Here is a 225,151-nt window from a genome sequence, read left to right on the forward strand (position 1 = left end):
GCTACCGGCGTGATGGTGACGCTGGGCTCGATGCGCGAACTGTTGGGCAACGGCACGCTGTTCGACGGCGCCGATCAGCTGCTGGGCGGCTGGGCCAAGTCGCTGCGCATCGAAGTCGTGCATTTCGACAGCCCGTTTCTGCTGGCGATGCTGCCGCCGGGTGCCTTTATCGGCCTGGGGCTGCTGCTGGCGGTCAAATATCTGATCGACGAAAAAATGAAGGCGCGCAAAGCCCGCGCCGTGGCGGTGGAACCGCTGTTGGAACAAGGACGTGCTGAGAAAGCCTGATGAACAAGCAGAAGCGACTGGAAATTCTGACCCGGCTGCGCGACAACAACCCGCACCCGACCACCGAGCTGGTGTACACCACGCCATTTGAACTGCTGATTGCGGTGCTGCTGTCTGCGCAGGCCACCGACGTAAGCGTCAACAAGGCGACCGCCAAGCTTTATCCAGTCGCCAACACCCCTGCCGCCATGCTGGCGCTGGGGGTTGATGGCGTCAAGGAGTACATCAAGACCATCGGCCTGTTCAACAGCAAGGCCGAAAACGTGATCAAAACCTGCCGCATGCTGCTGGAGCTGCACGGTGGCGAAGTGCCGGAGGATCGCGCCGCGCTGGAAGCGCTGCCGGGCGTCGGACGCAAGACCGCCAACGTGGTGCTCAATACCGCTTTCGGCTGGGCGACCATCGCCGTGGACACCCACATCTTCCGGGTGTGCAACCGCACCCACTTCGCGCCGGGCAAGAACGTCGATCAGGTGGAAGAGAAGCTGTTGAAGGTCGTGCCCGCCGAATTCAAGGTCGATTGCCACCACTGGCTGATCCTGCATGGGCGCTACACCTGCATCGCGCGTAAACCGCGCTGCGGTTCCTGCATTATCGAAGACCTGTGCGAGTATAAAGAAAAGGTTTATCCGGAATCCTGAGCCTGTTGGGTGCGGCAAACCGCACCCGTCGCTTCATCTCTCCCCGCCAGCGCCTCTTTTTTATCGGAAATGTGATATCGCGCAGCAGTAACCCCGGTGTTATCGCGGTTTTCAGTGAAAAACTCAGTGCCGTGTTATTTTCAAGCGAAAAATTAGTCGAAAATTGCGGTGAACGTCACGCTTTCAGGATCACAAGGCGTTCACAAATGCCAGCCCCGTTTTCTTAAATTTCTATAATTTTACAAAATGCGTCATATGCACAACATTCCAATGGATTAATAACCACACATACACTGATACGCTAAAAAATAGCAATTCAGCAGAATATATCCCTATTTAAAATCCGTATAGCTTTTAATCAAAACAAAAAATCGGCAAATCATTAAAACCTGAAAGTTAATACTGCATAACATTTGCAACATCGCAGCATAATCCTGCGAGCGTTAAATGTAACCGAATATGACAAACTGCTTGCCACGTTGACAAAGATAGTGAACATTAACCGCCGTCCCCATCCTATAACAACGCAAAAGGATGCCGTTCCGCATCAACTTTTGTACTTTCCCGTCCTCCAAAGACGGGCTGCGAAAAAACAGAGGTACCAGTGTCAACAGCAAACAACCAACACCCGGAGAGCGTTAGCCTTAACGCGTTCAAACAACCGAAAGCGTTCTATCTGATCTTCTCGATCGAACTGTGGGAACGTTTCGGCTATTACGGCCTGCAGGGCATCATGGCGGTTTATCTGGTCAAGATGCTCGGCATGAGCGAGGCCGACTCCATCACCCTGTTCTCTTCCTTCAGCGCCCTGGTATACGGCTTCGTCGCCATCGGCGGCTGGCTGGGCGACAAAGTATTGGGCGCCAAACGCGTGATCGTGCTCGGCGCACTGGTGCTGGCCGTCGGTTACGCCATGGTAGCCTACTCCGGCCACGACATCTTCTGGGTCTACATGGGCATGGCGACCATCGCCGTGGGTAGCGGCCTGTTCAAGGCCAACCCGTCCTCCCTGTTGTCCACCTGCTATGAGAAAGACGATCCGCGTCTCGATGGCGCCTTCACCATGTACTACATGTCGGTGAATATCGGTTCCTTCTTCTCCATGTTGGCTACCCCGTGGCTGGCGGCCAAATACGGCTGGAGCGTGGCGTTCTCCCTGAGCGTGGTCGGCATGCTGATCACCCTGGTCAACTTTATGATGTGCCACAAGTGGGTGAAGAAAAACGGCTCCAAGCCTGACTTCAAGCCGCTGCACCTGCCGAAACTGCTGATGGTGCTGGTCGGTATCGTGGCGCTGGTCGCCATTTCCAGCTGGCTGCTGCACAACCAGGTGATCGCGCGCTGGGCGCTGGCCCTCGTTTCCGCCGGCATCGTGCTGGTGTTCGCCAAGGAAACCTTCGCCCTGCACGGCGCCGCACGCCGCAAGATGATCGTCGCCTTCCTGTTGATGCTGGAAGCGGTGGTGTTCTTCGTGCTGTACAGCCAAATGCCAACCTCACTGAACTTCTTCGCCATCCACAACGTGGAACACAGCATCTTCGGCATCGCCTTCGAGCCTGAGCAGTATCAGGCGCTGAACCCATTCTGGATCATGCTCGCCAGCCCGATTCTGGCCGCGCTGTATAACAAAATGGGCGATCGCCTGCCGATGCCGCACAAGTTCGCTTTCGGTATGATCCTGTGCTCCTGCGCCTTCCTGGTGCTGCCATGGGGCGCCAGCTTCGCCAACGAACAGGGCATTGTGTCGGTCAACTGGCTGATCCTGAGCTATGCGCTGCAGAGCATCGGTGAGCTGATGATTTCTGGCCTGGGTCTGGCGATGGTGGCACAGCTGGTGCCGCAGCGTCTGATGGGCTTCATCATGGGTTCCTGGTTCCTGACCACCGCCGCCGCCGCGCTGATCGCCGGTAAGGTTGCCGGTCTGACCGCCGTCCCAAGCGACATCAACGACGCGCACGCTTCGCTGGCCATCTACAGCCATGTGTTTATGCAAATCGGCATCGTCACCGCCGTCATTGCTATCCTGATGATGCTGACCGCGCCGAAACTGTACCGCATGACGCTGGATACCACCGAAGACGCCAATCAGAAAGCGCAGGAAGCCACCGCGGCTCACTGATCGTCGGCAGATTGGGCGTAAATAAAAACACCGAGGTTAACGCCCCGGTGTTTTTTTATGCCCGCAATAAACGGGTTTACGCTGATTTGGGTTTATCGCTCAGGTTGGCCCACATGAATTCGCTTACCAGTGCGCTGTGGAATGCCGCCTGTTGCTTGTCGGCGGCGGCGCTGTGCCCGCCTTCGGTATTTTCATAGAAATAAGCCTGCTGATACCCCATCGCCTGCATGCGCGCCGCCATTTTGCGCGCGTGGGCCGGGTTGACCCGATCGTCGCTGGTCGCGGTATAGAACAGCACCGGCGGATAGGCCGTCTGCGTCTGAATGTTGTGGTACGGCGAGAAGGTCTTGATGTAGGCCCACTCCTCCGGCTTGCTCGGGTCACCGTATTCGGCGATCCACGACGCGCCGGCAGAAAGCTGCGTATAGCGCTGCATGTCCAGCAGCGGCACTTCGCAAACGATGCAGCCGAACAGCTGCGGATACAACGTCAGCATATTGCCCACTAACAGGCCGCCGTTGCTGCCGCCGCGCGCGCCCAGATGCGGTGCCGAGGTCACCTTGCGTGCGATGAGATCTTCGGCCACGGCGGCGAAATCCTCGTAGGCGCGATGGCGGTTCTGCTTGAGCGCCGCCTGATGCCAGGCCGGGCCGTATTCGCCGCCGCCGCGGATGTTGGCCACCACGTATGCCCCACCGCGTTCCAGCCAGGCCGGCGCCTTGCCGCCGAGATAGCCCGGCAGCAGCGGCACTTCAAACCCGCCGTAGCCATACAGCAGCGTCGGCGTGCTGCCGTCCGGTTTGAGATCTTTGGCGGCAATCTGGAAATACGGCACGCGGGTGCCGTCCTTGGAACGCGCAAAATGCTGGCTCACTTGGTAGCCTGACGCGTCAAAATCCTGCGGCGCCTGTTTCAGCAGCGTCGCCTCACCGCCATCGAGGTTGCCCATATACAGCGAGGTCGGTTGCAGGAATCCGCTGACCGTCAGGAAATAGGCGTTGCTCTCTTCGTCGATGCCGCCGGCGGAAAGGGTGCTGATGGCGCCGGGGTTGCCCAGCGGACGACGTTGCCAGCTGCCACCCTGCGGCGTCAGCACTTCCAGACGGTTGACCACGTTATCCATGATACTGAGGATCAGATGATCGCGGGTGCCGCTGTAGCCGCTCAGCGCCTGCTCCGCCGTTGGGGTAAACAGCAGTTGCAGCTCGCGCTTACCCGCCAGATAGTCATCGAAGTTGGCCGCCAGCAGCGCGCCGGACGGATAGCGCTTGCCGCCCACCTCCCAGTCGCTGCTCGGTTTGATCAGCAGCCATTCCCGATGCGTATCCAGCTCGGCGTCGGCCGGGATATCGATTTTTTTCTGCCGGCCGTCCTGCATCAGCAAGAAATAGTCGCGGCGGTAGAAGTCCAGGCTGCGGCCGACGAAATCGCGCTCAAAACCCGGCGTGCGGTCGTGATAGGCGAAGACCGCCATGTCCTCGGGCTGCGCTTCGTACAGCGTTTCGGCGGCGCTCAGCGGCGTGCCGCGCCGCCAGCGCTTGGCGATGCGCGCGTAGCCGGACTGGGTCATCGAGCCGGGGCCGAAATCGGTGGCGATGAACAGCGTATCCCGATCGACCCAGGAGACCCGACTTTTCGCCACCGGTACATTAAAACCGTCTTTGACGAAGCGTTTGGCCACCAGATCGAATTCGCGGATCTCGGTGGCGTCACCGCCGTCCGGCGACAGCTGCATCAGGCAATAACGGTATTCCGGCGCCAGCGGTTGCGAGCCCTGATAGACCCAATCCTTGCCCTCCGCTTTGCCCAACGCATCGATATCCAGCACCGTCTCCCAGGCCGGTTTGGCCTTGCGGTACTCGTCCAGCGTGGTGCGCCGCAGCAGGCCGCGCGGGTTGGCCCGATCCTGCCAGAAGTTGTAATAGTACTCGCCGCGTTTGCTCACCCACGGGATTTGGGTGTCTTTATTAAGGATATCCAGGACTTCGCGCTCAATGCGCTGAAATTCTTCGCCCTGGCCGAAACGCGCCACGGTGCGCTGATTTTCCTGCTGCACCCATTGCAGCGCTTTTTTACCCTGCAGCTCCTCCAGCCACAGGAAGTCATCGCCGGCGGCCGCGCCGCCCTCCGCCGCCATCGCCAGGCGGATACTGTTAGGTAATGAAGTCATCGCGAATACGGCTCCTGCGGTTTGCGCACTGAGTTTAATGAACTGACGTCGATTGGTGACCGGCAAAATCAAGCTCCTTTTGAGTCGGCTACAACGCCGCCCCGTCATGGGCGACAGCCTGTGAAATAAGAGTCATTTTCAACAAGGTAGGCGTTTGGCGGCGCGGAGTCAAAGCCCGCGGGCACCGCGTTGAGTCAGGATTGAGGATAGTGGATCAGATCGTGGATGCGCACCGTTTGTGAACTGGCGTTGCGGTAGGCGTGCGGCCGATCGGCCTGAAAGCGCATCGCTTCGCCGGCCGCCAGGCTGTGCCATTCGCCGTCGATCGCCAATTCTAGTCGGCCGCTGATCACGATCACATGCTCGATCACGCCCGGCTCATGGGGCGACGATTCGCTGAGCGCGCCCGGTGCGAGATCGATGACGAACATATCGAAACCCAGCTGGCGGTCGTAGGGAAACAGCGGCACCACGCGCATATCAGCATTGTCCTGATCGTACACCGGCAGTTCACCGTAGCGGTGCAGCGTCGCCTGTTGCTGAGCGGGCGACGCCTCAAGAAAGGCGGAGAACGCCACGTTGAAGCCGGTGGCGATCTTCCACAGCGTCGCCACCGTCGGGCTGGATTCACCGCGTTCAATCTGCCCGAGCATCGCTTTGCTGACGCCGGTGTATTCCGCCGCCTGCGTCAGGCTCCAGCCGCGCTGTGTGCGCAGCGTGCGAAGGGTGTGCGCCAAATGGCCGGCAAGTTCCTGCATCCTGTTCTCCTCTGCGTATCGTGCCCGATTATACCCGCTTGTGCGCTATAGCGCACGGTGCTATGCTGATTTCTTGTCGTGCGTTATAACGCACAATTACCAATTGGAGCTCCTCATGCGCCCAGCCCTCTCCCTGCGCCATCTGACCCTGCCCGCCATCATGGCCGGCTTTGTCGCCGTTCTGGTGGGTTACACCAGCTCTGCCGCGATCATTTTCCAGGCCGCCGCCGCCGCAGGCGCCACGCCGGCGCAGATCGGCGGCTGGCTGAGCGCACTGGGGATCGCGATGGGTGTCACCTCGCTCGGGCTCTCGCTTTACTACCGCACCCCGATCCTCACCGCCTGGTCGACGCCCGGCGCGGCGCTGCTGGTCACCAGCCTGCCCGGCACGCCGATCAACGAGGCGATCGGCGTGTTTATCTTCGCTTCCGGTCTGATCCTGCTGTGCGGCGTCACCGGGCTGTTCGCCCGCCTGATGGACTACATCCCGCAGGCGATTTCTGCGGCGATGCTGGCGGGGATCTTGCTGCGTTTCGGGCTGGACGCCTTCGCTTCGCTGCAGCTCAATTTCCCCCTCAGCGCCGGCATGGGGCTGGCCTATCTGCTCAGCCGCCGTTATCAACCGCGCTACGCCATCGTGCTGACGCTGGCGGTTGGGCTGGCGATCGCCGCGCTGCAGGGCAATATCCAGCTGACGCAGCAAGCGCCGGCGTTCGCCATGCCGGAATTTATCGCGCCGCATTTCAATTGGCCGACGCTGCTCGGCATCGGCGTGCCCTTCTTCGTGGTCACCATGGCTTCGCAAAACGCCCCCGGCATCGCCACGCTGCAGGCGGCGGGCTACCGCGTCCCCACCTCACCGCTGATCGCCTGGACGGCGCTGACCGCACTGCTGCTGGCGCCGTTCGGCGGCTTCTCGGTGTGCATCGCCGCCATTACCGCCGCCATCTGCATGGGGCCGGACGTGCATCCCGATCCGCAGCGGCGCTATATGGGCGCGGTGGCCGCCGGCGGCTTCTACCTGCTGGCCGGGTTGTTCGGCGGCGCCATCGGCCTGCTGTTCAGCGCGTTGCCGGTCGCCTTGATCCACACCATTGCCGGGCTGGCGTTGCTCGGCACCATCGGCGGCAGCCTGCAACGCGCGCTGCATGATGAAAAACAGCGCGACGCGGCGCTGATCGCCTTCCTCATCACCGCCTCCGGCGTCACGCTGCTCGGCATCGGTTCGGCCTTCTGGGGGATTGTCGGCGGCGCCATCGCCCATCTGCTGCTGTCGCTGCCGCGGCGAACCACCGAGGCGTAACGGGCGGTCTACATTGACAAGCGGCGCCGTGGCGCCTTCACTTTCTCTGTCGTCTGAATGTCAATCCACCTAATAAGTGACGCCGTCACCAAGGAAGCTTATGACCGAGAAAGCCGCGCTGTTGGCCCAGCGCCTGATACGCAATGTCGAACAGGTAGAGATGAAGCATGACCGGCGGCCGCCGCTGTATGACAGCGTCGGCGCTCGTCTCGGCACCGGCACCGCCGCCGACAAGCTGGGCGCTTCTTTCGATTGTGTGGCGCCGGGCATGCGCTCCTGCCCCTACCATTTTCACTACGCTCAGGAGGAAATGTTCATCATTTTGGAAGGCAGCGGTACGCTACGCGTGGCCGGAGAAATGCTGCCGATCGTTAGCGGGGATGTCATTTTCATTCCGCCTGGCCCGGAATACCCGCACCAGATCATCAACACCTCCGATGCGCCGCTGAAGTACCTGTCCGTCAGCACGCGCGAACAGCCGGAAGTGGTGATGTATCCGGACTCAGGCAAATACCAGGCGATGGCGCGCGGCAATGACGGCGAACAGGTGCGTTATCTGCAACGCCCTTCAGCCTCGCTCGATTACTGGCAGGATGAACCCTGAATCGCCGGCCGGCAACGGGAGATCCAACGCGCGCGCCGCCAGCTCGGCCACGCGGAAGTCGATATCCGCCGCCTGCCCGTCTTCCATAAACCAGGCGGCGGAGAGCCCCGCCCAGGCTAGGATCCATTGCAGCAAGCGCCGGCGTTCCAGCCCGGCCAAGCGACAGACCTGTTCTACGCGCCGCTGGAAAATGGCCGGATCGGTGGCGATGCCGTAGTTGGGATTACAGAAGATATTGGCGTAATCGAAGCCCCGTTCGCCGTACAAACGCTTGGGATCGATCGCCAGCCAGCCGCGTTCGCCGAAGTCCAGCACGTTGTCATGGTGGATATCACCGTGCAGCACGCTTTCATCTCGCGGGCTACTCAGCAATTCCGCCGCCGTCGTGGCGCTGAGACGCAGCATGCCGCCGTGCGCCTGCGCCGCCGGCCACAGCGAGCTGAACCACTCTTGCAACGGGATCAATTCGGGCAGCGGTGCCGCGCGCGGCGCATGCAAGGCGGCGATCGCCCGGCACAGGATCGCCGTGGCCTGCTCATCGTCGCCGTCACGCACCAGCTGCGCCAACGAGCTTTCGCCCTGTGCGCGCTCCAGCAGAATGCCGTCTTCGTGCCACGCCAACACCTGCGCGGCGCCTTCCCCGCGCCACCAGCACATCAGCTGGCCGCCGAAGCGCTCCTCCTGCTCGCGGGCGATCTTCAGCATGGCGGCCTCGCCCCGGTAACGCACCGGCATCAGCAGGCTGCTGTGGGTTTCGAAGGCTTTACCGTCCTGTTCCAGTTGCCAGCGTTGCAGGTAGGGAGTAAAAAGCGGGTTCATCGTCTCATGCGTCCTTGTGGCCGATCTGCGCCGCACTGTCACATTCGGGTGAGAGACGACGTATAAAATAAAGAGGGATGATACGCTCATATATCATCGGTGTGCGGCGTCTGGCCGCCGTTTCCTCAGTATCCTAACCAAGTTTGTCGATTTTATTAACCGGTCTTGCGCGGGGTTTGATCATGACATCATTAAAACGCACGAATTATCCGCAGTTGCCTACGCCGGGCGGCCCCTATGTGCATGCGGTGCGCCACGGCGATCGCCTGTATGTGTCGGGCTTGACGGCCTTCGCCACCGACGCGCAAGGCTTGAACGCGCCGGAACAGACGCAGGAGATCCTCGAGCAATTGGCGACCATCGCCGCCAGCGAAGGCGTGAATCTCAAGGCCTTGATTAAAATCAGCGTGTTCCTGACCGACATCGCCGATCTGGCGGGCGTGCGCCCGGTGCTGTTTGACTATTTCGACGGCGCGCTGCCGGCCTGTTCACTGATGGCGGTCAGCGCGTTGTTCTCACCCGCAGTGTGTGTGGAAATTGAGGCGGTGATGGCGTTGCAATAAGGCGCGGCCCCTGGCAACCCGCGCCTTTGCCCTATCAGACGGTTGGCTTTGCCAACTGCCCTCTCTCCGCCATAGCACATTGAGGCCGGTTGCGACAGGCGTCCCTGCCTGTCTCACCTGAAACCGCCGTCCATGGCGGTTTCTCCTAATGCGCTATGCCTGCGTTCGGCGTCTTCAAGGGCGCCCAACACCGCGCTCATCTCCAACTTCTCTGCCATAACCTCATCAGCGGCAGATTTCCCGGTAGCTGCCAGCTCGGGTGTTGACCTTTAACGCGCATCACCGGCTGCCGAGCAAGGCGGCGTTGTCAGGGGCAACCGGCCAGGGAAGGCCGGTTGAGGCGAGACTAACAGGGATGTTTGTCGCAGCCGACCCGCCCGACAATGCAGACACGGCGAGGGTATCCGCGCAGCGGACAGGCGGTGTTAAGCAAAGGCGCGGGTGTAGGGGCCGCGCCATCGGCCCCTACAATTGCCGTTCATGTTGGCCACAAAGAAATGCGGAACATTGACGGCAATTCCCCTGCACAGAACGCCCAGAGGCTGGATAAGAAAAATGCCACTCAGGCTTAAGTGAGCGGCATTGCGGCTAGAGCGCACCTTCATCCGGCATGCAGGGGCCGATCTTGAACCAGGCTTTGGCGATCTGCCCCTGTTCCACTTCGTAAATGGCGATGACATCCATTTTGCCGCGCCCCTGCGGGAAGTTGCGCGTCACCACTTCCTGATCGACCACCATATTCCCCACCGCCATGCGTTTTATCCGTTCGCCATACAGACTCGGCTCCTGGAAACGCACAAGATGTCGTTCACGGATCGCCGCCTTGCCGCTGGCCAGCAACGTGTCGGGATGCTCGTAATACTGCGCGTCGTCCGCCCAGCAGGCCATAAAGGCCTCGATGTCGCGGGCGTTATAGGCGTCAAGCTGTTGTTGAACCACATCCTGCGGGCGTGCCGTTTTATCGTTCATCACATCCTCCTGCCGAAGTTAACCGCCGCATACGTCGAACCCATCACGTTAACCGCCCAGTGCTGCAGCTTGATGACACGGCGAGATTTGAATAAAAAACCAAAAATAGCGAATAAATAACCTATCACGCCCGATGGGTAATTCAAGCGCCCGCGCATAAATTTTCTGCGCCGCGCCAGGGGCGGTGAAAACCGCATAACGCCACGCGTTAATCTTTGCGGCGGTTAGGGAAATTCTGCTAATTTAGCGTGAACAGCCTGATGATAACGAAACGCTATGCAGCAAAAACCGGTGTTGGACGAAGCCAGACAGTTAAAACGACTCAACGCCGCCACGCGGCGCCAATCCCATATGTACAAATGGATCGCGCTGATTGCGGCGCTAGATGCGCTGTTGGTGTTTTGGTATGACCGGGATATGCGCAACGTCACCTTCTCGGGAGCGGTTGCGCTGGTGTGCGGCTATTTGTGGATCCGCGATCGCAACAAGGCCCGGGGTTACCGGCGCGAGTTCGACCGCAAATTCGGCAAGCGCAGCGGCGATTAAGGCTGCATTGCTTCCAGCACTTTAGCGCTGTCGACGATCTGCACGAACTTCACGATTTTTCCGGCGCGAAGCGTATAAATATGCGCAAAGGAGGCGCTGAAGGATTTGCCGGTGGCCCGGTAAGTGCCGTGATAAAAACCCTGAGCGATCACGTTGTCGCCGGCATCGTAAAAGTGATCGACGTCGGCGCGGTAACCTTGCCATTCGCTGCCCAGGCGCTGATGCACGTTCTTGATGATGTTCTCCGGGCCGATATAGGTACCGGCGTAAGGGAAACCCGCGGCTTCGGTCCACTCTGCATCGGGGGCCAGCGCCGCCAGCAGATTGCGGCCGTTTTCTTCGGAGCTGCCTTCATAGGTTGCGCGCACTATTTCAAGAGGGGTTGGCATGTCTCTTCTCCAAATGGCTGATGAGGATATTCCGGCCATCCCCGCGGACACAGGCTCTCACCAAGCGGAGACGGCGGAATGCGGCTATTCTAGGTTGCTTGTTTCGCTGCAAAAACCGCAGTTATGACAATAGTGGGTTGCACTTTAGTAAACAATAACCATTTTTCTGTCATTTTCCCGGCATCCGACACGGCTATGCTGATTGACCGATTTTCCCCAACAGGAGCTGAACGTGTCTTTACCCTCGCTGACGCAAGAGTTGTTACAACCGTTTTCCCCCTACCAAACGCTGGCGCAAACGCTGTTGCCGCTCACCCTCGAGTCGGACGACGGTTCGCATGACGTGGCGCACCTGCATCGAGTCTGGAAGAACTGCCGCCACATCAGCAAGCTGGAAGGCGGCGACCAGCGCATTCTCTGCGCGGCGGTGCTGCTGCATGACGCCGTGGCGGTGGAAAAAAACTCGCCGCAGCGCCATCTGGCCTCGCGCATGGCGGCGGAGCAAGCCACGCTGACGCTGACCCGGCTGGAATGGGCGCCGGCGGACATCGCGGCGGTAGCCCACGCCATTGAAGCGCACAGTTTTTCCGCTGGCATCCCCCCGCAAACGCTGGAGGCAAAGATCCTGCAGGACGCCGATCGTCTCGACGCCATTGGCCTGATTGGCGTGGCGCGCTGCTTCTATATCGGCGGCCGCATGCGCAGTGCGCTGTACGACGCCGCCGACCCGCGGGCCGAACATCGCCAATACGACGACAAACGTTTCAGCCTGGATCACTTCGAAACCAAGCTGTTCAAACTGCAAGACGGCTTCCAGACTGCCGCCGGGCGGCACATGGCCGAGCTTCGCACCGAACGCATGCGGCGTTTTGTCGATGATCTGCTGGAGGAGGTGTAATGCCGGCCTACGGGGCATTTTCGTTATGCCCATAACATTTTCGGTCACATAACACCGTTAAACTGAAAGCCAACTTCACCGAACGGGCGGCACAGATGAAAAAGTTGACGTTGAAAGAGATGACGGAAAGCGAGCAACGGGAAGTCAAAACCGAGCTGGACAAAGCGCGTAAAAGCCACGGCCGGCCGCTGACCAACGCCGAACAGCACAAGGTCAAGGATGAAGTGGTGGCGCGCATCATGGCCGCCAGAGCAAAGCTCGCCAAGGCAGAGCGTGCAGAACGCAAAGCCAACCGCTACCGGCCAAGCGGCGACACCTTCAGTTGGTCTGCCACTATCGGCTCCCGCCCGCCGCGCTGAGCCAGTCAAACCCTCCTCGCCGCGGCGGGGATTTTATTTATTAGCCAAACTCATCCCTGCTGATGAATCATGAATAACAATGTTATCAATCTGTTGTAAATTGACAGCCTGATGAAGAATATTCATTATCACCCCACTTCCCCTTTTCACGAGACTGCCATGGCCTACTCACGCAACGCTGATATTCTGATGACACCTGCGTTGTCCGTTGGCGGTTTGGCGGCGGTTAAATCGAAGAAACAGACGCTCATTTGACCGGGGCGCGCTGTCCCGTCAGATGAGCTGACTGGATGGCCTGCAACGCCCCGCCTTCAATTTTCTCATCTGGCTTCTCTGTCGGTCACACAGAAGGAATATTTTATGGCCTCATTTTCGGGTATTTGGGTGGCGATGGTTACCCCTTTCAATCAAGATGCCGTCGATCTGCCGGCGGTTAAACGCCTAGCGCGGCACCTGCTCGACGCCGGCATCGACGGCCTGGTGGTCTGCGGCTCTACCGGTGAAGCCGCCGCGCTGAGCAAGGAAGAACAGCTGGCGGTGCTCGACGCCGTGCTGGAGGTGGCGCCCGCCCATCAGGTGGTGATGGGCCTTTCCGGCAATAACATGGCCGCCACGCTGCAGATGCAGCAGGCCATTCAGCTGCGCGACATCGCCGGCGTGCTGATCCCGGCGCCTTACTACATCCGCCCTTCGCAATGCGGCCTGATCGACTATTTCACCCAGTTGGCCGACGCCTCCACCGTGCCGGTGATCCTGTACAACATTCCGCAGCGCACCGGCATCGCCATGGAGCTGGCCACGCTGCGCCGGCTCGCACGTCACCCGCGCATCACCGCCATCAAGGACTGCGGCGGCAACCCTGACGCTACCATGGCGCTGATCGCCGACGGCGAAATCGATGTGATGACCGGGGAAGACAATCTGATCCTCACCACGCTGTGCCTCGGCGGCACCGGTGCCATTTCCGCCGCCGCGCATGTTCACCCGGAGCGTTTCGTCCAGCTGGTACAGCAAGTCGCCACCGGCGATCTGGCCGCTGCGCGCAGCAACTTCTATGAGCTGCTGCCGATGATCCACCAGATGTTCAGCTTCCCGAATCCGGCGCCGGTCAAGACGGTACTGGCCCAACAGGGGCTGATCGCTAATGAGTTACGTTCGCCCATGCAGGTGGCGCCGCAGGCGCTGCAACAGCAGATCGCCGCAACGCTGGCGCAGCTGCAGACAACCGAGGCGCTCATCGGTTAAATTTGTAAGCTAAGCCGCTGTAATTTTGGCGCTATGGGACTACGATGAGAGGTTAAGCATGCCCGTCATTCGTCATCAACAAGGAGCTTCCGATGAAACTGTTCTATAAAGCCGGCGCCTGTTCGCTGTCCCCGCATATCGTGCTGCGCGAGGCAGGGCTGGATTTCACGGCGGAGAAGGTCGATCTGGCGCAGAAGAAAACCGAGAGCGGCGCAGATTACCTTGCCATCAATCCCAAGGGACAGGTCCCGGCGCTGCTGCTGGACGATGGCAGCCTGCTGACCGAAGGCGTGGCGATCGTACAATACCTGGCGGACCGCGTGCCGGACCGCAACCTGATCCCGGCGGCGGGCACCCTGTCGCGCTACCACGCGATCGAATGGCTGAACTACATCGCCACCGAACTGCACAAAGGGTTCAGCCCGCTGTTCAACCCGAAGACGCCCGAGGAATACAAAACCATCGCGCGCGCCAGGCTGGAGCAGCAGTTCAGCTATCTGGATTCGGTGCTGGCGAAGCAGCACTTCCTGTTGGGGAGCCGTTTCAGCGTGGCTGACGCCTACCTGTTCACCGTGCTGCGCTGGGCATTCGCCCTGCAGTTTGACGTGCGCAAGCACGCCCATCTGGCGGCCTGGTTCGATCGCGTTGCGGCGCGCCCGGCGGTAGACGCGGCGCTGAACGCCGAAGGATTGAAGTAAACACTCGGCCCCGGTGGCTATCGCCGGGGCCCGTTGCACTTACAGTTTTACCGCTTTGAATTCGCTACGCGGCTGCACGATCCGATCCTGCGCCGCCACCACCTGCAGCTCGTATTCGCCCATCTCTTGAGTCGTCAGCATCACCTCATACACGGCGGCGGTCACGTGCTCCAGCGCTTTATCCAGCGCCTCGCCCTTCAGCAGATCCACCAGCAGCAGACCGCTGGTCAAATCGCCGACGCCGACCGGCTGACGCGCGCCGAAGTCCACCAGCGGCCGGCTGATGTGCCAGGCCTCGTCCGCTGTCACCAGCAGCATTTCGAAACAGTCGGCGTGATAGCCGGCGCGGGCCAGGTGCTTGACCAGCACCAGCCGCGGCCCTTTGGCAATCAGCACGCGGGCGGCCTGCACCGCATCAGCCACGTCGGCGACGGCCATCTGGCTCAGCATCTCCAACTCCAGCAGGTTCGGCGCCACCATGTCGCTGCACGGCAACGCCTGGCGGCAGTGAAACTCGGCCACGCCCGGCGCCACGATGCAGCCCTTTTCCGGATGCCCCATCACCGGATCGCAGAAATACCAGGCATTCGGGTTCGCCTGCTTAACCTGACGCACGATCTCCAGAATATGGTCGCCCTGCTCCGGCGAACCGATATAGCCACTCAACACCGCATCACAGCGCTTCAGCTGATCGATATTGGCGATGCCCTGCGCGATTTCGGTCAGATGGCTGGCCGGCATGACGCAGCCGGTCCACTGACCGTATTGCGTATGGTTGGAGAACTGCACCGTGTTCAGCGGCCAGACGTTGACGCCCATGCGACGCATTGGAAACTCCGCCGCACTGTTGCCGGCGTGACCAAACACCACGTGCGACTGGATAGAAAGAATGTTTTTCATCGACAGACTCGTTCTGAATACGGCAGCCGGGCGGCTGCCCAAAAATAAAGGGGCCGCCAGGGCCCCTTACCGTCATTATTCGCTTACTGCCAATCCACCAGGCAGTAGTGTTTCTTGCCGCGACGCAGCAGCGTGTAGCGGCCGAACAGACGATCTGAATCGCTGAAGCGGTATTCGGCATCGGACTGTTTCTCACCGTTGATGGTCACCGCGTTGGAGCCGATCATGGTGCGCGCCTGGCCGCGTGACGGCACCAGTTCGGCATTCACCAACGCCTGCTGCAGATCGGCGTCGCCATCCAGTTTGATGGTCGGCATACCGTCCTGCGCCAACTGGGCGAAGTCCGCTTCGGTCATGTCATGCAGCGCGCCGGAGAACAGGCTCTGGGTGATACGCTTGGCGGCCGCCAGGCCTTCCGCACCGTGCACCATGCCGGTCACTTCTTCCGCCAGCACGTACTGGGCGCGCGGCGCCTTGCCGCTGTTCTTGTCTTCTTCTTCCAGCGCGTTGATGTCTTCCAGGCTCATGAAGGTGAAGAACTTCAGGAAGCGGTAGACGTCGGCATCGGCGGTGTTGATCCAGAACTGGTAGAACTTGTACGGGCTGGTTTTTTCCGGCGCCAGCCAGACCGCGCCGCCTTCGGTTTTACCGAACTTGGTGCCGTCTGCTTTGGTGATCAACGGCACGGTCAGACCGAACACCTGCTTCTGGTGCTGGCGACGGGTCAGATCGATACCCGAGGTGATGTTGCCCCACTGATCGGAACCGCCGATCTGCAGCTCCACCTGGTGGCGGTTGTACAGCTCGGAGAAATCGAAGCCCTGCAGCAGGTTATAGGAGAACTCGGTAAAGGAGATACCGGAGTCATCGCGATTCAGGCGCTGCTTGACCGCTTCCTTGTTGATCATCTGGTTGACGGAGAAGTGCTTGCCGATGTCACGCAGGAAGGTCAGCACGTTCATGCCGCCGAACCAGTCGTAGTTGTTGGCCGCGATGGCGCTGTTGCTGCCGCAGTCGAAATCGAGGAACGGGGAAACCTGTTTGCGGATCTTCTCGACCCACTCGTTCACCGTATCGGTGGTGTTCAGCTTGCGCTCCGCCGCTTTGAAGCTCGGATCGCCGATGAGGCCAGTGGCGCCGCCCACCAACGCTACCGGCTTGTGGCCGGCCAGCTGGAAGCGCTTCAGGCACAACAGAGGAACCAGATGGCCCAAATGCAAGCTGTCAGCGGTCGGATCGAAACCGCAATACAGTGCAATTGGCCCTTGCGCCAGTCGCTCCGCTAACGCTTCCTCATCCGTAACCTGGGCAACGAGGCCCCGCTCTTGCAGTTGTTTAATCAAGTTGCTGCTTGCCATCAATGACTCCATGTATAAACGAATGCACCTTTGCCGGTACACGGCCTTTCGCCCAGTGGCGAAATAAAAATTCAGGGTAGCGCATAGAATAAAGCGCCGGCGGCGTCAGCACCAGCGCTTAGAGGGGATTTTACGTCTTCAAGGTGCCAGTCGGTCAATTTTCCAGTCATTCCCGTCCCGCTGATACAGGAAACGGTCATGCAGGCGATGGGCGCCGCCTTGCCAGAACTCGACGGAGTCAAATTTCACGCGGAATCCGCCCCAGAAACTCGGCAACGGCACTTCGCCCTGCTGGAACTTTTGCTTCAACTCGAGGAATTTGCTTTCCAGCACGCCGCGCGCGGAAATGCGCGACGACTGCTGCGACACCCAGGCGCCGATCTGGCTGTCCTTCGGCCGGCTGTTGAAGTACTTCAGCACGTCGAGGGTCGACAGGCGCTCCACCTGCCCCAGGAAAATCACCTGACGGTCGAGCATGTGCCAGGGGAACAGCAGGCTGATATGCGGGTTTTGCGCCAGCTGCTGTGCCTTGCGGCTGCCGAGGTTGGTGTAGAACACCAGCCCCTGCTCATCGAAATGCTTGAGCAGCACGATGCGCTGATACGGTTGGCCGTGTTCGTCGACGGTAGCGACGCACATGGCGGTAGGATCGGCCAGGCGCGCGTCGCAGGCCTGTTTCAACCAGCGTTCGAACAGTTCGAGCGGGCTGGCGGTCAGATCGTTGCGGCGCAGGCCGCCTCGGGTATATTCACGGCGCAGGTCCGCAACATCAAACTCATTCTTTTCAATCATCTGGTTTATCGACCAACTGAAAAAATCCGTCGTTACATTCTGCGCCTGCGGCGTCAGGAACTCAATCGCTCCGACGCCGCCGTGACCGTCACTCCGTCAACACGCAGTCGCTCATGACTACCTTGCCGTTGCGCTCAAGATAGGCGTTACGATCTTTCGACCAAAAAGTGTATTTACCGTCGCTGTATTTGGCACCGGTCAGCGCCAGCACCTGCTTAAGATGCAGCTGCTCGCCGTCCATCAGCAGGCTGACTTCGCTCGCCTTGCCGTCGAGCCCCACCGTCAGCGGCGTAGTGCCGCACTGGTAGTGCATCGTCTGGCTGCTCTGCGGCAGGATGTAGCTGCAGCCGGACAACGCCAGCGCGCCGGCGACGAAAATGACTTTTTTCATGCTGTTGCTCCTTAGAGAAATCCTTCACAGGTTATCCTAACAGAGCTAACGGCCCCTCAACGGCAAAACCGGATAAATCCCACCCAGCACCGTTTCACGGCTGGCGCCGGTGACCGAAGGCAGGTTGCCGGCCTGGCCGGACAGCGTGCGAAACGCCAGCCAGGCAAAGGCCAGCGCCTCCATGTCGTCTCCGCTGACGCCGCAATCGTCGGTCAGCCCGACCTCCGTGCCCGGCAACAGCGCCGACAGGCGCGCCATCAGCAGCGTGTTGCGCGCTCCGCCACCGCAGACCAGCAGGCGCTCGCACCCGCCGGCCAGTTGTACCTGTTCGCTGATGCTGACGGCGCTCAGCTCTGTCAGCGTGGCCTGCACGTCGACCGGCGCGATCGCCGGCAATCCGGCCAGCTGCCGCTCCAGCCAGGCGATATTGAAATACTCGCGGCCGGTGCTTTTCGGCGCCGGTAGCGCAAAGTAAGGGTCCGCCAGCATTTGCTGCAACAGCGGCAAGCAGACTCGCCCCTGCATCGCCCAGCCGCCGTCCTGATCGTAAGGTTGCGCACGGTGACGCCAGACCCAGGCATCCATCAGCATATTGCCCGGCCCGGTATCGAAACCGCGCACCGGCGCACCGGGCAACAGCAGAGAAAGGTTGGCAATGCCGCCGACGTTCAGCACCATACGCCGCTCGACGGGATGCCCCAGCAGCGCCTGATGAAACGCAGGCACCAGCGGCGCGCCCTGCCCGCCGTAGGCCATATCGCGCCGGCGGAAATCGCCGACGGTGGTGATATTGGTCAGCGCGGCGATGCGGTTGTTGTCGCCGAGCTGCATCGAGAAACGCGCGTCGCCTTCCGGTTCGTGCCACACCGTCTGGCCGTGGCAACCGATGGCGGTGATCTGCTCGGCGTCGATGCCGGTTTGCTTCAGCAGGCCAAGCACCGCCTCGCCAAACAGCGTGCCCAGCTGTGCGTCCAATCGGCCGACGGCGGCCAGCGTGGTCTGCTGCCCCTGGCACATCCCCAGGATCTCTTTTTTCAGCGCGATCGGCATCGGATGGCTATAGCTGGCCTGCTGCGCCACCATGCGATCGTCGATCGCGGCCAATACCACATCGATTCCGTCCAGACTGGTGCCGGACATGACGCCTATATAGCGGCCTGACTTCATAGCAACATCCTCTAACCCGCGCGGTAAGCAAATTTTATCCTGACAAATAAACCAGAATTGCCGGATTAACGCCATGAATTATGATGCTTTTTTTACACGCCGTGAGCCAGGTGCGTCGCGGTGGCACATTTCATGTGTTAAACCGTGCGTTAACCGGCAACGGAATGTCGGTGAGGCTGTCATAAAGGTAAACCGCGGTTTATTATTGGTTGAACAGAGAAAAGTTAAGCTGCGTGCAGCGATGAGGCATGGCGCTGTATCAACTTTCAGCCATACTTTGTCTATCATTTTCACTGAATCTTGCCTGGTGAGCATTGCCAGGTTATGGACTACTACCATCAGGAGTTTTATATGATCAAGCGTCTTCTCGTCGTTGCCGTCGCCGCCGTTACGTTGGCTGGGTGTGCCAATGAATCCATGTCCGGCGATGTCTACTCGTCCTCGCAGGCCAAACAGGTGCAGAACGTCACCTACGGGACGCTGGTTTCCGTGCGTCCGGTGAAAATTCAGGGCGGGGAAGGTTCCAACGCCTTGGGGATGATCGGCGGCGCAGTGATTGGCGGGCTGTTGGGTAACACCGTTGGCGGCGGTACCGGTCGTACGCTGGCTACCGCGGCGGGCGCTATCGCCGGCGGCGCAGCGGGCAACAGCATCGGTGAAGTGGCCGGTCGTACCTCAGGCTACGAGCTGGAAATCAAAACCGACCAGAAAGAGAACATCGTCGTGGTGCAGAAAGCGGGCGACACCAAGTTCAGCCCGGGCCAGCGCGTGCGCATGGCGCGCATGGGCGACACCATCACCGTCTCTCCGCTGTAAGTCAGCCGGCGGCACACGGCAAACCGGAGGCAATCGCCTCCGGTTTTATTTCTGATGCTGTGAAACTGTAATCGTAGAAAATAAGAATATTATTATTTGTTCTGCAGTTCGGTGATATTTTGTTCTAACTTGCCAATCAGCCCTACCAACAGATGCACTTCGTCGGCGGTAATGCCGCTTAAAATCTCACTGCGCGTAGACGTGATCACACTATCGACTTCTCTGATGATCGGATCGGCCGCTTCGGTCAACTTGATGCGCTTCGCGCGGCGATCGTTGGCACAGGTGTGACGCGTGATCAGCCCTTTCTCCTCCAGTTGGTCCAGCGTGCGAACCAGTGACGGTTGCTCGATACCGATCGCCTTGGCCAGCTGGATTTGCGACTGCTCCGGCGGCAAGCGATTGATATTGTGCAACGTAACCCAATGCGTTTGGGTCAGCTCCAACGGCTTGAGCCGGTGATCGATGAGCGCTCGCCAAACACGAACCAATCGTGCTAAATCTGAACCTAATGTTGACTCCACTTACCCCTCCTTATAATTAGCATGCTAACATTACCTCCCAGAGCTTAGACTATTTTGGGTAACTCACATTAAAAACACAAATGTATATAATGTATATTGTGGAAATAACCACTATTTTTAGCCGCTATTGTTTAATCGTTATGCAAATATTCAACATATTCACCCTTAGGGATTGTTAATGTGAATACATCATGGTTACACACCTCATCCCCCTTACCCGATTTGGTCCTGGGGGCATCGCTTTATTTTCCACCTATATTTAAAGCTTTTTTACTAGGACTGGTCTTATGGCTGCTGATTCATCAGCTGCTGAGAGACTGGATGTATTCCGGTGAAATCTGGCATCCCATGTTGATGGACCTGTCCATTTTCGTTCTGACCGTCAGCGGTTCCTTATGGATTTTAGCGAGTTGGTAACCCATGCAGCATAAAACATTAAAATACTTCTCTACGGTGATCGTCTGCGCCATTGCCGTCTGCGCCGGTTGGTGGCTCTGGAATTATTATATGCAATCCCCATGGACCCGTGACGGAAAAGTGCGCGCAGAACTCGTCAATATCACCCCTGAAGTCTCTGGAAGATTAGAGAAAATAAGCGCGAATGACAATCAGTTCGTACCTGCGGGAAGTCTGATTTTTACCCTCGACCCGGTGCCCTACCAGATTGCGCTGGACAATGCCGAGGCCGCGGTGGCAAAAGCGCAATCCGATCTGGCCAAAGCGGACCATGAGGCTGCCCGCCGCCGCGGTTTACCGCGTAACGTTATTTCCGCTGAAGACTTGGACGAGTCCAATTTAGCCGCTCAGGCAATGAAGGCCGCCTATAAAGCCGCCCTGGCCAACCTGGAACAGGCCAAATGGAATTTGAGCAAAACCAAAATTTATGCGCCAACCGACGGTTATATCACCAACCTGCAGGCACGCGTCGGAAACTACGCCAACGCCGGCACGCCCCTGGTGGCGTTGGTGGATGTGCATTCGTTTTATGTGCTCGGATATTTCGAAGAAACCAAGCTGAAACATATAAAAGAAGGCAATAAAGCGGACATCGTTTTATATAACGGCAACACGCCGCTACAGGGGGAAGTAGAGAGCATCGGACGCGCCATTTACGATCAGAGCGTCGACAGCAGCAACGATCTATTAATGGACGTTAAGCCCAATGTTCCTTGGGTACGTTTGGCCCAGCGTGTGCCGGTGCGGATAAAATTGCTCAACGTGCCCGCCGATTTGACGCTGGTCGCCGGTACCACCTGCACCATTTCGATTCATCAGCGGAACTAAAGTGTGAACCTGCCTTTTCTGGAGTGGAGCCGTACCCCCTGGGGTAAGGCGACCGGCGGCCAATGGCGCTATGCGCTGCGCAACTCGCTGGCGATGTGTCTGGCGTTGTGGGTGGCGTTCGTGCTCGAGCTCGACGAACCCTATTGGGCGCTCACCTCCGCCGCGGTGGTGAGTTTCCCCACCATCGGCGGCGTGATCAGCAAAAGCATCGGCCGCATCTTCGGCAGCCTGGTGGGCGCCGCCGCCTCGGTAGCGATCGCCGGCCACTGTCTGAACGATCCCTGGCTGTTTACGCTGTTCATCGCCGCCTGGATCGGGCTGTGCACCTACGTCTCGAATCATTACCAAAACAACGTCTCTTACGCCTTCGCGCTGGCGGGCTATACCGCCGCCATCATCGCCTTCGGTACGGTCAACGTCACCGATACCCAGCAGATATTCGATATCGCTCAGGCGCGGGTTTGCGAAGTGATCACCGGTATTCTGTGCGGCGGGTTGATGATGATGATCCTGCCCAGCACCTCTGACGGCGAAGCCTTGCTGACCTCGCTGCGGCGCATGCAGCTACGCCTGCTGGAGCACGCCGCCATGCTGTGGCAGCCGGAGGTCACCGCGCAGATGCGCACCTCGCACGAGGGGGTCATCGGCCAGATCCTGACCATGAACCTGCTGCGCATTCAGGCATTCTGGAGCCACTACCGGCTGCGGCGGCAAAATAACCTGCTCAACTATCTGCTGCACCAGCAGCTGCGCATTACCAGCGTCATTTCCAGCCTGCGCCGCATGCTGCTGAACTGGCCGGATCGCCCTGCTAATCTGATGCCGGTGCTGACACAGCTGCTGGACGAGCTGCGCGATCCCGCCACCGATAAATATCGCTTGGCGCGTCTGCTCCAGCAGATCGCCCCGCAAGATGCGACGGACTACCGCCATCGCGCCTTCTGGCTGCGGTTGCGCGATTTCTGTTGGCTTTACCTGCGCTGCAACCGCTGGCTGCTGCGGTTGGAAAACGCCACGGCGGTCAGCGATCTCCAGCCGCCGCACGTCACCTCACTGGCGCGCCACACCGACAGCTACGAAGCCGCCTATAACGGCCTGCGCACCTTTTTATGCATCGTGATCGGCTGCGCCTACTGGATCAACACGCAGTGGGACGCCGGCAGCGCGGCGCTAACGCTCACCGCCATCAGCTGCGTGCTCTACTCCTCCACGCCTTCGCCGATCAACAGCGTCAGCACCTTGCTCAAGGCGGTGCTGCTGCTCTCGGTCGCCTGCTTTGTGGTGAAATTCGGTTTGATGATCCAGATTGACGACTTCTGGGTGTTCTGCGCCTTCCTGTTCCCTATCCTGGTGACCATGCAAATGCTCAAGCTGCAGAATCCGCCTTATGCCGCGCTCTGGGGGCAGCTGATCGTCTTTATGGGCTCGTTTCTGACCGTCAGCAACCCGCCGAGCTATGACTACCAGTCCTTTATCAATGACAACATCGGTAAAATCGTCGGTGTATTGCTGGCCGGGTTGGCGTTTCAGATCCTGCGCCCCAGTTCGGACAAGCGAAAAAGCCGCCGCATTATCCGCGCGCTGCGGCGCGATTTTATCGATCAGTTGAGCAAAAAGCCGCAGCAGAGCGAAAGCCAGTTCGAATCGCTGATCTACCATCGCATCAGCCAACTCAATCAGAGTCAGGATCAGGAGGCTCGCACCTGGCTGCTGCGCTGGGGCGTGGTGCTGCTCAACTGCAGCCATATCGTCTGGCAGCTGCGCGACTGGCAGACCCGTTCAGATCCGCTGTCGGCGGTGCGCAACGTCTGTATCCACTGCCTGCGCGGCATCATGACGGAGAAAGGCGTGCAGCACAGTTCGCTGGACGCCACGCTGCAGGAGCTGCTGCGTATGAGCAACGCGTTGGCGCACCACCCGGAACAGGCGGCGCGCGATCTGGCCGGCCTGATCTGGCGGCTCTACTGCTCACTGCAGCAATTGCAACAGGCGATGGGGCAGCCCGCCGCCGCACCGGCCGTTAGCGGCGGATAATTACTTGACCACGCCGCAGGCGAAGCGTTCGCCGCCGCCGCCGAGCGGCTGTGGATGATCCGAATGGTTATCGCCGCCGGCGTGCACCATCAGCGCCTTGCCCTCTATTTCGCTGATTTTTTTCAGCCGCGGTGCCAGCACCGGGTAGTTTGCCATGCCGTCGGCGGTCACATAGATGGCCGGCAGATCGCCCAGGTGCCCGTCGGCGTACGGCCCGAGGTGTTTCCCGGTCTTTTGCGGGTCAAAATGCCCACCGGCCGCCAGCGCCGCCACCGCCTTGCCGTCCTTCATACCCGGCTCGCAGCTGCCTTTCTCATGCACGTGGAAACCGTGCACCCCGGCAGGCAACGCTTTCAGGCTTGGCGTGAACAGCAAGCCGTACGGCGTTTCGCTGATGACCACTTTGCCGATATCCTGACCGATGCCCTGCCCGGTCACCAAGTTCATCTCCACGTCGACCGTCGCCGCCTGAGCCGCGCCACACGCCATCAAGCCGAGCGCCGCATACCAATAACGTTTCATCAATCAGTCTCCTTAATGACTACATCGAGCTATCAGTATAGGAGAGCCTGCGCCGGCACTGTTAACCAACGCACAATCTCGCTAATTTGATTCGCAGGCCTAATATTTAGGGCTAATACTATTTCTACCGATGTTGGTCCTCTGACCAGCTGTCGTTCGGCTAACGTTGTTTCCCTGTTTCCACCGCCGACGCATGAGAGTTCACTCCCCGGCCAGGCGGCATACTTCATAAGGAACTGATATGGGCATCTTTAGCTATAAGGATCTGGACGAAAATGCGTCGAAGGCGCTGTTTTCCGACGCCTTGGCCATCTCTACCTACGCTTACCATAATATCGATAACGGCTTCGATGAAGGCTATCACCAGACCGGTTTCGGCCTCGGTCTGCCGCTGACGCTGGTCACTGCGCTGATCGGCAGTACCCAGTCGCAGGGTGGCCTGCCTGGCCTCCCTTGGAACCCCGACTCCGAACAGGCCGCGCAGGAGGCGGTAAACAATGCCGGCTGGTCGGTGATCAGCGCCGCGAAGCTCGGTTACGCCGGCAAAACCGATGCGCGCGGCACCTACTACGGCGAGACAGCCGGTTACACCACCGCGCAGGCCGAAGTACTGGGCAAATATGACAGCGAAGGCAATCTCACCGCCATTGGCATCTCATTTCGCGGCACCAGCGGCCCGCGCGAGTCGTTGATCGGCGATACCATCGGCGATGTGATTAACGATCTGCTGGCCGGGTTCGGGCCGAAAGGCTATGCCGACGGCTATACGCTGAAGGCCTTCGGCAATTTGCTGGGCGACGTGGCGAAATTCGCTAAGGCCCACGGGCTGAGCGGTGAAGACGTGGTGGTCAGCGGCCACAGCCTCGGCGGGCTGGCGGTCAATAGCATGGCAGCGCAGAGCGACGCCAACTGGGGCGGCTTCTACGCGCAGTCCAACTATGTCGCCTTCGCCTCGCCGACCCAGTACGAAGCCGGCGGTAAGGTGATCAACATCGGCTACGAGAACGACCCGGTGTTCCGCGCGCTCGACGGCACCTCACTGACCCTGCCGTCACTGGGCGTACACGATGCGCCGCACGCCTCCGCCACCAACAATATCGTCAACTTCAACGACCACTACGCGTCGGACGCCTGGAACCTGCTGCCGTTTTCCATTCTCAACATTCCGACCTGGCTGTCGCACCTGCCGTTCTTTTATCAGGACGGCCTGATGCGGGTGCTGAACTCCGAGTTTTATTCACTGACCGACAAGGACTCGACCATCATCGTCTCCAACCTGTCGAACGTGACGCGCGGCAATACCTGGGTGGAAGACCTGAACCGCAACGCGGAAACGCACAGCGGACCGACGTTTATCATCGGCAGCGACGGCAATGATTTGATCAGGGGCGGCAAAGGCAACGACTATCTCGAGGGCCGCGACGGTGACGATATCTTTCGCGACGCCGGCGGCTATAACCTGATCGCCGGCGGCAAAGGCCACAATATCTTCGATACCCAGCAGGCGTTGAAAAACACCGAGATCGCCTACGACGGCAACACGCTTTACCTGCGCGATGCCAAGGGCGGCATTACGCTGGCGGACGACATCAGCACCCTGCGCAGCAAAGAAACCTCCTGGCTGATTTTCAGCAAAGAGGTGGATCACCAGGTGACAGCGGCCGGATTGAAATCGGATGCGGGCCTCAAAGCCTATGCCGCCACTACCACCGGCGGCGACGGCGATGATCTCCTGCAGGCTCGCGGCCACGACGCCTGGCTGTTCGGCAACGCCGGCAACGACACGCTGATCGGCCACGCCGGCGGCAACCTGACCTTCGTCGGCGGCAGCGGCGATGACATCCTGAAGGGCGTCGGCAACGGCAATACCTTCCTGTTCAGCGGGGATTTTGGCCGCGACCAGCTGTATGGCTTCAACGCCACCGATAAACTGGTGTTTATCGGTACCGAAGGCGCCAGCGGGAATATTCGCGACTACGCCACGCAGCAAAACGACGATCTGGTGCTGGCCTTCGGGCACAGCCAGGTCACGCTGATCGGCGTCTCGCTCGATCACTTCAATACCGATCAGGTGGTGTTGGCCTAAGGATCAGCATAAAAAAAAGCCGGGCGCTTTCGCCGCCCGGCTTTCCTCTTTCTGCTCCGCCTTAGGGCACGTCATACCCCAGCGCCGCCTTGCGAATGCGGAACCACTGCTGGCGGTTCAACACCAGTTTCTGCGCCTTCAGCGCCGAGCGCACCCGCTCAATCTTGCCGGAGCCGATAATCGGCAGCGGCGAAGACGGCAGGCGCATCACCCAGGCGTACACCACCTGCTCGATGGTCTCGGCGCCGATCTCTTGCGCCACTCGCTGCAGCTCGTCGCGCAGCGGCTGGAACTCAGCATCGTTGAACAAGCGGCCGCCGCCCAGGCAGGACCAGGCCATCGGCTTGATGCGCAGCTGCTGGCACTGGTCGAGCGTGCCGTCCAGGATCGCCGGTTGGTGAATCGGCGAGATCTCCACCTGATTGGTGACCAGCGAGAACGGCAGGCGCGACTGCAGCAGTTGGAACTGCGCAGGCGTAAAGTTGGAGACGCCAAAATGGCGCACCTTGCCGCTTTTGTGCAGCGCGACAAAGGCTTCGGCCACGTCGTCAGCGTCCATCAACGGATCCGGGCGGTGGATCAGCAACAGGTCCAGGTAGTCGGTATGCAGATGGCGCAGCGACTGTTCCGCGCTCTGTACGATATGATCGCGGTCGGTGATGTAGTGGCCGATCGGGTTGCCGGGCTTGGCGGTGGTGGCGATGCCGCACTTGGTCACCAATTCCAGCGACTGGCGCAGCGCCGGCTTCAGGCGCAGCGCATCGCCGAACGCCTGTTCGCAGGCATAGCCACCGTAGATATCGGCGTGATCGGCGGTGGTGACGCCCAGTTCGACATGCTGTTCGATGAACGTCAGCAGCTGCTGCGGCGACATGCCCCACTCCATCAACCGCCAGTAACCGCAAATCATGCGGGAAAATTCAGGCCCCTGCGGCGCGAGACGAATACGTTCTACCATTGCGAAAACCTCATGACATTAGTTGTCAGTCAGCATACACAAGCCGGTGAGGCACAGGGAAGCGGTAAGCCACACGAACGTGCGGCAGATCAGGAAAGGTTAAAACAGCGACGGCTGCTCAGGCAGCGGCTCGTCAGGCGCTTTATTGGCACGCTGCAGCCGCAGGAAGCGTTGACGGCACAGGCGCAGCACCTCGCGCTTTTGCGCGTCGCTCATGTTCATCCAGCCGAAACGCTCCTCGCGGCTGCGTAGGCAGCCACGGCAGAATCCGCGATCGTCAGCCTGGCAAATGCCGCGACACGGGCTGGGAATGTCGAAAAACTCAAGCTGCTGCGCCACGGGGCTCCTCCTGCGTTCTCTTGCTAATTGAAGACGCCATCGCCGCCGCTGGCAAGTCCCTTTTCGCCATTGCGGCGAAAATAGTCGCGCAAATAGCGCAGCGCCTGGCGGCTTTTCTCCGGCATAGTGCGTTCGAGCGTCAGCGCGTTCAGCCGCAGCGGCGCCGGCCGCCACTCCGGCAACAACAGCAACAGCTCGCCGCGCTGCAGCTCATCGCCAATTTCATACAGCGGCTGAACGGAAATGCCCAGCCCGGCACGGGTAAAGGCGCGCATTACGTTCATGCTCTCACTGACGATCTGCCCTTCCGCCAGCCGCAGCTTAACCTGCTGGCCGGACTGATGCAGCAAGTCCAGATGGGCCCCGCTGTAGCCGCTGGAGATCCAGCGGTGCTGCACCAAATCCTGCGGTTTTTCCGGCACCCCATGCTGGCTGAGATAACGCGGCGCGGCGCACAGCACCATCGGCCACGCCGTCAGCGGATGCGCGATCATATTGGCGTCCGCCAGTTGACGGTTGGCCCGCAGCGCGATGTCGACCCGCTGTTCTATCATGTCGACGATGCGATCGTCCGCCAGCACCCGCAGCGTCAGCTTGGGGTGCGCCTGCAGCAGCGGCGACAATGCCTCCGCCAACGAACGGCCGCCGATGCCGACCGGGGTGGCGATGCGCAGCTCGCCCACCAGCGTATCCCGCAGCTCCGCCAGCCGCTGCTCCGCCTGCTTCGCCTGTTGCAGCATCGCCTCGCAGCCGGGATAGAACGCGGCTCCCGCCTCGGTCAGCGCCAGACGGCGGGTGGAACGATGCAGCAATGGCACCCCGAGCGCCTTCTCCAGCGAGCGCATATGCTGACTGACCGCCGAAGGCGTCATGCCCAGACGCCGCGCCGCGCCGGCCAGCGATCCCTCCGCCACCACGGTGGCGAATACCGCCATTCGATTGAGTTTATCCACGATTATGAAGTTTTACTTAATCAAGAAAGCATGAATATGGCACTAATCACGGCTATTGTTAAGGACTAGAGTAGACACCACGCAGCAGGCACATCGGCCTGCCTTACGATACTGAACCTATCCCCGAAGGAGCATACAGATGAAAGTAGCCATTATTGGAGCAACCGGTTTTGTTGGCCGCCGCGTGGTAGATGAAGCGCTGGCTCGCGGTATTCAGGTAACGGCAATCGCCCGCCAGAAAAAAGATTTGCCGGAGCACGCCAATCTGACCATCGCACTGGGCGACGTCGCCGACACCGCCTGGCTGGCGGGGCAGTTGCACGGTCAGGATGCGGTGATCAGCGCCTACAATCCCGGCTGGGGCGAAGACAACCTGTATGAGAAGACTACGCGCGGGGCCCAGCAGATCCTTACCGCTGTCGGGCAGGCAGGCGTCAAGCGCCTGTTGGTGGTGGGCGGCGCAGGCAGCCTGGAAGTGGCGCCGGGCGTTGAACTGGTGGATACGCCGCAGTTCCCGGAAAATATCCGCCCCGGCGCGCAGGCGGTGCGCGATCTGCGCAATAAACTGCGCAACGAATCAGCACTCGACTGGACCTATCTCTCGCCGGCCGCCCTGCTGGAGCCGGGCAAACGCACCGGCCAGTTCCGCCTCGGCACCACGCAACTGCTGATGAACGGCGACGCGCCGGCCAGCATTTCGGTGGAAGATCTGGCGGTCGCTATCGTTGATGAGATTGAAAAACCTCAATTTATTCGCGCGCAATTCACCGCCGCCTACTAAACTGCCCCACCGCCAGGCCATAAGGCCTGGCGGTTTTCACGTATTCTCCGTCGCCAGTATTCTGAATTTCTAAGGTTTTCTTAAGTTTCATCCGGTAGATTTCACGACATTATCTACTTTCAGGATCCCGACATTGGCAATGTGGTTACGTCAACGCTTACAGTGCAACAGCCTCGGTTTTACCCTCGCCACCGCCCTGTTCTTCACTCTATTTCAAAACGCGTTATTCCTGCATCGCGCCTGGTCGTATATCACCTTCGATAGCGTCCACAGCGTGATTTTCGCGGCGAGCATGCCGGTGGTGATCTTCTGTGCGCTGAATATTATCTTCAGCGTGTTGACCGTGCCCTACCTGCGTAAGCCGTTGATCATCTTTTTCTTGCTCGGCAGCGCCGCAGCCAACTATTTCATGTTCAGCTATGGTGTGGTGATCGACGGCAACATGATGCAAAACGCCTTCGAAACCAACCCGCAGGAGGCGACCGCGCTGCTGACGCCGCGCATGGGATTGTGGCTGGCGCTGCTCGGCATTCTGCCGGCGGTAGCGGTCTGCTTCACCCAAATTCGCCAGACTCGCCCCTGGTGGTACATGGTCGGGCTGCGCGCCGCTAACGTCATGCTGTCGTTGGTGGTGATCCTGATCGTCGCCGCGCTGTTCTACAAAGACTACGCTTCGCTGATCCGCAACAATAAAAGCGTGGTGAAGATGTTGACGCCTTCCAACTTCGTGGCCGGCACCATCAAGTTTACCGAACAACGTTACTTCACCCGCAATCTGCCGCTGGTCAAGATCGGTGAAGACGCGCGTAAAGGGCCGCTGATCGCCAAGCAGACCAAGAAAACGCTGGTGATCCTGGTGGTGGGCGAAACCGCCCGCGCCGAAAACTTCTCCCTCGGAGGTTACGGGCGCGAAACCAACCCGCGCCTGAAGCAGGACGACGTGGTCTACTTCAAGAACGCCAGTTCCTGCGGCACCGAAACGGCGATCTCCGTCCCCTGCATGTTCTCCAACATGCCCCGCAAGGAGTACGACGCGACTCAGGCAACGCATCAAGAAGGCATGCTCGACGTGCTGGCGCATGCCGGCGTCAATGTGCTGTGGCGCGATAATGACGGCGGCTGCAAAGGTGCCTGTGACCGGGTGCCGCACGTGGACATGACCAAGCTGAAACTGCCGCAGGACTGTGACGGTGAGGTTTGCATGGACAACGTGCTGCTGTACAAGCTGAACGACTATATCAATAGTCTGAATGACGACGGCGTGATCGTGCTGCACCAGATGGGCAGCCACGGCCCGGCTTACTACCGCCGCAGCACACCAGAATTCCAGACGTTTTCGCCAACCTGCAACAGCAATCAGATCCAGGATTGCAGCCATGAACAGCTGGTGAACACCTACGACAACTCAATCCTGTATACCGACGCAATGCTCGATGCCACCATCAAGCTGCTGCGGCAGTATGACGATCGGTTCAATACCGCACTGGTCTATTTATCCGATCACGGCGAATCGCTGGGGGAAAACGGCATGTATCTGCACGGCACGCCTTATGTCTTCGCGCCGAGTCAGCAAACGCACGTGCCTTTCCTGATGTGGATGTCTGCCGACTATCAGCGCAATTTCGGCATTGATCGCCAGTGCCTGAACACGCTGGCGGAAAAGGACGACGTGTCGCAGGACAACCTGTTCCACACCCTGTTGGGCATGCTGAACGTACAGACCCGCGAATATCAATCCCAGTTGGATATCCTGCAGCGTTGCCGCAACGCGGCGTAGCGCTTAACTTCCGTGTGCCACTGGGGCACAATAGTTTGCAGACAACCGGCGTTTTGTGCGCCGGTTTTTTTATTCCCATTGACCTAGACCAATCGGTCTATTATGCTCGGCGCCATGATGACCAAATCAACGCATTGCAACGTGGATACACGTGAACATCTGCTCGCCACCGGCGAAACCCTCAGCCTGCGCCTGGGCTTTACCGGCATGGGGCTGAGCGAACTGCTGGCTACCGCGGGCGTGCCGAAAGGCTCGTTCTACCACTATTTTCGCTCGAAGGAAGCCTTCGGCGAAGCGATGCTGCAACGCTATTTCACGCATTATGACGCACAGATGCAGGCGCTGTTTGCCGACAGACGCGGCGATGCCCGCCACCAGCTGCTCGGCTATTACGCCCAGGCTATCAGCTATCACTGCCGCAGCGAATGCCATAACGCCTGCCTGGCGGTGAAGCTTTCCGCCGAGGTGAGCGATCTGTCGGAACCAATGCGCCATGCGCTGGAAACGGGCACCGCTCGCGTGATCGGCCACTTGCAGGAGGCCATCGAGCGCGGTATCGCCGAGGGCTCGCTGTCGGTGGCCATGAGCCCCGCGGCGACCGCAGAAACGCTGTATTCACTGTGGCTCGGCGCCTCGTTGCGCGCCAAGATCCGTCACTCGCTGGCGCCGTTAACCAGCGCGCTGGAAAGCATCGAGTTGCTGCTGCGCCCGCCGCAGCCATAACACCACCGTCTTTTTTCGTGAAAATGCAGTTCGTGTTTTTTTATCGCCCATCACTAGACGACCGGTCTATTAAATACAGGATGCACTATGAAGACTGAAAAATTGCTCTCTCCGCTGAAGGTTGGCGCCGTCACCCTGCCCAACCGCGTGTTTATGGCTCCGCTGACGCGTCTGCGCAGCATCGAACCGGGCGATATTCCTACGCCACTGATGGCGGAATATTATGCGCAGCGCGCCAGCGCCGGCCTGATCGTGACCGAAGCGACGCAGATCTCCTTCCAGGCGAAAGGCTACGCCGGTGCGCCAGGCCTGCATACCCCGGAACAGATCGCCGCGTGGAAACACATCACGCAGGCGGTACACGACAAAAACGGCCACATCGCCGTACAGCTGTGGCATGTAGGCCGCATCTCCCACGCCAGCCTGCAGCCGGGCGGGCAAGCGCCGGTCGCGCCTTCGGCCATCAACGCCGACACCCGCACCACCGTGCGTGATGAAACCGGCGCCTGGGTACGCGTACCGACCTCTACGCCGCGCGCGCTGGAAACCAGCGAGATCCCGGGCATCGTTAACGATTTCCGCCAGGCGACCGCCAACGCGCGTGACGCCGGCTTCGACTTCATCGAACTGCATGCGGCCCACGGCTATCTGCTGCACCAGTTCATGTCACCGGCTTCCAACCAACGTACCGATCAATACGGTGGCAGCATTGAGAACCGCACCCGCCTGACGCTGGAAGTGGTCGATGCCACCATTGCCGAATGGGGTTCCGAGCACATCGGTATTCGTATCTCGCCGCTGGGGCCGTTCAATGGGCTGGACAACGGTGAAGATCAGGAAGAAGCGGCGCTGTATTTGGTGGAAGAGCTGAATAAGCGCAACATCGCTTACCTGCACATCTCCGAACCGGACTGGGCCGGTGGCAAACCGTATTCCGACGCCTTCCGCGACTCGGTGCGCGCCCACTTTAAAGGGGTGATCGTCGGCGCTGGCGCCTACACCGCCGAAAAAGCCGAAGCGTTAATCGAAAAAGGCTTCATCGACGCGGTGGCCTTCGGCCGCAGCTATATCGCCAACCCGGATCTGGTCGAGCGTTTCCGTCAGCACGCCCCGCTGAACGAACCTAAGCCGGAAACCTTCTACGGCGGTGGCGCCGAAGGTTATACCGACTATCCGTTTCTGACGAAGTAACCCGTCCTGACCCCAACGGCCACGCAATCGCATGGCCGTTTTTTATGCGCCGCGCGCAAAAAGGCCCGCACAAGGCGGGCCGGGGTTCCCTGGTGTTGTTTATGCTGCAGTTCAATTTCTACACGGTTATGTGGGGAATTGATAATTGATTGTGCAGATCAATTACTTCGTATCGATCGGTACGCTCGATCAATATTTAAACACCACCGCTCCAACCCCGACATGTGACATTGTCACTCATTCGTCACATTGAATTCCCTTGTAGGACAAGGCTATACTCGCTTGTGCTTCAATCCACCCGCCGTCTGCCACGGCACAGTCAATTCAGAGGAATTATGCGCTTACTCCATACCATGATCCGCGTCGGTGACCTGCAACGTGCCATCGACTTTTACACCAAGGTATTAGGCATGCGTCTGCTGCGCACCAGCGAAAACCCGGAGTACAAATACTCCCTGGCTTTCGTCGGCTATACGGAAGAGAGCGAAGGCGCGGTTATCGAACTGACCTATAACTGGGGCACCGACAGCTACGACATGGGCACCGCCTTCGGCCACCTGGCGTTGGGTGTAGACGACGTTGCCGCCACCTGCGACAGCATCCGTCGCGCAGGCGGCAAGGTCACCCGTGAAGCCGGCCCGGTGAAAGGCGGCACCACGGTGATCGCCTTCGTCGAAGATCCGGACGGCTACAAAATTGAGCTGATCGAAAACAAACACGCCGGTCAGGGCCTCGGCCATTAAGCCACCCCTTCAGGGCGCGCTGGCGCCCTGCTGATTCTCCGCGCGATAGCGCCTGCAACCGGGCGCAAAATTTGCCATAATGCGCGCTGCATTCGATGAAGATAAGAAACTGATGGCCGAAAAAAGTGATCTTAACGCCCTGAGTGGTCGTTTTCGTGGGTTTTATCCCGTAGTAATAGATGTTGAAACCGCCGGCTTCAACGCCAATACCGATGCGTTGCTGGAGATCGCCGCCGTGACGCTGAAAATGGACGAAGATGGCTGGCTGCAGCAGGACGAGACTCTGCACTTCCACGTGGAGCCTTTCGAGGGCGCCAACCTGCAGCCGGAAGCGCTGGCGTTTAACGGCATCGATCCGCACAACCCGTTGCGCGGCGCGGTCAGCGAATACGACGCGCTGCACGCCATTTTCAAAGCGGTGCGCAAAGGGCTCAAGGACCGCGGGTGTAACCGGGCCATTATCGTGGCGCACAACGCCAACTTCGATCACAGCTTCCTGATGGCCGCGGCCGAACGTGCCGGCCTGAAGCGCAATCCGTTCCATCCGTTCGCCACCTTCGACACCGCTGCGCTGAGCGGCCTGGTGCTGGGCCAAACGGTGTTGGCGAAAGCCTGCATCGCCGCCGGTATGCCGTTCGACAGCAGCCAGGCGCACTCTGCGCTGTACGACACCGAGCAAACCGCCCTGCTGTTTTGCGAGCTGGTTAACCGCTGGAAACGCCTCGGCGGCTGGCCGCTGCCCGCCGGCGATCTCGCCGAATAAGCCCAACAAAAAAGGCGGCCCAGTTTGCACTGGCGCCGCCCGTTACGCGATAACCACAAGCCTGTCGATTAAGACTGCTGGTCTTCCTGCGCTTTATACTTTTCTGCCGTTTCTTTGATCAGCTGCTGCAGTTCGCCGCGCTGATACATTTCGATGATGATATCGCAACCGCCGACCAGCTCACCGTCTACCCACAGCTGCGGGAACGTCGGCCAGTTGGCGTATTTTGGCAATTCGGCGCGGATGTCCGGGTTTTGCAGAATATCCACGTAGGCGAAACGCTCGCCGCAGGCGGACAGCGCTTGCACTGCCTGCGCGGAGAAGCCACAGCTCGGCAGCTTTGGCGAACCTTTCATGTACAGCAGAATCGGGTTTTCAGCGATCTGGTGCTGAATTTTTTCAAGTGTCGTCGTCATTTATTGCTTCCTCAAGCCACATTTCATGGCTACAACATGCATCACGCGGGCTATTGTAGCGGCTGGAACAGTCGCAAGAAAACGCCATCTTTTGCAAGGATATTCGCCCGCCGCCGATCGCGTTTCACCGGCCACGTCATTCCGGTCAAAACATACGTTGAGAATAACATTTTTAATCCGACCATTTCACTAATATATTGCGCCGCGATGACGGCGCGACTTAATTATATCCGCCACCGCCGACTGGCGCTTTTTTATACACCAACAGGCTGATTTTGAAACAAAAAAAATGTCATTAACGTTTTCTCACAATATGGATTATTATTTATGAGTTCTTCGCTGTTTTATATGGCGAAATTCGGGAATACTGTAACTCTTTCGATATCCGCTTCGGGGCCAAGGTTGGTGACGTCGACATGCGTTTAATTCTTACGCTCTTTGCGCTGCTGTTTACGCAGCTCTTCTTCAATTTGGCGCACGCTGCGCCACAGGCGCGTGTTGCCGCCGAGCAGCGTAAAAGCCATGCTAATGAAGCGCGGCCCGATGACCGCAGAAAAAAGAAAGCGGACAAAGCCGCTAAAAAAGCCAAAGTGACGGCCCCCGCGAAAAAAACCAAGACCGCCAAGGCGAAAAGCGAGAAAAGCGCGAAAAAGATCGCCAGCGCAAAACCCAAGGCCAAAGCGCAGAAAACTGCCAAGATTAAAGTCACCCCGCCGAAGAAGGGCTATAAAAAAGGCTATGGTCGCCACCGCGAAGCCGGTATGGCCACCGCTAAACTGGTGCGTGACGAGAAGCCGTTAAAACTTAGCCCGGCGCACAAAAAACGCTACCAACACGCCAAGCAGACCGCGATGGCCAAGCTGATGGATCAGATGGGCAAGCCTTATCGCTGGGGCGGCAGTTCGCCGCGCACCGGCTTCGACTGCAGCGGCCTTATCTATTACGCCTATAAAGACGTGGTGAAAATCAAAATGCCGCGCACCGCCAACGAGATGTATCACCTGCGCGACGCGGCGCCGATCAAGAAAAGCGAACTGGAAAGCGGCGATCTGGTGTTCTTCCGCATCAACAACCGCGGCGTGGCGGACCATGTTGGCGTCTACCTCGGCAACGGCAAATTCATCCAGTCACCGCGCACCGGTGAAGAGATCCGCATCAGCCAGCTCGACAACGACTATTGGCAGAACCACTACATCGGCGCACGCCGCGTAGTAACGCCGAAAACTATCCGTTAATTCCCTGCTCTGTGCGGTTGCGGCCCCGGTCGCAACCGCCTGCTCAAGCTATCGCCCATCGCACCTCCCCACGCGCATTTCTCGCTTTTCTTCCTGTTTTTTATGATGAAAATTGTTAAGATTGAATGACCACAATAAAAAACGGCCCATATGACTCTCGCCCGGCGAGAGGCGAATGGCGCTGTAAAGGAGGAAGCAATGTCGTTTGAATTACCTGCATTACCGTATGAGAAAAACGCGCTCGAGCCGCACATCTCCGCCGAGACCCTGGAATACCACTACGGCAAGCACCACAACACCTACGTGGTTAACCTGAACAACCTGGTGAAAGGCAGCGAGTTCGAGGGCAAATCGCTCGAAGAGATCATCAAGACCTCTAACGGCGGCGTCTTCAACAACGCCGCGCAGGTGTGGAACCACACCTTCTACTGGCACTGCCTGTCACCACAGGGCGGCGGTGAACCGCAGGGCGAACTGGCGGCAGCGATCGTCAAATCCTTCGGCTCTTTCGCTGCGTTCAAAGAGCAGTTCACCGATGCCGCAGTGAAAAACTTCGGTGCCGGCTGGACCTGGCTGGTGAAAAAACCGGACGGCGCGCTGGCGATCGTCAACACCTCCAACGCGGCCACCCCGCTGACCGGTGAAGACAAACCGCTGCTGACCGTTGACGTGTGGGAACATGCGTATTACATCGATTACCGCAATGCGCGTCCAAAATACCTGGAAAACTTCTGGGCGTTGGTCAACTGGACCTTCGCAGCGGAAAACCTGGCGTAAGCGCAGGTTCTGAGGTGATGAGGCGCAGCCTGGCTGCGCCTTTTTTATAACCGGGGGTAAATCAGTTCAACGCGGCAACGAAGCTGAAAGCGATAATGACCGCCAGCGCGCAGACGGTAGTGAACAGCGACATCTTCAATTCGGTATCCATGACAACTCCTTTAAAATGGGCTTTCCTAAGGATAAAAGGCGCACAATTAGTACGTCAAATCATTTTCCCACAGTTCGCCGATAAAATCTTGTTATCATTTCCCGGTTTATAATCTCGATTACCTCTTCCACTTTTGTTCAATATGCGACAAAATTCGCAGTTCACAACTGCGTACCGGCATTCATGCCCCTCCTGATTAAGCGCTGAAGACTTCAACACACTAAAAACTCAGTTTTCGCTTCTCTGGAGAAGGATCTACGTAGGCAAACGATTAACATCACACTTACATGCTGTAAACATGTGAGTTCAGGAGTCATTCCTTACATGGCAACGATTAAAGATGTGGCCAAACGCGCGGGCGTTTCCACCACCACCGTTTCGCACGTCATCAATAAGACTCGTTTCGTCGCCGAAGAGACCAAAGCGGCCGTGTGGGCCGCCATTAAAGAGCTGCACTACTCGCCGAGCGCCGTGGCGCGCAGCCTGAAAGTCAATCACACCAAGTCGATCGGCCTGCTGGCCACCTCGAGCGAAGCCCCCTACTTTGCCGAAGTGATCGAGGCGGTGGAAAACAGCTGCTACAGCAAAGGCTACACCCTGATCCTGTGCAACTCGCACAATAATCTCGACAAGCAGCGCGCCTACCTGGCGATGCTGGCGCAAAAGCGCGTCGACGGCCTGCTGGTCATGTGCTCCGAGTATCCGGATCAGCTGCTGGGTATGCTGGAAGACTACCGTAACATCCCGATGGTGGTGATGGACTGGGGCGCCGCGCGCGGCGACTTCACCGATACCATCATCGATAACGCGTTCGAAGGCGGCTATCTGGCCGGCCGTTACCTGATCGAGCGCGGCCACCGCGATATCGGCGCCATTCCCGGCCAACTGTCACGCAACACCGGCGGTGGCCGTCACCAGGGCTTTATGAAGGCGCTGCAGGAAGCGAATATCGACATTCGCGAAGAGTGGATCGTCCAGGGTGACTTCGAGCCGGAGTCCGGCTATAAGGCGATGCACCAAATCCTGTCGCAAAAACAGCGGCCGACCGCGGTATTCTGCGGCGGCGATATCATGGCGATGGGGGCCATCTGCGCCGCCGACGAGCTGGGCCTGCGGGTGCCGCAGGATATTTCCGTGATCGGCTACGACAACGTGCGCAACGCCCGCTACTTCACCCCGGCGCTGACCACCATTCACCAGCCGAAAGAGCGCCTGGGCGAAATGGCCTTCACCATGCTGCTAGATCGCATCATCAGCAAGCGCGAAGAGTCGCAGGTGATCGAAGTGCATCCGAAGCTGATCGAACGCCGCTCGGTCGCCGACGGCCCGTTCATCGACTACCGCCGCTAATCCCCCGCGCCGGAAGCCTGCGCAGCTTCCGGCTCCACCTCACTCAGCCACTCCTGATTCAACGTCTCTCCATCACCCAGATACGCCAGCAGCCAGCTCATCGCCGGTGACGGTTTATCCTGCTGCCAGGTCAGGCAGCACGGGCTGGCGGGAAACGGCTGCTGCAGCTGCAACGCCTTCAACTCACCGCGCTGCACCCGCGGCAGCGCCAGATGCGCCGGCATCATACCGACGCACAGCCCGGCGCACAGACAGTCGAACGCCGAGGTCCAGTCCGGCACCACCAGCCGCCGCTGGTTATCCAGCGTCCAAGTGACACGCTTGGGCAGATTGCGCGAAGTGTCCTCCAGACAAAGCGCAGGGTACGGCCTAAGCCGATCGTCATTCAACGCCCCTGCCAATTGCGCCAGCGGGTGCTGCGGGCTGACCACGCACAGCCAGTTCATATCCCCCATGTCGCGAAAGGCGAAGCCGCCGCCGACCGGCACCGCGCGGGTGGCGCCAATCGCCATATCCGCCCTGCCGTCCACCAACGCATCCCACACGCCGTTAAACACCTCGGGTTGCAACATCAGTTCAACGTCGGGGAAATGGCGGTAGAAATCCAGCACCAGTTGGCGGCTGCGCTGCGGTTTGACGATGATGTCCACGGCGATATTCAGCTGACCGCGCCACCCGTTAGCCACCTGCTGACAATGGCGGCGTGTGTCGAGCATTTTTTTGATAACAGCTCGCGCATCCTTGATAAATAACGCGCCGGCCGGCGTCAGCTCCACATCACGGTGACGCCGCTCAAACAGCGGCACCGCCAGCCATTGTTCCAACTGCCGCACGGTGTAGCTCACCGCCGACGGCACCCGGTGCAGCTCCTGCGCCGCCGCGCTGAAACTGCCGGTGCGCGCCACCGCGTCAACCACTTCAAGAGAATATTCAGACCACATCGCTTTGCCTTCAATTTTTTTAACAGCACTTTGCAAATATTACCGTTTCACAAGCAGAGATCCAGCCGGATACACTGGCCGGCGCTAAAAACCTGCGACACTAAAATATTAACGAGAAATACCATGCGAAACTCCTTTGGTTTTATGTTCTATCTCGCCGGCCTGAGCATGCTGGGTTATCTGGCGACCGATATGTACCTGCCCGCCTTTGGCGCCATGCGGGAGGAACTGCAAATTTCCGCCGGCGCGGTCAGCGCCAGCCTGAGCATATTTCTGGCCGGCTTCGCCTTCGCGCAGCTGCTGTGGGGGCCGCTCTCCGACCGGCTGGGCCGCAAACCGGTATTATTGATTGGCCTGACGCTGTTCGCGTTCGGCTGCCTGGGCATGCTGTGGGTGGAAAATGCCGTGCAACTCTGGATACTGCGCTTTATTCAGGCCGTCGGCGTCTGTTCCGCCGCCGCCATCTGGCAAGCGCTGGTGGTCGACCGCTATCGCGAAGGCCAGGCCAATCGCGTATTCGCCACCATCATGCCGCTGGTCGCGCTGTCGCCAGCGCTGGCGCCGCTGCTTGGCGCCTGGCTGCTTAACCACGCCAGCTGGCGTGCGATCTTCGCCGTGTTGCTGGCCATCACCGCCCTGCTGCTGCTGCCGACGTTGCTGCTCAAAGATCGCGCCAAAACTCAACCCGCTGCCGATGCGCCAAAAAGCAGCGTCAGTTTTTGGCAATTATTGAAATCCCCGGTGTTCAGCGGCAACGTCGCCATGTACGCCGCCTGCTCGGCCGGCTTCTTTGCCTGGCTGACCGGCTCGCCGTTCATCCTCGGTGATATGGGCTATGGCCCGAGCGACATTGGTCTGAGCTATGTGCCGCAGACGCTGGCTTTCCTGCTGGGGGGCTATGGCTGCCGCGCCGCGCTCAAACGCATCAATGGCAAAACCCTGCTGCCGTGGCTGCTGGTAGCTTATGGTGTCAGCATGGTGGCGCTGTATCTGGTGGCGACCGTAACCACTCCGACGCTCACCACGCTGCTGATCCCGTTCTGTGTGATGGCGCTGGTCAACGGCGCGGGCTACCCGATCATGGTGGCGAATGCGCTGATGCCGTTCCCGGAAAGCAGCGGCAAAGCCGCCGCGCTGCAAAATACGCTGCAGTTGGGGCTGTGTTTTGTGGCGAGCATGCTGGTGTCGGCGTTTATTGCCCAGCCGCTGCTGGCGACGGTGACGGTGATGGTGTCTACGGTGATCCTCGCCGCGCTGGGCTATTTCCTCCAGCGGGGAAAAGCGGGCGATGCGCAGCAAAAGGCGCAGCGGAAACATGCTAACTCAGCGTCATAATTGCCAAGCTTAATAATCACTTAAAGAATATGCGCGCCGAGTGCGATTTACAGTTGAGTCAACGCCTCGGCACGCCTATACTCAAAAACAACTTTATAAAGTAACACCTTATAATCTCTATATCTCAATTAGCTCTTGTGTACGCGTCTTGCGTCACACTCTTTTTTAAAGAGGCGTTTATCCTGCGCCATTTGCGTCGGGTCGTTTCTTTAAATTTCCTCTGTTCATAGTCGGATATCAGACGCCGCGGGCTTATTTCCCGTCGGTATACGTATGCACCCGCAGAAATTGTCTAAGCTGTTTCCTAACGGGTCATCAGTCAGAAGAAGGTGATGGAGAAGCTATGAGTTCATCGTGTATAGAAGATCTGAGCATCCAGGATAACCAGTGGTATCGCATCGCGCACGAAATGCTCGGTCTGGCCGGTATCGAAATCAATGGATCGCGCCCTTTCGATATTCAGGTTAAAAATCCCGAATTCTTTAAACGCGTTTTGCAACAAGGGTCACTGGGCCTCGGCGAAAGTTATATGGACGGTTGGTGGGAGTGCGAACGGCTGGATATATTCTTCCAGCGCGTGGTCAGCGCCGGGCTGGAGAAGAAACTTCCCCACCACTTGAAAGATACCCTGCGGATCGCCGCCGCGCGCCTGACCAACCTGCAATCGAAAAAGCGCGCCTGGATCGTCGGCAAAGAACATTACGATCTTGGCAACGATCTGTTTACCCTGATGCTCGATCCTTACATGCAGTATTCCTGCGGCTACTGGAAAGACGCCACCACGCTGGAGGAAGCGCAGGAAGCGAAGCTGCGGATGATCTGCGAAAAACTGCAGCTGCAGCCAGGCATGCGCTTACTGGACATCGGCTGCGGCTGGGGCGGCCTCTCTGCCTATGCGGCGAAGAATTACGGCGTGTCGGTGGTCGGCGTGACCATTTCCGCCGAACAACAGAAGCTGGCCCAGGCTCGCTGCGCCGGGCTGGATGTGCAGATCCTGCTGCAGGATTATCGCGATCTTCATCAGCAGTTTGATCGCATTGTCTCGGTCGGCATGTTCGAGCACGTCGGGCCGAAAAACTACCGCACCTATTTCAATGTGGTAGAACGCAATTTAGCGCCGCACGGCCTGTTCCTGCTGCACACCATCGGTTCCAACAAAACCGACATGAACGTCGATCCGTGGATCAACAAATATATCTTCCCGAACGGCTGCCTGCCTTCAGTGAGCCATATCGCCGAAGCCAGCGAAGGCCATTTCGTGATGGAAGACTGGCACAACATCGGCGCCGACTACGATCGCACGCTGATGGCCTGGTTCGAGCGCTTCAAACAGGCGTGGCCGCAGCTTGCCCCGCGCTACTCCGAACGCTTCGAGCGGATGTTCAGCTATTACCTGAACGCCTGCGCCGGCGCGTTCCGGGCGCGCGATCTGCAACTGTGGCAGGTGGTATTCAGCCCGAAAGGCGTTGAAGGCGGCATCCGCGTCGCCCGCTAAGCCACTTGCCCGACAAAAAAGGCCCCGGTAGTCACATCGCCGGGGCCTTTTTTGCTCGTTCGAAGCGTACGGCTTAGCCGCAGTAAACGCGGATGATTTTATCGTCGCTGTCGCCAAGGAAGTTCAGGCGGCGCAGGTTGAAATCCATGGTGACGGCAGAGTTGTACGGAATGGCTCGCACCTTGGCGTCGATCCGTACGCCTTCCAGCGAGGTCATCGGTTTGCCGACGAAGTTTTGATACTGTGATGCGCCACAGGTATCGTCCGCATCGGCCATTTGCGCGCCCGCGCCCTGCTCAGGCGAACTGCTGCAGGCGCTCAGCGCCAGCAACGCGGTTAACAACAACGTTTTCCCATAAAACTTCACGCGTTTCTCCTCTCTGCTTATGATTCGATTCCGGCGGCAACGCCCGAATCGCTGTCAGTCTTTGTGCGCCGGCGCCACCGCCGCCGCCAGCGTCGCTTCCCGGTTGGCCAGCACGCGCTCGACGGTGTCCACCACCGCCTGCGTTTGCGGATCGATCTCGATGTTCACCTTGTCACCGAGGCGTTTTTTACCCAGCGTGGTGCGATCCAGCGTTTCCGGGATCAGGTGCACGCAGAAACGGTTATTCACCACTTCGCCGATGGTCAGGCTAATGCCGTCGATGCCGATGAAACCTTTGTGCAGCACATATTTCATCAATTCCGCATCCGGCATGCGCAGCCATACCTGGCGGTTATTTTCCGAGGTATAAATCTTGGCCACCTCCGCCGTGCAGATAATATGGCCGGACATCAAATGGCCGCCAATTTCATCATTGAACTTCGCCGCGCGCTCGATATTGACGATGTCGCCCAGCGCCAGATCGCCGAGGTTGGTCAAGCGCAACGTTTCTTTGATCAAATCGAAGCTGACGCGGTTGCCTTCCACCGCGGTGACGGTCAGGCAGCAGCCGTTATGGGCCACCGACGCGCCCAGCTCCAGCCCCGGCAGCAGCTCGGTAGGCATTTCGATCACGTGGGTGCGGAAATTGGGTTTCTCATCAATGGCGACCAGCGGCGCGGTGCCTTGTACGATACCGGTGAACATATGTGCCTCTTCTTGCTAAATAGGTTAAAACGCTACCGGCAGTTTGCCCCAGTTGGCGCTGAAAACCAAATCCGCGACGGTAAAAAAGGAATGGCTGCGCATTTAATAACTATTTATCTGCGGCGTTTGCTTAACGACGCCGAGCAGGTACAATCTTTTTGACAAAATTCCGCTATTTTAATTGTTGTCCTCTCGCGGCAGCCCTCCCTCCCACATATATAAATAGAAAAGGTGTATGCGTGCAGAAGTACTTAATTGAAGCGCGTAGTTTATTGGCTCTCGCTATCCCGGTCATTATCGCGCAAATATCGCAAACCGCTATGGGCGTGGTGGATACCATCATGGCCGGCGCTTACAGTGCCACCGACATGGCGGCGGTGGCGGTCGGCACCTCAATCTGGCTGCCGGCCATCCTGTTCGGCCACGGTCTGCTGCTGGCGTTGACCCCGGTTATCGCTCAGCTCAACGGTGCCGGCCGCCGCGATCGTATCGGCCATCAGGTGCGCCAGGGTTTTTGGCTGGCCTCCGGCGTCTCCGTACTGCTGATCGTGGTGCTGTATAACTGCAAGTTCGTCATCGACATGATGCACAACATCGATCCGCAGCTGGCGGATAAAGCCGTCGGCTACCTGCACGCCATCATGTGGGGGGCGCCGGGCTACCTGTTCTTCCAGGTGATGCGCAACCAGTGCGAGGGGTTGTCTAAAACCAAGCCCGGCATGGTGATCGGCTTCCTCGGCCTGCTGGTGAATATCCCGATCAACTACATCTTCATCTACGGCAAGTTCGGCATGCCGGAACTCGGCGGCGTCGGCTGCGGCGTCGCCACCGGCAGCGTCTACTGGATCATGTTCCTGATGATGCGCTGGTACGTGAAGCGCGCGCCGTCGCAGCGCGACATCAAACGCCAGGCCGGCGATCTCGGCGGCCCGGACTGGGCGGCGCTGAAGCGCCTGATCGGCATCGGCATGCCGGTGGCGCTGGCGCTGTTCTTCGAAGTCACGCTGTTCGCCGTGGTGGCGTTGCTGGTTTCGCCGCTCGGGATCGTCGCGGTCGCCGGCCACCAGATCGCGCTTAACTTCAGCGCGCTGATGTTCGTGCTGCCGCTGTCGCTGGGCGTCGGCGCCACCATCCGCGTCGGTTATCGTCTGGGGGAAGGCTCGGTCGAAGGCGCGCGCGTCGCCGCCTATTCCGCCATCGGCGTCGGCATCACCATGGCCGTCTGCACCGCGCTGTTTACCGCCACCTTGCGCGAACCGATCGCCCTGCTGTACAACGACAGCCCGGCGGTGGTGGCTATGGCCTCGCAGCTGATGCTGTTGGCGGCGCTGTACCAAATTTCGGACTCGATCCAGGTGATCGGCAGCGGCGTGCTACGTGGTTATAAAGACACCCGAGCGATCTTCTTCATCACCTTTATCGCTTATTGGGTATTGGGCCTGCCGAGCGGCTATCTGCTGGCGTTAACCGACGTGGTGGTGCCGGCAATGGGGCCAAGCGGCTTCTGGATCGGCTTTATCATTGGCCTGACCTTCGCCGCCATCATGATGGCGCTGCGTATGCGCTGGCTGCAGAAACAGCCGACCGCAGTCATCCTGCAGCGATCCACGCGCTGAATCCGCTCCCAGCCGGTTTCATCCCCGGCCGGGCTGCGGTTTGCGGAAAAAAACGCCGGACTGCGCACAACCTCAGCAATCGCGTGAAATACCGAATAAAATTGCGCTTTTCCCCTTGCCAGCACGCAGGTAGCTCGTTAATATTCGTCCCCGCTGTCAGCCATGACAGACAGGAAAAGATGCGTCCGTAGCTCAGTTGGTTAGAGCACCACCTTGACATGGTGGGGGTCGGTGGTTCGAGTCCACTCGGACGCACCAAATTCCAGAAGCAGTACAGTGCGTCCGTAGCTCAGTTGGTTAGAGCACCACCTTGACATGGTGGGGGTCGGTGGTTCGAGTCCACTCGGACGCACCAAATTCCAGAAGCAGTGCAGTGCGTCCGTAGCTCAGTTGGTTAGAGCACCACCTTGACATGGTGGGGGTCGGTGGTTCGAGTCCACTCGGACGCACCATATTGCTGATTTATCTCTCCCCCTATCGCGTTATACTTCCCGTTGTTTCGTCTCTGCTCGACCGCTCGATTTCTCATGTCGATTGCGCCGAACTACCGCCATCCACCATCAGGAACGCCACATGACCACCTTCACCGCCAAAACCGCCTTTTTACCGCTCGACAATGGCCTTGCCCGCCGTGAAGGGGTGATGAGCGACGGTTCGCCGGCGGCGGAAGTGCGTTTCGAGGCCGGCGCCTTTGGCCAACTGCAAAAGCCCCCGCATGCGCTGCAAACCCGGGTGATATCGGGTGAATTCGAGTTCACCCTCGGCGGCGATACGCGGACAGTACGGGCCGGCGAGAGCCTGATCCTGCCGGCCAACGTCGCCAGCGGCTGCTTCTGCCTGAGCGCCGGCGTGCTGCTGGAAATCCCGCAAACGCGCTAAGCCGTATTTACAGCAAGGTTATTTGCGCAACAAGCTGTACGCAACGCGTTGCATTTGCGCCACATTTGCCCCCGTTTTGACATATCCGCCACACCGCTGCGGTTTTTTATTTTGTTTCCCGCCGCTTAGCCTTTATAATGCGCAACGTCTATCAGTTGAATGGTTTCAGCCCTTGATCTGCGAAAACGCAATAACAACACGATTTCATCTCACCCCGTTGCGCAGCATCTCCGCGCCCCCGCGCGGGCTGAATTTTTCCGCCCCACTTCAACTGTCGTCACCTATCCTTAACTATGTTTTTCACCACCAGGCACGGCTCAAATTCCCTATCGGCGTAAATAGCGCCGGTCAAATTCGTTTTTTTATCCATCACAACTTGTAGAAAACTCCGCCATGAAAAAGACCAAAATTGTTTGTACCATCGGTCCAAAAACCGAATCGGAAGAAATGCTGACCAACCTGCTCAATGCGGGCATGAACGTGATGCGTCTCAACTTCTCTCACGGCGACTATGAAGAGCACGGCAACCGCATCAAGAACATGCGCGCCGTGATGGCGAAAACCGGTATCAACGCCGGCATCCTGCTGGATACCAAAGGCCCGGAAATTCGCACCATGAAATTGGAAGGCGGTAAAGACGCCTCGCTGGTCGCCGGCCAAACCTTCACCTTCACCACCGACCAGAGTGTGATCGGCAACAGCGATCGCGTAGCGGTCACCTACGCCGGCTTCGCCGCCGACCTGAAGATCGGTAACACCGTGCTGGTTGACGACGGCCTGATCGGCATGGAAGTCACCAACGTGACCGAGAACGAAGTCGTTTGTAAGGTGCTGAACAACGGCGACCTGGGCGAGAACAAAGGCGTCAACCTGCCGGGCGTGTCCATCCAGCTGCCTGCGCTGGCCGAAAAAGACAAACGCGACCTGATCTTCGGCTGCGAGCAAGGCGTCGACTTCGTGGCGGCGTCCTTCATCCGTAAACGTTCCGACGTGCTGGAGATCCGCGAGCACCTGAAAGCGCACGGCGGCGAGCAGATCCAGATCATCTCCAAGATCGAGAACCAGGAAGGCCTGAACAACTTCGACGAAATCCTCGAAGCGTCCGACGGCATCATGGTTGCCCGCGGCGATCTGGGCGTGGAGATCCCGGTCGAAGAAGTGATCTTCGCCCAGAAGATGATGATCGAAAAATGCAACCGTGCGCGTAAAGTGGTGATCACCGCCACCCAGATGCTCGATTCCATGATCAAAAACCCGCGCCCTACCCGTGCGGAAGCCGGCGACGTTGCCAACGCCATCCTGGACGGCACCGATGCTGTCATGCTGTCCGGCGAGAGCGCCAAGGGCAAATATCCGCTGGAAGCGGTCAACATCATGGCGACCATCTGCGAGCGCACCGATCGCGTGATGCCAAGCCGCATCGACTCCCTGAACGATCGCCGCAAGCTGCGCATCACCGAAGCGGTGTGCCGTGGCGCGGTTGAAACCGCCGAGAAACTGGACGCGCCGCTGATCGTCGTCGCCACCAGCGGCGGCAAGTCAGCGAAATCCGTGCGTAAATACTTCCCGAACGCGGTGATCCTGGCGCTGACCACCAATGAGACTACCGCGCATCAGCTGGTGCTGAGCAAGGGCGTCATCCCGCAGATGGTCAAGGAAATCGCTTCTACCGACGACTTCTACCGCATCGGTAAAGAAGCCGCGCTGGCCAGCGGCCTGGCGCAAAAAGGCGACGTCGTGGTGATGGTTTCCGGCGCGCTGGTGCCGAGCGGCACCACCAACACTGCCTCGGTACACGTGCTGTAATATAAAACGTGACATAATTGCCTTGATCAAAACGCCGCTTTGCGGCGTTTTTTTTATCAGCAGTAACCTATTTTTCTCAAAACGCAACCGCGGACCGCTCATTATTTAGCTAATAAAGAATCGGAGTAGTCCCATGGAAGCCGGCTGTTTTCCCTCGTTTTTTTAACTAATTTGTAAAACCAGATGCAAGTTTGAGCGAACGATCAAAATAAAGCACCTCAACACTAAAAAATTATTCTCTTTCGAAAAAAGTTTGTGTAATACTTGTAACGCTACATGGAGATTAACTCAATCTAGAGGGTGTTATAATGAATCGTACTAAACTGGTACTGGGCGCGGTAATCCTGGGTTCCACTCTGCTGGCTGGCTGCTCTAGCAACGCTAAAATCGATCAACTGTCTTCTGACGTTCAGACTCTGAACGCTAAAGTTGATCAGCTGAGCAACGACGTGAACGCAATGCGTTCTGACGTTCAAGCTGCTAAAGACGACGCAGCACGCGCTAACCAGCGTCTGGACAACCAAGCTCACGCTTACAAAAAGTAAGATAGCTTTGGTTATTGAAAACGGCGCACATTGTGCGCCGTTTTTTTTCGCCTGTATCCTGGACTGATTTTTCCTGCATAGCGGGCAAAAAAAGAGGTTCAGCACGCTGAACCCCTCTTCGACCGCTCAATCTTGCAAACTTAGTTCACCGAACTGATTGGCGCTGCCTTGAATGGGCTCTTATTCGCCGCAGGCGCCGCTGCAGGCGTTAAACTCACCTCAGACGGACTCTCTCCTACGTTGACCAGCACCGGCATGCCAGAACGGCGTACAACCGCGCTATCGAACACGGCGCGATCGGTCTGACCATCCGCAGCAAAGGCTTTCTCCGCTTTAGACAACGCGATCGGCATGGTCTGCGGATCGTCGCTTTCTACCCGCGACAGCGGCTGGTGCACTTCCACATAGCGTTTGCCGTCCGGCTCAACCGAAATCTTCACCGGATCGTTGATCACCTGCACCCGTGTACCACGCGGCACCTGATTGAACAGCGCTTCGATGTCCGTCGGACGCAGGCGAATGCAGCCGGAGCTGACACGCATGCCGATACCGAAGTTGGCGTTGGTGCCGTGGATCAGGTATTCACCGCGCCCCATCGCCAGACGCAGGGCGAACAGCCCCATCGGGTTCTCAGGCCCGGCCGGCACCACTGCAGGCAGCGTCACGCCCTGGGACTGATAGCGCTTGCGGATGTTGGCGGTGGGCGTCCAGGTCGGGTTAGGGATCTTCTGGCTGATGGAGGTCACTTCCAGCGGCGTGTGCATCCCGGTCTGGCCGATGCCGATCGGATAGACGATCACTTTGTTCTCGCCTTTCGGGTAGTAGTAAAGACGCAGCTCGGCCAGATTGACGATAATCCCTTCACGCTTAGTGTCAGGCAGCAGCATTTGGGTCGGAATGGTCAGCACCGTGCCTGGCTTGGGCAGGAACGGGTCGGTGCCAGGGTTGGCTTCCAGCATGCCCAGCAGGCCAATCTTGTAGTCGGCGGCGATCGCCTCCAGCGGACGGCCGTCGTTTGGCACGGTATAAGTGGTGTTTTCACCGATCAGACGGCTGTCTGGCGGCGGCAGCGGGTACTCGGTCGCACTGGCGGCCTGCGTGCCGGCCAGTACGGTGGCGAAGACCATGCCCATTAAACTCAACGCACGTTTCATTATCATCCCTATATTTTTTATGACGGTTCGCCCCCAAGGCTAACGAGCGCCCGACGGTGGGTAAATCAGACAATACCTGATTAATACTAGCAATGCTGGCATCAAAGGCAATAAGTTCTCTAAAAATCAACACGTTATAACGTAATCGCCGTCGTTGATTGTCAACGAAACGTCAATAGGTAAGCTGCTGAAATATCACTGAATTGGGGGATGGTTCCTGGGGAAAACAACGGATTGTAAAGACTCATTGACAAAGCGAATATATCAATGAGCCTTGAGGAGAAAGGCGTTAAGGATCAGGCCAGCTGCGCCGCTTTACTGCGAATGGCACGGATCATCGCCTCCAGCCCCTGCGAGCGTGAAGGCGTCAGATGTTGGCTGAGCGCCAGTTCGCCGAAAAACGGCCGCACATCGAGATCGACGATCTGTTGTGGCGTTAATTGACGATAAAGAATAAACACCACCGCCAGCAACCCTTTGACGATCGCCGCATCGCTGTCGCCGTGAAACTCGACCTGCCCCTGCTCATCGAGACGCATCACGATCCACACCTGGCTCTGACAGCCGGAAATCAGGTTGCCGGCCTGCCGCTCGGCCTCGTCCAGCGGCGGCAACTTGGCGCCAAGTTCAATCACGTACAGGTATTTCTCCTCCCAGTTCAGACAGCGGGAGAAATTACGCACCAATTTATCTTTGTCCGGCAAATTCGCCATGGGGATCCTTTTGTACCGCCGGGGACGCGCCCCGGCCTAACCTAATAGCTGATGAATGCGTTGCAGCCCGGCCACCAGCCGGTCCACCTCTTCGCGGGTATTATATAACGCCAGCGAAGCGCGGCACATGCTCGGCACCTGATAAAACGCCATCAGTGGCATGGCGCAGTGATGGCCGGTGCGAATGGCGATGCCATACTGATCGAGGAAGCTGCCGACGTCATAGGCGTGGTGTTCTCCCAAATTAAAGGCGATCACCCCGGCCCGATGTGCCGGACCATAGATTTTCAGCGTCGGCACCTGCTTGAGCGCCTCGAGCGCGTAGTGCATCAGCGACTGTTCATAATCGTGGATCGCATTCAGACCCAGGGCTTCGACGTAATCGAACGCCGCCCCCAGCCCCATGATGCCGGCGGTGTTCGGCGAACCCGCCTCGAAGCGCCACGGCGGATCGGCGAAGGTGGTGCCCGCCGTCAGGCTGACCTGGCGGATCATCGAGCCGCCCCCTTCCCACGGTGGCATCTGCTGCAGCAGCGCCTGGCGGCCATACAGCATGCCGATACCGGAAGGGCCGTACAGCTTGTGGCCGGAAAACACGTAAAAATCGCAGTCCAGCGCCTGAACATCGACGCGCTGGTGCATCACCGCCTGCGCGCCGTCCACCAGCACCGTCAGATCCGGCGCCAGGGCTCTGGCGCGGGCGATGATGTCGCGCACCGGGTTGACGGTGCCCAGCACATTGGAGACCTCGGTCAGCGCCAGCAGTTTGCAGGACGCGTCGACCAGCTCCGGCAACCGCGCCAGATTCAGCGTGCCGTCGGGCTGCAGCGGCCAAACCCGCAGCTGCAACCCACGCTCCTGCGCCAGCATCTGCCAGGGCACGATGTTGGCGTGGTGTTCCATCTCGGTGATGAGAATCGCATCGCCCGGCTGCAGCAGGTGGCGGCCAAAGCTGTTGGCCACCAGGTTGATGCCTTCGGTGGTGCCCTTGACGAACACCATCTCTTCCGCCGAGGCGGCGTTGATAAAGCGCGCCGCCTGTTCCCGCACCGCTTCCATCTGCTGAGTCGCCTCGGCGCTCAAGGTGTGAATGCCGCGATGCACCGCGGCATAGCCGTGGCGATAGAAATCCAGCTCGCGGTCGATCACCACCTGCGGTTTCTGCGCGCTGGCGGCGCTGTCGAGATAGGCCAGCGGTTGGCCGTTCACCTCACGCGCCAGCAGCGGGAAATCGCCGCGCACGCGTTCAATCGGATAACTCATGCAGCCTCCCCCGGCAGGCGCTGGGCGATGCGTGCCAGCACCCGCTCCCGGATGATGTCGTTGGCGATGCCTTCGGTCAGCTCGGCGGCGAAGGCGAAGATGATCATCTGCTGTGCCGCGTGCTTGTCGATACCGCGCGACTGCAGATAGAACAGCTGCTCTTCATCGATGCGCCCTACGGTGGCGCCGTGGCTGCACTTGACGTCATCGGCGTAGATCTCCAGCTGCGGCTTGGTGTCCACTTCCGCCACCTTACCCAACAGCAGGTTATGGTTGGTCATCTGGCCGTCGGTTTTAATCGCGTGCTTGGCCACTTTGATCATGCCGTTGAACACCGCCTTGCCGCGATCGCTGACCACGGTTTTATGCAGCTGGCGGCTTTCGCAATAGCCCTTGTTGTGCTCCAGATAGGTACGGGTATCGCAGATCTCTTTGCCCACCGGCAGCACCAGGCTGTTGATCACCAGGTTCGCGCCTTCGCCGTTCAGCTGCGCGCTGGTGTTATGCCGCGTCAAGCCGGCGCCCAGCAGGAAACTGTCGCTTTTCACCCGCGCGTCGCGGCCGATAACCAGATCGTTATGGGCAAAGTGATAACTCGGCTGGCTCTCAAACGCCAGCTTGCAGTGCAACAGCCCGGCGTTGTCCGCCACGTTGGCGGTCAGGCGCGCGCCGGTGAAGTGCGCGGCCTCGCCCAGGCTGACGTAGTGTTCAATCACTTCCGCCTCAGCCCCGCGCCCAATCTCCAGATGATGGCGGTGATGCACGGTGTTCACTTCGCCGCTGGCGCCGCGTCCGCTGCTGATATGCAGCAGGTACAGCGGGCGAGCCGGGGCCTTGCCGGTCGGCAGGCGAATCAGGCTGGTTTCCTGCGCCAGACTTTCGGTCAGGTGCAGGAAAATCTCCGGCTGGACCGGCTCCGGCAGCGCCTGCGGCGTGCCGTAGGCAGTCAATTCAAACTGGTAGTCGCCCAGTTCGCTATCGCTGAGTGCGGCGCTGTAGCGGCCGTCGATAAACACCAGCCGACAGGCATCGATGCCGAGTGCCAGCGCCTCAAGCTGCTCTGCGCTCACCAATGCGGGCTGCGGCTCGAGGAACTGCTGCTCCAGCAGGCTCTCCAGCGGCGTGTATTTCCAGTTTTCATGCTTGCGCGTCGGCCAGCCGAGGCGCAGCGCCTGCTGCCAGTGCGCCAACGCATGCGGCGAACGCTCGCCGCCGCGGCCTTCGAACAGGCGATACAGCTGCTGCAGCGCGTTTGAATTACTGTTGGTCGGTAAGCCAGCCATAGCCCTGCTCCTCCAACTGTTTCACCAGCGAGAAATCGCCGGATTTGACGATGCGCCCCTGCGACAGCACGTGTACGTAATCCGGTTGGATGTAGTCCAGAATGCGCTGGTAGTGGGTGACGATGATAAAGGCGCGCTTGCCGTCCCGCAGCGAGTTGACGCCGTTGGCGACGATCTTGAGCGCATCGATGTCCAGACCGGAGTCGGTTTCATCGAGAATGCACAGATCCGGCTCCAGCGCCGCCATCTGCAGAATGTCGTTGCGCTTTTTCTCACCGCCGGAAAAGCCGACGTTGACCGAACGGGTCAGCAGGTCGGCCGGCATGTCCAGCAGCGCGATTTTCTCTTCGATGAAATCGGCGAAGTCAAAACGATCCAGCGGCTCCTGCTCGCGGTATTTGCGCACCGCGTTGACCGAGGTCTGCAGGAAGAAGTGGTTGCTGACGCCGGGGATCTCCACCGGGTACTGGAAGGCCAGAAACACGCCCTCGCCGGCGCGGTCTTCCGGATCAAGCTCCAGCAGATCCTTGCCCTTGAAGGTGACTTCCCCTTCGGTCACTTCGTACTCTTCACGCCCGGCCAGCGTGGCGGACAGCGTGCTCTTGCCCGAGCCGTTCGGCCCCATGATGGCATGCACTTCGCCCGGTTTGATCTCCAGATCCAATCCCTTGAGGATCTCGTTGCCTTCCACGCTGACTTTCAAATTCTTGATGCTTAACATGCTGTGTCCTCAGATAGCGCCGACGGCGCTAAAAATGCGGCGATTAACCCACGCTGTGTTCCAGGCTGATGGCCAGAAGTTTCTGCGCCTCGACGGCGAACTCCAGCGGCAGCTCGGAGAAAACGTCCTTGCAGAAACCGTTGACGATCATCGAAATGGCGTCATCCTCGCTGATGCCGCGCTGCAGGCAGTAGAACAGCTGGTCGTCGCCGATCTTCGAGGTGGTGGCTTCGTGCTCCAGCTGAGCGCTGTTGTTGCGCGCTTCAACGTAAGGGAACGTGTGGGCACCGCTGTCCGGCCCGATCAGCATCGAGTCGCACTGGGTAAAGTTACGGGCGTTTTCCGCCCCCGGCAGGATTTTCACCAGGCCGCGATAGGTGTTCTCGCTGTGGCCGGCGGAGATGCCTTTGGCGATGATGGTCGACTTGGTGTTTTTGCCGATGTGGATCATCTTGGTGCCGGTGTCCGCCTGCTGATGGCCGCTGGTCAGCGCCACCGAGAAGAATTCGCCGATCGAATTGTCGCCCTGCAGGATCACGCTCGGGTATTTCCAGGTGATGGCCGAGCCGGTTTCCGACTGGGTCCAGGACATTTTCGAGCCGGCGCCTTCGCACAGCGCGCGCTTGGTGACGAAGTTGAGGATACCGCCCTTGCTCTCACCGCCGGAGAACCAGTTCTGCACCGTCGAGTATTTCACTTCGGCGTCTTTATGCAGGATCACTTCCACCACCGCCGCGTGCAGCTGATAGCTGTCGCGCACCGGGGCAGAACAGCCTTCGATATAGCTGACATAGCTGCCTTCGTCGGCGATCAGGATGGTGCGCTCGAACTGGCCGGTTTTGGCGGCGTTGATACGGAAATAGGTCGACAGCTCCATCGGGCAGCGCACGCCTTTCGGCACATAGACGAAGGTGCCGTCAGAGGCCACCGCGGCGTTCAGCGCAGCGAAGAAGTTATCGTTGGACGGCACTACGCGCCCCAGGTACTGACGCACCAGATCCGGGTATTCCTGGATAGCTTCGCCGAACGAGCAGAAGATCACCCCGCTCTCCGCCAGTTTTTCACGGTAGGTGGTGGCGACAGAGACCGAGTCGAAGATGGCGTCCACCGCCACTTCGCTGCCCTCGCGCACCGGCACGCCGAGCTGATTGAACGCCAGCTCCACTTCGCTGGTCAGGTAATCTTTTTCCGTCGCCGCGCCCGGTTGCTGCTCGGCGCCGGGTTGCGAACCGCAGGCATCGTCGCAGCTGCCGCAGGACGGCGCCGAATAGTAACTGTAGTCCTGGTAGTTAAGGCGTTCGTAATTGGCCTTCAGCCAGTGCGGCTCTTCCATCTGCAGCCAGGCGCGGTAGGCCTCGAGGCGGAATTCCAGCATCCACTCAGGTTCGTTGCGCTTGGCCGAGATGGCGCGCACCACCTCTTCGTTGATGCCTTTGGCCAACTCATCGGTTGCCAGCTGGGTGAAGAAACCTTCTTTGTAGCGACCTTCGCTGACCCAAGCCTGCACTTCATTAGGCATTTCTACATTGCTTCGTGTCATGTTGATTGCATCGCTCAAACGCCAAAGCTCTCGCCGCACCCGCAGGCATGCTGAGCTTTAGGGTTGTTGAATTTGAATATCTGATTCAGCCCTTCGCGGACGTAATCTACCGTGGTGCCATCGATGAACGGCATGGCCTTCAGCGGCACATAGAGTTTGGCGCCGTCGCGCTCAAACAGCAGATCGTCATCGGCGGGTTCGCGGGTCAGATCCAGCACATAGGCAAAGCCGGCGCAGCCGGATTGTTTCACCCCTAGCTGCAGCCCTTTCACCTGCGGATCCTGCTGCATCAGTTTCGTTATTTGTCGTACGGCGCTGTCGCTGAGCGAAATGCCTTGCCAGACATTTTCATCCAGAGAAAAGGTGCCGACATTTTCCGTTTGCATAGGGTCTACCTCACACTCGTGTTTGGCCACAGCCAATCTGGGTTGCTTATATGTTAGTGATAACGATTATCACTTCAACCGTTTGTTTTGCGGGGGTATCCACCGCGAGCGCGGTTTTTCGCTGCGGCGTGCGGCAAGCCAGCGGGACATTCGTGGTGGCTTGCGGCATCTGGCGGCAAGGTGTGCATGCTATCCCTATGAATTTGTTCTTTATCCTGCATCACCGTACCGCACTCCCCGGTGGCCCGTCAGCGTTACAGTGCCGCGGTACACTGCCGATCTAAACATTCATAGAAAATACCTATTTCTGCATTCTGTCTGTCGTAAATGTGCGTTTATCGGCATTTCGTGGCGCTGCGCAAGCGCGCAACCCTCAGCTTAAAGTTTAGTCGCTCAGGATTAAATTGGGTCGTCGGCGGCCTTTTACACCCCCACGATGAAAAAACGCCGCACCGGGGATTGATCGGCAACGCGGCAATTTATATGATAATGATTATCATTCAATTTGGATTTGAGCGCGAAGCCAATGACTCTTTCGATCAACGCATGGTTGCTGGGCAAGATTGATGACTACAAATTCAGCGTGCGCGACGCCACGGTGGACTTTTATATGGCCGAAGCGGCGCTGCGGCGCCCGGAATGCAATATCGACCACCTGAAGCGGTACAACAGCGTCAGCCTCACCATGGCCAATCTGTGCCTGGAGAACGGCGATGACGACAGCTACCTGCACGCGCTCAGCAAACTGCATAATCGGCTGATCGTCGAGATCAACAATCCGCAGCGCTGCCAGCTGTTTCGGGTGCAAAGCTACCACTTCGCCCGCCACACGCTGACGCTGATCTGCCAAAAATATGCAATGGAAGGTACCTGGGAGAAGGCGAATGCGTTTCAGAAGGACTTCGTTAAACGCGTGCCGTTTCAGCTGTAAAGCGAAAGGCTCCGCAGGCCGGCAGCCTGCGGAACCGGCGAGAATCAGTCAATGACCGCCGTGGTCAGACGCGAGGTGCAGCACAGCCGATCGCGCGCGTCGAAGATCTCGATTTGCCACACCTGATGGCGACGGCCGACGTGCAGTGCGCGACATACCCCGCGCACCTGGCCATCGAACACCGCGCGCAGGTGGTTGGCGTTGATCTCCAGCCCCACCACTTTCTGCTCGCCCTCACTGCACAGGTAACCGGCCATCGATCCCATCGATTCCGCCAGCACCACCGACGCCCCGCCGTGCAACAGCCCGAACGGCTGGCGGGTACGGCCATCGACCGGCATGGTGGCCTCGAGGAAATCCTCGCCCAATTGGGTAAACTCGATGCCCACATGGCTGACCATGCAGCCGTCGCCGGCGCGGTTCAGCTGCTCCAGCGATGTTTCACGTTTCCACAATTTCACTCAATCATCTCCAGAAGTGCCTGTAATGGGTGGCGCACGCCATTGCCCTCGATGCGTTTCACCTGGCTGCGGCAGGAATAGCCGGTCGCCAGGCAGCGCTGCCTTGGCAAACGCTGTAGCGTCGGGTGCCATGATAGCTCATAAATGCCGAGCGAGTTTTGCAGGTTCTTGGCTTCATGGCCGTAAGTCCCCGCCATGCCGCAGCAGCCGACGCTGACATTCTCCAGTTTGGCGCCGAAACGGGCGAAGATCGCCGCCCACTGTTGGCCGCTGGCCGGCAGCGCGGTGGTTTCGGTGCAGTGACCGAACAGATACCAGGGCTCGCCGGTCGCCGGCTGTTCGGCGCGATCCGCGATCCGCTGCTGCAACCATTCATGCACCAGCTGCACCTGGAAATCGCCGCGCTCGGCGCCGAGGATCTCGCGGTATTCGTCGCGATAGCACAGCACCAGCGCCGGATCGACACCCACCAGCGGCATGCCGAGCTGCGCCACGCGGTTGAGGAAATCGGCGGTTTTGCGCGCGGTGCGGGCGAACCGCGTCAGGAAGCCCTTCACATGCTGCGCCTTGCCGTTCGGCGAGAACGGCAGCAGCACCGGTTTATAGCCGAGCTTTTCCACCAGCCGAACGAAATCCGCCACCACTTTGGCGTCGTAATAGCTGGTGAACGGATCCTGAACAATCAGCACGTGTTCTGCGCGCTGCTCGGCGCTCAGCCCTTCCAGCTGCTCCAGCGTCAGCGTGGTCGCGCGGTGGCCGGACAGCTGCTGACGCAGCGTCGGGCTGGACAACAGCGGCAGATCGACCATGCCGACGGCGTTGCGGCTCATCTCCCGCAGCCACGGCTGGCGGAAGAAGAAGTTGAACACCTTCGGCGCGCGGGCCATCAACGGGGTATAGCTCTCCACGCCGGCGACCATGTAGTCGCTCACCGGGCGCAGGTAGCGGGTATGGTAAAGCTGCAGGAAGCGCGAACGGAACCCCGGCACGTCAATTTTGATCGGGCACTGGGTGGAACAGGCCTTGCAGGCCAGACAGCCGGACATCGCCTCTTTCACTTCGTGCGAAAAGTCGTACTCACCCTTACCGGCATGCCAGCTGTTGCGGGTCTTTTCGATCAGGCCACGCAAGCTGAGGCGCTGCTGCGGCAGCTGTTTCTCCAGCGCCAACGGATCGACGCCCTGCTCGGCCAACAGACGCAGCCACTCGCGCACCAGCGTCGCCCGCCCTTTCGGCGAATGGATGCGGTTGCCGCTGATCTTCATCGACGGGCACATCGGGCTACGCACGTCGAAGTTGAAGCACAGACCGTTGCCGTTACACTCCAGCGCGCCGCGGAACGAGGTGCGCACCTCGACCGGGATCTGACGATCGAAGGTGCCGCGTTTGACCGCGTCTACCTCCATCATCGGTGCATCTACCGCCAGTGGCGAACAGATCTTGCCCGGGTTCAGCCGGTTATCCGGATCAAACGCCGCCTTGATGCGGCGTAGCTCTTCATACAGCGTTTCCCCGAAGAACTCAGGGCTGTACTCGGCACGGAAGCCCTTGCCGTGCTCCCCCCACAACAGACCGCCGTATTTGGCGGTCAGCGCCACCACCCGATCGGAGATCTGCTTCATCAGCACTTCCTGCTGCGGGTCGCACATGTCGAGCGCCGGGCGCACGTGCAACACCCCGGCGTCGACGTGGCCGAACATGCCGTAGCTCAGGTTGTGGTCGTCAAGCAGTTGACGGAATTCGACGATATAGTCCGCCAGGTGTTGCGGCGGCACACAGGTATCCTCGGCAAACGGAATCGGCTTGGCGCGCCCCTTGGCGTTGCCCAGCAGCCCGACCGCCTTCTTGCGCATGTTGTAAATGCGCTCGATGCCAGCCAGATCGCCGCAGATCTGGTACCCGATCACGCCGCCCTGCCGCTGCGCGATCAGTTCATCCAGCCGTTGGCACAGAGCCTCCATCTGGCCGTCGATCAGCGCCCGATCGTCGCCGGCGAACTCGACGATGTTCAGCCCGAGCATTTCTTTATCCGGCACGTCGGCGATCAGTTCGTTCACCGAGTGCCAAACAATGTCTTCACGCGCCAGATTCAGCACCTTGGAATCGATGGTTTCCACCGACAGCGCCTTGGCCTCGACCATAAAGGGCGCATTGCGCAGCGCCGAGTCGAAGGAGTCGTACTTCACGTTGACCAGGCGGCGCACTTTCGGCAGCGGCGTGATATCCAGCCGCGCCTCGGTGATAAACGCCAGCGTGCCTTCGGCGCCGGTCAGGATGCGCGTCAGATCGAAGGTTTGCAGATCGTCGCTCAGCACGTGGCGCAGATCGTAACCGGTGAGGAAGCGGTTGAGCTTGGGGAATTTCTCCAGGATCAGTGCGCGCTGCTCACGGCAGCGATTGAGCACCGTGCGGTAGATGCGCCCCTCCGCGGTCTCTTCCAGAGCAATCGTTTCCGCCAGCGCCGTCGGCATGGCGCGGGTATCGATCATCTCGCCGCCCAGCAGCACCGCCCGCAGGCCCAACACGTGATCGGAGGTTTTGCCGTATACCAGCGAACCTTGGCCGGAGGCGTCGGTGTTGATCATGCCGCCCAGCGTGGCGCGGTTGCTGGTGGACAGTTCCGGCGAGAAGAAGTAGCCGAACGGCCGCAGGTATTGATTCAGCTGATCCTTGATCACGCCGGCTTCGACTTTCACCCAGCCTTGTTCGACGTTGATCTCCAGAATGCGGTTCATATGGCGCGACATATCGACCACGATGCCGGTATTGAGCGACTGGCCGTTGGTGCCAGTGCCGCCGCCGCGCGGGCTGAAGGTCAGCGTATTGAATCGCTCTTCCCCGGCCAGACGCGCAATCAGCGCCACGTCAGCGGTGGAACGGGGGAACACCACCGCATCGGGCAACAGCTGATAGATACTGTTGTCGGTGGCCATCGTCAGGCGGTCGGCGTAGCTGGTGGCGGTATCGCCGTTGAATCCGTTTTGCTTCAGTGCTTCCAAAAAGTCGAGCACCCGTTGAACGAGGCCGGGCGCCTGAGAAATCTGTGGGATCATTCGCTTTTTTGACCCTGTCCGTCTATTTTTTATGCGCTGATGTACGCTGAATCGGGCCTTTAATTCAGACCCACCCTATTTTTTAGTGACACTAAAAACTAACATACTCGTTTAGTGAAGGCATTCACATTATTACCGCCCTGCGAGCGCCGCCACAGGCGGCCGCCCAGCGGCGATAAACCGACCGACAGGCACCCCGATTCGCCGGTGCCAGGGATTTAATTGACCAGGATGAGAAGCCACTGATGCCACTCCCGCAATCGCGTTACGACTTACCGCGAATTATTTTCGGCGTGCTGTTTATCGCCATCATGATCGTTGCCTGTTTTTGGGTGATCCAACCGTTTATTCTCGGCTTCGCCTGGGCGGGCATGGTGGTGATCGCCACCTGGCCGTTGCTGCTCAAACTGCAAAAGCTGCTGTGGGGCCGTCGCTCGCTGGCGGTGTTGGTCATGACCCTGCTGCTGATCCTGCTGTTCATTCTGCCGATTTCCCTGCTGATCAGCAGCGTGGTGGATAACAGCGCGCCGCTGATCGCCTGGGCCAGTTCACCCGGCAAGCTGCACATTCCCGATCTCGCCTGGCTGCAGTCCGTGCCGATGATCGGCGACAGGCTCTATACCAGCTACCACACATTGGTTAACGCCGGCGGCGCTGCGCTGCTGGCGAAGGTACAGCCGTACTTCGGTCAAACCGCCACCTGGTTCGTGGCGCAGGCGGCGCATATCGGTCGTCTGCTGCTGCACTGCGCGCTGATGCTGCTGTTCAGCGCCTTGTTGTATGCGCGCGGCGAGCAGGTGGCGCTGGGTATCCGTCACTTTGCGGTACGCCTCGGTTCCAAACGCGGCGATGCGGCGGTGCTACTGGGCGGCCAGGCGATCCGCGCCGTCGCGCTGGGCGTGGTGGTGACGGCGTTGGTGCAGTCGGTGCTGGGCGGCATCGGTCTGGCGGTGAGCGGCATACCAGCCGCCACCCTGCTGACGATGCTAATCTTTATCTGCTGCGTGGCACAATTGGGGCCGCTGTTGGTGCTGGTGCCGGCCATCATCTGGCTGTACTGGCACGGCGACACCACCTGGGGCACCGTACTGCTGGTCTGGAGCTGCGTGGTAGCCACGCTGGATAACGTGCTGCGCCCGGTGCTGATCCGCATGGGTGCCGACCTGCCGCTGCTGCTGATCCTGTCCGGCGTTATCGGCGGCTTGCTGGCCTTCGGTATGATTGGCCTGTTCATCGGCCCGGTGGTATTGGCGGTATCTTATCGCCTGCTGACCGCCTGGATGGATGAAGCGCCGGAGCCGACCACCGCGCCGGAGCAAGTCATCGAAGATCTGGAAAAACGCTAATTCCCCCCCTTCCGCCCGCATCGTCGGGCGGAACATTTCACTCAGGTCATTATTCCTACCTCATTCGAGTAATATCTCCGCCAAATATAATGCCGCCCTATATTGATTACGGTACAGCGAATGAAAGGTGCAATGTAAATCCCTGTTTGTTGCAAGCGGCAAAAAGAGATAACTCCCACAAATAAAATGTGATGGCGCTATCGATTAGGATGATTCTTAATGACTAGTCGCGTTCAAAAATCTAGTATTATGGCCATCTATTGCTTCAAATCACTGATTTTAAAGCAACCTTTCTGAACAATGTAATGCCATACATGTGAATTGCTGTGTGTAGTCTTTGCCCATCTCCTACGGTGGGCTTTTTTTTATTCTTTTTTCGTCGAATTGATTATTTTACGCGCCGTTATTTACATTCGGAAATAAAAAGGCCGCAGCGTTAACTGCGGCCCGGCGTTAATGCCTCAGCGAGGCCGAGACATTATTTCTTTTTCGACAAATTGATCCAGGTCTGCACCACGGTGTCTGGGTTGAGCGACAGGCTATCGATGCCCTGCTCCATCAGCCACTCGGCGAAGTCTTCATGGTCAGACGGGCCCTGGCCGCAGATGCCGACGTATTTGCCGTGGCGTTTGGCCGCCTGAATCGCCATCGACAGCAGCGCTTTCACCGCCTCGTTGCGCTCGTCAAACAGCTCCGACACCACGCCGGAGTCACGATCCAGCCCCAGCGCCAGCTGGGTCATGTCGTTGGAACCGATAGAGAAGCCGTCGAAGTGCTCGAGGAACTGATCCGCCAACAGCGCATTGGACGGGATCTCGCACATCATGATCACTTTCAGCCCGTTTTCACCGCGCTTCAGCCCCTGACGCGCCAGCTCCGCCACCACCGCTTCCGCCTGGGCCACGGTGCGCACGAACGGTACCATGATTTCGACGTTGGTCAGCCCCATTTCGTTACGCACGCGTTTCACCGCCTCGCACTCCAGCGCGAAGCAATCGCGGAAGCTGTCGGCCACGTAACGGCCGGCGCCGCGGAAGCCCAGCATCGGGTTCTCTTCGTGTGGTTCATACTTATCGCCGCCCACCAGGTTGGCGTACTCGTTGGATTTGAAGTCGGACAGGCGCACGATCACACGCTTCGGCCAGAAGGCGGCACCCAGCGTCGCGATCCCTTCTGTCAGGCGGCCAACGTAGAACTCTACCGGGTGGTCGTAACCCTGCATTAACGCGCGAATTTCGTTTTGCAGCGCCGGCGTCTGCTGGTCGAACTCCAGCAGCGCGCGCGGGTGCACACCGATCATGCGGTTGATGATAAATTCCAGCCGCGCCAGGCCCACGCCTTCATTTGGCAAACGCGCAAAGTCGAAAGCGCGATCCGGGTTGCCGACGTTCATCATGATCTTCAGCGGCAGATCCGGCAGCTCGGTCACTTCGGAGCTCTGCACGCTGAAATCCAGCATGTCGCTGTAAACGAAACCGGTGTCGCCTTCCGCACAGGAAACGGTGACTTTCTGGCCGTCTTTCAGCACATCGGTGGCGTGGCCGCAGCCTACCACCGCCGGGATGCCCAACTCACGGGCGATGATCGCCGCGTGACAGGTGCGCCCGCCGCGGTTGGTGACGATCGCGGCGGCCTTCTTCATGATCGGCTCCCAGTCCGGGTCGGTCATGTCGGTCACCAGCACGTCGCCCGGCAGGATGCGATCCATTTCGCTGATGTCGTGGATCACTTTCACCGGACCGGCGCCGATGCGATGACCGATGGCGCGGCCTTCCACCAGCACCGGGCTAGTGCCATTCAGCTGGTAGCGTTCCATGGTTTGTTCGTTGGAGCGAACGGTTTCCGGACGCGCCTGCACGATCAGCAGCTTGCCGGTATGGCCGTCTTTCGCCCATTCGATATCCATCGGGCGGCCGTAATGTTTTTCGATCAGGATCGCCTGCTGCGCCAGCGCCTGCACTTCGTCATCCGTCAGCGAGAAACGGCTGCGCTGCGCTTCCGGCACGTCTTCGATGCGCACCTGCTTGCCGTGATCCTGCGACGGTGCGTACACCATGCGGATCTTTTTCGAGCCCAGGTTGCGGCGCACGATCGCCGGCTTGCCTTTTTGCAGCGTCGGTTTGTGCACGTAGAACTCATCCGGGTTCACCGCGCCCTGCACCACCATTTCACCCAGACCGAAGGCGGAGGTGATGAACACCACCTGATCAAAGCCGGACTCGGTATCGATGGTGAACATCACGCCCGAGGAGGCCAGATCCGAGCGCACCATGCGCTGTACGCCCGCCGACAGCGCCACGCCGCGGTGGTCATAGCCCTGGTGCACGCGATAAGAGATGGCGCGGTCGTTGAACAGCGAGGCGAACACGTGCTTGATCGCCACCATTACGGCGTCGATGCCCTGCACGTTGAGGAAGGTTTCCTGCTGGCCGGCGAAGGACGCGTCCGGCATGTCTTCCGCCGTGGCGGAGGAGCGCACCGCAAAGGAAGCTTCCGGTTCGCCGTCGGCGAGCTGTTGGTAAGCCTGATGAATTTCACGCTCGAACTCGGCGTGGAACGGCGTGTCGATCACCCATTGGCGGATCTGGGCGCCGGCCTTGGCCAGTTGGGCAACGTCGTCAACGTCGGTCTGATCCAGTAGCTGATAGATGCGCTGGTTAACACCGCTTTGTTCGAGGAAATCGTTAAACGCCTGTGCGGTGGTGGCAAAACCGTTCGGCACGGCCACGCCCAAATCGGAAAGATTGGTGATCATTTCACCGAGGGAGGCGTTTTTGCCGCCGACACGGTCAACGTCGTGCATGCCAAGCTGGTTGTACCAAAGCACATTACGCAAGTCTGGGCCATTGTTGGACATCGAGACAATCCTTATTGCTATCAGTAGGGTAAAGACGGATTTAATTCGCTTGCTTTACGGCGCCGCTAACACGGAGCCGAATCAGACTAGCACACTGATCTGGGGAAAATGGAAAGGTGAATCGATCAACCCACTGAAGAAAGTGGTTTTTAAGAGAATGTCCTAACCGGCTGATTTGGCAGGGAACCGTTCCCAATCGCACGAAAAGCTTAGTTCTCAACAAATTACGTTCTTTTTAAACTTCTGTTTTAATGACCGCGCAAACGCTACCGTTTTTGGTGAAAATAACGGCAAATTTACGTTTCGGGTCGAAAAACCTCGTTGCGCCACAATTTTTACCGCCGGCAAAACGCGCTTTTCTTCACGCGCCGGCGCAAAGCGCTTTACCGTCCCGCCGTCACAATTTTTTCCCTCCCCCCTTTACCGACGGATCGTCCGCGGCCCATGATATTGACAGTGATGACAGCAGGAACACCGTTTTCAGGTAAGGAGCCTCGGGTGGAAAGAAGCGTTTTTTATATTTCGGATGGTACGGCGATCACCGCCGAAGTGTTGGGGCACGCGGTGCTGTCGCAGTTTCCGGTCACGGCGACCACCTTTACCCTGCCGTTCGTCGAAACCGAGGCGCGCGCGCGCGCAGTTCGCCAGCAAATCGATGATATTTATAATCAAACCGGCGTGCGGCCACTGGTGTTTTACTCCATCATCTCGCCGGAAGTGCGCGATGTGATCGTGCAGAGCCAGGGCTTCTGCCAGGATATCGTGCAGGCGCTGGTCGGCCCGCTGCAGGGCGAGCTGGAAGTGGAACCGACGCCAGTACCGAACCGCACCCACGGCCTGACCGCCAGCAACCTCGGCAAGTACGACGCGCGCATTGCCGCCATCGACTATACCCTGGCGCATGACGACGGCATTTCGCTGCGCAACCTCGATCAGGCGCAGGTGATCCTGCTCGGCGTGTCGCGCTGCGGCAAAACCCCCACCAGCCTTTATCTGGCGATGCAGTTCGGCATTCGCGCCGCCAACTATCCGTTTATCGCCGACGATATGGATAATTTGCACCTGCCGGCCTCGCTGAAACCGTTTCAGCATAAATTATTCGGCCTGACCATCGATCCGGAACGCCTGGCGGCGATCCGTGAAGAGCGGCGTGAAAACAGCCGTTACGCTTCATTACGCCAGTGCCGCATGGAGATCGCCGAGGTCGAGGCGCTGTTCCGCAAAAATCAGATCCGCTACCTCAATACCACCAATTATTCTGTCGAAGAGATTTCCACCAAAATCCTCGACATCCTCGGTATGAGTCGCCGCATGTTCTGATCATTTTCTCGCGGGGCCGCCGTGCCCCGCCGCCTGCCGTTTATTTCAACAGCAGCTGATTTTTTTGTGCTTTTTTTCGCGGTTTTGATCAACAGAACACAATCTCTACGGTTGAATTCAGCGCTTTTTGCGTTATTGTGATCGCCATCACTTCCCGGCACTCCTGCCGCAGAGAAGAACAGTTTCCAGGGAACAACATGCACAAAACAGATGAACTGCGGACCGCGCGCATCGACAGCCTCGTCACGCCGCAAGCGTTGGCAGACAAGCTGCCGATCTCGGCGGCCGTCGCCGACAACGTGACAGCGTCACGAAAACGCATTGAAAAAATCCTCACCGGTGAAGACCGCCGCCTGCTGGTGGTGATCGGCCCCTGCTCCATCCACGATCTCGACGCCGCCGTCGATTACGCTGGCCGGTTGAACGCCCTGCGCGAACGCTACCAGGATCGTCTGGAAATCGTGATGCGTACCTACTTCGAAAAACCGCGTACCGTCGTCGGCTGGAAAGGCCTGATCTCCGATCCGGCGCTGGACGGCACCTTCCAGGTCAACCGCGGCATCGAAATGGCGCGCCGTCTGCTGCTGGAAGTGAACCAGCTCGGCCTGCCGACCGCCACCGAATTCCTGGACATGGTCGTCGGCCAATACATCGCCGATCTGATCAGCTGGGGCGCCATCGGTGCGCGCACCACCGAAAGCCAGATCCACCGTGAAATGGCCTCGGCGCTCTCCTGCCCGGTCGGCTTCAAAAACGGCACCGACGGCAACACCCGCATCGCCATCGACGCCATTCGCGCGGCGCGCGCCGGGCACATGTTCCTGTCGCCGGACAAACATGGCCAGATGACCATTTACCAGACCAGCGGCAACCCGTACGGCCACATCATCATGCGCGGCGGAAAAACGCCGAACTACCACGCCAGCGACATCGCCGCCGCCTGTGACAGCCTGCGCGAATTCGATCTGCCTGAACACCTGGTGATCGACTTCAGCCACGGCAACTGCCAGAAAATGCACCGTCGCCAGCTGGAAGTGGCCGACAACGTCTGCCAGCAGATCCGCGCCGGCTCCGCCGCCATCACCGGCGTAATGGCGGAAAGCTTCCTGGTGGAAGGCACGCAGAAAATCGTCGCCGGCCAGCCGCTGACCTATGGCCAGTCGATCACCGATCCTTGCCTGAGCTGGTCCGACAGCGAGCAGCTGCTGGCGATGCTGGCGGATGCGGTTGATAGCCGTTTCTAACCCAGTAGAGGCCGGGGCCACGCCCCCGGCTTTATTCCTTCTGCCCCACTCATCTATACTGATTGCAACGCTTTAGCGCCCGCCGAAACGCACTGGGAGCCCCGGCATGATTCACTCTCTGTTATCCATCCCCTGCGTCACGCTGCAGGGCGAGCAAAAAACGCTGGGCGATTTCCCGGCGCGCGCTTACCTGGTGGTCAACACCGCCAGCAAGTGCGGCTTCACCCCGCAATACCGTGGGCTGGAAAATTTGTGGCAATACTATCGCGAACGCGGCCTGGTGGTGCTCGGCTTCCCCTGCAACCAGTTTGGTTCTCAGGAGCCGGGCAGTCCGCTGGAGATCGCCAACTTTTGCAGCCTCAACTACGGCGTCAGTTTCCCGCTGTTCAGCAAGATAGACGTTAACGGTCCCGGCGCGCACCCGCTGTTCAATGAGCTGAAACGCCTGGCGCCCGGCATTCTGGGCAGCCGCCGCATCAAGTGGAATTTCACCAAGTTCCTGCTCACCGCCGACGGCCAGCGCGTCACGCGTTTTGCACCGATCACCAAGCCCGAACGTCTGTTTGACCGCATCGAAACCCTGCTGAAATAACGCCCCTTTTTTACGGGCCGAGTGCGCTCGGCCCGCCGCCGGATGTCCATTCGACAAAAAGGTTCCATCGGTAAGAAAATTTTCCTTGATGTAACCTTTCCTTCACATGATAATGATTCTCAGTTTGATATTAATTACCATTTAATGGTCTGTTTTATAAGCACAATGATGATGGATACTGCCAACACGCCTACCCCCGCCGCCGCGGCCCCGACCGAGCACAGCGCAAACGCGCCGCCCAGCTACGACAGCGCACAGCTGCTCGGCGCCGACGGCATCGCGTTCATTACCCATCAGGGCCAGCGCTATCAGCTGCGGCAGACCAAAGCCGGGAAATTGATCCTGACCAAATAACCACAGAATCCTCAAACGCCAGCCACCCCGATCTTTTGATCCAGGCAGCCAGCAAATCTATTGATATGTTTTATTACATACGGAGAGTTGCACCATGCCTCTGACATTTTCCACCCGGCTGCGTTTTTCCGCTTTGAGTCTGGCGATTGCCTGCGCTCTGCCTACGGTGGCCTTGGCACAAAACACCAGCACAACATCCTCTTCCAACGCGGCAGCGGCCAAAAAAGCCAAAGCCGCCGACGAGACCATGACCGTGGTCGCCACCGGCAACCAACGCAGCAGCTTTGAAGCGCCGATGATGGTCACGGTGATCGAAGGCAACTCGCCGGAAAGCCAGACCGCCACCTCGGCCGCCGATATACTGCGCCGCGTGCCGGGCATCACCGTCAACGGCACCGGGCGCAGCAACGGTCAGGACGTGACGATGCGCGGCTACGGCAAAAACGGCGTGCTGACGCTGGTCGACGGCATCCGCCAGGGGACCGATACCGGCCACATCGGCGGCACCTTCCTCGATCCGGCGCTGGTCAAGCGCATTGAAATTGTGCGCGGCCCCTCTGCGTTGCTGTACGGCAGTGGCGCACTGGGCGGCGTCATCGCCTACGAAACCGTCGATGCCGCCGATCTGCTGCTGCCGGGCCACGATACCGGGTTCCGCGTCTACGGCACTGCCGGCACCGGCGATCACAGCCTGGGCATGGGCGCCAGCGCCTACGGCAAGACCGATAACCTCGACGGCCTGCTGTCGTTCGGTACTCGCGACGTCGGCAATCTGCGTCAGGGCAACGGCTTCGATGCGCCAAACGACGAAACCATCAGCAACGTGCTGGCCAAAGGCACCTGGAAAATCGACGACAATCAGTCATTGAGCGGCGATCTGCGCTACTACAACAACAGCGCCCAGGAACCGAAAAACCCGCAGACACCGGACAGCTCGAGCGGCAACCCGATGACCAACCGCTCCACAATCCAGCGCGATGCCGCTCTGAGCTATAAGCTCAAGCCGGTCGGCCAGGATTGGCTGGACGCCACCGCCAAGCTGTACACCTCGGAAGTCAAAATCAATGCGCACAACGCCGGTGCGACCGACGAATTCCGCAAGCAGACCACCAACGGCGGCAAGCTGGAAAACCGTACGCGTCTGTTCGCCGACAGTTTTGCGTCACACCTGCTGACCTACGGCTCCGAGGTCTATGAACAGAAACAGCAGCCGGGCGGCGCCACCACCAGCTTCCCGCAGGCCAAGATCAACTTCGCCTCCGGCTGGCTGCAGGATGAAATTACGCTGCGCGACATTCCGATCACCGTGCTGGCCGGCACGCGCTACGACGATTACAAAGGCAGCAGCCAGGGCCACGAAGACGTCAAGGCCGACAAATGGTCGTCCCGCGGGGCCCTGAGCTACTCGCCGACCGACTGGCTGATGCTGTTCGGCTCCTATTCCCAAGCCTTCCGTGCCCCGACCATGGGCGAGATGTACAACGATTCGCGCCACTTCCCCGGCAACTATTGGGTGCCTAACCCGAATCTGCGGCCGGAAACCACCAGCACCACCGAAGCCGGTTTCGGCCTGCGCTTCGACGATCTGCTGCTGGCGGATGACAGCCTGCAATTCAAGGCCAGTTATTTCGATACCGACGCCAAAGACTACATCTTCATGTATGTCACCCGCACGCAGACCGCCTCAGCGAATATCTCTCGCGCCAAGATTTGGGGTTGGGACACCTCGCTGAACTACCAGACCAAGTGGTTTAACTGGGATCTGGCTTACAACCGCACACGCGGCAAGGACAAGTCTCGCAATGGCGAATTGAACGCGAAAAGCGGCGATTGGCTGGCCGACATTAGCCCGGATACCGTTACCAGTTCGCTGGACGTGCCGCTGGGAGAAACCGGTTTGTCCGCCGGCTGGGTCGCCACCTTCGCCGAGCGCGCCACCCGTGTCCAAACGGGGATGCCGGAGCAAGGCGGCTACGGCGTCAACGACTTCTATCTGAGCTACAAGGGCCGCGATCGGCTGCAGGGCATGACCACCACCGTGGTGCTGGGCAACGCCTTCGACAAAGAATATTACTCGCCGCAGGGCGTCCCGCAGGATGGCCGCAACGCCAAACTGCTGGTCAGCTACCAGTGGTAATCATTTGACTATCTGGCGGACAACCCGGTTGTCCGCCGTTCGCATTACAGCGCAGGAGAATCCCGCATGAGCAACACCCTATACGAACGCTACCAACAGGCTAAAATCGATCACCCCGGCAAATACGCCCGCGATCTGGCGGCGATCCTTGGCGTCAGCGAAGCGGAGCTGACGCACGCCCGCGTCGGCCACGACACCCGCCGCCTGCAGGCCGATGCGCGCACCCTGCTGACCGAGCTTGAGCAGGTCGGCGTCACCAAGTCCATCACCCGCAACAGCTATGCGGTGCATGAGCAGATGGGCCGCTACCGCAATCAGCACCTCAACGGCCACGCCGGGCTGATCCTCAACCCGCGCGAGCTGGATCTGCGCCTGTTCCTCAACCACTGGACCAGCGTTTTCGCCATGAGCGAAACCAACAAGCGCGGCGTGCGCCACAGCATCCAGTTCTTCGACCAACAGGGCGATGCGCTGCACAAGGTCTACACCACCGAAGAGACCGATCTGCCGGCCTGGATGGCGCTGGTGGAGCGCCACCTGAGCGAAGAAAACCCAGCGCTGGCGCTGCAACCCGCCGAGGTGAGCACCGCGGATGAAACGACGCAGGATCATGCCAAAATCGACGGTGAATGGCGCGCGATGACCGACGTTCACCAGTTCTTCCAGCTGCTGAGCCGCAACAAACTGACGCGCCAGCAGGCGTTCCGCGCCGTCGGCGACGATCTGGCCTATCAGGTGGACAACAGCGCGCTGTCGCAGCTGCTGGAAGCGGCGCAGCAGCAGCAAAACGAGATCATGATCTTCGTCGGCAACCGCGGCTGCGTGCAGATCTTCACCGGCCAGATCGAACGTTTGATGCCGCAGGAAGGCTGGATCAACGTGTTCAACCGCCGCTTCACGCTGCACCTGATCGAAGACGCCATCGCCGAAAGCTGGATCACCCGCAAACCGACCAAGGACGGCATCGTCACCAGCCTGGAGCTGTTCGCCGCCGATGGCACGCAGATTGCGCAGCTGTATGGCCAGCGTACCGAAGGGCAGCCAGAACAAACCCAGTGGCGCGAGCAGGTTGCCGCGCTCGCCGCCAAGGACATCGCCGCATGAAATCTTCCTTGATCCGCCGCCTGACGCTGATGATGACGCTGGCGCTGCCGCTCACCGCGGCGGCGGCGGCGCAGCGCATCGTCTCGATCGGCGGCGACGTGACGGAAATCGCCTTCGCGCTCGGCGCCGGCGACGACGTGATCGCCCGTGACAGCACCAGTCTGCATCCGGAGGCGGTGAAAAAGCTGCCGGACGTCGGCTACATGCGCCAACTGAACGCCGAAGGCATTTTGGCGCTCAAACCGACGCTGGTGCTGACGACCGAGCTGGCGCAGCCGGCGCTGGTGCTCAAACAGCTGGCGGACAGCGGCGTCAAAGTGGTCAGCGTGCCGGGTGACACCACCCTGCAGGCGGTGCCGCAGAAAATCGCCGTGATCGCCGCCGCGCTGCAGCGTGATGAGCAAGGCAAACAGCTGAGCGAGCGCTATCAACAACAGCTGGCGGCGGTCGACACCTCTCCGCTGCCGGTCAAGGTGCTGTTTGTGATGAGCCACGGCGGCATTACGCCGATGGCCGCCGGGCAACACACGGCCGCCGACGCGGTGATCGCCGCCGCCGGATTGAAAAACGCCATGCAGGGTTTTGACCGCTATCGTCCTCTGTCGCAGGAAGGCGTCATCGCCAGCGCGCCGGACCTGTTGCTGGTCACCACCGACGGCGTGCGCACCCTCGGCGGCGAACAGCAGCTGTGGGCGCTGCCGGGCCTGGCGTTGACGCCGGCAGGCAAGCAGCGCCGCGTACTGATCGTCGATGACATGGCGCTGCTGGGCTTCGGTCTGGAAACGCCCGCGGCGCTGGCCAAACTGCGCCACGCGGCGGAGCAAAAGTAATGCGCTGTCGCACCTCGCCTCAGTTGGCCATCATCGGCCTGCTGGTGCTGCTGACGTTGCTGGCCCTGGTCGCCGCCAACCTGGGCGCGCTGACGCTGTCGTTTCGTACCCTGTGGCGCGAACCCTTCAGCGACGCCGCCTGGCACATCTGGCTGAACATTCGTCTGCCGCGCGTGCTGCTGGCGGTAGTGATCGGCTGCGCATTGGCGGTGTCCGGCGCGGTGATGCAGGGGCTGTTCCGCAACCCGCTGGCGGATCCGAGCCTGCTGGGCATCAGCAGCGGCGGCGCGCTGTTTGTCGCCCTGTTCATCGTGATGCCGCTGGCGTTGCCGGTGACGATCGCGCTGTACGGCCATATGCTGGCGGCGTTCCTCGGCAGCCTGCTGGTGTCGCTATTGATCTACGGCATCAGCCGCAGCGGGCACGGCAATCTGTCGCGGCTGTTGCTGGCGGGCATCGCCATCAACGCCCTGTGCATGGCGGCCATCGGCGTGCTCTCCTACGTCAGCAGCGATCAACAGCTGCGCCAGTTCTCGCTGTGGATGATGGGCAGCCTCAGCCAGTCACAGTGGCCGACGCTGGCCGTTTCCGCCTCGCTGATCCTGCCCGCCGCGCTGCTGACGTTGCTGCAGGCGCGCCGGCTGAACCTGTTGCAGCTGGGGGACGAAGAGGCCCACTACCTCGGGGTGAACGTCCAGCGCGCCAAGCTGCAGCTGCTGCTGCTGAGCGCCCTGCTGATTGGCGCGGCGGTAGCGATGAGCGGCGTGATCGGCTTCGTCGGTTTGGTGGTGCCGCATCTGGTGCGCATGCGCCTCGGCGGCGATCACCGCTGGCTGCTGCCCTGCTCCGCGCTGGGCGGCGCCTGCCTGCTGCTGGTCAGCGACACGCTGGCGCGCACGCTGGTGGCGCCGGCCGAAATGCCGGTGGGGTTGATGACCAGCCTGATCGGCGGTCCTTACTTCTTGTGGCTGGTGATGCGCCAGCGGGAGCGAACCGGTGGATAACGCCGCCTGCCTGACGGCCCGAGAGCTGCGTTACAGCCTCGGTGCGCGCCGCCTGATCAACGACGTTTCGCTCAGCCTCGCCGGCGGTGAAATGGTGGCGATTATTGGCCCTAACGGCGCCGGCAAATCGACGCTGCTACGCTTGCTAACCGGCTATTTGACGCCGGACTGCGGCGAATGTCGCCTGCTTGACCGCCCGCTGGAACACTGGGCGCCGCAGCAGTTGGCCAAAGTCCGAGCCGTGATGCGCCAGTACAGCGATCTGGCGTTTCCGTTCAGCGTGGAGGAAGTGGTCAGCATGGGGCGGGCGCCGCACGGCAAACGCGACGAGCATCAGGCGATCCAACAGGTGATGGCGCAGACCGATTGCCTGGCGCTGGCGCAGCGCGACTATCGCCAACTGTCCGGCGGCGAACAACAGCGGGTGCAGCTGGCGCGGGTGTTGGCGCAGCTGTGGCAACCGCAACCGTCTCCCGCCTGGCTGTTTCTCGACGAGCCGACCTCGGCGCTGGATCTGTACCACCAGCAGCACACCCTGCGCCTGCTGCGCTCGCTGACGCGCCAACAGCCGCTGGGCGTCTGCTGCGTGCTGCACGATCTCAATCTGGCGGCGCTGTACGCCGATAGGATCCTGCTGTTGCATCAGGGACGTCTGGTGGCGAGCGGCACGCCGCAAGAGGTCCTGCAGACGGAGATCCTCACCCGCTGGTATCAGGCCGATCTCGGCGTGGTGCATCATCCCGAAGTGTCTCTGCCGCAGGTCTATCTACGTCAATAACATCAAGGGCGCCATGAGGCGCCCTTTTTCATCTCAACTGGAGCAGGAAATCTCCAGATGTTTGCCCCAATCCGGCGGCAGCGCAGCAAGATCGTCATACTCCGGCGCATCGTCGAACGGCCTCAGCAGAGCCTGATGCAACCGCCGCAAACGGCCCACGTCGTCTTTCTCCGCATCCTCAATCGCCTGCTGCGCCAGATAGTTGCGCAGGATCAGGCGCGGGTTCACCGCCTTCATCGCCCGTTGCCGTTCCGCATCGCTGACCTGTTCCTGTTGCAAGCGCTGACGATACTGTTGATACCAGGCGTCGAACGCCGCACGGTCGATAAACTCGTCGCGCAGCGGCGACTGCGCCTGCTGCTGTTCGGTCTCGCTCAACAAGCGGAACGTGCGGGTATAGTCCCGCCCTTCCTGCGCCATCAGGCTCAACAGACCGGTGAGCACGTCATTATCCTGCGCCGTCGGCGTGAAGAAGCCGAGTTTGGCGCGCATCTGTTCACCGTAGGCGCGCATCAGCGCCGGCTCATACGCCGACAGCGCCTGCTGCAGCTGCTCGGTGGTCATCAACCCAGACAGGGTTTGTGCCAGGCGATGCAGGTTCCACAGCGCCACCGCCGGCTGATTGTCGAAGGCGTAACGCCCCTGGTGATCGGAGTGGTTGCAGATATAGCCGGGCTGGTAGTCGTCCAGGAAGCCATAAGGGCCGTAATCGATGGTGATACCGAGAATCGACATATTGTCGGTGTTCATCACGCCGTGGGCGAAACCGACGGTTTGCCAATGGGCGATCAAACGCGCCGTGCGTTCGACCACGTCGGTAAACCACAGCAGGTAACGCTCAGCCAGATCCTGCAACTGTGGCCAGTGACGGGCGATGACGAAATCCGCCAGCTGCCGCACTTGCTCCGGCTGTTTACGGTAATAAAAGTGTTCGAAGTGGCCGAAGCGCACATGGCTTTCCGCCACTCGCATCAGCATAGCGCCGCGTTCTGGCTGCTCGCGATATACCGGTTGCTGGCTGGTGACGATAGTCAACGCTCGGGTGGTGGGGATCCCCAGATGGTGCAGCGCCTCAGAGGCAAGAAACTCGCGGATAACCGAACGCAGCACCGCGCGGCCATCCCCCATGCGTGAATATGGCGTTAGCCCGGCCCCCTTCAAGTGCCAATCGCGGTGGCTGCCATCCGCCATGACCTGTTCGCCCAGCAAAATGCCGCGGCCATCACCCAGTTGCCCGGCCCACACGCCGAACTGGTGGCCGCTGTACACCTGTGCCAGCGGCTGCATACCGGGCAGCAGCGATTCTCCCGCCCAAATGGGGGTTTTATCCTGGGTAAACCAGCTTTCATCCAGCCCCAGCTCGCGTGCCAGCGGCTCGCTGTGGTACAGCAGGCGTGCATCCTTGAGCGGTGTCGGGTTCAGGGCGGTGTAGAAACCGGGTAACTGTTGGTAGTAAGCGTTATCGAACTGCGGCATAGGCCCTCCGTTTCAGCGTAGTGTAGAGCCTGAACGGGCGGATTAACACCGAAGGAATGCAGGGAGAACGCATCCGCCTGTCACCAGGGCGGATGCGGGGAGTTTGGCGTTGCCCCTCAGCTGAGGAAACGCGCTTTAACGTCGGCTGACAAACGCAGTTATCAGCATAAAGCGATGGCGAATAACGGCGACGGGATCACAGTAACCTCACCCCGTGCATTATTTACCTCATTGTGTGTAGTTTTTTATATCACTTCTTAATTATTGAACTCGCTGGGCCTCGCCAGCAAAGCTTGCAGATTATCCACACCAACGCTGGGCCATAAAAAACCTTGCAGGCCTAAAACACCGGCGTATCTGAGTTTATTAAAGTACTCTTTTTTCTCTATTCCTCCGACGATTACGCCTTTACATAACAGGTTGATATTCTTTAACAACGAGTCGATGACCACGTCATATCCCTGATGGGTAAACAGCTGCCAGTAAAAACGCTTATCTATCTTTACATAGTCAAACAAACCATCGTATAGCGCGGTCAACGTGGCTTTACCGGAACCGAAATCATCGAGCCACAGCGAAAACATTTCGCTTAATCGCCGCACGCTCGGGTTGTTCTTCCCGGCCGAAAGATTCGGAAAACTCTCACTGATTTCAAATGCAATAAAAGGATATTGCCCGATCCGTTGACATAACGCCGAATCAGAAAGAATAAGTTCGACGATGGTTTCTTCGATATTGATGGTCAACTGCACGTTGTTACCGGTAAACCAAGCCGCATGCTGCTCCGCAAGTTTCAATTGCTCATTAAATAACTCAATCCTTTGTTCAGACGTCAATAAATTAATCCCAATTTCGGCCGGCATGGCTAAATCACCGTCGAGACTGTTGAAACGGCTCAACATTTCAACCGCCAACAGCCCGCCCTCCATTGAGTAAACAGGTTGCAAAACATAGCTACTAATAAAGTCAGCTTCGAGTTGGATGTTCATTTTAATGCCACAGGATGAATGGCTAGCGTATCATCGTATATCAATATATTTTATCGATCAATCCCTCTGGGATTAATCGGAAATATCAATGTAAATACCCATGAAATATCATTTAATTGATAGATTAAAGCTATACGACAATCGTGAAAGGCGCAAAGAAAAGCAGCCTGACTTATGCCATAGCGACCGCCAAACGCGTTATGTGGAAAGGTATTTGGCTTAAGTTGAATGGATTGGCGGCTAAATTTGACTTATCTCCCTTGTTTTATTTAAGAAAAATCTTAAATAAAGTAAAATAATCTTTCCTCCTTAACGCGGATTTTTCCTACCGTTAACGACGACTGATTAAATTTAATAACGCATCAATTCCGCCCGTTATTCTCGGCATTGAAAATGTAAAAAAGTGCCCATCTTGATTTTCAGAAAATCTGCGCTACGCCCCTGCTAAACGCCGATTTCAGCGATAAAAAAAGGGATGAGCACGCTCATCCCCTTCACCATTCCCACTCCGGCTAACGGATCGTTTCGCTCAGCCATTGCCGCAACTCGGCTAATTCGGCCGCCTGTTGAGGATACTCCGCCATCAGTCGGTCACAGCAGGCGGCGACGGGCTCACTGCGGTACGCGCAGCCCACCAGCATGTCCGCCAACCGCTGCAGCGGAGCGGGATTCAGGCTATCGGTGAACACCTGCGCGCGAACAATCGCCCCCTTCTCCACATCGAAGAACAAGTCTACGCCGCCCCAAACGAAACGCTCGTTAAGCAAGTGGCTGAACGCCGGCGCCTTGCCAAAATTCCATTCCCAACTGCTCTGTTTGGCGAACTGCGCGGCAAAATCGGGCAGATCGGGGAACACGTCCGGCGAAATAATCTCCGGCTCGACCGTCTCGCCATAGTGGGCGAAGAAGGCCTGTACGATGGCGTCGCATACCTGCGCATGGCTGATGCCCGGCAAAAACTCCGCCAGATTGGCGACGCGCGAACGCACCGAGGTAATTCCCTTGGCCTGCAGCTTTTTGGGATCCGGATTGAGATAGTCCGCCAACCGTTCCAGATCGGCATTCAGCAGCAGCGTACCGTGATGGAAACCGCGATCCTGCGTTTCTCGATAGGCCGAGCCGGATATTTTGCGCGGCCCGTCGGCGGTTTCCATCACCAGATCGTTACGCCCCGATGCGCTGGCCGCCACGCCCAGCTCCCGCAGCGCTTGCAGAATGATGTCGGTCGAGACGCTCTTGTCGTAGCCCGGCTTGCCGGCCATAAAGGTGAAGCAGGTATTGCCCAGGTCGTGAAATACCGCCCCGCCGCCGCTGCTGCGCCGCGCCAGCCGAATGCCATCCTGCTCCATGCGCCGGGTATTGCACTCTTTCCAGGGGTTCTGCGACTGACCAATCACCACCGTTTCGGCATTGCGCCACAGGAAGAGAATTTTTTGCGTGGTCATTTCGCGGAAGATGCACTCTTCCACTGCCAGGTTGAACCAGGGATCGTAGGAGTCGGAGATCAGTAAACGCAGGCTGTTCATGGCAGGCACCGTTCAAAACACGAGATGCCGCCATGATACACCAAATCAACGGGTTAAGGTTAAATGCGTCGCGCCTGCCAGTACACACGCTTCCAATAGACGTTATCGAGCGAGGAGCGGATCACCCCGCGGCTGGTCGAAGCGTGGATAAACTGGTCATTGGTATCGTAAATGCCGACATGCAGGCCGTTCTCACCGCCGCCGGTTTTGAAAAACACCAGATCGCCCGGCATCAACTCATCGCGTGAGACCTTGGTGCCCAGTGAGGTCTGTTCTTCGGTCGAACGCGGCAGTTGCATGTCGAAGCGATCGCGGAACGTGCGGTAAACAAAGCCGGAGCAATCTACGCCGCCGCGATCCAGGCCGCCGTAACGGTATGGCGTACCGTACCACTGGCGCAGTTGTTCATTGAGTTGGGCCACCACCACGATAGAATCCGCCAGGCGGCCGCTGGGCGGCGGCGCATGGCTGCTGCAACCGGCGAGGATCAAACTGGCTAATAAAAACCACACACGCATCCGCATAATATCCCTTCATTGAACACGTTGCCGCATTATGCCATCCGGTACACCACCACACCGCCTGCGAGGCAAAGCCGGCACCACGTAAGGAGAGCGCTATTTGGCGTTAATTTATCTCCCGCACGGGGAAAAAGGCAAGCGCCATGAGGGAGATAATAGCAGGATCGCCGGTTTAGCCCCTATTCCGGCGATTTTGTCTCGGATTTGCTGTTAATCAGCCCGACACCGAACAGAATAAACAGCGTGCCCAACGTTTTCAGCAGCGTAGCGGACTCGTTAAACCACGGCAGGATCACCGCCGCCAGATAGACCAGCGCGTAGCTAACGCTCAACAGAGGATAAGCGCGGTTTAACGGCAGATGGCGCAGCGCGAAAAACCAACACAGCATCGACAGCGCATAGCCGAAGATGCCGCCGCCCACCGCCAGCAGCGGTATCCAGTAATTGCCGATCAACGCCAACGAGACATCGGCGAACGACATCAGCGGGATCTGCACCATGCCCCACTTCATCAGCAACTGCGCCAGCGTCACCAGCAGTACGCTGGCGGCGCCCCAGGCATAGCCCTTCATGAATGCACGCTCATCAGCAGGATCCCCAGCATAATCGACGCCACGCCGCACCAGTGGCGAGCGGTCGTCGGCTCATGAAACAGCCAGCGCGCCGCCAGCGTCACCATCACGAAGTTAAGGCTGAGCATCGGGTAAGCCAGGCTGAGCGGCAGACGTTGCAGCACATTGAGCCACACCGCCATGCCCAGCCCCAGCAGCAGCACCGCCAGCGCCAGCCAGCGCAGCGTCTGTTTCAGCCGCGCCTCGCCCGCCCGTTCCCAACAGTGCGCCGCCTGTTTCTGGCACAGCTGCCCACCACAGGTGAGCAGACTGACCACTATCACCAACAGAAAACCGATCATGGTTGCTGTTTATACCACATCAGCACCAGGCGGTTCATGCGATCCACCTTGTCTGCGGCAGGCAGCTCCTGCGGCAGCGCTTCGCCACGTGACAGTTGCAGCACCAACGATACGTTCCCCTGCTTACGCGCCTGCGCCAGCCACTGCGGGAAATCGGCATCGCTGATCAGGTGACCTTTGGCGTCCGGATACTCCAGACCATAGGCCACCTCGCCTTTCTGGCTGTACATCAGCACGTCGCTGCGCTTCAGCTCCCAGGCCAGGCCGGCCGCCAGCCCAACGCTGTCGCTTAGCACGTAACGACTGTCGCCCAGCTCGGCCATCGTGGCGCGGGCGAAGTTTTGCGGCAGTTTGGAATCGGTCACCTGTTGCGGAATGGCGTAACCGATCACCAGGCACAGCAGCACCGGGCAAGCCGCCGCCCAGCGCCATTGGCGGCCGTTATCGCGTGCGGAAACCAATGCGAACAGCAGCCAACCACCGAAGGCGATCAGGCCGAGCACCACTTTCGGCCACTCTTGGGGAGTAAACAGATGCGCTTTCGGCAGCAGACCGGAGCTCAACACCACCAGCGCCACGATGCCAATCAGCCCGAACAGGCCGTTCAACCAGGCATTGGCCTTGAACAGCTTGGCGCGCAGCGTGGCGGCATAGTCTTCCGCATAGGCGGTCATCAGCAGCGCCAGCGGCGCCATGCACGGCAGAATGTAGGTCGGCAGCTTGCCTTTGGCGATGCTGAAGAAGATCAACGGCATCATCGCCCAACTCAGCAGGAAGAACAGCTCCGGGCGCTGCACGCGCTCGCGCCAACCTTTGAGCAGCGCGCCGGGCAGCAGCGCCAGCCAAGGCAGCACCGCCGCCAGCAGAACCGGCAGGTAATACCAGAACGGCGCCTTGTGTTGAGCATTATCTTCGGCGAAACGCTGAATATGCTCGACCCAGAAGAAATAATTCCAGAAGTCGGGTTCGCGTTGCGCGATCGCCAGCGCCCACGGCAGGCTGAGCAGCGTCGCGGTCACGATCGCCACCGGGCCATAGCACAGCAGATCCTTGATGCGGCGTTGCTGGATAACGATCGGGATCACCGCGATCACCGGCACCGCCAGTGCCAGGAAGCCCTTGGTCATAAAGCCCATGCCGCAGGCCAAGCCCAGCAGTGCGTAAGCGCCCAGTTTTCCCTTGACCGAGGAGGCCTTCAGCGTCAGGTAATAACTGACCATCGCCGCCGCCAGCCACAGCGAGATCATCGGATCCAGCACGCTGTAGGTGCCGATGCTGAACACCAGCACCATCGACAGGAACATCAGCGCCGCCAGGCTGGCGCGGCGCGCATTGCGCCACATCAGCATCGCCAGCGCGAACACCAGCAGCGCGGTCATGCCGGTGCTGAACACCGAGCCGAAACGCACCGCAAAGTTGTTTTCGCCAAACAGCCACTGGCTGATGTTATTGAACCAGTAACCCGCTACCGGCTTTTCGAAATAACGCAGCCCCAGCAGGTGCGGCACCACCCAATCGCCGCGCTGCAGCATTTCACGACTGATCTCGGCATAACGCGTCTCATCCGGCTGCCACAGCAGGCGGCCGTTAAGCGGGATCAGGTAAACCAGAGCAAAAAAAACGGCCAGCAGAATGGCCCAGGATCCTTTTAGCGCCTTCATGTAACGTCCTTCACATCGGTTTGACAGCCCAGCCAACCTTCGCGGCCGGGGAAAGGAGCACGCTTGATGCGGCCCAACGGCAGTGACGCCAAATCTTGTGGTAACAGCGCGCTAAGCGGACAGAATTCGATGCCCTGCTGCCGTGCGCGTTGCAATAACTGTTCGAACATCGCCGCTTGCGACATGCCTTCCACTTCGGTGTGAATGGTGTACACCGGCACGCCGCGATCGTTCTCGATGGCGCGCAGAATGTAGTCGTTGAAGTCGGCCATGCTGACTTCGCTGCCGATCACTTCGTCGAAGGTCGGCAACGTCACCGGGATCTGCACCGTGCCGTGGCGCCCGTCGCTCAGCACCGGACGGAACGGATGGGTGCCGCGGCAATCGCTGTTGTAATGAAAGCCGAAGCGCTGCTTGACCTCCAGCACGCGCGTATCGGCACGCCAGCCCGCCACGGCGGAGCATTTCACCGGCTGGCCGGTGCAGGCGCTCAGGGCGTCGACGCCCCGCTGCACCTGTTCGGTCAGCTGCGCTTCGCTCCACTTGCCAACCTTGGCCTGCCACCCTTGGTGATCCCAGGCGTGCAGCCCGACTTCATGGCCGGCTTCGGCGGTGCGCTTCATCAGCGGCCCCAGCGCGCGTGAAATGTTGCGCCCCGGCCAGGCGGTACCGGCCAGCAGAATATCCAGCCCATACAGCGAGGCGGCGTTCGAACGCAGCATTTTCCACAGAAATTTCGGACGCAAAAGGCGCCAAAGATGGCGCCCCATGTTGTCCGGTCCCACGCTGAAGAAGAAGCTGGCCTGAATGTCGTACTTGTCGAACAGGTCCAGCAACTGCGGCACCCCTTCACGGGTGCCGCTGAAGGTATCTACATCAACCCGCAGACCGACTTTCTTCATGCACCGTTCCCTTCCTGAACGGTAGTGCGCAAGAAGTAGTCCAGCGTATCGGTGACGGTTTGCTTCATCTCGATGGTTGGCTGCCAGCCCAGCAGGCGGTGAGCGTTCTTGATGCTCGGCGTGCGGTGCTCGACGTCCTGGTAACCTTTACCGTAGTAGCTGCTGCTCTCCACGTCCTTGAAGCCGGCAAACGGCGGGAAGCGGTCGCGCAGCGGGTGGTTGTTGAAGCTTTCCAGCAGCATTTCCGCCAGCTCGCGGATGCTCGCTTCGTTGGTCGGGTTGCCGATGTTGACGATCTGGCCGTCGCACAGGCCATCGCGGTTCTCAATGATGCGGAACAGCGCTTCGATGCCGTCGTTGATGTCGGTGAAGCAACGTTTCTGTGCGCCGCCGTCCATCAGTTTGATCGGCGAACCTTCCACCAGGTTGAGGATCAGCTGGGTGATGGCGCGGGAAGACCCGATGCGCGCGGCGTCCAGGTTATCCAGACGCGGCCCCATCCAGTTGAACGGACGGAACAGCGTGAACTTCAGGCCTTCTTTGGCGCCGTAAGCCCAGATCACCCGATCCAGCAGCTGTTTGGAGACCGAGTAGATCCAGCGCTGTTTGTTGATTGGCCCGACGATCAGACGCGAATGGTCTTCGTCGAACTCTTTGTCGTCGCACATGCCGTACACTTCTGAGGTGGACGGGAAGATGATGCGCTTGTTGTATTTCACGCAGTCGCGAACGATCTTCAGGTTCTCTTCGAAGTCAAGCTCGAACACGCGCAGCGGGTTACGGGTGTATTCGATCGGCGTCGCGATCGCCACCAGCGGCAGCACCACGTCGCATTTCTTGATGTGATACTCGATCCACTCGGAGTGGATGCTGATGTCGCCTTCCACGAAGTGGAAACGCGGGTTGTCGAGGAAGCGGCTGATGGCGTCAGAGCCGATATCCAGGCCGTAGATGTCGTAGCGATCGTCACGCAGCAGGCGTTCGGTCAGGTGGTTACCGATGAAGCCGTTAACCCCGAGGATCAGCACGCGAGTGCGGCGTTTCATCACGGCATTCGGCTTGGCGGCCAGGCGCACGTCGGTGACGATGCCCATTTCTTGCGCCAGGCGGCTGCCCTGCACGTACAGACCGCTGTCGTTCTGGCCGGCGACGATCTCCAGCACGCCTTCGCCACAGGCGATGACCAGCGGCGAGGTGCTCAGCACGGTGCCCGGTTGTTTATCATGTTGGGTATCCAGCACGCGGGAGCGCCAGACGATCAGCTTGCGCTGGCCGAGGTAGCTGAATGCGCCCGGGTACGGTTCGGTGACGGCGCGTACCAGGTTGTTGATCTCTTTGGCGGACTTGTGCCACAGGATCTCGCCGTCCGCTGCGGTGCGGCGGCCGAAGTAGCTGGCCTGAGACTCATCCTGCTTGGTGAAGGTGGCGGTGCCGTTCTTCAGCTTCGGCAGCTGCTCTTGCAACACGACCTGCGCGGCTTCCAGCACTTTTTTGTGCAGCGTCAGCGCGGTGTCGTTGTCTGCGATGGTCACTTTCTGCTGACCGACGATGTCGCCGGCATCCGGGCGTTTCACCATCTTGTGCAGCGTGGCGCCGGTTTCGGTTTCGCCATTCACCAGCGCCCAGTTCACCGGGGCGCGGCCACGGTAGTGCGGCAGCAACGAACCGTGCAGGTTGAAACCGCCCTGCGGCGCCAGCGACAAGATCTCGTCGCTCAGCATGTGGCGGTAGTAGAACGAGAAGATCACGTCCGGCTGCAGTGCGCGGATGCGGTCAACCCATAGCGGGTGATTTACGTCTTCCGGCGCATAGACCGGCAGATCCAATTCGGCGCCCAAACGGGCCACGGAGGAGAAGAAATTGTTCTCACCAGGGTCGTCGGTGTGCGTGAATACGGCCTGCACGTCATAACCCGCCTCAGTCAGCGCTTTCAGACCTGCGCAGCCAATATCGTGGTAAGCAAATACAATAGCTTTCATCATTCTTCTTCCTGAGTATTGTGGTCCTGCTGTGCACCGACCACTTTCTGAACAAAATAGCGAGGACGCGCACGCACGTCGGTATAGATGCGGCCGATGTATTCACCCAGTAGCCCCATGCCAACAAACTGGGCGCCGATAAAGGTGAACAGCACGGCGAAGAGGGTGAACACGCCGCCGGCGGCCCATTCAGGGCCGAGCAGCAGACGCAGCGCAATCAGCACCAGTGCCAATACAAACCCGGACAGCGCCACGATGCTGCCGACCACGCTGAGCAAACGCAGCGGCGTAGTGGTCAGGCAGGTGATCAGGTCGTACATCAGGTTGATCAGCTTCATCAGGCTGTACTTGGAGTCGCCAAACTCACGTTCGGCGTGACGCACGTCGATCTCGGTCGTGCGACGGGCGAAGGTGTTCGCCAGAATCGGGATAAAGGTACTGCGCTCATGGCAGTGCAGCATCGCCTCAACGATATGACGACGGTAGGCACGCAGCATGCAGCCATAGTCCCCCATCGACTTGCCGGTGGCGCGTTGAATCATCATATTGATCACGCGCGAGGCGCTTTTGCGGAACCAGGAGTCTTGACGGTTGGCGCGCACGGTGCCCACCACGTCATAGCCCTCTTCCGCCACGCTGACCAGACGAGGGATCTCCTCCGGCGGGTTCTGCAGATCGGCGTCCAGCGTAATCACCAAATCGCCGGTCACCTGATTGAAACCGGCCATAATGGCCGAGTGCTGGCCATAGTTGCGGTTCAGTAAGACAGCGACCACGTTGCTGTCCGGCTTTTCCGCCGCCGCAGTCAGCATGTCGGCGGAATTGTCGCTGCTGCCATCGTCGACGAGGATGATTTCATAGGGTTGAGATAACTGCTTACAGGCGGCAGTAGTGCGTTCCAGCAACGCCGGCAAGCTTTCCTGCTCGTTGTATACCGGGATGACTATCGACACTTTTTTAATCGGTTCAACGCGAGACACGTAAAGACTCCACAACAGAAGACAAGGCATTGACCACGCGATCCACGTCGGCGTCGGTCATATCAGGGAATAGCGGTAAGGTGCACAGCCGCGCCGAGTTCCACTCGGTATTCGGCAAAGAAAGCTGCGGATAGCGCTCACGGTAGAATTTCTGGGTGTGCGCGGCACGGAAATGCAGCCCGGTGCCGATGCCAACCTCTTTCAGGCGCTCCATCAGTTGGTCGCGATCGAGGCCGCAGCGCTCGGCATCGACGCGCACCATAAACAGGTGCCAGGCGTGGTCATGCGGATAATCCGGCACGCCCAACGGTTGGAACGGCGAGCCTTCCAGCGCGCTCAGGTAGCGCTGCGCCAGCGCCTTGCGACGCGCGTTCAGCTCGGCGAAGCGCGAAAGTTGCACCACGGCGATCGCCGCGTGAATGTCGGACAGATTGTATTTGTACCCCGGTTCCACCACTTCGGCCTGCGGTTTGCGGCCAAGCTGCTGGCGATCGAAGGCATCGACGGCCAGACCGTGGAACTTCAGGCAACGCAGGCGATCCGCCAGCGCATCGTCGTCGGTGGCGATCAGGCCGCCTTCGGCGCAGGTCACGTTTTTGATCGCATGGAAAGAGAAAATCGCCGTGCCGCGCGCGCCGACCCATTCGCCGTTGTAGCGCGTGCCGACCGCGTGGGCGGCGTCTTCGATCAGCGGCAGACCATGGCGTTCGGCCACGGCGCGCAGCGCATCCATCTGCAGGGGGGCACCGGCGTAATGCACCGGAACAATCGCTTTGGTATTCGGGGTGATGGCAGCCTCGACGTCGGCGGCGCTGACCATCAACGTATCGCGGTCAACATCGATCATCACCGGCGTGGCGCCCAGCAGCTCGATCATGTTGAGGGTGGAGACCCAGGTTTGCGAAGGGGTGATGACTTCGTCGCCAGGGCCGACGCCAAGCGCCATTAACGTGATGTGCATGCCCGCCGTGGCGGAACTGACCGCGATGGCGTGCTTACAGCCGAAGGTGGAACAGAAGTCGCTTTCCAGTTGCTGGTTTTGCGGCCCGGTGGTGATCCAACCGGAGCGCAACACTTTCTCTACCGCGGCGATTTCTTCATCGCCGATGGCCGGACGAGAGAAAGGCAAAAATTGATCCATAGTTAACCCCAAACGTATCGAGCTGCTTTTGATGACACTGTAAATCCCTTTCGTTTAACGAATATTAAACGCCAGAGAAGAATCGTTTCCGTGGATTAACTGACAATGTAAGGCCGCAAGCTTAACTAAACCTTAAGACGAGACTCGTCATCAGTGGGAGAACTGATAGGAAGGTGCCGTCATCATTAATTTAAATTTATTATTAAAATCAATTTCTTATATTTATTAATAATTATTTACTTATTTTATTTTTGCCGAATCAAGCGTAGCACGTCATCGACGTTTTTCAAGAAAATCCACGAGAAAATGAGAGGCAGCACAATAATAGCCGATGATTACCCGGATATTTATATTCACTACGTTTAGTTTTCGTTTACATTTATGCCGCCGGGGCGAATTAAGCCGTGCGGGTCATGATCCAACGCTGGTTCCCCACCCATTGCAGGTGGAAATCCACTTCATAGATCTGCGACAACAGTGCGGGCACCATCACCTCACGGGTGATGCCCTGCGCGACCAACTGCCCAGCGTGCAACAACCAAACCCGATCGGCCTGCTGCAGGGTATGATTCAGATCGTGCGCACACACTAGCGCGCTGCGCCCACTTTGGCAGAATTCGCGCAGCAGGCGATCCAGCGCAACCTTTTGCGCCACATCCAGGCTATTGGTCGGTTCATCCAGCAACAACAATCGGCTATGCGGGTTGACGCTGGGCCACACCTGCAGCAATACCGCCGCCAGTCGCACCCGTTGCCATTCTCCGCCGGAAAGCTGCGCCAGCATGCGTGACAGTTTATCCACCAGCTTCAACCGCTGGCACAGATAGAGGATGGCTTGCTCCACCTCGGTTTGCGCCGCGCCGGCAGGACGGTGCAACGCCAAATACTGAAACACCGGCATGAGCGACACCGGCGGCTGTTGCTGGCTGAGATAACCGCGTCGGTGCGCCAGCTCGTCGCCCGAATAACCGGACAGCGCGCGTCCGTCCAGGCAGACTTCGCCCTGCCCCGGCAGCATGCCCGCCGCCCGGGCCAGCAAGGTGCTCTTCCCTGCGCCATTTGGGCCGATCAGGTGAACCTGCAACCCGCAGTCAATCTGTGCCGTAAAAGGCGCCAGGCGCCCCGCCACCCCAACCTCAACGAGTTGCAGCATCCGTATTATCCCGCCAGCGCTTGTTTCACCGCCGCCACCAGCGCCGGATCCTCTGGCGTGGTGTCAGGCGAGAAGCGCTGGATCACCGTGCCGTCGCGTGCGATAAGGAATTTCTCGAAGTTCCACAGAATATCGCCGGTGTGCTTCGGCGCACGCCCTTTGCTGGTCATCCGCGCCAGGAACTCGCTGCCTTCCGGGGCGACAGCTTCCGGCTGGGCGGCAATCAACGCCTGATACAGCGGATGACGGCCTTCGCCGTTCACCTCAATCTTGGCGAACATCGGGAATTGCACGCCGAAGGTTCCGCGGCAAAACGCCAGGATCTCTTCGTTGCTGCCCGGCTCCTGACCCAGAAATTCATTGGACGGGAACCCCAGAACTTCCAGCCCCCGATCGCGATAGGTTTCGTACAGCGCTTCCAGCCCTTCGTACTGCTTGGTCAGGCCGCACTCCGAGGCTACGTTGACCACCAGCAGCACCTTGTCCTGATAGCTCCCCAGCGTGGTGGCCTGATTTTCGATGGTCTGTAACGGCAGATTGTAGATTGGCTTACTCATCGGTTGTCATCCTTTGGTTTTTTAATGGCAGGTGAATAAAGAAAACTACCTTACGCCCTTTGTCCGGGTCAGTAACCAGATAAATAGCGGCGCCCCCAGCGTGGCGGTCACCACGCCGATCGGCAGCTCGGCCGCCAGCAGCGCAACGCGGGCCACCACATCGGCCACCAGCAACACGCCGGCCCCCGCCAGCGCGCAGGCCGGCAACAGATAGCGCTGGTCAGTCAGGCCCGTAAGCCGCAAAATATGCGGGATCACCAGGCCGACGAAGCCGATCACCCCGGCCAGCGCCACGCTGACACCGACCAGCCAGCCGATCGCCAGCACCAGCAGATTGCGCCACAGATGCAGCGACAGCCCGAGCTGTCGCGCCTGCACCTCGCCCAGCGCCATCAGATTGAGCACCCGCCCCTGGCCACACAGCCACAGCAACACCGGCAGCAGCGCCAGCACCAGCCACTTTTGGCGCCAGTCTACGCCACCGAAGCCGCCCATCATCCAGTACATCAGCTGCCGCAGATCGAGACTGGTACTGAAATAAACTGCCCAGGTCATCAGCGCGCTACACACGATGCCCAGCGCCACGCCGACCAGCAACAACCGCGCATTGGTCAAGCGTCGCCGGCGAGCAAAGCCCAACAGCAAGAAAGTCATCGCCAGCGCACCGACTATCGCGGCGGCGCTCAACAGCGCCACCGGCAACAAACCGTGCCCCAACAACACCGTCAGCACCAGCGCGACACCGGCGCCGTTAGCGACGCCCAGCAGACCGGGCTCCGCCAGCGGGTTTTCAAACAGCGCCTGCATCACCGCGCCCGCCACCGCCAGGGCAGCGCCGACCAGCATCACCGCCAGCGCGCGCGGCAAGCGCAGTTGCCAAACGAACAGTTGCGCCCGTTCGCTGAACCATTCTGACGGCCATATCCATTGGTCGCCGGCGCAAAGGCTGAACAGTAAAGCCACCGCCACGCCCAGCGCCAACAGACTGACCTGGCGTTTATCGCAGTAACGTTGATGTTGCAACAGTAAGGTGAAGGTACGGCTGGTTGGCATGGCGCGGCGATTCCCTGCCGGCCGCTGTCGTGGCCGGATAATTGACGTCTGAGTCGAATATTAGGGGGTTAACGCCGCAAGGGGAAGCCTTGCGTAGGCGATGGCGCAGGAAAGCAGCGGCTGGTCCTGCCCGTCATCGCAACGATGATGGCAAAACCAGCCGCCGATAAACTCAGGGATTAACGATGCGGGCCGGCGTTGCCCGGTGGATAAGGCTGACCGCGGGCGTCATCACGGCGGTCATGGTCACCACGATCGTCATGACGGCGGTCGTGGTCGCGATTATCGCGATCGCCGTGGAACGGATTGCCGCTGCGTGCCGGCTGGCGATGTTCATAGCCACGCGGCGGCGAAGGTTGCCAGCGTCCGCCGTCCCAGTACAGACCGCGCGCATTGCGCTCCCCCAGACCTCGGCCCTGGTGCGCATGCCACCACTGCGGTGGGCGCCAGTCGTAGCCATCCCAGTAGTAGCCGCGGCGGTCCTGATCCCCCAGGTGCAGAGAAACGCCCGGCACGTTGATATCGACGGACACATCGGCCTGCGCCGCCAGCGGCAGCGACAGCGGGATACACACCAGCAACAGGATTTTTTTCATTTTACCTTCTCACTCTATTTTTCTTGCTGCAGTGGTTATATCAGCGCATTTATTTAACGACTATCTCATCGATGCCTATTTTCAGATCGTTTTCGACGGCCTTACACAATCCCTACACTGTTTGCCGCCGCCTTTAATTATCATAGCCACTGACAAGGCTTAATGAATTGCTGACATCGCTTAAGCGACGCGACAATTATAATTAACCGGATTCCCATCGGAGGATAATAAAATGATTAAACGTATAGGTAGGTTGTTAGCCGTTGTAGCCTTGGCCTCAAGCCTCAGCGCCTGCTGCTGGGGCCCTCACTGGGGCGGCGGCCACCGCGGCGATGGCCCTGGCCATTATTACGGCCGTTACTGAGGAGAGAAAATAGATTCACTCATCAACAATAATAAGATATAAGAATATTCCGCAACTGAGGTTAAATTAATCCCCCATACCGACTTAACGAACAAATTTAATAGTCGCCTTGAGAATTAGGAATAAACTGAATTTTGCCCCAGAAAAGAAAAAGGCCGCGCAAGCGGCCTTTTTTGATGTCACGTCACTCACCCTTTCGGGCTGGCGTTTTCTACCCGGCTTTTCAGCTTCTGCCCCGGACGGAAGGTCACCACGCGGCGCGCCGTAATCGGAATGTCTTCGCCGGTCTTCGGGTTACGCCCCGGACGTTGGTTCTTGTCACGCAGATCAAAGTTGCCAAAACCCGACAGTTTTACCTGTTCGCCATTCTCAAGGGCCCGACGGACCTCTTCAAAGAACAGTTCCACCAGGTCTTTGGCGTCCCGTTTGCTAAGCCCAAGCTTCTCAAACAGGTGTTCTGACATTTCAGCTTTAGTAAGCGCCATAGGTTCAATCCCTCAAGGATGCTTGGAATCGCTGTTTTAGAGCCTCTACGCATTTTGCAACGGTAGCGGCTATCTCCTCTTCTTCCAGTGTACGAGCGGTATCCTGCAATACCAGACTGATAGCCAGGCTCTTGTCACCTTCTGCCACGCCCTTGCCACGGTACACGTCAAACAAGTTTACGCCAACTACCTGATTTGCGCCAACTTTCTTACACTCGGCCAAAATATCTTCTGCGGGGACGTTTTCAGCCACCACAACAGCGATATCACGGCGGTTTGCCGGGAAGCGCGAAATCTCCCGCGCCTGAGGCACGGCGCGGCTCGCAAGCTTGTTCCACTCCAGTTCAAACACCACGGTGCGGCCGTTAAGATCCAGTTTACGTTCAAGTTCCGGGTGAACCACACCGATGAAACCAACGCGTTCGCCGTGCAAATAAATCGCCGCACTTTGCCCTGGATGCAGGGCCGGATTGGCTTCCGCCCGGAACTGAATTTCGGATAATTTACCGGTCAGCTCGAGGACAGACTCCAGATCCCCTTTTAAATCATAGAAGTCGACGGGCTTGCGCGCCAGATCCCAATGTTCATCGTGCGTATGGCCGGCGATCACGCCTGCCAGCATGACGTCCTGACGGATACCCAGATTTGCCGCACTATCAGGCACAAAGCGCAGGCCGCTTTCGAACAGGCGCAGACGCGTCTGCTGGCGGTTCTGGTTGTACACTACCGCGGACAGCAGGCCGGTCCACAGCGACAGGCGCATGGCCGACATTTCGACCGAAATCGGGCTCGGCAGGATCAGCGCTTCTTCATTCGGATGCAGCAACGCCTGCACTTTCGGATCGACGAAGCTATAGGTGATCGCTTCCTGATAACCGTGATCGACCAGCATGGTCTTCACGCGCTTGAGCGTCAGATCGGCTTCGCGATGCTGGGTCATCACCAGATCGGCACGCACCGGCACATCCGGGATGTTGTCGTAGCCGTAAACACGCGCCACTTCTTCCACCAGATCCTCTTCGATCTCCATATCAAAACGCCAGCTCGGCGCGATCGCTTGCCAGCTGTCGCCCTGCTCGGTCACCTGGCAACCCAGGCGGCGCAGAATGTCGCTGACCTGCTCGCTCGGCACCACGTGGCCGATCAGGCGATCCAACTTCTCGCGGCGCAGCGTGATGGTGGCGCGCTTCGGCAGTTCGTTTTCATCGGTCACGTCAATAATCGGACCGGCCTGGCCGCCACAGATGTCGAGCAGCAGGCGCGTGGCGCGCTCCATCGCTTTGTACTGCAGCGCCGGATCGACACCGCGCTCATAGCGATGAGAAGCATCGGTGTGCAGGCCGTGACGGCGCGCGCGACCGGTGATCGATAGCGGACTGAAGAAAGCGCACTCCAGCAGCACGTCCTGGGTTTCCCCGTTGACGCCGGAATGCTCGCCACCGAAGATGCCGCCCATCGCCAACGCTTTTTGATGATCGGCGATCACTAAGGTGTCGGCGTTCAGTTTGGCTTCGTTACCGTCCAGCAGCGTCAAGGTTTCCCCTTCTTCCGCCATGCGCACCACGATGCCGCCGTCGATGCGGCTCAGATCGAAGGCGTGCATCGGCTGGCCAAGTTCCAACAGCACATAGTTGGTGACGTCGACGACGGCATCGATAGAACGGATACCGCAACGACGCAGTTTTTCACGCATCCACAGCGGGCTTGGCGCCTTGACGTCGATGCCTTTCACCACGCGGCCCAGATAACGCGGGCACGCCTGCGGCGCGTCAACGCGGATCGGCAGCGTGGCGTCGATAGTGGCAGCCACCGGGCTCATATCCGGCTCGGTCAGCGCAACCTGGTTCAGTACGCCCACGTCACGCGCAACGCCGATGATGCCCAGGCAGTCGGCGCGGTTCGGCGTGACGCTGATCTCGATGGTGTTGTCGTTCAGTTTCAGATAGTCGCGGATGTCGGTGCCGATCGGCGCATCCAGCGGCAGCTCAATGATGCCGTCATGATCGTCGGAAATGCCCAGCTCGGAGAATGAGCACAGCATGCCTTCCGAAGGCTCGCCGCGCAGCTTGGCGGCCTTGATTTTGAAGTCGCCCGGCAGCACCGCGCCCACGGTGGCGACCGCCACTTTCAGGCCGGTGCGGCAGTTCGGCGCGCCGCAGACGATGTCGAGCAGGCGATCGCCGCCTACGTTAACCTTGGTGACGCGCAGTTTGTCGGCGTTCGGGTGTTGGCCGCACTCGACCACTTCGCCCACCACAACGCCGTTAAACGCGCCGGCAACCGGATCCACGCCGTCCACTTCCAAACCGGCCATGGTGATTTGATCGGATAATGCTTCGCTGCTGATGGCCGGGTTTACCCACTCGCGCAACCAGAGTTCACTGAATTTCATGTGATATTCCCGCCTTACTTAAACTGTTTGAGGAAACGCAGATCGTTTTCGAAGAATGCGCGCAGGTCGGTGACGCCGTAACGCAGCATCGTCAGGCGCTCCATGCCCATACCGAAGGCGAAGCCGGAGTAAACTTCCGGATCGATGCCCACGTTGCGCAGCACGTTCGGATGCACCATGCCGCAGCCCAGCACTTCCAGCCATTTGCCGTTCTTGCCCATCACGTCCACTTCAGCGGACGGTTCGGTGAACGGGAAGTAGGACGGACGGAAACGAACCTGCAGGTCTTCTTCAAAGAAGTTATTCAGGAAATCGTGCAGCGTGCCCTTCAGGTTGGTGAAGCTGATGTCTTTATCAACGATCAGCCCTTCCATCTGGTGGAACATCGGGGTGTGAGTCTGATCGTAGTCGTTACGATAAACGCGGCCCGGCGCAATGATGCGGATCGGCGGCTGCTGGTTCTTCATGGTGCGGATCTGCACGCCGGAGGTCTGAGTGCGCAGCAGGCGCGTGGCGTCGAACCAGAAGGTATCGTGGTCGGCGCGCGCCGGGTGATGCCCTGGAATATTCAGCGCGTCGAAGTTATGGTAATCGTCTTCAATCTCCGGGCCGGTAGCGACGGAGAAGCCCAGCTCGCCGAAGAAGGTTTCGATGCGGTCGATGGTGCGGGTCACCGGGTGCAGGCCGCCGTTTTCCATGCGACGGCCCGGCAGAGAGACGTCGATGGTTTCAGCCGCCAGGCGCGCGTTCAGCGCGGCGCTTTCCAGCGCGTTCTTGCGCGCATTCAGGGCGTCTTGCACCTCTTGCTTGGCCTGGTTGATCACCGCGCCGGCCGCCGGGCGGTCTTCCGCCGGTACGTCGCGCAGAGACTGCATCTGCAAGGTGAAATGACCTTTCTTGCCAAAATATTCGACGCGTACCAAATCTAACGCGGCAACATCCTGGGCATCTTCTACGGCTGCCTTGGCACTGGCAACCAGCTCTGCGAGATGTGGCATTGCTTTCCTCTTCCTCTGGCCGGGATGGCCCTAAGTAATTGTTATCTATTATTCGAACACGCCTTTGAGCAATCTTCAAAGACTTTTCAATGCGTTGTCGGCCGGATGGCTCACCTGCGCGGCACAGGGCCGGCTGAGTACCCGCCGTTCTCACCGCAACGCTTTGCAAGGCGAGCCGATGGCCAAAAACAAAAAAGCCTCCACGAGGGAGGCTTAGGCGCTACTTTTCGTTTCTTTTCTTACGCGCAAAGCCTCCTGAAATCAGGCGCTAAAGTAAAAAAAGAAACGAAAAATAGCTGCGTGCATGATTGCGGTACCTTGTCGATGATTGACCACCAGTGATATAGCGGCGGGCAATGAAAGTCAATATTTGTCGCTGAAAACAAAGATTAAAAGAGGGAGCAAGCTCCCTCTTCTACTGACTTACGCCAGAGCTGCTTTCGCTTTCTCAACCAGTGCGCCGAAGGCCACTTTGTCGAAGACTGCGATGTCAGCCAGGATCTTACGGTCAATTTCGATCGACGCTTTTTTCAAGCCGTTGATGAACTTGCTGTAAGACAGACCGTTCTGACGAGCAGCTGCGTTGATACGTGCAATCCACAGCTGACGGAACTGACGCTTACGTTGACGACGGTCACGGTAAGCATACTGGCCTGCTTTGATTACTGCCTGGAAGGCAACACGATATACGCGCGAACGGGCACCGTAGTAACCTTTCGCCTGCTTCATAATTTTCTTGTGACGTGCGCGTGCAATTACACCACGTTTTACGCGAGCCATATGCTCTCTCCTAAAGTCTTATTCTAAATTCAAAAAAAATGGCTTATGCGTACGGCAGGCACGCGGTAACCAGGACCAGATCGTTTTTAGACACCATGCCTTTCGGACGCAGGTGACGTTTACGCTTGGTTGCTTTTTTGGTCAGAATATGACGCAGGTTGGCATGTTTACGCTTAAAACCACCGCTGCCGGTTTTTTTGAAGCGCTTGGCTGCACCACGTACAGTTTTAATCTTTGGCATTTTAATTAAATCCACTTCGCATTGTTAAACAACGAATCAGTTGGGCGAATAAAACCCACACAGCGCAAGCGCCGCGCGGGTTCCATTACTTGTAAGCCTTACTGTTTCTTCTTAGGAGCGAGCACCATAATCATCTGGCGGCCTTCGATCTTCGTAGGGAAGGATTCGACCACTGCCAGATCCATATCTTCACACAGGTCTTTACGGACGCGGTTAAGCACTTCCATGCCGATCTGCTGGTGCGCCATCTCACGCCCACGGAAACGCAGGGTGATTTTGGCTTTATCGCCATCTTCCAGAAAGCGAATCAGGTTGCGTAGTTTGACCTGATAGTCGCCATCATCGGTGCCAGGACGGAATTTGATTTCCTTAACCTGGATAACTTTTTGCTTCTTCTTCTGTTCTTTCGTCGACTTGCTCTTCTCGTAGAGGAATTTGCCGTAATCCATGATTCGGCAAACTGGCGGTTCGGCATTTGGGCTGATTTCTACTAAATCAACGCCCGCTTCCTCAGCTTTTTCAAGAGCTTCATTCAGACTGACAATACCAATCTGCTCGCCATCGACGCCGGTTAGGCGAACTTCTTGCGCGCGAATTTCTCTGTTAATGCGATTAGGACGCGCCGGTTGAACTCGTTTTCCGCCTTTAATACTTTATTCCTCCAGTTGATGAAGACTACGGCTGCGAATCTCTTTCAGCAGCTTGTCTACGACTTCGTTTACGTCCAGGCTTCCCAAGTCTTTGCCACGGCGGGTACGAACGGCAACTTTGCCTGCTTCGACCTCTTTGTCACCGCACACCAACATGTAAGGGACTCGACGTAAAGTATGTTCGCGAATTTTAAAGCCAATCTTCTCATTTCTCAAGTCCGCTTTCACGCGAATACCTGCATCCTGCAGTTTTTTGGTCAATTGCTGGACGTAATCAGACTGGCTATCGGTGATATTCATCACCACCACCTGCACCGGAGCGATCCAGGTCGGGTAGAACCCGGCATATTCTTCGGTAAGGATACCGATGAAGCGTTCCATGGAGCCCAAAATGGCGCGGTGAATCATTACCGGCACGACGCGATCGTTGTTTTCGCCAACGTACGATGCGCCCAAACGGCCCGGCAAGAAGAAATCGAGCTGCACGGTACCACATTGCCATGCGCGATCCAAACAATCATGCAGGGTAAATTCAATTTTCGGTCCGTAGAAGGCGCCCTCACCCGGCTGATATTCAAACGGAATGCCGTTCTCGGTCAGCGCAGCGGCCAGGTCTTCTTCCGCACGGGTCCACATGTCGTCGGTGCCGATGCGTTTTTCCGGACGCGTGGACAGCTTGACGGCGATCTTGTCGAAGCCGAAAGTGCCGTACACGTCATACACCATGCGGATACATTCGTTCACTTCGGCGCGCACCTGCTCTTCGGTACAGAAAATGTGGGCGTCATCCTGCGTGAAGCCGCGCACGCGCATCAGGCCGTGCAGGGAACCCGAAGGCTCGTTGCGGTGGCAGCTGCCGAATTCACCCATGCGCAGCGGCAAATCACGGTACGACTTCAGGCCCTGGTTGAAGATCTGCACGTGACCCGGGCAGTTCATCGGCTTGATGCAGTATTCGCGGTTTTCCGACGCGGTGGTGAACATGGCGTCTTTGTAGTTTTCCCAGTGGCCGGTTTTTTCCCACAGCACGCGGTCCATCATGAACGGACCTTTCACTTCCTGGTACTGATACTCTTTGAGCTTCATGCGCACGAAGGCTTCCAGCTCGCGGAAGATAGTCCAACCGTCGTTGTGCCAGAACACCATACCCGGCGCTTCTTCCTGCATGTGATACAGGTCGAGCTGTTTGCCGATCTTGCGGTGATCGCGCTTGGCCGCTTCTTCCAGACGCTGCAGGTAGGCGTTCAGCTGCTTCTTGTCTGCCCAGGCGGTACCGTAGATACGCTGCAGCATTTTGTTTTTGCTGTCGCCACGCCAGTAAGCGCCGGAGGTTTTCTGCAGTTTGAAATGGTGGCAGAAACGCATGTTCGGCACGTGCGGGCCGCGGCACATGTCGACGTATTCTTCGTGGTGATACAGGCCCGGACGATCGTCATGGCTGATGTTCTCATCCAGGATCGCCACTTTATAGATTTCGCCGCGCTCAGCGAAGGTGTCACGGGCTTCTTGCCAGCTGACCTTCTTCTTGATGACGTCGTAATCCTTATCGGCCAACTCGTGCATCCGCTTTTCCAGCAGATCCAGGTCTTCCTGCGTCAGGGTGCGGTCGATGTCCACGTCATAATAAAAACCGTTGTCGATCACCGGACCGATCGCCATTTTGGTATCCGGCCACAGCTGCTTGATCGCATGACCCAGCAGGTGCGCGCAGGAGTGGCGCATGATTTCCAGACCGTCTTCATCTTTGATGGTGATGATGGCCAACTGCGCATCCGATTCGATCAGATCGCCGGCGTCAACCAGCTCGCCGTTGACGCGGCCGGCGATACAGGCTTTCGCCAGGCCAGGGCCGATATCGCGCGCGACATCCATCGGGGAAACGGGGTGGTCGAAATGACGCTGACTTCCGTCAGGAAGGGTAATAACAGGCATTAATAATTCCTTATCTACAGTGGTGACCCACACGACAGATCACATGCAGTACGAAAATTGGATTTTGGGTTTGGTCAGCCAGGTTTCAGATCTCGCCCACAATTGCCAGATTGAAACCTCACTGGGTATACAGAATGGAACGCATACCTTCTCAGCCGCATTCGGCTAAGCGAATAGTATCACTAAAATTGTTCCGGATAAATAAAGTGCCACCGCCCTCACACTTTCGCCTCATTCGATGCCAAAACGCCTTTCAGATAGCTGAGGGTAGCCAACAGACACAGGCCATAGCCCAACAGTTCGCACCCCTCTTCCACCATGTTTTTCACCACTCGGTTGTAGCCGTCCAGCATCAGCGTTTGCCACAGCGCGCTCATGCCGAACAGGCGTGAAAACACCAGAATGCACAGCAGGCCGGCGCACATCATGCCGTAGCCGGGATGCGTCACGAAATAGGCCAGACCGCGCACCGTGGCCGCAATATGCCGTGCCGCATGCCACAGGCAGGCCAAGGCGACCGCCAGTGCGAACCACACCCAGGCGCCATGCCACAACGCATCGAACGCGAAGTCCATCTCGCGGATCAGCATGCAGAGAAAGAAGCCGCCAACCAGCAGCCAGGCGGAACGCCGTTCAGCCTGTCGCCGGGCCGCGGCGAAAAAACCGCCGGAGATGGCGAGCAGCAACAGTTCCTGTGCCGCTTCGGTCAGCGAGGTTTCATGAACGAAGTTATGCAGCCAGTGCACATCGATAAACACCAGGCCGACCAATGCCGCCATGAAGGCGGCGGAAAGCGCGAATGCGCCGATTTTCCCCAGTAAAAGATGCAGTTCTTGTTTCATAATCACACTCATTATTATTTACAGCGCATCTATGGTATCCACCTGTTCTCAGGGATCGTGGCAATTGGTGCCTAATGCCCTGAGCCACGCGAAAGGTGGTCGTTAATTACGCCGAAACAATAAAAAAACCCCGGCACCTGGGCCGGGGTGGGGCCAGTCTTTCCTGGCTGTCACTTCATCGTCGTCAGTATTCCAGGCTCTCATCCCTCTATCATCGAGACGCGCAAAGGAGCCCGAAGATTACGCCTGCGCAGGTGATACCGCGATACGGCGGGCATTGGTGTTAACGCCCCACAAGCCTGCCAACGCACTGACCACTGCGCCAATCAACAGCGCAAAGAATGACCATAATGCGGCCCGCGACAATTCGTCTGCAGCAGCGGCAGCCTGTTCGCGCGCTTTCTGTTTCAGCTCCACATACTCCTGTTTTGCCTGATTGATTTTTGCTTCGGCGTCATCCAAACGCTGATTAACCAGCTGCGCAGTTTTATTTTTGGCTTCGACCAAATTCTTCACCGTCTGGTCCACTTCCTGCGGCGTCATATCGGTATTTTCTGCCAAGGCCTTTTTCAGGGCGTCTTGATCCACATCTTGCGAGATGGCCTCACCCTGTTTTTTAAGCTTGGCGACCAGTTGATTAATAATGGCGTCGCTATTGTCAGGCTGAAGTGCCAGGGCTTTTACTGCGTCCGCCAAATCAGTTTTGGCCGCATTCAACTGCTGTTGCATGAATTCAGGCTGCAATGACGGGATACCGCTTTTTTTAAGCGCCGTAACCACATCGCCTTGCAGCTGTTCAGGTTCCAAGGTTGTGTCAATGCCCAACTTGTCAAACACTTTACCGCCGGCGTCCGCCAATCCGGATGCCCCTTTGCCAATCGCTGAACCGGCGCCGGAGAGCAAGCTGCCGGAGGTCGAAGCGATAGCGCCCAGCGCATTGCCGGTCGCCTTCACTGCAGACCCGACCAGCATCCCACCCAGTACCGCCGCCACAATCAGTGACGTAGCCCAGACCAGGAAGCCATGAATAAGTCCGTCATTAGCAGCCAAACGCCCAGCAATAAAAGCGCCGGCGGCCAAACTAATAATGATTGAAACAGCGGACCAAATCACTACGGTGGTACCGGCGCCGTTTATCGGATCGTCTGATGTCGGATCCACGATGGAGAATCCAAGACTGGTGCCTAACGTCGACAGCAGCAGTGAAACAGCCAATACGGTGATCACGCCGCCGATGACGCTGCCCCAGGAGATTTTTTTCGCCGCTACCCATTCTTTTGCCACTTCCATAGTAAAACTCCTTTTAAGTTTTCGATTATAAAGAAATGCCAGAAAGCCTTACCATTATAGACTCGCTTCATCAATCAGGCGGTTAAAGGGTGAAAACAGTTAAAAATAATTAATGATAATAACATCAAGAGTGCGTCTACTCTCAGCGGCGATACGCTGACAGACCGTCTTAGCATCACTATTCTTACGCTATCCACCAGTGAACAGGGTCTTAGCGCAAAACATGAACCGGTTACTCGCAGCCCTCATCGTGGCGTGCGCGGCATTGGCGACGTTATATGGGCTGGTGCATTTTGGCGCGCGTTCGGTGCCGCGCGCGATCGCGGTCAACGAGGCGCCGCTGGGGTGTGAGGATGAACCTGAGCTCGCCGGCGAGTGCGGCGATGACGATGAGGCTCCCGCCGACGAATTTCGCCGGCCGGCGACGCTGAACGCCCGGGCCGACGGTTAATTAACGTTACGAGCTATCCCCATTGCCGCCAGGCGTACGGCAGGCTAGGCTGTTCAGCTCATGGGCCGCCGTTTGGCGGCTTGAACGTTGCACAGGGAGTCTATTTTATGACGGGTATTTTGCAGTTATTCCAGGCCATCGGACTGGGTTTGGTGCTGCTGTTGCCGCTGGCCAACCCGCTGACCACGGTGGCGTTGCTGCTCGGGTTGTCCGGCAATATGACGCGCGAAGAGCGTAATCAGCAGTCGCTGATGGCCTCGGTTTATGTGTTCTGCATCATGACGGTGGCGTTTTACGCCGGGCAGGTGGTGATGAACACCTTCGGCATTTCGATCCCCGGCCTGCGCATCGCCGGCGGCCTGATCGTCGCCTTCATCGGTTTTCGCATGCTGTTCCCGCAGCAGAGCCCCGAAGACGCGCCGGAGGTGGAGAGCAAGTCGCACGAGCTGCGCCACAAGACGTCGGCCAACATCGCCTTCGTGCCGCTGGCCATGCCGAGCACCGCCGGGCCGGGCACCATCGCGATGATCATCAGCTCGGCGTCGAGCGTCAAAGCGAACTCGCTGGGTTTTGAACCCTGGGTGTTGGCCGTGGCGCCGGTCGCCATCTTCCTGACGGTCGCGGTGATCCTGTGGGCCTGCCTGCTCAGTTCCGGCGCCATCATGCGGTTGGTGGGGAAAAGCGGCATCGAGGCGATCTCGCGCCTGATGGGGTTCCTGCTGGTGTGCATGGGCGTACAGTTCATCATCAACGGCGTGCTGGAGATTATCTCCACCTATACGCCGGCCGCCTGATCATACAAAACGGGCGCGATCGTCGCGCCCGTTGCCGTTATTTCCCCGCCGGCGCCTGCGCGCCCAAAATGCCATTGCCTTCCGGCACTTCGGTAAAGCGACTGAGGATCTCGCTGTAGGTCTTGGCCGGATCCAGATCCGGGAACTGCGCCGGATAGATAAACTTCGCCAGATACTCCAGCCCCACGATGTTGTACGGGTGGTTGTAGAAGTTATGGTAGATGCCGTAGAACCGCCCTTCCTTCACCGCCGACACCTGCGAGAACCCCGGGCGCTGTTTCATGCGGTTGAAGGCCTCATCCACCTGCTGCTGCGTCACGCCATAGCCGAATGGCACCGCGGCATTGGTCTTGCTGGCCCACTGCGAGCCGGAAACGATATACGCATCCGGTTTCATACTGATCACTTTTTCCAGCGCCACGTCGCCGGTCGCACCCGGCAGCAGCGCAGAACCGATGTTACGCGCGCCGACCGCTTCGACCAACGCGCCCCAGCCGACGTGCGCATGGGTGAAGCAGCAGGATTCCAGGCCATTCAGACCGGCCTTGGCTTCGAAGAACACCAACGGTTTGGGTGCCACCGCCTGCGTTTTGGCCAGAATGGCCTGATAATGCTGCTGATAATAATCGGTATATTGCTTGGCTTCGCTTTCACGGTTGAGGGTTTCCCCCAACAGCGTCACGCTTTTCGGCGTGTTTTCCACCGGCTTGAGCATGGTATCGATAAACAGCACCGGCACGTTCAGCGCCTTCAGCTTATCCAGCACGCCGGTTTGGCTCAGCGAAGGCTTGGAGCGCAGCTGGGCGATCATCAGATCGGGGCGCTTGGCGATCACGCTCTCCAGATTCACCTCGCCTTTATCGCTGAATCCCATGTCGATGATGTTTTTCGCCGCCGGCCATTTGCTCTGCAAGATTTCCCAGGTCGCCGCGTCGCTTTTCTTCAGCAGGTTATTCCAGGCCACCAGCCGGCCGAACGGGTTGGCGCGATCGAGCAGCGCCAGCGTGAGAATGTCGCGCCCGTCCTGCACCACGATGCGTTTCGGCTCCTGCGGGAGGGTGACCGTCTGGCCGGAGGTGTCGGTCAGGGTCAACGGATAGGTAGTGGCCATCGCCGGAGAGGCGAGTAAGGCGGCGCAGACCAGCGCCGGCAAAGTGATTCGACGGTGCACGAAAGACTCCTTAGTCATGAATACATTCAGGAAATACTAATGAGAATGGCTTGCATTATCAAAGATAACGCCCAGCATGCCGGCGATTAATTGCAAAGGGATGTGTAAAGGAAGGATAAGAGGCGCACCGGAGCCGGCGCGCCCAGGGGATCACATCAGGCCGTAGATCAGCGCCGACAGCGCAATCAAGCCCATCACCAGCACGAAGACGTTGCTCGCCGCGCGATATTGGCGCATGGCCGGCACCGCACGCACCGCGTACATCGGCAGGATGAACAGGATCGCTGCAATCAGCGGGCCGCTGATGGTTTCGATGATGTGCAGCGCGCTGGGGTTCCACACCGTCGCCGCCCAGGTGAGCAGGAACAGTGCCACCGCCGAGATGCGGTGCGTCATGCGCGAGCTGAGCGGCTTGCCGACCGCGCGCGTGACGCCATCGATCAGGCTGGTCGCCCCTTCCGTCACCCCCAGCGAGGTGCCGAGATAGGATTTAGCCATTGCCAGCATTGCCATCACCGGGCCGAGATAGGCGATCAGCGGGTTGGAAAACTTGTTGGCCAGCGTGGTCAGCACCGTGATGTTCTGATCTTTCGCCTGCTGCATGTCTTCATGGGACAGGCTCAGCACGCAACTGAACACGAAAAACAGCACGGTAACGCAGATCAGCACATAGCTGTAGCGCATGATGCGCGCGCAGCGGCGCTCCGCCTTGTCGCCATACAGGCTCTTCTGGGTCGAGGCGAAGGAGGAGATGATCGGCGCATGGCTGAAGGAAAACACCATCACAGGCACCGCCAGCCACAGTGAATGCCACAGCCCCGGCGTGTCGAAGCGGGTGGTGGCCAGGCCGTGCACGAAGTTGGCGGTATTCCAGCTCGGCATCAGGTACAGCGAAATACCCATCAGGAACACCAGCAGCGGGAACACCAGCATGCCCATCGCCGCCACGATGCTGTCTTTGCCACGCAGCAGCACCAGATTGAGCACTACGACCACCGCCAGACTCAGCCAGATACGCGGCAGCGGCGCCACGTGGAACTGGTGGATCAGGAAGCTGTCCAGCGCGTTGGTGATCGAAATGCTGTACACCAGCACGATCGGGAAGAACGCCATCAGATACAGCATCATGATGATTTTTCCGGCCAGCACGCCGAAGTGTTCCACCACCACATCGTGAATATTGCCGTCGCGGCTGGAGCCAGAAAGCACGAAGCGGCTGAGCGCGCGGTGCGGCAAATAGGTCAACGGGAAAGCGAACAGCGCCATCAACAGCAGCACCAGCGGGCCGTTCAAACCGGCGTTGATCGGCAAGAACAATGTGCCGGCGCCCACCGCGGTGGCATAGAGACCGAACATCCAGACGGTGTCGGTTTTGTTCCATTTGGCAGGCTGAGCGGCCGTCAGCGTGCCTGAATCGGGAGAAATCGTACTCATGAGACAGTCTACCTTAATCTGCAGCGCCAACGATTGCGCCTAACGGGATATCCTTCTCCGCGAATTTTTTAATAGTAATCAGTGAATTAAAGCGATATTTCATACTTACGCCTGATGAAAGGACGGCAAAGGATAATGAAAAATCCGCTGCGGGTCTATGTTTTATCGGCTGAACGGATGATTTGCGAACAGAAAATGCTGAAAAAACCGGCACGGGCAGGAAAAACTAAGGGCTCCTTGCGGAGCCCTTAAGCGGTTTACTTCTTCGCGTCCGGATGGTCCGGCACCTCGGCGCTGCCCATCTCCTTCTCGTCGCGGATCATCGAGCGGTCTTTACGCACGTCGGCCACGTCGGAGGCGCTCACCGGTTTGGCGCTGTTGCCCCAGCTGGTACGGATGAAGTTCACCACGTCCGCCACCTGCTGATCGTTCAGACGCCAGCCAAACGGCGGCATGGTGATGTTGGACACCGCGCCCTGCACCACCGGCGTGGTGTTACCGGTCAGCACGATGTGGATCAGCGAGGTCGCGTCCTCGGTCTGCACCACCGGGTTGCCCTTCAGCGACGGGAAGGCGCGCTTATAGCCCACGCCGTCGGTGCGGTGGCAGGCCGCGCAGTTATCGACATACAGCGCCGCGCCGGGCTTGCTGTCGTCACCGCGCCACAGATCCTTGGCCACGCTGTCTTCGACCGGTGCCGCCTGCTGCTTGCCGTCTTTCGGCGGCAGCGATTTCAGGTAGCGTGCGATGGCGGTCAGATCGTCGTCGCTCAGGTATTGCAGGCTGTGCTCCACCACGTCGCTCATGCCGCCAAACACGATCGCCTTGTCGTTACGGCCGGTTTTCAGGAACTCGGTCAGCTCGGCTTCGCTCCAGCTGCCCAGGCCATCCTTACGGTCGCTGCGCAAGCTGGAAGCCACCCAGCCGTCGATCGGCGCGTTGCTGCCGGACAGGTAGTCGTCGCTTTCGCTGTTGCTCAGCGCTTTTTCCTGCATGGTGATGCTGCGCGGGGTATGGCAGGCACCGCAGTGGCCCAGACCTTCCACCAGGTAGCGGCCGCGCTCAATCACCGGATCGGCCTTGGCGTCAGCGACGAAATCCGCCGGCGACGGCGCGAACATGCCGCGCCAGATGCTCAGCGGCCAGCGCATCGACAGCGGCCACGGGATGTCGGAATCCTTGTTGGCCTGCTCCACCGGCTGCACGCCGTGCATGAAATAGGCATACATGGCGCGCATGTCGTCCTCTTTCACCAGTGCGAACGACGGGTACGGCATCGCCGGGTACAGGGTGCTGCCGTTTTTGGCTACGCCCTTACGCACCGCGTTGTCGAAATCCTCGAAGCTGTAATCGCCGATGCCGGTTTTCTTGTCCGGCGTGATGTTGGTGGAGTAAATGGTGCCGATCGGCGTCTCCATCGCCAGACCGCCGGCGAAGGTTTTGCCGCTCTTGCCGTCGGTGTGGCAAGCCACGCAGTCGCCGGCGCGCGCCAGGTATTCACCGCGCTTGATCAGCTCGCTGCTGACGGTGGCGTCCTGCGCCCAAACGGAAAAACTCACTGCACTGAGAACCAGTGCCGGTACAAATGCTTTCATCGTTCGCCGTCCTTATGCCTGCACCAATGGGCCTGGGTTTTTCAGATACTGCTCGCGAATGGCGCGGGCAGACCAGTAAGCCAGCGCCGCCACGGTGCCGGTCGGGTTGTAGCCCAGCCCTTGCGGGAAGGCCGATGCGCCGATCGAGAACACGTTGTGCACGTCCCAGCTCTGCAGATAGCGGTTGACCGCGCTGGTCTTCGGATCTTCCCCCATTACCGCGCCGCCGTTCATATGGGTGGTCTGGTAGCTGGTGGTGTCGAAGTGGCTGTTGGCGTTTTTCGGGCTGCCGGCGATCAGTTTCGGGTTCATCGCCTTGGCGATCGGCGCCATCTTGTCGTACATGAACTGCGCCATCTTGATGTCGTTTTCCTGCCAGTCGAACGTCATGCGCAGCAGCGGCTGGCCAAAGACGTTCTTGTAGTTGGGATCGAGATCCAGATAGTTGTTGCGGTACGACTGGTGCGCGCCGTGGGCGTCCATCGAAACGTGGTGGGTGTAGGCATCCGCCACCGCCGCTTTCCATTTGCTGCCCCAGGCCGGGGTGCCCGGAGGCGTCGGCAGGCCGGAGATCGGCTTGGTGCCAGCCTGGTTGACCCAGAACGGCGAACCGCCGACGAAGCCTTCTTTGGCATGGTCGAAGTTATCGGCGTTGAAGTCGTCCACGCCCACGCCGTTGCCGCCGGCGCCGATGAACGGGTTGGTGAACACGTCTTTATCGAAGAACGCCTTGATGGTGGTCATGTTCTGGTAGGCGAAGTTGCGCCCGACCACGCCTTCGCCGGTCACCGGATCGTAAGGCTTGCCGATGCCGGACAGCAGCATCAGGTGCACGTTGTGGAACTGGAACGCGCCCAGGATCACCAGATCGGCCGGCTGTTCAATCTCGCGGCCCTGCGCATCGACGTAGTTCACGCCGGTGGCGCGAGACTTGTCGTCGGTCAGGTTGACCTTCAGCACGTTGGCGTTGGTGCGCAGCTCGAAACGTTTCTCCATGCGCAGCGCCGGCAAGATGTTGACGTTCGGCGAGGCCTTGGAATACATGTAGCAGGCGTAGCCGCTGCAGAAACCGCAGAAGTTGCACGGGCCCATCTGCGCGCCGTACGGGTTGGTGTAAGAGTCCGAGGTGTTGGCGGACGGCAGGTTGTAAGGGTGATAACCCACCTCCAGCGCCGCTTTCTCGAACAGCTGGGCGGAGTAGGTATTTTTCTGCGCCGGCAGCGGGAAGTCGCTGGAACGATCCGCCGCAAAGCGGTTGCCGCCCTTCTGCGCCACTTTCTGCCCTTTGATGGTCCAGGCGGTGCCGGAGGTGCCGAACACTTTCTCCGCTTTATCGAAGAACGGTTCCAGCTCGTCGTAGGTCACGCCGAAGTCCTGGATGGTCATGTCCTTCGGAATGAAGTTTTTGCCGTAGCGCTCTTCATAGTGGCTGCGCATGCGCAGTTCGATCGGATCGACGCGAAAATGCACGCCCGACCAGTGCAGGCCGGCACCGCCAACGCCGGTGCCCGGCAGGAACGCCGCCAGCTGGCGGTAAGGCACCGCGGTCTGGCTGCTGTTGTGGCGAATGGTGACGGTGCTTTTCGACAGATCCTGGAACAGTTTGCGGCGGATGTTATAGGTCAGCTCGTCGATCACCTGCGGATAAGAACCGTCCGGATAGGTGTCGCGCATCGGGCCACGCTCCAACGCCACCACGTTGAGGCCGGCCTCGGTCAGCTCTTTGGCCATGATCGCGCCCACCCAGCCGAAACCGACGATCACCGCATCTACTTTTTTCATTACCGTTGCCATGATCAGCCCCTCTCCCCACGAATCGAGACGGGCGGGAAGGGATAACGCTCCCCTCGCTCAACCCAGTCCATAAAATCGGCGCGCGCGCCCGGAAAATTAATCAGCTTCCAGCCCACCATGTCTTTGTTGCCGCCATGGATAGGATCGCTGAAGAAACCTTCGCGGGTGTTTTGCAACAGATAGGAGAAGAACAGTTTCGACGGCAGCTGCTGGAACTCCGCCTCGCCGGACTCGAACTTTTGCAGCATGGCGTCTTGCTGTGCGCCATCCAGTTCGGCGAAGGGCTTGCCGGCGGTTTTCTTGCTGTAGGCGTCGGCGTCACTGATGCCGAGGTTGTAGATTTGCTTGGGCACCAGCGGCAGCTGATAACCCATCTCCTTCGGCACATCGGGGTTGAATGGCCCCTGCATGTACCAGATGGAGCCGGTGGCGTATGGGGTATTCATCTGGCGATCGATAAACTCCGGCACGCCGGCTTCCAGTGCGCCAGGGCCGCGTTCGTCGGCCGGGATCAGGCGCGCGACGGCGGCCCTGATGAAGGCCCACTCTTCCGGGGTGAAAAAGGTCGGTTGGTAATCGTTCTGCGTTGAAGTGTTCGGGGCCGCGACCGCTGGTGCCGGTGCCGTCAGCGCGCCAACGCCACTGCCACCAATTACCGCCGCAGGAATTAAGGTCATCGATTTCAACAAGAAATCGCGCCGCGAATTGTTGGTTTTATGATTCGACATGTCACATTCCATCCAAAGATAGTCACAACTATTTAACCGCAACCTTGCGATCGATACGGGTTTTTAAAATAATTTGTTACTTATTTGTCTATTTATTGAAGGTCAGAATGCGAGCAAATGCAAAAATGTTACCGGTAACTTATTGAATGAACGTAAAGATTTATCTGCTAACGTAAATTTAACTTTTTGTGCGGTTTTTCTGATAACCGGCGAGGAAATAACGAAAAATGAGAGGTGCGTCGTGCTCTTAAGCGGCGCCATAAACAAAATCGGCCGCGTTCAGCGGCCGATTCGACAAAAGAGAGGGTTACTGCGACATCGCCTGGTAGGCGGTGGTCACCTTCCACAAATAGCGCGGCGCCTGCGGTGCCGGGTGCTTTTTCTGGATGTGCTGATAAAACTCGTCCGGACTCATCTGATTGATGCGATTCACCGCCACACGCTTGTCCGAGGAGAAGGTGCGTAACATGGCACCCGCCCCGTTCACGTACGAAACGATGGTGGCATAACGCAGAGTCTGAGGGTTGTTGATCCCGGCTAGCTGCTGGCTTTGAAGAATATTGATATAGGCCGTTCCCAGATCAATATTGACCGCCGGATCTTTCAGCTCACGCGAGCTGGGTTGCCCGTTTCGTCCTTTCATGCGATAGGCGTCGCGGCCGGCGGTAGAAGCCTTAAGCTGCATCAATCCCACTGCGTTCGAGGTGCTGACCACGTTCGGGTTAAACCCGGACTCCACCTGAATAATCGCTTTAATCAGCGTTTCGTCAACGCCGTAGTTGCTGGCGGCCTGACGAATGTAATCGTTATAAGCAACCGGGGTGCCTGTGCGGTTTACCGGTGCCTGCGGAGGGGGTTTTAACCAACCGCCGCGCGTTGTGCCACTGCCTGAAATATTGCTTGCCGTTTGTGGGTCTTTGGCGCACCCCGACAAAAGCAAAATTGCCGTAAGGCAACCTATTTTTGTTTTCACAGAATCCCTCACTCCTTTCAATGAGTTGCGTAGCATATACAACTTGTAAGGACACCTGCAGTAATTTTTTGGGCTAATCTCAAGCTATCCATATACCAAGAGGTGATTTATGAGTCAATCTGCAACAAACTGCTTTGTGGTGACTTTTCGCTATCAGGAAGCGGGATTAACCGACCTGGCGAAGCTGACCGGGCAATTGACGCGCGAAGGTTTTGTCACGTCGGTGACAGACGAAAATGGCGTTCACCATGAGCTCGGCAGCAACAGTTTCGCGTTCATAACCGTGCTGGATCAAGAGGATGTACTGCGCCTGGCGCAGGGGTTCGGGCAGTTGGCATTGGGAAAACAGCCGGAGGTGACGATATGCGCCTGTGAGGACTACCTTCAGCGGTTACATACTGATACATAAAATGCTATAACTCCCCGGACGGTATTATTTTTTCAGTTGGAGAAATACCCCGCCGGCGGTGGGCAAGTGACGCTTGACTTCGCTTCAATTGATATTGATAATCATTTTCATTTGAACCAGGAGACGTCATCATGCCATTGATAAGTTGCGCTTTTCGTCGCAGTCGCCCTTCCCGCGCTGCCGCACTGTTACGCCCTTTTACGCTCGCCTGCCTACTGCTCGGCACCGCCTTGGTCAGTCAACACGCGCTGGCGGATAAAAAGCTGCGCGTGGTGACGACCTTTACCATCATTCAGGACATTGCCCAGAACGTGGCCGGTGACGCCGCCGTGGTGGAATCCATCACCAAGCCGGGCGCCGAGATCCACGACTATCAACCGACTCCGCGCGACATCGTCAAAGCGCAGCACGCCGACCTGATCCTGTGGAACGGCATGAACCTGGAACGTTGGTTCCAGCGCTTCTTCGAAAACATCAAACAGGTGCCGGCGGCGGTTGTGACCGAAGGCATCACTCCGCTGCCGATCCGCGAAGGGCCGTATAACGGCAACCCGAACCCGCATGCCTGGATGTCGCCAAGCAACGCGCTGGTGTACATCGAGAACATTCGCAAAGCCCTGGTGGAGCACGATCCGGCACATGCGGAAACCTATAACCGCAACGCCAAAGCCTACGCAGAGAAAATCGGCGCACTGGACGCCCCACTGCGCGAACGCCTGGCGCGCATTCCGACCGCACAGCGTTGGCTGGTGACCAGCGAAGGCGCTTTCAGCTACCTGGCGCAGGACTATCAGCTGAAAGAAGTCTATCTGTGGCCGATCAACGCCGATGAGCAAGGTTCGCCGCAGCAGGTGCGCCGGGTAATCGACGCGGTGCGCGCCCACCATATTCCGGTGGTGTTCAGCGAAAGCACCATTTCCGACAAGCCGGCCAAGCAGGTAGCGAAAGAAACCGGCGCCAAATACGGCGGCGTGCTGTACGTGGATTCGCTGTCCACCCGCGACGGCCCGGTGCCGACCTATATCGACCTGCTTAACACCACCGTGCAAACCATCGCCAAAGGATTCGATCAATGACCCATGAACCGTTTGTCCGCCCTGAATTGAACGTGGACGACGTCACCGTGACCTACAACAACGGACACACCGCCATTCACAACGCCAGCTTTACCCTGAGCGGCGGCTCGATCTGCGCACTGGTCGGCGTCAACGGCAGCGGTAAATCGACGTTGTTCAAAAGCATCATGGGCCTGGTCAGACCCACCGCCGGCCGGGTGTCGCTGAGCGACAAACCGGTGGCGGACGCGCTGAAAAAGAATCTGATCGCCTACGTGCCGCAGACCGAAGACGTCGACTGGAACTTCCCGGTGCTGGTGGAAGACGTGGTGATGATGGGCCGCTACGGCAAGATGAATTTCCTGCGCATTCCGTCGCGCGAGGATCGTTTGCGGGTCGACAAGGCGCTGGAGCGCGTCGGCCTCAGCGAGCTGCGCGGTCGGCAGATCGGCGAGCTGTCCGGTGGCCAGAAAAAGCGCGTGTTTCTGGCGCGCGCGCTGGCGCAACAGGGCACGGTGCTGCTGCTGGATGAACCGTTCACCGGCGTGGATGTGAAAACCGAGAATGCCATTATCGAGCTGCTGCGCGCATTGCGCGACGAGGGGCATCTGATCCTGGTCTCCACCCACAACCTCGGCAGCGTGCCGGAGTTTTGCGATCGGGTGATCCTCATCAACCGCACGGTGCTGGCCGCCGGCCCAACCGAAACCACCTTCACGCAGAGCAACCTGGAGCAGGCATTCGGCGGCGTGCTGCGCCATATCAACCTCTCAGGCCCGGATCTGCACGACGACAACGATCCGCGCACCGTTACGGTATTGACCGACGATGAGCGCCCGGCGGTGTTCTACGGCCACACCAAGAGCGATCCGCCGGCCAACAGCCAGGCCAGGGAGAAACAATCCTGATGCTGGACCTTCTGCTGCAACCTTTCAGTTATAACTACATGGTGAAAGCCATCTGGGTCAGCGCCATCGTCGGCGCCGCCTGCGCGTTCCTGTCCGCCTATCTGATGCTGAAGGGATGGTCGTTGATGGGCGATGCGCTGTCGCACTCGGTGGTGCCCGGCGTGGCCGGCGCCTACGCCCTCGGCCTGCCCTACGCCGCCGGCGCCTTCTTTACCGGCATGCTGGCGGCGCTGGCGATGACGCTGGTGCGCCACATCACCCGCCTGCGCGAAGACGCCATCATCGGCTTCATCTTCTCCACCTTCTTCGCCGTCGGCCTGCTGATCGTGTCGCTCAACCCCACCTCGGTCAACGTACAGTCGATCATCTTCGGCAATATCCTCGGCATCGCCGACGAAGACGTGCTGCAGGTGGAAATCATCATCGGCGTTTCGCTGCTGATCCTGTGTCTGGTGTGGAAAGACCTGCTGGCGGTGTTCTTCGACGAAAGCCACGCGGTATCGATCGGCCTGTCGCCGCTGAAGCTGAAGATCCTGTTCTTCACCCTGCTCAGCGCCTGCACCGTCGCCGCGCTGCAAACCGTCGGCGCCATTTTGGTGATCGCCATGGTGATCACGCCGGGCGCCACCGCCTATCTGCTGACCGACCGCTTCAGCCGGCTGGTGATCATCGCCATCATCATCGGCGCATTGACCAGCGGCATCGGCGCCTACCTGAGTTTCTTCCTCGATGGCGCCACCGGCGGGGTGATCGTCACCCTGCAAACGCTGGTGTTCCTGGCGGCGTTCTTCTTCGCGCCGAAACACGGCCTGCTGGCGTCCCGGCGCCGTGTGGCGCATTCGCAAACCGGAGGCCGCTGATGGACACCCTGTATCAACTGCTCAGCGAACCCTTCGCCTACCCGTTCATGCAGCGGGCGATCGTCGCCGCCATCGTCACCGGCGTAGTGTGCGCCGTGCTCTCCTGCTATCTGGTGCTCAAAGGCTGGTCGCTGATGGGCGACGCCATCTCGCACGCGGTACTGCCCGGCATCGTGGTGGCGTTCGTGGTCGGCATCCCGCTGGCGATCGGCGCCTTCCTCTCCGGCATCTTTTGCGCGGTGGCCACCGGCTACCTGAAAGAGAACAGCCGGGTGAAAGAAGACACGGTGATGGGCATCGTCTTTTCCGGCATGTTCGCCTTCGGCCTGGTGCTGTTCTCGCGCATCGACACCGACCAACACCTAAGCCACATTCTGTTCGGCAACATGCTGGGCATCACCGACGGCGAGCTGAAGCAAACCCTGCTGATTGCCGGCATCACCCTGGCGGTGGTGTTGCTCAAGCGCAAAGACTTCATGCTGTACTGTTTCGACCCGCACCACGCCCGGGTGATTGGCCTGCCGGTCAAGCTTCTGCACTACGGGCTGCTTTGCCTGCTGGCGATGACCATCGTCGCCTCGCTGCAGGCCGTGGGGGTGATCCTGGTGATCGCCATGCTGATCGCCCCCGGCATCATCGCCTTTATGCTGTGCCGCCGGTTTGATCGCATGCTGATGGTGGCAACGGTGGTGTCGGTGTTCTCTTGCGTGCTCGGCACCCTGATCAGCTTCCACATCGACGGCGCCACCGGGCCCTGTATCGTCATCGTGCAGGCCGTGCTGTTCGTTGTCGCCTTGTTGTACAGCAAGCTGCGCCCGTTACAGGGTAACCAAAATGCCCCGATGGGCAGTTAAACGCCCCTCTGATGCGGCGGTGTGCCCCGCCGCATCCTATTCCTCCGCTGGCTTATCCGTTGTCATCAAGTTGCAATCGGTATTGCGCTTAAATTAATCAATAGGGTATATACTTTGAGCTGGCGAGGCGCTGAAAAAATCGCCGCCTTTGACGCCGGCTGTGCGCCGCGTCGTGTTTTCACCACGGGAAAGACGCTAACCTAATGAATTATCAGGCAGCACAGAGGGGGAAATACCATGTGGCAAGCCGTTAGCCGTCTGTTAAGTGAACATCTTGGCAGCGCAGAGATACGCGAAAGGATTGAACTGCCCGGGGGCGACATTCACCCGGCGTGGCGCGTGAGTTACGGTGACAACGAGGTGTTCGTGAAATGCGACGCCCGTGAACAACTGCCGATATTCACCGCCGAGGCCGATCAGCTGGCGTTGCTGGCGCGCAGCAAAAGCGTGCGGGTACCGGAAGTGTATGGCGTCGGCAGCGATCGCGACTACAGCTTCCTGCTGCTGGAGTATCAGCAGTTGAAACCCCTCGACGCCCACGGCGCCTACTGTCTGGGCCAGCAACTGGCGCACCTGCATCAGTGGAGCGAACAACCGCAGTTCGGTCTCGACTTCGACAGCGATCTGACCACCACCCCGCAACCCAACGCCTGGCAGCGCCGCTGGTCGGAATTCTTCGCCGAGCAGCGCATCGGCTGGCAGCTGCAGCTGGCGGCGGAGAAAGGCATGACCTTCGGCGATATCGACGACATTGTCGATCGGGTGTATCTGCGCTTGCAGCACCACCAGCCGCAGCCTTCGCTGCTGCATGGCAACCTGTGGCCGGGTAACTGCGCGATGGCCGCCAACGGGCCGATCCTGTTCGACCCGGCCAGCTACTGGGGTGACCGAGAGTGCGATTTGGCGATGCTGCCGCTGTATCCGGAGCTGCCGCCGCAGATCTACGACGGCTATCAGAGCGTATGGCCGCTGGGGGCCGGGTTTATCGAGCGTCAGCCGTTGTATCAGCTGTACTACCTTCTCAACCGCAGCAACCTGTTCGGCGGCCAGCATCTGGTGGCTGCGCAACGCGCGGTGGAGGCGCTGTTGCAGCCCGAGGCGTCGTAACGTTCCAGGGCGCCCCTTGGCGCCCCGTTCATGGTTCAGGCCGCGCCGGCCAACTGCCCCAACAGGCGGATCACGAACCAGGCGATCACCGCAATCACGATAGGCAGGATGTACAGCGGGAAGTATTGCAGGAAGATGGTGTGGTGCGGCAGCGTAATGCGCTCCTCAAGCTGTTGGCGCGTGTGCCCTTCGCTGCCCTTGGCCTGCTCCAGGATCATCTGGTCTTCTAACCCTTCGCGGATGAACTTGACCTGACGCGACATGCGCGCGCCGGAGGCCTGCAGCGCCAGCCCGACGAAAATCAGAATATAGATGATGATGAACATCAGATTGGCGCCGCTGAACAGGCTTTTATCCACGTCAGGCACCGGTGAGTTGTACCAGAAAAGGTTCAGGAACGGCGTGTTGAAACGCACCATGTCCACCATCACGTGGACAAAATCCAGCATCACTGCGTTGATGCCCTTGGTTTTTTCACTGTGCTGATAGATAAAACCCAGCACGGAAATCAGCGTCGACAGCAACGCCGGGATAAAAACCACCCATCCGAGAATGCGTTTCAAAATGGCGAGACGCCCGGCCTGTTGATACGTCATGTGTTCCCCTTGTTAGCGACGTAACCGAATCGGCTAAGTCTACCTGCTGTTGGCGAAACTCGCCCACCGTTTTCTTCACTCCCTCTGTGCTACAAGCTTAGCCGAATTCGTCGAAATCAAAAACTTAACGGCGCCGGCACACTATCATTGAAGGGGTAACGTTATCCATTCGGACAGAGGCCGCCATGATTCGACTGATTATCTTATTGCTGGGCGCCCAGGCGCTGCACGGCCAGCGCCGCCTGCTGGTGCTGTTCGGTTGGCTGTGGATAGCCGCAGGGGCGCTGATGTTGTTCGACATACTGCAGGATGGCCGGTCGGTGCTGGCGCTGGATGCGCTGGCGGTCATCCTGGCGCTGGAGGGGCTGGTGGCGATATCCGCTGCGCTGGTGATCGGCTCTTCGGCCAGCAGGCCGGTGTTGCTGAAGGGATTGGGTTTCGTGTTTATGGCCTTTTTAATGCTGGACGTGCCCGCAGACGATAACATCGTCGCCACCGTGGTGTTTGGCAGCGCGCTGCTGCTTGACGGCGCCGTGCGCATCGCCTCCTCCACGGTGATTCAACACAGTCGATGGAAAGGCGTGGCGCTAGCGGGCGGCGGCGAGATCCTGCTTTCGTTGATGATTTTTGTCGGCTGGCCGGCGCCGCATCGGATGACGGTGCCCTTTTGCCTCGGCGTGATGATGGTGCTTTCCGGCTGGGCCTTATTGCGTATCGCCCGGAGACTGACAAGCTTCTCTCTGAATCAGCACCCCGCGCGGCAGCCACCGCACCCGGAGGATGAGACTGCGCCACTCACGGTGTACGTCTGGACACCGATTGGTGCGGCTAAAGATCCGCGCCGGCGTTACATCGTCGACCGATACATCGCGGCGGTCGACGGCGGCGGCAATATCTCCACCGGTCATGCCGCCCTGGCGCTCGCGCCGGATGTGTATATCAGTCACTACCCGCTCAACGACATCAGCCATTCCGTTCAGGATTTCCGCCAGTTGTTGCATGCCGGCGAGCAGAACAACGTCGACGGGCGTTTCCTGCCCGACCTGCCGGGTGAGATCGCCGCCTGGTGCCCACCGGACAAGAAAATTCAATTCTACCGCTATAACCCGGCGGCGCTGCGCGCATTCTGGCTGCGTTATCGGCAAGACGCCACCTACAATCTGACCCGACGCAACTGTTCCACCACGGTCATCGGCGCGCTCGACAGCGCGTTGGAAGGCGTACTGGGCGATAAACACCTGTGGCGCCGCTTTCTGTTGCTGGTGCTGGATCCCAATCTGTGGATGCTGGCGGTACTGCGCAGCCGCGGCGAAAGCATGACCTGGACGCCGGGTTTGGTGCTGGACTACGCACGCATGTTGCAACAGGTCACCGAGCGTCAACATCAGCGCTGGTGGCTAAAATTGCGCGAGGCGTGGAATATCCTGCGTTTTGGCAAAAGCCAAACGCGCAGGCAAAAGTTTTAGTCTCGTCACCGGCGATGATAAAGTGTCGGGCACATTCACCCGCGCCGGCAGGAGTTAACCGTTAATGGCTTATTCGCAACGCATTGAAACCGCAATTTTTGATATGGACGGCTTGTTGATCGACTCGGAACCGCTGTGGCTGCAGGCCGAGCTGGATATCTTCGGCGCGCTGGGTTTGGATCTGTCTGACCGTCACAAGCTGCCGGACACGCTGGGGTTGCGCATCGATCTGGTGGTGAAGATGTGGTACCAGGCGATGCCGTGGCAAGGGGTTTCGCTCGATGAGGTGTCGGTGCGGATTATCGAGCGCGCCATCGAGCTGGTGCACGAGACGCGCCCGCTGCTGCCGGGCGTTCAGCAGGCGCTGGAGCTGTGCCGCAGCCAGGGGTTGAACATTGGCCTCGCCTCCGCCTCGCCGCTGCACATGCAACAGCAGGTGCTGAAGATGTTCGATCTTGACGGTTACTTCGATCAGCTGGTTTCCGCCGAATACCTGCCGTACAGCAAACCACACCCTGAGGTCTACCTGATCGCCGCCGAGCGCCTGGGCAGCGATCCGCTGCGCTGCATCACGCTGGAAGACTCCTTTAACGGCATGATCGCCACCAAGGCCGCACGCATGCGTTCCATCGTCATCCCGGCGGCCGAATACCGTCACGATCCGCGCTGGGCGCTGGCGGACCACAAGCTGGAGACCCTGGAACAGCTCACTCTCGCCCACTTTGCCTGACCTGCGGCGCCGGTCATCGGCGCCCTGGCTTTCCGCTCTGCGCCATAAAAGGGATCCGTGCCGCAAAACAAACGAAACATCGTTTCATTATTATTGAATCGGCATGCTGTTGTTATTATGCTGGGTGGCAAGGAAAGCGACGGCCCGCGGCGCGTTGTCACTGCCACGCAGCGCGGTTCAAGGCCGCCGCTTCCTCCCGCCACACGCCAAGCCACCGTCTTTTTTCTCATCTTCATGCATCGCCCATCGCCCGCTTTTTGTTCTCGCCAGTCAAAATCGATGATTTGTTACGCAGCACCGTAACAAGCCGTTGTAAAACAGGGAAAAATAAACAATTGGTTACAGGGTAACTGCTTCCACTACTGGGAATTTTCCCATATACTGGATAAATTAACAGTTTACCAGCCGGAATCGCAACAGCATGACCGCGGAAGGACATCTCATTTTCTCTGTCGCTTGCGCGATCTTCGCCAAGAAGGCGGAAGTGACGCCAGAGCTGGCTACCGGCGACTGGTGGCACATCATACCCGCCGCGCTGCTCACCTCGCTGCTGCCGGACATCGATCACCCCAAGTCGGTACTGGGCCAGCGCCTGCGCTGGATCGCCCTGCCCATCGCCCGTGCCTTCGGCCACCGCGGTTTCACCCACAGCCTGCTGGCGATCGCCGGCGGCATGGCGCTGTTTCAGCTGGACGTGCCGCGTAGCTGGCCGATCCCGGCCGATGCGATGCACGCCATGATCATCGGTTACTTCAGCCATCTGCTGGCCGACATGCTCACGCCCGCCGGCGTGCCGCTGCTGTGGCCGTGCCGCTGGCGTTTTCGCCTGCCCCTGCTCAACTCGCAAAAAGGCAACCAGCTGGAGCGCGTACTGTGTCTGTGCCTGGTGGCGTTTGCCATCTGCTGGCAAGGCGATTTCACCCTGCCGGTGCAATCCTATGTCGAGCAAATCAGAAATATCAGACTCTGATCACAAAAATACGCCCAATCCATCATCTTGGTGTATATAAAACAAACAAAAAAACACAAAAAGCTATATCAAATTCCATTTGGATATAAGTAGGCCACTCAGCAAACTGTTACGATATTTACATCGCGACATACGTGATGCGTAGTCGTTTTTATAAGAAAGATTATTGGAGACATTGGGGATGAATCTTCCGCTCGTGATTAACGTGCTGGTGTTTGTCGCGCTTCTTTTGCTGCTGGCGCAAACCCGCCACAAGCAATGGAGCCTGGCGAAAAAAGTGCTGGTCGGCCTGGTGGTCGGCGTAGTATTCGGTCTGGGCCTGCAGCTGGTGTACGGCGCCGACAACCCGGTACTGAAAGAATCCATCAGCTGGTTCAACATCGTCGGCAACGGCTATGTGCAACTGCTGCAAATGATCGTCATGCCGCTGGTGTTCGCCTCGATCCTGAGCGCGGTGGCCAAGCTGCATAACGCCTCTTCTCTGGGCAAAATCAGCGTCCTGACTATCGGCACGCTGCTGTTCACTACGCTGATCTCGGCGCTGGTGGGCGTGCTGGTCACCAACCTGTTCGGCCTGACCGCCGAAGGCCTGGTGCAGGGCGCGCAGGAAAGCGCGCGCCTGACGGCGATCCAGACCAACTACGTGGGTAAACTGGCCGATCTGACCGTGCCGCAGATGGTGCTGTCGTTCATCCCGAAAAACCCGTTCGCCGATCTGACCGGCGCCAGCCCGACGTCGATCATTAGCGTGGTGATTTTCGCCACCTTCCTCGGCGTGGCGTCGCTGCAGCTGCTGAAAGACGACAAGCCGAAAGGCGAGCGCGTGCTGGTGGCTATCGACACCCTGCAGGCCTGGGTGATGAAGCTGGTGCGTCTGGTCATGAAGCTGACGCCGTACGGCGTGCTGGCGCTGATGACCAAAGTGGTCGCCGGTTCCAACATTCACGACATCGTCAAGCTCGGCAGCTTCGTGGTGGCCTCGTACATCGGCCTGGCCATCATGTTCGTGGTGCACGCTGTGCTGCTGGCCTTCACCGGCGTTAACCCGATGAAGTTCTTCCGCAAGGTGTGGCCGGTGATCACCTTCGCCTTCACCAGCCGCTCCAGCGCCGCCAGCATTCCATTGAACGTGGAAGCGCAGACCCGTCGTCTGGGCGTGCCGGAATCCATCGCCAGCTTCTCGGCGTCGTTCGGCGCCACCATCGGCCAGAACGGCTGTGCGGGCCTCTACCCGGCGATGCTGGCGGTGATGGTTGCGCCGACCGTCGGCATCAACCCGCTGGATCCGGTGTGGATCGCCACCCTGGTTGGCATCGTCACCCTCAGCTCCGCCGGTGTGGCGGGCGTGGGCGGTGGCGCCACCTTCGCCGCGCTGATCGTACTGCCGGCGATGGGCCTGCCGGTGACGCTGGTCGCGCTGCTGATCTCGGTCGAACCACTGATCGACATGGGCCGTACCGCGCTAAACGTCAACGGCTCCATGGCGGCAGGCACCATCACCAGCCAGCTGATGAAGCAAACCGACAAAGCCGTGATGGACAGCGAAGACGAAGTCGAATTGGCTCACAGCTAACGCCCTCTCAGATCGAAAAAACCGGGGATTATCCCCGGTTTTTTTATGCCCCGCGTTCGGTCGTTACGGCCGCTCGCCGTTCGCCAGCCGCCGGTTGATATCGGCGATCACATCCGGTAATTGCGCCAGCGTGTCTATCACATAATGCGCGCCCGCCGCGTACAGCTTATCGGCGGCCGCCGTGCGGCGCTGCTCTATTTCCCCTGCCGCCATTTGACGGTACTCCGACCAGGTAGCGCCGAACTCGTTGCCGGACAGCGCCAGCCCGACGCTCCACATCCCGGCGTTCAGCCCTTCGGCAATGCCCGGCACCGCGTCATCGACCTTCACGCAGTGCGCCACCGCATCGATGCCCAGCGCGATGACGTTCTGCAACGCCATCCACGGCCCCGGTCGGCCGCCGGCCGCAAGATCGTCGGTGGCGACCCAATAATCCGGCGCATAGCCGCGCTGCGCGGCGGCCGGCGCCAGCACCTCCATCACCGCGCGCGGATAACCGGAGCAGGAACCGATTTTGATGCCCTGTTCGCGCAGCCCGGCAATCACCTGCGGCACGCCCTCGATGGGATCGGCAAAGTCGATCACTTTGGCGATTTGCAGCGGCATAAACGCCTGATACAGCGCGTCGATATCCTGGTGGCTCATCGAGCGGCCCAGCTTCTGCCGCCAGCGCGCGTCGACCGCCGGCAGTTTGCCCAGCGCCTCGATGTGCTGCCATTTGCCGAGCCCCATCGGAATGCGCGCCTCCGCCAGGCTGATGTCGATATCGAAGGTTTGCTTGAACGCCTCGACAATAATCTGCGTTGGCGCAAAGGAGCCGAAGTCCACCGTGGTGCCGGCCCAGTCGAGGATCACTGCGTTGATCTGTTTCATGGTCAATCCTTATTGATTCCAGTACATCGCCTGCCCGACGGCCGCCAGCAAGCGTTCGATATCCTGCGGATAAATTTCCCCGATGTTGCCGATGCGGAAACAGTCGCTCTGCGACACTTTGCCGGGATAAATCACGAAGCCTTGCTGCTTCAGGCGCTGATAAAACTCGGCGAAGCGGTAAGTGTCGGCCTTCGGCGAATAGAACGCGGTGATGATCGGCGAGTGCAGCGCATCGTCCAGCAGGGTCTCAAAGCCCAGTTCACGCATGCCCGCCACCAGCCGACGCTGATTGGTCTGATAGCGGTGGTGGCGCGCGGCAATACCGCCCTCGTGTTCCAGCTCTTTCAGCGCCTGCGCGAAGGCCAGCACGGTGTGGGTCGGCGACGTAAAGCGCCATTTGCCGGCCTGGTCTTCCATACAGCGCCACTGGGCATACAGATCCAGCGACAGCGAGCGCGAACGGCCGGCGCATTTCTCCAGCTCGCTGCGGCGGGCGATGACGAAAGCGAAGCCCGGCACGCCCTGAATGCATTTGTTGGCGGAGCTGATCAGAAAATCGATGCCCAGCGCGTCCACATCCAACGGAATGCCGCCGAAGCTGCTCATGGCGTCAACGATAAAGGTTTTACCGTTGCGCGCCGCCAGACCGGCGACCTTCTGCAGCGGGTTGAGCATGCCGGTGGTGGTTTCACAGTGCACCATGGCGATATGGCTGATGCGCGCATCGCTTTTCAGCACCGCCTCCATCGCCGCCACGTCCGGCTCATTGACCTCGCCGCAGTCGAAAGCGTGGTGGTCAATATCCATTAGCCGCGCCATTTCGATCATTCGCGCCCCATAGGCGCCGTTGTTGACGATCAGCAGCTTGTCCTGCGGGCCGATGACCGTGCCCAACACGCCTTCCACCGCAAAACTGCCGCTGCCCTGCAGCAGCACCGCGGTGTAACCGGCGGACGGCGTCGCCAGCGCCACCAACCGTTGGCGGATGCGCTGCACCACGCCCAGGTTGTAATCTTCATCCCAGGTGCAGCTGTCATACAGCATCGCCTCTTTCACCGTTTTCGACGTGGTCAACGGGCCGGGGGTCAACAGCAGGTAGTTACGATCGGACATGTCATTCACCTATTTGGTCTATACCAGATTGCGGGCATTGTGGCGGCAAATTCCTTCCCCGGTCAAACGACAAAGCGCGGTGAAACAAAAAATTCATCTGGCTATGTATAATAAGCGCGTGCCGGAATGTCGGGCCGATGCCATAGCGAGGTGAAATGAAAGAACATCAGGGCGATATGCCCCATTACCTGCAGATCAAGGATCAGCTTCAGGCGCGCATCACCCGCGGCGCGCTGCAGGCGGGCGACAAGCTGCCTTCGGAGCGCGAGCTGTGCGCCATCTTCTCTACCACCCGCGTTACCATTCGCGAGAGCCTGGCGCAGCTGGAAGCCACCGGCGCCATCTACCGCGCCGATCGCCGCGGCTGGTTCGTCACGCCGGAACGGCTGTGGCTGGATCCGACGCAGAACACCAACTTCCACCGCCTCTGCCAGGAGCAAGGGCGCACGCCGCGTATCGCGCTGCTGTCCGGCGAAAAAACCACGGTGCCGCTCGACGTGATGCAGCCGCTGGCGCTCGAGCCGTTCGATCAGGTGTATCTGCTGCGCCGCGTGCGCTATGCCGACGGCCGCGCCATCTGCTATTGCGAGAACCACTGCCTGCCGCAGCGGGTGCCGGAACTGCTCCGCCACGATCTCAACGGCAGCTTGACCGAGGTTTATCAGCAGCATTACGATTTGATTTACAGCAACATGCACCTGTCGTTCTACCCGACCGCCCTGCCTTACCGCGCCGCCAACGCGCTCGGCGCCATGGTCGGCCTGCCCGCCTTATTGCTGCGCCGCTTGAATTACGATCAGCACGGCCGCATTCTCGATTTCGATATCGAATACTGGCGCCACGACAGCCTGCGCATCGAGGTCGATACGCTTTAATCTCCTGAATATCGGGGCTGCGCCTGCCGCCCCCTTTTCTCTCCCACGCCCAATCCCCGTTGCCGGTAAATATATTTTGCCGCTTTCATTTGTTTGTCATATTCGCCGATTAGCTTGGCCGCATATCTGGTGTATACCAGTTTCGCATTAACCCGCAACAGTGAGGCTGAAGCTATGAAACTTTCTCGTCTGGTCGTGATGACCGCCATCGCACTCGGCTCCGCGCCGGCCTGGGCCGCCGATGCGGTGGTGACCGTCTACTCCGCCGATGGCCTGCACGACGGCGATCACAGCTGGTATCAAACCCAGTTTGACGCCTTCACTCAGGCAACCGGGGTCAAGGTGCAGTACGTCGAAGGCGGTTCCGGCGCCATCGTCGAGCGGCTGTCGAAAGAGCGCAGCAACCCGCAGGCCGACGTGCTGGTGACGCTGCCACCGTTCATCCAGCGCGCCGCCGCGGAAAAACTGCTGCAGGACTTCACCCCGCAGGATGCGGCGCAGATCGCCAACGCCCAGCCGCAGTTCGTGCCGCTGGTGAACAACTACCTGAGCTTCATCTATAACGCCAAACTGCTGCCGCAGGCGCCCGCCAGCTACCAACAGCTGCTGGACGCGCAGTTCCGCAACAAGCTGCAGTACTCCACGCCGGGCCAGGCGGGTGACGGTACCGCGGTGATGCTGCAGGCGTTCCACAGCTTCGGCAGCAAAGACGCCGGTTTCGACTACCTCGGCAAGCTGCAAAGCAACAACGTCGGCCCTTCGGCCTCCACCGGCAAGCTGACCGCGCTGGTCAATAAAGGGGAGCTGCTGGTGGCCAACGGCGATCTGCAGATGAACCTGGCGCAGATGCGCAGCAACCCGAACGTGAAGGTGTTCTGGCCGGCCGGGCCGGACGGCAAGCGCAGCACGCTGGTGCTGCCTTACTATGTCGGCCTGGTGCAAGGCGCGCCGCAAAGCGCCAACGGCAAAAAACTGATCGACTTCCTGCTGAGCAAAGAAGCGCAGAGCAGCGTCAGCGCCATTTCCTACGGTATGCCGGTGCGTAAGGACGTCACCCCGACCGACGATAACTTCAAGCAGTCGCAGGCGGCGCTGAAAGGCGTGGACATCTGGGCGCCGGACTGGAATCAGGTGGTGAGCAGCCTGTCCGCCGATATCTCCCGCTGGCACCAGGTGACCGAATGACGCTGACGATGCCTTCTACCCTCTCTTCCCGCGCCGAGGCGCGGGATCGCAGCCAGGACATCGCCGGGCCGTCGGGCATTCAGCTCGACCGCGTCAGCGTGTCGTATCGCGGCACCGAGGTGCTGAAACCCCTGACGCTCACCATCGCCCCCGGCGAAGTGCTGGCGCTGATCGGCCCCTCAGGCTCGGGCAAAACCACCGTGCTGCGGGCCATTGCCGGATTCGTGCAGCCGTCCGCCGGGCGTATTGCCATCGGTGACGTCGATGTCACCGACGTGCCGCCTTATGAGCGCGGCCTGGGCATGGTGGTACAGAACTACGCGCTGTTTCCGCATATGCGCGTCGAAGACAATGTGGCGTTCGGCCTGCGCGCGCAAGGCAAGCCGCGCGGCCTCACCGCCGAGCGCGTCGAAGAAGCGCTGGCCATCGTCGGCATGTCCGCCTACGCCAAGCGCTATCCCAGCCAGCTTTCCGGCGGCCAGCAGCAGCGGGTGGCAATCGCTCGCGCCATCGCGGTGCGCCCCAAAGTGCTGTTACTGGATGAGCCGCTGTCGGCGCTGGACGCGCAAATTCGCCACAGCATGGTGGAAGAGATCGCCCGCCTGCACCGCGAACTGCCTGACCTGACCATCCTGTACGTCACCCACGATCAGGGCGAAGCGCTGACGCTGGCGGACAAGATTGGCATCATGCGCGACGGCCACTTGATCGCCCACGGCGAGACCCGCGCGCTTTACCATCATCCCACGAACCGCTTCGCCGCCGAGTTCCTCGGCCGCGCCAACCTGCTGCCGGCCACCGCGCTGGAGACCACTACCGGGCAAGGCATGACCACCGTCAGCTGCGCCGGCAAAGTGATCGGCTGTTTCACCTACGGCGCACAACGCGGCTTCGACAAGCTGCTGTGCATCCGGCCGCAGCATATTGCGCTCGATGCCGACGCCCAGCGCAGCAACAGCCTCATCGGCACGCTGCGCGATATTCACTGGCAGGGGGAACTGACGCACCTGCAGTTCGACGTTCAAGGCCATCCTCTGCGCGTGGTCACCACCCATCGCAGCCGGATGCCGCAGATCGGCGAACGCGTGCCGCTCTATTTCGCCCCCGACGATGCGGTACTGATCGAGGACTGACATGATCGACTCTACGCTTATTCGCCCGGCCCTGCGGCTGCGTTTCCCGCGCCGCCTGTGGATCCTGCTGCCGCTACTGGTGCTGGCGACGCTGTTTTTCTACCCGTTGGCGCTGATCGTCAAACAGGCATTTACCGACGATCAGGGGCTGTTCAGCGCCGCCGCGCTGCAGCAGGTGTTCGAATCCCGACGCTTTGTCGGCGCCCTGCTCAACACGCTGCAGATTGCGCTACTGGCGACGCTGGGCTGCCTGGTGCTCGGCACCCTGCTGTCGCTGCTGCTGGTGTTCACGCCGTTCCCCGGCAGCCGACCGATCGCCCGGGTGATCGATACCTTTATCGCCATGCCGACCTTCCTGATCACGCTGGCCTTCACCTTTATCTACGGCTCCGCCGGCCTGCTGAACGGCACGCTGATGGCGACCTTCGGTTTCACCCTGCCGCCGGTAGACTTTCTTTACTCCATCTGGGGGGTGATCCTGGCGGAAATCACCGTGTTTACGCCGCTGGTGATGCGCCCGCTGATGGCGGCATTGTCGCAGATCGATCGCAGCCAGCTCGAGGCCGCCAGCATCCTCGGCGCCCGGCCGGGGCGCGTGGTGCGCCAGGTGATTTTGCCGGCCGCGCTGCCGGCCTTGCTGGCCGGCGGCAGCCTGTGCCTGTTGTTGACCACCAATGAGTTCGGCATCGTGCTGTTTATCGGCGCCAAGGGCGTCACCACGCTGCCGATGATGGTCTACTCCAAAGCGATTCTGGAGTCGGATTACGCCGTCGCCTGCACGATCGCCGTCGTGAATATCGCGCTATCGCTCGGGCTGTTCTCCCTTTACCGCTACGCCGCGGCGCGCGCCGGGCTGAGGAACTGACAATGTTGATTTGGTCCCGCACCGGACGCACCCTGACCTGCACGTTGACGATCACGCTGTTCGCCCTGTTCTTCTGCCTGCCGCTGGCGGTGATCCTGATGTCCAGCCTCAGTGAGCAGTGGAACGGCGTGCTGCCGAGCGGTTTCACCCTCAACCACTTCCGCCAAGCGTTCAGCGGCGCCTCCTGGGACGCGCTGGTCGCCAGCCTGGCTATCGGTTTCAGCGCCAGCCTGTTCGCGCTGCTGTGCGGTACCTGGGCGGCGCTGGCGCTGCGCCACGTGCCTGAACGCGGCCGACAGCTGCTGGGCACGCTGTTTTTCATTCCCAGCGCGGTGCCTTCGGTCTCTATCGGTTTGGGGATGCTGGTGGCGTTCAGCCAGGGGCCGCTGCAGATGAACGGCACCTTCCTGATCGTGCCCGCCGCTCACTTCGTGCTGATTTCCGCCTTTACCTTCGGCAACGTGATGGCCGGGTTGACCCGGCTACCTGGCGACTACGAGAACGTCGCCGCCAGCCTGGGCGCGTCGCCGCTGTTTCGCCTGCGCCACGTCACCCTGCCGATGATCGCCCCCTATATGATCTCCGCCTTCGCGCTCAGCCTGTCGCTGTCGATGGGGGAGCTGGGCGCGACCATGATGATCTACCCGCCGAGTTGGGCGACGCTGCCGGTCACCATTTTTAGCCTGACCGATCGCGGCAGCATCGCCAACGGCGCGACGCTGACCATGATCCTGGTGGCGGCCACGCTGTTGCTGATGTTAGTACTGGAGCGGATTGCTCAGCGGCTGACGCCGGGCGCAAAATAGCAACAAGGCGCTGCCATGGCGGCGCCTTGTTCTTCGAAGCGAAGGGTCAGAACGGGTAGTCGTGATAGCCCTGCTGTTCGGAAATGCGTCGGGCGGCGACGTGCAGCAACGCCACATACTCCTCCCGCGCCTCTTCGGAAAAGCGCAGCGTCGGGAAAGAGATGCTCAGCCCGGCGATCGCTACCCCGAACCTGTCAAAGACCGGTACCGCGATGCAGCGGATCCCCGCTTCTTGCTCTTCGGCATCTTCGCCGTATCCCTGCGCTCGAACCCGATCCAGCACCGGCAACAGTTCGGCGGCGCTGGCCAAGGTATGTTCGGTGCTGCGGGTAAACTCAATCTGCGACAGGATCTGCGCCACCTCATCCCGCTCGCGCCAGGCCAGCAGCACTTTACCGATGGCGGTGCTGTGCAGCGGGTTGCGGCGACCGATGCGCGAATACATACGCAGGTTATACATCGCGTCGATCTTGTGGATGTAGACGATGCCATCTTCGTCCAGAGCGCCGAGGTGGATGGTCTCGCGGGTAAGATTCGACAATTCGCGCATCTGCACGTCGGCGCTGCGGATCAGATCGACGTTCTGCAACGATTTGGCGCCCAGCTCGAACAGCTTGAGCGTCAGCGCATACTTTTCCGTCTCGCCCTCCTGTGAAACGTAGCCCAGCGCTTTCATGGTCTGCAGAAAACGGTAGACAGTGCTTTTAGACATCATCACCCGCTGGGACAGTTCGGTAATGCCAATCTCGCGCTCATCGCCGAGCGCCTGCAAAATGCCGAACACTTTCATCACGGATGAGACGGCATCCGGTTGCTTGTCTGAATCTGCGTTAGCCATGGTGCATACCCTACTTAACGGTTTTGTTTCAGGAAATTTAAACAAGGGTTTCAGTATAATCGGAACAGATCGCAGCGCGCAACGCAGCTGAGCGCTAAGCAATTGAAGCCAAATGGATAACCGTTGGCCCGCTCACCGCCGTTTACAATTAAGCGGACAAGGGGCATGCAATCACAGGCGAATATGATTAGCATGATAATACTCCCCTGAATAAATACCGCTGAGACCAACATGCGTCCTTGTTCCGACGGCCTCCCCGTCCCGCAACGCTATGGGGCGATCCTCGCCATCGCCCTCGGCATTACCGTATCCGTGCTCGACGGCGCGATAGCCAACGTGGCGCTGCCCACCATCGCTCGCGATCTCAACGCCAGCCCGGCCAGTTCCATCTGGGTGGTCAACGCCTATCAGTTGGCGATCACCGTCTCTCTGCTGTCGCTGGCGTCGCTCGGCGATCTGGTCGGCTACCGCCGTATCTACCAGGCCGGGTTGCTGGTGTTCAGCATCACCTCACTGTTCTGCGCCCTGTCCGACTCGCTGCTCACGCTGACCATCGCCCGCGTGCTGCAAGGCTTTGGCGCCGCCGCTATCATGAGCGTCAACACCGCGCTGATCCGCATCATCTACCCGCAGCGTTTTCTCGGCCGCGGCATGGGCATCAACTCGCTGATCGTCGCCTGCTCCTCGGCGGCCGGGCCGACGGTGGCGGCGGCGATCCTGTCGGTCGCATCCTGGCAATGGCTATTCGCCATCAACCTGCCGATCGGCATCGTCGCGCTGCTGCTGGGGATGAAATTCCTGCCGGCCAACGGCCAAAAAAGCGATAACCGCCGTTTCGATCCCACCAGCGCCGTGCTGAACGCGCTGACCTTCGGCCTGCTGATCACCGCCATCAGCGGCTTCGCCCAGGGCCAGAGCCTGACGCTGATCTTCAGCGAGATCGCCGCGCTGCTGGCGATTGGCGCGGTGTTCGTGCGCCGTCAGTTACGCCAGGAATTCCCTCTGCTGCCCGTCGACCTGCTGCGCATCCCGATCTTCGCCCTGTCGATGGGCACCTCAATCTGTTCGTTCGCCGCGCAAATGCTGGCGATGGTGTCGTTGCCGTTCTTCCTGCAAAGTGCATTGGGCCGCGACGAGGTGGCGACCGGGCTACTGCTGACGCCGTGGCCGCTGGCGATCGTGGTGATGGCGCCGATCGCCGGCCGGCTGGTGGAGCGCGTGCACGCCGGCCTGCTGGGCTGCATTGGGCTGGCGGTGTTCGCGCTCGGACTGTTCTCTCTGGCGCTGCTGCCGGCGGCGCCGTCGAATATGGACATCATCTGGCGCATGATACTGTGCGGCGCCGGTTTCGGCCTGTTCCAGTCGCCCAACAACCACACCATCATCTCCGCCGCGCCGCGCAACCGCAGCGGCGGCGCCAGCGGCATGCTGGGCACCGCGCGCCTGCTGGGGCAAACCTCGGGGGCTGCGCTGGTGGCGCTGATGTTCAACCTGTTCCCCACATCCGGCACCCACGCTTCACTGATCCTGGCTGGGGTGTTCGCCACCCTGGCGGCGGCCGTCAGCAGCCTGCGCATCACCCAATCGACGGCGCAAGCGGCGCAGCCGAGCCGCGAGGTGAAATAGCGGGCATAAACGAGCCGGGCTCCCATCGATTGTAAAACCGATGGGGCCAGCACTGACGGCCGGCCTGAGCCGGACCGCGTCGGATGCAATGCCGTGAGCATTGCAGGCCAGGCGTTAGTCTCCGTGCCTCAAGGGGCTTCGGCCTTGTCGTAAACAGGCTAAATAGGCGTCGTCATCCGGATACCAGCCAACAATGCGTTGGCCGTCGTGATCCATCCCCTCGAAGGCTTTCAGTAGGCCGGGGGTGAACATGCGCTTTATCAGATCTTCGGACTGCGCGCTGTCGATTCGACAGTCACAGCGCGTCTCTCCGTCAACCTGAACGAAGTTCTGCAACGAAGCGAGACATCGCGCGTCGAGGTCGCCATGGACATGGATAAACTCCCCCGTTTCTACCAGGGTGAGCGCGGTCAGGTCTCCCCCTACCACGAACGCGCCGTCGTTTCCTGAGCTGCAATAGGCATGGCGTATGCGGACATCGTCACGCACGACCAGTCCGCCCCAGCAAATCAGCATATCCGCCTGCAGCCGCCCCAGCACGACAATGCCGCCGTCCTCTTGCTGCGGTGACACCGCCAGGCATCCCTCCACGATCACATCGCCGTCCACGATCAGGTAATCGTAATCGTGGCCGTCGTGCTCGTCGGGGAAAAACGCCGGCAGGCGCAGATCGCCTGAATGCCAGCGAATAGCCGGCGGTTCATCATCGTCATCATGCCGGTTCAACAATTCCGCAACCGCATCGGCGACACCGCCAGCCAATGCGGCCAGGCGCGCCGACACCTCATCACCGTTGAGTAAGGGAAGGTGGTTGATTTTCATAGGGCCTCGGGGACAAATGTCATTGTGCCAAAGCATATAACATGCGCTTCCAAAGCCAAACAGGCGGTCGTGACCGGGCCCGATGCGGCTTGCCCTCTCACCGGGTGATCTGGCACCGCGCCAGCCCAGGCTGAGAGGCCGAAAGACGCTGTTTGCAGGTGGGATTCAGGGACTTCGGGCGCTGCTGCAGGGCATTTACGCCCGCAAACTTTGGTAAAGCGGTTTACCCCATTCATCGCCGAATTTCATTGCTGAATCCGCCGCCGCTGAAAAAGCGGTTCAGGCATGCCATAAAAAAACCCCGGCAAGCCGGGGTTTTTCCTTTCATTCAGCCGATTACTTCAGGTACTGGCCGGAACGCAGCGCTTCGATACGCTTGTCGAGCGGCGGGTGCGACATGAACAGCTCGCTGAACGACTTGGATTTGCCGTTGATGCAGAACGCCATCATGCTGCCCGCTTCCTGCGGTTCGTAGCTGGTTTTCAGGCGCTGCAAGGCGGCGATCATCTTCTCGCGGCCTACCAGTTTGGCAGAGCCTGCGTCGGCATAGAACTCGCGGTGACGCGAGAACCACATGGTGATGATGCTCGCCAGGATGCCGAACACCAGTTCCAGCACCATCGACACGGCGAAGTAAATCATCGGGTTGCCGTTGCCTTCCCCTTCGCCATCACCGTCGCGGTTGCCGAGGAAACCGGCGGCGACCTGCGCGATCAGGCGTGAAATGAAGATGACAAAGGTGTTCACGATGCCCTGAATCAGGGTCATGGTCACCATATCGCCGTTGGCGACGTGGCTGATTTCGTGCGCGATGACTGCTTCCGCTTCGTCGCGGCTCATGCTCTGCAGCAGGCCGGTGCTGACGGCGACCAGCGAGGCGTCGCGGCGTGCACCGGTAGCGAAGGCGTTGATGTCCGGCGCGTGGTAGATAGCGACCTGCGGCATGGCGATGCCCGCCTGCTGCGACTGACGGCGTACCGTTTCCAGCAGCCAGTTTTCTGTTTCGTTACGCGGTTGTTCAATCACTTCCCCGCCGACGGAGCGCAGCGCCATCCACTTGGACATCAGCAACGACACGAAAGCGCCGCCGAAGCCGAACAGACCGGCCATGATCATCAGGCCCTGAACGCTACTGGATTGGATTCCTGTCAGGCTGAGCACCAGCCCGAAAACCAACATCACCGCCAGGTTGGTGAGCAGGAACAGAGCTATACGCATCATAAATTGTTTACTTCCTCATAAATGTTAACAAAACGCTGTCTAAGATACCCTAGATCGTATGGGCATTCGTCACAGTTTCAAGAGTCGCGCGTCATTAACCTACTAAAAATACGAAACTTTACAAAAACGGCACGCGACCGGGATTTGGCAAATTGTAAACGATTGTTGCGTAAGGCGGAGGTTTTTTTACCCTAAATTTGTCAGGCGATGCATCAGCCCACCTCCCTTCACCCTGCTGGGAAGCCGGCTTTCGCGTCGCCATAAAAAAACGCACCCGAGGGTGCGTTTTTCATCCTGCCGTACGCGGCCTTATTTGGCCGGCGTTGGCTGCTGAGCGGGCTGATCTTTTTCCAGATGAGCCAGGTCCAGCGCGATATGCACGGATTCATCCAGGTACGGATCCGGCTCCTGGTAATCCTTAGGCAGATCGTCGAGCGATTTCAGCGGCTTCTTGCCCGCGCGTTCCAGACGCTCGTTGATGCGTTTCAGACGGGTCGCGTCGTCATCGTGGTTCTCTTTCTCGCGCACCGCCAGATTGAGGGACACGATGTTGCGTTTATCCTTCAGCGCCTTGTAATGCGCGATATCCTGCGCGATGTACTGGAACTCTGGATTTTGCGCAATGCGCTGCTGGTGATCTTTCAGCAGCTCCGGCTCGAACGGCGTCATATCGCCTGTCTTGCTGTAGGTCGCCGCGTTGATGCTGTCCCACGGCATAGCGTTGTCTTCAAACGCTTCGCCGGTTTCCGCCGGATCGACGCCGGTCGGCATCAGAATGTCCGGCGTCACGCCCTTGCGCTGGGTACTGCCGCCATTGACGCGGTAGAACTTCTGAATGGTGTACTGCACCGAGCCAAGCGCTGGCCACTCAGGGCGCAGCATCTGGTCGTAGATGCGGTTCAGCGAACGGTACTGCTGCACGGTGCCTTTACCGAAGGTCGGTTCGCCGACGATCAGCGCACGGCCGTAATCCTGCATTGCCGCCGCGAAGATCTCGGAGGCGGAGGCGCTGAAGCGATCGACCAGCACCACCAGCGGGCCTTTGTAGTAGGTCACGCCGTCGGTGTCGGCGTCTTCACGCACTTTGCCGTTGTTGTCGCGCACCTGCACCACCGGGCCGCTCGGAATGAACAGGCCGGACAGCGACACCGCTTCAGTCAGCGCGCCGCCGCCGTTGGTGCGCAGATCGATGATCACGCTCTTGACGTTCTGCTTGGCCATCTTCTGCAGCTGCACTTTCACGTCATCGGTCAGACCGACGTAGAAGCCAGGGATGTCGAACACCGCCACCTTCTCTTTGCCGACGGTCTTGATGGTCATTTTCACCGCGCGGTCTTCCAGGCGGATACGCTCGCGGGTCAAGGTGACCACGCGGGTTTTGGTGCCCTTGCCGGCCGGCAGGATCTCAAGGCGCACCTTGCTGCCCTTCGGCCCTTTGATCAACGACACCACGTCGTCCAGGCGCCAGCCGATCACGTCCACCATCGGTTTGCCGGCCTGGCCGACGCCGACGATGCGATCGCCTACGGTGATCGCCTTGCTCTTCGCCGCCGGTCCGCCCGGCACCATCGAGTTGATCAGGGTGTAGTCGTCATCCATCTGCAGCACCGCGCCGATGCCTTCCAGCGACAGGCTCATCTCGGTGTTGAACTGCTCGGTGTTGCGCGGAGACAGATAGTTGGTGTGCGGGTCGATTTCATGCGCAAAGGCATTCATCGCCAGCTGGAAGACGTCTTCACTGTTGCTTTGCGTCAGGCGCTTGATGGCGAACTGATAACGCTTGGTCAGCGTGTCGCGGATTTCTTTGTCGGTCTTGCCGGTCAGCTTGAGGTTCAGCTCGTCATACGTGACTTTCGCATCCCACAGGCTATCCAGCTCGGCCTTGTCTTTCGGCCACGGCGCTTTGCTGCGGTCGAGATCGATAGTGCCGTTGCCGGTGAAGTTCATCGGCTTGTCCAGCAACGACAACGCATAGGTGTAACGCTCAAAGCGGCGTTTCTGCGCCAGATTGAACAGCGCGTAGAAGGTGTCCAGCTTGCCGGTTTTCAGCTCTTCGCCAACCTGATTGCGTTTGCCGGCGAACTGCGCCACGTCGGAGGCCAGCAGCACGTTATGGTTGTAGTCCAGCATGTTCAGGTAGCGATCGAAGATCTTGCCTGAAAACTCCGCATCGAGGGCGAACTGGCGGTAATGAGAGCGAGTGAAGCGCGAGGTGACGCGCTCACTCACCGTAGCGTGCTGGGGTTCCTGTTGCAGTTGGGGCAGTTGGTCGATGCGGATGTTGGCTGTTTCCGCGCCGTAACTGACACCCGCCCACAGCAGCCCTGCAATCGCTGTTAATCTGACGAATTTGTTCATGCCTGGGTTGGCCTCCGTATCAGAACTGCAAGTGTTCTGCGCGCACAATCATCGCCAGACCGGAAGAGAGCTGCACACGTACGCCATCTTTAGCGATTTCGAGTACGGTAGCATCCATCGCGCTCTTGCCTGCTCTGACTTTGATTTCCTGGCCAATTTGCAGTTTAGAGATATCCGTGACTGGCGCATAACGCGGCTGGCTTTCCTCTTTGGCTGCACGAGGTTGGCGAGCGGGCTGTGGGCGAGTTTGTGGGCGCGGCTTGCGGTTTTCCGGCGCGGCTCCGCCTTCGCGACGTGCAGCGGGCTTTTTACCGGCTGGACGCGGACGGCGCGGAGCGGCATCGGCGGATTCGCCGGCGGCTTCACGTTTTTTGGCGTTTTGTTCGGCACGCTGTGCCTGAACGCGCGCTTTGGCTTCTTCAAGCTGCTGGCGAGCATGATCGACATGCTGCTGCTCAAGTTCACCGCACGGATTGCCGTCCAGATCGACGCGCTGTGCGCCAACCTTGACACCGTACAGATAACGCCAGCTTGAGGTATATAGGCGCAGGGCAGAACGCAATTGCGTTTTGCTGAGATTTTCTTCCCCCTGCACGCGCTCTACCAAATCCTGAAAAATACCGATTTTCAGCGGACGAGCTTCGCCTTCGGCGCTAAAGCAGAGCGGAAAACGCTCGGCAAGAAAAGCAATGACTTCTTTACTAGAGTTCAACTTAGGTTGATTTTCCATGAAATTTCCTGATTACAACGGTATTGCCAACAAGCCACAGGCATGAACAGGCGTCATTATAATGACGCCATCGGTAATTGCCACGTTAACCGTCGATCAACTTGCCGCTACAGTCACATATTTCGCACTGTCACACTGTTCCAGTTGCTCACAAAGCCCCGCCACCACTGCTTTCAGGCCCACTTCATCCTGTTCGTCGAAGCGTTGATAAACCGTGCTGTCGATATCCAAAACGCCGATCGCTCGGCCGCCAACCGCCAGCGGCAGCACGATTTCCGCGTTGCTGGCCGCATCGCAGGCGATATGGCCCGGAAACGCATGCACGTCACCGACGCGCTGCACGCGATTTTCCGCCACCGCCGTGCCGCATACGCCCTTGCCCACCGGAATGCGCACGCAGGCGATCTTGCCCTGGAACGGCCCCAGCACCAGCTGGTCGCCCTCCATCAGATAGAAACCGACCCAGTTCACGTCATCCAGACGCTCGTTGAGCAACGCGCTGGCGTTGGACAGCGCCGCGATAAAGTTGGTTTCCCCGCCGAGCAACGCGCTCAGGTCACGTTTTAATTCCGCGTAGAATTGTTCTTTTGTCATGTGTTAACCATTGAAACAGTGAAGATGGCCAGAAGCCCAAAGCTTAGGCCCTATAAAATAAGCATTAAATGCGTATAGCCACAAGGTTAATCATCTGTTGCTTCACAAAACCCCGTCGCTCGGGGTATGTTTGCCGCTCAGAATCCCGGTTTACCTCGTTTTACCGTCCGGCGCCCGATCGCCGGTGACGCGGCCGGTTTATTTTTCAGCTACGCTGACACTTCCGGCGGGCTCAAGGGCAGCGACTTGTCAAAAATGAAAATACACGCGATCACCGCTCCCCTTTCCAAAGCGCGTCACCAGCGCTGCTGCGAGTGCGACCTGCTGTTCGTGCTGCCGCCGCTCAGCGGCAATCAAGCCGCCTATTGCCCGCGCTGCAACGCCAAGGTGGTGAACGGCCGCGACTGGTCGATGACGCGTCTGACCGCCATGGCGATCGCCATGCTGCTGCTGATGCCGTTCGCCTTCACCGAACCGCTGATCAGCATTCGTCTGCTCGGCACGCGCATCGACGCCAGTTTGCTGGAGGGCATCTGGCAGATGAGCCGCCAGGGCGATCCGCTCACCGCCAGCATGGTGGCGTTTTGCACCCTCGGCGCCCCGCTGACGCTGGTGCTGTCGCTGCTGTACCTGCGCGTCGGCCATGCGCTCGGCATGAACCTGCGCCCGGTGCTGCTGATGCTGGAGCGGCTCAAAGAGTGGGTAATGCTGGACATTTATCTGATCGGCATGGCGGTGGCGGCGATCAAAGTGCAGGATTACGCCGACATCCAGCCCGGCAGCGCGCTGATCGCTTACCTGTCGCTCACGGTGCTGAGCATCCTGACGCTGATCCACGTCAACCTGGAGCAGCTGTGGGAGCGCTACTATCCGCAGGAACAGCCGGAAGGCCCGCCGACGGCGCTGCACATTTGTCTGTCCTGCCACTATACCGGCTATCCCGACGCGCGCGGCCGCTGCCCGCGTTGCCATGTGCCGATGTGCCATCGCCAGCCCTACAGCCTGCAGAAAACCTGGGCGGCGCTGATCGCCGCGATGATCCTGCTGATACCGGCCAACCTGCTGCCGATTTCCATCATTTACGCCAACGGCACGCGGCTGGAAGACACCATTTTCTCCGGCGTGGTCTCATTGGCCACCTCCGGCAACGTGCCGATCGCCGCTATCGTGTTCATCGCCAGCGTGCTAGTGCCCTTCACCAAGGTGATCGTGCTGATCATGCTGTTGCTGAGCATCCACTTCAAAACCTCGCACAGCCTGAAAACGCGCATTCGTCTGCTGCGCCTGGTCACCTGGATCGGCCGTTGGTCGATGCTCGATCTGTTCGTTATCGCCTTGATGATGTCGCTGGTAAATCGCGATCAACTGTTATCTTTTACTATGGGACCGGCCGCGTTTTACTTTGGCTCGGCGGTCATTTTGACTATTCTTGCCGTTGAATGGCTCGATAGCCGATTGATTTGGGATGCACATGCAACAGGAAACGCCGACTACACCGACTGAAGCGCGGGTCAAGAACAAACGCCGCATTTCACCGTTCTGGTTACTGCCGTTCATCGCCCTGCTGATCGCCGGGTGGCTGGTCTATAACAATTTCCAGGAGCGCGGCACCACCGTCACCATCGATTTCCAATCAGCGGCAGGCATCGTCGCCGGCCGCACGCCGGTGCGCTACCAGGGCGTTGAGGTCGGCACGGTGCAAAAAATCAGCCTGAGCAAAGATTTACGCAGCATCGTGGTGGAAGCCAGCATCAAAAGCGATCTGGAAGACTCGCTGCGCGAAGGCACCCAGTTCTGGCTAGTGACGCCCAAGGCCTCGCTGGCCGGGGTATCCGGGCTCGATGCGCTGGTCGGCGGTAACTATATCGGCATGATGCCCGGCAGCGGCAAGGAGCAAACCCACTTCACCGCGCTCGATACCCAGCCGAAGTACCGCCTGAACACCGGCGAACTGATGATTCACCTGCATGCCGACGACCTGGGTTCGCTCAACAGCGGCTCGCTGGTCTATTACCGTAAAATCCCGGTCGGCAAGGTGTATGACTACACCATCAGCGAAGGCAACAAGGGCGTGACCATCGACGTGCTGATCGACCGCCGCTTCGCCAACCTGGTGAAGAGCAACAGCCGCTTCTGGAATGTCTCCGGCTTCAAGGGCGATTTCAGCCTGTCCGGCGCCACGGTGCAAATGGAGAGCCTGGCGGCGCTGGTCAACGGCGCCATCGCCTTCGATTCGCCGGCCGATGGCCAGCAGGCCAAGGGCGATCAAAGCTATACCCTGTATCCGGATCTGGCCCACAGCCAGCGCGGCGTCAATATTTTGCTGGATCTGCCGAGCGGCAACAGCCTGAGTGAAAACCGCACGCCGCTGATGTACCAGGGACTGCAGGTCGGCACCCTGACCAAGCTGACGTTGCAACAGGGCAGCAAAGTCATCGGTGAACTGACCATCGATCCTTCGGTGGTCGATCTGATGCGCAGCGGCACCCGCATCGTGATGCGCAGCCCGCGCATCAGCCTCAACGACGCCAAGCTCAGCCAACTGCTGACCGGCACCACGCTGGAACTGGTGCCGGGTGAAGGCGAACCGCAGCAGCGCTTCAACGTGCTGGACAGCAGCGAAACGCTGTTGCAACAGCCGGGTGTGCTGACCGTCACGCTGAATGCGCCGCAAAGCTACGGCATCGACGTCGGGCAGCCGCTGGTGGTGCACGGCGTGAAAGTCGGCCAAATCCTGAGCCGCACCTTGACCGCCGGCGGCGTGGTGTTCACCGCCGCCATCGACGCGCAGTACCGCGGCCTGCTGCATAAAGACAGCAAATTCGTGGTCAACAGCCGTCTCGACGTCAAGCTGGGCATTGACGGTATGGAAGTGCTCGGCGCCAGCGCCCAGGAATGGGTAGACGGCGGCGTGCGCATTATCCCCGGCAGCAAAGGGGAACCAGGCGGCCAGTACCCGCTATACGCCAACAGCGAAAAAGCCGAGGAAGGCATCGTCGGCAACGCCCCTTCTACCACCCTGACCCTCAGCGCCACCAGCCTGCCGGACGTGCAGGCCGGCTCGGTGGTGCTGTACCGCAAATTCCAGGTGGGCGAGATCGTCAACGTCCGGCCGAAGGCCAACGAGTTTGAGGTGGACGTCTACATCAGCCCGGAATACCGCAAGTTGCTGACTCGCGAAAGCATCTTCTGGGCCGAAGGCGGCGCCAAAGTGCAGCTCAACGGCAGCGGCCTGACGGTGCAGGCCTCCCCGCTCAACCGCGCGCTGAAAGGCGCCATCAGCTTCGACAACCTGCAGGGCGTGACGCTGAATAAAGGCGCCAACCGCGTGCTCTACGCCAGCGAAACCGCCGCTCGCGCGGTGGGCAGCCAAATCACGCTGAAAACCTACGACGCCAGTAAGCTGTCGGCGGGCATGCCGCTGCGTTACCTCGGCATCGACGTCGGCCAGGTGGAGTCGCTGCAGCTGGCGCCGGAGCGCAACGAAGTGTTGGCTAAAGCGGTGCTGTATCCGGAATACGTGCAGACCTTCGCGCGCCTCGGCAGCCGCTTCTCGATCGTGTCGCCGGAGATCTCCGCCGCCGGCGTCAGCAACCTCGATACCCTGCTCCAGCCTTATATCAACGTGGAGCCGGGGCGCGGCCGCGAGCTGCGCACTTTCGAACTGCAGCAGGCCAGCATCACCGACTCGCGCTATCTCGACGGCCTGAGCGTCGTGCTCGACGCCGCCGAAACCGGCTCGCTGCAGATCGGCACGCCGGTGCTGTTCCGCGGCGTAGAGGTCGGCACCATCACCGGTTTCTACCTCGGCGCCATGTCAGACCGGGTGCACGTCGCGCTGCGCATCAGCAAGAAGTACCAGCATCTGGTGCGCAACAACAGCGTGTTCTGGTTGGCGTCGGGTTACAACCTGCAGTTCGGCCTGACCGGCGGCGTGATCAAGAGCGGCACCTTCCAGCAGTTCATCCGCGGCGGCATCGCCTTCGCCACCCCGCCGACTATTCCGCTGGCGCCGAAAGCCACGCCGAACAAGCACTTCCTGCTGAATCCGGAAGAGCCGAAGGACTGGAAAACCTGGGGCACCGCCATTCCGCGCGATTAACTTTCGCGTTTTCCTCAGGGCCCGGCAATGCCGGGCCCTGTTTTTTTCCGCTTTGTGATAAACTCTCGCCCTTGTCTTTATTGCACCCTGAGAGTTCGCCCCGTGGCCAAATCCACCGCCCTTTTTCTGCCCCCCGCTTTCCTCGACGCCACCCGCGCCATCATGCCCGCCGAGCTGGCGATGGACGATTTTATCGCCGCTTGCCAGCGCCCCCTGCGCCGCAGTCTGCGCGTCAACACGCTGAAAATCAGCGTCGCCGACTTCCTGGCGCTGGTGCAGGATTACGACTGGCGATTGGAGCCCATTCCCTGGTGCGCGGAAGGGTTCTGGATCGAGCGCGACGATGAAGAGCTGCGATTAGGCAGCGCCGCCGAACACCTGAGCGGTCTGTTCTATATTCAGGAGGCCAGCTCGATGTTGCCGGTCAGCGCGCTGTTCTCGGGCGACGCGGCGCCTACTCGAGTGCTGGACGTGGCGGCGGCGCCGGGCTCCAAAACCACCCAGATCGCCGCGTTGATGGGCAACCAGGGCGGCATCGTCGCCAACGAATACTCCGCCAGCCGGGTGAAAGTGCTGCACGCCAATATCAGCCGCTGCGGCGTGAAGAACACCGCGCTGACCCATTTCGATGGCCGGGTGTTCGGCGCTGCACTGCCGGAGAGTTTCGACGCCATTCTGCTCGACGCCCCCTGTTCCGGTGAAGGTGTGGTGCGCAAGGATCCGGACGCCATGAGCAACTGGTCGCCGGACAGCGTCGCCGAGATCGCCGCCACCCAGCGCGAGCTGATCGACAGCGCGTTTCATGCGCTGGCACCGGGCGGCGTGATGGTTTATTCCACCTGCACGCTCAATGCGCAGGAAAATCAGCAGGTGGTGCGCTGGCTGCTGGATACCTATGGCGACGCAGTCAGCGTCGAGCCGCTGGGTGAGCTGTTCCCCGGCGCCGACAAGGCGTTGACCGCCGAAGGCTTCCTGCACGTCTTCCCGCAGATTTACGACAGCGAAGGGTTTTTCGTCGCCCGCCTGCGTAAAAAACACGCCGTGGCGCCGTTGGCGAAGCCGACCTATAAAGTCGGTAAATTCCCGTTCAGCCCGCTATCCGGCAAAGAGGCGGCGCTGGTCGCCCAAGCCGCCGCCGCATCCGGCTTAACCTGGGGCGATGACAGCCGGCTGTGGGAGCGCGACAAGGAAATCTGGCTCTTCCCGGCCGAGCTGGAGCCGCTGTTTGGCAAAGTGCGCTTCTCGCGTATCGGCCTCAAGCTGGCGGAGCGCTTCCCGAAAGGTTTCCGTTGGCAGCACGAAGCGGCGATCGCCCTCGCGGGTGCCGGCGGCAAACAGCATTTCGAGCTGGACGCCGCGCTGGCCCAGGAGTGGTATCACGGCCGCGATCTCTACCCTGAGCAGCCGCCGGCGGGCGACGAGTGCATCGTCACCTATCAGGGGCAACCGCTGGGCATCGCCAAACGCATTGGCAGCCGCATAAAGAATAACCTGCCGCGCGAACTGGTGCGCGACGGCGCGCTGGATTTCCACCTGTAAACGATACCGCGCCGGGGAATGAAATTCCCCGGCAATAAAATAACGCTAATAATATTCCCATCGCCGTTCGTTATTATTCTAATCATTTCACTTTATCGGTATACCTCGCCTACAAGCCCCGTCAACCGGGGGAATGAGAATAAAAAGTTTCTCGTTTTCATCAAGACAATTCCCGATTCTTATTCTATTAATTAAAGTGCAGCTAAATGAATACGTTCAACTCACCTCTGGGTGGCGTCTTTGCGGGCTTTCTCTCATACGGCAAGGAATATAAGATGAAAAAAACTCTGATGGCATTGACCTCGGTAGCAACCCTGCTGTGCGCCAACGGCGCGGCTAACGCAGCAGGCACCATTCAAGGCACGTTAGGCGTGACGCTGACCATCGGCGCCGGTTGCGTCGTGGGGGGCGGCAGCAGCAGCGGTTCCGTCAACGACTTCGGCTCCATCAGCTTCGGTACTTACTCTTCACTGGCCAACATCATCGACGCCAGCGCCACCGGCGCAGGGGGGGCCGGTACGCTGTCATTGACCTGCACTACCGGCACAGACTACACGGTGGCGCTGGACAACGGGCTCCATGTCACTTCAGGCACCCAACGCCGCATGGCCAGCACGGCAGGCGCCTTCATCAGCTATAACCTGTACCAGGATGCCGCACGCACCACCGCCTGGGGCAGCGGCGCCAACGCGCGGACCGGCACCGGCACCGGCGCCGCCGTTCCGCTGATCGTGTATGGCCGCGTCCCGGCGGCCGGTTCTACCCCGGCGGCAGACACCTATAACGACACCGTCACGATGACGGTCACCTGGTAACGGTGCGGCGCGCGCTTTGCTGCTGCGGATTATGGGCGTGCAGCCTGTTGGCGCAGGCCGACAGTAAAACCGCGACCCTCGGCGTCAGCGCGACCTTGCTCAGCGCCTGTGAGGCCGGCAGCAGCTCAGGCGGCAATGTCAGCTTCGGCACGCTGAATTTCGGCACGCTGTATTTTCTCAGCACCGCAACCAGCGTCGCCGGGCAACAAAACGCCGGCGCCATTCGGGTGAAATGCACCAACGGCACCAGCTACAGCGTTCTGCTTGGCGGCGGGCAAAGCGGCAATACCGCTGCCCGCTACCTGCAAAGCGCGGCCGGCCAACGGGTGAATTACAACCTGTATACCAACGCCGCCCACAGCACCATTTGGGATAATCTGACGGGCGTGTCACAAACCGCCAACGGTTCGGACAACTGGCTACCGGTCTATGGCATGATTCCGGCGCAATCCACACCTCCGACAGGCAGCTACACCGATACGGTACAGGTCACGATCAATTGGTAATGACGATGCGCGCTTCAATTTGCGGTTTGCTGTTCTGCCTGCCGCTTTCCCCGGCCCAAAGCGATACCGGCGTCAACGACTTGACCAAAAGCCAGCCGTTCACCGTCAATGCAACCGTGGTTAAAGGCTGCGTATTGGGCAGCGGCGTCAGTGACGTGACCACCTTCGGCACCCTGAACTTCGGCCAGTTGTCCTCACTGAGCAACGCAGTCAGCGTCGTCTCCAGCAGCGGCGCCGGTTCGGTGCTGTTTCGCTGCAACCCGGGGCTGAGCGTCACGCTGGCCCTCGGCGTCGGCAATCACGTGACCGGATCCATCGCCGGCGGCAGAAAATTACAAAACGCTATCACGTCGGAAACGCTGCTGTATCAACTTTATCAAGACAGCAACTACGCCACCCTTTGGGGCGATGGCGCTAACGGCGGCGCGGCGCAGACCGTCGCCGCCACCGGTAGCACGCAAGAAATCAAGGTTTACGCCCGTCTGTTTTCGACCAGTACCCTGCCCACCAGTGGCGTTTACAGCGATACGGTCTTGTTGACGGTCACTTATTAAGTTTTTTTGCAATAAGGATTGAGTTATGCGCATACCCTTCCGTCTGCCGTTAACGGCAGCCTTGCTCCTGGCAAGCCAACAGCACGCCCTGGCCGCGGCTTCCATACTCATTTGGCCGATCGATCCGGTGATTGAAGATCAACAACAGGCCACCGCGCTGTGGCTTGAAAATCGCGACAGTAAACCGGTCTATATGCAAATTCGCGTGTTGGGTTGGAAGCAAACCGCCGGCAAAGACGATTACAGCAACCAAAGCGACGTGATCGCCAGTCCGCCGGTGGCGTCGATCGCGCCAGGCAAACGCCAGCTGATACGCCTGATCAAACAGTCGGCGCCGGCGGCGGGACAGGAGCGCGCCTATCGCATTTTGGTCGATGAAGTGCCGGTGAAAGAACAATCATCGGATGCCGCCCCCGGCGGTGCAGAGATGGGGCTGAAATTCCAGATGCGCTACTCGGTGCCGCTGTTCGTCAGCGGCAAGGGGATTTGGACCAAACAGGACAGCGAAAAACCGCGCGATTACGCGACCGCCAGCCAACCCAAGCTCAGCTATCGTTTACAGCAGCAAAGCAGCGAACGCTGGCTGGAGGTGCGAAATCAAGGCGCAGTGCATGCCCGAATCTCGAAAGTGACGCTGCAAGGGCGCAGCCTAAATCCCGGCCTGATGGGATACGTGCTGCCCGGTTCACAGATGCGCTTCGCTTTGCCACCCGCCGGCGGTTTCAGCAGCGGCAAGCTGATGGCCACGGTCAATGACAACAAACAGCCCGTAGCCATTCCGTCTTATTGAGGCCCAGGTGCAGCCGACAGGGAGGCTATCGACGCGGCGTTTCAACCTCAAGCCGCTGGCGTTTGCCATGCTGAGCATGGCGGCCGGCGGCTGGCTGCCGTTCGCGTTCGGCGACGATCTGCCCCCGCCGCCCAGCGCCATCAGCATGCCGGACACCACGCTGTATCTGGAGCCGGTCGTCAACGGGCGCCAAACCGGCAACGTCGTGCCAGTCAACTACCGCGGCGGCCATTACTACATGACGCCCCAGCAACTGCTCGACGCCGGGCTGCCGGTAGCGGATAAACAGGCGAAAGACATCGCCGTCGATCGGCTGGAGAAGGTGGATGTCAGCTACAGCGGCGAGAGCCAGCAGTTGCTGATCAACGTGCCCAACGACTGGTTGCCGCAGCAAACCATCGGCGCCCATTCACCGCTGCAACGCTTGCCGGCGCAAAGCAGCCTGGGTTTGCTGTTTAACTACGACATCTATGCCAGCCAAAGCAACGGCAATGGCCGACCAGGCTACCTGTCGGCGTGGAGCGAACAGCGGCTGTTCGACGGTTTCGGCGTCATCGCCAACACAGGCATCTACCGCAGCGGGTTTAACGGCGGGCCAAACGACGATGGCGGCCGCTATATTCGATACGACAGCTACTGGCGCTTCAACGATGACCAGCGGATGCTGAGTGTGATCGCCGGTGACCTAACCACCGGCTCGCTCCCCTGGAGCAGCGCCGTGCGCATCGGCGGCTTGCAATTGGCGCGCAATTTCGCGGTACGCCCGGATCTTATCACCTATCCGCTACCGCAATTTTCCGGCCAGGCAGCATTGCCCAGCAGCGTCGATTTATACATCAACAGCTATAAAAACAGCACCACCAACATCAATCCCGGGCCGTTCACCCTCAACAGCGTGCCCTACATTAACGGTGCGGGTCAGGCCACGGTCGTCACCACGGACGCCCTCGGCCGTCAGGTCAGCACCACGGTACCGTTCTACGTGGCCAGCAACCTGCTGCAGACCGGCATGAGCGATTTCAGCGTTTCCACCGGTTTGCTGCGGCGCAACTACGGGTTGAATTCTGCCGATTACGGGCAATGGGTAGGTAGCGCCAGTTTACGTTACGGCGTCACTGATTGGTTAACCCTGGAAGGACGCGCCGAAGGCGCAGCCGAATTGGCGGTCGGCGGCGGCGGCGCCGACATTCGCGTTGGGCAATGGGGGGTTTTCAACGCGTCCTACAGCGTCAGCCAGGCCGGCGACGAAGCGTTTAACGGTGGCCGGCCGATACAATCCCCCACGTATTATGACCCGCTGACCGGCAGGCCGTTGCAACAGCCGGATCCCCAGCCCGTCTATCGCTACACCGGCAACCACGGCGATCAGAGCAGTTTTGGCTACACCTACAGCAACTCACGCTTCAGCCTCAACGCGCAACGTATCCTGCGCAGCGCCGATTTTGGCGACATTTCCGTGTATAAAAGCGACTACCGTCTGAGCCGCCGCACCGATCAATTGACCGGCAGCGTCAGCCTGGGCCGGCTCGGCAGCCTCGGCGCCGGTTATTTTGACGTACGCGACGCCATCGCCCAACGAACTCGCCTGATGAACCTGTCCTACAGTGTGTCGCTTTGGCGCAACAGCAGCCTGTACGCCTCGCTGAACCGGGAAATCGGCAGCAGCGGTTACAGTGCCCAACTGCAGCTCTCCATTCCGTTCGACAGTTGGGGTACCGCCAGCTTCAGCGCCGCGCGCGACAACAACAACCGCTGGAGCGAACGCGTCAGCTACAGCCGCGCCGCGCCGACTGATGGCGGTTTCGGTTGGAATCTGGCCTACGCCAATAACCCGAGCGGCGGCGATTACCGCCAGGCGGATCTGACCTGGCGCACCCGCAGGCTCGAAGCCCGAGCGGGCGTATACGGTACCCGTGATGAAACCAACCACTGGGGAGAAATCAGCGGTTCGCTGGTCGCGATGAACGGCGGCGTGTACGCCACCAACACCATCAACGATGCCTTTGCGCTGGTGTCCACGCAAGGATACGCCGACATTCCGGTGAGCTATGAGAACCAGCCGATCGGCAAGACCGATGCCCAGGGCTATTTACTGGTGCCGACCGTCACCTCTTACTACCATGCGAAATTCCAGATTGATCCGCTCAGCCTGCCCGCCGACGTCGCGCTGCCGACGGTGGAAAAAACCGTCGCCATTCGCGATCACAGCGGTTTTCTGGTCGAGTTCCCCATCCAACCCATCTCCGCCGCCGACGTCGAACTGGTTGACGAGCAAGGCAAACCGCTGGCCAACGGCAGCCAGGTGGCGGTGGTTGGCGGCCATCAGCAAAGCTATGTCGGTTGGGATGGCATGACCTATATCGACCCGGTGCAACAACACAATCGCCTGAGCGTGATCCCGGCCGACGGCGGCCCGCCGTGCCAGGCGGAATTCAGTCTGGCGAAGCCTCAGGGCATCCAGCGCGTCGGCCCGGTTGTCTGCCGCTAATTCAACGACGGAGAGTCACTATGTTTCGGGGATTGAAAGCCTTATTGTTAACCCTTTCGCTGCTGCTCTGTCAGCGCGCATTCGCCGACTGCGCCACCACCAACGGCACCGTCACCTTACCGGGGAGCAGCTCTTTCGTGGTCTACAATGGGCAGATCAACGCCCAGGGCACCGCCGGCCTCAACTGCACCGGCCTCGGCCTCAATTTGCTCACGCAAAACACCGTCACGGTCAAGATCGCCTCCACCACCAACAATATGGCGGTTGCCAACACCGACGGTTCCGGCGATAAAATCGCTTACCTGATCTACCCCGACGCCAACTACCAATATCCTTACAGCATCGGCCAAACCATCGACTACAGCTCGCTGAACCTGCTGTCGCTGATCCTGATTTCCTCCAACGTCAACTTTCCGCTGTATATCAAAACCACCGCCGGCGCCAACGTGCGCGCAGGCACCTATACCGACAGCATCAACCTGATCTGGAATTACCATATTTGCGGCCTGGGCGTGCTCGGCCTGTGCGTTTGGTGGGACGGCGTCGACAAACCCAGCACGGTCAGCGTCAGCGTCACCATCACCAAAGACTGCCTGATCGGCACCGCGCCCAACGTCAACTTCGGCAGCATGGCGTTGGTCGGGCAGTTCAATCCTGTCAATCAGAGCATCACCCTTACCTGCACCAAAACCGAGGGATACAACACCTATTTCACCAACGGCAATAACCCGGTTTCCGGTTGGCGACGCATGAAAAGCGGTACCAGTAATTTCATGCAGTACCAGATTTACTTGCCTAATACGACGACCGTTTGGGATAGCACCAACAAACAGAGCGGCGCCGGCACCGGCCTGGCGCAAAGCATCCCGTATAAGGCGGCGGTCAATGCGGCGCAGACGGAAGTGGCGGTCGGCAGCTATCAGGACACGCTCAGTTTGGTGGTGGAGTACTAGGCGTTGTGTTTTGCCGGCGTGGAAATTGTTTCCAAAATGTAATTTTTATGTGGCATTTTTTGCTCATTTGGCTATGCTCTTATCAATGGCCAAACTGGTCTAACCTCCTACCACACCATTGAGCAAGGAGTTCCCATGAGCAAAACCGTCGTAAAAATTGGCAGCTTCGAGGTCGATGACGCGCATCTTCACGCCGGCGCCGACCGCACCGGCACCCTGAGCATTCCCTGCAAGTCCGATCCGGATCTGTGCATGCAGCTGGACGGCTGGGATGAACATACCAGCATCCCGGCCATCCTCGACGGCAAACAGTCGCTGCTGTACAAGCAACACTACGATCGGCAAGCGGACGCCTGGGTGATGCGGCTGGCATGAAAATGCATCAGAACTGCTGACGACGCGCTGTTTTCATCGGAAACAGCGCGTTTTTTTATGCGATGGCGATGCCGCGGCCGGCAAAGAAAGGGGCGAAGCGGCTGAGCGGCAGGTGCACCCGCTCCCGCGTCGCCGGGCTGTCGCCCGAAGGATTATGGAAGATCACGCTTTGCGCATCGGCGGCGGTGATCAGCACCAGATGCCCGCCCCGCTGCGGCGGCGTACTCTCCGGCCGGCGAATGGAGGGATGCACCGAGGCGATAAAGTAGCGGCATTCATGAAGCAGCGCCGGCACCTCAGCGGCCTCTAGCCCCACCTTCACCTCCGCTTGCAGCGCGAACTGCTCGCGCACATACTCGACGAACGGCGCATAAATCAGCCCCTTTATCCGCTCACCTTCGCGTACATAGGCGCCGTAGGGCAGGCTGCGGCGCGCCAGCTCCAGCAGCGGTGGCGCTTCGCCGTCGCGGTGGCCCAGCACCATTTTCAGGCAGGCCATGCCGCACACGTGGTTGGCCCACTCGACGTACTCTGCCCGATCGCGGGCGCCGCTGCGCGCCCAATTTTCGTCTTGCGCCAGCGTCGCGCGGCCGGCGATCAGATCGGCGGCCAGCTCCGGGCTCGCCCACTGGCACTCGTAGGGAACGGCGCGCATAAGATTAAAATTTGTCGACGACTTTGAAATTCATCAGCACCAGCGTCATGTCCGGCGAGAACAGGTCATACTCTTCGAAGAAGCGCTGCAGCTCTTTGCGCCAGTGCGCCAGCGAGCGATCGCCCTCGCCTTCGGCAAAGGCGTGCGCTTCATCAACCTGATCGTAAGTTTTCATTTCCACCGCGGTCAACTCGACTGCGCAAACCGGCTCACCCTTGCCGTCCACCACCAGGAACCGATCGCCGGCCTGTGGGATCCCTTCGCCGTCCAGGTTAGAACAGGTGGCCGTTTTGGTGCCATTGAGGATCAATTGCACGACTTCATCGGCCTGCTGCTCGGTATCGCCGAACGCCCAGCGCTCAAGGTGCTCGTATTTCTGTGGAATTGCCGTCGCCATGATTATACCTTTAGGAAAAATGCATCAATGCAGACAGGATAGTACAACGTATTGCCGGCCGTCTGCATCCGTCGCAAGCGCGACTGCGCGTTTTGCCAGCGCCACTTTTACGCGTTTTTACCTTTCTTCGCTGTGCCTGCCGCGCTGCCGGGCGCATACTGTGAACATTATTCACCCAATGGCGACCGCCAGGCGGTAACATGCAGCAAAATGACATCGATGCTGACGATACCTTCAGCGATTTACTCAACGGCGTCGCGTTAGTGACGCTTGTCCTCATCACCCTCGCCGGCGGGTGGTATTTCAGCTAAAAGGGGCGCAACGTGGCAACAAAACGCATGGGCAACAAGCTCAGTAAAATGGTCGTGGTGCTGCTGCTGATCTGCCTGGCGTTGCTGCTGTTGCGTTGGGCGGCGATCGCCTTCGGTTAATGCCGCGAGACGACACCGGCCGAACGCCGGCGCCCTGTTCATCGCCGCCGTGGCGCGGTCGGCTCCAGCAACTCCTGCAAATAGGCCAAACGCGCCTCCCCCTGAAGCAACCAGCGGCGACACAGCCAATGCTGCGTTTCACCCGTGCGGCTCAGGCGGTAGTACTCCGCCAAGGTTTCGACCCAGTTCATGATGTTTTCTCCTGCTTTTCGACACCGTCAGTATTGAGCGTAAAAACCAGAAGAAATACTGATGGCTTGTTTTTTATGCTTCCTGTTTTAGGCGGCGGGTAGCGAAGCCGCAGTTCAGCTGTTACATTGGGCAAAAATCAACCCACCGAGGTGTAGACCATGACGTTCTCGGAACAGGAGATTAAACCCGTATGGGATGAGGTCGCACGCCTGATCGGCGACGGCGTGATGCAGCTGCGCCATCGCGGTGAAGCGCTGTCGGTGGAAACGCTGGAAAAACATCTGGCGCGGCAGTTGGCGGACAGCAACGATATCGAACGGCGCATCCTACTCGGCGCCGCCATCAACATGCTGAAAGGCGGAAAATGAATCGCCAACCGAAAAGGTTGGCGATTCGACAGAAGCCCGAGGTATGCAAGCCCGGCCTTCTGCGCGCTACTATGTCACGCTAATATGACGTAATTAATAGGAATTGTCGGGTTTTTGCCCAAAACGCCCTATTTTTGTTGCCTGCATTACGCCAACACGAAATCGCCGGCATCCAGCGGCTGCCCCACCACTTTCACCAGGAAGTCGTTGCCGTCAAAGGCGCCGCCCAGGTTGATCGCCACATCGCTGACGTGATTTTGCTCATCGTAGCTCAGCTTCGCCTCGCCCGCCTTGCCGCTGAACTGATCGACGAAGCGGATGCCGTCGGCGCTGCCGGTGTTGAACAACGTCAGATCGATCTTGTCCTCGCCGCGCACGAAGTCGCGGATCCAATCCGGCGCCGCCGCCGTCGACTCATCCGCCGCAAAGTAGACGAAGGTGTCCTTGCCGGCACCGCCCCACAGCTGATCCGCCCCTTTGCCGCCGTACAGCACGTCATCGCCCGCGCCGCCCTTGAGCACGTTATCGGCGGCGTTCCCGACCAGCACATCGTTACCCGACCCGCCGATGGCATTTTCAATCGTCACGCCTGCGGCGATAGACACATTGCCTTTCAGGCCACCAACGTCCGAGAACGCCTTTTCATTCAGGTTGATGCGCTGATTTTGACCGAAGCCGGAGAAGTCGAAGGTGTCGTTGCCGCCGGCATCCCAAGCGGTGAAAATTATCTTGTCCTGCGCGCCGGTGGCGGTGAGGAAGTCGCGATCGGTGTTGGAATTGAATCCGTAAACCGTATCGCCGGTGCGGGTGTCCATGTTGGCACCGTAGAAATGCTGGATCGCCGTGATGTCGTTGAGCAACGGCCCGGAAGAGTACGCGCCTTTAAAGTCCTGCCCGGTGTTACTTTCGCTGAAATAGCTCATCAGGCTGTGCGCGCGGCTGTCCTCAAAGTAGGTCGCGTCTTTAGCGTAGGTGATGCTGACGCCCGGCGCGGCGTTATAGTCGCCCGGGTGCTGCAACCCCAGCGCATGGCCGATTTCATGGGTGAAGGTCTGGCGACCGTACTCGTTCTCATGGATCTGGTTGTTGACGAAGGTATGGTTCTTGGCGTTATACCAGGTTTGCCCGGCGACCGAAGGCGAGGTGTCCGGGTTATACGCAAAGGCATAGGAGCCGCGCGAGCTGTAGTCGAACAGGCCGAATTTGATGTTGGCAGCGGCGGTGTTGCTGGTTTCGGTGAAGGTGATGTTAGCCACGTCTGACCATGACTGCAGCGACAGTTTAGCCTGCTCGCGCTGTTCGGCGTTAAAGCTGCTGAAGCCGCTGATGCCCATGCTCGACATGTTGCCCGGCGCCTTTTCCCAGAAGCTGTAGGTCAGAGAGACCGGCGTGTCGGTCACGCCCTTGTCGTGCCAACTGCGATCGCCGCGCACCAGCTCCAGGCCGGCGTTTTCGAACGTTTTCGACGGATGAAGCACGGTAATGGTGTCGTCTTCATCGGGTTTATAAGCGCCCAACAGGGCTAATACGCCTTCGGCCTTAACGGAAGCATTGCTTGATGACATAACCTTATCTCCATATTCGTCAATTCAATCGGGGGGATGCCCCAACTGGCGGATTGCCTGAACGGCAGCGGCCCGGTGTTGAATCAATACGGGGATATCGGTAATGCGGTGGCGCCTTCCCTCGGCACTCTGAATGAGAACGATAATCCCTTAAGAGAAAAGAATAGACACATTTTCGTCGAGTACAGAATTTTCTCAGATAAAGTCCGACTATGCATTTGCGCCATACGAATGATTTTCAAGATAATCATCAGCATTATCACGATGAGCGGAAAAAAGCATAAAAAAACCGGGGCAATCCAACCCCGGTTATCCATAAGAAACTCTGGACTCAGACTAACCAACCGAGCAACAGCGTCGCGCCAATGACCGTGGAAGCGCCGCCAATGCGCGTGGCGATTTGGGCGAATGGCATCAGCCCCATACGGTTCGACGCCGACAGGATCGCCACATCGCCGGTGCCGCCCAGGCCACTGTGACAACAGGTGACGATTGCCGCCTCCACCGGGAACATCTTCAGGTAAGGCGCAATCAGGAAACTGACCAGCCCCATCGACAGCACCACCGAGCCGCAGACCACCACATAACCGACCGAGAACACTGCCACCACGCTTTCCAGCGGCACGTACAGCATGCCCAGACCGATCATCAGCGGCCACACCAGCGCCGTGGAGACGAACTTGTAGAAACTGTGCGCGCCGGTTTCCATCGAGGCCGGGATCACCCGGCAGTACTTGCACAGCACCGCGAACAGGATCATCAGCACCGGGCCGGGAATATGCACGATGTGTTCGAACAGGCCGCCGACGATAAAGAAGGCGCAGATCACCAGCAGCCCGCCGCCCATCAGTTGGAAATCGACGTTGCCGCTTTGCTCCTTGATGGCGAACATCGCGTTCTCCTGCGCCGAACGGATCAGCATGCCGTCGCCGCTCAGCGCCTTGCGCTGCATGCCGATACGCGCCAACACCCCGGCGGTCACGATGGCGAAGATGTTACCCAGCACCGCCGCCGGCGCCAGCTGCGCGACGTAGACGTCCGGCGTCGAGCCCAGGATCGCCGAATAGGCCAGCGACAGCGGTAAAATCCCCTCGCCGATGCCGCCACCGATGATTGGCACGATGATGAAGAAGAAGGTGTGATAGAAGGTAAAGCCGAACAGCTTGCCCACCAGCAGCCCGGTGATCACCGCCGTGATCGTACCCACCACCAGCGGCACGAACATGCGAATCATCCCCTGGATCAGGATCACCCGGTTCATGCCGAGAATGCTGCCGACCACCAGACTGGCGATGACGAAATAAAGCAGGTTGGCGTCTTTCATCAGCAGATGGACGGTGCCCATAACGTTGGGCTGGAAGACATTGAAATAGACCAGCACCGAAGGCACCATCAAACACAGAATGGCCGGACCGCCGATATCGCGCAGCACGGGAATGCTTTTTCCCAACTGAGCCAGCGCAAAGCCCAGCGTCATTATCACTGCCAGGCCGCCGATCATATTTTTCGGCAGGAAGTTGGCATAGGCGGAAATCGCCACGATGGCGCAAATCGTGATAAACAACGCGATCGGTACCGCGCCGATATCTATTTGACGAAGTTGATTAATTAATCCTGAGGATTCGGACGATGCCGTATTTTTATCACAGGCCAGTTCTGCATTTATCTGTTTCATTATTCACCCTGCTGACAAGCGTACAGTACGGTTAGATTCACCTGGCGCAACATCCCGCCATTGCCAAGCAAAAACAAATGATTACGAAAAATCCTATTGTGGATTTCGCTTTTTCTAATAAGAAATAAAACAGTAGACAGCCCTGAAGATATGATAAAAAATAAAAATGCAAAACTAAATTACACCGACGGAATTCAATATTGTGACCCTCCGCCAAGGTTGGTTTTAATTAATTATCGTCAGCATTTTGTAATTAAAGTAAGCAGGTTTAAATTCGCTGCTATGCTATAGGAGGGCGAAAAAGCCCCCTAATTTATTAATAAAGAACCGGAAACGCAGTAGCTGAATCCGGTCAGCTTGATCCGAACCTTAATCCTGCGCGCGGCACCGCTCGGGAAAGAGGCATAATATGACTCATAAGGAAGTAGAATATGTCTTCACGCGCTGTTACCCCACAAACTCTCGCTCGCTACGGCATCCATCAGGCCGCCGATATCGTCTATAACCCTAGCTATGAATTGCTGTTCGCCGAAGAAACCCGCGCCGACCTGCCGCCGCTGGAACGCGGCACCCTCACCCAACTGGGTGCGGTCAACGTCGCGACCGGTGAGTTCACCGGCCGTTCGCCGAAGGACAAATACATCGTGCGCGACACCACCACGCGCGACACCGTCTGGTGGTCCGACAACGGCACCGGCAAGAACGACAACCAGCCGCTGTCGCCGGAAGTCTGGCAGCATCTGAAGACGCTGGTGGGCAACCAGCTCTCCGGCAAGCGTCTGTTCGTGGTGGACGCGTTCTGCGGCGCCAACGCCGATACGCGCCTGAAGGTGCGCTTCATCACCGAGGTGGCCTGGCAGGCGCATTTCGTGAAAAACATGTTTATCCGCCCAAGCGACGCCGAGCTGGCGGACTTTGAGCCGGACTTCGTGGTAATGAACGGCGCCAAATGCACCAACCCGGACTGGCAGCAGCAAGGGCTGCACTCGGAAAACTTCGTCGCTTTCAACCTGACCGAGCGCATGCAGCTGATCGGCGGCACCTGGTACGGCGGCGAAATGAAAAAAGGCCTGTTCTCGATCATGAACTACCTGCTGCCGCTGAAGGGCATCGCCTCGATGCACTGCTCGGCCAACGTGGGCGAGAAAGGCGACGTGGCGGTGTTCTTCGGCCTGTCCGGTACCGGCAAGACCACCCTTTCCACCGACCCGAAACGCCAGCTTATCGGCGATGACGAGCACGGCTGGGACGACGACGGCGTGTTCAACTTCGAAGGCGGCTGCTACGCCAAGACCATCAAGCTGTCGCCGCAGGCGGAGCCGGAAATCTATCAGGCGATCCGCCGCGATGCGCTGCTGGAAAACGTCACCGTGCGGGCCGACGGCAGCATCGACTTCGACGACGCCAGCAAAACCGAGAACACCCGCGTCTCCTATCCGATTTATCATATCGAGAACATCGTCAAACCGGTGTCCAAAGCCGGCCATGCGCGCAAGATCATCTTCCTGACCGCCGACGCCTTCGGCGTACTGCCGCCGGTATCGCGCCTGACGCCTGAGCAAACCCAGTACCACTTCCTGTCCGGCTTCACCGCCAAGCTGGCCGGCACCGAGCGCGGCATCACCGCCCCGACGCCGACCTTCTCCGCCTGCTTCGGCGCCGCTTTCCTGACGCTGCACCCGACGCAGTACGCCGAAGTGCTGGTGAAACGCATGGAGGCCGCCGGCGCCCAGGCTTACCTGGTCAACACCGGCTGGAACGGCAGCGGCAAGCGTATCTCGATCAAAGATACGCGCGGCATCATCGACGCCATTTTGAATGACGACATTGAACAGGCCGACACCTTCACGCTGCCGATCTTCGGGCTGGCAGTGCCGACAGCGCTGCCGGGCGTCGATCCGTCGATCCTCGATCCGCGCAAAACCTACGCCGACGAATCGCTGTGGCAGGAGAAAGCGCAGGATCTGGCGCAGCGCTTTATCGATAACTTCGCCAAATATACCGTCACCCCGGCGGGCGAAAAGCTGGTGAACGCTGGGCCGAAGCTGTAACGCAGACGTTTTGCATCCTGTTGTTCAAGGGCCGATTCGTCGGCCCTTTTTTGTATTCACGCTTCCGCCAGCAAACCCGGCATCACCAGCGCCACCGCCGCCGCGATGCGCTCGTCGATCGCGCTGCCCGGCGGCAACAGTCCCAGCGTCATCTGCCGTAGCGGTTCGGCGATGGTCATCGCCAACAGCAGGTCGCTGGTTTGCGCCCAGTCGCGCGCACGCAGCCAGCCGCACTGCTGCTGGCGCTGCAGCCAGTCCGCCACCGTAGCCCGGCCGCGCTGAATGCCGTTGCGCTGATAGCTGTCCAGCAGCGCCTCGCGCCCCGGAAACTCGCTTTGCAGCAGCCGAAACATCCCTACCGCCTCGGCGCTCAATACCTGCTGCGCGATGGCCTTCAGCCCCTTTTCCAACAGCGGCGCCACCGCCTCCCACCGCCCGGCATCCTGGGCGAAGGCCGGCTGAAACGCCTCGGTCCAGCCGCTCACCGCCTGCGCGACCAGTTCGTCGCGATTGGCCGCAAAGCGATACAGGGTTTTTTTAGCCACCCCGGCGCGTTTCGCCACCGCGTCCACCGTTGCTGCGGCATAGCCGCCGTCGAGCAGCAACGCCAGCGTCGCTTGCGCCAGCGCGGCGCGCAGCGCCGTTTCCGGCGTGGCCGGCCGGCCGCGAGCGCGCGGCGGTTCTTCATTCGGGTTCGCCATATTTATTCCTCACAAGCATTGACAGACTCAGCATACCGGCATAGTTTTATTTTGGAAACACAATTCGTTTCCAAAATAAAACAGGAACCCATTATGACACATCCTTCCCTGCTGGCGCCGTGGGGCGTTAACGATATCAACGAGTTGCTCAAGCCTGAACCACTGCGGCTGGAGATGGGGCTGAGCCGCAGCGCCGACGGCCTGCTTACCGTCGCGGTCCGTACCGATCTGCACGGCTGCAAGGGGCGCATGCTGGATTGGTGGTTCACCTTCTTTGAGAACACGCAGCACATCAACTGGTGGCACCCGCACGATCACGTCGAACATCGCGGCTGGGATCGCCATTGGAAAAAAGGGGAAAGCTACGTCGGCGCCAGCATCGAAGCGGTCGAATGGCTGGCGGAACTGCCGCCGATCGCGGCACGCCTCAAGTTTCACGCCGCCGAGGACTTCTTCGCGCCGCAGCCGCTGCGCCAGGCGCGTGATGCGCAGGCGCTCTCCGCCGCCGTGTGTGCGCGCATCGGCTTCGGCGATCAGGTGGCGTTGGATGACAACGGCGATCCCTGCGACGGCGAGATGCTGCATCTGGCGCGCGATACGCCCTATGGGTGCGTGCTGCGCAGCCGTTTCCTGCTGGGTAAAGCCTGCGCCAACGCCCACGACGAACTCTCGGACGACATCGGGTTTAACCTGATGCGCCACTGCTACAACGAATTCAGCTATCTGGCTCAGTTCCTGCCGTCGCTGTACTACGCCGAAAACGGCCGCGAGCCGGCGCCGTTACTCTGGTAAGCCACCGGCGGGGCCTGTTATTTTTTCGCGATGCCGCTATAGTGATTTTCATCGCCATTCCCGCGTTTATGACGGAGAACTCATGGAAAATCCAGGCTATAGCGGCGGCTGCCTGTGCGGACATATTCGCTTTCAGGTGCACGGCCTGCCCGGTAACCCACACAGCTGTTCCTGCGAATTTTGCCGGCGCCACTCCGGTGCACCGACGCTCTGCTGGGTCGAATTTCCGCGTCAGGCCGTCGAGTGGAACGGCCCGGGCGGCATGCCCACGCTCTACCGCTCTTCCCCCTATTCCAGCCGCGCCTTTTGCCCGCGCTGCGGCAGCACGCTGGGGGCGATCGACGACGAGCCGACGGTGGCGTTGAGCACCGGCAGCTTCGATCGGGCCGATCTGCCGGAGCTGCGCCCGGTCTCGCACGCGTTCGCCGATGTTTGCCCCGAATGGTGGCATATCGACGGCATGCGCTGAGCGCCTCACAGTTCCCGCTGAAATCAATTGATTGTTTTGTCGTATAAATTTAGAACTGACGAACAATAATTCAAATGTATGGGAACGGGGATGAATCAACAGACTCTCGACGCGCGCCGTTCGCGTCAGGCGTTGCTGGCCGGCTCGGTTGGCAACTTTATCGAATGGTATGAGTTCGGGGTGTACGGGTTCCTGGCTACCGTCATCGCCGCCAATTTTTTCACGCTGCAGGGTGAAAATGAAGTCACCAGCCTGATCCTCACCTACGCCGCCTTCGCGCTGGCGTTTTTCTGCCGGCCGATCGGCGCGGTGATCTTCGGCCGCATCGGCGATCGCATCGGCCGTCGCCCGACGCTGATTGCGGTTCTGTTGTTGATGACGCTGGCCACCGCACTGATCGGCGTCATGCCGACCTATGCCTCGATCGGCGTCGCCGCCCCGCTGCTGCTGACGCTGCTGCGCATGTTTCAGGGGCTGTTCGCCGGCGGCGAATTCGGCGGCGCCGTATCACTGATGACCGAATTCGCCCCGAAGGGCAAACGCGGGCTGTTCGGCGCCTGGCAATCGTTGACCGTCGCGCTCGGCCTGCTGGCCGGGGCCGGGCTGGTGGCGCTGCTGGCCGCGCTGCTCAGCGTGCAGCAGCTGCATGACTGGGGCTGGCGCATTCCCTTCCTGCTGGCGCTGCCGATGGGCGCTGTGGCGCTGTGGCTGCGGCTCAAGCTCGAAGAGACGCCCACGTTTACCCAGGCGCAACAGGCCGCGGAACACAGCGCCGCACCGCAGGAGGCGAGCTTGGGCGGCGTGGCGAAAACCATATTGATCGGCATCGGCCGCATGATGGGCTGGTCGGCCGCCGGCTATACCTTCCTGGTGGTGATGCCTTCCTATTTGCAAACCTCGTTGCACGCCACCTTCCAGCAGGCGCTGGTGGCGACGGTGCTGGCCAACGTCGGCTTCGCCCTGACCATTCTGCCGGCGGGCATCATCAGCGACAAACTGGGGCGTAAAACGGTGATGCTGACGGCGGTGGCGGCGGTGATACTGTTCACCTTCCCGCTGCTGCACCTGTTGCAGGATGCGCAGAGTTCACTGTGGGCCAAAGGGCTGGCAGTGATGGTCGCCGGCGCCGTAGTCGGCCTGCTGGCCGGCCCCGGCCCGGCGATGCTGGCGGAGATGTTCCCGACCCGGGTGCGCTATACCGGCTTGGGGCTGGCTTACTCACTGTCCAATGCGGTGTTTTCCGGCTCGGCCGGGCTGATTATCACCGGCCTCATCAAACAGACCGGTAACATCGACATTCCCGCCTATTACGTGGTCGCCACCTCGGTGGTCAGCCTGTTTGCACTGATGACGCTGCGCCGCGACGATCATCTGCGCTCGCTGAACGAACGTTGATCCTCCGGGGGCACATCGCCCCCTTGCCAACTCGTGACCTCGATCACAAGGCACGAATGTTAACGTTAACTTTTGTGATTAACATCGCACGCGTGATATCTGCCAGCTTCACCCCCTTACGAGTTAACGTTAACAATGGAGCTAACTTCACTCACCGGGGCCCTACCCATGAACCGCGAAACTAAAAAATATTACGTGCTGCTCAGCGGCCTGCTGTTCTTCTTTTTCTTCACCTGGTCTTCCAGCTTTTCGCTGATCTCGCTGTGGCTGAATCAGAAGATCGGCCTGAAAGGCGCCGAGACTGGCCTGATCTTCTCCGCTATCTCGTTGGTGGCGCTGTGCGCACAGCCGCTGTACGGGTTTATTCAGGACAAGCTTGGGCTGCGCAAGCACCTGCTGCAGTTTCTCGGCGTGATGCTGCTGCTGACCGGTCCATTCTTTATCTACATTTACGCCCCGCTGCTGGCCAGCAGCCTGCCGCTCGGCGCGCTGGTCGGCGGGGTATTTATCGGCGCCACCTTCTTCGCCGGCATCGGCGCGCTGGAATCTTATACCGAGCGAGTCAGCCGCATCAGCGGTTTCGAATTCGGCCGCGCCCGCATGTGGGGCTCGCTCGGCTGGGCCAGCGCCACCTTTGTGGCCGGTTTTATCTTCAATATCAATCCGAACATCAATTTCTGGCTGGCCTCCGCCGCCGCCGTGGTGTTCCTGGTGCTGCTCAGCCAGGTACGCGAGCTGAAGCCGAACGCCATGGCCGGCCTGGCGTTCGGCAAACCGGAAAACCTGCGGCTGCAGGACGCGCTGGCGCTGCTGCGCATGCCCGGCTTCTGGGCACTGGTGGTGTTTGTGCTGGGGATCAGCGTATACAACGTTTTCGATCAGCAATTTTCGGTCTACTTCGCTTCACAGTTCGCTTCTCGCGCACAGGGCAACGAGATGTACGGTTTTCTCAACTCGCTGCAGGTCTTCCTCGAGGCCGGCGGCATGTTCCTGGCGCCGCTGCTGGTGAACCGCATCGGCGCCAAACAGGGGCTGTTGCTGGCCGGTGGCGTGATGGCGCTGCGCATGTTCGGTTCCGGCTTAGTCAGCGGTGCCCTGATGATCTCCGCCATGAAACTGCTGCACGCCGTAGAATTGCCAATCCTGCTGATCGCTATCTTCAAATACATCGCGAGCCGCTTTGACAGCCGACTCTCCTCCACACTGTACCTGGTAGGCTTCCAGTTCATCACCCAGGTGATGGCCAGCTTCCTGTCGCCGCTGGCGGGCTACGGTTATGACCGCATCGGCTTTGCCGACACCTATCTGCTGATGGGCTGCGCGGTCGCCGCCACGACGCTTGTCTCCTGTTTCCTGCTGCGCGGCGAACGTTCCGCCAGCGTAGCCCCCTTTCAATCCGCCATTAAATCAAGTGAGTCTGTCCAATGAACACTGCCTTAGCTCAAGCCGACCATGCGGTCGAAGCCCTGCGTGCAGAGCGCCGAGACGATTACTACCCGCAGTTCCATCTCGCGCCGCCCGCCGGCTGGATCAACGATCCCAACGGCCTGATCTGTATTGACGGCGTCTATCATGCGTTCTTCCAACATCATCCCCATAGCGAGCACTGGGGGCCCATGCACTGGGGACATGCGACCAGCCGCGACCTGATACGCTGGCAGCACCAGCCCATCGCCCTGGCACCCGATGCGCCCTATGACAAAGACGGTTGCTTTTCCGGCTGCGCCGTAGATGACAACGGTGTGCTGACGCTGATTTACACCGGCCACGTGTGGCTGGGCGAACCCGGTGACGACAGCCAGGTGCGGGAAGTGCAATGTCTGGCCACTAGCGAAGACGGCATATGCTTCATCAAACACGGGCCGGTACTGGCCCCGCCGGACGGCATTCAGCATTTTCGCGATCCGAAAGTCTGGCGCGAAAACGGCGAATGGTGGCTGGTGGTCGGCGCCAAAGAAAACGGCCTGGGCCAGGTGCGCCTGTACCGCTCTGCCGACCTGCGCGCCTGGCGCTTCGATCGGGTGCTGGCCGGCGCGCAAACGGCGCATCAGGGCTATATGTGGGAATGCCCGGATTTCTTCCCGCTGGGGGAACAACACCTGTTGTTGTTCTCACCGCAGGGGCTGGCGGCACAGGGCTACCGCTACCGCAATCGCTTCCAGAGCGGCTATCTGCTCGGCCACTGGCGGCCTGACAGCGACTTTAGGGTGACCCAACCCTTCTGCGAACTGGATGCCGGCCACGATTTCTATGCGCCGCAGACCTTCACCGCCGCCGACGGCCGTCGGCTGCTGTTTGCCTGGATGGATATGTGGGAATCCCCAATGCCCAGCAAAGCGCACCGTTGGGCCGGTGCCCTCACCCTGCCGCGTGAGCTGACGCTGGCCGCCGACGGCAGCGTCCGCATGGACCCGGCGCGTGAACTGACGGCGCTGCGCCGAGAATCGCACACCTTTTTGGCACAGACGCTGACCAATCAGCATCTGCCGCTGGCGGACGACGTGCAGGAACTCACCCTGACGTTGAGACCGACCGACAACGACGCCGAGCGCTACGGGCTGGCCATCGGGAGTGCGGCGCGGCTGTTCGTCGACAATCAGGCGCACCGGCTGGTGCTGGAACGTTTTCATGAAAACCGCGCCCTGTGCACCTGCCGCAGCGTGCCGCTGCCAGAAGGTGACAGCCTGTCGCTGCGGATCTTCATTGACCGCTCATCGCTGGAGATCTTCGTCAATCAGGGGCAGGCCTGCCTGACCAGCCGAATTTATCCGACGGCGGGCGATCGCCGCCTCAGCCTGTTCGCCGAAGGCGGCCGGGCTCAGTTCGAGCCCATCACGGGATGGCAGTTGGCAAGCCTCTGGGGATAATGGGAATGAGCACCGGGCGCGCAACGACGCACCCGGTGCGCTTACAGCGAACCACGCTCCAACAGCGGGCACGGCACTTTCACCGTCTCACGCTGCTCCCGCTGCTCAATCACATGCAGCGCCGCAAGGCGGCCCAGCTCGTAATGCGGCAGCTGCACCGTCGTCAATGCCGGCAGGAACAGTTCGCCGGTGCCGACCATATTGTCGTAACCCAGCACCGCCACCTGTTGCGGTATCCGCCATCCTTGCGCCAGCAATACCTGATACACCAGAAAAGCTATCCGATCGTTCCCGCACACCACGACATCGCAATCGCGCCTTCCTGCAGAGAAATGCCGCTCCAGCAGCACGACGCAGTCGCGATAGCTTTGGTCGCCGCCGCTCAGATCGAGATGATACTGCCGCAGCTGTTCAACATCGCGCCCCGCTTCGCGCCAGGCGCGTTCCAGACCGCGACGGCGCAGGCCCGCCGCCAGCGTATCCGCCGGTAAATGAATGCACAGCGGCGCGCGATAGCCTTTGGCGATCAGCGCGCGCGTGGCGTCATACTGCCCTTGCTCGTCATCAGGAATGTAGCTGGCGATCGAATGCGCCGGGCTGACGCAGTTGGCCAGCACCAGCTTTTTGTCCAACAGTTTGGCCGGCAATGTCACCTCACGCAGCCCCATCGTGGTGAAGATCACCCCATCCGGACGATGCGCCAGCAGCAGATCGACGGTCTGTTCGGCGTTGTCGTCGGCAAACAGGTTGACGACGAAGCTGTTCCAGCCTCGCTCGCGCGCGGTTTTCTCAATCGACAGGATCATTTCCACCGAGAATGGCGTCGTGGCGGTGTCCAGCGCCAGCACGCCGAGCGTCTGCACGCGATTTCCGTCACCGCGAATACGCCGCGCCGACAGATCCGGCACGTAACCCAACTGGTCGATAGCCTGTTTGACGCGGCGGTAGGTTTCCAGCCTCAGCTTGCCGGGTTCATTGATGGCGCGGGACACCGTCATCAGCGAGACTCCGGCAAGTTTTGCGACGTCTTTCAGCGAAGCCATGCGCCCTTCTTTATGATGATTAATGGGAAAAAGTGAATAATCCCATAACCGGGCGCAGGACTCTACTCTGCGTTAGCAGGCTGTGATGTTCGCCCACAGGAGAGCGCCGTCGGCCGTCAGCGGCGCCACTTCACCGCCCGCCGCCTGCGCCACCCACCAGACGCCCTCGCGCGCCTGCAGTTCGCCGCCCCCCGGCAGCGACCAGACCCCGCTCAGCACATACAGCACACCCGCCTGGTTGGGTGACAGGGTGACGGGCGCGGTACTGCGCCGCACCTCGGCCGCCTGCCGGCCGCGGCGCGTCATGATGTTGAAATCCTGACTGGCGCCGCCCAGCAGCGTCGCTTCCAGCGCCACGTCGCCGGAGAACGCGAACGGTTCCCCGACGCGATCCAATTGATGGTCGATATGCCCGGCGCTGAACAGCCGCACGCCGTCGCCTTCCAGTAAGGTTATCGAGCGGTCAATGCCCGTAAAGGCGGAAAACGGCCCGTCCTGCGCGATGGTGGCAATGCTGGCGCGCCAGTCAAAATCCTGCGCGCCCGGCGGCCATCTGACGATTTCACGGGTTTCCCCACCGCCGTTGCGCCACGGGCTAACCGGCAGCGCGGCGAAGTTAAAACGGGTCAGGCTCATTACGCCTCCTGCTGAAAGGTTTTCAGCACCTGCAGGAACTCGGCGCTGCTCTGCTGCTGCAGCGCGTGCCGCCCCTGCTCGATCACCTGCCGGCCGCCGACGAACACGTCGCGAATTTGCTCTTTGCCGCCGGCGAACAGCCAGCGGTTGAGGATCGAGGCGTCCGGCGCCGCCGCCAGATACGGGTCGTCGCCGTCCAGCACCAGCCAGTCGGCGCGATAGCCGCTCTGCAATCGGCCGATCGGCGCGCCGCACGCCTGCGCTCCGCCCTGCAGCGCCTGCAGGTACAGCACGCCGCCCACCGCCGACTGTTCCGGCGTCGTCAGGCGATTGCGACGCTGATCGCGCAGCCGCTGGCCGTATTCGAACCAGCGCAGCTCTTCCACCACGTTGAGCGAAACGTGGCTGTCGGAACCGATGCCCCAGCGTCCCTGCTGCTGCAGGTAAGCGTCGCCGGGGAAAATGCCGTCGCCGAGGTTGGCTTCGGTGGTCAGGCACAGGCCGGCCACCGCGCGGCTGCGCGCCAGCGCTTCCAGCTCATCGCGATCCAGGTGGGTGGCATGCACCAGGCACCAGCGCTGATCGACCGGCAGATGGTCATACAGCCAGGCCACCGGGCGCTGCCCGCTCCACGCCAGGCAGTCGTTCACCTCTTTTTGCTGCTCGGCGATATGAATATGCACCGGCAAAGTGCGATCCGACGCGGCCAAAATCTGCTGCATCTGGCCCAGCTCCACCGCACGCAGCGAATGGAAGCACAGCCCCTGATTCTGCAACGGACGATCCGCCAGCTGGCGGGCAATCACCTGCTGCTGGTGCAGATAGCTTTCGGTATCCTGGATAAAACGTTTCTGCCCCGGCTGCGCCGGTTGCGCGCCGAAACCGGCGTAGCTGTACAGCACCGGCAGCATCGTCATGCCGATGCCGGCCTGATGTGCGGCCTCACTGAGGCGGCCGGTCATCTCACCGCGATCGGCGTAAGGCTTACCGTCGGCGTCGTGATGCAGGTAGTGGAATTCGGCCACCTGGGTGTATCCGCCCTTGAGCATTTCGATATACAGTTGACGGGCGACCACCTCCACCTGCTCCGGCGTCAGGCGCTGCACCAGACGGTACATCAGATCGCGCCAGGTCCAGAAGCTGTCCTGCGGATTGCCCGCCACTTCCGCCAGCCCGGCCATCGCGCGCTGGAAAGCGTGGGAGTGCAGGTTCGGCATGCCCGGCACCGCGTCGCCGTGCAGCCGGATGCAGCCTTGCGGTTCAGCGTCGGCGGTAACTTGAGTCAGATAACCTTGCGCATCGACGTCCAGCCGGACGTTATGCGCCCAGCCCTCTGGGAGCAAAGCGCGTGGGGCAAAATAAGCAGGCATGGCAGTATTCCACGGTTGATGTAACGGCGAATGAGGCGCGGCGATGGCGCGCATTCAGGAATTTTTGGCGGTCGCCGGCAAGTTTCTGGCGCGACGGCCACTAGTTGTATATACATATACATACGCCGACATCAACAGTAAACTGGTGTTATTATTTTTTTATTTGACGAGGTTAACGTCGTGGCTGAACAACAGACCGTGTTACAACTGGCGGCTGCAATGAGCGATGCCCCCGCCCCGATCTACCAACGGGTCAAACAGGCGATCGTGAATCAAATTCGTGCGGGGCATTGGCAACCGCACCAGCGCGTGCCCTCCGAAAGTGAACTGGTGGCGGAACTGGGCGTCAGCCGCATGACCATCAACCGCGCGCTGCGCGAGCTGACCAGCGAAGGTTTTTTGATCCGCATGCAGGGCGTCGGCACCTTCGTCGCCGAAGCCAAGGCGCATACCGCGCTGCTGGAAGTGCACAACATCGCCGATGAGATCGCCGCGCGCGGTCATCGCCACAGCAGCAAGATCCTCGAGCTGAAGGCCCGCCCGGCCAGCGAGGAAGAGGCGACGGCGCTGGGCATTCAACCCGGCCAACGGCTGTTCTACTCGCAGATCGTGCATTACGAAAATGACGTGCCGGTGCAGGTGGAAGACCGCTGCGTCAACCCGCTGGTGGCGCCAGATTACCTGAAGCAGGATTTCGACCGCGTCACGCCTTACACCTATCTGACGCAGGCCGCGCCGCTGACCGCCGGCGAACACATCGTCGAAGCGGTGATCCCCACCCGGCGCGAAAGCGAGCTGCTGCAGCTGGAAGACCACGAACCCGGCCTGCTGATCCACCGCCGCACCTGGTCCGGCAAAACCGTGGTGACCTCGGCCCGGCTGCTGTACCCCGGCAGCCGTTATCAACTGTTCGGCCGCTTCACCAGCGAAGTCTGATCCCCGGCGGGCGCGCCCTGCGCCCGCATCTCCGCTGTCGATCACATCCTGATAACAAAATCTCTCCCGCCTCTTGTGACATCCCGGTGAATGCGTTAGGTTGTTTTTAATTGTATATACAACCATGTGGGAGCTGCGGCTCCGGCGGAGGAAAGCAATGACGTCTGAGATTCACTGTGACAGCCTGTGGCACGGCGCCGATATCGTCACCATGCGCGACGGCAACTATCACACCCTGACCGACGGCGCGATCGCCGTGCGCGATGGCAAGATCGTCTGGATTGGCGAACATGCGGCGCTGCCTCCCGGCCTGATCGCGGACGAAACGGTGAAATTCAACGGCGGCATCATCACCCCCGGCTTTGTTGATTGCCACACGCACCTGGTGTTCGGCGGCAACCGCAGCGGCGAGTTCGAACAGCGGCTGAACGGCGTAAGCTACGCCGACATCGCCGCGCAGGGCGGCGGCATCATTTCCACCGTGAAAGCCACCCGCGAGGCCGACGAAGCGCTGCTGCTGGAGCAGGCGCTGTTCCGCCTGCGGCCACTGCTGGCGGAAGGCGTCACCTGCGTGGAGATCAAATCCGGTTACGGCCTCAGCCCGGAGAGCGAACTGAAAATGCTGCGCGTGGCGCGCAAGTTGGGCGAGCTGCTGCCGGTCGAGGTGAAAACCACCTGTCTGGCGGCCCATGCGCTGCCGCCGGAATACGCCAACCGCCCCGACGACTACATCACTCTGGTCTGCGACACCATCATCCCGCAGGCGGCGGCCGCCGGCCTGGCGGATGCGGTTGACGCCTTCTGCGAGCATCTGGCGTTCTCACCGGCGCAGGTGGAGCGGGTCTTCGCCGCCGCCGAGGCCGCCGGTCTGCCGGTCAAACTGCACGCCGAGCAGCTCTCCGCCCTCGGCGGCAGCACGCTGGCGGCGCGCCATCACGCGCTCTCCGCCGACCATCTCGAATACGCCACCGAACAAGATGCCCGCGCCATGGGCGACGCCGGCACCGTGGCGGTGCTGCTGCCCGGCGCCTACTACCTGCTGCGCGAAACCCAGTGCCCGCCGGTGGAGCTGTTCCGCAAGCACCACGTGGCGATGGCGATCGCCAGCGACGCCAACCCCGGCACCTCGCCGGCGCTGTCGCTGCGTCTGATGATCAACATGGCCTGCACGCTGTTCCGCCTGACGCCGGAAGAAGCGCTGGCGGGTGTCACCACCCACGCCGCCAAAGCGCTGGGGCTGCAACACAGCCACGGCACGCTGGAAACCGGCAAGGTGGCGGACTTTGTTCACTGGCCGCTGTCGCGGCCGGCGGAACTGGCTTATTGGTTGGGCGGCCAGCTGCCCTGTACGGTGATTTTCCGAGGAGAAGTACGTCAATGACCATTCGCGATCCTTTTAGCTTCCAGACCGGCAGCCTGCCGCTGCTGATCAGCATCCCACACGCCGGCACGCAACTGACGACGGCTGTCGAGGCCGGGCTGACCGACGATGCCCGCCCGCTGCCCGATACCGACTGGCACATTCCACAGCTGTACGACTTCGCCCGGGCGATGGGCGCCAGCGTACTGGTCGGCAACTATTCGCGCTTCGTCATCGATCTGAATCGCCCGGCGGACGACAAGCCGCTGTACACCACCGCCACCACCGGCCTGTATCCCGACGTGCTGTTCGACGGCCGCCCAAGCTTCCTGCCGGGCAAAGCGCCGACGGACGCAGAACGCGCCGGTTATCTGCAGCAGATTTGGCAGCCTTATCATCAGCAGCTGCAGGACGAGCTGGCGCGCCTCAAGGCGCGGCACGGCTATGCGCTGCTGTTCGACGCGCACTCCATCGCCTCGGTGATCCCGCGGCTGTTCGACGGCAAGCTGCCGGATCTCAACCTCGGCACCAACGGCGGTGAAAGCTGCGCCCAGGCGCTGAGCGATCGGCTGGTCGCCTGCTGCGAGCAGCAACAGCAGTACACCCACGTGCTGAACGGCCGCTTCAAGGGCGGTTACATCACCCGCGCCTACGGGCTGCCGCAGCAGCAACAGCATGCGATCCAGCTCGAACTGGCGCAGGTGAACTACATGTCCGAACAATATCCTTACGCGTTCGAACCGCAGCGCGCCGCCTCGCTGCAGCGCCTGCTCAAGCAGATGATTGAAGGCCTGTTGGACGGCGCCGCCAGACTCAACTGATCCCCTCTACAGGCGCCGCCGGGCGCCTGTTTCTCCCCTTGCCTTTAGCCGTAACGTCAGCCGCAATCTGCGCGCTATATCAAAGTTTCGCGTGATTCCCCACTGACTGGTCTAAACAGCGCACAAAACAGCGGCCGACGAAAAACGCACTGCGCCACAATCAGCCGAAAAGCCCGCGCTCATCGTCAGCGCCGGGCGGCGTGTGGCCGAGCTGGCCCGTTTCGAACCATCACTCTGGAGGCCCTATGTCTGTAACACCGTTAAACTGGCGCGCTGCCGGCGCCCTCGCCGAACAATTGCTGGCAGGCTGGCAGCGGCGTGGCGAACCCGGCGGCGCCATTACCCTGTTTGACGCCGAACAACTCCGCGCCACCGCCAGCGCCGGCCTGGCCGACCTGGCGCAGAATACCCCCTTCACCGCCGACAGCGTGGTGCGCTACGCCTCCGTGACCAAGCACATCTTCGCCGCGCTGGCGCTGAAGGCCACCGGCCGCGCCATTCGGCTCGATCAGCGCCTGGGCGAACTGCTGCCCGCCCTGCAGCCTGCGCTGGCGGACGTCACCGTCGGCCAGGCGCTGGACATGACCGGCGGCCTGCCTGACGTGCGCGAGACGCTCGGCCTGCTCGGCATCTCGCTGCATGCCGTCAGCGAGGCGCAGCCGGTCATGCAGTTTGTCGAAGGGCTGGAAAGATTGAACTACGAAGCCGGCAGCGAGATCGCCTACAGCAATACCGGCTATCGGCTGCTGGAGGCCGCGCTGCGCAGCAAAGGGTATGATTTCGACCAACTGGTGCAACAGCACATCGCCCGGCCGCTGCAGGTGCAGATGCAAGCACCGGAAAGCTGGTTCGACGTGGTGCCGGGGTTGGTGCCGGGTTACTGGCGTGCGCCGCAGGGCTGGCAACACGCCAGCGCCGGTCTGCACCTTTCCGCCTCCGGCAGCCTGACCGGCAGCCTCAACGCCCTCACTCGCTGGCTGCAAACGCTGCTGGCCGACGAGGGCCCGGGCCAGGGCGTGCTGACGCAACTCGGCGCCCCGCGCCGCCTCAATCAGGGCCAGCTCAGCGCCTATGGCCTAGGGCTGGCGCAGACGCCGCTGGGCCGCCGCCGCTTGCTCGGCCACGGCGGTTCCCACGCCGGTTACAAAACCTATTTCCTGCTGGCGCCCGATCGCCAGGTCGGCGTTGCGCTGGTGGCCAACCGCGAAGACTGTGACAGTTTCGGGATGGCTTTGCAGGTCATGGCGGCGCTGCTCGGCGAACCTTTGCCGCAGCGCAGCACGGCGATCCCCGACGGCCTTTACGCCACGCTGGCCGAGCCACACTGGCTGGAGGTCAAAGACGGCAACCTGGCCTATCTGGGCAGCGGTGAGCCGCTGTATCAGGGCGAGGACGGCTACGCGGTGTCGCTGTCCGCCCATATGCCAATCAAATTGAAGTGGACCGGCGAAGCGGTCGAGGGCGAAGTCGGGCATGTGGCGCGCCGTTTTCTGCCGGTCACGGCCAATGGCGACTGCCTGAAGCATGTGCAGGGATTGTGGTATCACCCGCACTACCGCACCGCCTTTGAAATTCGCGGCGATCGGGTGCATATCGGCGTCGGCCCGGCGGCGCAGACCGGCACACTCAGCCCGCTCGGCCAGGGCCGCATGCTGGTGGAGTGCCAGGACGGCCCGTGGTTAAAACGCTTTTGCCTCTATTTCCGCGGTTACAACGTGGATCTCATCGCCAACCGCAGCCGGATGCTGACCTTCCGCCGCAGCACCGTCGGCCGCGACTGACGCTCAGCGTGCGCTTCCGGTTTTGACCGCCAGCAGCGCATCCGCCAGCCGCCGTTTGTCGGCGGCGCTAAGATTCACTTGATCGACAGATGCCATAAACGCCGCCCGATCCGCCTCGCCGAACGGGCCGGCGCGCAGCCGCTCCGCCAGCTGTTGCAATATCTGGCTGCTCAACCGCGCAATCTGCAGGCGCACCTGCGCCAACGGGCGCGGCTGCCAACCGGATTCCGGGCTCGCCAACCAGTCTGCGCGATAGCGATACTGAATCGCCTTGGCGGCGTCCATCTGCGCGGCGATAAAAGGCCGCACCGACGCCGGATCAAGCCCCAAACGCCCCGCCTCCGCCTGCGCGCTGGCCAACACCTTCGCCTCCTGCGCCAGGTCTTCGATCGGCAAATGCTGCTGGGCCTTGTAGCCGGCAACGTCTTTCATCAACGACAGCCGTTGGTTCACCCGCTCGCCGAGGGCGGCGGCGCCGTCCGCCAACGCCGGAAAACTGGTCAAACAACAGGCTATCAATAACGCCCTGAACATGGCACCACCCTTATGATGCAGTGAAAACGTCAGGCCTGAAGTTCACCACGTCCGCCCCGCGCTGGCAAATAAAAAGGCCCCGCCACAGCGAGGCCCGATAACGCTCGACAGGCGTTAGTCGAACACGCCGTTGATGACGGAGGCCACAATCGCGGTGCTGAGTGCGACCAGCACCAGATCGTCACCGGCAATACGCCACTCATACCCCGGGTACTGCGGCAGCTCACGCAGCATAGAGCGCGGCACCATTTTTTTGGCGATGCCCGGCGGCAGCGGTTTACCGCGCGCCAGATTCTTGGCGATGCCCGGCGGCAGCGAACGGTAGCCGGTCAGGCCATAGTTATGCGCCAGCGAACGGGCGCGATCGCGCGAGAGGTTGACGGTGATCAGATTGTCGTCGTTGCGATAAACGCCGCTATCATAAGGGTCTTTATTGCCTTTGTTACCGTGATTGCCGTTATTACCATGGTTACCGCTGTTACCATGGCCATTACCGTTGCCGCCCTTATCAGCCAGAGCCGGAGCGGATGACAACCCCAGCGACGCGATCAGCGCCAACACCGTGAGGGTCGTACGACGTTTGCTCATGTTGTGTATTCCTGCGTGGGTGACGCTATTGACTATAGCGGGCCTTTCCCAGACGAAGTATAAGGAAAACTCCGAGATGATGGCGCGCGTGACGGCAGACGCGCCAAAATCTTGTTTTAACGCAAAACACCTCGAAAATGCCGATACTTACCTCAGATTTTTCTTGAAGAAAAATAAGCCTTGCGCTAGCGTGGGAAGGTAACAAAAAAGAGTTAGCATGCTCTTTTTCGTCGCACCTCAAATCTTATTCTTATCATCCATAATGATAATAGCGAACACTTCCCGCCTCTCCGTGCGGGATTCTTTTTCCCGCCGAAGTCGCCCTAACCGGGTGCTTTATGTTGAGATTTAGTTGCCGATAATTTACATTCGCTGTCTGAGAAACCTCAACCTCCCGCGGTGGCCAGGCTGGCAACGGGTGGGCGTTCAGGAGCAAAAGACGTGCAAATGACCCTCATGGAATACATCACTCGACACTTTAACGGCGATCTTCATCGTTACGCGCAGTCGGAAGGCGTCAGCCGTGAACAAATCATTAGTTGGATAAATAATGAATGTCACGTGATCAAAGGCAGGCTGTTTATGCCGGTGAAGCATCTCCCGGTTGAACAAGCACAGTGATGACAAAAAAACCCCGCCAGGCGGGGTTTTCTGTTTCTGATAGCACGGAAAATCAGAAGTTATAGCCGACCACGAGGTAATAACCCCAACCGGTAGACTTGATCGGGCCCTGTGGCAGGTTGATATCCGCGCCATCCTGCCACTGGCCGCCGTTATGGAAATAACGCGCCACGAAAGAATAGTGCCAGTGATCGTAGTTCAGCGCCAAAATGTGGCTGGAGGCGATAGAGTTGCTAGTGCGCAGCTGTTTGCCGTTGATCGCGTTACCACTGTCCTTGCCCAGATCGGAACCAAAGTCGAAGTTGGTGAAGCCGATGTAGCTCAGGTTGCCGCCCCACACCTGGGTCAGCGGCACGAAGTATTTCACCTTGAAGCGGTAACCGTCCCAGCTGTTCTCGTTGGCAGCCTGGTAGTTTTCCCACTGGTATTTGGCATAGATGTTCATCGACAGGCTCATCGGCAGGCCGGTGTCGATATCGGTGCCCAGACCCATGTACCAGGTGTTTTGACGACCGTCGGCGTTGTGGCCCAGGTCATAGATGTAGTTGTTGGCGAAGTACCACTCTTTGAACGGACCGAAGCTCAGATCGGTGCCGGTCAGCTTGTCGATGGAGAAGCGCGGTTCAATCTCCATAAACAGCGGGGAGCCTTTGTCCCAGATGCCGCGATCCGGGGTATTGCCCACGCCGAAGAACTTCGGCACGTCAACGTAACCGTAGAAGTCGAACCAGTCTTTCTTGGCGAAGGCTTCGTATTCGAGATACACGTCGTTATTCAGCTGCGGTCCGAAACGGGTGTGGTAGCTGCCCACCACGTTAACGCTCTGGTGCCACCAGTCGGAGACATATTGACTGTCTTTGCTATCAGCCATTGATGATGCACTGTAAGACGCTGCGAGCAGTACACCTGCTGCGAGAGCTATTTTTTTCATTTTATTACCACATGCTTAAAGGGCCATTTCCTGCCCGTTTAGAAAAGATGACAATGAGTCTGCCGACACCTGGCGTTGTCTTCACACAGAAACTCGGATGACGCGCGCATTATAGAAACCACTGACTGTAAGAATCTGTGATCCAGTTACGCATTTCGCGAATAGGTAATCGATTGCGTTCACATTTGTCAAATTATGTTTCATTCAAATTCACATTCGCTGTGATTTTTGTCATGCACATCGATTTTTAGCGCAGTTTTTGAGCCAACTGTCATCAACCGGCAATGAAGAGGAGTACGGCATTCAAGCGGGAAATGCCGGCGAAAACTCGCCGGCGAGAGAGAAGCGGCAGCCGATCACGCTGGCCACATCGAACGACGAATGAGGCTGCAAAAATTACCGCGAACAAAGCTCGGTTCCTTATCCGCCAGCACGTCCGCTTTGACGTTGCCGAAGGTGCTGTCCGGCTTATGTCGAATCCCGTCGTAAAACGCCTGAATAATCGCTTCCTTGAAGTTTGCCCCGCGGGGATGCAGCTCCACTACCTGCTCTCGCAGCGCCGCGTCATAGCCCTGGTAATTGATCCCTAACACATCCATCTCTACTCCCGCGGTCACCAGCGCAATCAGCGGGTGCATGTATTCCGGGATCCCCGGCGTGGTGTGTAACGCGATCGCCGTCCATACCCGATCGATATCCTGACGGCTGACCCCGTGCCCGCGTAAAAACTCAGCCGCCGCATCGGCGCCATCCACTTCGAAACGTTTGTCGCAGCTGCAGTGATCGTGCGTCAGTCCCATATCGTGAAACAGGCAGCCGACGTACAGCAGTTCAGGATCGTAAACCAGCTTGCGCTGCTGCCCCGCCAGCGCCGCCCAGTAATACACCCGGCTGGAGTGGTGAAACAGCAGATCTGATTCGGTGTCGCGCACTAACTCGGTCGCCTGACGCGCCATCGCGCTATCCGGCACGCTGATGCCGTTGATGGTTAAACTCATAACTTGATTCTCCCGTTGTCTGGAACCCGGTTAGATTAGGCGTTACACTGAATGTCCTCAATTGCCATTAATCAACGATTAGGGACATCCCCCATCCATCGGGATATCGCATGCCATGAGTAAAACCATCGCTATTCTCGCCGTGCCACAGGTGCAGCTGCTGGACGTTTCCGGTCCGCTGGATGTTTTCGCCGAGGCCAATCTGCAAGCCGGCTATGCCGCCTATCATCTGCAGGTAGTCGGAAAGACGCTGGCGCCGATCGTGTCCTCATCCGGCGTCAAACTCGTGCCGGATCTCGCCATCACCCAATGGCGTGAACAGGCGATCGACACGTTGCTCATCGCCGGTGCACCGGGTATCGCCGACGGCGAAAGCGAAACACGCACGCTGGACTGGCTACGCAGAGTGGTACCCCGCACTCGCCGCTACGGCTCGGTGTGCAGCGGCGCTTTTCTGCTGGCGGAGGCCGGCCTGTTGGATGGGCGGCAAATCACCACCCACTGGGCGGTAGCCGATCAATTGTGTCGCCGCTATCCTCAGGTCACGGTGGATAAAGACGCCATTTATGTGCGTGACGGGCGCCTGCAGACTGCCGCTGGCGTGACCTCAGGGCTGGATCTGGCGCTGATAATGGTGGAAGACGATTTAGGGCGTGAGATCGCGCAGCGGGTCGCGGCCCAGCTGGTGATGTTTTTCCGCCGTCCCGGCGGGCAGATGCAATTCAGCTATCGGGAACAGGCGACCCTGGCCGGGCGCTCAATGCTGCAGGAAGTGCAACGCTGGGCGATAGACAATATCGGGTTACCGCACAACGTAGCCAGCCTGGCGGAACGCGCCGGCGTCACCCCGCGGCATTTCAGCAGGCTGTTCGGCAACGAGGTCGGCACCTCTCCCGCTAAATGGCTCGAGGAAGCCCGCATCGCCGAAGCGCGCAGGTTATTGGAACTCGGCGTATTGGCGCCAAAACAGGTGGCGGCGCATTGCGGTTTTTCCAGTGCAGAGCTGATGCGGCGGGCATTTATCCGCCGGCTGGGGGTAACGCCGGCGGACTATCGAAAAATGTTTCTCGGTAAACAACTGCGGCGCGAAAGCTGAGATCAGTTTACCGCCGGCACCGCCTTGGCGATGTTTTCCTGGCGGAACGCCACCTCTTCGCCGTTTTTCACCTCCCAGTTGGCAACCGGAATGTCGGTCTTGGGCGCCGCCGCGACGACCGAACCGTAAATCAGCTTGTCGTCGCGGCGCAAAATATAAACGTCGAGCTGATATTCGTGCCGCAGATTCGCCGTGGTCAGGCGCACGGTATCGCCGCGCTCATAATGATGCACGTCGATTTCAGGCTGTTGAATAAATTGAATGTCGCTTCTCATCGTCGTCGTTCCTTCAGGCAACATGGCTAGTTAAATTCTAGTTCAACATTGCGCCGACGGCGGATAATTTCCGTTAATTTCCGCGAGTTGCCCGCCAACAGATCAGCGAGCCAAGCGTGACCATCGCTACGCCCTGCCAGAAATTGGCGGTCAGCGAGGTGTGCAACACCAGCGCGGCGAACACCGCCGACAGTACCGGGGTAAAATAAGAGACGGTGGCCAGCAGCGTCATGTTACCGTGCAGAATGCCAACGTTCCAGGCGGCATACCCTGCTCCCATCGCCACCCCGGCGCACAGCAGCGTTACGGTCACGCCGAGGCTGAACTGCATGCCGCTTTCCGCGCTGAAAGCATACTTCAGCCACAGCGCCAGCGCGGTCAGCACGATGAACAGCACTACGCCGTTGCTGCCTTGGGCAATCTTCTTGGTCAGGTTGCAATACAGCGCCCAGATCACCGCGCCGCTGAACGCCAGCGTATAGCTGAGCGGATTGCTGCGCACGTTGGCCAGCATCTGCGCCGGTGACCAGCCGCCCTCGCCGCTCATGATCCAGCCGATGCCGAACAGCGACAGCAGCAGCCCCGGCAGCAGCCACCATTTCGCCTTTTGGCCGTTGAGCGCCAGCGCCATCAGCACGGTGAAACAGGGCCACAGGTAGTTGATCATGCCCACTTCTATCGCCTGCAGGCGGGTATTGGCGTAGCCGAGCGACAGCGACAGGCAGATCTCGTAGCTGACGAACAGCAGGCTGCCGACGATGAGATAAGGTCGCGGAAAGCTGCGCCATTTCGGCACGCCGAGCGCCACCAGCAAAAACACCGCGCTGACGCTGTAGATCATCGCCGCGCCGCCGATCGGCCCCAGCCCTTCGCTGACGCTGCGAATAAGGCCAACCACGCTGCTCCACAGCACAATGGCCAACAAACCGAACAGCGTGGCGCGGGTACGCGAGGGCAAAGCGGGCATAAGACAGGTCCAATGGGTTATTTTTTATCAGGTTTTTCACTCTACTGCCGCACGTGCCAAAAAGAAAGGCGGGATACTCCCGCCTGTGAATTTATTGCTGCGGTTGCCGCTCCAACTGCGGCGGCGGCTGGCGAAAGCGTCGGGTCAGCCAGGCCAAATAGCCGAAGCCCAGTGTCGCCCAGATCAGCCCCATGGTCAGCGAGCTTTTCTCCAGGTTCAGCCACAGCACCCCCACCGTCAGCGCCCCCACCAACGGCAGGAACAGGAAGTTGAAGCGATCCTTCCAGCTTTTGTTGCGCCCTTCGCGAATGAAGAAGTGGCTGATCACCGACAGGTTAACGAAGGTAAAGGCTACCAGCGCACCAAAGTTGATCAGCGCCGTGGCGGTCACCAGATCGAACGACAGCGCTGACAGCGCCACCAGCCCGACCATCAGTACGTTCAGCGCCGGGGTGCGCCATTTGGGGTGGATATAGCCGAAGAATTTCTCCGGGAACACGTTGTCACGCCCCATCACGTACAGCAGGCGCGATACGCTGGCGTGCGACGCCAGGCCGGAGGCCAGCGTGTTGATGAAGGTCACGCACAGGAAGATCGACTGGAACAGCTTGCCGCCGACGTACAGCGCGATCTCCGGCAGCGCGGCGTCGGGCTGGTGAAAGCGTTGAATGGACGGGAAAAACAGCTGAATGAAGAACGACACGCTGATAAAGATCACCCCGCCGTACAGCGCGGTCAGGAAGATGGCGCGCGGGATCACCTTGGCGGCGTCGGGCGTCTCTTCACACAGCGTGGTGACCGCGTCAAAACCGAGGAACGAGAAGCACAGGATAGTCGCGCCGGTAATGATCGGCAGCAGATGCGCATTCTCGCTGAGGAACGGCCGCAGGCTCCACACCGTGCCCATCCCCTCGCCGTTGTGCAGGCCGCGCACCACCAGATAGATGAACACCAGAATGATCGCCACCTGCGCCAATACGAACAGGGTATTGAAGTTGGCCACCAGATTGACGCTTTTCAGGTTGATGGCGGTGATAAGGATAACGAAGCCCACGACCCACACCCAGGGCGGCACTTCCGGGAACAGCGCGGTCAGGTAAATCTTCGCCAGCAGCGTATTGATCATCGGCAGGAACAGATAATCAAGCAGCGATGACCACCCCACCAGAAAACCGACGTGCGGGTTGATCGCCTTCTGCGCATAGGTATAGGCAGAGCCGGCGGTGGGAAACTGGCGCACCAGTTTGCCATAGCTGATGGCGGTGAACAGCACGCCGGCCAGCGCCAGCAGATAGGAGGTCGGCACATGGCCGTCGGTGAGGCCGGAGACGATCCCGAAGGTGTCAAACACCGTCATCGGCGTCAGATAGGCCAGGCCCATCATCACCACCTGCCACAGCTTGAGGGATTTGCGCAGCTGCGGTTTGCCCGCCGGGCCGCCGTCGATGGCTTTAATCGTCATGGCATTTCCCCTCTTGGTCCTCTGCTGTCAACCGTGCAACGTCATTCAGAGAGGCCGCAGGGAAACTGCTGCTCAGGCGGCGGTAAAAACGGGTTGGTATCGCTGTCGGGCGGCCGGCGACCGGCCCGTAGGCACTGCGGCACAGACAAACGTCTGCGCAGGGGGCTGACTGAGTCATGGTTATTTCCTCGTCGGCGTCCTGTACGCCGTGATAGAAGAAATTCTGTACCGCAGCGCGCAGCCTCGCCGGCCACAGGAGAGCCGATGAAATGCGCCGGACGCGCGCGGTAGTCGCAGGGTGAGCGGGATCAGGCGTTTTTCAACATCCACTCGATTTCGGTTTCGGTGATCAGGCGCTCGAACTGCACCAGCTCATCAGTTTTACAGGCCAGATAGACGTGGCTGAAGCGTTCGCCCAACAATGCATTGAGCACCGGCTGATGTTCGAACTCGTACAGCGCGTCGCTCTGGCGGATCGGGAACGGCAGCCCGTCCTGCTCCAGACCGTTGCCGGTCACCGGCTCAGGCAGCGGCAATGCGGTTTCCAGGCCATAAACGATGCCGGCCAGAATGGTCGCCATCACCAGATAAGGATTGGCGTCGGCGCCCGCCACGCGATACTCCACGCGGTGGTTGTCGCGATCGCCGCAGGGAATGCGCAGCGCCACGGTGCGGTTGTTATGCCCCCAGGAAGCCTGGGTCGGCACATACATGCCAGGCTGGAAGCGGCGGTAGGCGTTGACGTTCGGCGCCAGCAGCGCCATCGAAGACGGCATCAGGGCGATCATGCCCGCCAGCGCCTGTTTCAGCAGCGCCGAATCTTCGCCGTCATCGTCGGCGAACACGTTGTTGCCCTGCGCGTTCAGCATGCTGATGTGCACGTGCATGCCGCTGCCGGCGTGCTCCTCATACGGTTTGGCCATAAAGGTCGCCTGCATATTGTGGTTCTCGGCCACCATGCGCACCAGCCGCTTCAGCGCCAGCGCGTGATCGCAGGCCTGCAGCACATCATCAGTATGATGCAGGTTGACCTCGAACTGCCCCGGCGACGCCTCCGCCACCGCGCCGTCCGCCGGAATGCCCTGCAAACGCGCCAGTTCGTCGATCTCGCTCAGCACATCGGCGAAATGGTTCAGGTTATCGACGGAGTACACCTGGCTTTGGGTGTTGCGCTCTTGCGTGCCCGGCGCGCACGGCGGCTGCAGATAGCCTTCCGCGTCACGTTGACGATCGATGAGATAGAACTCCAACTCTACCGCTACCACGGGGGAAAGCCCGCGCTGACGCAAACGCTGCCACACTCGGTTCAGCACATTGCGCGGTTCAACGTCAAAGGGAGTGCCATCTTCATCCAACATGGTGAGCAGCACCTGCGCGATATATTGCGGGTCCGCCGCCGACGGCGTCAGCGTGCCCGGTACCGGCACGCACACGTGATCCGGCTCGCCCAACTCCTGCCCCAACCCGGCCTCTTCCACCACGTTGCCGAGAATATCCATCGCAAATACCGACGCCGGGAAGTAACAGCCCTTCTCCAGTTTGTTCAGGCCGCCGACCGGGATGCGTTTGCCGCGGAAGCTGCCGTTCAGGTCGGTCAACAGTACGTCGACATGTTGGGTTAACGGATAACGTTCCAGATACTTCTTCACTTCGCGCTGGAACGCGCTACTTCGTCTCTCTTCACTGTGCTGAACAAAGTTTTCCACTTCTACGATGTTGGTCTGCATGGTTCACCCGCCGTTTGTGTTTTGCTGTCGTCGATGTTTATTGACCGTCTTGTTCAATATAATGCCCACAAATGAAACGTAGATGAAACAAATTTGTTTTGCAAGTGTTACTTTTGGTTTGAATATTGCCCAATCGACTGCTAGATTTATAGAATATTGAACGAAATCGGCGGTGGAGAAGCTTATCGTTCATAATTTCGAACGTACCAAGGGGATAGCATGGACAATATATTTAACAGACCAGTCATTGGCGTCGTCATGTGCAGGTATAGGTTAAACGGGCACCTCACACAGACCTTGCAAGAAAAGTACCTGAATGCCGTTATCACCGCCGGCGGCTTGCCGATCGCCCTGCCGCACGCGCTGGCGGAGCCGGAAATGCTGGCGGAGCTGCTGCCGCGCCTCGACGGCATTTTGCTGCCGGGCAGCCCCAGTAATGTGCAGCCGCACCTTTATGGTGAAAACGGCGATGAGCCTGACGCCGATCCTGGCCGAGACGCGTTGAGCCTGGCGCTGATCCGCCAGGCATTCGACAGGCGCATTCCCCTTTTCGCCATTTGCCGCGGCATGCAGGAAATGGTGGTCGCCACTCAAGGCACCCTGCATCGCCGCCTGTACGAACTGCCCGAGCTGCTGGAGCATCGTGAAGATCACGACCTGCCGCTGGAACAGCAATACGCCCCCGCCCACGAAGTCATCGTTCAGGAAGGGGGGCTGCTTTCGCAACTGATACCGGATTGCAACAGATTCTGGGTGAACTCGCTGCACGGCCAGGGTGCCAAAACCCTGGGCGCGAGCGTTCGCATCGAGGCGCACGCCGCTGACGGGCTGGTGGAGGCGATCAGCGTGCGCGATCAGCCCTTCGCGCTCGGCGTGCAGTGGCACCCCGAGTGGAACAGCGACGAGTATGCCCTGTCGCGCCTGTTGTTTGATGGTTTCATCACCGCCTGTCGGAACTATCAAAAGGAAAAACGCCCATGAGCGACGTCAGCTTGGCACCGGGAAAACGTCTGTCGCAGATCCGTCAACAATTGGGGTTGTCGCAGCGCCGGGTCGCCGAACTGTCTGGGTTAACCCACAGCGCCATCAGTACTATCGAGCAAGATAAGGTCAGCCCGGCCATCAGCACGCTGCAAAAGTTGCTGACGGTGTACGGTCTGTCGCTGTCGGCGTTTTTCGCCGAGCCGGAAAAACCGGCTGAGCCGCAGATCGTGATAGACAGCGACGACCTGATCGAAATCGGCAGCCAGGGCGTTTCGATGAAGCTGATCCACAACGGCGACCCGAATCGTACGTTGGCAATGATGATCGAGACCTACGAACCGGGCACCACCACCGGCGAGCGCATCAAACACCAAGGGGAAGAGATTGGCACGCTGCTGGAAGGCGAAGTGGTGCTGCAGGTCAACGGCCAGAGCTATCACCTGCTGGCCGGGCAGAGCTACGCCATCAATACCGGCATCCCCCACAGTTTCAGCAACACGTCGGCGCGCATTTGCCGGATTATCAGCGCCCATACGCCGACGACATTCTGATCAACGGAGCCAGGCATGAACTTTCACCACTTGCAGTATTGGCAACAACGGGCGCAGGCCCTGAAGATTGAGCACCAGCTGTTTATCGACGGCCGCTACCAGCCGGCCGCCGCGGGGAAATGTTTCGCCGTGGAAGATCCCGCCGGCCGCCGTGAGCTGGCGCAGGTCGCGCGTGGCGAAGCCGCCGACATCGATCGGGCAGTCAGCGCGGCGCGCGCCGCCTTTGAGCGTGGCGACTGGGCGCAGGCCGCCCCGGCGCAGCGCAAAGCCACGCTGCTGCGTTTCGCCGATCTGATGGAGCAGCATCACGAAGAGCTGGCGCTGCTGGAAACGCTGGACACCGGCAAACCCATCCGCCACAGCCTGCGCGACGACGTGCCGGGCGCCATCCGCTGCATCCGCTGGTACGCCGAAGCGATCGATAAGGTCTACGGCGAAATCGCCCCCACCGGCCGCGAGGCGCTGGCGCTGATCGAGCGCGAGCCGATCGGCGTGGTCGGCGCCATCGTGCCCTGGAACTTCCCGCTGCTGCTGGCCTGCTGGAAACTCGGTCCGGCGCTGGCCGCCGGCAACAGCGTGGTACTCAAACCCTCCGAAAAATCGCCGCTGAGCGCCATCCTGCTCGGCAAATTGGCGCAGCAGGCCGGGTTGCCGGACGGCGTGCTGAACGTGGTGCCCGGCTATGGCCACGACGCCGGCAAGGCGCTGGCGCTGCACCGCGACGTCGATGCCCTCACCTTCACCGGCTCCACCCTGGTGGCGAAACAGCTGATGATTTACGCCGGCGAATCGAATATGAAGCGTGTCTGGCTCGAGGCCGGTGGCAAAAGCGCCAACATCGTCTTTGCCGACTGCCCGGATCTGGATCAGGCTGCCCGCAGCGCCGCCGCCGGCATCTTCTACAATCAGGGGCAGGTGTGCATCGCCGGCACTCGCCTGCTGGTCGAAGCGAGCATTGAGCAAGCGTTCCTGCAGGCGCTGCGCAAACACGCGGCGGCCTTCGTCCCCGGCGATCCGCTCGATCCCGACACGGTGATGGGCACGCTGATCGACAGCGGCCACTGCGAGAAAGTGGCCGGCTATATCGATCGGGGGCTGAGCCAGGGCGCCGCGTTGTTCCTCGACGGGCGCGACCATCCGCAGGGCGACCACGCCGGCTATCTGGGGCCGACCATCCTCACCCAGGTGAACAACGCCATGAGCGTGGCGCGCGATGAAATCTTCGGCCCGGTGCTGGCGGTGACCACCTTCGACGACGAGCAACAGGCGCTGCAGCTGGCCAACGACAGCGACTACGGCCTCGGCGCCGCGGTCTGGACCCGCGATCTGGCGCGCGCGCACCGCATGGCGCGCCAACTGAAGGCCGGCACGGTGTTCGTCAACAACTATAACGACGGCGACATGACCGTGCCGTTCGGCGGCTACAAGCAGAGCGGCAACGGCCGCGACAAATCGCTGCACGCGCTGGACAAATTTACCGAATTGAAAACCACCTGGATCTCGCTGGAATAAGGGCTTATCTCATGACTGAACACGTAAAAAGCTACTATGCGGCCACGGCCAACGCACATCAGCCCTATCCGCAACTGAATGAATCGATCGAATGCGACGTCTGCGTGATCGGCGGCGGCTATACCGGCCTCTCCTCCGCGCTGTTCCTGGTGGAAGCCGGCTATAACGTGGTGGTGCTGGAAGCGGCGCGCATCGGTTTCGGCGCCAGCGGCCGCAACGGCGGCCAGTTGGTCAACTCTTACAGCCGCGACATCGATGTGATTGAAGAGCGTTACGGCGCGGAAAGCGCCCGCCTGCTCGGCAGCATGATGTTCGAAGGCGCGGAGATCATTCGCAGCCGCATCAGCCGCTACGCCATCGACTGCGACTACCGCCCCGGCGGCATCTTCGCCGCCCTGAACAACAAGCAGTTCCATGCGCTGATCGAGCAAAAGCGCAACTGGGAGCGCTACGGCAATACCCAGCTCGAGCTGCTCGATGCGGATCGGGTGCGTCAGGAGGTCGCCAGCGATCGCTACGTCGGCGCGCTGCTCGATCACAGCGGCGGCCACATCCATCCGCTCAATCTGGCGCTGGGCGAGGCCGAGGCGATCCGCCTGCAGGGTGGGCGCATCTTCGAGCAATCGGCGGTGACGAACATTCGCCACGGTGAACCGGCGCTCATCAGCACCGCCAACGGCCAGGTGAAGGCGCGCTTCGTCATCGTCGCCGGCAACGCCTACCTGGGCGATAAGCTGGAGCCGCGGCTGGCCAAGCGCAGCATGCCGTGCGGCACTCAGGTGGTGACCACCGAACCGCTGGCGCCGGAGATCGCGCAGGCGCTGATCCCGCAGAATTACTGCGTGGAGGACTGCAACTACCTGCTGGATTACTACCGCATCACCGCCGATCATCGTCTGCTGTACGGCGGCGGCGTGGTATACGGCGCGCGCGATCCGGACGATATCGATAACCTGATCCGGCCGAAGCTGCTGAAGACCTTCCCACAGCTGAAAGGGGTGCGCATCGACTATCGTTGGACCGGCAACTTCCTGCTGACGCTGTCGCGCATGCCGCAGTTCGGCCGCCTGGAGAATAACGTGTACTACATGCAGGGCTACAGCGGCCACGGCGTGACCTGCACCCATCTGGCGGGCAAGCTGATCGCCGAGTTGATGCGCGGCGACGCCGAACGCTTCGACGCCTTCGCCAAGCTGCCGCACCTGCCGTTCTTCGGCGGGCGCAATCTGCAGATCCCGTTCACCGCCATCGGCGCGGCCTACTACACGCTGCGCGACCGCATCGGCGTCTAAAACAGCAGGCCCGGTCATCCTGACCGGGCCTGTACGTTAACGCTTAAACGATCTTCGGTTGACCGTCCGAGGCGGTCGCCCCGCCATCGACCGGGATGTTGGCGCCATTGATAAAGCTGGCGTCGTCGCTGGCCAGGAACGCCATCACCGCCGCCACTTCTTCCGGCTCCGCCGCGCGCCCCAGCGCGATGCGCTCATTGAACTTGTCGCGGATCTCCTGCGGCCAACCGTTGGTCATGTTGGTTTTGACCAGGCTCGGGCAGACCGAGTTAATGCGCACACCGTCACCGCCGTGGTCCAGCGCCATGGCGCGCGTCAGGTTGACTACCGCGCCTTTCGCCGCGCAGTAATAAGCCGCGCCCCAGTCGCCGCCCAGGCCAGACACCGACGCGGTATTGACGATACAACCTTTGGTTTTCAGCAGGTGCGGCAAGGCGAATTTGGAACAGAACACCACGCCGTCGATATCGACCCCGGCGATGCGGCGCCAGTCGTCGACGCTGGTTTCCAGCACGCTGCCCGCCACGTGTACGCCGGCGTTGTTCAGCAAGACGTCGATGCGGCCCAGTTTTTCCGCCACCTCGTTCATCATTTTTTCAACCGCGACGTGATCGGAAACATCGATATGCACCGCCATCGCGCGGCCCTTCGGCAGCGAAGCGGCGACCTTATCTACCGCCTCTTTGGCCCAGTCGGCCAGCACCACGATGGCGCCTTCGGCGGAGAAACGCCGCGCCGCCGCTTCCCCCATGCCATTGCCCGCACCGGTGATAACCACGACTTTATTGTCAAAACGCATGAGACCTCCTCCATGTGAACGTATTTATATAAGTCATACAAATCTCATTGCCCCGAGGATAAGACGCCTCTCTCCAGAGAACCAGTCAAAACGTGCGGTTTATTAACCAAAAGGAGGTATGTCAGTGATTTCAATGCGCTGGATTAACCTTTATCGGATTTTGGCCAACATATTGATGGATAAAATAAAATCACGGTGAGTCACTATTCGTCAGGCGGATTGTCAGCTAGCGGGATTATTGCGGGTAGGCGGTTATGGCTGCTCAGAGATAAGCGATACGAATGAAAAAAGGCAGCCGCCCGCAGGCGGCGGCGACTATTTTTTCTCGATGGGGACAACCAGCAGATCGACGTTCAACTCATTGATCGCCTGACGCGCCGAAGAAACCAGCCGGCTCCAGACATCGTGGTGATGGCCGAAGATCACCAGATCGAACCCTTTCTCTTTCGCCACCCGGTTCAGCTCTTCCGTCAACGCGCCACGGCTGACGATCACCTCTTCGACCGGATACGACGACTGCCCTTTGATCGCATTGAGCATATTCTTCACCCGCTCCGAAAAGGTGCGATCGGTGTAGTTGTAATCTCCCACGCCCAGATCGACGTAATAGCCGGCGCGGTGGATGTCGATATAGATCAGGGAAAGTTTGGCATGGAGCGCGGCAGCCAGCCTGGCGCCCTTGCCCAGCAGAAACTCGGCGTCTTCGCTGAGATCCGTGGCGACAACGATATGCTGATAAGCCATGACGGTGGCCCTCCGCGTCAAACCCATGAACAGGATGGCGTTCCTGCCGCATGTTTCTTATGCACCTTAAGTTTAGCCCAGCGCCGAGCCCTTCGCCTGCGTCAAAATCGTTCCATTTATGGAACGATGTATCCCGACTTCAGGCTCTACCGGATTTCTCTCTTCTCCCTACACTGTAGGCAAGTGCTGAGTTTCAGCCTTATCAATCAAAGAAGATACCCACTGACCTCACGACGAGAAAAGGAAAACACCATGAGCACTCCAGCCAACTTCAACGGCCAGCGTCCTGTTATTGATGCCAATGACGCGGTCATGCTCCTGATCGACCACCAGAGCGGCCTGTTCCAGACCGTCGCCGATATGCCGATGACCGAGCTGCGCGCCCGCGCCGCCGCCCTGGCCAGCATCGCTACCCTCAGCAAACTGCCGGTGATCACCACCGCCTCGGTGCCGCAGGGCCCCAACGGCCCGCTGATCCCGGAAATTCACCAGAATGCGCCGCACGCGCAGTACGTCGCCCGTAAAGGGGAAATCAACGCCTGGGACAACCCTGACTTCGTAGCGGCGGTCAAGGCCACCGGCCGCAAGACCCTGATCATCGCCGGCACCATCACCAGCGTCTGCATGGCCTTTCCGTCCATCAGCGCGGTGGCCGAAGGCTATAAGGTCTTTGCGGTGATCGACGCCTCCGGCACCTACTCGAAAATGGCGCAGGAAATCACCCTGGCGCGCGTGGTGCAGGCCGGCGTGGTGCCGATCGACACCGCCGGCGTCGCCTCCGAGCTGCAGGGCAGCTGGAACCGCGCCGACGCTCAGCAATGGGCCGAGGTTTACACCAAAATCTTCCCGGCCTATCAGCTGTTGATCGAGAGCTACCTCAAGGCGCAGGACGTGGTGAAAAACAACGAACTGCTGGACTCGCAGCGTTAAAATCGCGGGCATAAAAAACCCCGGCTAAGGCCGGGGCTATTGATCATGTGCCGGTGGCTTTCCCGGCTGTCATGTTATGGCGTAAGCGTCCATCCAACACTCCAACATTACGCAGCCTAAGCACAACTTTTTCACAACAGAAAAAAAGACTGAAAAGTGGCATTATTATTTATGCGATAATCTGTTTTTCTGTTGCCAATAATAATTAATTATTGGAACGTCATCGAGGAATCGAACCCCAGTCCGCCAACGAATATTTCGCTGCCGCTCTTCCTGCTGAGCTAATGACGTATCGATAAAGACTCCGGGCGAACCCGGAGTTTATTCAGGCTAAAGGTGTTATTTCTTAACTGCTCCGGCTTAAACCCTCATCGCTGTCGTAAGAAACCGCACCTCGACCGAAAATTACAACGCGACCACGTTGCCGGCAGAAGGACCCTTCATACCCTTTTCGATAGTGAACTCAACCTGTTGGCCTTCGTCCAGCGTTTTGAAATCGTTGCTCTGGATAGCAGAGAAGTGTACGAACACGTCTTTGCCGCCGTCTGCCGGGGTGATAAAGCCGAAGCCTTTCCCTGCATCAAACCATTTTACCAAACCCGTCATTTTAGTAGACATAGAGATATTTCCTTTCTATTTTTGCGACGCCATAGGGCGATAGAGGTCTGTTTTTATTGGAAACTTATGGGGCACTAGAGAAGAAAATTCGCGGAAGAAGAGGTATCTGGGAGATATCACTAACACTTAGAACTGCTTTACTAAAACTGCTTTCATAAGGTCTGTATGACAAACCGATGACGCTATTTACACACAGCTAATTTATTTAAGCAAGATATATTTTAAATTATATTCATATGGCTCATAAATTTATTATCGCAAAAGGCCGCTGACGCCTGTCGCTACGGGCAGGTAAAAAAAGGTTTCACCCTGCTGGATCATATCGGCGATTCATTATAAAACTAAGGCTAACTCGCTGCTTACAGGCCGTTAACCGATGATCGATATGCCAGCCGTGCTCGCCGTTTTCACCGTCTATATCGTTGGCGTGGTGATCCCCGGCCCCAATTTTGTCGCCGTCGCCCACAAAGCCGTTTCCGCGCGCCGCAGCGAGGCTTTCGCTCTGGTGGCGGGCATTGTCTTGGTCAACCTGTTCTGGGCGAGCAGCGCCCTGCTCGGCGTCGGTATAATTTTCGCCTTGTTCCCCTGGTTGGCGCTAGCGGTAAAAGTGGCCGGCGCCGGCTATTTACTGTGGTTCGGCTATCGGCTTATCGCCCAGGCGGCGCCTTCTTCCGGCCCCTCCACGGTGACCGGGAAAAGCGGTTTTCGCGTCGCCTTTCTGCAGGGCATCGCCACCAACATCGCCAATCCCAAATCCATTGCGTTTTACGCCGCCGTCTTCTCATCAGCGGCGCCCGCCCATGTTTCTACGCCGACCTTCCTCGCCATGCTGTTGGAAGTCGCGGTGATAGCCAGCTTGTGGTACGGGTTGGTGGCGCTGGTGTTGTCGCACGCCCCTGTCGCCGGCGCCTACCGCCGCAGCAAGGCTTGGATCGATCGCGCCTGCGGCACGTTGATCATCGTACTGGGGCTGCGGCAGCTGCTCAGCCGATGATCGCGATCCCGAGCCGCTCCAACAGCTGCGCGGCCTGGTGGCTGTCCATTTTGACGCCCTGCAGATCGGTGGTGCGTAAATCCAACTCGCCCAGTTCCGCGTTGCTCAAATCACACTGGGTGACGTCGGCGGCACGCCAGTCGAAACCGGAGAATTCGCCGCCGGACAGATCGGAGCCGCTGAAGCTGGCGCCGAGCACCTGTGCGCCGTGCCAGCGGTTTTCCCACAGCTCGCATTTCTCCAGCACCACCTTGGCGAAGTTGGCATAGCTCAGGTTGCTTTTGGTGATATAGGCGCTGCAAAACCAGGTGCGGCTGGTGATCATGTTCATAAAACTGGCGCCGCGAAAATCAGCGCCCTGCGCGCGGCATTCGCGGATCTCGATGCCCAACGCGTTGGCATGACGAAAATCGGCCATCGATAAGTCACAGCTTTTAAAACTCGCGTCTTTCAGTATCGCGCGGCTGAAATTGCCGCCCTGTCGGCTGTCGCGATCGTAGAATTGGCAGCCGATAAATTCGGTGCCGGTCAGATCGGCACCCGAAAAATCACACAGCATAAAGCTGCCGTTTTCAATCTTCTCGCCGGTAAAACGGTTACGTTCGATCTTCTCACCCTTCAGCGCCAGGCTCATTGCAATACCCCTGTTTATTTATACAGCCAGGGCAGCATTTAATCCTATTCCGACAAGGTTGGCAACCGTCGTCGATCAGCGTGCCTCAGCCGCAGGCCGTGCTAACGCCACCTTGACGATGCTGAACGTCCTGATGCTCTCCGCCTGAGCGACGTCAGCAAACAGTTTGGGGTAACGGGAGTTGACCACCCACACCTCGCCATCGCGCAATGCGGCGCCGGTCGGCCCATCCAATCCCGGCGGCGTGGCGACCGCGGCGACATGGGCGCTGGCCCAGCCGTCGGCCGAGGCGAGCAGCGTCACGTCGCCGGACATGCTCCCCTTTTCACCCGGAAAAGACTGTACGATCACCAATTCGTTGGCGTTTTTGAGCCGCAGCCCATCCGGCCCTTTCAGCCGCTGCGGCAGCCTGATTTCACTTATCGCAGGCGTGTTATCCAGCGTCACCTTCCACAGCAGCCCGCGGGTGTAGTCCGACGCAATCAGGTAGCCATCCGGGTGATACACGATGCCGTTGAGATAAGGCTGTGTGCCCTGCGCAGCGGCGGGTGCGTCGGCCGGCATCAAACGCGCCGAACGCACCAGAATCGACACCTGGCGCGTTGCTCGGTCGATCTTGTAAATCTGCGGCTGGAAGCTGTCGGTGACGTAGATATTGCCCTGCTCGTCGAGCGCCAGATCGTTGGCCAACGTCGGCCCACGGCTTAACGATGAAAGATCGTACGTCTGCTGCAACGCGCCGGTATCGAGACTGAACTCCAGCACCTGCGCCACGCGATTGCGCGTGCCGGGGGCAGAGTTGAGGGACACGCCCACGTCTTCGTTGCACACCAGCACCCGGTTGCGTTCGGCGTCCACCAGCATGCCAGAGGTGGTGATAGGCCCCTTACCGGTGGAAAACCGCCGATAACGGCCATCCGGGTAAACCAGGCCAAGCTGCCCGCCGCGCAGGGAGGAGACCAGGAAGGCACCAGCGCGCGGATCCCAGGCGACGCCCTCCGGGTAGGCGCCGGCGGGATCCGGCGAAAACGCGATGCGCTGCGTGGCCTGCGCCTGCATTACGCCGCTGAGAAACAGCGCGGCGCCGGCCAACTGGGTGACGCGCCGGCGGTGCGGCAATAAAAAAGAAAAGAGGCTGAAGCGGAACATGAGCATGACCCTGATGATGACTCGGATCGCTAGAGTAGGATCGCGCCGCTCACGGCACCAGCCGGGAAAAAGCAATGCGCTACTAAAAAAATCGCAGTAATCAGCGCAAAAAAAACCGCCCGGTGCGGGCGGTTGAGGTGGCGGCGAACCGTTACTTCAGCGCTTCCTGAATGGCGTCGGCCATCGGGCCGATGTGCTTCTCCGCCGCCTTCAGCTGGAAGTCCACGCCGTTGCCGTCGTTGGTATCCGACAGCGTGGCCTTGATCAGTTCCAGCGCCGCCTGCACCGCCACCAGCCGTTTGTGCTGTTCGTCCGTGACCGGTTCGGCGCCCATATTGGCCGGATAGTAATGTTCTAACATCGCGATCTCCTTTTGATGACGTTAACCTCTAACCTACCAGAAAACCGCGCATTTACTAAGGAAACCCGGCCCGGCACGGCCGAATGACGATAAATTGCACTATACTGGGCAAACACTCTCCCCTGTTACAGGATCATCGCCATGTCATTCCAGGGAAGCTGCCACTGCGGCGCCGTCACCTTCACCGTGGATGCCGAACCGCCTGCCGAAGCCCTCAGCTGCAACTGTTCAATCTGCCGCCGCAAAGGGTTGCTGCTGTCCTTCTTTCCCGCCGCCGCCTTCACGCTGAACAGCGGCCAAGACCAGCTCAGCAGCTACACCTTCAATCAGCACAAGATCCGCCATCAATTCTGCCGGACCTGCGGTGCCCAGCCCTTCGCCTACGGCACCGCGCCGGACGGCGCCGCGATGTGCGCCGTTAACCTGCGCTGCGTGCCTGCCATCGCGCTGGATACGTTGCAGATCCAGCGCTACGACGGGGCCAGCGTCTGAGGCTCCGCGTTTTCAGCGGTAGACGGAGAACTTCTTGGTGAGCGGCTTAAGCTGTTCAGTATCGCCGTAGAGCGCCACCGCCACGAAGTCCAACTGCTCGTAGGGGGTATTGGCGGTGTCGGCGATCTGTTGTTCGGCGGAGTGCGACAGCATGGTGGTGGTGAAGAAGTTGGACAGCACGCCCTCCTCCTTGCACTTGAGGATCAGGTTGCTGAGCTGGCTGCTGTTCTTGGCCTGCAGGATGACGATCGGGTAGTGGCTCATATTGGCGCTGACGCCGTCGAGGCTGCTCGGGTAGTGGTGAAACTCGCGCTGCTCGATAAGATCGGTGATGCCCGCCGTCAGATGGCAGGAGGCGTTAAACAGAGTGGCCGGTTCGTGGTTGCGGTTGAGGATGATGTAGAATTTTTTCTCGTTATCGCTGTACATACTCTTCTCCTTGAATAGACAACCCTTTTTACCCAAGCCAAGGGCGGTTTTCAAGGCGAGATAAGGGCCGCGTCCGGCCCCGTGATGACGTTTCAGCCTCAGATCCCGCCTTCGCCCGGGCCCAGCGGCTGCGCCACCTGATGCAGCACGGTGATGTTCTGCAGGATAGTGCCGCCGTCAATCGGTTTCATCTGGCCGTCGCGATCTTTATAGTGCGTCGGTTTGGCGCCGTGGAAGAACAGGCCAGCGTTAACCTGCACGCCCAGATAGCCTGCGCTGGCCGGCAGGCGCTGCACGTCGGTCCAGGGGTTGGAAACCGGCACGTACTGGAAGCCCTCGCCCGTCTTGGCGTATAGCGGGCGCAGCAGCGTGACAAAGGCCATCATCGGCGACAGCGCTTCTTTAAAGATCTGCACCGGCCGATCGACCGTCATCAAGAAACCCTGCGGTTGCTCCTCAACCGTGTCGAGGCTCAGGCTGCTGCTGATATCATCACCCCGGCCGCCATAGCTCCACTCCATCACCGGCGCTCCATTTTCATTCATCATCTCTGACATACACTGCTCCTTATAAATAAAATTGATCGGGCACGCTCGCTGCGTGCCGGAACAGTAAACCGCTGAACGGACACCCGCGTCCACGCAGGGAGGTACGCTGGCGAACCAAACAACGAGGTGCGCAAAAATAAAGCTCGAAATGAATAATTTCTCCGCGTGATAGCGCAGCATTTGAACGACGTCTGTCATGGCGCAGACGCATAGTGAGGGCGTTACCGCCTCTGGAGAGTGTTATGACCGCGATTAAACCGGACGCCATCGACCGCGTCCTTCCCGCCGCTACGCCCTGGCTAGCCGTCATCAACGTGCTGTTCGCCGGCATCGCCGCGGCGCTGCACGTAGGTAAGGCCACCATCGCGCTACCGGCGCTGCAGGCCGAATTCGGCCGTTCGCTCGAAACGCTGAGCTGGGTCATCTCGGCCTTTCCTTTCGTCGGGGTGTTCGGCGGCATCGCCGCCGGGCTGCTGGTGCGCCGCTGGGGCGATCGGCGCCTGCTGGCGGCGGGGTTACTGATCGTCAGCGCCGCCAGCTTTACCGGCGCCACGCTGCACGACTTCAACGGATTGATCGTCAGCCGCTTTGTCGAAGGCCTCGGCTTCGTGATCGTGGTGGTCGCCTCGCCGGCGGTGCTGAACCGCATCGTCGCCCCGGCGCAGCGCAGCCTGGTGTTCGGCATCTGGAGCACCTTCATGCCGGCAGGCATCGCCATTTCATTGTTTTTCGGCCCCCATCTCGCCGGCTGGCAACAGAGTTGGCAGGCCGGTGCGGCGTTGACGCTGCTGGCCGCCCTGCTGCTGCCGCTGACCACGCCCCGACGCGCCGCCAAGACGCACGTTCCGCCGTTGCAGCTGCGGCATGCGCTGGGCGCGATGCTGCGGGCACGCCAACCGCTGTTGCTGGCGCTGATGTTCACCACTTACAACCTGCAGTTTTTCTCGGTGATGACCTTTCTGCCGATCTTCCTGATGCAGCGCATCGGCCTGTCGCTGGCGGCCGCCGGCGGCATCAGCGCAGCGGCGGTGGCGGCGAACATCATCGGCAACCTCGCCGCCGGGTTCTTGCTGTCGCGCGGTCTGCGGGCCGGTAGCCTGCTCGCGGCCACCAGCCTGGTCATCGGCATCTTCGGCATCGGCATTTTCCTGCCGATGACGCCCAACGGCCTGCTGATCCCACTGTGTTTCCTGTTCTGCGCCATCGCTGGCATGCTGCCCGCCACCATTCTGGCCGCCACGCCGGCGGCGACGCCGGAGCCCACGCTGTTGCCGCTGAGCCTGGGGCTGGTGATGCAAGGGAACTATCTCGGCCAGGTGATCGGCCCGGTCGCGCTGAGCGCCATCGTGGCCGCAGCCGGTTGGGTGGCGCCGGCGTGGCTGGTGCTGGCGGCGGCCCTGTTGGGGGCGCTGTTGGCGCTGGCTTTTCTCAGCCGGCGGCATAATGCGGGGTCATAAGCAGAAAGGTCGTTCTGATTGTTATAAGCGGTGCTGAATTTTCCCTGGTGCAGGTGACTGCCTATCGCGAAGGATATGGCCAGTGATGATCAAGGCCCGACAATGACAATGCGCCAGTGGCCGCGAAATACACCAGCAGGCCGGCAAAGGCGATCAGTAGCGTTTTCTCGATGACACCGAGTCGTTTGTGTTCAGTCATTTGCATACTCCTTCGTGATATCGGACGAAAGGCCGCCCTCCTAAAAACTAGGAAAGCCTGGCGCAGGCGGCAAGCGCGGCTCACAAAATGAAACACAATCGATAAATTTTGTTAATTATTTAGCCCTCTTTCTTTTCTCGCGCCGCCGCCTGTTCACCCTGCAGCGCCCGCCTTTCCCTTAGTAACCCTATGGTATACGCCGTTAAAAATCCCCTACCGGTTAAGCAAAGGTGATGATAGTGTTGTTTTCATTCAGTTCATCTATGCTGAAAATTCATCTTTTGAGGGACGACTATGATGTCTAAAGGCATTTCCAAGGGATTCTTTATTCTGATCCTGTTCATCGTTACCGCCGCCTTTCTCGACGTGCTGGGGCCTTATTACTCCTCAGTGCTGTGGGCGGTTATTCTGGCGGTGATTTTCCATCCGGTGAAAAAGAAGTTGAAGCAGTACGTCGGCGAACGCAACGGCGTGGTGTCGCTGCTGACGGTGGCGCTAATCTGCCTGATCGTGTTCACGCCGTTGGCGATCATCGCCTCGTCGCTGGCGATGGAATTCAACGTGATCTACACCAAACTGCAAACCAACAACAGCCAATTGCCGACCATGCTGGCGGACTTTATGCGCCACCTGCCCGGCTGGGCGCAGCGCTTCCTGGCGGAGCATAACCTCAACAACGCCGCCGAGATCCAAAAACAGCTTTCCGACGTGGCGCTCAAGGGCGGGCAATACCTGGCGGGCAGCGTCTTCCTGATCGGCAAAGGCACCTTCAACTTCGTCGTCGGCTTCGGCGTGATGCTCTACCTGCTGTTCTTCCTGCTGAAAGACGGCCCCTATCTGGTGAACCTGGCGCTCGAAGCGCTGCCGCTCTCCCAGCACGTCAAGCACCACCTGTTCGTGAAATTCGCCGCCGTCTCCCGCGCCACCGTCAAGGGCACGGTGGTGGTCGCCGTGGTGCAAGGCGCGCTCGGCGGGCTGGCCTTTTACTTTACCGGCATCGACGGCAGCCTGCTGTGGGGCGCGCTGATGGCGTTCCTGTCGATCATCCCGGCCGTGGGCTCTGCCATTATCTGGGTGCCGGCGGTGATCTACTTCTTCGCCACCGGCATGCTGTGGAAAGCCATTTTCCTGGTGGTATTCTTCGTGGTGGTGATCGGCCTGGTGGACAACATTCTGCGCCCACTGCTGGTAGGCAAAGACACCAAAATGCCGGACTACCTGATCCTGATCTCCACCCTGGGCGGCATGGAGATTTACGGCATCAACGGCTTCGTCATCGGGCCCTTGATCGCCGCGCTGTTCATCGCCTGCTGGAACATCCTGTCCGGCCGCGACAGCGAGGAGAACATCGAAGAGATCGACGAAGAATTCATCGAGGAAGGCAAAAATCATCCCGACGCGGCGGCGGAGTAACCCTCTCGCAGCGAATCACACAGGGGCCCAATTGGGCCCCTTTTTTTGTCTGTGGTATCCTTGCCCGGCTCACAAGGAAGAAAGGGTTTCATTATGCTTATTTTTTACGCCACGTTGGCCATCGCCTTCACTCTGCTGTGCCTGTTAGCCTTTATCTATTGCGCCTATCAGCTGTCGAAGCACGGCGACGTCAGGTTTTTGGCCTCGCTTTCGGTGCTGATCTTCGCGCTGCTGGCCTTCTATGCCGCTTATGGTTACGTCAGCACCTGGCTGCAACAGCAGGCGGTCGATGTCCGGCTGTATTAGCGCTGCGGGATGAAAAAGACCTGCTCCGGGTCGCCGTCATCGAGATTGTCAATTTGGCCGCTGGCGACAAACCCGGCGTTCAACAGCAGCCGCTGCATCGGCAGGTTGGAACGATTGGTGGAGGTGAACAGCTTCGGATGTCGGCAATGGGATTTCAACGCCGCAATCAGCGCCTGCCCGACGCCCCGGCGGCGATAGCGCTCGCCGACCATCAGCATCTCGACAAAGCCGCAGCCGAAGAAGTGATAGTGCAGCACAGCGTAGCCCATCACCACGCCCCGTTCTTCGGCAAGATAGCAGACACTCTGTGCGCACCAGGTGCGGATCTGCGCCGCGCGCTGCGGCTCGTCTTCGGCGACGCTGTCGAGGGCGATCAGGGCTGCGGCATCGGTTTCAGTGGCAAGACGAACAGGCATGTTTACCCCCTTATGTTTATGGGTAGCAGCGACACCGCTTCAACGAAACGGCAACCGAAGCGGGATAATTTTTACATCCCCGCCGAATTTTGTAATCCTATTATAGAGTTACTAAAACACACGCCAAGGAAGGAAAGCATTTCCCGATGAGAATACCGCAAATCTCCGCCGCCCTGCTGTTTACCCTGCTGCTGGCGGGCTGCCAGTTCCACAAAACCGTGTTCCCGCCGCCGTATATCGGCACCCCGCAAGAGATCAGCACCTACGAAGTGAAAGGGCTGACGTTCGTCACCACCGTCACCTTCAGCGGCCTGTTCGCCGAAGATCTGGTGCGCGAATACGCACAGAAACACCACTACCGCTATTACGTGGTAACGATGCGCAGCAACGGTTTTAAAGATCGAGCAGAGCGCGTGAGCGCGATGATGTATCGGTAAGCCCTGGCAACATATGCCGTGAAATAGTGCCAAAAATCCAGGTTCAGCGTAGAAAAGCGCGATACGGAACGTGGCAAAGCCGCAAAGTCACAGGCAGCATGAAAGTACGGCCTGTGACTTTGATTTAATTATCTAGCATCGCAGTTGCCGCCCTTTATTTCACTGCGGGCGAAATTCCAATGTGATTATTTGGAACGCATTGTGGATCTCTGGCGTTGGCGGCTTAGGCAGACGCGCATCGGTAACCGCTTTCATCGCCGCACGGCAAAGAGCCGGATCGCCACCTTCAGTTCGAACACCGATTGGCAGGCCGTCCGGCGCCAGCGTGATACGCAATGTGCAGCGTTGGCCTGAGTAGGTGGCGGCGTCTTTTAAATGGCGTTGAATCTCAGCTTGCACCTGAGTCATGTAATGTAATTTCTCTTTCCCCGTCGCAGGCGTCTTTGGGTCGCCAAGGTTGGCGAAAAGATCATCGACCTCTTTATTCACCGGATCGTTTTGGCTGGGGGCTGTGTGCTTCGCGCACCCGGTTAATGCCAGTGCGAGCATCGCCGCCAATAATGTGGCGGCGCCGGTTTTGTAGCCTGAATGCGTGATTTTCATATCCCTGTCCTTATGGATGATAGTCAGCCGAAATCAACGTGGTATTCCCGGTGCATACTTATACATAATTAACGCCCAACCACCAGAGACATTGTTAGCATCAAGCATCGGCATGCGGAGTATCGTGAGCCGATGATGACATGAAGCCATAGCGCCCTCACCGGGCAGTACGTCTGCGTATCCTGACCTATCGATAACGTTGTTATCCGAACGATCAATCACCCCATCAATAAATTAAGAAATTCTTAATTTTTTATCGCATTAAAAGCGTTTCAACGCTAACAATCTGGAGATTCTGCCTATACTTACTTTCCTGCTATTAAATTCATTTAAGTAACCAGGATGGTAAGTATGAAAAACAAACGACTCTTTGCCGCGCTTCTTACTGCGACTACGGTGATGTTCATGGCGGGCTGCGCTTCCAATCAGGCGATCAAAACAACGGATGGCAAGACCATTGTCACCGACGGCAAGCCTCAGGTCGATAAAGATACCGGGTTAGTCTCCTATCGAAATGCAGAAACGGGCAAAACGGAACAGATCAATCGAGACCAGATTGCAAACATGAGTGAGTTGGATAACTAAAAGGAGCTTCAAATGAAAAAAGCGCTTGTTCTTCCCGCGATCGCCCTGATTGCTATCGCCGCACTGTCAGGCTGCACACGCACCAGCTACGCCATTCATACCCACGATGGCAGAACGATCATCAGTGACGGCAAACCGAAAGAAACCTCTGCCGGGTTGATCGGGTATACCGATGCCAATGGCGTCAAACAGCAAATCAACAAGACGGAAGTTAAAGAGGTTTCAGAGATCCCTCATTAAGGTTCCGATAATCTTAGCCCGCTAAAACCTAGGGAGCCCATGGCTCCCTCCCAACTCAAACACCAACCGTGCCTGCCCGCGTTTAATGAGAACGTCGATAACCACCTGACATTTCAGCAGACAACGTTCTCAGGTTTGCCATACGGATCTCCCCTTTCCCGGCGTCGAACGGCTATAATCCAAGAAGTGGAGTTATTTGATAACGATAAGGAGGGAGTATGTACAAAACTATTTTGGTTCCCGTGGATATTACCGAGCCGGAATTAACACAGCAGGTCATCCCGCATGTCAATGCGCTCGCCAGGCTCGAAGACTCCCACGTCCATTTCCTGGCGGTGATCCCGTCTCGCGCCACCTACGCGGCCTTCGGCTTTGCCGCCACCGCGGCGGTGGAAACCAAAGATGAAACTATTGCGGTAGCGACCGAGGGGCTGGCAAAAGCGGCGAAACAATTCAGCGTTCCCGAGGATAGAGTGACCACCCATGTGGCCGTCGGCGATCCCAAAGATCAGATCCTGGAACTCGCTGATGCGCTTAACGCGGAGATTATTGTGATGGGTTCCAACCGCCCTTCTGCAATGACTTACCTCCTCGGCTCGAATGCCACCGCCGTCGTCCGCCACGCCAATTGCCCGGTGCTGGTCGTGCGTGAATCGGCTAACGCTTGATATCTCTTACTCATTTGAACAATAAAAAACGGGAGCCCTAAGGCTCCCGCTCCCATTCAAGCGCCAAACACGCTTACATGTGTTTAATGATAGCATCGCAAGATTACTAGGCAGCGTTTGAATCTAGAGTGTATGACCAGCGATTTTCAACATTACTGATAACAACATCGATACATGGTCAATGCGATACTATCGGCCATAATCACAGTGACATGCCCCCATGGATTAATACAGTTCGCACTCTAACGAAAGTCCGCTTCTGGCAGAGAACTGCCCATCAGATTGGGATTGGTTCTGTACCGTATCAGGTCTGAACTAATACACTTAAGGGTCCCCCTCAAGCTTTTACTCTTTCTCGAACCCAAACGTCACGCGGTGCCGTTTTAAGTATTTTTTATTCTCCCCAAACAGCCCATCAATTTTTGAGTCCAAGGGAATTTTTAAATCATGAAGCAAACCTGCATATTCTTTCTTGTGCAATAAGCGTCCATTATCATCAAAACTGATCATGCCCCGGTCGAACAATCTGTCCAGGTTAGGAATCAGGGGGAATCCGTTGTAAGGGTCAACTTTCTCTTTGTCATTTGAGATAGACCACGAAACAATATGAGAGGCGGTTAGCATTGACTCAAGCGCAATGCCGGTGACCGCGCATTTTCCGCCCCACTTCTTAAATAATTTATCGCGGTAGGGGCCGTGACCAACGCGAGCCTGAATGACGGCTGCTTTAGTGCTTCCTCTCGCCTCTTTTACCGTGGCCGTCTGTTTATTGAAGTCTATTGAAACGTTATCGTTAATAAAACTTGCTATCATTTTTGCTGCAGCCTCGGGTATTTCGCACATGTAAGTCTGCGTACAAAACCCGTTTTCAGCAAAAACTGTTGGCCGACTTAACTCATTAAACACACTCAGAAATATGTCACTGAACTGCAAAACATCGATCGGGTGCTCTAAAACGGTCAAATCTACTTCTACTCGGGTACCTTCACGCTCCCACTTATCAAAAGATCGATTAGGTGGCCGCGGTGCATCATCAGCATCGGCTGTAGCAGTCGCTACATAGACAATCTCTCGATCCTTATTACAAAAGATGACGTCACCTGCTTTTACATCCTTCACTGTCTCCCAGGAGGCATTACTAAACTTTTTCCCGTGCTTATTCATGCCATATTGTGGAGCCCAGAGGAAATTTTGTTCTTTAACCTCATTAAAACTGCTACCAATATTTACCCAGAAAAAGCTCATTAACACTCCTTGTAGAATTTTATCTCATGCAAAAAAATGCGGCTGCAGGCAGTTTATCGTCCATTTCATTGCAAAGTTTAGACGCAGCTCAACCTTTAGATCTACACGCTCTAAAGCGCCAAAATGGCCGAGTTTTGATAACCGTTGCAGTTTGAATAATAAAAAACGGGAACCATCAGGCTCCCGTTATCATTTAACGCTAAAACACCATTACATGTGTTTAACGATAGCGTCGCCAAACTCTGAACATTTCAGCAGCTTAGCGCCTTCCATCAGGCGTTCGAAGTCATAGGTCACGGTCTTGGCAGCGATGGCGCCTTCCATGCCCTTAACAATCAGATCAGCCGCTTCGAACCAGCCCATGTGGCGCAACATCATCTCTGCGGACAGGATGATGGAGCCTGGGTTCACTTTGTCCTGGCCGGCGTACTTCGGCGCGGTGCCGTGAGTCGCTTCGAACAGCGCGCAGTCGGAGCCGATGTTGGCGCCCGGCGCGATGCCGATGCCGCCGACCTGGGCCGCCAGGGCGTCGGAGATGTAGTCGCCGTTCAGGTTCATACAGGCGATCACGTCGTATTCCGCCGGGCGCAGCAGGATCTGCTGCAGGAAGGCGTCGGCGATCACGTCTTTAACCACGATCTCTTTGCCGGTGTTCGGGTTCTTAATCTTCAGCCATGGGCCGCCGTCGATCAGCTCGCCGCCGAACTCTTCGCGCGCCAGCTCATAGCCCCAATCCTTGAAGGCACCTTCGGTGAACTTCATGATGTTGCCTTTGTGAACCAGGGTCACGGAGTCGCGGTCGTTGGTGATGGCGTATTCGATCGCCGCACGCACCAGACGCTTGGTCCCTTCTTCGGAGCATGGCTTCACGCCGATACCGCACTGCTCTGGGAAGCGGATTTTCTTCACGCCCATTTCGTCGCGCAGGAATTTGATCACTTTGTCCGCTTCGGCGGAGCCGGCTTTCCACTCGATGCCGGCGTAGATGTCTTCGGCGTTTTCGCGGAAGATCACCATGTCGGTCAGCTCAGGCTGTTTCACCGGGCTTGGAGTGCCCTGGTAGTAACGCACCGGGCGCAGGCACACGTACAGGTCCAGCTGCTGGCGCAGGGCCACGTTCAGAGAACGGATGCCGCCGCCGACCGGGGTGGTCAGGGGGCCTTTGATGGCGACGCGGTAGTCGCGGATCAGGTCCAGAGTTTCGTCCGGCAGCCACACGTCTTTACCGTAAACGTGGGTAGATTTTTCGCCGGTGTAGATTTCCATCCAGGAGATTTTACGTTCGCCGTGGTAAGCCTTTTTAACGGCCGCATCAACCACGTGGATCATGGCAGGAGTCACGTCAACGCCAATGCCGTCGCCTTCGATGAACGGGATGATCGGGTTATGAGGAACAACCAGTTTACCCTGGGCGTCAACCGTGATTTTTTTACCTTCTGCCGGAACAACTACTTTGCTTTCCATCAACCTCTCCTTCAAGCGCAATTTTGTTAATGCTTTGTAAGATGCGTGTAGATACTACTTGAATATTCGGTCCGCGCCAATCCGAAACGGATTCGGTTATAATGCGCTTATCATCCGTAATCTCAACTGTTATGAAAAAATTCTCTGTTAGAAATCACAACGTTAAACGATTCAGCAAGCCGAATGCCGCCAAACCCGCCGCGCCGAAGGGGCCGCGTCGAATTGTGTTATTCAACAAGCCCTTCGACGTGCTGCCGCAGTTCACCGATGAAGCCGGCCGCGCCACGCTGAAAGAGTACATCCCCTTCCCCGACGTTTACGCCGCCGGGCGTCTGGATCGCGATAGCGAAGGGCTGCTGGTGCTGACCAACGACGGACAGCTGCAGGCGCAGCTCACCCAGCCGGGCAAGCGCACCGGCAAAATCTATTATGTGCAGGTCGAGGGCGCGCCGCAGGAGAGCGATCTGGCGCCATTGCGCAGCGGCGTCACGCTGAAAGACGGCCCGACGCTACCCGCCGGTGTTGAGTTGGTGGCCGAGCCTCAGTGGCTATGGCCGCGCAACCCGCCGATCCGCGAGCGTAAATCCATCCCCACCCGTTGGCTGAAAATCACCCTGTTCGAAGGGCGAAACCGCCAGGTGCGTCGCATGACGGCGCATATCGGGTTCCCTACCCTGCGCCTGATTCGCTACAGTATGGGTAATCTTTCGCTGGGTTCACTGCAGCCTGGTGAATGGAAAAGCATCGATTCCCTGTAGACCGATAACTGATGGAGGCGCCATGAACTATACGCCGATCGCGCTACTGCTCGCCGCTCTGGCGGCCCCGCTCGCGGCCCAGGCCGCCAGCTTCGACTGCGCCAAGGCGGCAAACCGCGATGAGCAAGCCATCTGCGCCAACCGCACGCTGAACGATTTGGATGTGCAAATGGCCACCAAGTACCAATTCCTGCGTGGCCTGTTCGCCATGGGCGCGCGCGGCGCGATGCAGGACAGCCAGCAGGCCTGGCTGGCAAAACGCCAGCGGTGCGGCGGCGATACCGCCTGCCTGCTGCAAAGTTATCGCACCCGCATCGCCGAGCTGGACGACATCTACCGGCGCATCGACAAACCGCTGTAAGGAGACCGCATGTTCAAACCGCACGTCACCGTGGCCTGCGTGGTGCACGCCGCCGGCAAATTTTTGGTGGTCGAAGAGACCATCAACGGCAAAGCGCTATGGAACCAGCCGGCCGGCCACCTGGAGGCCGACGAGACGCTGGTGCAGGCCGCCGAGCGCGAGCTGTGGGAAGAGACCGGTATCCGCGCCACGCCGCAGGCGTTCCTGCGCCTGCACCAGTGGATAGCGCCGGATCGCACGCCGTTTCTGCGTTTTTGCTTCGTTATCGAGCTGGAACAGCCGCTGCCGACCAAGCCGCACGACAGCGACATCGATCGCTGCCTGTGGCTGAGCGCCGACGAGATTTTGCAGGCGCCCAACCTGCGTTCCGCGCTGGTGGCGGAGAGCATTCGCAGCTACCAGCAGCCGGAGCGCTATCCGCTGTCGCTGGTCGGCAGCTTCGCCTGGCCGTTTTAAGGGCGCCGAGCAGCACAAGATGACCAGTGCGCCGGCGCGGCCAACGTGGTAAAATCCTGCGCTTGTTTTTATCAGCACGGTTCGTGTTCAAGTTCGTGAGATCCCCATGTCAGACAACAGCCAGAAAAAAGTAATCGTCGGTATGTCCGGCGGCGTCGACTCCTCCGTTACCGCCTATCTGTTACAGCAACAGGGCTATCAGGTCGCTGGGCTGTTCATGAAAAACTGGGAAGAAGACGACGACGAAGAGTACTGCTCCGCCGCGACCGATCTGGCCGACGCGCAAGCGGTCTGCGACAAGCTGGGCATCGAACTGCACACGGTGAACTTCGCGGCGGAATACTGGGACAACGTGTTTGAGCTGTTCCTGGAAGAGTACAAGGCCGGCCGCACGCCGAACCCGGACATCCTGTGCAATAAAGAGATCAAATTCAAAGCCTTCCTGGAGTTTGCCGCCGAAGATCTTGGGGCCGATTTTATCGCCACCGGCCACTACGTGCGTCGCCAGGACGTGGACGGCAAGAGCCGCCTGCTGCGCGGCGTCGACGGCAACAAAGATCAGAGCTACTTCCTCTATACCCTGAGCCACGAGCAGGTGGCGCAAAGCCTGTTCCCGGTCGGGGAGTTGGAGAAGCCGGAGGTGCGCCGCATCGCCGAGCAACTGGAGCTGGTCACCGCCAAGAAGAAAGACTCCACCGGTATCTGCTTTATCGGCGAACGTAAATTCCGCGACTTCCTCGGCCGCTACCTGCCGGCGCAGCCGGGCCCGATCGTCAGCGTCGACGGCCAGACCGTCGGCGAACACCAGGGCCTGATGTATCACACCCTGGGCCAGCGCAAAGGGCTGGGCATCGGCGGTATGAAAGACAGCAGCGAAGATCCATGGTACGTGGTGGATAAAGACGTGGCCAACAACGTGCTGGTGGTCGCGCAGGGGCACGATCACCCGCGCCTGATGTCCGTTGGCCTTATCGCGCAGCAGCTGCACTGGGTTGATCGCCTGCCGCTGAGCGGCCCGTTCCGCTGCACGGTGAAGACCCGCTATCGCCAGCAGGACATCCCTTGCACCGTGACCCCACTCGACGATGAACGCATCGAAGTGCGTTTCGACGAGCCGGTCTCCGCCGTCACCCCCGGCCAGTCGGCGGTGTTCTACCAGGGCGAAATCTGCCTCGGCGGCGGCATCATCGAACAGCGCCTGGCGTAATTCGCCTGCCGCCCAAGAAAAACGCTGCGTTTACCGCAGCGTTTTTTTTATTCAAAATTCAACCTGCGCCCCCAGCTCGATCACCCGGTTCGGCGGGATTTCGAACAGGTCCGGCGCCCGCAGCGCGTTGCGTTGCAACAGCTGGAACACCTTGCCGCGAATGCGCAAATACCAGGGCCGCTTGCCCAGCACCAGCGTATCGCGCGACATGAAGAACGAGGTCTCGTTCATGGTGAAGCTCATCCCTTCCAGGCCGCAGCGGTAAAGAATGTCCGTCACGTTGGGCGTCTCACGCCAGCCGTAGCTTGCCACCACCCGCCAAAAGCTCGCCGACAGCTGTTCGATCGCCACCCGCTGCACGTTGTGCACGTACGGCATGTCGGTGGTGACGATGGTCAGCAGCACCACGCGCTCATGCAGCACCTTGTTGTGCTTCAGGTTGTGCAACAATACCAGCGGCACCGCATGCGGCGTGCGCTCCATAAACACCGCGGTGCCCGGCACCCGCTTCGGCGGCGCCTTCTCCAGCGACTCGATCAGCGCGCTCAGCCCTTCCTGATTGTCGCGCAGCCGGCGGATCAGGCGCGAACGCTCGGTCTTCCAGGTCAGCATGATCAACAGAATGGTCAGCCCCAGCGCCACCGGCAGCCAGCCGCCGGTCGCCAGCTTGATCAGGTTGGCGCCGAACAGCGGTACGTCGATGCACAGCATGACAACCAGCATCAGTCCGCCCAGCGCGCGCGGCCAGCCCCAGTTTTTCACCGCCACGATGCTCAGCAAAATCGACGACAGCAGCATGGTGCCGGTCACCACGATGCCGTAAGCCGAGGCCAGGTTGCTGGAGTGTTTGAAACTGATAATCACGATCAGCACCGCCGCGAACAGCAGCCAGTTCACCACCGGAATGTAAATCTGCCCGGACTCCTGATCGGAGGTATAGATGATGCGCATCGGTGGCAGGTAGCCCAGCCGCACTGCCTGGCGCGTCAGCGAGAACACGCCGGAGATCACCGCCTGCGAGGCGATGACCGTCGCCAGCGTGGCGATCACCAGCAGCGGGATCAGCGCCCAGGTCGGCGCCAGCAGAAAGAACGGGTTGTTGATCGCCGCCGGATTGGCCAGCAGCAGCGCCCCCTGGCCGAAGTAGTTCAGCACCAGCGCCGGCGCCACCAGCGTAAACCACGCCAAACGGATCGGCTTTTTACCGAAGTGGCCCATATCGGCGTACAGCGCTTCGGCACCGGTGACCGACAGCACCACCATGCCCAACGCAAAGAATGACACCGCCTTGTATTCGAGGAAGAAATTCACCGCCCAGTAAGGGTTCAGTGCCCGCAGCACGCCGGGGTGATGCAGAATACCGCCGATGCCCAGCAGCGCCAGCGTCAGGAACCAGATCACCATCGCCGGGGCGAACAATTTGCCGACGCTGCCGGTGCCGCGTTTTTGGATCGCGAACAACGCGGTCAGCACCAGCAGCGACAGCGGCACGATAAAGCTGTCCAGCTCGGGGGCGATAATCTGCAGCCCCTCGATGGCCGAGAGCACCGAAATGGCCGGAGTGATCACCCCGTCACCGTAAAAGAAGCTGCCGCCCACCAGCCCGATCAGCACCGCCGCCGGTACCCAGCGTGCGTCCAGCTTGCGGATCGCCAGCGACATCAGCGTCAGGATCCCCCCCTCGCCATCGTTGTCGGCGCGCATCACGAAACAAATGTACTTAATGGACACCACCAGCGTCAGCAGCCAGAAGATCAGCGACAAAAAGCCGTAGATCGAGGCCGGCGTCAGGGTAATGCCCTCCTCTGCCGTCAGACATTCGCGCAGGGTGTACAGCGGGCTGGTACCGATATCGCCGTACACCACGCCGATGGCCGCCAGCGTCACCGCCGGCAGTGGCTGCTTGTTTTTTACGTGCATATAGAGGTCTTTATTTAAGGGGTCACGTTGGCAGTATAGATGCAGCCACCGCACTTTATTTGTCGCCGCAACAATAAGTTCGCACCGCCGCGCCGGCGATTTTCGCCGCCTATTTGCGCAGTTCTGCGCCGCACGGCGCATCCGCCTTGCCGCAGGCGTATTAGACGCTGGGTTTACCCTCGATTTTGTGGCATGATCCGCGGCATTCGTTGTCATCGTTGTTACAGCCACGCCCGATCGTTCCCGTTCGCGGCCGCCGCCGTTACCCTGGCGATACACACAACCTTATGCAGTAAGCCATGTACCGTTCACAGCGTTTACAGGAGTATTCGTGGCGAAGAATTATTATGACATCACGCTGGCCATGGCGGGCATCAGCCAGGCGGCGCGTTTGGTTCAGCAACTGGCCCACGAAGGGCAATGCAATCGCGAAGCCTTTCAGACCTCGCTGAAAAGCCTGCTGCAGATGGACCCGCCCTCCACGCTGGCGGTGTTCGGCGGCGAGGAGCGCAATTTGATGGTCGGCCTCGAAACCCTGATGGGCGTGCTTAACGCCAACAACAAAGGGCCGGGCGCGGAACTGACCCGCTACACCATCAGCCTGATGGTGCTGGAGCGCAAGCTCAACGCCAACAAACAGGCGATGAACACGCTCGGTGAACGCCTCGGCCAACTCGAACGCCAGCTGGCGCACTTCGATCTTGAGTCAGACACCATCATCAGCGCGCTGGCCGGCATTTACGTCGACGTGGTCAGCCCGCTCGGGCCGCGTATCCAGGTAACCGGCTCGCCGGCTATCTTGCAGAACCCGCAGGTGCAGGCCAAGGTTCGCGCCACGCTGCTGGCCGGCATTCGCGCCGCCGTGCTGTGGCAACAGGTTGGCGGCAGCCGCCTGCAGTTAATGTTTTCCCGTAATCGTCTGTTCAAGCAGGCGCAAAATATCGTTGCTCATTGTTAATCGATCCCAGGAGTTGCTACCGATGGAATTATCCTCACTGACCGCCGTTTCCCCCGTTGATGGACGCTACGGTGATAAAGTCAGCGCACTGCGCCCCATTTTCAGCGAATACGGTCTGCTGAAATTCCGCGTACAGGTTGAAGTACGTTGGCTGCAAAAACTGGCCGCCTGCGCAGAAATCAAGGAAGTTCCCGCTTTTGACGCCGACGCAAACGCTTTCCTCGACAAAATCGTCGCTGAATTCAACGAAGAAGACGCTCAGCGTATCAAAACCATCGAGCGCACCACCAACCACGACGTGAAAGCGGTCGAGTATTTCCTGAAGGAAAAAGTGGCGGCGGTGCCTGCGCTGCACGCGGTGTCCGAGTTCATCCACTTCGCCTGCACCTCCGAAGACATCAACAACCTGTCGCACGCGCTGATGCTGCAAAGCGCCCGTCAAGACGTGGTGCTGCCTTACTGGCGTAAAATCATCGATGCGCTGAAAGGGCTGGCGCTGGAATACCGCGATATCCCGCTGCTGTCGCGCACCCATGGCCAGCCGGCGACCCCGTCGACCGTCGGCAAAGAGTTCGCCAACGTGGCTTACCGCATGGAGCGCCAATACCGCCAGCTGGAGCGCGTGGAGATCATGGGTAAAATCAACGGCGCGGTCGGCAACTACAACGCCCACATCGTCGCTTACCCGGAAGTGGACTGGCATCAGTTCAGCGAAGCGTTCGTGACCTCGCTCGGCATCACCTGGAACCCGTACACCACCCAGATCGAGCCGCATGACTACATCGCCGAGCTGTTCGACTGCGTAGCGCGTTTCAACACCATTCTGATCGACTTCGACCGCGACATCTGGGGCTACATCGCCCTGAACCACTTCAAGCAGAAGACCATCGCCGGCGAAATCGGCTCTTCCACCATGCCGCACAAGGTCAACCCGATCGACTTCGAAAACTCCGAAGGCAACCTGGGCCTGGCCAACGCCGTGCTGGGCCACCTGGCGGGCAAACTGCCGGTCTCCCGTTGGCAGCGCGACCTGACCGATTCCACCGTGCTGCGTAACCTGGGCGTGGGCCTGGGCTATGCGCTGATCGCCTACCAGGCCACCCTGAAAGGCATCAGCAAGCTGGAAGTGAATCAGGCACACCTGCTGGACGAACTGGATCACAACTGGGAAGTGCTGGCCGAGCCGATCCAGACCGTGATGCGCCGCTACGGCATCGAGAAGCCTTACGAGAAGTTGAAAGAGCTGACCCGCGGCAAGCGCGTGGACGCTGCCGGCATGCAGGCGTTTATCGATGGCCTGGCGTTGCCGGAAGAAGAGAAAATCCGTCTGAAGGCGATGACCCCGGCCAACTACATCGGCCGTGCCACCACCATGGTCGACGAGCTGAAGTAAGCGCTTTAGCCCGATAAAAAGGCGGCCCGCGGGCCGCCTTTTTGCTTATTATTCGCCGCGCAACACCTGCAGCCGAGCTATCTGCCGCCCCTGCGCATCGAAGTTGTCCGCGCTAAGCCAGCGCGCCAGCGCCTGTCGTACCGTCGGCCACCGGTCGGCGGTGATGGCGAACCAGTCGGTATCCCGGCTGCGCCCCTTGACGATCACCGCATAGCGGAAGTTACCCTCGTAGCGAAAGCCAAAGCGCAGCGCAGCCTGGCGGGAGGGTGCGTTATGGCTGTCGCACTTCCACTCGCAGCGGCGGTAGCCCAGCGTGTCGAAGGCATAGCGCAGCAGCAGCGCGATAGCCTCGGTGGCGCTGGAGCGCTGTTTCATCAACGGCGACCAGCTGACGTGGCCGATCTCCAGCACGCCATTGGCCTCGTCGATGCGCATCAGCGCCACCGTGCCCACCGGCGCGTCGCTGGCGGCGTCGAACACCGTCAGATTAACCAGCGTCGGGTTGGCCTGCAGCGTTTCCAGATGCTGCAGCATCGCCGCCGGCGTATCGGGCCGCTCGATAGACAGATAGGTCCAGTCGCGGCCGTCCGGCGCCAGTTGAAACGCCTCGAACAGCGCGGCGTAATCCCGCTGCGGCTCGAGCGGCGCCAGCGAGCAGAAACGCCCGCCGAGCGTCGCGCCGCCCGGACGGCGAGCCGGCTGCCAATCCGGCATCGATTCCCCAACCGGCTGACCATAACGATTCATTGCCATACACGCTTCCTGCGGTTAACGGGTATAAACGATAAACGAGCTTCTTCTGCCGATTTTGTCGTACAGCGAACGCGCTGGCGCGTTGTACTCCTGGGTCATCCAATAGACCCGATCGCTGCCGCGCGTCTCTGCCAATCGGTACGCCTGCTCGAACAGCTTTTCCGACACCTTATGGCCGCGCGCCTGCGGCGATACATAGAGATCTTCGATATAACAATAGCCGACTGCGCTCCAGGTGGACGGGTGGAACACCAGATTCATCAGCCCCAACAGCCGGCCGTCGGCATCCTCCGCCACCAGCCCGTACACCTGTTCATCCTGCCCCAGGCGTTCGAAGGTGCGATCGGTCACCTGCTGCGCCACGTCGGCGCGGTAAAAATCGAGATAGCCCTGCCACAGCGCCAGCCATTGCGCTTTGTCGTCGCCATTGATTCTGCGGATAGTCACTTCAGGTTTTGATAGGGTCATAGCGCCTCACGGTGTAAGATATTATTTCCATTAGGGAAATAATCGGATAGCGGCAGAATACACCGCATGGTGGCAGTGCAATACGGACCAATCCGAAACACAGAGCAGACCAATTTTAGCCGTCGCTTTCCACCGGCAGTGCGTTGAACACCTGCGCCAGCGTCGTAATAAAGCGCACAATCTCATCCGGCGTATAGGCCGAGAAGCCGAGCACTAACGCCCCGCGCTGCGGCGTGCCGGTGTAGAAGTCCGCCAGACCATACAGCCGTATCCCCCTTTCGGCCGCGGCCGCCACCAGCCGCCGCTCTGTCGCCGCATCCGCCAGCGGGCAAACCAGCTGCAGCCCGCCCTGCGGCAGCGCCGGACGCGTCCAGGCAGCAAGGTGACGATGCACCGCGTCGTACAGCACGTCCAGCCGCGCTTTGTACAGCGTGCGCATATTGCGCAGATGCTCAGCGTAGCCGCCCTCGTGCAGGAAGTGGAACAGCGTCATCTGCGCCAGCGCCGACGTGTAACCGTCCTGAAACTGCCTGGCGGCGACCAAGGGCCGCACCAATTGAGGCGGCGCGATCATGAAACCGATGCGCAGCCCCGGAAACAGCGTCTTGCTGAAGGTGCCGATGTACAGCGTACGCCCGCCGCTGTCCAGCCCCTGCAGCGCCGCCTTGGTTTGCCGGTCGTAGTTGAACTCGGCGTCGTAGTCGTCTTCGATGATCCAGGCCCGGCAGCGCTGCGCCCACTGCAACAGCGCCAGCCGCCGCTCGAGGCTCAGCGAATACCCCAGCGGGTAATGATGGGACGGCGTAATGTAAACGCCCCGCCCGCCGCCCGAAGCCTGCATCAACTGCCCGACGTCCAGCCCTTGTTCATCGATGCCGATCGGCCGCGCCTGCAGCCCCGCCGACTGCACCAGTTTTTTTGCCCCCTGGTAACCCGGCTCTTCGACGAATACCGCATCGCCGGGATCGAACAGCACCTGCGTACACAACGCCAACGCCTGCTGAGAGCTGGTGACCACGATCACCTGTTCCGCCGTCGCCTTGACGCCCCGCTCCCGCTGCAGATAGTGCGCGATCTCCGCGCGCAGCTCCGGCAGCCCTTGCGGATCGGCATACCCCAATAATCGCTCGCCGTGCCGCCGCAGCGCCTGCTTTTCCTGCTGCAGCCATTGCTCGATGGGGAACGCCCGCAGGTCCGCCAGCGAAGGCGTCAGCGAAGCCTGGCGGCAGGTGTGCGGCGTATGGCTGACCGCCAGCAGCGCCCGGCCGCGATCGCTCAGCTCGCGCTCCGCCAGCCGCGCCTCTTGCCCCGTCGCCGTCGTCAGCAGTTCACGGCCGAGCAGCGTGTCACTACGATAACGCACAAAGCTGCCGCGCCCCACCATTCGGCTGATGAACCCCTCAGCCTCCAGCCGCGCGTAGGTCTGTTCCACCGTGTCGCGCGCCACCGTCAGCCGGGCAGCCAACGCACGGCTCGGCGGCAGCTTCGCCCGCCAGGGCAGTTCTCCGGCGGCAATCAGTTGCAACAGAGCCTGATGCAGCGCCGAACGCCGGGTCAGGCCTTGTTGCAGACCTGGCGAAAAAGCCGCCGCGATCGCCTCTTCTATGGCATACGGCTCGTTGATGCAGTTTTCCATGGCACTCCAATGTGAGTTAAGCGGAACACGACCTTATTGCACTTCGCCGGCTCACCGTGAATGTTAACAAATTGATCCCGATCAACTGAAATGTAAAAAAAACGTTTTGAAACAGATCATTTATTGTTTCTTCACACTTCTCGATCTTAGACTCAATTACCATACAAGTAGCTTGCTAACTATATATGGTGATAGACGACCTCTCCTTTCCCCGCCTGTTTACCGTCGCTGGAGAGCGACGGCGCAGGTGATGCAAAACCTGCGCGGGCATTACTGTGAAGCATGTTCAAGGTGGAATTATGTCGCAACAGCATATCCCTACGCCGCCCCGGCGTGAATTTTTGAAAAAAACGCTGGCGCTGATCCCGTTAGCCGCTGCCGGTAACGGTCTCATGATGGTAAACGCCCAGGCAGAGCCGGCTGCGGGCATCTCGCCGAATTACGTTCCGGTTTATTTCAACAACGAAGAGTGGCGATTCTTGCTGGCGGCCTGCGATCGGCTGATCCCCAGCGACGAGAACGGCCCCGGAGCCGTCGATCAGGGGGTCCCGGTATTCATCGATCGCCAAATGGAAACACCCTACGGCCATGGCGGCCTGTGGTACATGCACCCGCCGTTCGTGCCATCGGCGCCGGAGTTGGGCTATCAGTCCAAACTGACGCCGCGCGAGACCTATCGCAACGGTATCCTCGCGTTCAATGAGCTCTGTCAACGTCAGTTCGGCAAAGTTTTCGCCGAGCTGTCTCATGGCGAGCAAGAACAGCTGTTGACCGCGTTGGAAAGCGGCCAACTCGATGCGGATACCTTGCCGGGTAAAGCTTTCTTCGAACAGCTGCTGCAAAACACCAAAGAAGGTTATCTGGCCGATCCGATCCACGGCGGCAACCAAACGCTGGCATCATGGAAATTGATAGGCTTCCCCGGTGCGCGCGCGGACTTCGCCGATTGGGTCAACAAACCCAACCAACCCTATCCTCTTCACCCGGTCAGTATCTCCAGCAAAAGGAATGCATAATCATGAGCACAATAAAAAAACCACCGGTAGATGTGGTGATCGTCGGCTTTGGCTGGACCGGCGCCATTATGGGAATGGAATTGACCGACAGCGGCCTGCAGGTGCTGGCGCTGGAACGCGGTGAACGGCGCGATACCTACCCTGATTTCGCTTATCCGCGTATCGCCGATGAACTGACTTACGGCATTCGCCTCAAGCTGGCGCAGGAAATGGCGCATGAAACCGTCACCGTGCGCCATACGCCGGCGGATTTCGCGGTGCCTTATCGCCAGCTCGGCTCTTTTTTGCCGGGCAACGGCGTCGGCGGAGCCGGCGTGCACTGGAACGGCATGCACTGGCGCGCCCTGCCTTCCGATCTCAAACTGCACACCACCCTCACTGAAAAATACGGCGCCAACTGGATCCCGGAAGGCATGACGTTACAGGACTACCCCCTCAGCTACCAGGAGTTGGAGCCTTACTTCGACAAGTTCGAGAAGGTGTGCGGCACCGCCGGTAAGGCCGGTAATCTGCAGGGTGAGCTCATCAAGGGCGGCAATCCGTTCGAAGGGCCGCGTAGCAATGACTACCCGACGCCGCCGCTTAAACAGCTCTACTCGGGCTCACTGTTTGGTAAAGCCGCCGAATCGCTAGGCTACCATCCGTTTGCTATCCCCGCCGCCAACTGTTCCGAACCCTATACCAACCCGTACGGCGTGCAGCTTGGCCCCTGTAACTTCTGCGGTTACTGCGAACGTTTCGGCTGCTTCATGTACTCCAAGGCCTCGCCGCAGTCGACCATCCTGCCGGTACTGACACAGCGTAAAAACTTTGAGCTGCGCACCCAGGCGCAGGTGATCAAGGTCAATCTGGACAGCAGCGGCAAAAAGGCCACCGGCGTCACCTACATCGACGAGCAAGGGCGTGAAGTAGAGCAACCCGCCGATCTGGTGATCCTCAGCGCTTTCCAACTCCATAATGTTCGCCTGCTGCTGCTTTCCGGCATCGGAAAACCCTATGATCCGGTCACTGGTGAGGGCGTGGTCGGCAAGAACTACGCCTATCAAATGAACAGCGGCATTTCTCTCTTTTACGATCGCGATACCCATTTCAATCCCTTTATCGGCGCCGGTGCCGCCGGAACGGTGATCGACGATCTTAACGGGGAAAACTTCGACCACGCCGATCTCGGTTTTATCGGCGGCGCCTACATCTCCGCCACCCGCACCGGCGGTCGGCCTATCCAGCAAATGATGCTGCCGCCGGGCACGCCGAACTGGGGCAGCGGCTGGAAACAAGGCATCCGCGACAATTACCCGCACTCAATGAGCATCGGCTCGGAAGGATCGGTGATGCCATACCGCGATTGCTATCTGGATTTGGATCCCACCTATAAAGACGCCTACGGTCAGCCTCTGCTGCGTATGACCTTCGACTGGAAATCGAATGAGATCAAAATGACCCAGCATATCACCGCTAAAATGGCGGACATCGCCAACGCTATGAAACCAAAGCAGATGGCTATCTCGGTAAGAAAAACCGGCGATCATTATGACGTGCGCCCCTACCAATCCACTCACACTACCGGCGGTGCCATCATCGGCGACAATCCGGTCACCAGCGTGGTGAACAAATACCTGCAATGCTGGGACGTGCCCAATGTATTCGTCACTGGCGCCTGTGCATTCCCGCAGAACCTGGCCTACAACCCAACCGGCATCGTCGGCGCGCTGGCTTATCACTCTGCCGAAGCGATCCGCGAGCAATACCTGAAAAACCCTGGCCCGCTGGTGCAGGCATAACGCCTAAGGAGCTCAAGATGAAAGGATTTACACCCACATTGCCGGTGCTGCTGTTGCTCGCCGCAGGTGCGGTTAAGGCGGCCGACGCCCTCCCTTCCACGGCGCGAATTGAACACGGTGAATATCTGGCGCGCGCAGGGGATTGCGCGGCCTGCCACACCGCGCCCGGCGGCGCCCTCTTCGCAGGTGGCCTGAAGATGACCACGCCGATCGGCGCTATTTACTCCACCAACATCACGCCCGATCGCCAAACCGGTATCGGCGGGTACAGCCTGCCCGAGTTCGCCGATGCGCTTCGCAAAGGCATCGCGCGCGACGGCAGGCGGCTGTACCCGGCCATGCCCTACCCGTCGTTTGCCAAAATCAACGATGACGATATCCGCGATCTTTATCTGTATTTCACGCAAAAGGTCAGCGCAGTGGCGCAGCCGAATCGGGAAAGCGACATTCCCTGGCCGCTCAGCATGCGTTGGCCGCTGGCATTGTGGGATCTGATCTTTCGCGAAGACGGTGTTTATCAGCTGGATGCGCAGCGCGGCGCCGAGTGGAATCGCGGTGCCTATCTGGTTCAGGGGCTCGGTCACTGCGGCACATGTCACACGCCGCGCGGTATCGGCTTCCAGGAAAAGGCGCTCAGCCAAAGCGATACAGCCTATCTGAGCGGCGGGACGTTGGAGGGCTGGCATGCCGCTAACCTGCGCGCCGATACCGCCAGCGGCTTAGGGGACTGGAGTGCGCAGGAGATCACGCGCTTTCTGAAAACCGGCCATACCCAACGTTTCGCCGCCTTCGGCTCAATGGTGGAGGTGGTACAGGACAGCACGCAACATCTGAACGATGACGATCTGAAAGCGATCGCGGTCTACCTGAAATCGCTGCCTGCCGGTGATGAGAAGTCATCGCCGCCGCGCAACGACGGCATCGCCCAGGCGTTGTTCACCGGTAAGGTCAACACGCCCGGCGCACAAACCTACCTGGACAACTGCGCTGCCTGCCACCGTAGCGACGGCCAGGGGTATCGCAACACGTTTCCTCAGCTGGCACGCAATCCGGCGTTGCTGAGCGAAGATCCGTCGTCGCTGATCAGCATCATCCTCCACGGCTCACGGACGCCGGTAACCATCGGTGCGCCTACCGGCCTGACCATGCCGGACTTCGGTTGGCGGTTGAGCGATGAACAGGTCGCTCAGCTCGCGACCTTCGTGCGCACCAGTTGGGGTAACAGCGCCCCGGCGGTCAGCGCCGATCAGGTGAAAAACATTCGCTCCGGCGATAACCCGTCTCAGCCATGAACCAGTGGGCATCCTATGCCCACCCATCGTTATCGCCGGGCGGCGGCAGTTGCGCTGCCCGGCGAAATCCCCTTAAATAAGCCATCGCAATGCGGCTACAGGACTTCCGTCGGCTATGAGCAAGGAGACCAACCAGCGTCTGCTGGACAAACTGCAGCAGGATCTGGCCAGCGCGGGCGCAATGCCGCTGTATTTGCGCTTCAACGCCTCGGTGCGCCAGGCCATCGAACAAGGGTTGCTGAATGCGGGGGATTTTTTGCCCAGCGAGCGGCTGTTCACCGAACGGCTCGGCATCTCGCGCATCACGGTGCGCAAAGCGTTAGCCTGCCTCGAGCAGGACGGCCTCATCGGCCGTTCGCGCGGTTACGGCACCTTTATCCAACCGCAGCGGCCCGAACCGAAGCTGTTCTATTCATTGGCGGACGCCAAAGGATTCTCGCGCGAGGTGATACAGCAGGGGCACCGCCCGGACACGCAATGGATCAGCCGCGAACGGATGCTCGCCGGCGCTGAACTGGCTGAAAAGCTGCAGCTGGCGGCCGGAACCCCGATCTACAAACTCAAACGCATTCACTTGATCGATCGGCGGCCAATGTCGGTGGCGGTGTCCTACGTGGTGGTGGCGGCGATTGCCAACGTCGACGAGATCGGCATCTCGCTGTACGACTACTTCCGGCGCAATAACGTGGAGATGGGATCGCTGCGCAGCCAGGTCAGCGCGGCGATGGCCGACGACGAGATCTGTCAGGCGCTGCGGCTCTCGGAGCCGATACCGCTGCTGATCGTGCGCCAGACGCTGTTCGACCACCATAAAAAACCGATCGAATACAGCGAAAGCTTCTGCCGCAGCGACATGTACGAATTTACCAGCGAAAGCTGATCCGTTGCGTCTCGCGGCGGCTCACGCCTCGCCCTGCCGGCGGCGGCGAAAGCGCACGAACGCCTGAACGTAAGCTTCGATATCCAGCGGATTCACCCGTTTTAACTCCGCCAGCAATCCGGGTTCGATCGCTTCTGCGCCGTGCAACGCACCGCAAATCGCGGTGGCCATCGCGCCGATGGTGTCGGTGTCGCCGCCCAGGTTGGCGCACAACACGGCGCACCGGGTCGGATCGGTTTGCGCCAGCTGCACCATCGCCAGCGCCGCGGGCACCGACTCAATGGTGCTCACCCCGGCACCGATCAGCTGATACACCCGTTCGGAGGCCTGCTCGGGATCGCTGGCTTCATCCACCTCCTGAAATGCCAGTTCGATGCGCGCCGCCAGCGAAGGGCTGAACGTCGTCTCCTGCCGGCGCTGGGCATACTCCGCTACCTCCGGCAACGCCAGGCGAATCGAGGCCCAGTCCGCCCCCTCCACCGCCCGCGAGACGGCCCAGGCGATCGCCACTGCACCGGCGACGGCGATGTCGGATTTGTGCGTCGGGCTGGAGGCCAGCCACACCTGCTGGCAGAAATCCTCCAGCGGCGCGGAAGGCAGTACGCAGCCCAAAGGCGAAATGCGCATCGCCGCACCGTTGGTGATGCCGTTGTTTTCCAACTCGGCAATCGGCGTGCCCGCTTTCTGCTCGCTCAGCGCCAGTTTGGAACTGGGGCCGAGAATGTTCTTGTTGAAGGCATCAAAACCGTCCACCCAGCGGATCACGTTGCGGGCAATCAGTTCCGGCACCACCTCGCCTTCCGCTTCCAGCAGCGCATCGGCCAACGCCAATGCCATCGCGGTATCGTCGGTATATTGCCCGGCCTTGAAGTAGCAGGCGGCGGTGTTCTCCTTCGGCCCATCGAGAAAGCCGTCGATCCAGCCGAAGTGGCGCTTAACCCGCTCGCGCGGCCACAGCTCGGAAGGCATGCCGAGCGCGTCGCCCAGCATCTGTCCGTAAAGTGCGCCCGCTATGCGTTCTGTCTGGGTTAACTGCTTCATCCGTCGCTCCTGAAAAGTGTGCCGATACATCAATAATACCTTATTAGTACCTTTAAAGCTTTTCAAGCGCTCCGGCTCACACTTTCCTTTCGCGGACAATGCCCGGCGCGTTTAAGTTGCGTTTAACATTGCCCCGCCGCTGTTTATCCGACGTTTATCAGAACTTGTCGATAATGTCGGCGAACAAATTGATAACGCTTATTTTAATACATTGCTTCGGTTCTCTTGCGAGCCGGGCGGGTTATACCTACCATAGCCTCAGCACTTTTTGTCAAAATGGTTCAGGTGGCCGCGTTATCCCCTGACACGCCGCAGAGCGTGTTCCCTTTTATCGCGTGGGTGACAGGACGTTCACCCGCACAGTCACAGGAGTTCGCCATGCGAGTACTGGTTGTTGAAGATAATGGTTTGCTGCGCCACCACCTTTCCGTTCAGATGCGCGAGATGGGCCATCAGGTCGACGCGGCCGAAGACGCCAAGGAAGCCGATTACTTCCTGCAGGAACACGCGCCGGATATCGCCATCGTCGATCTCGGCCTGCCGGGTGAAGACGGCCTGAGCCTGATCCGCCGCTGGCGCGCACACCAGACCAAGCTGCCGATCCTGGTGCTGACCGCCCGCGAAAGCTGGCAGGACAAAGTGGCGGTGCTGGAAGCCGGCGCCGACGACTATGTCACCAAACCGTTCCACCTGGAAGAAGTGATCGCCCGCATGCAGGCGCTGATGCGCCGCAACAGCGGCCTGGCTTCGCAGGTGATCGTGCTGCCGCCGTTCCAGATCGATCTGTCGCGCCGCGAACTGAGCGTCAACGATCGGCAAATCAAGCTGACCGCTTTTGAATACACCATCATCGAGACCCTGATCCGCAACGCCGGCAAGGTGGTGAGCAAGGATTCGTTGATGCTGCAACTCTACCCGGACGCCGAACTGCGCGAAAGCCACACCATCGACGTGCTGATGGGCCGCTTGCGTAAAAAGGTGCAGGCGGAATACCCGCATGAAGTGATCACCACGGTACGTGGGCAGGGCTACCGTTTTGACGCGAAGTGAACATAATGTTCAACAAGAATAAAAAACCGTTTTCGCTGCGCGCCCGCTTCCTGATGGCAACCGCCGGGGTGATCCTGGCGCTGTCGCTCTCTTACGGTTTGGTGGCGGTCGTCGGCTACATCGTCAGCTTCGACAAGACCGCCTTCCGCCTGCTGCGCGGCGAGAGCAACCTGTTCTTCAGCCTGGCGCAGTGGAAAGACAACAAACTCACCATCGCCATCCCCCCCGATATCGATCTCAACTTCCCGACGCTGGTGTTTATCTACGATGATAAGGGCAACCTGCTGTGGAGCCAGCGCAAAGTGCCGGAGCTGGAGAAGCTGATCAACAAGGAATGGCTGGAGGAGTCCGGCTTCTACGAAATCGACACCGACACCCGCATCAGTAGCGAAGTGCTGGGGGACAACCCCAAGGCGCAGGATCAGCTGAAGAATTACGACGATACCGATCAGAACGCGCTGACGCACTCGGTGGCGGTCAACACCTATGCCGCCACGCCTCGGCTGCCGGCGCTGACCATCGTGGTGGTTGACAGCATTCCACAGGAGCTGCAGCGATCCGACGTGGTATGGGAGTGGTTCAGCTACGTGCTGTTGGCCAACCTGCTGCTGGTGGTGCCGTTGCTGTGGCTGGCGGCCTACTGGAGCCTGCGGCCGATCAAGGCGCTGGTCAATCAGGTGGGCGAGCTGGAGAACGGCGAGCGCGATCAGCTGGATGAAAACCCGCCCAGCGAGCTGCGCGGGCTGGTGCGCAATCTGAACATTCTGGTGCGCAACGAGCGCCAGCGCTACACCAAGTATCGCACCACCCTGTCGGATCTGACCCACAGCCTGAAAACGCCGCTGGCGGTGCTGCAAAGTACCCTGCGCTCGCTGCGCAGCGGCAAGCAGACCACTATCGAAGAAGCCGAGCCGATCATGCTGGATCAGATCGGCCGCATCTCGCAGCAGATCGGTTACTACCTGCACAGGGCCAGCATCAACTCCGGCCAGACGGTGCTGACGCGCGAGATCCACTCGGTGCCGGCGCTGCTCGACAGCCTGGTGGTGGCGCTGAACAAGGTTTATCAGCGCAAAGGGGTGGTGATCACGCTGGACATCTCGCCGGAGGTGACCTTTATGGGCGAGAAGAACGACTTTATGGAAGTGATGGGCAACGTGTTGGAAAACGCCTGCAAATACTGCCTCGAGTTCGTGGAAATCACCTCGCTGCACTCCGAGAAAAACCTCATCCTCGTTATCGACGACGACGGCCCGGGCATCCCGGAAAGCAAGCGCCAGCTGATCTTCCAGCGCGGCCAGCGGGTGGATACCCTGCGCCCCGGACAGGGCCTGGGCCTGTCGGTGGCGGCGGAGATCATCGAGCAATACGACGGCGAAATCGTCATCAGCGACAGTCCGCTCGGCGGCGCGCGCATGCAGGTGACCTTCGCCCGCCAGCACGACCCCCACCACAACGAGTAAATTATGCCTCTGCGGCCCCGATCCACGGGGCCAAACTTCCGTTATAATCGCACACAGGCTCACTCCTCTCTCCTGGAATAGAACATGGATTATCAATTAGACCTGGACTGGAACGATTTTTTGCAACGTTATTGGCAAAAGCGTCCGGTGATTCTGAAGCGCGGCTTCAAAAACTTTATCGATCCGATCTCCCCGGATGAGCTGGCCGGGCTGGCGATGGAAAACGAAGTGGACAGCCGCCTGGTCAGCCACCAGGATGGCCGTTGGCAGGTCGCGCACGGTCCCTTCGAGAGCTTCGACCACCTGAGCGAAAACAACTGGTCGCTGCTGGTGCAGGCGGTGGACCACTGGCATGAGCCTTCCGCGGCGCTGATGCGCCCGTTCCGTCAACTGCCGGACTGGCGGATGGATGACCTGATGATCTCCTTCTCGGTACCGGGCGGCGGCGTCGGCCCGCACCTCGATCAGTACGACGTGTTCATCATTCAGGGCACCGGGCGCCGCCGCTGGCGCGTCGGGGAAAAAACGCCGCTGAAGCAGCACTGCCCGCATCCGGATCTGCTGCAGGTGGAACCGTTCGACGCCATTATCGACGAAGAGATGGAGCCGGGCGACATTCTCTACATTCCGCCGGGCTTCCCGCACGAAGGCTACGCGCTGGAAAACGCGCTCAACTACTCGGTGGGCTTCCGCGCGCCGAACGGCCGCGAGCTGGTGAGCGGCTTCGCCGACTACGTGCTGGCGCGCGAGCTGGGCAGCAAGCGCTACGGCGATCCGGACGTTAAACTGCGCGAACACCCGGCGGAGATCCTGCCGCAGGAAGTGGACGCCTTACGGCAGATGATGCTGGATCTGGTGCAACAGCCGGAACACTTCCAGCACTGGTTCGGCGAGTTTATCTCCCAATCGCGCCACGAGCTGGATCTGGCGCCGCCGGAGCCGCCGTATCAGGCCGGGGAAATCTACGAACTGCTGCAACAGGGTGAAGCGCTGCAGCGCCTGGGCGGGTTGCGCGTGCTGCGGGTCGGCGATCGCTGCTTCGTCAACGGCGAACTGATCGACACCGACCAGCTGCAGGCCGCAGATGCCCTGTGCCAGCACTTCAGCGTCGACGCCGCCCTGCTCGGCGACGCGGTGGACGACCCGTCATTCCTGGCGCTGCTGACCGCGCTGGTCAACAGCGGCTATTGGTACTTTAACGACTGATTGCGAGTACGCGAACAAGCCGCCCTATCGGGTGGCTTTTTTTATGCCTGCCGCGCCTGCGCGCGAAAGCCGGCCAGCGCTTCATTCGCCATGCCCGCCTGCTCCGCCGCCGCGCAAATCTGCCGCCAGGTATTGGCGTCTATCGGTATGCCCTGCTCCAGCCGCGCCGCGCGGTTGGCCTCTTCCCATTCTCCCGGCACCGCGATCGGCTGTTCGCCGCTCGGCGGCGACGCCTTCACCCAGCCGATAAACGCTTCGGCCTCGGCCTGCATTTGCGGGGCGTCGAAGGCCAGAGGATCGAGGATTAGGGTCGTCATGCAGTTGAAGATGGCGTCGCTGTCGGCTTTCAGCGTAGCGTCGTGGGTGGTGCGGCCGCCGGAGAGCGCGCCGCCGAGGATCTCGCACATCGCCGCCAGCGCATAGCCTTTGTGCAAGCCGAACGGCAACAGTGACCCGAACGGCGCTTCGTGCATCACCTTCGGTTCGGTGGTGGGTTGCCCGTGTTCGTCGATCAGATAGCCCGGCGCCACCGACAAGCCTTTGTTATAGGCCACCCGAGTCTTGCCGAAGGCGATGCCGCTGGTGGCGAAATCCAACAGCAGCGGCGTGCGGCCCGGCCGCGGGAAAATGGCGCAGAACGGGTTGGTGCCGAAGCGGCGATCGCTGCCGCCGAACGGCGCCACCATCGGATCGCCCACCACGTTGACGAAGTGAATCGAGATAAAACCGGCGCGGGCGCACTGCTCCGCCCAATGGCCGATGCGGCCGATATGGTGCGCATTGTGCAGCGCCACCGCTGCCAGGCCCAGCTTGCCGGCGCGTTCAATGCCCAGCGCCATCGCTTCGCTGGCCACCACCTGACCGAAGCCGCGCGCGCCGTCGAGCGTCAGCACCGCGCCAGCGTCGCGCACCACTTCGGCGTGCTGATTGAGCTGTAATTGCCCCTGCGCCAACGACGCCATGTAGCTGGGGATCATGCCGACGCCGTGCGAATCGTGCCCGGCCAGATTGGCCTGCACCAGATGATCGGCCACCAGCTCGGCTTCGCGCGCCGTACTGCCGGCCTGGCGCCAAATCGCCTGAACGAACTGCGTCAAATGCGGGCTGGCGATACGGTATTCGGTGCTCATCATGCGGTCCTTATGCGTGGGGAATGTACCTCCACACTATGAGCAACGCCTTGTTGCGGCAAGCGATTATGCCGATCGCAAGCGTCCCGTTTTAACTACAGTGTCCGCACGTTAGCCTGCGACAAAAATAGCGGGCGCCGCTACTTTAGCCCCCGGCAAAAGGCTCTCGTTACGGTGCCCTTCCACCTGCCAAAAAAGAAAACCCCCAACAAACTTTCGTTTGCTGGGGGTTAAAGATGCACTAATCAGACCATAACTATGGCTATTCGATACCGTATTTTTTCTCGGTTACGAATTTCGGCTCTTTCCAGTTGGGGCCTTTTTTAACAAGCATTTTGTCACCCCATTCAATAACGCCATTCTGACGTAACTGTTCGAACACCCGCCTGAATTCACCATTCCCAATTACTGTGAAATTATGGCGACTAAAGAATCGGTCCATTTGGGGATAACCAAACCCATCCTCATTTCTCACCAAAAAGGCAATGACGTCAGAAATTTTTTCTTCTTTTGCCAAGCGTTCTAAATCAATCATTTTAGCATCCTCAACTCTTGTTGTTCAGCAGCCTCTAAAGCCTCCTGCGTATAGAGCAAAGCCTCGCTGTTGCCTAATTGATAATCTTCCAACGTCGCAGTATGCGTATTATTCCACACTTCTCCTTGATTATCTGGCACCGAGCCATCTCTAATACCCAAATTGCGATAACGCTCCAATTCCCTGATCTCATGTGTATAAAATCGCCTGTCAGTATCGGTGGGAGGCAGTTCTCCCTTCAAGATCTTTTCCAGGCGGCCGATCATCACTTTGTTAGCGTCTGACTCTGTAAAACGCCCAGTATGCAGCTTCACCTTATCCACGCCGGCACGGTCGATGCTGGCCCCTTTCCAATCCAGGTTCTGAATGGGGCCTCCAGCTTTATTAGTATTGTATTCACGACCGCTGTATTTACCCCTGGCGTTGGTTTCACCATAGGGCTTGCTCACCATCACATAGATGGCCTCTACACCAATCTCCGTCGCATCCGGCTGCCACAGGATAAAATCTTGCAGATCCTGCACCACATCCGCCGGGAAGGTGGTGACCACGATGCTGTCCGCCTGCCTGATGCCGGTGCCGGTATGCACTGGCGATTTGGGCCCCGGTGAGCCGTTGCCGGTATGCGCCGGCGCTGCCGGTCCGGTCGGCACCGGGTTGATCAGTATCGTCCTCGCCGGTGCGCCCGCCACCGCCGGCAGCGTGATTTTGTCCAGCCCTGTCAGCTCATCGCGAACGGGTCTGAATACCGGCACGCTCGGCGATACGCCGCCAACCCCCGTCCTGACAAAGTTAACGCTCTGTCTCCCGTCGTCGTCGGTGGTGATAAACCCGCGCACCGGCAAATCGACCGAGGTCATGCCGGGCTGAATGGTCGCCCTGCCCGCCGCCGCCAGGCTCGCCTGAAGGGCAAACAGATTGACATCCCGCCCGGGCACCCGATCACTCCCTGCACCGACCTCCGTCGGGTAGAAGCCGAGAGCAAAAGCCCCCAGCACCGATCCGGCGGCGACCGCGGTGCCGGCGCGTATACTGCCGACTTCGTAGGCCGCCCGCCACGATGCGCTCGCTGCCCAGCCGGCCAGTTCGCTCGTGGTCGTCATCACACCTTGCCCGACCATCGACGTCTGCAGCATGGCGGGGGCGCGGTTGAGCACCATGGCGCCTGCCGCCGCCAGCGCCGCATTGGCCGCTTTTAGCTTTTCCGGCGTATACGCCGGAGCGTCCATAATACCCGCTTTAGCGAACAACGCTTTTCTGGCGGCTTCCACCTTGCGGGCCTCTTCAGCCTTACGGGCTTCCTCGGCTTTGCGAGCCTCTTCAGCCTTACGAGCCTCTTCGACTCTGCGGGCCTCTTCCGCCTTTCGGGCCTCCTCAGCTTTACGGGCCTCTTCGGCCACTTCTCGTTCTACCTGTTTAAATTGTTGATAGGCCGAGGTCAAAGAAGGTACTTCGACATTGCGTTGCCGATACCCTGTGCGATCGTCCCCTTTGCCGCCTCCGTTGATTTCATATTGCTCCGTAATTTCGGTCATCATCCTATTATTATCAAGCCAGAAACCCGGCGGGATTTTTCCATTAAGCACCTCGGAATAGGTGGCTAATGACACCTTATCTTCAGCGGTAGAATTGTTACCATTACTGTTCCCGTTGGGTGCACTCTGATAATTACCGATCTTATGGCCAGTATCAATATGACCGACAAAACCGGTCACTCCAGACTTATTAAAATCAAAACCAATGACATTTTTTAATTGTGGCTCAGACTTTAATGCGTTACGCACACCTATTTCATCAACCGCGCGAACGTCACTTACCTGAACCTGCAATCTGCCACTATCATCCAACCCCGTCAAAGATACTGAGGCATAAGGTGCAAGGGCTCGTCTTATTTTTAGCAAACTACCCAGTATACTCTTGACGCTAGGGTCATTTTTGATGGCATTGACCTGTCGTTGCTTCGCAGCCTCTCGGGAGTTCCCACTGATACTACTGTCTCTGCCGCCATTACCGTTCGAGCCGCCTGGCGTCGAACCATCAGGTCGAGCATTGAGATTATCGCCGCTGCCGCCCATATAATCTCCAGCGGTAGGACCATGGCCATTCAGTTCCTGTGGCATATTATTTTCTCCTGGATATTACTATTCCATCAGATGCACTGAAGGCGATTTATTCCCTGTCTGGCAAACGTCGACATGCAAAAATATTTCCGCGTCGCTGAGTTCTCAATTTGATTCCCGGTTTGGAGAGATTGAATAAATCGCCGTTTTATTATCGTTATTGGCTGGAAATCATGCCTTCCAACGCCGCCAACCGCGATTCCAACCCTTCTCGGGCCGCTCGCTCTTCCTTAAGCGCCTCAACCAGCAACGCCACCACGCCGTTGATATTGATGCCCCGCGCGTCCTTCAGCACGCTGCCGTCGTTGAGCTTCAATTCGGTTTGGGTTACCGACTGCGGCAATACGCTCTCCACTTCCTGAGCGATCACCCCGGCCTCCGGCACGCCCTGTTTGAGGTAGGTGTAGCCGCCTATCTTGGCCAGCTTGTCCAATGCGCCGTCAATTTGGGTGATGTCCGTTTTCATGCGGGCGTCGGAGCTGCTGTGCCAAGCGCCGTTGGTGAAGGCGTTTCCATTATTACGGAATTCAAATAGGCCACTGCTTTTGTCATCACCAACCTGAATCTCCACAAACTGGTTTTCCCGTATCCGCTCGCCAAGGTACAGGTTGGCATAGACTCTTCCATTTCCCTGCAGGTGCAGACCATGGGTGACGCTTAACGCGTCATTTTTTTTGACAACCCCTTCAGCCCAGAACCAGCCATTGGGATTGCGCTTGGTCAATTGCCCCACCGAAAGCTCAGCGTTAGGCTTCACCTGGAGTTCGTTCCAGTTTCCTTTCATGTCACGATAAGACAGCAGGCCGTAATCCTGCTCATTGCCGACAATCCGTGAGCCCATCAGCATCGTTGAGGTCTTATCGCCGCTGGTGAACTTGCTCTCAACAGGGGAAGAATAATAGATTTGTCCATTGATAAGCGGGATCGGACCAGTGGTCGAGGTGGAGATACCCGCGTTGTGCGAGACCATCGCCCCGCCGGAAATGTCCACCCCATTGCGCAAGGCAACCCGGCCAGACGCCAAATTGAACGAGAACGGGCGCAGGGTGTTCCACTGTCCGTTAAGCGCTTGGCCACCCGGCGTCGTCAGCGCATAAAAATCGCGTCCATCATTACGCAGCATCACGCCGGTATTGCCATTTGCCAGCCGAAAACCGTTGGCCGATTTGGAGACGATTTCACCGTCGCTGACCACGCGCTGGCGCAGCGTAGAAAGCGATTTCAGTTCCGCGATATCGTCATTAACGCCGTTAATCACCTGCGCATTTTTCTTTTCTTCTGCCATGATTGTTACCCTCTTACGTCCTGTTTGATGGCGGTTAACAGCGCTCATTCCCCCAGCATTCCCCGGCCACTGGGCTCACCGCACCGAAGCTGTAAAACCGGTTAAGCACACAGCAACACTGTATGCATAACCAGAACTTTATCTCGAAGAATAATGGGATTCCCTCACCACGGGTTGTGTGATGAACGGGACAACCAAGCGGCGGGAACTATAAAGAGAACAGAAGCAGAGAACGGCGGGCGCGCTGAGCCCCTCCGGGCATATCAGAAAAAGGAATACGGGCCGGCGCAAGCCGGCCGGGGAACGAAGGGGTTTACCGCGCCCGCTCGGCGGCCAGCGCCGCGATGCGCATGATCACCGCCACCGCTTGCTCCATGCCCTCCAGCGTCACGAACTCGTGCTTGCCGTGGTAGTTGTAGCCACCGGTGAACAGGTTCGGGCACGGCAGGCCGCGAAACGACAGCTGCGCGCCGTCGGTGCCGCCGCGGATCGGTTTCATCACCGGTTCGATGTCGCAGTCGCGCATCGCCTGCTGCGCCAGCGCAATCACGTGCGGGTGCTCCGCCACCTGTTCGCGCATGTTGTAATAGCTGTCTTCGATGCTCACTTCGATATAGCAATCGCGGGGCAGACCTTTGCCGACCTCGCGAGCGATGTCCACCATCTTGCGCTTACGCGCCTCAAACCCCTCACGCTCGAAGTCGCGCAAGATATAGTGCATTTCGGCGCGCTCCACGCTGCCCTTGATGCTGCTGAGGTGATAAAAGCCCTGGTAGCCTTCGGTGGTCTCCGGCGCTTCGTCCGCCGGCAGTGCCTGATGAATGCGGGTCGCCAGCGACAGCGCGTTGACCATCACGCCCTTGGCGCTGCCGGGGTGCACGCTGTTGCCGAGGATTTTGATCGTCACCGAGGCGGCGTTGAAGTTCTCGCACTCCAACTCGCCGACGCCGCCGCCGTCCACGGTGTAAGCCCATTCGGCATTGAAGGCCGCCACGTCGAACAGCTGCGCCCCTTTGCCCACCTCCTCGTCCGGGGTGAAGGCCACGCGGATGTCGCCGTGCGGGATTTTGCGCGCGCGCAGGCGCACCATGGCGGTGAGGATCTCGGCGATGCCGGCCTTGTCGTCGGCGCCCAGCAGCGTTTTGCCATCGGTGGTGATCAGCGTCTGCCCCAGCATCTGGTGCAGGATCGGGAACATCACCGGCGACAGCACTTCATCACCGATGCCGAGCGCAATGTCGCCGCCGCGATAGTTCTCGACGATCTGCGGATTGACGTGTTTGCCGCTGAAATCCGGCGAAGTATCCAGGTGGGCGATAAAACCGACCGCCGGCACCGGCCAGGCGACGTTGCCCGGCCAGGTGCCCATCACGCAGCCGTGTTCGCTGAGCGACACCCGCTCGAAACCGAGCGCGATCATTTCCTGCTGCAACGCGCGCGCCAGCTTCAACTGCCCGTCGGTGCTCGGCACATGCTTTACGTTCGCTTTGGACTGGGTGTCGAAAGAGACGTAGTTGAAAAAGCGGTCAAGTAATTTGTCCATGGTAGCGGCCCCTCAGAATATCGCGTTTCATTATGCGGAACCGATCAGGATCAAATATTGCGTCAGGTCATTTTTAACCAGAATTCGCCAATATCATTAATCTTTGTGATGATTTCTGAGGGAAATAACACTGTCATCACAGGGTCATTTGTCGCTATCATGATGAAAAACGCGGCATCTGGGCCGGATCGGCTTTCAATTCCGGCATTCAGCGTCTATCATGCGCGCTCGAAAAATTTCCATTGGCGCAACTGGTTTGAGCTTCATTTGATCAGCGGGCATCCCGCAAGCTCCGGCAGTCTTTTCCAGTTGCGGTTCTATCTGCATTAGCCCACGGGATAGAGTAATACGATAAATGACTGAGACATCCTCTCCGACTCCCCTTGTTGAACTGCATGCCCTGAGCAAAGCGTTCGATGGCAAAACCATCATTGCCGATCTTGAACTGACGATTAACCACGGCGAATTCCTCACCATTCTCGGCCCCTCCGGCTGTGGCAAAACCACGGTGCTGCGCCTGATCGCCGGTCTGGAAGACGCCGATCGGGGCCGCATCGCGCTCGACGGCCAGGACATCACCGCCATTGCGGCCGAGCATCGCCACGTCAACACCGTGTTTCAGAGCTACGCTCTGTTTCCGCACATGTCAGTGTTCGACAACGTCGCCTTCGGCCTGCGCATGCAAAAGGTGCCAGCGGCGGAACTGACGCCGCGCGTCGAAGAGGCGCTGCGCATGGTGCAGCTGGATACGTTCGCCAAGCGCCGGCCGGGCCAGCTCTCCGGTGGCCAACAGCAGCGCGTGGCCATCGCCCGCGCGGTGGTCAACAAGCCGAAAGTGCTGCTGCTGGACGAATCGCTGTCGGCGCTGGACTACAAGCTGCGCAAGCAGATGCAGAACGAGCTGAAGGCGCTGCAGCGCAAGCTGGGCATCACCTTCGTGTTCGTCACCCACGATCAGGAAGAAGCGCTGACCATGTCGGACCGCATCGTGGTGATGCGCGAAGGCCGCATCGAGCAGGACGGCACGCCGCGTGAGATCTACGAAGAGCCGAAGAATCTGTTCGTCGCCAGCTTCATCGGCGAGATTAACATCTTCGACGCGGTGGTTTTGCAACGTCTCGATTCACAGCGGGTGCGCGCCAACGTCGAAGGCCGCGAGTGCGACATCTATGCCGATCTGCCGGTGGAGCCGGGCCAAAAGCTGAAGGTGCTGCTGCGCCCGGAAGATCTGCGGGTGGAAGAAGTGAACGACAGCGCGCAGCACGACGGGCTGATCGGTTACGTGCGTGAGCGCAACTACAAAGGCATGACGCTGGAGTCGGTGGTCGAGCTGGAGAACGGCAAAACGGTGATGGTCAGCGAGTTCTTCAACGAAGACGATCCGGACGTCGATCACTCGCTCAACCAGAAGATGGCGGTGACCTGGGTCGAAAGCTGGGAGGTGGTGCTGGCCGATGAAGAAATCGCGTAAAGTCTTCCAGAATGTGGTGATCGTCGGCGTCGTCGCCTGGCTGCTGTTGTTCGTGTTCATGCCGAACCTGATGATCATCGGCACCAGCTTCCTGACCCGCGACGACGCCAATCTGGTGCAGATGGTGTTCACGCTGGATAACTACCGGCGCTTGTTCGACCCGTTGTACGCCCAGGTGCTGCTGCACTCGCTGAACATGGCGCTGATCGCCACCCTGTGCTGCCTGGTGATCGGCTATCCGTTCGCCTTTATCCTGGCGCGCTTGCCGCAGAAGGTGCGGCCGCTGCTGCTGTTTCTGCTGATCGTGCCCTTCTGGACCAACTCGCTGATCCGCATCTACGGCCTGAAGCTGTTTCTCAGCACCCGCGGCTATCTCAACGACGCGCTGCTGTGGATCGGCGTCATCGACAAGCCGCTGCGCATCATGTACACCTCGGAAGCGGT

Annotated in this window: 224 protein-coding genes, 3 tRNA genes, 1 other RNA gene, 1 pseudogene and 1 other annotated feature (2 of these 230 only partly in view); of the genes and pseudogenes, 118 read left to right on the forward strand and 111 right to left on the reverse strand. The window is 59.5% G+C overall.

What is annotated here, in order from left to right:
• The 3 genes from ACJ8IL_RS06955 to dtpA form a co-directional block, all read left to right on the forward strand.
• Nucleotides 1–288: the 3' portion of an electron transport complex subunit E gene (locus ACJ8IL_RS06955; protein ID WP_038873082.1), read on the forward strand. The gene continues 411 nt to the left of window position 1, outside the view; the window shows 288 of its 699 coding nt (coding positions 412–699); its start codon lies beyond the left edge, outside the window; its stop codon occupies nt 286–288.
• Complete coding sequence (gene nth, locus ACJ8IL_RS06960; protein WP_019455952.1) at nt 288–929, forward strand: endonuclease III; 642 nt, start codon at nt 288–290, stop codon at nt 927–929. Before ACJ8IL_RS06955 ends, nth begins: the two co-directional genes overlap by 1 nt.
• A gap of 604 nt (nt 930–1,533) precedes the next feature.
• Entirely contained in the window at nt 1,534–3,048 is a 1,515-nt protein-coding gene (dtpA, locus tag ACJ8IL_RS06965) for a dipeptide/tripeptide permease DtpA (RefSeq protein ID WP_442516444.1), read from the forward strand.
• Nucleotides 3,049–3,124: 76 nt separating this feature from the next.
• On the opposite strand, the gene ACJ8IL_RS06970 is transcribed toward dtpA, so the two are convergent.
• Together ACJ8IL_RS06970 and ACJ8IL_RS06975 are read right to left on the reverse strand one after the other, a co-directional pair.
• Nucleotides 3,125–5,218 carry a prolyl oligopeptidase family serine peptidase gene (locus tag ACJ8IL_RS06970; protein WP_442516445.1) on the reverse strand — a complete coding sequence of 698 codons (2,094 nt, stop codon included), beginning with the start codon at nt 5,216–5,218 and terminating at the stop codon, nt 3,125–3,127.
• A gap of 194 nt (nt 5,219–5,412) precedes the next feature.
• Nucleotides 5,413–5,976, reverse strand: a complete 564-nt coding sequence (locus ACJ8IL_RS06975) for a helix-turn-helix domain-containing protein (RefSeq protein WP_025302679.1) — start codon at nt 5,974–5,976, stop codon at nt 5,413–5,415.
• A gap of 115 nt (nt 5,977–6,091) precedes the next feature.
• Between ACJ8IL_RS06975 and ACJ8IL_RS06980 the strand changes: the two genes are divergently transcribed.
• Together ACJ8IL_RS06980 and ACJ8IL_RS06985 are read left to right on the forward strand one after the other, a co-directional pair.
• Nucleotides 6,092–7,279 (forward strand): benzoate/H(+) symporter BenE family transporter, encoded by a 1,188-nt coding sequence (locus ACJ8IL_RS06980; protein WP_049295487.1) that lies wholly within the window; start codon nt 6,092–6,094, stop codon nt 7,277–7,279.
• 100 nt (nt 7,280–7,379) lie between these two features.
• On the forward strand, nt 7,380–7,883 hold the full coding sequence (locus tag ACJ8IL_RS06985) for a cupin domain-containing protein (protein WP_033652588.1): 504 nt from the start codon (nt 7,380–7,382) through the stop codon (nt 7,881–7,883).
• Here the strand turns inward: ACJ8IL_RS06985 and ACJ8IL_RS06990 are convergent.
• Nucleotides 7,848–8,702: an aminoglycoside phosphotransferase family protein gene (locus ACJ8IL_RS06990; protein ID WP_025302676.1), complete on the reverse strand. Its 855-nt coding sequence runs from the start codon at nt 8,700–8,702 to the stop codon at nt 7,848–7,850. The genes ACJ8IL_RS06985 and ACJ8IL_RS06990 overlap by 36 nt on opposite strands.
• Nucleotides 8,703–8,884: 182 nt before the next feature.
• Here ACJ8IL_RS06990 and ACJ8IL_RS06995 point away from each other — a divergent pair, with 182 nt between their 5' ends.
• Complete coding sequence (locus ACJ8IL_RS06995) at nt 8,885–9,265, forward strand: RidA family protein (RefSeq protein WP_060433876.1); 381 nt, start codon at nt 8,885–8,887, stop codon at nt 9,263–9,265.
• A gap of 588 nt (nt 9,266–9,853) precedes the next feature.
• Here ACJ8IL_RS06995 and ACJ8IL_RS07000 read toward each other — a convergent pair.
• Entirely contained in the window at nt 9,854–10,234 is a 381-nt protein-coding gene (locus ACJ8IL_RS07000) for a nuclear transport factor 2 family protein (protein ID WP_025302674.1), read from the reverse strand.
• Between the two features lie 276 nt (nt 10,235–10,510).
• Between ACJ8IL_RS07000 and ACJ8IL_RS07005 the strand changes: the two genes are divergently transcribed.
• Nucleotides 10,511–10,780, forward strand: coding sequence for a hypothetical protein (locus ACJ8IL_RS07005; RefSeq protein ID WP_004938382.1), 270 nt, complete (start codon nt 10,511–10,513; stop codon nt 10,778–10,780).
• Here the strand turns inward: ACJ8IL_RS07005 and ACJ8IL_RS07010 are convergent.
• A complete protein-coding gene (locus ACJ8IL_RS07010) occupies nt 10,777–11,169 on the reverse strand; it encodes a nuclear transport factor 2 family protein (protein ID WP_004938379.1) in 393 nt (130 codons plus the stop codon). The two genes, ACJ8IL_RS07005 and ACJ8IL_RS07010, sit on opposite strands and share 4 nt — an antisense overlap.
• A gap of 202 nt (nt 11,170–11,371) precedes the next feature.
• On the opposite strand from ACJ8IL_RS07010, the gene ACJ8IL_RS07015 reads away from it, so the two are divergent.
• The 4 genes from ACJ8IL_RS07015 to gstA all read left to right on the forward strand — a co-directional run bounded on the left by ACJ8IL_RS07015 (nt 11,372) and on the right by gstA (nt 14,369).
• The gene (locus ACJ8IL_RS07015) at nt 11,372–12,067 is read left to right on the forward strand and encodes an HD domain-containing protein (RefSeq protein ID WP_442516446.1); all 696 of its coding nucleotides are present in this window, start codon (nt 11,372–11,374) and stop codon (nt 12,065–12,067) included.
• Nucleotides 12,068–12,162: 95 nt separating this feature from the next.
• Nucleotides 12,163–12,426 (forward strand): DUF3811 domain-containing protein, encoded by a 264-nt coding sequence (locus tag ACJ8IL_RS07020; RefSeq protein ID WP_004938373.1) that lies wholly within the window; start codon nt 12,163–12,165, stop codon nt 12,424–12,426.
• A 360-nt stretch (nt 12,427–12,786) separates the two neighbouring features.
• Entirely contained in the window at nt 12,787–13,671 is an 885-nt protein-coding gene (gene dapA / locus ACJ8IL_RS07025; RefSeq protein WP_169541216.1) for a 4-hydroxy-tetrahydrodipicolinate synthase, read from the forward strand.
• A 92-nt stretch (nt 13,672–13,763) separates the two neighbouring features.
• Complete coding sequence (gstA, locus tag ACJ8IL_RS07030) at nt 13,764–14,369, forward strand: glutathione transferase GstA (RefSeq protein WP_025302671.1); 606 nt, start codon at nt 13,764–13,766, stop codon at nt 14,367–14,369.
• Between the two features lie 39 nt (nt 14,370–14,408).
• Here the strand turns inward: gstA and pdxY are convergent, their stop codons facing one another.
• The 5 genes from pdxY to anmK form a co-directional block, all read right to left on the reverse strand.
• Complete coding sequence (pdxY, locus tag ACJ8IL_RS07035; protein WP_049209382.1) at nt 14,409–15,269, reverse strand: pyridoxal kinase PdxY; 861 nt, start codon at nt 15,267–15,269, stop codon at nt 14,409–14,411.
• A gap of 83 nt (nt 15,270–15,352) precedes the next feature.
• Nucleotides 15,353–16,627: a tyrosine--tRNA ligase gene (tyrS, locus tag ACJ8IL_RS07040; protein ID WP_025302669.1), complete on the reverse strand. Its 1,275-nt coding sequence runs from the start codon at nt 16,625–16,627 to the stop codon at nt 15,353–15,355.
• A 138-nt stretch (nt 16,628–16,765) separates the two neighbouring features.
• Nucleotides 16,766–17,419 (reverse strand): pyridoxamine 5'-phosphate oxidase, encoded by a 654-nt coding sequence (pdxH, locus tag ACJ8IL_RS07045; RefSeq protein WP_219230431.1) that lies wholly within the window; start codon nt 17,417–17,419, stop codon nt 16,766–16,768.
• An 88-nt stretch (nt 17,420–17,507) separates the two neighbouring features.
• Entirely contained in the window at nt 17,508–17,810 is a 303-nt protein-coding gene (locus ACJ8IL_RS07050) for an MliC family protein (protein WP_043141183.1), read from the reverse strand.
• A gap of 45 nt (nt 17,811–17,855) precedes the next feature.
• Nucleotides 17,856–18,977 carry an anhydro-N-acetylmuramic acid kinase gene (gene anmK / locus ACJ8IL_RS07055; RefSeq protein ID WP_197815031.1) on the reverse strand — a complete coding sequence of 374 codons (1,122 nt, stop codon included), beginning with the start codon at nt 18,975–18,977 and terminating at the stop codon, nt 17,856–17,858.
• Between the two features lie 351 nt (nt 18,978–19,328).
• On the opposite strand from anmK, the gene ACJ8IL_RS07060 reads away from it, so the two are divergent.
• A complete protein-coding gene (locus ACJ8IL_RS07060) occupies nt 19,329–19,793 on the forward strand; it encodes a glycine zipper 2TM domain-containing protein (RefSeq protein WP_025159710.1) in 465 nt (154 codons plus the stop codon).
• Nucleotides 19,794–19,885: 92 nt separating this feature from the next.
• Here ACJ8IL_RS07060 and slyA read toward each other — a convergent pair whose 3' ends face one another.
• Nucleotides 19,886–20,317, reverse strand: coding sequence for a transcriptional regulator SlyA (slyA, locus tag ACJ8IL_RS07065; protein WP_004931301.1), 432 nt, complete (start codon nt 20,315–20,317; stop codon nt 19,886–19,888).
• A gap of 180 nt (nt 20,318–20,497) precedes the next feature.
• On the opposite strand from slyA, the gene ACJ8IL_RS07070 reads away from it, so the two are divergent.
• Genes ACJ8IL_RS07070 through ACJ8IL_RS07080 form a run of 3 tightly spaced genes read left to right on the forward strand, consistent with a single transcriptional unit; the run spans nt 20,498 to nt 23,635 of the window.
• A complete protein-coding gene (locus ACJ8IL_RS07070) occupies nt 20,498–20,734 on the forward strand; it encodes a DUF1656 domain-containing protein (protein WP_004931303.1) in 237 nt (78 codons plus the stop codon).
• A gap of 3 nt (nt 20,735–20,737) precedes the next feature.
• Nucleotides 20,738–21,601 carry an efflux RND transporter periplasmic adaptor subunit gene (locus tag ACJ8IL_RS07075; RefSeq protein ID WP_004931305.1) on the forward strand — a complete coding sequence of 288 codons (864 nt, stop codon included), beginning with the start codon at nt 20,738–20,740 and terminating at the stop codon, nt 21,599–21,601.
• A 3-nt stretch (nt 21,602–21,604) separates the two neighbouring features.
• Nucleotides 21,605–23,635: an FUSC family protein gene (locus tag ACJ8IL_RS07080; protein ID WP_442516447.1), complete on the forward strand. Its 2,031-nt coding sequence runs from the start codon at nt 21,605–21,607 to the stop codon at nt 23,633–23,635.
• Here the strand turns inward: ACJ8IL_RS07080 and sodC are convergent, their stop codons facing one another.
• Nucleotides 23,636–24,157, reverse strand: a complete 522-nt coding sequence (gene sodC, locus ACJ8IL_RS07085) for a superoxide dismutase family protein (protein ID WP_197811025.1) — start codon at nt 24,155–24,157, stop codon at nt 23,636–23,638.
• A gap of 241 nt (nt 24,158–24,398) precedes the next feature.
• On the opposite strand from sodC, the gene ACJ8IL_RS07090 reads away from it, so the two are divergent.
• Nucleotides 24,399–26,243: a polyurethane esterase gene (locus ACJ8IL_RS07090; protein ID WP_442516448.1), complete on the forward strand. Its 1,845-nt coding sequence runs from the start codon at nt 24,399–24,401 to the stop codon at nt 26,241–26,243.
• A gap of 61 nt (nt 26,244–26,304) precedes the next feature.
• Here the strand turns inward: ACJ8IL_RS07090 and ACJ8IL_RS07095 are convergent, their stop codons facing one another.
• The 3 genes from ACJ8IL_RS07095 to ACJ8IL_RS07105 all read right to left on the reverse strand — a co-directional run bounded on the left by ACJ8IL_RS07095 (nt 26,305) and on the right by ACJ8IL_RS07105 (nt 28,493).
• Nucleotides 26,305–27,201: an aldo/keto reductase gene (locus ACJ8IL_RS07095; RefSeq protein WP_025302663.1), complete on the reverse strand. Its 897-nt coding sequence runs from the start codon at nt 27,199–27,201 to the stop codon at nt 26,305–26,307.
• A 99-nt stretch (nt 27,202–27,300) separates the two neighbouring features.
• Nucleotides 27,301–27,540: a DUF1289 domain-containing protein gene (locus ACJ8IL_RS07100; protein WP_015377731.1), complete on the reverse strand. Its 240-nt coding sequence runs from the start codon at nt 27,538–27,540 to the stop codon at nt 27,301–27,303.
• A gap of 23 nt (nt 27,541–27,563) precedes the next feature.
• Nucleotides 27,564–28,493 carry a LysR substrate-binding domain-containing protein gene (locus tag ACJ8IL_RS07105; RefSeq protein WP_025302662.1) on the reverse strand — a complete coding sequence of 310 codons (930 nt, stop codon included), beginning with the start codon at nt 28,491–28,493 and terminating at the stop codon, nt 27,564–27,566.
• A gap of 139 nt (nt 28,494–28,632) precedes the next feature.
• Between ACJ8IL_RS07105 and ACJ8IL_RS07110 the strand changes: the two genes are divergently transcribed.
• The 6 genes from ACJ8IL_RS07110 (at nt 28,633) to rnt (ending at nt 34,471) form a co-directional block, all read left to right on the forward strand.
• Complete coding sequence (locus tag ACJ8IL_RS07110) at nt 28,633–29,274, forward strand: NAD(P)-dependent oxidoreductase (protein ID WP_025302661.1); 642 nt, start codon at nt 28,633–28,635, stop codon at nt 29,272–29,274.
• Between the two features lie 139 nt (nt 29,275–29,413).
• A complete protein-coding gene (gene eptA / locus ACJ8IL_RS07115) occupies nt 29,414–31,051 on the forward strand; it encodes a phosphoethanolamine transferase EptA (protein WP_025302660.1) in 1,638 nt (545 codons plus the stop codon).
• A 102-nt stretch (nt 31,052–31,153) separates the two neighbouring features.
• Entirely contained in the window at nt 31,154–31,774 is a 621-nt protein-coding gene (locus ACJ8IL_RS07120; protein WP_025302659.1) for a TetR/AcrR family transcriptional regulator, read from the forward strand.
• An 87-nt stretch (nt 31,775–31,861) separates the two neighbouring features.
• Nucleotides 31,862–32,965 (forward strand): alkene reductase, encoded by a 1,104-nt coding sequence (locus ACJ8IL_RS07125; RefSeq protein ID WP_197826572.1) that lies wholly within the window; start codon nt 31,862–31,864, stop codon nt 32,963–32,965.
• A gap of 335 nt (nt 32,966–33,300) precedes the next feature.
• Entirely contained in the window at nt 33,301–33,708 is a 408-nt protein-coding gene (gene gloA / locus ACJ8IL_RS07130) for a lactoylglutathione lyase (protein WP_004931325.1), read from the forward strand.
• Between the two features lie 79 nt (nt 33,709–33,787).
• Nucleotides 33,788–34,471, forward strand: coding sequence for a ribonuclease T (rnt, locus tag ACJ8IL_RS07135; protein ID WP_038874795.1), 684 nt, complete (start codon nt 33,788–33,790; stop codon nt 34,469–34,471).
• Between the two features lie 68 nt (nt 34,472–34,539).
• Here rnt and ACJ8IL_RS07140 read toward each other — a convergent pair whose 3' ends face one another.
• Nucleotides 34,540–34,887, reverse strand: coding sequence for a Grx4 family monothiol glutaredoxin (locus ACJ8IL_RS07140; protein ID WP_004931329.1), 348 nt, complete (start codon nt 34,885–34,887; stop codon nt 34,540–34,542).
• A gap of 416 nt (nt 34,888–35,303) precedes the next feature.
• On the opposite strand from ACJ8IL_RS07140, the gene ACJ8IL_RS07145 reads away from it, so the two are divergent.
• Nucleotides 35,304–36,122: a C40 family peptidase gene (locus tag ACJ8IL_RS07145; RefSeq protein WP_043141154.1), complete on the forward strand. Its 819-nt coding sequence runs from the start codon at nt 35,304–35,306 to the stop codon at nt 36,120–36,122.
• Nucleotides 36,123–36,320: 198 nt separating this feature from the next.
• Complete coding sequence (gene sodB / locus ACJ8IL_RS07150) at nt 36,321–36,899, forward strand: superoxide dismutase [Fe] (protein ID WP_004931333.1); 579 nt, start codon at nt 36,321–36,323, stop codon at nt 36,897–36,899.
• Nucleotides 36,900–36,960: 61 nt separating this feature from the next.
• On the opposite strand, the gene cydH is transcribed toward sodB, so the two are convergent.
• Complete coding sequence (cydH, locus tag ACJ8IL_RS07155; protein WP_019455989.1) at nt 36,961–37,050, reverse strand: cytochrome bd-I oxidase subunit CydH; 90 nt, start codon at nt 37,048–37,050, stop codon at nt 36,961–36,963.
• Nucleotides 37,051–37,374: 324 nt separating this feature from the next.
• Between cydH and purR the strand changes: the two genes are divergently transcribed.
• On the forward strand, nt 37,375–38,400 hold the full coding sequence (gene purR / locus ACJ8IL_RS07160) for an HTH-type transcriptional repressor PurR (RefSeq protein ID WP_025302656.1): 1,026 nt from the start codon (nt 37,375–37,377) through the stop codon (nt 38,398–38,400).
• Here the strand turns inward: purR and punR are convergent.
• Nucleotides 38,397–39,341: a DNA-binding transcriptional activator PunR gene (punR, locus tag ACJ8IL_RS07165; RefSeq protein WP_025302655.1), complete on the reverse strand. Its 945-nt coding sequence runs from the start codon at nt 39,339–39,341 to the stop codon at nt 38,397–38,399. The two genes, purR and punR, sit on opposite strands and share 4 nt — an antisense overlap.
• A gap of 123 nt (nt 39,342–39,464) precedes the next feature.
• Between punR and punC the strand changes: the two genes are divergently transcribed.
• Nucleotides 39,465–40,676 carry a purine nucleoside transporter PunC gene (gene punC / locus ACJ8IL_RS07170; RefSeq protein WP_049204292.1) on the forward strand — a complete coding sequence of 404 codons (1,212 nt, stop codon included), beginning with the start codon at nt 39,465–39,467 and terminating at the stop codon, nt 40,674–40,676.
• A gap of 343 nt (nt 40,677–41,019) precedes the next feature.
• Nucleotides 41,020–42,171 (forward strand): cyclopropane fatty acyl phospholipid synthase, encoded by a 1,152-nt coding sequence (gene cfa / locus ACJ8IL_RS07175; protein ID WP_025302653.1) that lies wholly within the window; start codon nt 41,020–41,022, stop codon nt 42,169–42,171.
• Nucleotides 42,172–42,244: 73 nt separating this feature from the next.
• Here the strand turns inward: cfa and ACJ8IL_RS07180 are convergent, their stop codons facing one another.
• Nucleotides 42,245–42,538, reverse strand: a complete 294-nt coding sequence (locus ACJ8IL_RS07180; RefSeq protein WP_016927929.1) for an I78 family peptidase inhibitor — start codon at nt 42,536–42,538, stop codon at nt 42,245–42,247.
• Nucleotides 42,539–42,592: 54 nt separating this feature from the next.
• Complete coding sequence (locus ACJ8IL_RS07185) at nt 42,593–43,243, reverse strand: riboflavin synthase (RefSeq protein ID WP_025302652.1); 651 nt, start codon at nt 43,241–43,243, stop codon at nt 42,593–42,595.
• Nucleotides 43,244–43,482: 239 nt separating this feature from the next.
• Here ACJ8IL_RS07185 and ACJ8IL_RS07190 point away from each other — a divergent pair, with 239 nt between their 5' ends.
• From ACJ8IL_RS07190 to ACJ8IL_RS07220, 7 genes are all read left to right on the forward strand, one after another.
• Nucleotides 43,483–44,859 (forward strand): MATE family efflux transporter, encoded by a 1,377-nt coding sequence (locus ACJ8IL_RS07190; protein ID WP_043141143.1) that lies wholly within the window; start codon nt 43,483–43,485, stop codon nt 44,857–44,859.
• A gap of 181 nt (nt 44,860–45,040) precedes the next feature.
• Nucleotides 45,041–45,117, forward strand: a tRNA-Val gene (locus ACJ8IL_RS07195).
• Nucleotides 45,118–45,137: 20 nt separating this feature from the next.
• A tRNA-Val gene (locus ACJ8IL_RS07200) sits at nt 45,138–45,214 on the forward strand.
• A gap of 20 nt (nt 45,215–45,234) precedes the next feature.
• A tRNA-Val gene (locus tag ACJ8IL_RS07205) sits at nt 45,235–45,311 on the forward strand.
• Between the two features lie 121 nt (nt 45,312–45,432).
• The gene (locus tag ACJ8IL_RS07210) at nt 45,433–45,738 is read left to right on the forward strand and encodes a cupin (protein WP_025302650.1); all 306 of its coding nucleotides are present in this window, start codon (nt 45,433–45,435) and stop codon (nt 45,736–45,738) included.
• Between the two features lie 393 nt (nt 45,739–46,131).
• Nucleotides 46,132–47,544, forward strand: a complete 1,413-nt coding sequence (gene pykF / locus ACJ8IL_RS07215) for a pyruvate kinase PykF (protein WP_025302649.1) — start codon at nt 46,132–46,134, stop codon at nt 47,542–47,544.
• Nucleotides 47,545–47,852: 308 nt separating this feature from the next.
• Nucleotides 47,853–48,089, forward strand: a complete 237-nt coding sequence (locus tag ACJ8IL_RS07220) for a major outer membrane lipoprotein (RefSeq protein WP_004931354.1) — start codon at nt 47,853–47,855, stop codon at nt 48,087–48,089.
• Between the two features lie 140 nt (nt 48,090–48,229).
• Here the strand turns inward: ACJ8IL_RS07220 and ACJ8IL_RS07225 are convergent, their stop codons facing one another.
• The 7 genes from ACJ8IL_RS07225 to sufA all read right to left on the reverse strand — a co-directional run bounded on the left by ACJ8IL_RS07225 (nt 48,230) and on the right by sufA (nt 55,149).
• Nucleotides 48,230–49,243 carry a L,D-transpeptidase family protein gene (locus ACJ8IL_RS07225; RefSeq protein WP_025302648.1) on the reverse strand — a complete coding sequence of 338 codons (1,014 nt, stop codon included), beginning with the start codon at nt 49,241–49,243 and terminating at the stop codon, nt 48,230–48,232.
• 296 nt (nt 49,244–49,539) lie between these two features.
• Complete coding sequence (gene sufE / locus ACJ8IL_RS07230; RefSeq protein WP_025302647.1) at nt 49,540–49,956, reverse strand: cysteine desulfuration protein SufE; 417 nt, start codon at nt 49,954–49,956, stop codon at nt 49,540–49,542.
• 36 nt (nt 49,957–49,992) lie between these two features.
• Nucleotides 49,993–51,219, reverse strand: coding sequence for a cysteine desulfurase SufS (gene sufS / locus ACJ8IL_RS07235; protein ID WP_147823429.1), 1,227 nt, complete (start codon nt 51,217–51,219; stop codon nt 49,993–49,995).
• Entirely contained in the window at nt 51,216–52,502 is a 1,287-nt protein-coding gene (gene sufD / locus ACJ8IL_RS07240) for a Fe-S cluster assembly protein SufD (protein WP_442516449.1), read from the reverse strand. Before sufD ends, sufS begins: the two co-directional genes overlap by 4 nt.
• On the reverse strand, nt 52,477–53,223 hold the full coding sequence (gene sufC / locus ACJ8IL_RS07245) for a Fe-S cluster assembly ATPase SufC (RefSeq protein ID WP_016927936.1): 747 nt from the start codon (nt 53,221–53,223) through the stop codon (nt 52,477–52,479). Before sufC ends, sufD begins: the two co-directional genes overlap by 26 nt.
• Before the next feature lie 43 nt (nt 53,224–53,266).
• Nucleotides 53,267–54,763, reverse strand: a complete 1,497-nt coding sequence (gene sufB, locus ACJ8IL_RS07250) for a Fe-S cluster assembly protein SufB (RefSeq protein ID WP_025302644.1) — start codon at nt 54,761–54,763, stop codon at nt 53,267–53,269.
• Between the two features lie 14 nt (nt 54,764–54,777).
• Nucleotides 54,778–55,149, reverse strand: a complete 372-nt coding sequence (sufA, locus tag ACJ8IL_RS07255) for a Fe-S cluster assembly scaffold SufA (RefSeq protein ID WP_004931368.1) — start codon at nt 55,147–55,149, stop codon at nt 54,778–54,780.
• 526 nt (nt 55,150–55,675) lie between these two features.
• On the opposite strand from sufA, the gene ACJ8IL_RS07260 reads away from it, so the two are divergent.
• Nucleotides 55,676–56,080: a hypothetical protein gene (locus ACJ8IL_RS07260; RefSeq protein ID WP_004931369.1), complete on the forward strand. Its 405-nt coding sequence runs from the start codon at nt 55,676–55,678 to the stop codon at nt 56,078–56,080.
• A 44-nt stretch (nt 56,081–56,124) separates the two neighbouring features.
• Here the strand turns inward: ACJ8IL_RS07260 and menI are convergent, their stop codons facing one another.
• Both menI and ydiJ read right to left on the reverse strand, forming a co-directional pair.
• Complete coding sequence (menI, locus tag ACJ8IL_RS07265) at nt 56,125–56,541, reverse strand: 1,4-dihydroxy-2-naphthoyl-CoA hydrolase (RefSeq protein WP_016927938.1); 417 nt, start codon at nt 56,539–56,541, stop codon at nt 56,125–56,127.
• The gene (gene ydiJ, locus ACJ8IL_RS07270; protein ID WP_442516450.1) at nt 56,538–59,594 is read right to left on the reverse strand and encodes a D-2-hydroxyglutarate dehydrogenase YdiJ; all 3,057 of its coding nucleotides are present in this window, start codon (nt 59,592–59,594) and stop codon (nt 56,538–56,540) included. The genes menI and ydiJ overlap by 4 nt, the downstream gene beginning before the upstream one ends.
• A 245-nt stretch (nt 59,595–59,839) precedes the next feature.
• Between ydiJ and ydiK the strand changes: the two genes are divergently transcribed.
• Both ydiK and rprA read left to right on the forward strand, forming a co-directional pair.
• Nucleotides 59,840–60,940, forward strand: coding sequence for an AI-2E family transporter YdiK (ydiK, locus tag ACJ8IL_RS07275; protein WP_025302642.1), 1,101 nt, complete (start codon nt 59,840–59,842; stop codon nt 60,938–60,940).
• A 259-nt stretch (nt 60,941–61,199) separates the two neighbouring features.
• Nucleotides 61,200–61,309: antisense sRNA RprA (gene rprA, locus ACJ8IL_RS07280), an RNA gene on the forward strand.
• 109 nt (nt 61,310–61,418) lie between these two features.
• Here the strand turns inward: rprA and ppsA are convergent.
• On the reverse strand, nt 61,419–63,797 hold the full coding sequence (ppsA, locus tag ACJ8IL_RS07285) for a phosphoenolpyruvate synthase (protein ID WP_049209411.1): 2,379 nt from the start codon (nt 63,795–63,797) through the stop codon (nt 61,419–61,421).
• Nucleotides 63,798–64,256: 459 nt separating this feature from the next.
• Here ppsA and ppsR point away from each other — a divergent pair, with 459 nt between their 5' ends.
• From ppsR to ACJ8IL_RS07330, 9 genes are all read left to right on the forward strand, one after another.
• The gene (ppsR, locus tag ACJ8IL_RS07290; RefSeq protein WP_161781785.1) at nt 64,257–65,117 is read left to right on the forward strand and encodes a posphoenolpyruvate synthetase regulatory kinase/phosphorylase PpsR; all 861 of its coding nucleotides are present in this window, start codon (nt 64,257–64,259) and stop codon (nt 65,115–65,117) included.
• A gap of 197 nt (nt 65,118–65,314) precedes the next feature.
• Entirely contained in the window at nt 65,315–66,361 is a 1,047-nt protein-coding gene (locus ACJ8IL_RS07295; RefSeq protein WP_004931381.1) for a 3-deoxy-7-phosphoheptulonate synthase, read from the forward strand.
• Between the two features lie 106 nt (nt 66,362–66,467).
• Nucleotides 66,468–66,953 (forward strand): glutathione peroxidase, encoded by a 486-nt coding sequence (locus ACJ8IL_RS07300; RefSeq protein WP_038871031.1) that lies wholly within the window; start codon nt 66,468–66,470, stop codon nt 66,951–66,953.
• Nucleotides 66,954–67,124: 171 nt separating this feature from the next.
• A complete protein-coding gene (hemP, locus tag ACJ8IL_RS07305) occupies nt 67,125–67,307 on the forward strand; it encodes a hemin uptake protein HemP (protein WP_016927944.1) in 183 nt (60 codons plus the stop codon).
• A gap of 94 nt (nt 67,308–67,401) precedes the next feature.
• A complete protein-coding gene (locus tag ACJ8IL_RS07310; protein ID WP_442516451.1) occupies nt 67,402–69,444 on the forward strand; it encodes a TonB-dependent hemoglobin/transferrin/lactoferrin family receptor in 2,043 nt (680 codons plus the stop codon).
• Nucleotides 69,445–69,510: 66 nt separating this feature from the next.
• A complete protein-coding gene (locus tag ACJ8IL_RS07315) occupies nt 69,511–70,548 on the forward strand; it encodes a hemin-degrading factor (protein WP_141969131.1) in 1,038 nt (345 codons plus the stop codon).
• Nucleotides 70,545–71,378: a heme/hemin ABC transporter substrate-binding protein gene (locus ACJ8IL_RS07320; protein ID WP_442516452.1), complete on the forward strand. Its 834-nt coding sequence runs from the start codon at nt 70,545–70,547 to the stop codon at nt 71,376–71,378. Before ACJ8IL_RS07315 ends, ACJ8IL_RS07320 begins: the two co-directional genes overlap by 4 nt.
• Entirely contained in the window at nt 71,378–72,382 is a 1,005-nt protein-coding gene (locus ACJ8IL_RS07325) for a FecCD family ABC transporter permease (protein WP_048233553.1), read from the forward strand. Before ACJ8IL_RS07320 ends, ACJ8IL_RS07325 begins: the two co-directional genes overlap by 1 nt.
• On the forward strand, nt 72,375–73,160 hold the full coding sequence (locus ACJ8IL_RS07330; RefSeq protein WP_148875450.1) for a heme ABC transporter ATP-binding protein: 786 nt from the start codon (nt 72,375–72,377) through the stop codon (nt 73,158–73,160). Before ACJ8IL_RS07325 ends, ACJ8IL_RS07330 begins: the two co-directional genes overlap by 8 nt.
• Before the next feature lie 33 nt (nt 73,161–73,193).
• On the opposite strand, the gene ACJ8IL_RS07335 is transcribed toward ACJ8IL_RS07330, so the two are convergent.
• From ACJ8IL_RS07335 to ACJ8IL_RS07455, 25 genes are all read right to left on the reverse strand, one after another.
• Nucleotides 73,194–74,636 (reverse strand): protein adenylyltransferase SelO, encoded by a 1,443-nt coding sequence (locus ACJ8IL_RS07335; protein WP_060432953.1) that lies wholly within the window; start codon nt 74,634–74,636, stop codon nt 73,194–73,196.
• 257 nt (nt 74,637–74,893) lie between these two features.
• Entirely contained in the window at nt 74,894–75,625 is a 732-nt protein-coding gene (locus tag ACJ8IL_RS07340; protein WP_043143424.1) for an EAL domain-containing protein, read from the reverse strand.
• 512 nt (nt 75,626–76,137) lie between these two features.
• Nucleotides 76,138–77,151: a lipoate--protein ligase A gene (locus ACJ8IL_RS07345; protein ID WP_043143387.1), complete on the reverse strand. Its 1,014-nt coding sequence runs from the start codon at nt 77,149–77,151 to the stop codon at nt 76,138–76,140.
• 59 nt (nt 77,152–77,210) lie between these two features.
• Nucleotides 77,211–77,675 (reverse strand): NlpC/P60 family protein, encoded by a 465-nt coding sequence (locus tag ACJ8IL_RS07350; RefSeq protein ID WP_016927954.1) that lies wholly within the window; start codon nt 77,673–77,675, stop codon nt 77,211–77,213.
• A 176-nt stretch (nt 77,676–77,851) separates the two neighbouring features.
• Entirely contained in the window at nt 77,852–78,244 is a 393-nt protein-coding gene (gene arnF, locus ACJ8IL_RS07355; RefSeq protein ID WP_089195823.1) for a 4-amino-4-deoxy-L-arabinose-phosphoundecaprenol flippase subunit ArnF, read from the reverse strand.
• Complete coding sequence (gene arnE, locus ACJ8IL_RS07360) at nt 78,241–78,585, reverse strand: 4-amino-4-deoxy-L-arabinose-phosphoundecaprenol flippase subunit ArnE (protein ID WP_025302628.1); 345 nt, start codon at nt 78,583–78,585, stop codon at nt 78,241–78,243. Before arnE ends, arnF begins: the two co-directional genes overlap by 4 nt.
• The gene (gene arnT, locus ACJ8IL_RS07365; protein ID WP_025302627.1) at nt 78,582–80,246 is read right to left on the reverse strand and encodes a lipid IV(A) 4-amino-4-deoxy-L-arabinosyltransferase; all 1,665 of its coding nucleotides are present in this window, start codon (nt 80,244–80,246) and stop codon (nt 78,582–78,584) included. Before arnT ends, arnE begins: the two co-directional genes overlap by 4 nt.
• Complete coding sequence (gene arnD, locus ACJ8IL_RS07370) at nt 80,243–81,148, reverse strand: 4-deoxy-4-formamido-L-arabinose-phosphoundecaprenol deformylase (protein WP_025302626.1); 906 nt, start codon at nt 81,146–81,148, stop codon at nt 80,243–80,245. The genes arnT and arnD overlap by 4 nt, the downstream gene beginning before the upstream one ends.
• Entirely contained in the window at nt 81,145–83,127 is a 1,983-nt protein-coding gene (arnA, locus tag ACJ8IL_RS07375) for a bifunctional UDP-4-amino-4-deoxy-L-arabinose formyltransferase/UDP-glucuronic acid oxidase ArnA (protein WP_442516480.1), read from the reverse strand. Before arnA ends, arnD begins: the two co-directional genes overlap by 4 nt.
• Complete coding sequence (gene arnC, locus ACJ8IL_RS07380) at nt 83,127–84,107, reverse strand: undecaprenyl-phosphate 4-deoxy-4-formamido-L-arabinose transferase (protein ID WP_025302624.1); 981 nt, start codon at nt 84,105–84,107, stop codon at nt 83,127–83,129. Before arnC ends, arnA begins: the two co-directional genes overlap by 1 nt.
• Complete coding sequence (arnB, locus tag ACJ8IL_RS07385; RefSeq protein WP_442516453.1) at nt 84,094–85,248, reverse strand: UDP-4-amino-4-deoxy-L-arabinose aminotransferase; 1,155 nt, start codon at nt 85,246–85,248, stop codon at nt 84,094–84,096. Before arnB ends, arnC begins: the two co-directional genes overlap by 14 nt.
• A gap of 397 nt (nt 85,249–85,645) precedes the next feature.
• Nucleotides 85,646–86,401 (reverse strand): vitamin B12 ABC transporter ATP-binding protein BtuD, encoded by a 756-nt coding sequence (gene btuD, locus ACJ8IL_RS07390; RefSeq protein WP_060432949.1) that lies wholly within the window; start codon nt 86,399–86,401, stop codon nt 85,646–85,648.
• A 5-nt stretch (nt 86,402–86,406) separates the two neighbouring features.
• Complete coding sequence (locus tag ACJ8IL_RS07395; protein WP_025302621.1) at nt 86,407–86,958, reverse strand: glutathione peroxidase; 552 nt, start codon at nt 86,956–86,958, stop codon at nt 86,407–86,409.
• Between the two features lie 45 nt (nt 86,959–87,003).
• A complete protein-coding gene (btuC, locus tag ACJ8IL_RS07400; protein ID WP_060432948.1) occupies nt 87,004–88,011 on the reverse strand; it encodes a vitamin B12 ABC transporter permease BtuC in 1,008 nt (335 codons plus the stop codon).
• Between the two features lie 179 nt (nt 88,012–88,190).
• Nucleotides 88,191–88,607, reverse strand: coding sequence for a DUF2502 domain-containing protein (locus tag ACJ8IL_RS07405; protein ID WP_197826565.1), 417 nt, complete (start codon nt 88,605–88,607; stop codon nt 88,191–88,193).
• Nucleotides 88,608–89,159: 552 nt separating this feature from the next.
• Nucleotides 89,160–89,456, reverse strand: coding sequence for an integration host factor subunit alpha (ihfA, locus tag ACJ8IL_RS07410; RefSeq protein ID WP_004931414.1), 297 nt, complete (start codon nt 89,454–89,456; stop codon nt 89,160–89,162).
• A 4-nt stretch (nt 89,457–89,460) separates the two neighbouring features.
• Nucleotides 89,461–91,848, reverse strand: a complete 2,388-nt coding sequence (pheT, locus tag ACJ8IL_RS07415) for a phenylalanine--tRNA ligase subunit beta (protein WP_049205172.1) — start codon at nt 91,846–91,848, stop codon at nt 89,461–89,463.
• Nucleotides 91,849–91,862: 14 nt separating this feature from the next.
• The gene (gene pheS / locus ACJ8IL_RS07420) at nt 91,863–92,846 is read right to left on the reverse strand and encodes a phenylalanine--tRNA ligase subunit alpha (RefSeq protein ID WP_043143373.1); all 984 of its coding nucleotides are present in this window, start codon (nt 92,844–92,846) and stop codon (nt 91,863–91,865) included.
• A gap of 187 nt (nt 92,847–93,033) precedes the next feature.
• Nucleotides 93,034–93,156, reverse strand: a sequence feature (Phe leader region).
• On the reverse strand, nt 93,108–93,152 hold the full coding sequence (pheM, locus tag ACJ8IL_RS07425) for a pheST operon leader peptide PheM (RefSeq protein ID WP_121626058.1): 45 nt from the start codon (nt 93,150–93,152) through the stop codon (nt 93,108–93,110). Its footprint overlaps the feature before it by 45 nt.
• A gap of 113 nt (nt 93,157–93,269) precedes the next feature.
• Entirely contained in the window at nt 93,270–93,626 is a 357-nt protein-coding gene (gene rplT / locus ACJ8IL_RS07430) for a 50S ribosomal protein L20 (RefSeq protein WP_004931417.1), read from the reverse strand.
• A 43-nt stretch (nt 93,627–93,669) separates the two neighbouring features.
• Nucleotides 93,670–93,867, reverse strand: coding sequence for a 50S ribosomal protein L35 (gene rpmI, locus ACJ8IL_RS07435; protein ID WP_004931418.1), 198 nt, complete (start codon nt 93,865–93,867; stop codon nt 93,670–93,672).
• A gap of 98 nt (nt 93,868–93,965) precedes the next feature.
• Nucleotides 93,966–94,517 carry a translation initiation factor IF-3 gene (infC, locus tag ACJ8IL_RS07440; protein WP_048233542.1) on the reverse strand — a complete coding sequence of 184 codons (552 nt, stop codon included), beginning with the start codon at nt 94,515–94,517 and terminating at the stop codon, nt 93,966–93,968.
• A 3-nt stretch (nt 94,518–94,520) separates the two neighbouring features.
• Nucleotides 94,521–96,449, reverse strand: a complete 1,929-nt coding sequence (gene thrS / locus ACJ8IL_RS07445; protein ID WP_025159696.1) for a threonine--tRNA ligase — start codon at nt 96,447–96,449, stop codon at nt 94,521–94,523.
• A 218-nt stretch (nt 96,450–96,667) separates the two neighbouring features.
• On the reverse strand, nt 96,668–97,291 hold the full coding sequence (locus tag ACJ8IL_RS07450; RefSeq protein ID WP_025302616.1) for a hypothetical protein: 624 nt from the start codon (nt 97,289–97,291) through the stop codon (nt 96,668–96,670).
• Between the two features lie 240 nt (nt 97,292–97,531).
• Nucleotides 97,532–98,581 (reverse strand): YrzE family protein, encoded by a 1,050-nt coding sequence (locus ACJ8IL_RS07455; RefSeq protein ID WP_043143370.1) that lies wholly within the window; start codon nt 98,579–98,581, stop codon nt 97,532–97,534.
• 223 nt (nt 98,582–98,804) lie between these two features.
• Here ACJ8IL_RS07455 and ACJ8IL_RS07460 point away from each other — a divergent pair, with 223 nt between their 5' ends.
• Together ACJ8IL_RS07460 and ACJ8IL_RS07465 are read left to right on the forward strand one after the other, a co-directional pair.
• Complete coding sequence (locus ACJ8IL_RS07460) at nt 98,805–99,032, forward strand: hypothetical protein (protein WP_025302614.1); 228 nt, start codon at nt 98,805–98,807, stop codon at nt 99,030–99,032.
• Nucleotides 99,033–99,139: 107 nt separating this feature from the next.
• On the forward strand, nt 99,140–99,826 hold the full coding sequence (locus ACJ8IL_RS07465; protein ID WP_016927970.1) for a MarC family NAAT transporter: 687 nt from the start codon (nt 99,140–99,142) through the stop codon (nt 99,824–99,826).
• A 37-nt stretch (nt 99,827–99,863) separates the two neighbouring features.
• Here the strand turns inward: ACJ8IL_RS07465 and ACJ8IL_RS07470 are convergent, their stop codons facing one another.
• From ACJ8IL_RS07470 to ACJ8IL_RS07495, 6 genes are all read right to left on the reverse strand, one after another.
• Nucleotides 99,864–100,997 (reverse strand): ABC transporter substrate-binding protein, encoded by a 1,134-nt coding sequence (locus tag ACJ8IL_RS07470; RefSeq protein ID WP_442516454.1) that lies wholly within the window; start codon nt 100,995–100,997, stop codon nt 99,864–99,866.
• Between the two features lie 150 nt (nt 100,998–101,147).
• Nucleotides 101,148–102,431: a serine/threonine protein kinase gene (locus tag ACJ8IL_RS07475; protein WP_043143391.1), complete on the reverse strand. Its 1,284-nt coding sequence runs from the start codon at nt 102,429–102,431 to the stop codon at nt 101,148–101,150.
• Between the two features lie 257 nt (nt 102,432–102,688).
• Nucleotides 102,689–104,026 carry a c-type cytochrome gene (locus ACJ8IL_RS07480; RefSeq protein WP_141997908.1) on the reverse strand — a complete coding sequence of 446 codons (1,338 nt, stop codon included), beginning with the start codon at nt 104,024–104,026 and terminating at the stop codon, nt 102,689–102,691.
• Nucleotides 104,027–104,038: 12 nt separating this feature from the next.
• Nucleotides 104,039–105,820, reverse strand: a complete 1,782-nt coding sequence (locus ACJ8IL_RS07485; protein ID WP_025302609.1) for a GMC family oxidoreductase — start codon at nt 105,818–105,820, stop codon at nt 104,039–104,041.
• A 2-nt stretch (nt 105,821–105,822) separates the two neighbouring features.
• Entirely contained in the window at nt 105,823–106,548 is a 726-nt protein-coding gene (locus ACJ8IL_RS07490; protein ID WP_025302608.1) for a gluconate 2-dehydrogenase subunit 3 family protein, read from the reverse strand.
• 307 nt (nt 106,549–106,855) lie between these two features.
• Complete coding sequence (locus ACJ8IL_RS07495) at nt 106,856–107,521, reverse strand: transglycosylase SLT domain-containing protein (protein ID WP_025302607.1); 666 nt, start codon at nt 107,519–107,521, stop codon at nt 106,856–106,858.
• A gap of 109 nt (nt 107,522–107,630) precedes the next feature.
• Between ACJ8IL_RS07495 and ghoS the strand changes: the two genes are divergently transcribed.
• The 6 genes from ghoS to ACJ8IL_RS07525 all read left to right on the forward strand — a co-directional run bounded on the left by ghoS (nt 107,631) and on the right by ACJ8IL_RS07525 (nt 112,714).
• Nucleotides 107,631–107,930: a type V toxin-antitoxin system endoribonuclease antitoxin GhoS gene (gene ghoS, locus ACJ8IL_RS07500; protein ID WP_025302606.1), complete on the forward strand. Its 300-nt coding sequence runs from the start codon at nt 107,631–107,633 to the stop codon at nt 107,928–107,930.
• A gap of 131 nt (nt 107,931–108,061) precedes the next feature.
• Nucleotides 108,062–109,006, forward strand: coding sequence for a metal ABC transporter substrate-binding protein (locus ACJ8IL_RS07505; RefSeq protein ID WP_025302605.1), 945 nt, complete (start codon nt 108,062–108,064; stop codon nt 109,004–109,006).
• Nucleotides 109,003–109,893: a manganese/iron ABC transporter ATP-binding protein gene (locus ACJ8IL_RS07510; protein ID WP_033640518.1), complete on the forward strand. Its 891-nt coding sequence runs from the start codon at nt 109,003–109,005 to the stop codon at nt 109,891–109,893. The genes ACJ8IL_RS07505 and ACJ8IL_RS07510 overlap by 4 nt, the downstream gene beginning before the upstream one ends.
• The gene (gene yfeC, locus ACJ8IL_RS07515; protein WP_015377686.1) at nt 109,893–110,753 is read left to right on the forward strand and encodes an iron/manganese ABC transporter permease subunit YfeC; all 861 of its coding nucleotides are present in this window, start codon (nt 109,893–109,895) and stop codon (nt 110,751–110,753) included. Before ACJ8IL_RS07510 ends, yfeC begins: the two co-directional genes overlap by 1 nt.
• Nucleotides 110,753–111,607 carry a metal ABC transporter permease gene (locus ACJ8IL_RS07520; protein ID WP_025302603.1) on the forward strand — a complete coding sequence of 285 codons (855 nt, stop codon included), beginning with the start codon at nt 110,753–110,755 and terminating at the stop codon, nt 111,605–111,607. The genes yfeC and ACJ8IL_RS07520 overlap by 1 nt, the downstream gene beginning before the upstream one ends.
• A gap of 237 nt (nt 111,608–111,844) precedes the next feature.
• Complete coding sequence (locus ACJ8IL_RS07525; protein WP_164067555.1) at nt 111,845–112,714, forward strand: fructosamine kinase family protein; 870 nt, start codon at nt 111,845–111,847, stop codon at nt 112,712–112,714.
• 35 nt (nt 112,715–112,749) lie between these two features.
• On the opposite strand, the gene ACJ8IL_RS07530 is transcribed toward ACJ8IL_RS07525, so the two are convergent.
• Entirely contained in the window at nt 112,750–113,310 is a 561-nt protein-coding gene (locus ACJ8IL_RS07530) for a YniB family protein (protein WP_025302601.1), read from the reverse strand.
• A 185-nt stretch (nt 113,311–113,495) separates the two neighbouring features.
• Here ACJ8IL_RS07530 and ACJ8IL_RS07535 point away from each other — a divergent pair, with 185 nt between their 5' ends.
• The 4 genes from ACJ8IL_RS07535 (at nt 113,496) to ACJ8IL_RS07550 (ending at nt 118,049) form a co-directional block, all read left to right on the forward strand.
• The gene (locus ACJ8IL_RS07535) at nt 113,496–114,776 is read left to right on the forward strand and encodes an HdeD family acid-resistance protein (RefSeq protein ID WP_164067557.1); all 1,281 of its coding nucleotides are present in this window, start codon (nt 113,496–113,498) and stop codon (nt 114,774–114,776) included.
• Nucleotides 114,777–114,840: 64 nt separating this feature from the next.
• Nucleotides 114,841–115,506, forward strand: a complete 666-nt coding sequence (hxpB, locus tag ACJ8IL_RS07540; RefSeq protein WP_164067559.1) for a hexitol phosphatase HxpB — start codon at nt 114,841–114,843, stop codon at nt 115,504–115,506.
• A gap of 421 nt (nt 115,507–115,927) precedes the next feature.
• Nucleotides 115,928–116,476, forward strand: a complete 549-nt coding sequence (locus ACJ8IL_RS07545) for a metal-dependent hydrolase (RefSeq protein WP_141997901.1) — start codon at nt 115,928–115,930, stop codon at nt 116,474–116,476.
• Nucleotides 116,477–116,657: 181 nt separating this feature from the next.
• Nucleotides 116,658–118,049, forward strand: a complete 1,392-nt coding sequence (locus ACJ8IL_RS07550; RefSeq protein WP_025302598.1) for an L-cystine transporter — start codon at nt 116,658–116,660, stop codon at nt 118,047–118,049.
• Between the two features lie 63 nt (nt 118,050–118,112).
• Here ACJ8IL_RS07550 and phnX read toward each other — a convergent pair whose 3' ends face one another.
• Together phnX and phnW are read right to left on the reverse strand one after the other, a co-directional pair.
• Nucleotides 118,113–118,922 carry a phosphonoacetaldehyde hydrolase gene (phnX, locus tag ACJ8IL_RS07555; RefSeq protein ID WP_442516455.1) on the reverse strand — a complete coding sequence of 270 codons (810 nt, stop codon included), beginning with the start codon at nt 118,920–118,922 and terminating at the stop codon, nt 118,113–118,115.
• A 9-nt stretch (nt 118,923–118,931) separates the two neighbouring features.
• The gene (gene phnW / locus ACJ8IL_RS07560; protein WP_049209394.1) at nt 118,932–120,035 is read right to left on the reverse strand and encodes a 2-aminoethylphosphonate--pyruvate transaminase; all 1,104 of its coding nucleotides are present in this window, start codon (nt 120,033–120,035) and stop codon (nt 118,932–118,934) included.
• 155 nt (nt 120,036–120,190) lie between these two features.
• Between phnW and phnR the strand changes: the two genes are divergently transcribed.
• From phnR to ACJ8IL_RS07585, 5 genes are all read left to right on the forward strand, one after another.
• The gene (gene phnR, locus ACJ8IL_RS07565; protein ID WP_442516456.1) at nt 120,191–120,910 is read left to right on the forward strand and encodes a phosphonate utilization transcriptional regulator PhnR; all 720 of its coding nucleotides are present in this window, start codon (nt 120,191–120,193) and stop codon (nt 120,908–120,910) included.
• A 174-nt stretch (nt 120,911–121,084) separates the two neighbouring features.
• On the forward strand, nt 121,085–122,095 hold the full coding sequence (locus tag ACJ8IL_RS07570) for a 2-aminoethylphosphonate ABC transporter substrate-binding protein (protein WP_049205185.1): 1,011 nt from the start codon (nt 121,085–121,087) through the stop codon (nt 122,093–122,095).
• Nucleotides 122,096–122,097: 2 nt separating this feature from the next.
• A complete protein-coding gene (gene phnT, locus ACJ8IL_RS07575; RefSeq protein WP_376783368.1) occupies nt 122,098–123,228 on the forward strand; it encodes a 2-aminoethylphosphonate ABC transport system ATP-binding subunit PhnT in 1,131 nt (376 codons plus the stop codon).
• Between the two features lies 1 nt (nt 123,229).
• Nucleotides 123,230–124,093, forward strand: a complete 864-nt coding sequence (gene phnU, locus ACJ8IL_RS07580) for a 2-aminoethylphosphonate ABC transporter permease subunit (protein WP_049295462.1) — start codon at nt 123,230–123,232, stop codon at nt 124,091–124,093.
• A gap of 2 nt (nt 124,094–124,095) precedes the next feature.
• Nucleotides 124,096–124,899: an ABC transporter permease gene (locus ACJ8IL_RS07585; protein WP_025302592.1), complete on the forward strand. Its 804-nt coding sequence runs from the start codon at nt 124,096–124,098 to the stop codon at nt 124,897–124,899.
• A gap of 46 nt (nt 124,900–124,945) precedes the next feature.
• Here ACJ8IL_RS07585 and kdgR read toward each other — a convergent pair whose 3' ends face one another.
• Entirely contained in the window at nt 124,946–125,737 is a 792-nt protein-coding gene (kdgR, locus tag ACJ8IL_RS07590; protein ID WP_197835557.1) for a DNA-binding transcriptional regulator KdgR, read from the reverse strand.
• A gap of 231 nt (nt 125,738–125,968) precedes the next feature.
• On the opposite strand from kdgR, the gene ACJ8IL_RS07595 reads away from it, so the two are divergent.
• The gene (locus ACJ8IL_RS07595; RefSeq protein WP_025302590.1) at nt 125,969–127,363 is read left to right on the forward strand and encodes an MFS transporter; all 1,395 of its coding nucleotides are present in this window, start codon (nt 125,969–125,971) and stop codon (nt 127,361–127,363) included.
• A 114-nt stretch (nt 127,364–127,477) separates the two neighbouring features.
• Here the strand turns inward: ACJ8IL_RS07595 and ACJ8IL_RS07600 are convergent, their stop codons facing one another.
• The 5 genes from ACJ8IL_RS07600 to ACJ8IL_RS07620 form a co-directional block, all read right to left on the reverse strand.
• Entirely contained in the window at nt 127,478–128,185 is a 708-nt protein-coding gene (locus ACJ8IL_RS07600; RefSeq protein ID WP_442516457.1) for a hypothetical protein, read from the reverse strand.
• A 336-nt stretch (nt 128,186–128,521) separates the two neighbouring features.
• Nucleotides 128,522–129,406 carry a protease HtpX gene (gene htpX / locus ACJ8IL_RS07605; RefSeq protein WP_016927998.1) on the reverse strand — a complete coding sequence of 295 codons (885 nt, stop codon included), beginning with the start codon at nt 129,404–129,406 and terminating at the stop codon, nt 128,522–128,524.
• A 309-nt stretch (nt 129,407–129,715) separates the two neighbouring features.
• Nucleotides 129,716–131,764 carry a carboxy terminal-processing peptidase gene (gene prc / locus ACJ8IL_RS07610; protein WP_164067565.1) on the reverse strand — a complete coding sequence of 683 codons (2,049 nt, stop codon included), beginning with the start codon at nt 131,762–131,764 and terminating at the stop codon, nt 129,716–129,718.
• A gap of 19 nt (nt 131,765–131,783) precedes the next feature.
• On the reverse strand, nt 131,784–132,494 hold the full coding sequence (proQ, locus tag ACJ8IL_RS07615; RefSeq protein ID WP_004931497.1) for an RNA chaperone ProQ: 711 nt from the start codon (nt 132,492–132,494) through the stop codon (nt 131,784–131,786).
• Nucleotides 132,495–132,590: 96 nt separating this feature from the next.
• Nucleotides 132,591–133,088: a GAF domain-containing protein gene (locus tag ACJ8IL_RS07620; RefSeq protein ID WP_025302587.1), complete on the reverse strand. Its 498-nt coding sequence runs from the start codon at nt 133,086–133,088 to the stop codon at nt 132,591–132,593.
• A 255-nt stretch (nt 133,089–133,343) separates the two neighbouring features.
• Here ACJ8IL_RS07620 and yebS point away from each other — a divergent pair, with 255 nt between their 5' ends.
• The 10 genes from yebS to ACJ8IL_RS07670 all read left to right on the forward strand — a co-directional run bounded on the left by yebS (nt 133,344) and on the right by ACJ8IL_RS07670 (nt 145,210).
• Entirely contained in the window at nt 133,344–134,591 is a 1,248-nt protein-coding gene (yebS, locus tag ACJ8IL_RS07625) for a membrane integrity lipid transport subunit YebS (RefSeq protein WP_025302586.1), read from the forward strand.
• Complete coding sequence (locus ACJ8IL_RS07630) at nt 134,560–137,190, forward strand: MlaD family protein (protein WP_442516458.1); 2,631 nt, start codon at nt 134,560–134,562, stop codon at nt 137,188–137,190. The genes yebS and ACJ8IL_RS07630 overlap by 32 nt, the downstream gene beginning before the upstream one ends.
• Nucleotides 137,191–137,352: 162 nt before the next feature.
• Nucleotides 137,353–138,729 carry a 16S rRNA (cytosine(1407)-C(5))-methyltransferase RsmF gene (gene rsmF / locus ACJ8IL_RS07635; protein ID WP_442516481.1) on the forward strand — a complete coding sequence of 459 codons (1,377 nt, stop codon included), beginning with the start codon at nt 137,353–137,355 and terminating at the stop codon, nt 138,727–138,729.
• Between the two features lie 275 nt (nt 138,730–139,004).
• Nucleotides 139,005–139,544: a Csu type fimbrial protein gene (locus tag ACJ8IL_RS07640; RefSeq protein ID WP_016928005.1), complete on the forward strand. Its 540-nt coding sequence runs from the start codon at nt 139,005–139,007 to the stop codon at nt 139,542–139,544.
• A gap of 2 nt (nt 139,545–139,546) precedes the next feature.
• On the forward strand, nt 139,547–140,050 hold the full coding sequence (locus tag ACJ8IL_RS07645) for a Csu type fimbrial protein (RefSeq protein WP_025302583.1): 504 nt from the start codon (nt 139,547–139,549) through the stop codon (nt 140,048–140,050).
• 5 nt (nt 140,051–140,055) lie between these two features.
• On the forward strand, nt 140,056–140,604 hold the full coding sequence (locus ACJ8IL_RS07650; protein ID WP_168186800.1) for a Csu type fimbrial protein: 549 nt from the start codon (nt 140,056–140,058) through the stop codon (nt 140,602–140,604).
• A 25-nt stretch (nt 140,605–140,629) separates the two neighbouring features.
• The gene (locus ACJ8IL_RS07655) at nt 140,630–141,394 is read left to right on the forward strand and encodes a fimbrial biogenesis chaperone (protein WP_025302581.1); all 765 of its coding nucleotides are present in this window, start codon (nt 140,630–140,632) and stop codon (nt 141,392–141,394) included.
• 67 nt (nt 141,395–141,461) lie between these two features.
• Complete coding sequence (locus tag ACJ8IL_RS07660) at nt 141,462–143,882, forward strand: fimbria/pilus outer membrane usher protein (RefSeq protein WP_238476102.1); 2,421 nt, start codon at nt 141,462–141,464, stop codon at nt 143,880–143,882.
• Nucleotides 143,883–143,902: 20 nt separating this feature from the next.
• Nucleotides 143,903–144,835 (forward strand): Csu type fimbrial protein, encoded by a 933-nt coding sequence (locus ACJ8IL_RS07665; protein WP_442516459.1) that lies wholly within the window; start codon nt 143,903–143,905, stop codon nt 144,833–144,835.
• Between the two features lie 135 nt (nt 144,836–144,970).
• Nucleotides 144,971–145,210, forward strand: coding sequence for a DUF1480 family protein (locus tag ACJ8IL_RS07670; RefSeq protein WP_025302578.1), 240 nt, complete (start codon nt 144,971–144,973; stop codon nt 145,208–145,210).
• Nucleotides 145,211–145,265: 55 nt separating this feature from the next.
• Here ACJ8IL_RS07670 and ACJ8IL_RS07675 read toward each other — a convergent pair whose 3' ends face one another.
• The gene (locus ACJ8IL_RS07675) at nt 145,266–145,865 is read right to left on the reverse strand and encodes a C39 family peptidase (RefSeq protein ID WP_025302577.1); all 600 of its coding nucleotides are present in this window, start codon (nt 145,863–145,865) and stop codon (nt 145,266–145,268) included.
• Between the two features lie 4 nt (nt 145,866–145,869).
• On the reverse strand, nt 145,870–146,262 hold the full coding sequence (locus ACJ8IL_RS07680; protein WP_033638276.1) for an ASCH domain-containing protein: 393 nt from the start codon (nt 146,260–146,262) through the stop codon (nt 145,870–145,872).
• 338 nt (nt 146,263–146,600) lie between these two features.
• Between ACJ8IL_RS07680 and yniD the strand changes: the two genes are divergently transcribed.
• Nucleotides 146,601–146,693 (forward strand): small membrane protein YniD, encoded by a 93-nt coding sequence (gene yniD / locus ACJ8IL_RS07685; protein WP_016928013.1) that lies wholly within the window; start codon nt 146,601–146,603, stop codon nt 146,691–146,693.
• A gap of 38 nt (nt 146,694–146,731) precedes the next feature.
• Here yniD and ACJ8IL_RS07690 read toward each other — a convergent pair whose 3' ends face one another.
• The gene (locus ACJ8IL_RS07690; RefSeq protein WP_162837925.1) at nt 146,732–146,884 is read right to left on the reverse strand and encodes a hypothetical protein; all 153 of its coding nucleotides are present in this window, start codon (nt 146,882–146,884) and stop codon (nt 146,732–146,734) included.
• A 159-nt stretch (nt 146,885–147,043) separates the two neighbouring features.
• On the opposite strand from ACJ8IL_RS07690, the gene ACJ8IL_RS07695 reads away from it, so the two are divergent.
• The gene (locus tag ACJ8IL_RS07695) at nt 147,044–147,253 is read left to right on the forward strand and encodes a hypothetical protein (protein ID WP_004931526.1); all 210 of its coding nucleotides are present in this window, start codon (nt 147,044–147,046) and stop codon (nt 147,251–147,253) included.
• Nucleotides 147,254–147,399: 146 nt separating this feature from the next.
• Here the strand turns inward: ACJ8IL_RS07695 and ACJ8IL_RS07700 are convergent, their stop codons facing one another.
• Both ACJ8IL_RS07700 and ACJ8IL_RS07705 read right to left on the reverse strand, forming a co-directional pair.
• Nucleotides 147,400–148,818 (reverse strand): serralysin family metalloprotease, encoded by a 1,419-nt coding sequence (locus ACJ8IL_RS07700; protein WP_193402487.1) that lies wholly within the window; start codon nt 148,816–148,818, stop codon nt 147,400–147,402.
• A 331-nt stretch (nt 148,819–149,149) separates the two neighbouring features.
• A complete protein-coding gene (locus tag ACJ8IL_RS07705; RefSeq protein ID WP_016928018.1) occupies nt 149,150–150,493 on the reverse strand; it encodes a 2-hydroxycarboxylate transporter family protein in 1,344 nt (447 codons plus the stop codon).
• 431 nt (nt 150,494–150,924) lie between these two features.
• Here ACJ8IL_RS07705 and pckA point away from each other — a divergent pair, with 431 nt between their 5' ends.
• The gene (gene pckA / locus ACJ8IL_RS07710) at nt 150,925–152,544 is read left to right on the forward strand and encodes a phosphoenolpyruvate carboxykinase (ATP) (RefSeq protein WP_442516460.1); all 1,620 of its coding nucleotides are present in this window, start codon (nt 150,925–150,927) and stop codon (nt 152,542–152,544) included.
• Between the two features lie 56 nt (nt 152,545–152,600).
• Here pckA and ACJ8IL_RS07715 read toward each other — a convergent pair whose 3' ends face one another.
• Nucleotides 152,601–153,245, reverse strand: a complete 645-nt coding sequence (locus ACJ8IL_RS07715; protein WP_049204082.1) for a TetR/AcrR family transcriptional regulator — start codon at nt 153,243–153,245, stop codon at nt 152,601–152,603.
• Nucleotides 153,246–153,338: 93 nt separating this feature from the next.
• Between ACJ8IL_RS07715 and ACJ8IL_RS07720 the strand changes: the two genes are divergently transcribed.
• The 5 genes from ACJ8IL_RS07720 to ACJ8IL_RS07740 all read left to right on the forward strand — a co-directional run bounded on the left by ACJ8IL_RS07720 (nt 153,339) and on the right by ACJ8IL_RS07740 (nt 158,768).
• Nucleotides 153,339–154,037, forward strand: coding sequence for a DAPG hydrolase family protein (locus ACJ8IL_RS07720; protein WP_046898545.1), 699 nt, complete (start codon nt 153,339–153,341; stop codon nt 154,035–154,037).
• Nucleotides 154,038–154,119: 82 nt separating this feature from the next.
• Nucleotides 154,120–154,506 (forward strand): GFA family protein, encoded by a 387-nt coding sequence (locus ACJ8IL_RS07725; protein WP_025302571.1) that lies wholly within the window; start codon nt 154,120–154,122, stop codon nt 154,504–154,506.
• 90 nt (nt 154,507–154,596) lie between these two features.
• Nucleotides 154,597–155,901 carry an MFS transporter gene (locus tag ACJ8IL_RS07730; RefSeq protein WP_025302570.1) on the forward strand — a complete coding sequence of 435 codons (1,305 nt, stop codon included), beginning with the start codon at nt 154,597–154,599 and terminating at the stop codon, nt 155,899–155,901.
• Between the two features lie 168 nt (nt 155,902–156,069).
• A complete protein-coding gene (locus ACJ8IL_RS07735; RefSeq protein ID WP_173888691.1) occupies nt 156,070–157,329 on the forward strand; it encodes an MFS transporter in 1,260 nt (419 codons plus the stop codon).
• Nucleotides 157,326–158,768, forward strand: a complete 1,443-nt coding sequence (locus ACJ8IL_RS07740) for a glycoside hydrolase family 32 protein (protein ID WP_442516461.1) — start codon at nt 157,326–157,328, stop codon at nt 158,766–158,768. Before ACJ8IL_RS07735 ends, ACJ8IL_RS07740 begins: the two co-directional genes overlap by 4 nt.
• Before the next feature lie 41 nt (nt 158,769–158,809).
• Here the strand turns inward: ACJ8IL_RS07740 and ACJ8IL_RS07745 are convergent, their stop codons facing one another.
• The 3 genes from ACJ8IL_RS07745 to ACJ8IL_RS07755 all read right to left on the reverse strand — a co-directional run bounded on the left by ACJ8IL_RS07745 (nt 158,810) and on the right by ACJ8IL_RS07755 (nt 161,817).
• The gene (locus tag ACJ8IL_RS07745; RefSeq protein WP_141969245.1) at nt 158,810–159,811 is read right to left on the reverse strand and encodes a LacI family DNA-binding transcriptional regulator; all 1,002 of its coding nucleotides are present in this window, start codon (nt 159,809–159,811) and stop codon (nt 158,810–158,812) included.
• Between the two features lie 72 nt (nt 159,812–159,883).
• Nucleotides 159,884–160,447, reverse strand: coding sequence for a HutD/Ves family protein (locus ACJ8IL_RS07750; protein WP_442516462.1), 564 nt, complete (start codon nt 160,445–160,447; stop codon nt 159,884–159,886).
• Entirely contained in the window at nt 160,447–161,817 is a 1,371-nt protein-coding gene (locus ACJ8IL_RS07755) for a formimidoylglutamate deiminase (RefSeq protein ID WP_442516463.1), read from the reverse strand. The genes ACJ8IL_RS07750 and ACJ8IL_RS07755 overlap by 1 nt, the downstream gene beginning before the upstream one ends.
• 180 nt (nt 161,818–161,997) lie before the next feature.
• Here ACJ8IL_RS07755 and hutC point away from each other — a divergent pair, with 180 nt between their 5' ends.
• The 4 genes from hutC to ACJ8IL_RS07775 all read left to right on the forward strand — a co-directional run bounded on the left by hutC (nt 161,998) and on the right by ACJ8IL_RS07775 (nt 166,715).
• Nucleotides 161,998–162,753, forward strand: coding sequence for a histidine utilization repressor (gene hutC, locus ACJ8IL_RS07760; RefSeq protein WP_025302564.1), 756 nt, complete (start codon nt 161,998–162,000; stop codon nt 162,751–162,753).
• Nucleotides 162,754–162,910: 157 nt separating this feature from the next.
• The gene (gene hutI / locus ACJ8IL_RS07765; protein ID WP_442516464.1) at nt 162,911–164,134 is read left to right on the forward strand and encodes an imidazolonepropionase; all 1,224 of its coding nucleotides are present in this window, start codon (nt 162,911–162,913) and stop codon (nt 164,132–164,134) included.
• Nucleotides 164,131–164,934, forward strand: a complete 804-nt coding sequence (gene hutG / locus ACJ8IL_RS07770; protein ID WP_230490485.1) for an N-formylglutamate deformylase — start codon at nt 164,131–164,133, stop codon at nt 164,932–164,934. The genes hutI and hutG overlap by 4 nt, the downstream gene beginning before the upstream one ends.
• 245 nt (nt 164,935–165,179) lie before the next feature.
• Complete coding sequence (locus tag ACJ8IL_RS07775; RefSeq protein ID WP_141969255.1) at nt 165,180–166,715, forward strand: serine hydrolase domain-containing protein; 1,536 nt, start codon at nt 165,180–165,182, stop codon at nt 166,713–166,715.
• Nucleotides 166,716–166,718: 3 nt separating this feature from the next.
• Here the strand turns inward: ACJ8IL_RS07775 and ACJ8IL_RS07780 are convergent, their stop codons facing one another.
• Both ACJ8IL_RS07780 and ACJ8IL_RS07785 read right to left on the reverse strand, forming a co-directional pair.
• Nucleotides 166,719–167,249, reverse strand: a complete 531-nt coding sequence (locus ACJ8IL_RS07780; protein ID WP_230490484.1) for a chorismate mutase — start codon at nt 167,247–167,249, stop codon at nt 166,719–166,721.
• Nucleotides 167,250–167,363: 114 nt separating this feature from the next.
• Nucleotides 167,364–167,837, reverse strand: a complete 474-nt coding sequence (locus ACJ8IL_RS07785) for an anti-virulence regulator CigR family protein (RefSeq protein WP_197833904.1) — start codon at nt 167,835–167,837, stop codon at nt 167,364–167,366.
• Between the two features lie 441 nt (nt 167,838–168,278).
• Here ACJ8IL_RS07785 and ACJ8IL_RS07790 point away from each other — a divergent pair, with 441 nt between their 5' ends.
• Complete coding sequence (locus ACJ8IL_RS07790; protein WP_025160261.1) at nt 168,279–168,458, forward strand: hypothetical protein; 180 nt, start codon at nt 168,279–168,281, stop codon at nt 168,456–168,458.
• Between the two features lie 52 nt (nt 168,459–168,510).
• Here the strand turns inward: ACJ8IL_RS07790 and ACJ8IL_RS07795 are convergent, their stop codons facing one another.
• Nucleotides 168,511–169,389, reverse strand: coding sequence for a nucleoside-specific channel-forming protein Tsx (locus ACJ8IL_RS07795; RefSeq protein ID WP_060432921.1), 879 nt, complete (start codon nt 169,387–169,389; stop codon nt 168,511–168,513).
• Nucleotides 169,390–169,745: 356 nt separating this feature from the next.
• On the reverse strand, nt 169,746–170,387 hold the full coding sequence (locus ACJ8IL_RS07800) for an HD domain-containing protein (RefSeq protein ID WP_025302558.1): 642 nt from the start codon (nt 170,385–170,387) through the stop codon (nt 169,746–169,748).
• A 115-nt stretch (nt 170,388–170,502) separates the two neighbouring features.
• Between ACJ8IL_RS07800 and ACJ8IL_RS07805 the strand changes: the two genes are divergently transcribed.
• Entirely contained in the window at nt 170,503–171,483 is a 981-nt protein-coding gene (locus tag ACJ8IL_RS07805) for a GlxA family transcriptional regulator (protein ID WP_025302557.1), read from the forward strand.
• 2 nt (nt 171,484–171,485) lie between these two features.
• Here ACJ8IL_RS07805 and ACJ8IL_RS07810 read toward each other — a convergent pair whose 3' ends face one another.
• From ACJ8IL_RS07810 to ACJ8IL_RS07825, 4 genes are all read right to left on the reverse strand, one after another.
• Nucleotides 171,486–171,758, reverse strand: coding sequence for a hypothetical protein (locus ACJ8IL_RS07810; RefSeq protein ID WP_025302556.1), 273 nt, complete (start codon nt 171,756–171,758; stop codon nt 171,486–171,488).
• Between the two features lie 73 nt (nt 171,759–171,831).
• Nucleotides 171,832–172,725 carry an aromatic amino acid DMT transporter YddG gene (yddG, locus tag ACJ8IL_RS07815; protein WP_060432919.1) on the reverse strand — a complete coding sequence of 298 codons (894 nt, stop codon included), beginning with the start codon at nt 172,723–172,725 and terminating at the stop codon, nt 171,832–171,834.
• 91 nt (nt 172,726–172,816) lie between these two features.
• Nucleotides 172,817–174,187 carry an APC family permease gene (locus ACJ8IL_RS07820; protein WP_025302554.1) on the reverse strand — a complete coding sequence of 457 codons (1,371 nt, stop codon included), beginning with the start codon at nt 174,185–174,187 and terminating at the stop codon, nt 172,817–172,819.
• A 308-nt stretch (nt 174,188–174,495) separates the two neighbouring features.
• A complete protein-coding gene (locus ACJ8IL_RS07825; protein ID WP_025302553.1) occupies nt 174,496–175,914 on the reverse strand; it encodes a glutamine synthetase family protein in 1,419 nt (472 codons plus the stop codon).
• Between the two features lie 219 nt (nt 175,915–176,133).
• Between ACJ8IL_RS07825 and puuD the strand changes: the two genes are divergently transcribed.
• The 4 genes from puuD to ACJ8IL_RS07845 are packed head-to-tail and all read left to right on the forward strand — an operon-like array spanning nt 176,134 to nt 180,253.
• The gene (gene puuD / locus ACJ8IL_RS07830; RefSeq protein WP_025302552.1) at nt 176,134–176,895 is read left to right on the forward strand and encodes a gamma-glutamyl-gamma-aminobutyrate hydrolase; all 762 of its coding nucleotides are present in this window, start codon (nt 176,134–176,136) and stop codon (nt 176,893–176,895) included.
• On the forward strand, nt 176,892–177,449 hold the full coding sequence (gene puuR, locus ACJ8IL_RS07835) for an HTH-type transcriptional regulator PuuR (protein ID WP_016928041.1): 558 nt from the start codon (nt 176,892–176,894) through the stop codon (nt 177,447–177,449). The genes puuD and puuR overlap by 4 nt, the downstream gene beginning before the upstream one ends.
• A gap of 15 nt (nt 177,450–177,464) precedes the next feature.
• Nucleotides 177,465–178,961, forward strand: a complete 1,497-nt coding sequence (puuC, locus tag ACJ8IL_RS07840) for an aldehyde dehydrogenase PuuC (RefSeq protein WP_025302551.1) — start codon at nt 177,465–177,467, stop codon at nt 178,959–178,961.
• Between the two features lie 11 nt (nt 178,962–178,972).
• Nucleotides 178,973–180,253, forward strand: a complete 1,281-nt coding sequence (locus tag ACJ8IL_RS07845; protein WP_025302550.1) for an NAD(P)/FAD-dependent oxidoreductase — start codon at nt 178,973–178,975, stop codon at nt 180,251–180,253.
• A gap of 43 nt (nt 180,254–180,296) precedes the next feature.
• On the opposite strand, the gene ACJ8IL_RS07850 is transcribed toward ACJ8IL_RS07845, so the two are convergent.
• Entirely contained in the window at nt 180,297–181,052 is a 756-nt protein-coding gene (locus tag ACJ8IL_RS07850; RefSeq protein WP_025302549.1) for an SDR family NAD(P)-dependent oxidoreductase, read from the reverse strand.
• A 315-nt stretch (nt 181,053–181,367) separates the two neighbouring features.
• Nucleotides 181,368–181,796 (reverse strand): universal stress protein, encoded by a 429-nt coding sequence (locus ACJ8IL_RS07855; protein WP_025302548.1) that lies wholly within the window; start codon nt 181,794–181,796, stop codon nt 181,368–181,370.
• 252 nt (nt 181,797–182,048) lie between these two features.
• On the opposite strand from ACJ8IL_RS07855, the gene ACJ8IL_RS07860 reads away from it, so the two are divergent.
• Nucleotides 182,049–182,726 carry an isochorismatase family protein gene (locus ACJ8IL_RS07860; RefSeq protein WP_016928046.1) on the forward strand — a complete coding sequence of 226 codons (678 nt, stop codon included), beginning with the start codon at nt 182,049–182,051 and terminating at the stop codon, nt 182,724–182,726.
• Nucleotides 182,727–182,939: 213 nt separating this feature from the next.
• Here the strand turns inward: ACJ8IL_RS07860 and ACJ8IL_RS07865 are convergent.
• Nucleotides 182,940–183,017: pseudogene (locus tag ACJ8IL_RS07865) on the reverse strand.
• A 114-nt stretch (nt 183,018–183,131) separates the two neighbouring features.
• Complete coding sequence (gene cspE, locus ACJ8IL_RS07870) at nt 183,132–183,344, reverse strand: transcription antiterminator/RNA stability regulator CspE (protein WP_025302547.1); 213 nt, start codon at nt 183,342–183,344, stop codon at nt 183,132–183,134.
• A 376-nt stretch (nt 183,345–183,720) separates the two neighbouring features.
• On the opposite strand from cspE, the gene ACJ8IL_RS07875 reads away from it, so the two are divergent.
• A complete protein-coding gene (locus ACJ8IL_RS07875; RefSeq protein WP_060432916.1) occupies nt 183,721–184,338 on the forward strand; it encodes a LysE family translocator in 618 nt (205 codons plus the stop codon).
• On the opposite strand, the gene ACJ8IL_RS07880 is transcribed toward ACJ8IL_RS07875, so the two are convergent.
• The 3 genes from ACJ8IL_RS07880 to ACJ8IL_RS07890 form a co-directional block, all read right to left on the reverse strand.
• Nucleotides 184,328–184,972 (reverse strand): Qnr family pentapeptide repeat protein, encoded by a 645-nt coding sequence (locus ACJ8IL_RS07880; protein WP_141997869.1) that lies wholly within the window; start codon nt 184,970–184,972, stop codon nt 184,328–184,330. The genes ACJ8IL_RS07875 and ACJ8IL_RS07880 overlap by 11 nt on opposite strands.
• Before the next feature lie 75 nt (nt 184,973–185,047).
• Nucleotides 185,048–186,121, reverse strand: a complete 1,074-nt coding sequence (locus ACJ8IL_RS07885) for an SMP-30/gluconolactonase/LRE family protein (protein ID WP_442516465.1) — start codon at nt 186,119–186,121, stop codon at nt 185,048–185,050.
• A 151-nt stretch (nt 186,122–186,272) separates the two neighbouring features.
• Nucleotides 186,273–186,482, reverse strand: a complete 210-nt coding sequence (locus ACJ8IL_RS07890; protein ID WP_004941260.1) for a hypothetical protein — start codon at nt 186,480–186,482, stop codon at nt 186,273–186,275.
• Nucleotides 186,483–186,623: 141 nt separating this feature from the next.
• On the opposite strand from ACJ8IL_RS07890, the gene ACJ8IL_RS07895 reads away from it, so the two are divergent.
• Nucleotides 186,624–186,974, forward strand: coding sequence for a GFA family protein (locus ACJ8IL_RS07895; protein WP_442516466.1), 351 nt, complete (start codon nt 186,624–186,626; stop codon nt 186,972–186,974).
• 12 nt (nt 186,975–186,986) lie between these two features.
• Here ACJ8IL_RS07895 and ACJ8IL_RS07900 read toward each other — a convergent pair whose 3' ends face one another.
• The gene (locus ACJ8IL_RS07900) at nt 186,987–187,403 is read right to left on the reverse strand and encodes a DUF2000 domain-containing protein (protein WP_004941246.1); all 417 of its coding nucleotides are present in this window, start codon (nt 187,401–187,403) and stop codon (nt 186,987–186,989) included.
• Between the two features lie 98 nt (nt 187,404–187,501).
• Complete coding sequence (locus tag ACJ8IL_RS07905) at nt 187,502–187,960, reverse strand: hypothetical protein (RefSeq protein WP_043141449.1); 459 nt, start codon at nt 187,958–187,960, stop codon at nt 187,502–187,504.
• Between the two features lie 233 nt (nt 187,961–188,193).
• On the opposite strand from ACJ8IL_RS07905, the gene ACJ8IL_RS07910 reads away from it, so the two are divergent.
• Entirely contained in the window at nt 188,194–189,408 is a 1,215-nt protein-coding gene (locus ACJ8IL_RS07910) for an MFS transporter (protein WP_342095984.1), read from the forward strand.
• 61 nt (nt 189,409–189,469) lie between these two features.
• On the opposite strand, the gene ACJ8IL_RS07915 is transcribed toward ACJ8IL_RS07910, so the two are convergent.
• Nucleotides 189,470–189,607 carry a hypothetical protein gene (locus ACJ8IL_RS07915; protein ID WP_162837928.1) on the reverse strand — a complete coding sequence of 46 codons (138 nt, stop codon included), beginning with the start codon at nt 189,605–189,607 and terminating at the stop codon, nt 189,470–189,472.
• A gap of 294 nt (nt 189,608–189,901) precedes the next feature.
• Between ACJ8IL_RS07915 and ACJ8IL_RS07920 the strand changes: the two genes are divergently transcribed.
• Entirely contained in the window at nt 189,902–191,020 is a 1,119-nt protein-coding gene (locus ACJ8IL_RS07920) for an AI-2E family transporter (protein ID WP_342095983.1), read from the forward strand.
• A gap of 93 nt (nt 191,021–191,113) precedes the next feature.
• On the forward strand, nt 191,114–191,326 hold the full coding sequence (locus tag ACJ8IL_RS07925; protein WP_089195803.1) for a hypothetical protein: 213 nt from the start codon (nt 191,114–191,116) through the stop codon (nt 191,324–191,326).
• On the opposite strand, the gene ACJ8IL_RS07930 is transcribed toward ACJ8IL_RS07925, so the two are convergent.
• Nucleotides 191,323–191,742: a GNAT family N-acetyltransferase gene (locus tag ACJ8IL_RS07930; RefSeq protein ID WP_442516467.1), complete on the reverse strand. Its 420-nt coding sequence runs from the start codon at nt 191,740–191,742 to the stop codon at nt 191,323–191,325. The two genes, ACJ8IL_RS07925 and ACJ8IL_RS07930, sit on opposite strands and share 4 nt — an antisense overlap.
• Before the next feature lie 146 nt (nt 191,743–191,888).
• Between ACJ8IL_RS07930 and ACJ8IL_RS07935 the strand changes: the two genes are divergently transcribed.
• Entirely contained in the window at nt 191,889–192,179 is a 291-nt protein-coding gene (locus ACJ8IL_RS07935) for a hypothetical protein (RefSeq protein WP_025302534.1), read from the forward strand.
• Between the two features lie 159 nt (nt 192,180–192,338).
• Here ACJ8IL_RS07935 and tolA read toward each other — a convergent pair whose 3' ends face one another.
• Complete coding sequence (gene tolA, locus ACJ8IL_RS07940; protein WP_141969300.1) at nt 192,339–192,782, reverse strand: cell envelope integrity protein TolA; 444 nt, start codon at nt 192,780–192,782, stop codon at nt 192,339–192,341.
• Between the two features lie 351 nt (nt 192,783–193,133).
• Between tolA and ACJ8IL_RS07945 the strand changes: the two genes are divergently transcribed.
• The 3 genes from ACJ8IL_RS07945 to uspF all read left to right on the forward strand — a co-directional run bounded on the left by ACJ8IL_RS07945 (nt 193,134) and on the right by uspF (nt 194,275).
• Nucleotides 193,134–193,367, forward strand: a complete 234-nt coding sequence (locus ACJ8IL_RS07945; RefSeq protein ID WP_089196955.1) for a YgdI/YgdR family lipoprotein — start codon at nt 193,134–193,136, stop codon at nt 193,365–193,367.
• Between the two features lie 12 nt (nt 193,368–193,379).
• On the forward strand, nt 193,380–193,607 hold the full coding sequence (locus tag ACJ8IL_RS07950; RefSeq protein WP_089194648.1) for a YgdI/YgdR family lipoprotein: 228 nt from the start codon (nt 193,380–193,382) through the stop codon (nt 193,605–193,607).
• Nucleotides 193,608–193,825: 218 nt separating this feature from the next.
• Nucleotides 193,826–194,275: a universal stress protein UspF gene (gene uspF / locus ACJ8IL_RS07955; protein ID WP_025302530.1), complete on the forward strand. Its 450-nt coding sequence runs from the start codon at nt 193,826–193,828 to the stop codon at nt 194,273–194,275.
• A gap of 345 nt (nt 194,276–194,620) precedes the next feature.
• Here the strand turns inward: uspF and ACJ8IL_RS07960 are convergent, their stop codons facing one another.
• Nucleotides 194,621–195,520, reverse strand: a complete 900-nt coding sequence (locus tag ACJ8IL_RS07960) for an HNH endonuclease (protein ID WP_043141470.1) — start codon at nt 195,518–195,520, stop codon at nt 194,621–194,623.
• 210 nt (nt 195,521–195,730) lie between these two features.
• Nucleotides 195,731–196,984, reverse strand: a complete 1,254-nt coding sequence (icd, locus tag ACJ8IL_RS07965) for an NADP-dependent isocitrate dehydrogenase (protein ID WP_015377612.1) — start codon at nt 196,982–196,984, stop codon at nt 195,731–195,733.
• A 131-nt stretch (nt 196,985–197,115) separates the two neighbouring features.
• On the opposite strand from icd, the gene rluE reads away from it, so the two are divergent.
• From rluE to mnmA, 4 genes are all read left to right on the forward strand, one after another.
• Complete coding sequence (gene rluE / locus ACJ8IL_RS07970) at nt 197,116–197,742, forward strand: 23S rRNA pseudouridine(2457) synthase RluE (RefSeq protein WP_047026250.1); 627 nt, start codon at nt 197,116–197,118, stop codon at nt 197,740–197,742.
• A 22-nt stretch (nt 197,743–197,764) separates the two neighbouring features.
• Nucleotides 197,765–198,103, forward strand: coding sequence for a lysozyme inhibitor LprI family protein (locus ACJ8IL_RS07975; protein WP_049208758.1), 339 nt, complete (start codon nt 197,765–197,767; stop codon nt 198,101–198,103).
• A 9-nt stretch (nt 198,104–198,112) separates the two neighbouring features.
• Nucleotides 198,113–198,559 (forward strand): NUDIX hydrolase, encoded by a 447-nt coding sequence (locus ACJ8IL_RS07980; RefSeq protein WP_049208756.1) that lies wholly within the window; start codon nt 198,113–198,115, stop codon nt 198,557–198,559.
• Between the two features lie 106 nt (nt 198,560–198,665).
• Nucleotides 198,666–199,766 (forward strand): tRNA 2-thiouridine(34) synthase MnmA, encoded by a 1,101-nt coding sequence (mnmA, locus tag ACJ8IL_RS07985; RefSeq protein WP_060440158.1) that lies wholly within the window; start codon nt 198,666–198,668, stop codon nt 199,764–199,766.
• Nucleotides 199,767–199,817: 51 nt separating this feature from the next.
• Here mnmA and kup read toward each other — a convergent pair whose 3' ends face one another.
• Nucleotides 199,818–201,686 carry a low affinity potassium transporter Kup gene (kup, locus tag ACJ8IL_RS07990; RefSeq protein ID WP_442516468.1) on the reverse strand — a complete coding sequence of 623 codons (1,869 nt, stop codon included), beginning with the start codon at nt 201,684–201,686 and terminating at the stop codon, nt 199,818–199,820.
• Nucleotides 201,687–202,017: 331 nt separating this feature from the next.
• On the opposite strand from kup, the gene hflD reads away from it, so the two are divergent.
• Nucleotides 202,018–202,644, forward strand: a complete 627-nt coding sequence (hflD, locus tag ACJ8IL_RS07995) for a high frequency lysogenization protein HflD (RefSeq protein ID WP_025302523.1) — start codon at nt 202,018–202,020, stop codon at nt 202,642–202,644.
• 22 nt (nt 202,645–202,666) lie between these two features.
• Entirely contained in the window at nt 202,667–204,037 is a 1,371-nt protein-coding gene (purB, locus tag ACJ8IL_RS08000; protein WP_164038196.1) for an adenylosuccinate lyase, read from the forward strand.
• Nucleotides 204,038–204,085: 48 nt separating this feature from the next.
• Here the strand turns inward: purB and ACJ8IL_RS08005 are convergent, their stop codons facing one another.
• From ACJ8IL_RS08005 to pdxR, 3 genes are all read right to left on the reverse strand, one after another.
• Complete coding sequence (locus tag ACJ8IL_RS08005; protein ID WP_442516469.1) at nt 204,086–204,790, reverse strand: GNAT family N-acetyltransferase; 705 nt, start codon at nt 204,788–204,790, stop codon at nt 204,086–204,088.
• 15 nt (nt 204,791–204,805) lie between these two features.
• The gene (locus ACJ8IL_RS08010) at nt 204,806–205,258 is read right to left on the reverse strand and encodes an N-acetyltransferase family protein (protein ID WP_435957357.1); all 453 of its coding nucleotides are present in this window, start codon (nt 205,256–205,258) and stop codon (nt 204,806–204,808) included.
• Between the two features lie 115 nt (nt 205,259–205,373).
• A complete protein-coding gene (gene pdxR, locus ACJ8IL_RS08015; protein ID WP_442516470.1) occupies nt 205,374–206,894 on the reverse strand; it encodes a MocR-like pyridoxine biosynthesis transcription factor PdxR in 1,521 nt (506 codons plus the stop codon).
• A gap of 299 nt (nt 206,895–207,193) precedes the next feature.
• On the opposite strand from pdxR, the gene ACJ8IL_RS08020 reads away from it, so the two are divergent.
• The 4 genes from ACJ8IL_RS08020 to ACJ8IL_RS08035 all read left to right on the forward strand — a co-directional run bounded on the left by ACJ8IL_RS08020 (nt 207,194) and on the right by ACJ8IL_RS08035 (nt 211,863).
• The gene (locus tag ACJ8IL_RS08020; protein WP_368907374.1) at nt 207,194–207,910 is read left to right on the forward strand and encodes a gluconate 2-dehydrogenase subunit 3 family protein; all 717 of its coding nucleotides are present in this window, start codon (nt 207,194–207,196) and stop codon (nt 207,908–207,910) included.
• 2 nt (nt 207,911–207,912) lie between these two features.
• Entirely contained in the window at nt 207,913–209,691 is a 1,779-nt protein-coding gene (locus ACJ8IL_RS08025) for a GMC family oxidoreductase (protein WP_025302517.1), read from the forward strand.
• A gap of 17 nt (nt 209,692–209,708) precedes the next feature.
• Nucleotides 209,709–210,983 (forward strand): c-type cytochrome, encoded by a 1,275-nt coding sequence (locus ACJ8IL_RS08030; RefSeq protein WP_025302516.1) that lies wholly within the window; start codon nt 209,709–209,711, stop codon nt 210,981–210,983.
• Between the two features lie 115 nt (nt 210,984–211,098).
• Nucleotides 211,099–211,863: a GntR family transcriptional regulator gene (locus ACJ8IL_RS08035; RefSeq protein ID WP_442516471.1), complete on the forward strand. Its 765-nt coding sequence runs from the start codon at nt 211,099–211,101 to the stop codon at nt 211,861–211,863.
• 21 nt (nt 211,864–211,884) lie between these two features.
• Here the strand turns inward: ACJ8IL_RS08035 and ACJ8IL_RS08040 are convergent, their stop codons facing one another.
• The gene (locus ACJ8IL_RS08040) at nt 211,885–212,904 is read right to left on the reverse strand and encodes an ADP-ribosylglycohydrolase family protein (protein WP_442516472.1); all 1,020 of its coding nucleotides are present in this window, start codon (nt 212,902–212,904) and stop codon (nt 211,885–211,887) included.
• Nucleotides 212,905–213,282: 378 nt separating this feature from the next.
• Between ACJ8IL_RS08040 and phoP the strand changes: the two genes are divergently transcribed.
• The 3 genes from phoP to ACJ8IL_RS08055 all read left to right on the forward strand — a co-directional run bounded on the left by phoP (nt 213,283) and on the right by ACJ8IL_RS08055 (nt 216,623).
• Nucleotides 213,283–213,954 (forward strand): two-component system response regulator PhoP, encoded by a 672-nt coding sequence (gene phoP, locus ACJ8IL_RS08045; RefSeq protein WP_025302513.1) that lies wholly within the window; start codon nt 213,283–213,285, stop codon nt 213,952–213,954.
• A 5-nt stretch (nt 213,955–213,959) separates the two neighbouring features.
• Nucleotides 213,960–215,417 carry a two-component system sensor histidine kinase PhoQ gene (phoQ, locus tag ACJ8IL_RS08050; RefSeq protein WP_442516473.1) on the forward strand — a complete coding sequence of 486 codons (1,458 nt, stop codon included), beginning with the start codon at nt 213,960–213,962 and terminating at the stop codon, nt 215,415–215,417.
• 84 nt (nt 215,418–215,501) lie between these two features.
• Entirely contained in the window at nt 215,502–216,623 is a 1,122-nt protein-coding gene (locus ACJ8IL_RS08055) for a ribosomal protein uL16 3-hydroxylase (protein WP_004941161.1), read from the forward strand.
• Nucleotides 216,624–216,664: 41 nt separating this feature from the next.
• On the opposite strand, the gene ACJ8IL_RS08060 is transcribed toward ACJ8IL_RS08055, so the two are convergent.
• The 5 genes from ACJ8IL_RS08060 to pepT form a co-directional block, all read right to left on the reverse strand.
• Nucleotides 216,665–217,753 carry a malate/lactate/ureidoglycolate dehydrogenase gene (locus tag ACJ8IL_RS08060; protein WP_141999248.1) on the reverse strand — a complete coding sequence of 363 codons (1,089 nt, stop codon included), beginning with the start codon at nt 217,751–217,753 and terminating at the stop codon, nt 216,665–216,667.
• A gap of 262 nt (nt 217,754–218,015) precedes the next feature.
• Nucleotides 218,016–218,288, reverse strand: coding sequence for a hypothetical protein (locus ACJ8IL_RS08065; RefSeq protein WP_015377598.1), 273 nt, complete (start codon nt 218,286–218,288; stop codon nt 218,016–218,018).
• A complete protein-coding gene (locus ACJ8IL_RS08070) occupies nt 218,285–220,408 on the reverse strand; it encodes an S-type pyocin domain-containing protein (protein ID WP_442516474.1) in 2,124 nt (707 codons plus the stop codon). Before ACJ8IL_RS08070 ends, ACJ8IL_RS08065 begins: the two co-directional genes overlap by 4 nt.
• Before the next feature lie 157 nt (nt 220,409–220,565).
• On the reverse strand, nt 220,566–221,693 hold the full coding sequence (locus tag ACJ8IL_RS08075; RefSeq protein WP_060432907.1) for a tail fiber domain-containing protein: 1,128 nt from the start codon (nt 221,691–221,693) through the stop codon (nt 220,566–220,568).
• Between the two features lie 313 nt (nt 221,694–222,006).
• The gene (pepT, locus tag ACJ8IL_RS08080; protein ID WP_004941154.1) at nt 222,007–223,236 is read right to left on the reverse strand and encodes a peptidase T; all 1,230 of its coding nucleotides are present in this window, start codon (nt 223,234–223,236) and stop codon (nt 222,007–222,009) included.
• A gap of 57 nt (nt 223,237–223,293) precedes the next feature.
• On the opposite strand from pepT, the gene ACJ8IL_RS08085 reads away from it, so the two are divergent.
• The 3 genes in view from ACJ8IL_RS08085 to potB are tightly spaced (at most 25 nt apart) and all read left to right on the forward strand, a layout consistent with a single transcriptional unit that may run on beyond the window.
• Nucleotides 223,294–223,566 (forward strand): hypothetical protein, encoded by a 273-nt coding sequence (locus tag ACJ8IL_RS08085; RefSeq protein WP_101456414.1) that lies wholly within the window; start codon nt 223,294–223,296, stop codon nt 223,564–223,566.
• Nucleotides 223,567–223,591: 25 nt separating this feature from the next.
• Nucleotides 223,592–224,707, forward strand: coding sequence for a spermidine/putrescine ABC transporter ATP-binding protein PotA (gene potA / locus ACJ8IL_RS08090; RefSeq protein WP_442516475.1), 1,116 nt, complete (start codon nt 223,592–223,594; stop codon nt 224,705–224,707).
• Nucleotides 224,691–225,151: the 5' portion of a spermidine/putrescine ABC transporter permease PotB gene (gene potB, locus ACJ8IL_RS08095; protein WP_025302510.1), read on the forward strand. The gene runs 400 nt beyond the window's last position; 461 of the gene's 861 nt are visible here — the first part of the coding sequence; the start codon lies at nt 224,691–224,693; its stop codon lies beyond the right edge, outside the window. Before potA ends, potB begins: the two co-directional genes overlap by 17 nt.

This window comes from Serratia sp. CY47444 (assembly GCF_052168635.1).
GTDB classification, from domain to species: domain Bacteria; phylum Pseudomonadota; class Gammaproteobacteria; order Enterobacterales; family Enterobacteriaceae; genus Serratia; species Serratia bockelmannii.

Bases quoted from the DNA above. Each gene is read 5' to 3' on its own strand.
- yddG (WP_060432919.1), bottom strand. From the start codon at position 172,725: ATGCCCGCTTTGCCCTCGCGTACCCGCGCCACGCTGTTCGGTTTGTTG.
- ACJ8IL_RS07905 (WP_043141449.1), bottom strand. From the start codon at position 187,960: ATGTCAGAGATGATGAATGAAAATGGAGCGCCGGTGATGGAGTGGAGC.
- ACJ8IL_RS07585 (WP_025302592.1), top strand. From the start codon at position 124,096: ATGTTGATTTGGTCCCGCACCGGACGCACCCTGACCTGCACGTTGACG.
- btuD (WP_060432949.1), bottom strand. From the start codon at position 86,401: ATGCTGCAACTCGTTGAGGTTGGGGTGGCGGGGCGCCTGGCGCCTTTT.
- ACJ8IL_RS07530 (WP_025302601.1), bottom strand. From the start codon at position 113,310: ATGACGTATCAACAGGCCGGGCGTCTCGCCATTTTGAAACGCATTCTC.
- ACJ8IL_RS08040 (WP_442516472.1), bottom strand. From the start codon at position 212,904: ATGAAGCAGTTAACCCAGACAGAACGCATAGCGGGCGCACTTTACGGA.
- ACJ8IL_RS07050 (WP_043141183.1), bottom strand. From the start codon at position 17,810: ATGAAAAAAGTCATTTTCGTCGCCGGCGCGCTGGCGTTGTCCGGCTGC.
- pckA (WP_442516460.1), top strand. From the start codon at position 150,925: ATGTCTTCACGCGCTGTTACCCCACAAACTCTCGCTCGCTACGGCATC.
- ACJ8IL_RS07550 (WP_025302598.1), top strand. From the start codon at position 116,658: ATGAATCTTCCGCTCGTGATTAACGTGCTGGTGTTTGTCGCGCTTCTT.
- ACJ8IL_RS07855 (WP_025302548.1), bottom strand. From the start codon at position 181,796: ATGGCTTATCAGCATATCGTTGTCGCCACGGATCTCAGCGAAGACGCC.
- ACJ8IL_RS07755 (WP_442516463.1), bottom strand. From the start codon at position 161,817: ATGCCTGCTTATTTTGCCCCACGCGCTTTGCTCCCAGAGGGCTGGGCG.
- ACJ8IL_RS07095 (WP_025302663.1), bottom strand. From the start codon at position 27,201: ATGGTAGAACGTATTCGTCTCGCGCCGCAGGGGCCTGAATTTTCCCGC.
- ACJ8IL_RS07395 (WP_025302621.1), bottom strand. From the start codon at position 86,958: ATGAGTAAGCCAATCTACAATCTGCCGTTACAGACCATCGAAAATCAG.
- ACJ8IL_RS07725 (WP_025302571.1), top strand. From the start codon at position 154,120: ATGGAAAATCCAGGCTATAGCGGCGGCTGCCTGTGCGGACATATTCGC.
- ACJ8IL_RS07670 (WP_025302578.1), top strand. From the start codon at position 144,971: ATGAGCAAAACCGTCGTAAAAATTGGCAGCTTCGAGGTCGATGACGCG.
- ACJ8IL_RS07595 (WP_025302590.1), top strand. From the start codon at position 125,969: ATGCGTCCTTGTTCCGACGGCCTCCCCGTCCCGCAACGCTATGGGGCG.
- phnU (WP_049295462.1), top strand. From the start codon at position 123,230: ATGATCGACTCTACGCTTATTCGCCCGGCCCTGCGGCTGCGTTTCCCG.
- ACJ8IL_RS07920 (WP_342095983.1), top strand. From the start codon at position 189,902: ATGATGTCTAAAGGCATTTCCAAGGGATTCTTTATTCTGATCCTGTTC.
- cspE (WP_025302547.1), bottom strand. From the start codon at position 183,344: ATGTCTACTAAAATGACGGGTTTGGTAAAATGGTTTGATGCAGGGAAA.
- ACJ8IL_RS07680 (WP_033638276.1), bottom strand. From the start codon at position 146,262: ATGGCGACGGCAATTCCACAGAAATACGAGCACCTTGAGCGCTGGGCG.
- ACJ8IL_RS07860 (WP_016928046.1), top strand. From the start codon at position 182,049: ATGAGCACTCCAGCCAACTTCAACGGCCAGCGTCCTGTTATTGATGCC.
- sufS (WP_147823429.1), bottom strand. From the start codon at position 51,219: ATGAGTTATCCGATTGAACGCGTGCGCGGCGATTTCCCGCTGCTGGCG.
- ACJ8IL_RS07895 (WP_442516466.1), top strand. From the start codon at position 186,624: ATGTCATTCCAGGGAAGCTGCCACTGCGGCGCCGTCACCTTCACCGTG.
- ACJ8IL_RS08075 (WP_060432907.1), bottom strand. From the start codon at position 221,693: ATGGCAGAAGAAAAGAAAAATGCGCAGGTGATTAACGGCGTTAATGAC.
- cydH (WP_019455989.1), bottom strand. From the start codon at position 37,050: ATGGATACCGAATTGAAGATGTCGCTGTTCACTACCGTCTGCGCGCTG.
- ACJ8IL_RS07960 (WP_043141470.1), bottom strand. From the start codon at position 195,520: ATGAGCTTTTTCTGGGTAAATATTGGTAGCAGTTTTAATGAGGTTAAA.
- ACJ8IL_RS07875 (WP_060432916.1), top strand. From the start codon at position 183,721: ATGATCGATATGCCAGCCGTGCTCGCCGTTTTCACCGTCTATATCGTT.
- ACJ8IL_RS07060 (WP_025159710.1), top strand. From the start codon at position 19,329: ATGATCAAGCGTCTTCTCGTCGTTGCCGTCGCCGCCGTTACGTTGGCT.
- prc (WP_164067565.1), bottom strand. From the start codon at position 131,764: ATGAACAAATTCGTCAGATTAACAGCGATTGCAGGGCTGCTGTGGGCG.
- purR (WP_025302656.1), top strand. From the start codon at position 37,375: ATGGCAACGATTAAAGATGTGGCCAAACGCGCGGGCGTTTCCACCACC.
- ACJ8IL_RS07805 (WP_025302557.1), top strand. From the start codon at position 170,503: ATGAGTAAAACCATCGCTATTCTCGCCGTGCCACAGGTGCAGCTGCTG.
- rluE (WP_047026250.1), top strand. From the start codon at position 197,116: ATGAAAAAATTCTCTGTTAGAAATCACAACGTTAAACGATTCAGCAAG.
- sodC (WP_197811025.1), bottom strand. From the start codon at position 24,157: ATGAAACGTTATTGGTATGCGGCGCTCGGCTTGATGGCGTGTGGCGCG.
- proQ (WP_004931497.1), bottom strand. From the start codon at position 132,494: ATGGAAAATCAACCTAAGTTGAACTCTAGTAAAGAAGTCATTGCTTTT.
- ACJ8IL_RS07845 (WP_025302550.1), top strand. From the start codon at position 178,973: ATGACTGAACACGTAAAAAGCTACTATGCGGCCACGGCCAACGCACAT.
- ACJ8IL_RS07745 (WP_141969245.1), bottom strand. From the start codon at position 159,811: ATGGCTTCGCTGAAAGACGTCGCAAAACTTGCCGGAGTCTCGCTGATG.
- ACJ8IL_RS07460 (WP_025302614.1), top strand. From the start codon at position 98,805: ATGAACCGGTTACTCGCAGCCCTCATCGTGGCGTGCGCGGCATTGGCG.
- ACJ8IL_RS08020 (WP_368907374.1), top strand. From the start codon at position 207,194: ATGTCGCAACAGCATATCCCTACGCCGCCCCGGCGTGAATTTTTGAAA.
- ACJ8IL_RS07735 (WP_173888691.1), top strand. From the start codon at position 156,070: ATGAACCGCGAAACTAAAAAATATTACGTGCTGCTCAGCGGCCTGCTG.
- phnX (WP_442516455.1), bottom strand. From the start codon at position 118,922: ATGAAACAGATCAACGCAGTGATCCTCGACTGGGCCGGCACCACGGTG.
- ACJ8IL_RS06970 (WP_442516445.1), bottom strand. From the start codon at position 5,218: ATGACTTCATTACCTAACAGTATCCGCCTGGCGATGGCGGCGGAGGGC.
- ACJ8IL_RS07675 (WP_025302577.1), bottom strand. From the start codon at position 145,865: ATGCGCGCCGTTCCCTACGAGTGCCAGTGGGCGAGCCCGGAGCTGGCC.
- ACJ8IL_RS07800 (WP_025302558.1), bottom strand. From the start codon at position 170,387: ATGAGTTTAACCATCAACGGCATCAGCGTGCCGGATAGCGCGATGGCG.
- anmK (WP_197815031.1), bottom strand. From the start codon at position 18,977: ATGAAGTCAGGCCGCTATATAGGCGTCATGTCCGGCACCAGTCTGGAC.
- ACJ8IL_RS07090 (WP_442516448.1), top strand. From the start codon at position 24,399: ATGGGCATCTTTAGCTATAAGGATCTGGACGAAAATGCGTCGAAGGCG.
- ACJ8IL_RS07350 (WP_016927954.1), bottom strand. From the start codon at position 77,675: ATGCGGATGCGTGTGTGGTTTTTATTAGCCAGTTTGATCCTCGCCGGT.
- pepT (WP_004941154.1), bottom strand. From the start codon at position 223,236: ATGGACAAATTACTTGACCGCTTTTTCAACTACGTCTCTTTCGACACC.
- arnB (WP_442516453.1), bottom strand. From the start codon at position 85,248: ATGGATCAATTTTTGCCTTTCTCTCGTCCGGCCATCGGCGATGAAGAA.
- ACJ8IL_RS07700 (WP_193402487.1), bottom strand. From the start codon at position 148,818: ATGTCATCAAGCAATGCTTCCGTTAAGGCCGAAGGCGTATTAGCCCTG.
- mnmA (WP_060440158.1), top strand. From the start codon at position 198,666: ATGTCAGACAACAGCCAGAAAAAAGTAATCGTCGGTATGTCCGGCGGC.
- ACJ8IL_RS07480 (WP_141997908.1), bottom strand. From the start codon at position 104,026: ATGAAAGCATTTGTACCGGCACTGGTTCTCAGTGCAGTGAGTTTTTCC.
- ACJ8IL_RS07260 (WP_004931369.1), top strand. From the start codon at position 55,676: ATGACTCTTTCGATCAACGCATGGTTGCTGGGCAAGATTGATGACTAC.
- ACJ8IL_RS07455 (WP_043143370.1), bottom strand. From the start codon at position 98,581: ATGGAAGTGGCAAAAGAATGGGTAGCGGCGAAAAAAATCTCCTGGGGC.
- ACJ8IL_RS07465 (WP_016927970.1), top strand. From the start codon at position 99,140: ATGACGGGTATTTTGCAGTTATTCCAGGCCATCGGACTGGGTTTGGTG.
- ACJ8IL_RS07120 (WP_025302659.1), top strand. From the start codon at position 31,154: ATGCTCGGCGCCATGATGACCAAATCAACGCATTGCAACGTGGATACA.
- ACJ8IL_RS07750 (WP_442516462.1), bottom strand. From the start codon at position 160,447: ATGAGCCTGACCCGTTTTAACTTCGCCGCGCTGCCGGTTAGCCCGTGG.
- ACJ8IL_RS07850 (WP_025302549.1), bottom strand. From the start codon at position 181,052: ATGCGTTTTGACAATAAAGTCGTGGTTATCACCGGTGCGGGCAATGGC.
- ACJ8IL_RS07345 (WP_043143387.1), bottom strand. From the start codon at position 77,151: ATGAACAGCCTGCGTTTACTGATCTCCGACTCCTACGATCCCTGGTTC.
- gstA (WP_025302671.1), top strand. From the start codon at position 13,764: ATGAAACTGTTCTATAAAGCCGGCGCCTGTTCGCTGTCCCCGCATATC.
- ihfA (WP_004931414.1), bottom strand. From the start codon at position 89,456: ATGGCGCTTACTAAAGCTGAAATGTCAGAACACCTGTTTGAGAAGCTT.
- sodB (WP_004931333.1), top strand. From the start codon at position 36,321: ATGTCGTTTGAATTACCTGCATTACCGTATGAGAAAAACGCGCTCGAG.
- ACJ8IL_RS07475 (WP_043143391.1), bottom strand. From the start codon at position 102,431: ATGAGTACGATTTCTCCCGATTCAGGCACGCTGACGGCCGCTCAGCCT.
- yebS (WP_025302586.1), top strand. From the start codon at position 133,344: ATGAAAATACACGCGATCACCGCTCCCCTTTCCAAAGCGCGTCACCAG.
- rpmI (WP_004931418.1), bottom strand. From the start codon at position 93,867: ATGCCAAAGATTAAAACTGTACGTGGTGCAGCCAAGCGCTTCAAAAAA.
- ACJ8IL_RS07450 (WP_025302616.1), bottom strand. From the start codon at position 97,291: ATGAAACAAGAACTGCATCTTTTACTGGGGAAAATCGGCGCATTCGCG.
- ACJ8IL_RS07570 (WP_049205185.1), top strand. From the start codon at position 121,085: ATGAAACTTTCTCGTCTGGTCGTGATGACCGCCATCGCACTCGGCTCC.
- ACJ8IL_RS08055 (WP_004941161.1), top strand. From the start codon at position 215,502: ATGGATTATCAATTAGACCTGGACTGGAACGATTTTTTGCAACGTTAT.
- rsmF (WP_442516481.1), top strand. From the start codon at position 137,353: ATGCCCGCCGAGCTGGCGATGGACGATTTTATCGCCGCTTGCCAGCGC.
- phnW (WP_049209394.1), bottom strand. From the start codon at position 120,035: ATGTCCGATCGTAACTACCTGCTGTTGACCCCCGGCCCGTTGACCACG.
- potA (WP_442516475.1), top strand. From the start codon at position 223,592: ATGACTGAGACATCCTCTCCGACTCCCCTTGTTGAACTGCATGCCCTG.
- ACJ8IL_RS06990 (WP_025302676.1), bottom strand. From the start codon at position 8,702: ATGAACCCGCTTTTTACTCCCTACCTGCAACGCTGGCAACTGGAACAG.
- ACJ8IL_RS07890 (WP_004941260.1), bottom strand. From the start codon at position 186,482: ATGTTAGAACATTACTATCCGGCCAATATGGGCGCCGAACCGGTCACG.
- ACJ8IL_RS07705 (WP_016928018.1), bottom strand. From the start codon at position 150,493: ATGAAACAGATAAATGCAGAACTGGCCTGTGATAAAAATACGGCATCG.
- ACJ8IL_RS07775 (WP_141969255.1), top strand. From the start codon at position 165,180: ATGTCTGTAACACCGTTAAACTGGCGCGCTGCCGGCGCCCTCGCCGAA.
- hemP (WP_016927944.1), top strand. From the start codon at position 67,125: ATGGATACTGCCAACACGCCTACCCCCGCCGCCGCGGCCCCGACCGAG.
- ACJ8IL_RS07825 (WP_025302553.1), bottom strand. From the start codon at position 175,914: ATGCAGACCAACATCGTAGAAGTGGAAAACTTTGTTCAGCACAGTGAA.
- htpX (WP_016927998.1), bottom strand. From the start codon at position 129,406: ATGATGCGTATAGCTCTGTTCCTGCTCACCAACCTGGCGGTGATGTTG.
- ACJ8IL_RS07300 (WP_038871031.1), top strand. From the start codon at position 66,468: ATGATTCACTCTCTGTTATCCATCCCCTGCGTCACGCTGCAGGGCGAG.
- sufD (WP_442516449.1), bottom strand. From the start codon at position 52,502: ATGGCTGGCTTACCGACCAACAGTAATTCAAACGCGCTGCAGCAGCTG.
- ACJ8IL_RS07640 (WP_016928005.1), top strand. From the start codon at position 139,005: ATGAAAAAAACTCTGATGGCATTGACCTCGGTAGCAACCCTGCTGTGC.
- ACJ8IL_RS07975 (WP_049208758.1), top strand. From the start codon at position 197,765: ATGAACTATACGCCGATCGCGCTACTGCTCGCCGCTCTGGCGGCCCCG.
- ACJ8IL_RS07810 (WP_025302556.1), bottom strand. From the start codon at position 171,758: ATGAGAAGCGACATTCAATTTATTCAACAGCCTGAAATCGACGTGCAT.
- purB (WP_164038196.1), top strand. From the start codon at position 202,667: ATGGAATTATCCTCACTGACCGCCGTTTCCCCCGTTGATGGACGCTAC.
- cfa (WP_025302653.1), top strand. From the start codon at position 41,020: ATGAGTTCATCGTGTATAGAAGATCTGAGCATCCAGGATAACCAGTGG.
- ACJ8IL_RS07485 (WP_025302609.1), bottom strand. From the start codon at position 105,820: ATGGCAACGGTAATGAAAAAAGTAGATGCGGTGATCGTCGGTTTCGGC.
- gloA (WP_004931325.1), top strand. From the start codon at position 33,301: ATGCGCTTACTCCATACCATGATCCGCGTCGGTGACCTGCAACGTGCC.
- ACJ8IL_RS07950 (WP_089194648.1), top strand. From the start codon at position 193,380: ATGAAAAAAGCGCTTGTTCTTCCCGCGATCGCCCTGATTGCTATCGCC.
- ACJ8IL_RS07520 (WP_025302603.1), top strand. From the start codon at position 110,753: ATGGACACCCTGTATCAACTGCTCAGCGAACCCTTCGCCTACCCGTTC.
- ACJ8IL_RS07310 (WP_442516451.1), top strand. From the start codon at position 67,402: ATGCCTCTGACATTTTCCACCCGGCTGCGTTTTTCCGCTTTGAGTCTG.
- ACJ8IL_RS07020 (WP_004938373.1), top strand. From the start codon at position 12,163: ATGAAAAAGTTGACGTTGAAAGAGATGACGGAAAGCGAGCAACGGGAA.
- pdxH (WP_219230431.1), bottom strand. From the start codon at position 17,419: ATGATTGAAAAGAATGAGTTTGATGTTGCGGACCTGCGCCGTGAATAT.
- pdxR (WP_442516470.1), bottom strand. From the start codon at position 206,894: ATGGAAAACTGCATCAACGAGCCGTATGCCATAGAAGAGGCGATCGCG.
- ACJ8IL_RS07405 (WP_197826565.1), bottom strand. From the start codon at position 88,607: ATGAAAAAAATCCTGTTGCTGGTGTGTATCCCGCTGTCGCTGCCGCTG.
- ACJ8IL_RS07980 (WP_049208756.1), top strand. From the start codon at position 198,113: ATGTTCAAACCGCACGTCACCGTGGCCTGCGTGGTGCACGCCGCCGGC.
- puuC (WP_025302551.1), top strand. From the start codon at position 177,465: ATGAACTTTCACCACTTGCAGTATTGGCAACAACGGGCGCAGGCCCTG.
- ghoS (WP_025302606.1), top strand. From the start codon at position 107,631: ATGAGTCAATCTGCAACAAACTGCTTTGTGGTGACTTTTCGCTATCAG.
- ACJ8IL_RS07545 (WP_141997901.1), top strand. From the start codon at position 115,928: ATGACCGCGGAAGGACATCTCATTTTCTCTGTCGCTTGCGCGATCTTC.
- ACJ8IL_RS07935 (WP_025302534.1), top strand. From the start codon at position 191,889: ATGAGAATACCGCAAATCTCCGCCGCCCTGCTGTTTACCCTGCTGCTG.
- ACJ8IL_RS07005 (WP_004938382.1), top strand. From the start codon at position 10,511: ATGCAGCAAAAACCGGTGTTGGACGAAGCCAGACAGTTAAAACGACTC.
- icd (WP_015377612.1), bottom strand. From the start codon at position 196,984: ATGGAAAGCAAAGTAGTTGTTCCGGCAGAAGGTAAAAAAATCACGGTT.
- hutI (WP_442516464.1), top strand. From the start codon at position 162,911: ATGACGTCTGAGATTCACTGTGACAGCCTGTGGCACGGCGCCGATATC.
- rplT (WP_004931417.1), bottom strand. From the start codon at position 93,626: ATGGCTCGCGTAAAACGTGGTGTAATTGCACGCGCACGTCACAAGAAA.
- puuR (WP_016928041.1), top strand. From the start codon at position 176,892: ATGAGCGACGTCAGCTTGGCACCGGGAAAACGTCTGTCGCAGATCCGT.
- ACJ8IL_RS07910 (WP_342095984.1), top strand. From the start codon at position 188,194: ATGACCGCGATTAAACCGGACGCCATCGACCGCGTCCTTCCCGCCGCT.
- hutG (WP_230490485.1), top strand. From the start codon at position 164,131: ATGACCATTCGCGATCCTTTTAGCTTCCAGACCGGCAGCCTGCCGCTG.
- ACJ8IL_RS07630 (WP_442516458.1), top strand. From the start codon at position 134,560: ATGCAACAGGAAACGCCGACTACACCGACTGAAGCGCGGGTCAAGAAC.
- tyrS (WP_025302669.1), bottom strand. From the start codon at position 16,627: ATGGCAAGCAGCAACTTGATTAAACAACTGCAAGAGCGGGGCCTCGTT.
- uspF (WP_025302530.1), top strand. From the start codon at position 193,826: ATGTACAAAACTATTTTGGTTCCCGTGGATATTACCGAGCCGGAATTA.
- ACJ8IL_RS06980 (WP_049295487.1), top strand. From the start codon at position 6,092: ATGCGCCCAGCCCTCTCCCTGCGCCATCTGACCCTGCCCGCCATCATG.
- ACJ8IL_RS07185 (WP_025302652.1), bottom strand. From the start codon at position 43,243: ATGTTCACCGGTATCGTACAAGGCACCGCGCCGCTGGTCGCCATTGAT.
- ACJ8IL_RS07945 (WP_089196955.1), top strand. From the start codon at position 193,134: ATGAAAAACAAACGACTCTTTGCCGCGCTTCTTACTGCGACTACGGTG.
- ACJ8IL_RS07525 (WP_164067555.1), top strand. From the start codon at position 111,845: ATGTGGCAAGCCGTTAGCCGTCTGTTAAGTGAACATCTTGGCAGCGCA.
- ACJ8IL_RS07510 (WP_033640518.1), top strand. From the start codon at position 109,003: ATGACCCATGAACCGTTTGTCCGCCCTGAATTGAACGTGGACGACGTC.
- puuD (WP_025302552.1), top strand. From the start codon at position 176,134: ATGGACAATATATTTAACAGACCAGTCATTGGCGTCGTCATGTGCAGG.
- ACJ8IL_RS07125 (WP_197826572.1), top strand. From the start codon at position 31,862: ATGAAGACTGAAAAATTGCTCTCTCCGCTGAAGGTTGGCGCCGTCACC.
- ACJ8IL_RS08030 (WP_025302516.1), top strand. From the start codon at position 209,709: ATGAAAGGATTTACACCCACATTGCCGGTGCTGCTGTTGCTCGCCGCA.
- btuC (WP_060432948.1), bottom strand. From the start codon at position 88,011: ATGCCAACCAGCCGTACCTTCACCTTACTGTTGCAACATCAACGTTAC.
- phnR (WP_442516456.1), top strand. From the start codon at position 120,191: ATGAAAGAACATCAGGGCGATATGCCCCATTACCTGCAGATCAAGGAT.
- ACJ8IL_RS06975 (WP_025302679.1), bottom strand. From the start codon at position 5,976: ATGCAGGAACTTGCCGGCCATTTGGCGCACACCCTTCGCACGCTGCGC.
- ACJ8IL_RS07885 (WP_442516465.1), bottom strand. From the start codon at position 186,121: ATGTTCCGCTTCAGCCTCTTTTCTTTTTTATTGCCGCACCGCCGGCGC.
- ACJ8IL_RS07650 (WP_168186800.1), top strand. From the start codon at position 140,056: ATGCGCGCTTCAATTTGCGGTTTGCTGTTCTGCCTGCCGCTTTCCCCG.
- arnF (WP_089195823.1), bottom strand. From the start codon at position 78,244: ATGAAGGGCTATGCCTGGGGCGCCGCCAGCGTACTGCTGGTGACGCTG.
- ACJ8IL_RS07075 (WP_004931305.1), top strand. From the start codon at position 20,738: ATGCAGCATAAAACATTAAAATACTTCTCTACGGTGATCGTCTGCGCC.
- ACJ8IL_RS07690 (WP_162837925.1), bottom strand. From the start codon at position 146,884: ATGAACTGGGTCGAAACCTTGGCGGAGTACTACCGCCTGAGCCGCACG.
- ACJ8IL_RS07010 (WP_004938379.1), bottom strand. From the start codon at position 11,169: ATGCCAACCCCTCTTGAAATAGTGCGCGCAACCTATGAAGGCAGCTCC.
- ACJ8IL_RS07720 (WP_046898545.1), top strand. From the start codon at position 153,339: ATGACACATCCTTCCCTGCTGGCGCCGTGGGGCGTTAACGATATCAAC.
- sufB (WP_025302644.1), bottom strand. From the start codon at position 54,763: ATGACACGAAGCAATGTAGAAATGCCTAATGAAGTGCAGGCTTGGGTC.
- ACJ8IL_RS07505 (WP_025302605.1), top strand. From the start codon at position 108,062: ATGCCATTGATAAGTTGCGCTTTTCGTCGCAGTCGCCCTTCCCGCGCT.
- ACJ8IL_RS07785 (WP_197833904.1), bottom strand. From the start codon at position 167,837: ATGAGCAAACGTCGTACGACCCTCACGGTGTTGGCGCTGATCGCGTCG.
- ACJ8IL_RS07655 (WP_025302581.1), top strand. From the start codon at position 140,630: ATGCGCATACCCTTCCGTCTGCCGTTAACGGCAGCCTTGCTCCTGGCA.
- eptA (WP_025302660.1), top strand. From the start codon at position 29,414: ATGTGGTTACGTCAACGCTTACAGTGCAACAGCCTCGGTTTTACCCTC.
- dapA (WP_169541216.1), top strand. From the start codon at position 12,787: ATGGCCTCATTTTCGGGTATTTGGGTGGCGATGGTTACCCCTTTCAAT.
- ACJ8IL_RS07490 (WP_025302608.1), bottom strand. From the start codon at position 106,548: ATGTCGAATCATAAAACCAACAATTCGCGGCGCGATTTCTTGTTGAAA.
- arnA (WP_442516480.1), bottom strand. From the start codon at position 83,127: ATGAAAGCTATTGTATTTGCTTACCACGATATTGGCTGCGCAGGTCTG.
- ACJ8IL_RS06995 (WP_060433876.1), top strand. From the start codon at position 8,885: ATGACATCATTAAAACGCACGAATTATCCGCAGTTGCCTACGCCGGGC.
- ACJ8IL_RS07620 (WP_025302587.1), bottom strand. From the start codon at position 133,088: ATGACAAAAGAACAATTCTACGCGGAATTAAAACGTGACCTGAGCGCG.
- ACJ8IL_RS07210 (WP_025302650.1), top strand. From the start codon at position 45,433: ATGACCACCTTCACCGCCAAAACCGCCTTTTTACCGCTCGACAATGGC.
- pheS (WP_043143373.1), bottom strand. From the start codon at position 92,846: ATGCCACATCTCGCAGAGCTGGTTGCCAGTGCCAAGGCAGCCGTAGAA.
- ACJ8IL_RS07535 (WP_164067557.1), top strand. From the start codon at position 113,496: ATGATTCGACTGATTATCTTATTGCTGGGCGCCCAGGCGCTGCACGGC.
- rnt (WP_038874795.1), top strand. From the start codon at position 33,788: ATGCGCGCTGCATTCGATGAAGATAAGAAACTGATGGCCGAAAAAAGT.
- yniD (WP_016928013.1), top strand. From the start codon at position 146,601: ATGGGCAACAAGCTCAGTAAAATGGTCGTGGTGCTGCTGCTGATCTGC.
- ACJ8IL_RS08035 (WP_442516471.1), top strand. From the start codon at position 211,099: ATGAGCAAGGAGACCAACCAGCGTCTGCTGGACAAACTGCAGCAGGAT.
- ACJ8IL_RS07925 (WP_089195803.1), top strand. From the start codon at position 191,114: ATGCTTATTTTTTACGCCACGTTGGCCATCGCCTTCACTCTGCTGTGC.
- ACJ8IL_RS07930 (WP_442516467.1), bottom strand. From the start codon at position 191,742: ATGCCTGTTCGTCTTGCCACTGAAACCGATGCCGCAGCCCTGATCGCC.
- ACJ8IL_RS07715 (WP_049204082.1), bottom strand. From the start codon at position 153,245: ATGGCGAACCCGAATGAAGAACCGCCGCGCGCTCGCGGCCGGCCGGCC.
- ACJ8IL_RS08025 (WP_025302517.1), top strand. From the start codon at position 207,913: ATGAGCACAATAAAAAAACCACCGGTAGATGTGGTGATCGTCGGCTTT.
- tolA (WP_141969300.1), bottom strand. From the start codon at position 192,782: ATGAAAATCACGCATTCAGGCTACAAAACCGGCGCCGCCACATTATTG.
- ydiJ (WP_442516450.1), bottom strand. From the start codon at position 59,594: ATGATCCCACAGATTTCTCAGGCGCCCGGCCTCGTTCAACGGGTGCTC.
- pykF (WP_025302649.1), top strand. From the start codon at position 46,132: ATGAAAAAGACCAAAATTGTTTGTACCATCGGTCCAAAAACCGAATCG.
- ACJ8IL_RS08010 (WP_435957357.1), bottom strand. From the start codon at position 205,258: ATGACCCTATCAAAACCTGAAGTGACTATCCGCAGAATCAATGGCGAC.
- ACJ8IL_RS07730 (WP_025302570.1), top strand. From the start codon at position 154,597: ATGAATCAACAGACTCTCGACGCGCGCCGTTCGCGTCAGGCGTTGCTG.
- sufC (WP_016927936.1), bottom strand. From the start codon at position 53,223: ATGTTAAGCATCAAGAATTTGAAAGTCAGCGTGGAAGGCAACGAGATC.
- ACJ8IL_RS07220 (WP_004931354.1), top strand. From the start codon at position 47,853: ATGAATCGTACTAAACTGGTACTGGGCGCGGTAATCCTGGGTTCCACT.
- ACJ8IL_RS08005 (WP_442516469.1), bottom strand. From the start codon at position 204,790: ATGGCAATGAATCGTTATGGTCAGCCGGTTGGGGAATCGATGCCGGAT.
- ACJ8IL_RS06985 (WP_033652588.1), top strand. From the start codon at position 7,380: ATGACCGAGAAAGCCGCGCTGTTGGCCCAGCGCCTGATACGCAATGTC.
- arnE (WP_025302628.1), bottom strand. From the start codon at position 78,585: ATGATCGGTTTTCTGTTGGTGATAGTGGTCAGTCTGCTCACCTGTGGT.
- ppsA (WP_049209411.1), bottom strand. From the start codon at position 63,797: ATGTCCAACAATGGCCCAGACTTGCGTAATGTGCTTTGGTACAACCAG.
- pdxY (WP_049209382.1), bottom strand. From the start codon at position 15,269: ATGAAAAACATTCTTTCTATCCAGTCGCACGTGGTGTTTGGTCACGCC.
- sufA (WP_004931368.1), bottom strand. From the start codon at position 55,149: ATGCAAACGGAAAATGTCGGCACCTTTTCTCTGGATGAAAATGTCTGG.
- ACJ8IL_RS07915 (WP_162837928.1), bottom strand. From the start codon at position 189,607: ATGACTGAACACAAACGACTCGGTGTCATCGAGAAAACGCTACTGATC.
- ACJ8IL_RS07320 (WP_442516452.1), top strand. From the start codon at position 70,545: ATGAAATCTTCCTTGATCCGCCGCCTGACGCTGATGATGACGCTGGCG.
- kup (WP_442516468.1), bottom strand. From the start codon at position 201,686: ATGCACGTAAAAAACAAGCAGCCACTGCCGGCGGTGACGCTGGCGGCC.
- thrS (WP_025159696.1), bottom strand. From the start codon at position 96,449: ATGCCTGTTATTACCCTTCCTGACGGAAGTCAGCGTCATTTCGACCAC.
- phoQ (WP_442516473.1), top strand. From the start codon at position 213,960: ATGTTCAACAAGAATAAAAAACCGTTTTCGCTGCGCGCCCGCTTCCTG.
- ACJ8IL_RS07145 (WP_043141154.1), top strand. From the start codon at position 35,304: ATGCGTTTAATTCTTACGCTCTTTGCGCTGCTGTTTACGCAGCTCTTC.
- ACJ8IL_RS07780 (WP_230490484.1), bottom strand. From the start codon at position 167,249: ATGTTCAGGGCGTTATTGATAGCCTGTTGTTTGACCAGTTTTCCGGCG.
- ACJ8IL_RS07000 (WP_025302674.1), bottom strand. From the start codon at position 10,234: ATGAACGATAAAACGGCACGCCCGCAGGATGTGGTTCAACAACAGCTT.
- ppsR (WP_161781785.1), top strand. From the start codon at position 64,257: ATGACAGCAGGAACACCGTTTTCAGGTAAGGAGCCTCGGGTGGAAAGA.
- ACJ8IL_RS07695 (WP_004931526.1), top strand. From the start codon at position 147,044: ATGACGTTCTCGGAACAGGAGATTAAACCCGTATGGGATGAGGTCGCA.
- ACJ8IL_RS07820 (WP_025302554.1), bottom strand. From the start codon at position 174,187: ATGACGATTAAAGCCATCGACGGCGGCCCGGCGGGCAAACCGCAGCTG.
- ACJ8IL_RS07880 (WP_141997869.1), bottom strand. From the start codon at position 184,972: ATGAGCCTGGCGCTGAAGGGTGAGAAGATCGAACGTAACCGTTTTACC.
- ACJ8IL_RS07140 (WP_004931329.1), bottom strand. From the start codon at position 34,887: ATGACGACGACACTTGAAAAAATTCAGCACCAGATCGCTGAAAACCCG.
- ACJ8IL_RS07335 (WP_060432953.1), bottom strand. From the start codon at position 74,636: ATGCCGCAGTTCGATAACGCTTACTACCAACAGTTACCCGGTTTCTAC.
- ACJ8IL_RS07665 (WP_442516459.1), top strand. From the start codon at position 143,903: ATGTTTCGGGGATTGAAAGCCTTATTGTTAACCCTTTCGCTGCTGCTC.
- ACJ8IL_RS08060 (WP_141999248.1), bottom strand. From the start codon at position 217,753: ATGAGCACCGAATACCGTATCGCCAGCCCGCATTTGACGCAGTTCGTT.
- nth (WP_019455952.1), top strand. From the start codon at position 288: ATGAACAAGCAGAAGCGACTGGAAATTCTGACCCGGCTGCGCGACAAC.
- punC (WP_049204292.1), top strand. From the start codon at position 39,465: ATGCGAAACTCCTTTGGTTTTATGTTCTATCTCGCCGGCCTGAGCATG.
- pheT (WP_049205172.1), bottom strand. From the start codon at position 91,848: ATGAAATTCAGTGAACTCTGGTTGCGCGAGTGGGTAAACCCGGCCATC.
- arnD (WP_025302626.1), bottom strand. From the start codon at position 81,148: ATGAAGAAAGTCGGTCTGCGGGTTGATGTAGATACCTTCAGCGGCACC.
- ACJ8IL_RS07325 (WP_048233553.1), top strand. From the start codon at position 71,378: ATGCGCTGTCGCACCTCGCCTCAGTTGGCCATCATCGGCCTGCTGGTG.
- yfeC (WP_015377686.1), top strand. From the start codon at position 109,893: ATGCTGGACCTTCTGCTGCAACCTTTCAGTTATAACTACATGGTGAAA.
- ACJ8IL_RS07315 (WP_141969131.1), top strand. From the start codon at position 69,511: ATGAGCAACACCCTATACGAACGCTACCAACAGGCTAAAATCGATCAC.
- ACJ8IL_RS07795 (WP_060432921.1), bottom strand. From the start codon at position 169,389: ATGAAAAAAATAGCTCTCGCAGCAGGTGTACTGCTCGCAGCGTCTTAC.
- phoP (WP_025302513.1), top strand. From the start codon at position 213,283: ATGCGAGTACTGGTTGTTGAAGATAATGGTTTGCTGCGCCACCACCTT.
- ACJ8IL_RS08065 (WP_015377598.1), bottom strand. From the start codon at position 218,288: ATGATTGATTTAGAACGCTTGGCAAAAGAAGAAAAAATTTCTGACGTC.
- ACJ8IL_RS07340 (WP_043143424.1), bottom strand. From the start codon at position 75,625: ATGAACATCCAACTCGAAGCTGACTTTATTAGTAGCTATGTTTTGCAA.
- ACJ8IL_RS07225 (WP_025302648.1), bottom strand. From the start codon at position 49,243: ATGAAACGTGCGTTGAGTTTAATGGGCATGGTCTTCGCCACCGTACTG.
- kdgR (WP_197835557.1), bottom strand. From the start codon at position 125,737: ATGGCTAACGCAGATTCAGACAAGCAACCGGATGCCGTCTCATCCGTG.
- ACJ8IL_RS07740 (WP_442516461.1), top strand. From the start codon at position 157,326: ATGAACACTGCCTTAGCTCAAGCCGACCATGCGGTCGAAGCCCTGCGT.
- arnT (WP_025302627.1), bottom strand. From the start codon at position 80,246: ATGAAGGCGCTAAAAGGATCCTGGGCCATTCTGCTGGCCGTTTTTTTT.
- ydiK (WP_025302642.1), top strand. From the start codon at position 59,840: ATGCCACTCCCGCAATCGCGTTACGACTTACCGCGAATTATTTTCGGC.
- sufE (WP_025302647.1), bottom strand. From the start codon at position 49,956: ATGGCGAATTTGCCGGACAAAGATAAATTGGTGCGTAATTTCTCCCGC.
- ACJ8IL_RS07900 (WP_004941246.1), bottom strand. From the start codon at position 187,403: ATGTACAGCGATAACGAGAAAAAATTCTACATCATCCTCAACCGCAAC.
- ACJ8IL_RS07295 (WP_004931381.1), top strand. From the start codon at position 65,315: ATGCACAAAACAGATGAACTGCGGACCGCGCGCATCGACAGCCTCGTC.
- ACJ8IL_RS07600 (WP_442516457.1), bottom strand. From the start codon at position 128,185: ATGAAAATCAACCACCTTCCCTTACTCAACGGTGATGAGGTGTCGGCG.
- ACJ8IL_RS08070 (WP_442516474.1), bottom strand. From the start codon at position 220,408: ATGCCACAGGAACTGAATGGCCATGGTCCTACCGCTGGAGATTATATG.
- hxpB (WP_164067559.1), top strand. From the start codon at position 114,841: ATGGCTTATTCGCAACGCATTGAAACCGCAATTTTTGATATGGACGGC.
- ACJ8IL_RS07110 (WP_025302661.1), top strand. From the start codon at position 28,633: ATGAAAGTAGCCATTATTGGAGCAACCGGTTTTGTTGGCCGCCGCGTG.
- punR (WP_025302655.1), bottom strand. From the start codon at position 39,341: ATGTGGTCTGAATATTCTCTTGAAGTGGTTGACGCGGTGGCGCGCACC.
- ACJ8IL_RS07660 (WP_238476102.1), top strand. From the start codon at position 141,462: ATGCTGAGCATGGCGGCCGGCGGCTGGCTGCCGTTCGCGTTCGGCGAC.